This window comes from Hydrogenophaga palleronii, from assembly GCF_031457455.1.
Taxonomy (GTDB): Bacteria; Pseudomonadota; Gammaproteobacteria; order Burkholderiales; family Burkholderiaceae_C; genus Hydrogenophaga; species Hydrogenophaga palleronii_A.
Window position 1 is genome coordinate 110127 of record NZ_JAVDWU010000001.1, and the last position, 230117, is coordinate 340243.

At 62.4% G+C, this 230117-nt stretch carries 205 protein-coding genes and 4 tRNA genes (2 of these 209 cut by a window edge); 88 read left to right on the plus strand and 121 right to left on the minus strand.

The window, feature by feature from the left end; translation table 11 throughout:
* The 4 genes from J2W49_RS00580 to J2W49_RS00595 form a co-directional block, all read right to left on the minus strand.
* On the minus strand, nt 1-879 hold the beginning of the coding sequence (locus tag J2W49_RS00580) for a RelA/SpoT family protein (protein ID WP_310310457.1). It extends 1380 nt beyond the left edge of the window; only the first 879 of its 2259 coding nucleotides appear in the window; its start codon is at nt 877-879; its stop codon lies beyond the left edge, outside the window.
* Between the two features lie 134 nt (nt 880-1013).
* Nucleotides 1014-1217, minus strand: coding sequence for a DNA-directed RNA polymerase subunit omega (gene rpoZ / locus J2W49_RS00585; protein WP_069047262.1), 204 nt, complete (start codon nt 1215-1217; stop codon nt 1014-1016).
* Between the two features lie 26 nt (nt 1218-1243).
* Complete coding sequence (gmk, locus tag J2W49_RS00590) at nt 1244-1864, minus strand: guanylate kinase (protein ID WP_310310458.1); 621 nt, start codon at nt 1862-1864, stop codon at nt 1244-1246.
* 10 nt (nt 1865-1874) lie between these two features.
* The gene (locus tag J2W49_RS00595; protein WP_310312075.1) at nt 1875-2807 is read right to left on the minus strand and encodes a YicC/YloC family endoribonuclease; all 933 of its coding nucleotides are present in this window, start codon (nt 2805-2807) and stop codon (nt 1875-1877) included.
* Between the two features lie 61 nt (nt 2808-2868).
* Here J2W49_RS00595 and J2W49_RS00600 point away from each other — a divergent pair, with 61 nt between their 5' ends.
* From J2W49_RS00600 to hemW, 5 genes are all read left to right on the plus strand, one after another.
* On the plus strand, nt 2869-3876 hold the full coding sequence (locus J2W49_RS00600; protein ID WP_310310459.1) for a serine/threonine protein kinase: 1008 nt from the start codon (nt 2869-2871) through the stop codon (nt 3874-3876).
* The gene (locus J2W49_RS00605; protein ID WP_310310460.1) at nt 3873-4772 is read left to right on the plus strand and encodes a PP2C family protein-serine/threonine phosphatase; all 900 of its coding nucleotides are present in this window, start codon (nt 3873-3875) and stop codon (nt 4770-4772) included. The genes J2W49_RS00600 and J2W49_RS00605 overlap by 4 nt, the downstream gene beginning before the upstream one ends.
* A 19-nt stretch (nt 4773-4791) precedes the next feature.
* Nucleotides 4792-5523, plus strand: coding sequence for a ribonuclease PH (rph, locus tag J2W49_RS00610; protein ID WP_310310461.1), 732 nt, complete (start codon nt 4792-4794; stop codon nt 5521-5523).
* Nucleotides 5524-5552: 29 nt separating this feature from the next.
* On the plus strand, nt 5553-6176 hold the full coding sequence (gene rdgB / locus J2W49_RS00615) for an RdgB/HAM1 family non-canonical purine NTP pyrophosphatase (RefSeq protein ID WP_310310462.1): 624 nt from the start codon (nt 5553-5555) through the stop codon (nt 6174-6176).
* Nucleotides 6177-6277: 101 nt separating this feature from the next.
* Nucleotides 6278-7459 (plus strand): radical SAM family heme chaperone HemW, encoded by a 1182-nt coding sequence (gene hemW / locus J2W49_RS00620; protein ID WP_310312079.1) that lies wholly within the window; start codon nt 6278-6280, stop codon nt 7457-7459.
* 30 nt (nt 7460-7489) lie between these two features.
* On the opposite strand, the gene J2W49_RS00625 is transcribed toward hemW, so the two are convergent.
* A complete protein-coding gene (locus tag J2W49_RS00625; protein ID WP_310310463.1) occupies nt 7490-8896 on the minus strand; it encodes a heavy metal sensor histidine kinase in 1407 nt (468 codons plus the stop codon).
* A 130-nt stretch (nt 8897-9026) separates the two neighbouring features.
* Nucleotides 9027-9707, minus strand: a complete 681-nt coding sequence (locus J2W49_RS00630; RefSeq protein WP_310310464.1) for a heavy metal response regulator transcription factor — start codon at nt 9705-9707, stop codon at nt 9027-9029.
* 197 nt (nt 9708-9904) lie between these two features.
* On the opposite strand from J2W49_RS00630, the gene J2W49_RS00635 reads away from it, so the two are divergent.
* The 3 genes from J2W49_RS00635 to J2W49_RS00645 all read left to right on the plus strand — a co-directional run bounded on the left by J2W49_RS00635 (nt 9905) and on the right by J2W49_RS00645 (nt 12440).
* A complete protein-coding gene (locus tag J2W49_RS00635) occupies nt 9905-10273 on the plus strand; it encodes a DUF4148 domain-containing protein (RefSeq protein ID WP_310310465.1) in 369 nt (122 codons plus the stop codon).
* Nucleotides 10274-10541: 268 nt separating this feature from the next.
* Nucleotides 10542-11906, plus strand: a complete 1365-nt coding sequence (locus J2W49_RS00640; RefSeq protein ID WP_310310466.1) for a phospholipase A — start codon at nt 10542-10544, stop codon at nt 11904-11906.
* Between the two features lie 117 nt (nt 11907-12023).
* Complete coding sequence (locus tag J2W49_RS00645; RefSeq protein WP_310310468.1) at nt 12024-12440, plus strand: hypothetical protein; 417 nt, start codon at nt 12024-12026, stop codon at nt 12438-12440.
* A 16-nt stretch (nt 12441-12456) separates the two neighbouring features.
* Here J2W49_RS00645 and J2W49_RS00650 read toward each other — a convergent pair whose 3' ends face one another.
* Nucleotides 12457-13959, minus strand: a complete 1503-nt coding sequence (locus J2W49_RS00650; RefSeq protein ID WP_310310470.1) for an SLC13 family permease — start codon at nt 13957-13959, stop codon at nt 12457-12459.
* A 199-nt stretch (nt 13960-14158) separates the two neighbouring features.
* Here J2W49_RS00650 and J2W49_RS00655 point away from each other — a divergent pair, with 199 nt between their 5' ends.
* Together J2W49_RS00655 and J2W49_RS00660 are read left to right on the plus strand one after the other, a co-directional pair.
* Nucleotides 14159-14746, plus strand: coding sequence for a YitT family protein (locus J2W49_RS00655; protein ID WP_310310473.1), 588 nt, complete (start codon nt 14159-14161; stop codon nt 14744-14746).
* A 115-nt stretch (nt 14747-14861) separates the two neighbouring features.
* Entirely contained in the window at nt 14862-15434 is a 573-nt protein-coding gene (locus J2W49_RS00660) for a thermonuclease family protein (RefSeq protein WP_310310476.1), read from the plus strand.
* Between the two features lie 18 nt (nt 15435-15452).
* Here J2W49_RS00660 and J2W49_RS00665 read toward each other — a convergent pair whose 3' ends face one another.
* The 3 genes from J2W49_RS00665 to gpmA all read right to left on the minus strand — a co-directional run bounded on the left by J2W49_RS00665 (nt 15453) and on the right by gpmA (nt 18656).
* A complete protein-coding gene (locus tag J2W49_RS00665) occupies nt 15453-16211 on the minus strand; it encodes a HesA/MoeB/ThiF family protein (protein ID WP_310310478.1) in 759 nt (252 codons plus the stop codon).
* A gap of 31 nt (nt 16212-16242) precedes the next feature.
* The gene (locus J2W49_RS00670; RefSeq protein WP_310312082.1) at nt 16243-17715 is read right to left on the minus strand and encodes a S41 family peptidase; all 1473 of its coding nucleotides are present in this window, start codon (nt 17713-17715) and stop codon (nt 16243-16245) included.
* Nucleotides 17716-17912: 197 nt separating this feature from the next.
* Nucleotides 17913-18656: a 2,3-diphosphoglycerate-dependent phosphoglycerate mutase gene (gpmA, locus tag J2W49_RS00675; protein ID WP_310310480.1), complete on the minus strand. Its 744-nt coding sequence runs from the start codon at nt 18654-18656 to the stop codon at nt 17913-17915.
* A 139-nt stretch (nt 18657-18795) separates the two neighbouring features.
* Between gpmA and J2W49_RS00680 the strand changes: the two genes are divergently transcribed.
* The 4 genes from J2W49_RS00680 to J2W49_RS00695 all read left to right on the plus strand — a co-directional run bounded on the left by J2W49_RS00680 (nt 18796) and on the right by J2W49_RS00695 (nt 21126).
* Nucleotides 18796-19206, plus strand: a complete 411-nt coding sequence (locus J2W49_RS00680) for a rhodanese-like domain-containing protein (RefSeq protein ID WP_310310482.1) — start codon at nt 18796-18798, stop codon at nt 19204-19206.
* 43 nt (nt 19207-19249) lie between these two features.
* On the plus strand, nt 19250-19510 hold the full coding sequence (gene grxC, locus J2W49_RS00685; RefSeq protein ID WP_310310484.1) for a glutaredoxin 3: 261 nt from the start codon (nt 19250-19252) through the stop codon (nt 19508-19510).
* A 98-nt stretch (nt 19511-19608) separates the two neighbouring features.
* Nucleotides 19609-20067, plus strand: coding sequence for a protein-export chaperone SecB (gene secB, locus J2W49_RS00690; RefSeq protein WP_310310486.1), 459 nt, complete (start codon nt 19609-19611; stop codon nt 20065-20067).
* A 24-nt stretch (nt 20068-20091) separates the two neighbouring features.
* Nucleotides 20092-21126, plus strand: a complete 1035-nt coding sequence (locus tag J2W49_RS00695) for an NAD(P)H-dependent glycerol-3-phosphate dehydrogenase (RefSeq protein WP_310310488.1) — start codon at nt 20092-20094, stop codon at nt 21124-21126.
* A 44-nt stretch (nt 21127-21170) separates the two neighbouring features.
* Here J2W49_RS00695 and panC read toward each other — a convergent pair whose 3' ends face one another.
* The gene (panC, locus tag J2W49_RS00700; protein WP_310310490.1) at nt 21171-22037 is read right to left on the minus strand and encodes a pantoate--beta-alanine ligase; all 867 of its coding nucleotides are present in this window, start codon (nt 22035-22037) and stop codon (nt 21171-21173) included.
* A gap of 84 nt (nt 22038-22121) precedes the next feature.
* Entirely contained in the window at nt 22122-23012 is an 891-nt protein-coding gene (gene panB, locus J2W49_RS00705) for a 3-methyl-2-oxobutanoate hydroxymethyltransferase (protein WP_310310492.1), read from the minus strand.
* A 69-nt stretch (nt 23013-23081) separates the two neighbouring features.
* On the opposite strand from panB, the gene nadC reads away from it, so the two are divergent.
* From nadC to J2W49_RS00725, 4 genes are read left to right on the plus strand one after another with little or no spacing between them, the layout of a single operon-like run.
* Nucleotides 23082-23945, plus strand: coding sequence for a carboxylating nicotinate-nucleotide diphosphorylase (gene nadC / locus J2W49_RS00710; RefSeq protein WP_310310495.1), 864 nt, complete (start codon nt 23082-23084; stop codon nt 23943-23945).
* A gap of 39 nt (nt 23946-23984) precedes the next feature.
* Complete coding sequence (gene nadA / locus J2W49_RS00715) at nt 23985-25097, plus strand: quinolinate synthase NadA (protein ID WP_310310497.1); 1113 nt, start codon at nt 23985-23987, stop codon at nt 25095-25097.
* 13 nt (nt 25098-25110) lie between these two features.
* Entirely contained in the window at nt 25111-26922 is a 1812-nt protein-coding gene (pabB, locus tag J2W49_RS00720) for an aminodeoxychorismate synthase component I (RefSeq protein ID WP_310310499.1), read from the plus strand.
* Nucleotides 26913-27971 carry a serine hydrolase domain-containing protein gene (locus J2W49_RS00725; protein WP_310310502.1) on the plus strand — a complete coding sequence of 353 codons (1059 nt, stop codon included), beginning with the start codon at nt 26913-26915 and terminating at the stop codon, nt 27969-27971. The genes pabB and J2W49_RS00725 overlap by 10 nt, the downstream gene beginning before the upstream one ends.
* Nucleotides 27972-27976: 5 nt before the next feature.
* Here the strand turns inward: J2W49_RS00725 and nadB are convergent, their stop codons facing one another.
* From nadB to J2W49_RS00750, 5 genes are all read right to left on the minus strand, one after another.
* Nucleotides 27977-29575, minus strand: coding sequence for an L-aspartate oxidase (nadB, locus tag J2W49_RS00730; protein WP_310310504.1), 1599 nt, complete (start codon nt 29573-29575; stop codon nt 27977-27979).
* 213 nt (nt 29576-29788) lie between these two features.
* Entirely contained in the window at nt 29789-30640 is an 852-nt protein-coding gene (locus tag J2W49_RS00735; RefSeq protein WP_310310506.1) for a segregation and condensation protein A, read from the minus strand.
* Between the two features lie 31 nt (nt 30641-30671).
* On the minus strand, nt 30672-30884 hold the full coding sequence (locus J2W49_RS00740) for a DUF3460 family protein (protein ID WP_310310508.1): 213 nt from the start codon (nt 30882-30884) through the stop codon (nt 30672-30674).
* Between the two features lie 96 nt (nt 30885-30980).
* Nucleotides 30981-32063, minus strand: coding sequence for a hypothetical protein (locus J2W49_RS00745; protein WP_310310510.1), 1083 nt, complete (start codon nt 32061-32063; stop codon nt 30981-30983).
* A complete protein-coding gene (locus J2W49_RS00750) occupies nt 32060-33703 on the minus strand; it encodes a SulP family inorganic anion transporter (RefSeq protein WP_310310511.1) in 1644 nt (547 codons plus the stop codon). Before J2W49_RS00750 ends, J2W49_RS00745 begins: the two co-directional genes overlap by 4 nt.
* A gap of 81 nt (nt 33704-33784) precedes the next feature.
* Here J2W49_RS00750 and bamE point away from each other — a divergent pair, with 81 nt between their 5' ends.
* Nucleotides 33785-34327 carry an outer membrane protein assembly factor BamE domain-containing protein gene (gene bamE, locus J2W49_RS00755; RefSeq protein WP_310310513.1) on the plus strand — a complete coding sequence of 181 codons (543 nt, stop codon included), beginning with the start codon at nt 33785-33787 and terminating at the stop codon, nt 34325-34327.
* A gap of 60 nt (nt 34328-34387) precedes the next feature.
* Here the strand turns inward: bamE and J2W49_RS00760 are convergent, their stop codons facing one another.
* The 7 genes from J2W49_RS00760 to metG form a co-directional block, all read right to left on the minus strand.
* On the minus strand, nt 34388-35995 hold the full coding sequence (locus tag J2W49_RS00760) for a type I restriction-modification system subunit M (RefSeq protein WP_310310515.1): 1608 nt from the start codon (nt 35993-35995) through the stop codon (nt 34388-34390).
* The gene (locus J2W49_RS00765) at nt 35992-37029 is read right to left on the minus strand and encodes a PDDEXK nuclease domain-containing protein (protein WP_310310517.1); all 1038 of its coding nucleotides are present in this window, start codon (nt 37027-37029) and stop codon (nt 35992-35994) included. Before J2W49_RS00765 ends, J2W49_RS00760 begins: the two co-directional genes overlap by 4 nt.
* Nucleotides 37026-38240: an AAA family ATPase gene (locus J2W49_RS00770; RefSeq protein ID WP_310310519.1), complete on the minus strand. Its 1215-nt coding sequence runs from the start codon at nt 38238-38240 to the stop codon at nt 37026-37028. The genes J2W49_RS00765 and J2W49_RS00770 overlap by 4 nt, the downstream gene beginning before the upstream one ends.
* A 32-nt stretch (nt 38241-38272) precedes the next feature.
* Complete coding sequence (locus J2W49_RS00775; protein WP_310310521.1) at nt 38273-39574, minus strand: restriction endonuclease subunit S; 1302 nt, start codon at nt 39572-39574, stop codon at nt 38273-38275.
* A complete protein-coding gene (locus J2W49_RS00780; RefSeq protein ID WP_310310523.1) occupies nt 39564-42647 on the minus strand; it encodes a type I restriction endonuclease subunit R in 3084 nt (1027 codons plus the stop codon). Before J2W49_RS00780 ends, J2W49_RS00775 begins: the two co-directional genes overlap by 11 nt.
* Nucleotides 42648-42767: 120 nt before the next feature.
* Complete coding sequence (locus J2W49_RS00785) at nt 42768-43508, minus strand: YoaK family protein (protein ID WP_310310525.1); 741 nt, start codon at nt 43506-43508, stop codon at nt 42768-42770.
* Nucleotides 43509-43533: 25 nt separating this feature from the next.
* The gene (metG, locus tag J2W49_RS00790; protein ID WP_310310526.1) at nt 43534-45588 is read right to left on the minus strand and encodes a methionine--tRNA ligase; all 2055 of its coding nucleotides are present in this window, start codon (nt 45586-45588) and stop codon (nt 43534-43536) included.
* A gap of 205 nt (nt 45589-45793) precedes the next feature.
* Between metG and apbC the strand changes: the two genes are divergently transcribed.
* Nucleotides 45794-46885 carry an iron-sulfur cluster carrier protein ApbC gene (gene apbC / locus J2W49_RS00795; protein WP_310310528.1) on the plus strand — a complete coding sequence of 364 codons (1092 nt, stop codon included), beginning with the start codon at nt 45794-45796 and terminating at the stop codon, nt 46883-46885.
* Nucleotides 46886-46924: 39 nt separating this feature from the next.
* Here apbC and J2W49_RS00800 read toward each other — a convergent pair whose 3' ends face one another.
* Entirely contained in the window at nt 46925-47146 is a 222-nt protein-coding gene (locus tag J2W49_RS00800) for a SlyX family protein (protein WP_310310530.1), read from the minus strand.
* Nucleotides 47147-47197: 51 nt separating this feature from the next.
* Complete coding sequence (locus J2W49_RS00805; protein WP_310310532.1) at nt 47198-48139, minus strand: LysR family transcriptional regulator; 942 nt, start codon at nt 48137-48139, stop codon at nt 47198-47200.
* A 112-nt stretch (nt 48140-48251) separates the two neighbouring features.
* Here J2W49_RS00805 and J2W49_RS00810 point away from each other — a divergent pair, with 112 nt between their 5' ends.
* The 6 genes from J2W49_RS00810 to fba all read left to right on the plus strand — a co-directional run bounded on the left by J2W49_RS00810 (nt 48252) and on the right by fba (nt 55097).
* Nucleotides 48252-48983, plus strand: coding sequence for an HAD-IA family hydrolase (locus J2W49_RS00810; RefSeq protein ID WP_310310534.1), 732 nt, complete (start codon nt 48252-48254; stop codon nt 48981-48983).
* Between the two features lie 44 nt (nt 48984-49027).
* Nucleotides 49028-50200, plus strand: a complete 1173-nt coding sequence (locus tag J2W49_RS00815) for a class 1 fructose-bisphosphatase (protein ID WP_310310536.1) — start codon at nt 49028-49030, stop codon at nt 50198-50200.
* A gap of 132 nt (nt 50201-50332) precedes the next feature.
* Nucleotides 50333-51220, plus strand: a complete 888-nt coding sequence (locus J2W49_RS00820) for a phosphoribulokinase (RefSeq protein ID WP_310310537.1) — start codon at nt 50333-50335, stop codon at nt 51218-51220.
* Between the two features lie 98 nt (nt 51221-51318).
* A complete protein-coding gene (gene tkt / locus J2W49_RS00825; protein WP_310310538.1) occupies nt 51319-53343 on the plus strand; it encodes a transketolase in 2025 nt (674 codons plus the stop codon).
* Nucleotides 53344-53369: 26 nt separating this feature from the next.
* On the plus strand, nt 53370-54041 hold the full coding sequence (locus tag J2W49_RS00830; protein ID WP_310310539.1) for an HAD family hydrolase: 672 nt from the start codon (nt 53370-53372) through the stop codon (nt 54039-54041).
* Nucleotides 54042-54059: 18 nt separating this feature from the next.
* The gene (gene fba, locus J2W49_RS00835; protein ID WP_310310542.1) at nt 54060-55097 is read left to right on the plus strand and encodes a class II fructose-bisphosphate aldolase; all 1038 of its coding nucleotides are present in this window, start codon (nt 54060-54062) and stop codon (nt 55095-55097) included.
* A gap of 47 nt (nt 55098-55144) precedes the next feature.
* Here the strand turns inward: fba and J2W49_RS00840 are convergent, their stop codons facing one another.
* Nucleotides 55145-56233 (minus strand): alpha/beta fold hydrolase, encoded by a 1089-nt coding sequence (locus tag J2W49_RS00840; RefSeq protein WP_310310544.1) that lies wholly within the window; start codon nt 56231-56233, stop codon nt 55145-55147.
* 158 nt (nt 56234-56391) lie between these two features.
* On the opposite strand from J2W49_RS00840, the gene J2W49_RS00845 reads away from it, so the two are divergent.
* Complete coding sequence (locus J2W49_RS00845) at nt 56392-57381, plus strand: hypothetical protein (protein ID WP_310310546.1); 990 nt, start codon at nt 56392-56394, stop codon at nt 57379-57381.
* A 12-nt stretch (nt 57382-57393) separates the two neighbouring features.
* Here J2W49_RS00845 and J2W49_RS00850 read toward each other — a convergent pair whose 3' ends face one another.
* The 3 genes from J2W49_RS00850 to J2W49_RS00860 all read right to left on the minus strand — a co-directional run bounded on the left by J2W49_RS00850 (nt 57394) and on the right by J2W49_RS00860 (nt 59672).
* Entirely contained in the window at nt 57394-58011 is a 618-nt protein-coding gene (locus J2W49_RS00850; protein ID WP_310310548.1) for a c-type cytochrome, read from the minus strand.
* A 68-nt stretch (nt 58012-58079) separates the two neighbouring features.
* A complete protein-coding gene (locus J2W49_RS00855) occupies nt 58080-59357 on the minus strand; it encodes an FCSD flavin-binding domain-containing protein (RefSeq protein WP_310310550.1) in 1278 nt (425 codons plus the stop codon).
* A gap of 12 nt (nt 59358-59369) precedes the next feature.
* Entirely contained in the window at nt 59370-59672 is a 303-nt protein-coding gene (locus tag J2W49_RS00860) for a c-type cytochrome (protein ID WP_310310552.1), read from the minus strand.
* Between the two features lie 392 nt (nt 59673-60064).
* On the opposite strand from J2W49_RS00860, the gene soxC reads away from it, so the two are divergent.
* The 10 genes from soxC (at nt 60065) to J2W49_RS00910 (ending at nt 69934) form a co-directional block, all read left to right on the plus strand.
* Complete coding sequence (gene soxC / locus J2W49_RS00865; protein WP_405000961.1) at nt 60065-61408, plus strand: sulfite dehydrogenase; 1344 nt, start codon at nt 60065-60067, stop codon at nt 61406-61408.
* Nucleotides 61409-61419: 11 nt separating this feature from the next.
* Nucleotides 61420-62478, plus strand: a complete 1059-nt coding sequence (locus tag J2W49_RS00870) for a c-type cytochrome (protein WP_310310554.1) — start codon at nt 61420-61422, stop codon at nt 62476-62478.
* Nucleotides 62479-62589: 111 nt separating this feature from the next.
* Complete coding sequence (locus tag J2W49_RS00875) at nt 62590-62925, plus strand: c-type cytochrome (RefSeq protein ID WP_310310556.1); 336 nt, start codon at nt 62590-62592, stop codon at nt 62923-62925.
* 46 nt (nt 62926-62971) lie between these two features.
* Entirely contained in the window at nt 62972-63427 is a 456-nt protein-coding gene (gene soxY / locus J2W49_RS00880; protein ID WP_310310558.1) for a thiosulfate oxidation carrier protein SoxY, read from the plus strand.
* 54 nt (nt 63428-63481) lie between these two features.
* Nucleotides 63482-63793, plus strand: a complete 312-nt coding sequence (gene soxZ, locus J2W49_RS00885; RefSeq protein WP_310310560.1) for a thiosulfate oxidation carrier complex protein SoxZ — start codon at nt 63482-63484, stop codon at nt 63791-63793.
* Between the two features lie 128 nt (nt 63794-63921).
* The gene (gene soxA / locus J2W49_RS00890; protein WP_310310562.1) at nt 63922-64728 is read left to right on the plus strand and encodes a sulfur oxidation c-type cytochrome SoxA; all 807 of its coding nucleotides are present in this window, start codon (nt 63922-63924) and stop codon (nt 64726-64728) included.
* Nucleotides 64729-64743: 15 nt separating this feature from the next.
* Nucleotides 64744-65394 (plus strand): sulfur oxidation c-type cytochrome SoxX, encoded by a 651-nt coding sequence (soxX, locus tag J2W49_RS00895; RefSeq protein WP_310310564.1) that lies wholly within the window; start codon nt 64744-64746, stop codon nt 65392-65394.
* A gap of 140 nt (nt 65395-65534) precedes the next feature.
* Entirely contained in the window at nt 65535-67259 is a 1725-nt protein-coding gene (soxB, locus tag J2W49_RS00900) for a thiosulfohydrolase SoxB (protein WP_310310566.1), read from the plus strand.
* Nucleotides 67260-67342: 83 nt separating this feature from the next.
* Nucleotides 67343-67573 carry a hypothetical protein gene (locus tag J2W49_RS00905; RefSeq protein ID WP_310310568.1) on the plus strand — a complete coding sequence of 77 codons (231 nt, stop codon included), beginning with the start codon at nt 67343-67345 and terminating at the stop codon, nt 67571-67573.
* A 231-nt stretch (nt 67574-67804) separates the two neighbouring features.
* Nucleotides 67805-69934 carry an ATP-binding protein gene (locus tag J2W49_RS00910; RefSeq protein WP_310310570.1) on the plus strand — a complete coding sequence of 710 codons (2130 nt, stop codon included), beginning with the start codon at nt 67805-67807 and terminating at the stop codon, nt 69932-69934.
* A 2-nt stretch (nt 69935-69936) separates the two neighbouring features.
* Here J2W49_RS00910 and J2W49_RS00915 read toward each other — a convergent pair whose 3' ends face one another.
* Both J2W49_RS00915 and J2W49_RS00920 read right to left on the minus strand, forming a co-directional pair.
* A complete protein-coding gene (locus J2W49_RS00915) occupies nt 69937-70662 on the minus strand; it encodes a response regulator (RefSeq protein WP_310310572.1) in 726 nt (241 codons plus the stop codon).
* 13 nt (nt 70663-70675) lie between these two features.
* Nucleotides 70676-71866: a response regulator gene (locus J2W49_RS00920; RefSeq protein ID WP_310310573.1), complete on the minus strand. Its 1191-nt coding sequence runs from the start codon at nt 71864-71866 to the stop codon at nt 70676-70678.
* A gap of 346 nt (nt 71867-72212) precedes the next feature.
* On the opposite strand from J2W49_RS00920, the gene J2W49_RS00925 reads away from it, so the two are divergent.
* On the plus strand, nt 72213-72836 hold the full coding sequence (locus J2W49_RS00925) for a CAP domain-containing protein (protein ID WP_310310575.1): 624 nt from the start codon (nt 72213-72215) through the stop codon (nt 72834-72836).
* Between the two features lie 42 nt (nt 72837-72878).
* Here J2W49_RS00925 and J2W49_RS00930 read toward each other — a convergent pair whose 3' ends face one another.
* Nucleotides 72879-73562 (minus strand): hypothetical protein, encoded by a 684-nt coding sequence (locus J2W49_RS00930; RefSeq protein WP_310310577.1) that lies wholly within the window; start codon nt 73560-73562, stop codon nt 72879-72881.
* A 138-nt stretch (nt 73563-73700) separates the two neighbouring features.
* Between J2W49_RS00930 and J2W49_RS00935 the strand changes: the two genes are divergently transcribed.
* A complete protein-coding gene (locus J2W49_RS00935) occupies nt 73701-74399 on the plus strand; it encodes a hypothetical protein (protein WP_310310579.1) in 699 nt (232 codons plus the stop codon).
* Between the two features lie 141 nt (nt 74400-74540).
* On the opposite strand, the gene J2W49_RS00940 is transcribed toward J2W49_RS00935, so the two are convergent.
* From J2W49_RS00940 to J2W49_RS00960, 5 genes are all read right to left on the minus strand, one after another.
* Nucleotides 74541-74616 (minus strand) — tRNA-Thr (locus tag J2W49_RS00940).
* Between the two features lie 12 nt (nt 74617-74628).
* Nucleotides 74629-75636, minus strand: coding sequence for a class 1 fructose-bisphosphatase (locus J2W49_RS00945; protein WP_310310580.1), 1008 nt, complete (start codon nt 75634-75636; stop codon nt 74629-74631).
* A gap of 37 nt (nt 75637-75673) precedes the next feature.
* Nucleotides 75674-78370, minus strand: coding sequence for an aminopeptidase N (gene pepN, locus J2W49_RS00950; protein WP_310310582.1), 2697 nt, complete (start codon nt 78368-78370; stop codon nt 75674-75676).
* A 70-nt stretch (nt 78371-78440) separates the two neighbouring features.
* Nucleotides 78441-79545 (minus strand): peptide chain release factor 2 gene (gene prfB / locus J2W49_RS00955; protein ID WP_310310584.1). Its coding sequence is split into 2 segments (ribosomal slippage): nt 78441-79463 and nt 79465-79545, totalling 1104 coding nucleotides; the frame shifts between segments, so codons are not numbered across the junction.
* A 243-nt stretch (nt 79546-79788) separates the two neighbouring features.
* Complete coding sequence (locus J2W49_RS00960) at nt 79789-80697, minus strand: alpha/beta fold hydrolase (protein ID WP_310310586.1); 909 nt, start codon at nt 80695-80697, stop codon at nt 79789-79791.
* Nucleotides 80698-80732: 35 nt separating this feature from the next.
* Between J2W49_RS00960 and J2W49_RS00965 the strand changes: the two genes are divergently transcribed.
* Nucleotides 80733-82607: an acetate--CoA ligase gene (locus J2W49_RS00965; RefSeq protein WP_405000962.1), complete on the plus strand. Its 1875-nt coding sequence runs from the start codon at nt 80733-80735 to the stop codon at nt 82605-82607.
* Between the two features lie 22 nt (nt 82608-82629).
* Here the strand turns inward: J2W49_RS00965 and J2W49_RS00970 are convergent, their stop codons facing one another.
* Nucleotides 82630-83316, minus strand: coding sequence for an OmpA family protein (locus J2W49_RS00970; RefSeq protein ID WP_310310588.1), 687 nt, complete (start codon nt 83314-83316; stop codon nt 82630-82632).
* A 148-nt stretch (nt 83317-83464) separates the two neighbouring features.
* Between J2W49_RS00970 and J2W49_RS00975 the strand changes: the two genes are divergently transcribed.
* The 4 genes from J2W49_RS00975 to J2W49_RS00990 are packed head-to-tail and all read left to right on the plus strand — an operon-like array spanning nt 83465 to nt 86087.
* Nucleotides 83465-84508, plus strand: coding sequence for an aldo/keto reductase (locus J2W49_RS00975; RefSeq protein ID WP_310310589.1), 1044 nt, complete (start codon nt 83465-83467; stop codon nt 84506-84508).
* A 29-nt stretch (nt 84509-84537) separates the two neighbouring features.
* Nucleotides 84538-85029 carry an aminoacyl-tRNA deacylase gene (locus J2W49_RS00980; protein WP_310310591.1) on the plus strand — a complete coding sequence of 164 codons (492 nt, stop codon included), beginning with the start codon at nt 84538-84540 and terminating at the stop codon, nt 85027-85029.
* Between the two features lie 57 nt (nt 85030-85086).
* A complete protein-coding gene (gene plsY / locus J2W49_RS00985) occupies nt 85087-85716 on the plus strand; it encodes a glycerol-3-phosphate 1-O-acyltransferase PlsY (protein WP_310310592.1) in 630 nt (209 codons plus the stop codon).
* Complete coding sequence (locus J2W49_RS00990; RefSeq protein ID WP_310310594.1) at nt 85713-86087, plus strand: RidA family protein; 375 nt, start codon at nt 85713-85715, stop codon at nt 86085-86087. The genes plsY and J2W49_RS00990 overlap by 4 nt, the downstream gene beginning before the upstream one ends.
* Here J2W49_RS00990 and J2W49_RS00995 read toward each other — a convergent pair.
* Together J2W49_RS00995 and J2W49_RS01000 are read right to left on the minus strand one after the other, a co-directional pair.
* Nucleotides 86084-86755 (minus strand): retropepsin-like aspartic protease family protein, encoded by a 672-nt coding sequence (locus J2W49_RS00995; protein WP_310310596.1) that lies wholly within the window; start codon nt 86753-86755, stop codon nt 86084-86086. The two genes, J2W49_RS00990 and J2W49_RS00995, sit on opposite strands and share 4 nt — an antisense overlap.
* Nucleotides 86756-86761: 6 nt before the next feature.
* A complete protein-coding gene (locus J2W49_RS01000; RefSeq protein ID WP_310310598.1) occupies nt 86762-87247 on the minus strand; it encodes a YajQ family cyclic di-GMP-binding protein in 486 nt (161 codons plus the stop codon).
* A 39-nt stretch (nt 87248-87286) separates the two neighbouring features.
* On the opposite strand from J2W49_RS01000, the gene murB reads away from it, so the two are divergent.
* Nucleotides 87287-88336, plus strand: coding sequence for a UDP-N-acetylmuramate dehydrogenase (gene murB / locus J2W49_RS01005; protein WP_310310600.1), 1050 nt, complete (start codon nt 87287-87289; stop codon nt 88334-88336).
* Nucleotides 88337-88655: 319 nt separating this feature from the next.
* On the opposite strand, the gene argG is transcribed toward murB, so the two are convergent.
* The 3 genes from argG to J2W49_RS01020 form a co-directional block, all read right to left on the minus strand.
* Nucleotides 88656-89987 (minus strand): argininosuccinate synthase, encoded by a 1332-nt coding sequence (gene argG / locus J2W49_RS01010; RefSeq protein ID WP_310310601.1) that lies wholly within the window; start codon nt 89985-89987, stop codon nt 88656-88658.
* Nucleotides 89988-90012: 25 nt separating this feature from the next.
* Entirely contained in the window at nt 90013-90330 is a 318-nt protein-coding gene (gene ppnP, locus J2W49_RS01015; protein ID WP_310310603.1) for a pyrimidine/purine nucleoside phosphorylase, read from the minus strand.
* Between the two features lie 90 nt (nt 90331-90420).
* Nucleotides 90421-90777: an ArsC family reductase gene (locus tag J2W49_RS01020; RefSeq protein ID WP_310310604.1), complete on the minus strand. Its 357-nt coding sequence runs from the start codon at nt 90775-90777 to the stop codon at nt 90421-90423.
* 64 nt (nt 90778-90841) lie between these two features.
* Here J2W49_RS01020 and folC point away from each other — a divergent pair, with 64 nt between their 5' ends.
* From folC to J2W49_RS01065, 9 genes are all read left to right on the plus strand, one after another.
* Entirely contained in the window at nt 90842-92200 is a 1359-nt protein-coding gene (folC, locus tag J2W49_RS01025; RefSeq protein WP_310310605.1) for a bifunctional tetrahydrofolate synthase/dihydrofolate synthase, read from the plus strand.
* Between the two features lie 43 nt (nt 92201-92243).
* Nucleotides 92244-92978: an SPOR domain-containing protein gene (locus tag J2W49_RS01030; protein ID WP_310310607.1), complete on the plus strand. Its 735-nt coding sequence runs from the start codon at nt 92244-92246 to the stop codon at nt 92976-92978.
* A gap of 22 nt (nt 92979-93000) precedes the next feature.
* Nucleotides 93001-93486 carry a CvpA family protein gene (locus J2W49_RS01035; protein ID WP_310310609.1) on the plus strand — a complete coding sequence of 162 codons (486 nt, stop codon included), beginning with the start codon at nt 93001-93003 and terminating at the stop codon, nt 93484-93486.
* Nucleotides 93487-93521: 35 nt separating this feature from the next.
* Complete coding sequence (gene purF, locus J2W49_RS01040) at nt 93522-95024, plus strand: amidophosphoribosyltransferase (protein WP_310310611.1); 1503 nt, start codon at nt 93522-93524, stop codon at nt 95022-95024.
* Nucleotides 95025-95036: 12 nt separating this feature from the next.
* Nucleotides 95037-96242, plus strand: a complete 1206-nt coding sequence (locus J2W49_RS01045; RefSeq protein ID WP_310310613.1) for an O-succinylhomoserine sulfhydrylase — start codon at nt 95037-95039, stop codon at nt 96240-96242.
* A 1-nt stretch (nt 96243) separates the two neighbouring features.
* The gene (gltX, locus tag J2W49_RS01050; protein ID WP_310310615.1) at nt 96244-97626 is read left to right on the plus strand and encodes a glutamate--tRNA ligase; all 1383 of its coding nucleotides are present in this window, start codon (nt 96244-96246) and stop codon (nt 97624-97626) included.
* A 75-nt stretch (nt 97627-97701) separates the two neighbouring features.
* Nucleotides 97702-97777: transfer RNA gene (locus tag J2W49_RS01055), tRNA-Ala, on the plus strand.
* A gap of 115 nt (nt 97778-97892) precedes the next feature.
* A tRNA-Glu gene (locus tag J2W49_RS01060) sits at nt 97893-97968 on the plus strand.
* 70 nt (nt 97969-98038) lie between these two features.
* Nucleotides 98039-98115, plus strand: a tRNA-Asp gene (locus J2W49_RS01065).
* Nucleotides 98116-98243: 128 nt separating this feature from the next.
* Here J2W49_RS01065 and J2W49_RS01070 read toward each other — a convergent pair.
* Genes J2W49_RS01070 through J2W49_RS01080 form a run of 3 tightly spaced genes read right to left on the minus strand, consistent with a single transcriptional unit; the run spans nt 98244 to nt 101250 of the window.
* Nucleotides 98244-99176, minus strand: coding sequence for a DMT family transporter (locus tag J2W49_RS01070; RefSeq protein WP_310310616.1), 933 nt, complete (start codon nt 99174-99176; stop codon nt 98244-98246).
* A 32-nt stretch (nt 99177-99208) separates the two neighbouring features.
* Entirely contained in the window at nt 99209-99712 is a 504-nt protein-coding gene (locus J2W49_RS01075; RefSeq protein WP_310310617.1) for a methylated-DNA--[protein]-cysteine S-methyltransferase, read from the minus strand.
* A gap of 11 nt (nt 99713-99723) precedes the next feature.
* On the minus strand, nt 99724-101250 hold the full coding sequence (locus J2W49_RS01080) for a DNA-3-methyladenine glycosylase 2 family protein (protein ID WP_310310619.1): 1527 nt from the start codon (nt 101248-101250) through the stop codon (nt 99724-99726).
* A 132-nt stretch (nt 101251-101382) separates the two neighbouring features.
* Between J2W49_RS01080 and J2W49_RS01085 the strand changes: the two genes are divergently transcribed.
* From J2W49_RS01085 to J2W49_RS01100, 4 genes are all read left to right on the plus strand, one after another.
* Nucleotides 101383-102765 carry a phosphomannomutase/phosphoglucomutase gene (locus tag J2W49_RS01085; protein ID WP_310310621.1) on the plus strand — a complete coding sequence of 461 codons (1383 nt, stop codon included), beginning with the start codon at nt 101383-101385 and terminating at the stop codon, nt 102763-102765.
* A 12-nt stretch (nt 102766-102777) separates the two neighbouring features.
* On the plus strand, nt 102778-103674 hold the full coding sequence (locus tag J2W49_RS01090; RefSeq protein ID WP_310310624.1) for a glycosyltransferase family 2 protein: 897 nt from the start codon (nt 102778-102780) through the stop codon (nt 103672-103674).
* Nucleotides 103667-104461 carry a glycosyltransferase family 2 protein gene (locus J2W49_RS01095; RefSeq protein WP_310310627.1) on the plus strand — a complete coding sequence of 265 codons (795 nt, stop codon included), beginning with the start codon at nt 103667-103669 and terminating at the stop codon, nt 104459-104461. Before J2W49_RS01090 ends, J2W49_RS01095 begins: the two co-directional genes overlap by 8 nt.
* Nucleotides 104462-104576: 115 nt before the next feature.
* A complete protein-coding gene (locus J2W49_RS01100) occupies nt 104577-105836 on the plus strand; it encodes an O-antigen ligase family protein (protein WP_310310629.1) in 1260 nt (419 codons plus the stop codon).
* Nucleotides 105837-105923: 87 nt separating this feature from the next.
* Here the strand turns inward: J2W49_RS01100 and J2W49_RS01105 are convergent, their stop codons facing one another.
* The 10 genes from J2W49_RS01105 to J2W49_RS01150 all read right to left on the minus strand — a co-directional run bounded on the left by J2W49_RS01105 (nt 105924) and on the right by J2W49_RS01150 (nt 116861).
* A complete protein-coding gene (locus J2W49_RS01105) occupies nt 105924-107840 on the minus strand; it encodes a polysaccharide biosynthesis protein (RefSeq protein WP_310310632.1) in 1917 nt (638 codons plus the stop codon).
* 128 nt (nt 107841-107968) lie between these two features.
* Nucleotides 107969-109525: a hypothetical protein gene (locus tag J2W49_RS01110; protein WP_310310634.1), complete on the minus strand. Its 1557-nt coding sequence runs from the start codon at nt 109523-109525 to the stop codon at nt 107969-107971.
* A gap of 36 nt (nt 109526-109561) precedes the next feature.
* Complete coding sequence (locus J2W49_RS01115) at nt 109562-110251, minus strand: class I SAM-dependent methyltransferase (protein ID WP_310310637.1); 690 nt, start codon at nt 110249-110251, stop codon at nt 109562-109564.
* Entirely contained in the window at nt 110248-110649 is a 402-nt protein-coding gene (locus J2W49_RS01120; RefSeq protein WP_310310639.1) for a GtrA family protein, read from the minus strand. Before J2W49_RS01120 ends, J2W49_RS01115 begins: the two co-directional genes overlap by 4 nt.
* Nucleotides 110650-110719: 70 nt before the next feature.
* Nucleotides 110720-111715 (minus strand): glycosyltransferase family 2 protein, encoded by a 996-nt coding sequence (locus J2W49_RS01125; RefSeq protein ID WP_310310642.1) that lies wholly within the window; start codon nt 111713-111715, stop codon nt 110720-110722.
* Between the two features lie 42 nt (nt 111716-111757).
* The gene (locus J2W49_RS01130; protein WP_310310646.1) at nt 111758-112318 is read right to left on the minus strand and encodes a sugar transferase; all 561 of its coding nucleotides are present in this window, start codon (nt 112316-112318) and stop codon (nt 111758-111760) included.
* A complete protein-coding gene (locus J2W49_RS01135; RefSeq protein WP_310310649.1) occupies nt 112315-113250 on the minus strand; it encodes a UDP-glucose 4-epimerase family protein in 936 nt (311 codons plus the stop codon). Before J2W49_RS01135 ends, J2W49_RS01130 begins: the two co-directional genes overlap by 4 nt.
* Complete coding sequence (locus tag J2W49_RS01140; protein WP_310310651.1) at nt 113247-114326, minus strand: acyltransferase family protein; 1080 nt, start codon at nt 114324-114326, stop codon at nt 113247-113249. The genes J2W49_RS01135 and J2W49_RS01140 overlap by 4 nt, the downstream gene beginning before the upstream one ends.
* Nucleotides 114327-114333: 7 nt before the next feature.
* Nucleotides 114334-115320 (minus strand): glycosyltransferase family 2 protein, encoded by a 987-nt coding sequence (locus J2W49_RS01145; protein WP_310310654.1) that lies wholly within the window; start codon nt 115318-115320, stop codon nt 114334-114336.
* A 302-nt stretch (nt 115321-115622) separates the two neighbouring features.
* The gene (locus J2W49_RS01150; RefSeq protein WP_310310657.1) at nt 115623-116861 is read right to left on the minus strand and encodes an SAF domain-containing protein; all 1239 of its coding nucleotides are present in this window, start codon (nt 116859-116861) and stop codon (nt 115623-115625) included.
* A gap of 355 nt (nt 116862-117216) precedes the next feature.
* Between J2W49_RS01150 and J2W49_RS01155 the strand changes: the two genes are divergently transcribed.
* The 4 genes from J2W49_RS01155 to J2W49_RS01170 all read left to right on the plus strand — a co-directional run bounded on the left by J2W49_RS01155 (nt 117217) and on the right by J2W49_RS01170 (nt 122307).
* Nucleotides 117217-117879 (plus strand): response regulator transcription factor, encoded by a 663-nt coding sequence (locus J2W49_RS01155; RefSeq protein WP_310310660.1) that lies wholly within the window; start codon nt 117217-117219, stop codon nt 117877-117879.
* Nucleotides 117876-119234, plus strand: coding sequence for a sensor histidine kinase (locus J2W49_RS01160; protein WP_310310663.1), 1359 nt, complete (start codon nt 117876-117878; stop codon nt 119232-119234). Before J2W49_RS01155 ends, J2W49_RS01160 begins: the two co-directional genes overlap by 4 nt.
* A gap of 83 nt (nt 119235-119317) precedes the next feature.
* Nucleotides 119318-120991 (plus strand): glycoside hydrolase family 140 protein, encoded by a 1674-nt coding sequence (locus tag J2W49_RS01165; protein ID WP_310310665.1) that lies wholly within the window; start codon nt 119318-119320, stop codon nt 120989-120991.
* Between the two features lie 467 nt (nt 120992-121458).
* Entirely contained in the window at nt 121459-122307 is an 849-nt protein-coding gene (locus J2W49_RS01170; protein ID WP_310310668.1) for a 2OG-Fe(II) oxygenase, read from the plus strand.
* 103 nt (nt 122308-122410) lie between these two features.
* On the opposite strand, the gene J2W49_RS01175 is transcribed toward J2W49_RS01170, so the two are convergent.
* The 29 genes from J2W49_RS01175 to J2W49_RS01315 all read right to left on the minus strand — a co-directional run bounded on the left by J2W49_RS01175 (nt 122411) and on the right by J2W49_RS01315 (nt 161122).
* On the minus strand, nt 122411-124594 hold the full coding sequence (locus J2W49_RS01175) for a glycosyltransferase family 2 protein (protein ID WP_310310671.1): 2184 nt from the start codon (nt 124592-124594) through the stop codon (nt 122411-122413).
* 101 nt (nt 124595-124695) lie between these two features.
* A complete protein-coding gene (locus J2W49_RS01180) occupies nt 124696-127467 on the minus strand; it encodes a rhamnan synthesis F family protein (protein WP_310310674.1) in 2772 nt (923 codons plus the stop codon).
* Nucleotides 127464-128801 (minus strand): ABC transporter ATP-binding protein, encoded by a 1338-nt coding sequence (locus J2W49_RS01185; RefSeq protein ID WP_310310678.1) that lies wholly within the window; start codon nt 128799-128801, stop codon nt 127464-127466. The genes J2W49_RS01180 and J2W49_RS01185 overlap by 4 nt, the downstream gene beginning before the upstream one ends.
* Nucleotides 128791-129621 (minus strand): ABC transporter permease, encoded by an 831-nt coding sequence (locus tag J2W49_RS01190; protein WP_310310681.1) that lies wholly within the window; start codon nt 129619-129621, stop codon nt 128791-128793. Before J2W49_RS01190 ends, J2W49_RS01185 begins: the two co-directional genes overlap by 11 nt.
* Nucleotides 129618-130163, minus strand: a complete 546-nt coding sequence (gene rfbC / locus J2W49_RS01195; RefSeq protein WP_310310683.1) for a dTDP-4-dehydrorhamnose 3,5-epimerase — start codon at nt 130161-130163, stop codon at nt 129618-129620. Before rfbC ends, J2W49_RS01190 begins: the two co-directional genes overlap by 4 nt.
* A gap of 5 nt (nt 130164-130168) precedes the next feature.
* Nucleotides 130169-131050 (minus strand): glucose-1-phosphate thymidylyltransferase RfbA, encoded by an 882-nt coding sequence (gene rfbA / locus J2W49_RS01200; protein ID WP_310310686.1) that lies wholly within the window; start codon nt 131048-131050, stop codon nt 130169-130171.
* Between the two features lie 8 nt (nt 131051-131058).
* Nucleotides 131059-131946 carry a dTDP-4-dehydrorhamnose reductase gene (gene rfbD / locus J2W49_RS01205; RefSeq protein ID WP_310310688.1) on the minus strand — a complete coding sequence of 296 codons (888 nt, stop codon included), beginning with the start codon at nt 131944-131946 and terminating at the stop codon, nt 131059-131061.
* On the minus strand, nt 131943-133007 hold the full coding sequence (gene rfbB, locus J2W49_RS01210) for a dTDP-glucose 4,6-dehydratase (RefSeq protein WP_310310691.1): 1065 nt from the start codon (nt 133005-133007) through the stop codon (nt 131943-131945). Before rfbB ends, rfbD begins: the two co-directional genes overlap by 4 nt.
* Before the next feature lie 106 nt (nt 133008-133113).
* A complete protein-coding gene (locus J2W49_RS01215; RefSeq protein ID WP_310310693.1) occupies nt 133114-133869 on the minus strand; it encodes a glycosyltransferase family 2 protein in 756 nt (251 codons plus the stop codon).
* Nucleotides 133866-134831 carry a glycosyltransferase family 2 protein gene (locus J2W49_RS01220; RefSeq protein WP_310310696.1) on the minus strand — a complete coding sequence of 322 codons (966 nt, stop codon included), beginning with the start codon at nt 134829-134831 and terminating at the stop codon, nt 133866-133868. The genes J2W49_RS01215 and J2W49_RS01220 overlap by 4 nt, the downstream gene beginning before the upstream one ends.
* Nucleotides 134828-135745 carry a glycosyltransferase gene (locus J2W49_RS01225; RefSeq protein ID WP_310310699.1) on the minus strand — a complete coding sequence of 306 codons (918 nt, stop codon included), beginning with the start codon at nt 135743-135745 and terminating at the stop codon, nt 134828-134830. The genes J2W49_RS01220 and J2W49_RS01225 overlap by 4 nt, the downstream gene beginning before the upstream one ends.
* 16 nt (nt 135746-135761) lie before the next feature.
* Complete coding sequence (locus tag J2W49_RS01230) at nt 135762-137855, minus strand: glycosyltransferase family 2 protein (protein ID WP_310310702.1); 2094 nt, start codon at nt 137853-137855, stop codon at nt 135762-135764.
* A gap of 261 nt (nt 137856-138116) precedes the next feature.
* Nucleotides 138117-138677 (minus strand): hypothetical protein, encoded by a 561-nt coding sequence (locus tag J2W49_RS01235; protein ID WP_310310704.1) that lies wholly within the window; start codon nt 138675-138677, stop codon nt 138117-138119.
* 101 nt (nt 138678-138778) lie between these two features.
* Nucleotides 138779-140398, minus strand: a complete 1620-nt coding sequence (locus J2W49_RS01240; RefSeq protein WP_310310707.1) for a glycosyltransferase family 39 protein — start codon at nt 140396-140398, stop codon at nt 138779-138781.
* Between the two features lie 147 nt (nt 140399-140545).
* Nucleotides 140546-141481, minus strand: a complete 936-nt coding sequence (locus J2W49_RS01245) for a lysylphosphatidylglycerol synthase domain-containing protein (RefSeq protein ID WP_310310709.1) — start codon at nt 141479-141481, stop codon at nt 140546-140548.
* Between the two features lie 138 nt (nt 141482-141619).
* Nucleotides 141620-142948, minus strand: coding sequence for a protoporphyrinogen/coproporphyrinogen oxidase (locus J2W49_RS01250; protein WP_310310711.1), 1329 nt, complete (start codon nt 142946-142948; stop codon nt 141620-141622).
* 74 nt (nt 142949-143022) lie between these two features.
* A complete protein-coding gene (locus J2W49_RS01255; RefSeq protein WP_310310714.1) occupies nt 143023-144084 on the minus strand; it encodes a glycosyltransferase in 1062 nt (353 codons plus the stop codon).
* Between the two features lie 76 nt (nt 144085-144160).
* Complete coding sequence (locus J2W49_RS01260; protein ID WP_310310716.1) at nt 144161-146026, minus strand: GDSL-type esterase/lipase family protein; 1866 nt, start codon at nt 146024-146026, stop codon at nt 144161-144163.
* A 58-nt stretch (nt 146027-146084) separates the two neighbouring features.
* The gene (locus J2W49_RS01265; RefSeq protein ID WP_310310719.1) at nt 146085-147251 is read right to left on the minus strand and encodes a nucleotide sugar dehydrogenase; all 1167 of its coding nucleotides are present in this window, start codon (nt 147249-147251) and stop codon (nt 146085-146087) included.
* Nucleotides 147252-147790: 539 nt separating this feature from the next.
* Nucleotides 147791-149764: a 3-deoxy-D-manno-octulosonic acid kinase gene (locus tag J2W49_RS01270; RefSeq protein ID WP_310310722.1), complete on the minus strand. Its 1974-nt coding sequence runs from the start codon at nt 149762-149764 to the stop codon at nt 147791-147793.
* A gap of 14 nt (nt 149765-149778) precedes the next feature.
* Nucleotides 149779-150519, minus strand: a complete 741-nt coding sequence (locus J2W49_RS01275) for a glycosyltransferase (protein ID WP_310310724.1) — start codon at nt 150517-150519, stop codon at nt 149779-149781.
* Nucleotides 150520-150580: 61 nt separating this feature from the next.
* Entirely contained in the window at nt 150581-151939 is a 1359-nt protein-coding gene (locus J2W49_RS01280) for a TolC family outer membrane protein (protein ID WP_310310726.1), read from the minus strand.
* 85 nt (nt 151940-152024) lie between these two features.
* Complete coding sequence (locus J2W49_RS01285; protein WP_310310729.1) at nt 152025-152375, minus strand: rhodanese-like domain-containing protein; 351 nt, start codon at nt 152373-152375, stop codon at nt 152025-152027.
* Nucleotides 152376-152393: 18 nt separating this feature from the next.
* On the minus strand, nt 152394-153098 hold the full coding sequence (locus tag J2W49_RS01290) for a protein-L-isoaspartate O-methyltransferase family protein (protein WP_310310732.1): 705 nt from the start codon (nt 153096-153098) through the stop codon (nt 152394-152396).
* Nucleotides 153099-153140: 42 nt separating this feature from the next.
* Complete coding sequence (locus tag J2W49_RS01295) at nt 153141-156347, minus strand: efflux RND transporter permease subunit (protein ID WP_310310736.1); 3207 nt, start codon at nt 156345-156347, stop codon at nt 153141-153143.
* A gap of 9 nt (nt 156348-156356) precedes the next feature.
* Nucleotides 156357-157553, minus strand: coding sequence for an efflux RND transporter periplasmic adaptor subunit (locus J2W49_RS01300; protein ID WP_310310739.1), 1197 nt, complete (start codon nt 157551-157553; stop codon nt 156357-156359).
* Between the two features lie 25 nt (nt 157554-157578).
* Complete coding sequence (locus J2W49_RS01305; RefSeq protein WP_310310742.1) at nt 157579-158265, minus strand: TetR/AcrR family transcriptional regulator; 687 nt, start codon at nt 158263-158265, stop codon at nt 157579-157581.
* Nucleotides 158266-158386: 121 nt separating this feature from the next.
* On the minus strand, nt 158387-159865 hold the full coding sequence (locus tag J2W49_RS01310) for a potassium/proton antiporter (RefSeq protein WP_310310745.1): 1479 nt from the start codon (nt 159863-159865) through the stop codon (nt 158387-158389).
* Nucleotides 159866-159937: 72 nt separating this feature from the next.
* Nucleotides 159938-161122 carry an acyl-CoA dehydrogenase gene (locus J2W49_RS01315; RefSeq protein WP_310310746.1) on the minus strand — a complete coding sequence of 395 codons (1185 nt, stop codon included), beginning with the start codon at nt 161120-161122 and terminating at the stop codon, nt 159938-159940.
* A gap of 100 nt (nt 161123-161222) precedes the next feature.
* Between J2W49_RS01315 and J2W49_RS01320 the strand changes: the two genes are divergently transcribed.
* Together J2W49_RS01320 and msrA are read left to right on the plus strand one after the other, a co-directional pair.
* Nucleotides 161223-162113, plus strand: coding sequence for a LysR family transcriptional regulator (locus tag J2W49_RS01320; protein ID WP_310310748.1), 891 nt, complete (start codon nt 161223-161225; stop codon nt 162111-162113).
* A gap of 84 nt (nt 162114-162197) precedes the next feature.
* Nucleotides 162198-162740, plus strand: a complete 543-nt coding sequence (gene msrA / locus J2W49_RS01325; protein WP_310310751.1) for a peptide-methionine (S)-S-oxide reductase MsrA — start codon at nt 162198-162200, stop codon at nt 162738-162740.
* 31 nt (nt 162741-162771) lie between these two features.
* Here the strand turns inward: msrA and J2W49_RS01330 are convergent, their stop codons facing one another.
* The 8 genes from J2W49_RS01330 to aztA all read right to left on the minus strand — a co-directional run bounded on the left by J2W49_RS01330 (nt 162772) and on the right by aztA (nt 171314).
* Nucleotides 162772-163656, minus strand: coding sequence for an EamA family transporter (locus tag J2W49_RS01330; protein ID WP_310310753.1), 885 nt, complete (start codon nt 163654-163656; stop codon nt 162772-162774).
* Between the two features lie 29 nt (nt 163657-163685).
* Complete coding sequence (locus J2W49_RS01335; RefSeq protein ID WP_310310756.1) at nt 163686-165143, minus strand: ABC transporter ATP-binding protein; 1458 nt, start codon at nt 165141-165143, stop codon at nt 163686-163688.
* Between the two features lie 62 nt (nt 165144-165205).
* Nucleotides 165206-166024 (minus strand): ABC transporter permease, encoded by an 819-nt coding sequence (locus J2W49_RS01340; RefSeq protein WP_310310758.1) that lies wholly within the window; start codon nt 166022-166024, stop codon nt 165206-165208.
* The gene (locus tag J2W49_RS01345) at nt 166021-166986 is read right to left on the minus strand and encodes an ABC transporter permease (RefSeq protein ID WP_310310761.1); all 966 of its coding nucleotides are present in this window, start codon (nt 166984-166986) and stop codon (nt 166021-166023) included. Before J2W49_RS01345 ends, J2W49_RS01340 begins: the two co-directional genes overlap by 4 nt.
* On the minus strand, nt 166983-168578 hold the full coding sequence (locus tag J2W49_RS01350; protein ID WP_310310764.1) for an ABC transporter substrate-binding protein: 1596 nt from the start codon (nt 168576-168578) through the stop codon (nt 166983-166985). Before J2W49_RS01350 ends, J2W49_RS01345 begins: the two co-directional genes overlap by 4 nt.
* An 81-nt stretch (nt 168579-168659) precedes the next feature.
* Nucleotides 168660-169628: a metal ABC transporter substrate-binding protein gene (locus J2W49_RS01355; RefSeq protein ID WP_310310767.1), complete on the minus strand. Its 969-nt coding sequence runs from the start codon at nt 169626-169628 to the stop codon at nt 168660-168662.
* 13 nt (nt 169629-169641) lie between these two features.
* Nucleotides 169642-170550 (minus strand): metal ABC transporter permease, encoded by a 909-nt coding sequence (locus J2W49_RS01360; protein WP_310310770.1) that lies wholly within the window; start codon nt 170548-170550, stop codon nt 169642-169644.
* Nucleotides 170547-171314 carry a zinc ABC transporter ATP-binding protein AztA gene (gene aztA / locus J2W49_RS01365; protein ID WP_310310772.1) on the minus strand — a complete coding sequence of 256 codons (768 nt, stop codon included), beginning with the start codon at nt 171312-171314 and terminating at the stop codon, nt 170547-170549. The genes J2W49_RS01360 and aztA overlap by 4 nt, the downstream gene beginning before the upstream one ends.
* A gap of 111 nt (nt 171315-171425) precedes the next feature.
* Between aztA and J2W49_RS01370 the strand changes: the two genes are divergently transcribed.
* From J2W49_RS01370 to J2W49_RS01395, 6 genes are all read left to right on the plus strand, one after another.
* A complete protein-coding gene (locus tag J2W49_RS01370) occupies nt 171426-171938 on the plus strand; it encodes a Fur family transcriptional regulator (protein ID WP_310310775.1) in 513 nt (170 codons plus the stop codon).
* On the plus strand, nt 171935-172594 hold the full coding sequence (locus J2W49_RS01375; protein WP_310310778.1) for an ABC transporter ATP-binding protein: 660 nt from the start codon (nt 171935-171937) through the stop codon (nt 172592-172594). Before J2W49_RS01370 ends, J2W49_RS01375 begins: the two co-directional genes overlap by 4 nt.
* A complete protein-coding gene (locus J2W49_RS01380) occupies nt 172591-173823 on the plus strand; it encodes an FtsX-like permease family protein (RefSeq protein WP_310310780.1) in 1233 nt (410 codons plus the stop codon). Before J2W49_RS01375 ends, J2W49_RS01380 begins: the two co-directional genes overlap by 4 nt.
* Nucleotides 173820-174059 (plus strand): hypothetical protein, encoded by a 240-nt coding sequence (locus J2W49_RS01385; protein WP_310310783.1) that lies wholly within the window; start codon nt 173820-173822, stop codon nt 174057-174059. Before J2W49_RS01380 ends, J2W49_RS01385 begins: the two co-directional genes overlap by 4 nt.
* Before the next feature lie 274 nt (nt 174060-174333).
* Nucleotides 174334-174702 (plus strand): DUF3299 domain-containing protein, encoded by a 369-nt coding sequence (locus tag J2W49_RS01390; protein WP_310310786.1) that lies wholly within the window; start codon nt 174334-174336, stop codon nt 174700-174702.
* A 98-nt stretch (nt 174703-174800) separates the two neighbouring features.
* Nucleotides 174801-175754, plus strand: coding sequence for an AEC family transporter (locus J2W49_RS01395; protein ID WP_310310788.1), 954 nt, complete (start codon nt 174801-174803; stop codon nt 175752-175754).
* Nucleotides 175755-175918: 164 nt separating this feature from the next.
* Here J2W49_RS01395 and J2W49_RS01400 read toward each other — a convergent pair whose 3' ends face one another.
* The 4 genes from J2W49_RS01400 to J2W49_RS01415 all read right to left on the minus strand — a co-directional run bounded on the left by J2W49_RS01400 (nt 175919) and on the right by J2W49_RS01415 (nt 181272).
* Nucleotides 175919-177262, minus strand: coding sequence for a DUF3999 domain-containing protein (locus J2W49_RS01400; RefSeq protein WP_310310791.1), 1344 nt, complete (start codon nt 177260-177262; stop codon nt 175919-175921).
* Entirely contained in the window at nt 177259-180183 is a 2925-nt protein-coding gene (locus J2W49_RS01405) for a DUF2339 domain-containing protein (RefSeq protein ID WP_310310794.1), read from the minus strand. Before J2W49_RS01405 ends, J2W49_RS01400 begins: the two co-directional genes overlap by 4 nt.
* Nucleotides 180184-180265: 82 nt before the next feature.
* Complete coding sequence (locus J2W49_RS01410) at nt 180266-180736, minus strand: NINE protein (protein ID WP_310310798.1); 471 nt, start codon at nt 180734-180736, stop codon at nt 180266-180268.
* A complete protein-coding gene (locus J2W49_RS01415; protein WP_310310801.1) occupies nt 180733-181272 on the minus strand; it encodes a GNAT family N-acetyltransferase in 540 nt (179 codons plus the stop codon). Before J2W49_RS01415 ends, J2W49_RS01410 begins: the two co-directional genes overlap by 4 nt.
* A 210-nt stretch (nt 181273-181482) precedes the next feature.
* Between J2W49_RS01415 and rpsP the strand changes: the two genes are divergently transcribed.
* The 6 genes from rpsP to J2W49_RS01445 all read left to right on the plus strand — a co-directional run bounded on the left by rpsP (nt 181483) and on the right by J2W49_RS01445 (nt 185491).
* A complete protein-coding gene (gene rpsP, locus J2W49_RS01420; protein ID WP_310310803.1) occupies nt 181483-181737 on the plus strand; it encodes a 30S ribosomal protein S16 in 255 nt (84 codons plus the stop codon).
* 31 nt (nt 181738-181768) lie between these two features.
* Nucleotides 181769-182368 carry a ribosome maturation factor RimM gene (gene rimM / locus J2W49_RS01425; protein WP_405000963.1) on the plus strand — a complete coding sequence of 200 codons (600 nt, stop codon included), beginning with the start codon at nt 181769-181771 and terminating at the stop codon, nt 182366-182368.
* A gap of 22 nt (nt 182369-182390) precedes the next feature.
* Nucleotides 182391-183161 carry a tRNA (guanosine(37)-N1)-methyltransferase TrmD gene (trmD, locus tag J2W49_RS01430; RefSeq protein WP_310310805.1) on the plus strand — a complete coding sequence of 257 codons (771 nt, stop codon included), beginning with the start codon at nt 182391-182393 and terminating at the stop codon, nt 183159-183161.
* A gap of 150 nt (nt 183162-183311) precedes the next feature.
* Nucleotides 183312-183668 carry a 50S ribosomal protein L19 gene (rplS, locus tag J2W49_RS01435; RefSeq protein WP_310312092.1) on the plus strand — a complete coding sequence of 119 codons (357 nt, stop codon included), beginning with the start codon at nt 183312-183314 and terminating at the stop codon, nt 183666-183668.
* Nucleotides 183669-183840: 172 nt separating this feature from the next.
* A complete protein-coding gene (locus J2W49_RS01440) occupies nt 183841-184524 on the plus strand; it encodes a CoA pyrophosphatase (RefSeq protein ID WP_310310808.1) in 684 nt (227 codons plus the stop codon).
* Nucleotides 184525-184555: 31 nt separating this feature from the next.
* Nucleotides 184556-185491 carry a CobD/CbiB family protein gene (locus J2W49_RS01445; protein ID WP_310310811.1) on the plus strand — a complete coding sequence of 312 codons (936 nt, stop codon included), beginning with the start codon at nt 184556-184558 and terminating at the stop codon, nt 185489-185491.
* Nucleotides 185492-185626: 135 nt separating this feature from the next.
* On the opposite strand, the gene rsgA is transcribed toward J2W49_RS01445, so the two are convergent.
* The 3 genes from rsgA to J2W49_RS01460 all read right to left on the minus strand — a co-directional run bounded on the left by rsgA (nt 185627) and on the right by J2W49_RS01460 (nt 188379).
* Nucleotides 185627-186565, minus strand: a complete 939-nt coding sequence (gene rsgA / locus J2W49_RS01450; protein WP_310312096.1) for a ribosome small subunit-dependent GTPase A — start codon at nt 186563-186565, stop codon at nt 185627-185629.
* 74 nt (nt 186566-186639) lie between these two features.
* The gene (locus J2W49_RS01455) at nt 186640-186960 is read right to left on the minus strand and encodes a 4a-hydroxytetrahydrobiopterin dehydratase (protein ID WP_310310814.1); all 321 of its coding nucleotides are present in this window, start codon (nt 186958-186960) and stop codon (nt 186640-186642) included.
* A gap of 156 nt (nt 186961-187116) precedes the next feature.
* Nucleotides 187117-188379 carry a M48 family metallopeptidase gene (locus J2W49_RS01460; RefSeq protein WP_310310816.1) on the minus strand — a complete coding sequence of 421 codons (1263 nt, stop codon included), beginning with the start codon at nt 188377-188379 and terminating at the stop codon, nt 187117-187119.
* A gap of 94 nt (nt 188380-188473) precedes the next feature.
* On the opposite strand from J2W49_RS01460, the gene orn reads away from it, so the two are divergent.
* The 3 genes from orn to J2W49_RS01475 all read left to right on the plus strand — a co-directional run bounded on the left by orn (nt 188474) and on the right by J2W49_RS01475 (nt 193018).
* Nucleotides 188474-189073 carry an oligoribonuclease gene (gene orn, locus J2W49_RS01465; RefSeq protein WP_310310818.1) on the plus strand — a complete coding sequence of 200 codons (600 nt, stop codon included), beginning with the start codon at nt 188474-188476 and terminating at the stop codon, nt 189071-189073.
* A 97-nt stretch (nt 189074-189170) separates the two neighbouring features.
* Nucleotides 189171-190757: an inorganic phosphate transporter gene (locus tag J2W49_RS01470; protein WP_310310820.1), complete on the plus strand. Its 1587-nt coding sequence runs from the start codon at nt 189171-189173 to the stop codon at nt 190755-190757.
* Between the two features lie 350 nt (nt 190758-191107).
* Nucleotides 191108-193018 (plus strand): DEAD/DEAH box helicase, encoded by a 1911-nt coding sequence (locus tag J2W49_RS01475; RefSeq protein WP_310310822.1) that lies wholly within the window; start codon nt 191108-191110, stop codon nt 193016-193018.
* A gap of 76 nt (nt 193019-193094) precedes the next feature.
* Here the strand turns inward: J2W49_RS01475 and J2W49_RS01480 are convergent, their stop codons facing one another.
* From J2W49_RS01480 to J2W49_RS01495, 4 genes are all read right to left on the minus strand, one after another.
* Entirely contained in the window at nt 193095-195065 is a 1971-nt protein-coding gene (locus J2W49_RS01480) for an acyltransferase family protein (RefSeq protein ID WP_310310823.1), read from the minus strand.
* Between the two features lie 178 nt (nt 195066-195243).
* On the minus strand, nt 195244-197145 hold the full coding sequence (locus tag J2W49_RS01485) for an acyltransferase family protein (protein WP_405000979.1): 1902 nt from the start codon (nt 197143-197145) through the stop codon (nt 195244-195246).
* A 164-nt stretch (nt 197146-197309) separates the two neighbouring features.
* Nucleotides 197310-198173: an NAD(P)-dependent oxidoreductase gene (locus J2W49_RS01490; RefSeq protein WP_310312099.1), complete on the minus strand. Its 864-nt coding sequence runs from the start codon at nt 198171-198173 to the stop codon at nt 197310-197312.
* A gap of 183 nt (nt 198174-198356) precedes the next feature.
* Nucleotides 198357-199100, minus strand: coding sequence for a GntR family transcriptional regulator (locus J2W49_RS01495; RefSeq protein ID WP_310310826.1), 744 nt, complete (start codon nt 199098-199100; stop codon nt 198357-198359).
* Between the two features lie 104 nt (nt 199101-199204).
* Between J2W49_RS01495 and J2W49_RS01500 the strand changes: the two genes are divergently transcribed.
* A complete protein-coding gene (locus tag J2W49_RS01500; protein ID WP_310310829.1) occupies nt 199205-200089 on the plus strand; it encodes an alpha/beta hydrolase in 885 nt (294 codons plus the stop codon).
* A 206-nt stretch (nt 200090-200295) separates the two neighbouring features.
* On the opposite strand, the gene J2W49_RS01505 is transcribed toward J2W49_RS01500, so the two are convergent.
* Nucleotides 200296-201273 carry a GMP reductase gene (locus tag J2W49_RS01505; RefSeq protein ID WP_310310832.1) on the minus strand — a complete coding sequence of 326 codons (978 nt, stop codon included), beginning with the start codon at nt 201271-201273 and terminating at the stop codon, nt 200296-200298.
* A 223-nt stretch (nt 201274-201496) separates the two neighbouring features.
* On the opposite strand from J2W49_RS01505, the gene J2W49_RS01510 reads away from it, so the two are divergent.
* On the plus strand, nt 201497-203917 hold the full coding sequence (locus tag J2W49_RS01510) for a UvrD-helicase domain-containing protein (protein WP_310310835.1): 2421 nt from the start codon (nt 201497-201499) through the stop codon (nt 203915-203917).
* A gap of 25 nt (nt 203918-203942) precedes the next feature.
* On the opposite strand, the gene J2W49_RS01515 is transcribed toward J2W49_RS01510, so the two are convergent.
* Both J2W49_RS01515 and asd read right to left on the minus strand, forming a co-directional pair.
* Nucleotides 203943-204227 (minus strand): hypothetical protein, encoded by a 285-nt coding sequence (locus tag J2W49_RS01515; RefSeq protein WP_310310838.1) that lies wholly within the window; start codon nt 204225-204227, stop codon nt 203943-203945.
* A gap of 147 nt (nt 204228-204374) precedes the next feature.
* The gene (gene asd / locus J2W49_RS01520) at nt 204375-205310 is read right to left on the minus strand and encodes an archaetidylserine decarboxylase (protein ID WP_310310841.1); all 936 of its coding nucleotides are present in this window, start codon (nt 205308-205310) and stop codon (nt 204375-204377) included.
* A gap of 60 nt (nt 205311-205370) precedes the next feature.
* Here asd and J2W49_RS01525 point away from each other — a divergent pair, with 60 nt between their 5' ends.
* Nucleotides 205371-207032 carry an aminotransferase class III-fold pyridoxal phosphate-dependent enzyme gene (locus J2W49_RS01525; protein WP_310310844.1) on the plus strand — a complete coding sequence of 554 codons (1662 nt, stop codon included), beginning with the start codon at nt 205371-205373 and terminating at the stop codon, nt 207030-207032.
* A 49-nt stretch (nt 207033-207081) separates the two neighbouring features.
* Here the strand turns inward: J2W49_RS01525 and J2W49_RS01530 are convergent, their stop codons facing one another.
* Nucleotides 207082-207687: a hypothetical protein gene (locus J2W49_RS01530; RefSeq protein WP_310310847.1), complete on the minus strand. Its 606-nt coding sequence runs from the start codon at nt 207685-207687 to the stop codon at nt 207082-207084.
* A 173-nt stretch (nt 207688-207860) separates the two neighbouring features.
* Here J2W49_RS01530 and J2W49_RS01535 point away from each other — a divergent pair, with 173 nt between their 5' ends.
* From J2W49_RS01535 to J2W49_RS01545, 3 genes are all read left to right on the plus strand, one after another.
* A complete protein-coding gene (locus tag J2W49_RS01535; protein WP_310310850.1) occupies nt 207861-209099 on the plus strand; it encodes a glycosyltransferase family 4 protein in 1239 nt (412 codons plus the stop codon).
* A 197-nt stretch (nt 209100-209296) separates the two neighbouring features.
* Nucleotides 209297-211525: a PhoX family protein gene (locus J2W49_RS01540; protein WP_310310852.1), complete on the plus strand. Its 2229-nt coding sequence runs from the start codon at nt 209297-209299 to the stop codon at nt 211523-211525.
* Between the two features lie 77 nt (nt 211526-211602).
* Nucleotides 211603-211740 carry a hypothetical protein gene (locus J2W49_RS01545; RefSeq protein WP_310310854.1) on the plus strand — a complete coding sequence of 46 codons (138 nt, stop codon included), beginning with the start codon at nt 211603-211605 and terminating at the stop codon, nt 211738-211740.
* A gap of 51 nt (nt 211741-211791) precedes the next feature.
* Here the strand turns inward: J2W49_RS01545 and J2W49_RS01550 are convergent, their stop codons facing one another.
* The 5 genes from J2W49_RS01550 to J2W49_RS01570 form a co-directional block, all read right to left on the minus strand.
* Nucleotides 211792-213978 carry a PhoX family protein gene (locus J2W49_RS01550; RefSeq protein WP_310310856.1) on the minus strand — a complete coding sequence of 729 codons (2187 nt, stop codon included), beginning with the start codon at nt 213976-213978 and terminating at the stop codon, nt 211792-211794.
* Nucleotides 213979-214116: 138 nt separating this feature from the next.
* Nucleotides 214117-214869: a FecR family protein gene (locus J2W49_RS01555; protein WP_310310859.1), complete on the minus strand. Its 753-nt coding sequence runs from the start codon at nt 214867-214869 to the stop codon at nt 214117-214119.
* A complete protein-coding gene (locus tag J2W49_RS01560) occupies nt 214866-215675 on the minus strand; it encodes a BPSS1780 family membrane protein (RefSeq protein WP_310310861.1) in 810 nt (269 codons plus the stop codon). The genes J2W49_RS01555 and J2W49_RS01560 overlap by 4 nt, the downstream gene beginning before the upstream one ends.
* Nucleotides 215676-215762: 87 nt before the next feature.
* Entirely contained in the window at nt 215763-216776 is a 1014-nt protein-coding gene (locus tag J2W49_RS01565; protein ID WP_310310864.1) for a homoserine kinase, read from the minus strand.
* 14 nt (nt 216777-216790) lie between these two features.
* Nucleotides 216791-217129, minus strand: coding sequence for a hypothetical protein (locus tag J2W49_RS01570; RefSeq protein ID WP_310310867.1), 339 nt, complete (start codon nt 217127-217129; stop codon nt 216791-216793).
* Between the two features lie 90 nt (nt 217130-217219).
* Here J2W49_RS01570 and polA point away from each other — a divergent pair, with 90 nt between their 5' ends.
* Nucleotides 217220-220042, plus strand: a complete 2823-nt coding sequence (gene polA, locus J2W49_RS01575) for a DNA polymerase I (RefSeq protein WP_310310869.1) — start codon at nt 217220-217222, stop codon at nt 220040-220042.
* A 90-nt stretch (nt 220043-220132) separates the two neighbouring features.
* Here polA and mltB read toward each other — a convergent pair whose 3' ends face one another.
* The 4 genes from mltB to J2W49_RS01595 all read right to left on the minus strand — a co-directional run bounded on the left by mltB (nt 220133) and on the right by J2W49_RS01595 (nt 225344).
* Nucleotides 220133-221227 (minus strand): lytic murein transglycosylase B, encoded by a 1095-nt coding sequence (gene mltB / locus J2W49_RS01580; RefSeq protein WP_405000964.1) that lies wholly within the window; start codon nt 221225-221227, stop codon nt 220133-220135.
* Nucleotides 221227-223239, minus strand: coding sequence for a transglutaminase TgpA family protein (locus tag J2W49_RS01585; protein ID WP_310310871.1), 2013 nt, complete (start codon nt 223237-223239; stop codon nt 221227-221229). The genes mltB and J2W49_RS01585 overlap by 1 nt, the downstream gene beginning before the upstream one ends.
* Before the next feature lie 126 nt (nt 223240-223365).
* A complete protein-coding gene (locus J2W49_RS01590) occupies nt 223366-224427 on the minus strand; it encodes a DUF58 domain-containing protein (protein ID WP_310310874.1) in 1062 nt (353 codons plus the stop codon).
* Nucleotides 224424-225344 (minus strand): AAA family ATPase, encoded by a 921-nt coding sequence (locus J2W49_RS01595; RefSeq protein ID WP_310310877.1) that lies wholly within the window; start codon nt 225342-225344, stop codon nt 224424-224426. Before J2W49_RS01595 ends, J2W49_RS01590 begins: the two co-directional genes overlap by 4 nt.
* Nucleotides 225345-225370: 26 nt before the next feature.
* Between J2W49_RS01595 and J2W49_RS01600 the strand changes: the two genes are divergently transcribed.
* The gene (locus tag J2W49_RS01600) at nt 225371-226324 is read left to right on the plus strand and encodes a histone deacetylase family protein (RefSeq protein ID WP_310310880.1); all 954 of its coding nucleotides are present in this window, start codon (nt 225371-225373) and stop codon (nt 226322-226324) included.
* Nucleotides 226325-226652: 328 nt separating this feature from the next.
* Here J2W49_RS01600 and J2W49_RS01605 read toward each other — a convergent pair whose 3' ends face one another.
* Genes J2W49_RS01605 through J2W49_RS01615 form a run of 3 tightly spaced genes read right to left on the minus strand, consistent with a single transcriptional unit; the run spans nt 226653 to nt 229494 of the window.
* The gene (locus J2W49_RS01605) at nt 226653-227579 is read right to left on the minus strand and encodes a transglycosylase SLT domain-containing protein (protein WP_310310883.1); all 927 of its coding nucleotides are present in this window, start codon (nt 227577-227579) and stop codon (nt 226653-226655) included.
* Nucleotides 227576-229000, minus strand: a complete 1425-nt coding sequence (locus J2W49_RS01610; protein ID WP_310310885.1) for an FAD-binding oxidoreductase — start codon at nt 228998-229000, stop codon at nt 227576-227578. The genes J2W49_RS01605 and J2W49_RS01610 overlap by 4 nt, the downstream gene beginning before the upstream one ends.
* Nucleotides 228997-229494, minus strand: a complete 498-nt coding sequence (locus tag J2W49_RS01615) for a DUF2069 domain-containing protein (protein ID WP_310310888.1) — start codon at nt 229492-229494, stop codon at nt 228997-228999. The genes J2W49_RS01610 and J2W49_RS01615 overlap by 4 nt, the downstream gene beginning before the upstream one ends.
* Nucleotides 229495-229532: 38 nt before the next feature.
* On the opposite strand from J2W49_RS01615, the gene J2W49_RS01620 reads away from it, so the two are divergent.
* A protein-coding gene (locus J2W49_RS01620; RefSeq protein WP_310310891.1) for a YihY family inner membrane protein crosses the window boundary here: on the plus strand, nt 229533-230117 show its beginning. 720 nt of this gene lie beyond the right edge of the window; 585 of the gene's 1305 nt are visible here — the first part of the coding sequence; the start codon lies at nt 229533-229535; its stop codon lies beyond the right edge, outside the window.

Below are 230117 nucleotides of genomic sequence, written 5' to 3' on the forward strand. Positions count from 1 at the left end.
CAGCTCGGGCACCACGATGCGAAAGCCATAGATGTCGGTCACCTGCGAAAACGACAGGTGCTTGCTGTCCATTTTTCGGTACACCGAATACAGCGTTTTCTCTCGACCGAGGATTCGCACCGGCATGCCGTGCTGGGCAAAAAGGGCCTCGACCTCCTGCTCCACCCGGCCGATCAGATCCCGGCGGCGGGTGCGGGATTTGTTCAATGCCTTGCGAAGCACCTCATAGCGCCAAGGGTGCAGATGGCGGAACGCGAGGTCCTGCAGTTCGCGGTAGGTGAAGTTCAAGCCCAGGCGGTGAGCGATGGGCGCGTAGATTTCCAGCGTTTCACTGCTGATGCGCTCCCACTTGCTGCGCGGCATGTCGCCCATGGTGCGCATGTTGTGGGTGCGATCGGCAAGCTTGATCAAGATGACACGTACGTCTTTTGCCATCGCCAGCAGCATCTTGCGAAACGACTCCGCCTGATTCTGTTCGCGCGTATCGAACTCAAGCTTCTCCAGCTTGGTCAGCCCATCCACGAGTTCGGCCACCGGGGACCCGAACCGTTCCACCAATTCCGGTTTGGTGATGCCACAGTCCTCGATCACGTCGTGCATGAGCGCCGCCATCAGTGCCTGCGCATCAAGCTTCCACTCTGCGCACTGGGCAGCCACCGCAATGGGGTGGGTGATGTACGGGTCACCGTTCTTGCGCAGCTGTCCCAGGTGGGCCTCATCGGCGAGTCGATAAGCCTGGCGGACGCTTTCGACTTCGACCGGCGTCATGTAGTCGAGTTTGCCGACCAGCGCGGCAAAGCTGGCCGCAGCGGCGCTCACCGCAGGGTGCGAAGGCACTTCTGCTGGCGCGAAAACACCGGATGGGGCCACTGAACTCATGTCACTACTTTAGCGCGAGATGGATAACTTGGCCGCAGGCCCGACTGAAGCCCGTCTATGGGCGTCATTGATCAGGTCGCAGAAACAAAAAAGCACCGCATTGCGGTGCTTTTCAGCGTGAGGGCACTGCTGGATCAGAGCGGAACCTTCTTGAGCATTTCAAGCCCGACCTTGCCTTCGGCAATTTCACGCAGGGCGGTGACACCAGGCTTGTTCTTGCTCTCGATCTTGGGGGCGTGACCCTGGCTGAGCATTCTGGCGCGGTAAGTGGCTGCCAGCACGAGCTGGAAACGGTTCGGGATTTTTTCCAGGCAGTCTTCGACGGTGATGCGTGCCATGTGTGGGCTCCGGGTATTGCGGTGAATCAGGAGATGTTGAGTGCGCTGAACGTGTCGCTCCTGGCGATACGTTGGGCGGCGAACTTGAGCCGCTGAGCATGGACGATGGCCTTGAGGTCGAACAAGGCCCGTTCAAACAACTCGTTGATTATAACGAAATCGAATTCTCGGGCGTGGCTCATTTCAGTGGCGGCGTTCTGCAAGCGCAGCTCGATCACCTCTGGCGTGTCCTCGGCGCGGCGTTCCAGACGAGAGCGCAGTTCGTCCCAGCTGGGCGGAAGAATGAAGACCAGCACGGCATTCGGAAAAATCCGCTTGACCTGGATAGCTCCCTGGAAGTCGATCTCCAGTACCACATCGGCCCCTTGTGCCATGCGCTGCTCGATGGCCATTTTGGACGTGCCATAGCGGTTGCCATGCACCATGGCCCATTCCAGAAATGCGCCTTGGATGACCATCTGGTCAAAGGTCTCTTTGGAGACGAAGTAGTACTCCCGGCCGTGCAGCTCCTGTCCCCGTGGGGGGCGCGTGGTGTGCGAGATGGAGGGAACCACGCGTGCGTCGAGCTCCATCAGTGCTTTGACCAGGCTGGATTTGCCCGCACCACTGGGTGCGGCCACAACGAACAGGTTTCCAGGGTATTGCATGAAATTAAGGCTATTCAATGTTCTGGACTTGTTCGCGCATCTGTTCAATCAGCACTTTCATGTCCACAGAAATTCGGGTCAGCTCGAGATTGGACGATTTGGAGCCCAGCGTATTGGCTTCGCGATGCAGTTCCTGGATCAGGAAGTCGAGCCGTTTGCCCACTTCGGCGCCCTTGTTCAGCAGCCGCTCAATTTCGATCAAGTGCGAGTCCAACCGCGTTAGTTCTTCGGCCACATCGATTCGAATGGCGAACGCAGTGGCTTCCGTCAAGGCGCGATCATGGGCCATCTCGGGCGCCACCGAATGGCCTGTCGCTGCACCCGCCGAAGCCGAAAGTGCGTCATTCCATCGGTCGAGGAAACGCTGGCGTTGCTGAGCCACCAGTTGTGGAATCAGCGGCTGTGCGTCATGCGCGAGTTGCCGCAGTTGTCCCAACCGATCCAGGAGCATCTCGGTCAGCCGCTGGCCTTCGCGCGCGCGGGCCGAGAGCAGGTTGTCCAGCGCCTTGGTGGCCAGCTTCATCAAGGGCTTGTGCAGATCGCCCACATCGATATGGTTGCGCGAGGACAGTTGCAGCACCTCTGCAACGGACAGCGGTGCGGCGGTGGGCAGCCATGCTCGAACATTGTCCTGCAGGCCCACCAGCTTCTGGAGTTCCAGCGCACTGGGCGCGCGAGGGCCGGCATCGGTCCGACCTTCGATCCATGCACGGACTTCGACTTTTCCCCGCTTGAGCTTGGCCGTCAGGATTTCCCTGAGCGCCGGCTCGGCGCCGCGCAGGTCGTCCGGCAATTTGAAAGACAGGTCCAGAAAACGGCTATTGACCGAGCGGATTTCCACGCCCACAGAGGGTTGAGCCTCGCGGATTTGGTCTGGCGTTCCGGCTTCTGCAGAGCCTCCGGATTGGCCCGTCGCGTAGCCGGTCATGCTGTAAACTGCCATCGAACTGTGCCCCATCAGGTTGTCTGGTCCAAAACGAGGCGTTCCGGAATCCATCCGAATTATGTCAAAGGTCAAACCCGCCCCCTTGCCGCCCGACACCGTCATTGGCGGTTATCGCATCGTCCGCAAGGTTGCTGCGGGCGGTTTTGGCGTTGTGTATCTGGCCGTGGACACCGAAGGCCAGCAAGTGGCTGTCAAGGAATACCTGCCATCTTCGCTTGCTTCGCGGGCGCCAGGTGAGCTGCTTCCCCAGGTTCAGCCTGAAAAACTTTCGCTTTACCGGCTTGGCCTCAAGAGCTTTTTTGAAGAAGGCCGGGCGCTGGCGCAGATTTCGCATGCATCGGTGGTGAGCGTGCTGAATTTCTTTCGTGAAAACGAAACGGTCTACATGGTGATGAACTACCTTGAGGGTGCGTCCCTCCAGGAATTCATCATCACGGCGCGGGAACAAAAGAAGCAGAAGGTGTTTCGCGAGTCGACGATTCGCTCGTTGTACGACGAGGTGCTTCGGGGCTTGCGCATCGTGCATCAGCACAAGATGCTTCACCTCGACATCAAGCCGGCCAACATCTTTGTGACCGACGACAACCGGGCTGTGCTGATCGATTTCGGCGCTGCCCGCGAGGTGTTGAGCAAAGAAGGCAATTTCATTCGACCCATGTACACGCCGGGGTTTGCTGCGCCCGAAATGTACCGTCGCGACTCCTCCATGGGTCCGTGGACCGATATCTACGCCATTGGCGCCTGCATTTACGCCAGCATGCAGGGCTACCCACCCAATGATGCACCGCAGCGACTGGAAAAGGACCGTCTGTCGCTCGCTTTGTCCCGTCTGCGCGGTGTGTATTCGGACAACCTCATCGAGGTGGTGGAATGGTGCATGTCGCTTGATCCATTGTCTCGTCCGCAATCGGTGTTCGCCTTGCAAAAGGAGCTCAGCCGGGAGACCGAACGCAGCTACACCAAGCTCACGGTGGCTGAAAAGATGCGGTTGCAGTTTGACAGCATCGTGTCGGACAACAAGAAATCGATGCGCAAGTCCACGAACGCTGGCACCAAGTTTCGATGAAGTTTTCGGTCTACCAGATCAGTCGTCAAGGCGGTCGCGAGCGAAACGAAGATCGCATGGGCTATGCCTACACCCGTGAGGCAGGCCTGTTTGTGCTGGCTGATGGCATGGGTGGGCACCCTGAAGGCGCCATGGCTGCGCAGCTCGCGCTGCAGACCTTTTCTGCCTATTTCCAGAAGGCGGCGAATCCGACGGTGCGCGAGGTGGCCGAATTCCTCTCCAGCGCCCTGATGGCCGCGCATCACCAGATCATTCGCTATGCGTCTGAAAAAGGCATGCTGGACACACCGCGCACCACCTTGGTGGCGGCGGTGATGGAGCGCAATCACATGCACTGGGTGCATTGTGGTGACTCCCGCCTCTACATCGTGCGAGATGGCAAGTTGCTCACCCGCACACGCGACCATTCCTACATGGAGCAGCAGGCCCACCTCGGCAAGGCCACCGACCACATCAACCGCAACATCCTGTTCACCTGTCTGGGCTCGCCGGCGAAGCCGGTCTATGACCTGTCCGGGCCGCTGCAGTTGCAACAGGGCGACCGCGTGCTATTGTGTTCTGACGGTCTCTGGGGCACGGTGAAGGATCAGGAGATCGCTTCAGAACTCTCCAAGCGTCCTCTGGAGCAGGCCGTGCCCGAATTGGTGGAGATGGCACTCAAGCGCGGAGGGGCCCGGTGCGACAACGTGACCGTGTTGGCCATGGAGTGGGAAACGCCTGAAGAATTCCAGTCGACCAGCGTGTCCACCGAGGACATTGAAGATGGCGTGTTCGCCTCCACCATCCAGTCCGGCGTGCCCGATCCCACCATCGAAGACATGGACGACGAAGCTATTGAACGATCAATAGCCGAGATCAATGAAGCGATCCGCCGCACGGCCGAGCGCAAACTCTGACCCCCTCTTTCTTTCTCCAATGACAGCATTGTTTCGACCGGGCCAAAGGGCCCCAGATGCCCTGCGTGACGTTCGCATCACCCGTGGCTACACCCTTTACGCCGAAGGTTCGGTACTGATCGAATTTGGCCAGACCAAGGTGTTGTGCAACGCCTCGGTGGAAGAGAAGGTGCCGCCGCACAAACGTGGCAGCGGAGAAGGCTGGGTGACGGCCGAGTACGGCATGCTGCCGCGCGCCACCCACACCCGCAGTGACCGTGAAGCCGCCCGCGGCAAACAAAGCGGACGCACCCAGGAAATCCAGCGGCTGATTGGACGTTCCCTGCGCGCTGTGTTCGACCTCAAGGCCCTGGGTGAGCGCACCATTTCACTGGATTGCGACGTGATCCAGGCGGATGGTGGCACCCGCACCGCCAGCATCACCGGCGCGTTCGTGGCGGCACACGATGCGGTGAGCAAACTGCTCAAGGAAGGCAAGATTGCGGCATCACCGATCAAGGACCACGTGGCGGCCATTTCCGTGGGCCTTCTGCAAGGCGAGAGCCTGCTCGACCTCGAATATGTGGAAGATTCGGCCTGCGACACCGACATGAACGTGGTGATGACGGGCGCCGGTCATTTCGTGGAAGTGCAGGGCACGGCAGAAGGCGCCGCCTTCACCCGGCGCGAAATGGACACATTGCTGGTGCTGGCAGAAAAGGGCATCGGTGAACTCGTGTCCCTGCAGCGCCGTGCGCTGGGTCTGTCCTGACTTGTCGTCGTACCGGGCGTGAAGCTGGCATGAAGCTGGTACTGGCATCCAACAACGCGGGCAAGCTGGCCGAGCTGCAGGCACTGTTTGCGCCGCTGGGCGTGGAACTGGTGCGACAGGGCGAACTGGGCATTCCCGAGGCACCCGAACCCCATCGCACCTTTGTCGAGAACGCCCTGGTCAAGGCCCGCCATGCGGCGCGCGTGAGCGGGCTGCCCGCCGTTGCAGACGACGCGGGGCTGTGCGTGGAGGCCTTCGGCGGACTGCCCGGCGTGGACACCGCCTTCTATGCCACCCGGTTTGGATATGAGAAGGGCGATGACAACAATGTGCGCGCCCTGCTCGAACAATTGACCGACGTAAGTGACCGGCGGGCTGCGCTGGTCAGCACGCTGGTGGCACTGCGCAATGCAGATGATCCCGAGCCTTTGGTGGCAACAGGTCGCGCACCTGGGCTGATCACCCGCGAGCCCTTGGGAAAAAATGGTTTCGGCTTCGACCCTGTGATGTTTCTGCCCGAATTTGGAAAAACATTTGCCGAACTGCCTACCGAAGTCAAGAACGCCCACAGCCACCGGGGCCGGGCGGCCCGACAGATGCTGGCGCTCATGCGCGAGCGCTGGTTCGCACTGCCTGCCGAAGCGCGCCCATGACAGCGGGCAAGCCGGTGCCCATGTCCTGGCCCCGAGAGATCGCAGAAGGCCGGGATGCGTCCCCCCAGTCACAGGCCGCATGGAACGACGTGAATCGCTGGATGCGGCCAGGCACCCTGCAGTTGCAAAGCCTGCCGCCGCTGTCGCTTTACGTGCACCTGCCCTGGTGCCTGAAGAAGTGCCCCTACTGCGACTTCAATTCCCACGAATGGACCGCCACCGCAGGCGCAAATGAAGCCCTGCCGGAGGCGCGCTACCTGGACGCCTTGCGAGCCGATCTCACGGCCTCGCTTCCATTGATCTGGGGCCGGCCCGTTCACAGTGTGTTCATCGGTGGTGGCACCCCCAGCCTGTTTTCCCCTGCTGCCATCGACCGGTTGCTGGGCGATATCCGCTCTTTGGTGCGGCTTGATGCCGACGCGGAGATCACGCTGGAGGCCAATCCCGGTACTTTCGAGAAGGACCGCTTCCGTGCTTTTCGCGAAGCCGGTGTGACGCGGCTTTCGATCGGGGTGCAGAGCTTCAATGACCAGCACCTGAAGGCGCTGGGCCGGGTTCATGACGCGAACCAGGCCAAAGCGGCCGTCGAAGAAGCCGCCCGTTCATTCGACACCTTCAACCTGGACATCATGTACGCGCTGCCCGGTCAGTCGCTGGCCGATTGCGAGAAAGACATTCGCACGGCGCTGTCGTTCGCTCCACCACACATCTCCATCTACCACCTCACGCTGGAGCCCAACACTTATTTCGCGAAGTACCCTCCGGCGCTGCCGCAGGAAGACGATGCCTGGGACATGCTGGATCTGATCACCGACACCACCGCTCGGGCAGGTCTGGGCCGTTATGAAGTCTCGGCCTATGCCCGCGAAGGACATCGCTGCTGGCACAACCTGAACTACTGGCAGTTTGGTGACTACTTGGGCATTGGCGCGGGCGCGCACAGCAAGCTCAGTTTTGCACATCGCATTGGCCGACCGGTGCGGGTGCGCGACCCCAGGCTGTACATGGAACGAGCCTTGGCTGGTGACGCGGTGGTCAGCGCCGACGAAGTGTCGAGGAAGCAACTGCCGTTTGAGTTCATGCTCAACGCCCTGAGACTCAGGGACGGGTTCACGCTTCAACAATTCACCGAGCGCACTGGGTTGCCGCTCTCCAGCATTGATCAGGCGCTGCAGCAGGCGCAGGACCAAGGCTGGGTCACGCTCGACGCTTCATGGGTAAGGCCGACTGCCCGAGGCTTTGATTTCCTGAGCGATCTTCAAAGCTTGTTCCTCGCCGACTGATGGATCGCCCCTTGGCGTTGGGGCAGCGAATCAAGAACTCAGGCCGGCTTCAACGGCGCGCAGACTGAAGCCCACCCGGGTGGTGCCATTGGTCGACTCCGCCGTCGGAAAACCATCGTGCATGCGTGCAATGGCGGCCACGATCGACAGTCCCAGGCCATGATGAAGCCGGTCCGGCTCGCTCCTGGCGGAGTCTGCGCGAAAAAACCTGTCAAAGAGTCGTGGGAGATGGGCTTCGTCGATGCTGGGGCCAACGTTTTCCACCCAGAGCCGCACGGAACGGTCGTGGTCCTGGGCGATGTGCACCGAAAGTCGGGACCCTTTGTCTGCATAGCGGATGGCGTTGCCCAGCAGGTTGGAGAGTGCCCGTTTGACCAGGGGTTCATCCAGCGGCAGGCTGGCGTCACCCTCAATGGCCACGCCCAGACCTGACTCCTCGATGGCGGCCTCGTGGAATTCCACCACTTGCTGCACCAGTTGCGCCAGGCCGACGGGTGCACCACGCCTGGCCTTCACGCCCCGGTCAGCCTGGGCGAGGAAGAGCATGTCGTTGACAATGGCGGCCATGCGCTGGAGCTCTTCCAGGTTGGACACCAGCGTTTCGCTCAGCTCATCTGCGCTTCTTTCCCGGCTCAGGGCCAGTTCGGTGTGACCGATCAGCGTGGCCAGCGGGGTTCTGAGCTCGTGGGCCACGTCGGCGTTGAAGCCCTCGAGCTGCGTGTAGGTTCGCTCAACCCGGTGCATCAGCCCATTGAACTGATCGATCAGCGGTTGAAGCTCTTCTACCGGCTCCTCCAGCGTGAGGCGCTGGCCCAGCCGCCTGGCATCGATTGCCTTGGTCTGCGCCGCCAGATCGATCAGGGGCCGCAGACTGCATCGGACCCGCCAGAACGTGCCCCAGCCCACCAGGGCGGCACCGGTGATGACCGAAACAATCAAGAGCAATGCCACCCGGCGGCCTGTCTTGGCGTCCTGGGTGCAGTCGAGAACGAGTTGGCCCCGGTAAAGCAGTTCACCATTCGCTGCAGGCACAGTGAACGCCATGGCATTGGTGACGCTTTGAGCGAGGTCGAATGAGGGGGCAGCATCGTGGTAGAGCGCGCTGCCGTCCGCTCTTTCCACTTCCAGATAAAACCCGGAGCTTCGCTCGGCCAGCCAGCTCAGTTTGGACACGACCTCAGCTTCCCCGCCCTGGATGTTGGACTCCTTGATCACATCGACCAGCACGTTGCTGTAGGTGCGTAATTGCTCTTCGTGCTTCATGCTGAAGAGCATGGTGGTGGCGCCATAGATGGTCGCCAGCAACACACCAAGGCCTATCACCGTCTGTATGGCCAGCAGCAGCGAAAGGCGCCGGCCGATCGAATATGCGCAGGGTGTGGTGCCTGCCTTGGCTGCGGTCGCGCTGGCCGGCATGGCCGCGGTGTTGGTGTTCACTGGACGACCCTCCGTGCTGCGCACTGCGGGACTGAGCTAGCTTGGGAACGGCCCGGCGCGGCGCTCACTGGAGTGCCTTCGCCCTTCGGGCTGCGGTGCGAGCTTGCTTGGGAACGGCCCGGCGCGGCGCTCATGCTCTTTCCTCCAGTACGTAACCCATGCCCCGCACGTTGTGCAGCAGCTTGGGCTTGAATGGGTCGTCCATCTTGGAACGCAAGCGGCGCACCGCAACCTCGACCACGTTGGTGTCGGAGTCGAAGTTCATGTCCCACACCTGTTCTGCAATCGTGGTGCGCGAGAGGATCTGACCCTTGCGCCGGGCCAGCAACGCCAGCAATGAGAATTCCTTGGCGGTCAGATCGAGCCGCTGGCCCGCCCGCCATGCCTTGCGGCTGAGCAGGTCCATCTCCAGGTCGCTCACGGTCATGCGGGCCGTTGCGGCTTCGCTGGCCGCCGGGCCCCGGCGCAAAAGCGCCCCCACCCTTGCGAGCAGTTCGGAAAAGGCAAATGGCTTGACAAGGTAGTCGTCCGCGCCGGCCTCCAGACCTTGTACTCGGTCCTCCACCCGGTCGCGGGCAGTGAGCATCAACACGGGTGTGCCGTGACGCTGGCGCAAGGCGGAGAGAACACCAAACCCATCAATGCCAGGCAGCATGATGTCGAGCACCACCAGCTGGTAGTCGCCTTCGAGGGCCAGGTAGCGGCCCTCGATGCCGTCGCGCGCCACGTCCACCGTGTGTCCGGCTTCGGTCAGACCGCGCTTGACGTAGTCCGCCAGTTTGGCTTCGTCTTCAATGACCAGGATGCGCATGGTGTGAGGGCGTGGTGGTGCCGGTAGGAATGCGATGGGGAGGTGCAAATTGTCGGGGAATCAGGGTGTGGCTGCATTACGAATTGGTAATTCTCGTGTTCATGAAACGCAACCTGCGGTTTTTAAAGTTCATTCCGTGCCGCAAATCAGTCAAAGCAGCACGCCCTAGCAAACCTTTCAACCACTCAGGAATCATCATGAAACTCTCTACCCGAATTCTCGTTCCACTCGCATTCACGCTGGCCGCCGGGGCCTCGTTCGCAGAAGGCCCGCTGGAAGGCAACGAAGTCTTCTCTTCGTCCACGCAGTCGTCGCTGAGCCGCGCTGAAGTGCGTGGTCAGGCTGTGGCCGCCCGTGCCAGCGGCTTGATTGCAAATGGTGAAATCCAGCCCGTGCAAGCCGAGCAGGGCATCGGCAAGACCCGCGCCCAGGTGCGTGCTGAGTACGCAGAAGCACGTCGTCTGGGCTTGGTGGCCGCTGGTGAGATCCATCCGGTCGCCACGCCTGCACAAGCCGAGCAGATCCGCTTGGCGGGTGTGCGTGCAACGCAGGTCGTTCAGCGGTGATGGGTGCCGGCAAGGCCGTGTGGTGCGGTCTGCACTGAGGTGCGCGCACCACGCCACGCGGCCATTGCCAACTTGCTTCCCGCGCAAGCGAGGGCATGGGTGTGTTTCTCAGGATTGGGTGCTCGCCTGAAGTTCCGCTGTCAGCGCCAAAGCAAATTGTTTTCTCTTTGAAGGCCGTGCCGGTTTTCCGGATGTGAAGTGACGTGGGCCCTCATCTCCATAATGCGCAGGATCATTCACAGATCCTTCAGCATGGAGCCACGCACAAATGCGCACCCCCCGAATTCTTGAACGATTGATTGTGATCGGCGCCCTTGTGGCGGCGTGTCCACTGGCGGTGCAGGCAGCAGATGAGGCTTCCGCTGCTGGCGAGCTGAAGTACAGCTGCGGCGTGGATCAGCCGCTGGTGGTTCGCCTTGCCGCGGATCGGGCACAGCTCATCGTGGCCTTGCCGACCGGGCAGGTGCTGGAATTGCCGGCACAGACGACTGGGTCCGGCTTTGCCTATGGCGATGGCAAGCACTCGTTCAGTGGACAGAAGGACAGCATACTTTTGCAGCTGCAGGGTCAGGTGCCATTGGCTTGTGTCGCAGTCAAGCCCGTTGTCCTGGCTTCCGCCACACCCAGGGCGGATGTTGACGCGACCGAAATCTGCCTACTGGAGCGCTTGCGCAGCATGCCGCCGACCGCCACGTTGGCTGAGGTCCGCCGGTCATGTCAGCAGGCTGAAATGGTGCCGACTGAATCAGCGCCCGCCATTGCGACTGCGACTGAGGCTGTGGCTGTGGCTGTGCCGGAAGAAGCCACTGGGCCTGTGGCAGATGCGGAGCCTGTGGTAGCCAACACCAGCAGTCGGCTCGCCGGTGAATGGGCTGCCTATGACAATCCGTATGCGCTCACGCTGAACCGTCCTTCCTACCTTGTGCTCGCACGTCAATTTTCGGTGCCAAACTCGGCGCCGTTCCAGGCCGCCTTTCCGGAGGTGGCGCCAGCGCTGGACCGCAACGAGGCGAAGTTCCAGATCAGTCTGAAGGTGCCGCTGGCGCTCAACCTGTTTGACGGTCGGGCGGACCTGATTGCGGGCTACACGAACCGTTCGTTCTGGCAGGTCTTCAACAAGGAAATCTCTTCTCCGTTTCGCGAGACCAACCATGAACCTGAGGTGTGGATGCGTTGGCGCAGCGATCTTTCCCTTCTCGGCGGTCGCTTCAGGGTGATCAGCCTGGGCTTCAACCACCAGTCCAATGGCCAGGCGGGTCCTTTGTCGCGCAGCTGGAACCGGGTGTTTCTTGAATCCTTGTATGAAAGAGGGCCGTTCGCGCTCAATGCGCGTGTGTGGCAGCGCCTGAGCGAAGACGCCGCCAAGGACGACAACCCGGACATGGTGGACTACATGGGTCGTTTCGAACTCACCGGCATCTACCGCCTCGGCGAGAGCGAGTTCAGCGCCATGTTTCGTCGCAACCTGAGCACGCGCAAAGGCGCGTATCAGCTCGACTGGAGCTACCCGCTGTTCAAGAACCTGCGTGGCTATCTGCAGTGGTTTGATGGCTATGGCGAGAGCCTCATCGATTACAACCATCGCACGCGATCGCTCGGCATCGGCGTGCAGCTGGGCGGATGGTTGCTTTGATGGCAGCGTGCGACTGGCGCACTTCGGGTGTTGCGCCATCCGTCTTTTCCCGCCGGTTTGGGGATGTGGTTTCGGTGTGGTTGCGCTTAAATGGGCATCTCTTTCAGGGAGGTGTCCATGTTTCCATGGTTTTTGATTTTTGCGCCTCAGTGGCAGTTGCCGTTCAGCGGCAGCGTGGCACAGCGGATCGACCCGCACACCGATTGGTTTTTTGAGGGTATCGACGCGACTTCAGGCGACGGCAGGATCGAGCGGCAGGCCTTTGAGGTTGCCTCTTACGGTCGACAGCTTGGGCTGCTGACGGAGGTGCTGGTCGACTTGGCCGAGCAGGTCACGCCCCAGTCGGAGGCGGCCGTCAGGTCTTTGAAAAGACTCAGGGTCATTCAGGCCGAGATCGAAAAAATCAAGACCCAGGACGCCGTCTCCCTGATTCGCGATGTGGAGCAGGCGCTGGATCGCCTGCAGACGCAGCACCCAGCCGAGTACGAGCGATTGCGTGGAAGCATGCAGCTGCGCTTGGGTCGCCCTGACTGAATCCCGCTGCGGCAGGTCAGCTGGAATGAAGCGCACCCAGCCAGTGAACCAGGGCCGCGATCACCAGCAACGACAGCAGGTTCAAAGCGAATCCCGCTTTCATCATGTCTGACATCGCCACCTGACCGGATCCATAGATGATGGCATTGGGAGGCGTGGCCACCGGCAGCATGAACGCGCAGCTCGCGGCCAGGGCCACCGCCATGAGCAGGGGCAGCGGCTCGACACCCATTCCCACTGCGGCCGCCGCCATCACGGGCATGAGTGTGTTGGCCACCGCTGTGTTGCTGGTCAGTTCAGTCAGGAAAATGACCAGTGTCGTCACAGCCAGCAGTACCCAGAACATGGGCATGCCGGCCAGTGCTGAAAAACCGGACGCCAGCCAGGCGTCCACGCCGTGGGTGCTGATGGCGCTGGCCAGGCTGAGGCCGCCGCCGAACAGCAAGAGAATGCCCCAGGGCAGTTTGACCGCTGTTTCCCAGTTCATGGCGAAGGTGCGCCGCCGGATGTCGACGGGCAGGACGAACAGAAGCAGGGCCCCCGTCATGGCGATGGCCGCATCGGTCAACTGCGGGAGGTCGAGCCACTGGGACAACGGCAGGCGCAGCATCCAGCCCATGGCCGTGAGGCCGAAGACGCCAAGCACGATGGCTTCGCCCCGGCTCATGGGCGCGCGGCTACTCAGATCGTTCAAAAGGGATTCGCGCGTACTGGCGTCGACCTTGAGGCGGATGGGGAAGGCCACCTTGATCAGCCAGAGCCAGGTCAGCGGCAGCAACACCGCGACCAGCGGAAGACCCAGGGCCATCCATCCCAGCATGGTGATTTCCAGGCCGAGCCGCTCGCGTGCAAAGCTCGCCAGGATGAGGTTTGGAGGCGATCCGATGAGGGTGCCCAGGCCCCCGATCGAGGAACCGTAGGCGATACCCAGCAGCAGGCAGGTACCGAAATGGCGCAAACCGGGTTGCGCTGTGCCGTCGCTGAGGGCCGTGCGGTCCTGCAGCAACTGGATCACGCTCAGACCCACCGGCAGCATCATCATGGCCGCCGCGGTGTTGGAAATCCACATGCTCATGAAGGCGGTGGCTGCCATGAAACCCGCCACCAAGCGCGCCGGTGAGGTGCCCACCATTCGCACGATGGAGAGACCGAGCCGCGTGTGCAGGCCCCAGCGCTGCAGGCCCAGACCGATGATGAAGCCGCCCATGAACAGGAAGATGATGTCGGATGCGTAGGGTTGCAGCGTCTGTGCCGTGCTTTGTACCCCCGTGAGCGGAAAGGCCACCACCGGGAGCAGGGCGGTCGCAGGCAAGGGAATCGCCTCGGTCATCCACCAGACCGCCATCCAGACCCCCAATGCTGTCGTGAGGCGGCCCGCCGGACTGAGCGCGTCGCCATGCGGCAGCACCCACAGGCAGAGCAGGAACAGCGCCGGGCCGGCCATGAGACCCGCCCATCTCAAGCGAACTTGCCACCGTTCTTCGGCGGGGCCAGGGGCGCACGATCCGGATTCAGACATCGGAACAGGATAAACGGTGCTCACTTGTCGCCGTTCTGACCTGCGTCAAGGGTTCAGGCACGCTGCGAGCGGACACTGTGATCCTTCGCCCCTCAGGCGCCCAGTCTGCCCCCATCGTCCTGCCCTCACCGTGTCGTCCTACCTGTTGCATCGCCCCGCACCGTCTTCCATGTCGTCTGCCACCACGCATCCCCCGGCGATGCACCGCCTTCACGAGGACGTGCAGGCGTTGCTCACCGGGACCTTGTTCGTCGCGTTGGGCGTCGTCATGTTCCAACAAACCGGTCTGCTCACCGGTGGTACGGCAGGCCTGGCGTTCTTGCTGCACTACGCCACAGGCTGGAGCTTCAGCGCCGTGTTTTTTGCCATCAACCTGCCTTTCTACGCCTTGGCGGTGCGTCGCATGGGGTGGGCGTTCACGCTCAAGACCTTTGCTGCCGTGGCCCTGCTGGCTGCGTTCGTGCATTGGCTGCCAGGCTGGATCGCTTTTGACAAGCTGAGCACCGGCTTTGTGTCGGTACTGGGAGGGCTGCTGATGGGGGCGGGCATGTTGATGCTGTTCCGACACCGCGCGAGCCTGGGCGGCTTCAACGTGCTGGTGCTCTTTGCGCAGGAACGCTTCGGATGGCGGGCAGGGCACCTGCAGATGGCGATGGATTGTGCGATCGTGTTGGCCGCCTTTCTGGTGGTGGACTGGCAGCAGGTCGCCTGGTCCGTGCTGGGAGCGGTGGTGCTGAATCTGGCGTTGGCCATCAACCACCGACCCGGGCGCTACATGGCGATGTAAGTTGCCTGCGATCCTCGCTTGGCCGATGCCGTTGGAGGCATTGAAAGCGCATTCAAGGAAACGGACTCGCAGCGGTTCACGGGAAAGCCGTCTTCAGAGATGGCAGACTCGCTGCATGAGCCATTTTCGATTCGCGTCCACGGAGCTTCTTTCGCGACCGTGGTCCGCTCGCTTGCTCCTGTTCTTTGGCCTCTCTCTGGCTGTGGCGCTTGCGAGTGCCTCAGACAACCACCGCGAGCGGCAAATCAGCACCGAAGGGAAGGTGTATCTGGCCAAGGTGACCCGGGTTTTTGATGGAGACACTCTTTGGGTACGGCCCCTTGCGGGTGGGCGCTACCGCAAGCTGCGGCTGGATGGCATTGATGCGCCCGAGATTTGTCAGGCTGGCGGTGTGGCGTCACGTGACGCGCTGGCGACCATGGTGACGGCGCAGGAGGTGCGCGTGGAGGTACGCCGCTATGACGATTACGGGCGGGCGCTGGTGCGTTTGAGCGTGGATGGTGTGGATGTTTCGGCCCGACTCGTCGGTGCCGGCCATGCCTGGTCCTACCGCTGGCGGCGCAGTCTGGGTCCTTACGCCAAGGAAGAGGAGGTGGCTCGCAAACATCGCAGAGGAATATTTTCCGGTCCCACACCGGAACTGCCACGCGACTTCCGTCGCCGCCATGGGCCTTGTCCCCTGCCTTGATTGACTCTTTCCCCTGGTTCAGTGTTCTTGAGGCGGGCCGCACACCCCGCAATGGGGGTTTTGCGGTAGGGCAATCTCGTTGAACGCCATGTCCCGGCCGTCGATCATCATCAGCCGCCCCACCAGGCGCGAACCGATGCCCGTGAGCAACTTGAGCGCTTCGGCCGCCTGCAGCGTGCCCACGATGCCCACCAACGGCGCAAACACGCCCATGGTGGCGCAACGCGTTTCCTCCACGCCGCTGGTTTCAGGAAACACGCAGGCATAGCAGGGGTTGCCCGGCTGCCGGGGATCAAATACGCTGAGCTGACCATCCATGCGAATGGCCGCGCCAGAAACCAGCGGTTTTCCGTGCACCACACACGCACGGTTGATGGCATGGCGGGTCTCGAAGTTGTCCGTGCAGTCGAGCACCACGTCGGCCTGCGCCACCAGTTGGTTCAACATCCCAGGGTCTGCCCGCTGGTTGACCACGTGCACCACCACATCGGGGTTGATGGCCGTGATCGCGTCGCGGGCAGATTCAGCCTTGGGATGTCCGACGCGTGCCAGGTTGTGCGCGATCTGGCGCTGGAGATTGGTGGCGTCGACCGTGTCGTGGTCAACGATGGTGATGCGACCGACGCCCGCACTGCCCAGGTAAAGCACCACCGGTGACCCCAGACCACCGGCACCCACCACCAGCGCGTGAGAGGCAAGCAGCTTTTCCTGCCCTTCGACGCCCAGTTCGTTGAGCAGGATGTGCCGCGAATAGCGAAGAAGCTGCTCGTCGTTCAAGGGTGGAGTCTGCCAGCTTCGGCCAAGACAGTCAGTTCGCGGTTTTCTCTTCGGGTCGAACAGTTTGTGTCTTGCTCACGAGCACCGCCTGCCCTTTGAGCTGGTTCAGGGCTTGCTGCAATTGGAAGTCCTGCTCGCTGCCGAATTCGGGCACGAGGCGCTGCCCCGGGTTCTTGCGCGCTTCTTCCTCAAGTCGCAGACGCGCTTCTTCCCGGTCCTGGTCCCGGCGCTGTTCGGCTGCCCGTTGGGCGTCCGTCATCGGTGGAGCTGCTCCATTGCCGTTGCCCAGGTGCTTCTGCAGATCCGCTTCGCGGGTCCGCAGGGCAGCAAACACATTGCCTTCAGCCGTTTCGTCCACCAGCACGTCGGGCACGATGCCTTTGGCCTGGATGGATGTTCCCAACGGGGTGTAGTAGCGGGCCGTGGTGAGCTTCAGGCCGGTGTCCGGTCCCAGGGGCCGCACCGTCTGGACCGAGCCCTTGCCGAAGGTCTGGCTACCCATGATCGTGGCGCGTTTGTAGTCCTGGAGTGCACCAGCAACGATTTCACTGGCGGATGCCGAACCCTCGTTCACCAGCACCACCAAAGGCACGGTACGCAAGGCGCCCTTGGTGGCTTCGGTGAGGCGGCGAATGGGGTCGGCGCCGCCCCTGCGCAGGTAGTGCTGGGGCACCGCCTTGTAGATGAACTTGCTGTCTTCCAGTTGCCCGTTGGTGGACACCACCGTCACGTTTTCTGGCAGGAAGGCGGCCGACAGTGCCACCGCCGCGTCAAGCAGACCGCCCGGGTCGTTGCGCAGGTCAAGCACCATGCCCTTGATGTTGGGGTCGGCCTTGTAGATGTCCTCGACGCGGCGCGCAAAGTCCTCAATGGTGCGTTCCTGGAATTGCGAGACGCGAACCCAGGCATATCCGGGCTCAACCACCTTGGTCTTCACGCTCTGGGTCTTGATCTCTTCGCGCGTGATGGTGACCGAGAAAGTGCGGTTCTCATCCTTGCGGAAGATGGTGAGCAGCACCTTGGTGCGAGGTTCCCCGCGCATCAGCTTCACTGCGTCGTTGATTGCCAGGCCCTTGACCATGGTGTCGTCGATCTTGGTGATCAGGTCGCCGGGTTTCAGGCCTGCACGGAAGGCGGGCGAGTCTTCAATGGGCGAGACCACCTTGACCAGGCCGTCTTCCATGGAGATTTCGATGCCCACACCCACGAAGCGCCCGCTGGTGCCCTCGCGGAATTCCTTGAAGGACTTCTTGTCGAAGTACTGGGAATGGGGGTCCAGGCTGGCGACCATACCCGTAATTGCGTCCGAAATGAGCTTCTTCTCATCCACGGGTTCGACATAGTCGCTCTTGACCATGCCAAACACGGCAGCGAGCTGTTGCAGCTCTTCCAGTGGCAACGGCGCCATGGTGCCCCTGGCCACGGCCTGGAACTGCACCGTGGTGAGCGCCCCTGCCACCGCACCAATGGCCACCCAGCCTGCGATTCTCAGCTTGTGACTCACTTGTTTGCCCATCGAAATATCCTGAAATTAACACCAGCGCCAAGCACGGTTGGCCCACTGGCGAGCCAATATACACCTTCGAGCGGTGTCCAGGCCTTCAGTTCCGCAAAGCCCGTCACACACGTGCGATGTGCCTGCCCAACGGTGGCATTTCGGCGATATACGCTCTCCTGCGCGCCACCTCGTTGCCAGAGTTCTCAGGCCTTGCCCTGCGCCGCCACGGCCGCAGCGGCCTTTGCAATGGCTTCCGGATCGCCCAGGTAGTGGCTCCTGATCGGCTGCAGGGCGGCGTCGAGCTCATAGACCAGCGGAATCCCGTTCGGGATGTTCAGGTTGACGATGTCGGTGTCCGACACGCCGTCCAGGTACTTGACCAACGCCCGGATGCTGTTGCCATGGGCAGCCACCACCACGCGCTTGCCGGCGCGGATGGCCGGGGCCATGGATTCGTTCCAGAACGGCAGCACGCGTGCCACGGTGTCCTTGAGGCATTCGGTCAGCGGAACCTCGTTCGGGCCCAGCTTTTCGTAGCGGCGGTCGTGGCGTTCGCAGCGCAGGTCGTTCGGCTCCAGTGCCGGCGGGGGGGTGTCGTAGCTGCGCCGCCAGATCAGCACCTGCTCATCGCCATACTGTTTGGCGACTTCTGCCTTGTTCAGACCCTGCAGGGCGCCATAGTGCCGCTCATTGAGGCGCCAGCTGTGCACCACGGGCAGCCAGGTGCGGTCCATTTCGTCGAGTGTGTGCCACAGGGTGCGGGTCGCCCGCTTGAGCACGCTGGTGTAGGCCAGATCGAAGTCATAGCCCTCGGCCTTGAGCAGCCGGCCCGCGTTCTTGGCTTGTTCCAGACCCGTGGCGGTCAGGTCCACGTCGGTCCAGCCGGTGAATCGGTTTTCGAGGTTCCAGGTGGATTCGCCATGGCGAATCAGGACAAGTTTGTACATGGGCAGTGAGTCGGATTGAACTGAAAAAGCGATCGGGCAAAGCCCGGCACACAGGGGCGTCGGCTGACTGTTGGCGGCGGTCGCCACGCAGGACAGCCAGACATTCTAAAATCCCAGGTTGTCTAGAAAGGGTACCCCTGTGAGTTTCTTCATCGAAAACTGGATTTTGATTGCTGTGGCCTTTGCCGCTGGCGCCATGCTGGTGTGGCCGGCGGTCTCAGCGGGTGGTCGCGCTGGATCGCTCAAACCCACCGAGGCCGTGATGCTGATGAACCGGGACAAGGCGGTGGTGGTGGATGTGTGCGAAGCCGCTGAATTCGCCGCCGGACACGTCATTGGTGCCAAGCACGTTCCCCTGGCCGACCTGGAGACGAAGCTGCCCGGTACCGTGAAGAACAAGGCCACGCCGGTGATTCTGGTGTGCGCCACCGGGGCGCGTTCCAACCGGGCCTTGGCCATCGCCAAGAAGCTGGGTTATGAGAATGCCCATTCCCTCTCGGGTGGCATGGGGGCGTGGCGAGCGGCCAGCCTGCCGGTGGAAAAGGCCTGATCATTTGTTTCTTTTTTATTTTTAGTCTGATCCAGGAGAATCCATGGCCACCGTCACGATGTACACCAGCGCTTATTGCCCCTTCTGCAGCCGGGCCAAGGCCTTGCTCCAGCGGCACGGTGTGGTCGATCTGAAGGAGGTGTATGTGGACGGCCAGCAGGCGCTGCGCGCCCAGATGACAGAGCGCACCGGACGCACCAGCGTGCCGCAAATCTTCATTGGCGAAACCCATGTGGGTGGCTGCGATGACCTGCACGCGCTCGACGCCCGGGGTGGCTTGGTGCCCATGCTCCAGGCGGATTGAGCAGCCCTTGCCGTTGGGGCTGACATAATCCCCCATCAGTGCCCGCTGCGGACGAATACCACCGCTGCGGGCTTCGTTTTACTTATCGAGACACCACCATGGCCGACAACCAAGAACCCACTTTCCAGATCCAGCGTGTCTACCTGAAGGAAGCTTCGTTGGAACAGCCGAACTCTCCCGCCATCCTGCTGGAGCAGGAACAGCCTTCCGTGGACATCCAGCTTGGCGTTGAGGCCAGCCCCGCTGCAGACGGTGTCTATGAAATTTGCGTCACCGCCACCGTGACCACCAAGATCAAGGACAAGACGGTCTTTCTGGTGGAAGCCAAGCAGGCCGGCATCTTCGAGATCCGCAACCTGCCCGAAGAGCAGATGGGCCCCATCATGGGCATCGCTTGCCCGCAGATCGTTTATCCCTACCTGCGCTCCAACGTGGCCGACCTGATCCAGCGCGGCGGCTTTCCGCCCGTGCACCTGGCCGAGATCAATTTCCAGGCCATGTACGAGCAGCAACAGGCGCAGGCCGCCGAAGACGCGCCGCGCATCGTCACGCAGTAACGCCCGTTCGCTGGATCCAGCGCAATGAAGATTGTTGTGCTCGGTGCGGGGGCTTGGGGCACCGCGCTGGCGGTGAGTGCCGCCCGTCTGGCAGGTGCTGATCGTGAAGTGAGCCTCTGGGCGCGCGACGCTGCCCAGGCCCAGGACATGCAGGCGGTGCGCGAAAACCGCCGCTACTTGCCGGGGGTGGCTTTTCCACATGGGCTGATCGTAGATGCCGTGCCCCTGAAAGCCGTGTCCGACGCGGTCATGCAAAGGCTCGGGCAAGACGATCTGGTGATCATTGGGACGCCCATGGCCGGGCTGCGCGCTGTGTTGACCGGGCTGCGCGAACACACCGGACCCGTCGCCTGGCTCTGCAAAGGGTTCGAGTCGCCTCAGGGGCCGGATCAGCCCGTGGGTCTGCTGGGCCATGAGATCCAGGCCCGCGTGGCGCCGTTGCTCAAGGCGGGTGTGCTCAGTGGGCCCAGTTTTGCGCAGGAGGTGGCGCTGGGCCAGCCGACCGCGCTGGTGGCGGCCAGCGAGCATGCCGGTGTGCGTGAGGCACTGGTGACGGCGTTCCATGGTCCAGCCTTGCGGGTGTACGGCAACGAAGACCTGGTGGGCGTGGAAGTGGGCGGTGCCGTCAAGAACGTGCTGGCCATTGCCACCGGCCTGTGCGATGGCTTGAAACTGGGACTGAATGCCCGAGCGGCTTTGGTCACCCGCGGGCTGGCAGAGATGACCCGGCTGGGGCTGGCGCTGGGTGCGCGTGCCGACACCTTCATGGGGTTGTCCGGCCTCGGTGATCTGGTGCTGACCGCCACAGGCGACCTCTCACGCAACCGGCGCGTGGGTCAGCTGTTGGCGCAAGGGCTCAGCTTGAGGCAGGCCGTGGATTCACTGGGCCATGTGGCCGAAGGTGTATACAGTGCGCAAACCGTGGTGCAGCGCGCGCGCCTGCTGGGTGTGGACATGCCGATCAGCGAAGCCGTGGTCGATTTGCTGGATGCGCGGCTGCAGCCAGCGCAGGCCCTGGCCGTGCTGATGGGGCGCGACCCGAAGCAGGAAGCGCTGTAAGCTCCCCGCATCTCCACATTGCGAGGTCTTCCCAGTCGCCACGACTACACCTCGAAATTGTCGATCAGGCGCGTGCTGCCCAGCCGGGCGGCACCCAACACAACCAGCCGCTGGGCGGAGGTGGCGTCCAGCGCTTGCGGCACCTGGAGATCGCAGCGGCGTCGGACCGTCAGGTAGTCGGGTTGCCACCCGCGCTGCGACAGGGCGTGCATGGCGCGCTCTTCCAGCGCCTCTCTCTGGGCGGGCAGGCCGTCGGCAGCCGCCAGGGCATCACGAGCCAGTGAACGCAAGGCCAGCGACAGATGCACCGCTTCGGTCCTTTCGGTATCGCTCAAATACCCATTGCGCGAACTCAGGGCCAGGCCGTCTTCCGCGCGCTGCGTCTCGGCACCCACGATGTTCACGGGCAGGGCAAGCTGCTGCACCATGTTCCGGATGACCATCTGCTGCTGGTAGTCCTTCTTGCCGAACACAGCGTGGCGCGGACCTTTGGCTTCAGAGAACACGCACTGGAACAACTTCATCACCACGGTGCACACGCCCACAAAAAAACCGGGCCGGAAATGACCTTCCAGGATGTCGGCCAGTTCGGGCGGCGGGTGCACCTTGAAGCCCTGCGGTTCCGGATAGAGGTCTTTTTCCGACGGCGCAAACACCACATCGCAACCGGTAGATGCCAATTGATCGCAGTCGGCCTCGAGCGTGCGGGGGTAGGTGTCAAAGTCTTCGTGCGGCGCAAACTGCAGGCGGTTCACAAAGATGCTGGCCACGGTCACGTCACCGAGCGGTTTGGCTGTGCGGACCAGCGCCATATGGCCCTGGTGCAAATTGCCCATGGTGGCCACAAAGGCCGGTGAGTCGTAGGGCCGCAGGGCTGCGCGCAGGTCTTCGATGGTGTGGACGATTTGCATGAGAAGAAAGCCGTTCGTTCAAGGGCTGCCGCGGAACCGCCCTTCGACTGGCTCGGTGCGGGTAACTGGTGCAGCGAAGAGGTGCTACCAAGCATGTAGCGAGTTGTCCGGGAAGCTGCCGTTTTTCACGGCCGCCACGTAGGCGGCCATGGCATCGCGCACGCTGGCCTGTCCCTCCATGAAGTTGCGAACAAACTTTGGATTTTTGCCCAGATTGATGCCCAGCATGTCGTGCATGACCAGCACCTGACCGGCGGTGTCCTTGCCAGCACCGATGCCGATGGTGTGGCAGGTCTGGAGCTGTTCGGTGATTTCTTTGGAAAGCACGGCCGGCACCATTTCCAGCACCAGCATCGCTGCCCCGGCGTCCTGAAGCTCCAGCGCCTGGCGCTTGAGTTGCAAGGCGGACGCGTCGCCCCGACCCTGCACCCGGTAACCGCCCAGGGCGTGCACGGTCTGGGGGGTCAGGCCCAGATGGGCACACACCGGGATGCCGCGTTCCACCAGGAAACGCACGGTCTCGGCGGTCCATCCGCCGCCTTCGAGCTTGACCATGTGAGCGCCGGCGCGCATCAACTCCGCGGCGCTGCGCAGGGCCTGCTCCTTTGACTCATGGTAGCTGCCGAAGGGCAGGTCACCGATCACCCAGGCGGTGGCTTGCACGCGTTGCAGACCGCGCACCACGCTTTCGGTGTGGTAGCGCATGGTTTCAAGCGTGACACCGACGGTGCTGGACAAGCCCTGGCACACCATGCCCAGCGAATCGCCAACCAGAATGCACTCCACGCCGGCCGCATCGGCGACCGCCGCAAACGTCGCGTCGTAGGCCGTCAGCATGGTGATTTTTTCACCTCGCTCACGCATTTCATGCAGGCGCGGCAGGCTCACCGGCTTGCGCTGCGGCAGTGGCGAGGCCGACGGCAGCGTGCCATAGGGCGTGCCGGTGGGAGGGGAGGCGGAGGCGCTTGGGTTCATGTTCGGTTCCCTGTCGGCATAGACCACAGATGGGGGGCACTATATTCGATCCCGTTATGCTTGGCCCCTATGAAACACCTCTCTGAATTCAGCGCAAGCGATTTGGCAGAACTGGCGCTTTCCGATGTCAGCCGTGCCTTGGCCGAGGATGTCGGTGGCGGTGACCTCACCGCTGCGCTCGTCGATGGTTCCCGCCGGGCCTGCGCCCGCATTGTGGCCCGTGAAGACGCCGTGATTTGTGGCGCCGCGTGGGTGGAGGCGGCGGTGCTGGCCTGTGACCCAGAGGCCCGCCTGAACTGGCAGGTGAAAGAGGGCGAGCGGTGTTCGGCGGATCAGACCGTTCTTGAAATTGATGGATTTGCCCGGCCGCTGCTCACGGCCGAACGAACCGCGCTCAATTTCCTGCAGCTGCTGTCGGCAGTGGCCACCCAGACGGCTGCCTACAAGGCAGCGGTCGCTGGCACACGCGCCCAGATCGTGGACACCCGAAAAACCTTGCCTGGCCTGCGTCTGGCACAGAAATACGCCGTGACCACAGGGGGCGGCGTCAACCATCGCGTGGGTTTGTACGATGCGGTGCTGATCAAGGAAAACCACATCGCTGCAGCCGGCGGCATTGCCAACGTGCTGCAGCGGGTCCGCGACACCGTGCCGGAGGCCCGCTTTGTCGAAATCGAGGTGGAGACCCTGGAGCAACTGGATGAGGCGCTGTCGTGCGGCGCCACCATGGTGCTGCTCGACAACATGGACCTGGCCACATTGAATGAGGCGGTTCGTCGCAATGCCGGGCGCGCCATTCTGGAGATTTCCGGAGGCGTGAACCTGCAGACCGTGCACGCACTTGCAGAAACCGGTGTTGACCGCATCTCCATCGGAGCCCTCACCAAGGACATCAAGGCGATCGATTTTTCAATGCGCTTCGAGGCCATTTGAGCCCTTTCTACTCCTCGCACGAACGCAAGGCAGACCACCATGACACCCAGCGACTCCAGCGATGTGATCGACGTTGAATACGAACAACCCGCCTGCCCCACGCAGCACGCCTGGGCGCGCGTGCCGGTGGAGCCGGGGCCGAAGCAGCGTGCGGCGCTCAAGGAGCGCATTCGCCAGTTGCTCAAGGAGCGCAATGCGGTGATGGTGTCGCACTACTACGTGCACCCCGATCTGCAGGACCTGGCGGTGGAAACCGGTGGCATCGTCAGCGATTCGCTGGAAATGGCGCGTTTTGGTCGCGATCATGCGGCGCAGACGCTGGTGGTTTCCGGTGTGCGTTTCATGGGCGAGACGGCCAAGATTCTCTCGCCCGAGAAGACGGTGCTGATGCCCGATCTGGACGCCAACTGCTCGCTCGACCTTGGCTGCCCCATCGATGAATTCAGCGCGTTCTGCGACGCCCACCCTGACCGCACGGTGGTGGTGTACGCCAACACCAGCGCGGCGGTGAAGGCGCGCTCGGACTGGCTGGTCACGTCGAGCTGCGCGCTGGACATCGTGCGTGCGCTCAAGGACAAAGGCCACAAGATCTTGTGGGCGCCCGACAAGCACCTGGGTGCCTACATCCAGCGAGAAACCGGGGCCGACATGGTCATGTGGAGCGGCTCATGCATCGTGCACGACGAGTTCAAGGCCTTCGAACTGGAGGCCTTGAAGAAGGAACATCCCCAGGCCAAGGTGCTGGTGCACCCGGAGAGCCCGGCCGATGTGATCGCACTGGCCGATGCCGTGGGTTCCACATCGGCCATCCTGAAAGCCGCACGGGAAATGGATGCGCCAGCCTTCATCGTGGCCACCGACAACGGCATGATGCACATGCTGCGCCAGCAGAACCCGGGCAAGCAATTCATCGAAGCGCCCACGGCCGGTAACAGCGCCACCTGCAAGAGTTGCGCACATTGCCCCTGGATGGCCATGAACGGCCTGGCGGGCGTGGCGCAGGTGCTTGAAAAAGGCCTGAACCGCATCGAAGTGGATGCCGCGCTGATCGAACGCGCCCGCCTGCCGATCGACCGCATGCTGGCCTTCACGGCTGCGCAGCGCGGGGGGCAGAACCCGGGGGCGCTGGTGCCGAACATTGGCGCGGCCTGAGAGGTTTGTGCAGGTGAGCCAGGCGCCCACGGGCCGGATCAGCGCCTGGATCGATTTTGTTTCACCCTTGCAAACGGAAGGCAGCGAGCCTCTTCGACTGGCATTTGGTGAGCCTTCCCGTTGCCTGGTGGCGCACGCCCTCGAAGAGGTGGTGACTGTTCTGCAACGGGTCCACGAAGCATCTTTGCGGGGTAGCTGGTGTGTGGGGTACGTGCGCTATGAAGCGGCGCCTGCTTTTGATCCCGCCATGGTGGTGCATCCTGCGGACGGACCACTGGCCTGGTTTGCGGTGCACGAGGCGCCCTTGGCGACTGAAGCCTGGTCTCAGTGTGATCTTTCCGGGGGTGTGACGCTCGCGCCCTGCACGACCGAACCGGACCGAACGGCGTTCGACACCTGCCTTGAACGCATCCAATCGGCCATCAGCGCGGGTGAGCTGTACCAGGTCAATCACACAGCCGCCCTTCACGGCACCTTGCAGGGCGATGCGTTTCAATGGTTCCAGCGGCTGCGTCGTGCCCAGCCTGGCGGTTATGCGGCTTATCTTGACGATGGTCAGGAGCAGGTCCTGAGCGTCTCGCCTGAATTGTTTTTCCATTGGAACGGAAAGAGCCTGCTGGCACGCCCCATGAAAGGCACGGCGGCGCGGGGATCACATCCCGCCGACGACCTGGCTCTCAAAGAGGCTTTGCAAAGCTCGGAAAAGGACCGTGCCGAGAACGTGATGATCGTCGACCTGCTGCGCAACGACCTCTCGCGCGTGGCGCTGCCCCACACGGTGAAGGTGCCGGCGCTGTTCGATGTGAAAGGCTGGCCCACGGTGTGGCAGATGACGTCGGATGTCACCGCCCGAACCCGGCCCGGCGTGCAGCTGGATGACATTTTTGCCGCGCTGTTTCCTTGCGGTTCTGTGACGGGTGCCCCCAAACTGCAGGCGATGCGCCAGATCCGCGCGCTGGAGCCTGAGCCGCGTGGTGTGTATTGCGGCGCAGTCGGTGTGGTTCAGCCCGGTGGTGTGGCCACGTTCAATGTGGCCATCCGGACCGCCACCGTTCGCGGCACCAGTTGGCGATGCGGCATTGGCAGCGGCATCACGGCAGGATCCACCACCGAAGGCGAATGGGTCGAATGGCGCCAGAAGCGCGGGTTTCTGGAGCGGGCCCGCGAGCCGATCGAGATATTGGAAACCCTCTTGCTGCAGAGCGGGCAGGCGCGGCATGCCGAGCTGCACATGGCTCGCATGGCACAGGCTGCCAAGCATTTCGGCCATGCTTGGCAGCCGCAGGCCTGGCACGACGCCTTGAACGATCTTGCCCAAAGGCACCCTGCAGGCAACTGGCGCGTGCGCCTGCTGCTGCACGCCAGCGGCCAGCTCCAAGCCGAAGCCTTTGTGTTTCAGTCCACTTCAGGCGAGGTGCGCTTGCAAGTGGCGACGAGGGCCTTCGAGGAAGCGGGCAGCGAGTTCACACGTTTCAAGACCACGCGGCGCGCCCACTATGAAGCCCATGCACCTCAACACCCCGAGGTGTTCGACACCTTGTTGTGGAACACGGCGGGTGAGCTCACCGAATGTACGCGTGGCAACATCGCGGTGCAGATCGATGGCCAATGGTGCACGCCTTCGCTTCATGGCGGGCTGCTCAACGGCGTGCAGCGTCAGATCGGGCTCTCCAGCGGCCGTCTGGTAGAGCGTGTCATCGGTTTGGAGGCGCTGGCACAGGCGCAAGGCCTGGTTTTTTTCAACAGCTTGCGAGGCTGGTTGCCCGCGCGCCTAGGGTCGGTCGATGACACAGCGGCCATTGCCAAGGCCATCGCATGGACCTGAGTGACCGTTTGCAGCGGTTGGTGGTGGCCCAACTGGGCCGTGGGCAAGTGCAGGAGACCGTGCTGTGCCTGGCGCGGGACGGCGAGTTGTTGTGTGCATCTGCCGGTTTTTGGGCAGGCGTGCCAGTCACTGTGGATACCCCGTACTTCGTGGCGTCTACTTCCAAGCTGCTGGCCACCGCGATGATCTTGCGGTTGCGGGCCGAAGGGCAGTTGTCGCTGGATGACCCGGTTGTGGGCTTTTTCCCGGAGGGGTTTCTGGCCGGCCTGCACCGCTGGCGCGGACAAGACCTGACCAGCCGGATCACCCTGCGGCACCTGCTGTCGCACCGTTCGGGTTTGCCAGATTATTTTGAGGGTCGGCGGCGCGATGGCAGCCGCTTTGCCGACGGGCTGCTGGCCGGGCGCGATGTGAGCTATGGCTTGCCCGACGTGTTGAGCTGGGCGAGGGACGAGATGAAGCCCCACTTTCCGCCCGGAGAGGGGCGGCGCGCCCTGTATGCCGACACCAACTTCTACCTGCTGGGTGAAGTGATAGCACGCGTGAGCGGGACTTCCTTGAACGACGCCCTGCAGCGCTTGGTCACTGGACCGCTGGGGTTGCACGCCACGCAGTTCTATGAACCCGGCTTGCCGGTCTTGCCGCTGCGCCATGGCGCAGCCGTGCTGGAGGTGCCACAGGCCATGGCCTGCATGCCGGTGGACGGCGGCGCAGTTTCCACCGCGCGGGACATGCAGGCGTTCGCACAAGCATTTTTTGGTGGGGGCTTGTTCCCGCCTGGTGACGTGGTTGAACTGCAGGACTGGTGCAGGATCTTCTTTCCGCTGCAGTCGGGGGTGGGCTTGTTGCGCTTTCGCTTGCCGCGCCTCTTCTCGCCTTGGCGGGCGCCACCTGAGTTGCTGGGGCATTCGGGCATCTCAGGTGCTTTTGCGTTCCGCTGCCCGGAAATGAACGTCACTCTCACCGGCACCGTGAATCAGATCGCGGGGCGAGGGCGGCCGTACCGGTTGATGCTGCAGGCGCTGGAGCTGGTGCGCCGGTACGGGTGAACGTATCAGCGCGCCGGCGGCACCAGCACGGTGGGGCGGGCTTCAGGCAACAGGTCGGGGTGGTCGCGGCTGAAGTGCAGGCCGCGGCTCTCGCGGCGCATCATGGCCGACATCACGATCAGGTCGGCCACCTGCACCAGGTTGCGCAGCTCCAGCAGGTCGCGGGTGACGTGGAACTGTGAATAGAACTCGTGAATTTCGCTCTGTAGCAGGGTGATGCGGTGCGCCGCGCGCTCCAGCCGCTTGTCGGTGCGCACGATGCCCACGTAGTCCCACATGAAGCGGCGCAGCTCGTCCCAGTTGTGGGAGATCACCACCTGTTCGTCGGCGTCGGTGACGCGGCTCACGTCCCATTGGGGCAGGGCGGGGCTCCGGGAGGCATCACTCTGGCGGATCGATTTCACGGCCGCCTGGGCGAACACCATGCACTCCACCAGGGAATTGCTGGCGAGCCGGTTGGCCCCGTGCAGGCCGGTGCAGGTGGTTTCGCCCACCGCATACAGCCCTTCGACGTCGGTCTGGCCCTTCAGGTCGGTGACCACGCCGCCGCAGGTGTAGTGCGCCGCCGGCACCACGGGAATGGGTTCCCGCGTGATGTCGATGCCCAATTCGGCGCAGCGGGCCAGGATGTTGGGGAAGTGTTCCTGCAGGAACTCGGGGCTTTCGTGAGAGATGTCCAGGTGCACGCAGTCCAGGCCGTGCTTCTTCATTTCGAAGTCGATGGCACGGGCCACCACGTCGCGCGGTGCCAGTTCGGCGCGTGGGTCGTGGTCGGGCATGAAGCGGTGGCTGCCCAGTCGCGGTGGCAGCTTGAGTTGACCGCCCTCACCGCGCACGGCTTCGGTGATCAGGAAGCTTTTGGCGTGCGGGTGGTACAGGCAGGTGGGGTGGAACTGGATGAATTCCATGTTGCCCACCCGGCAGCCTGCGCGCCAGGCGGCGGCGATGCCGTCGCCAGTGGCGGTGTCCGGGTTGGTGGTGTAGAGGTAGACCTTGCCGGCGCCGCCGGTGGCCAAAATGGTGTGTGACGCGCTGAAGGTGATGACTTCGTCGCGCTCTTCGTCCAGCACGTAGGCGCCCAGGCAGCGAGGAGTGCTGTCGGGCGCGTGCGGCAGCTTGCGGTCGGTGATGAGGTCGACCAGCATGTGGTGTTCGAACAGGGTGATGCCGGGCGTGGCGCGCACGCGCTCGATCAGCGTGGCCTGCACGGCCGCGCCGGTGGCATCGGTGGCGTGCACGATGCGGCGGTGGCTGTGACCGCCTTCGCGGGTCAGATGCAGTTCGCCTTTTTCCGTGGAAAAGGGCACGCCCAGCTCGCGCAGCCAGGCAATGGCACCGGGTGCATTCTCCACGGTGAAGCGGGTGGCCTCGAGGTCGCACAGGCCGGCGCCTGCGATCAGCGTGTCTTCGATGTGCGATGCCACGGTGTCGCCTTCGCCGAGTACAGCAGCGATTCCGCCCTGGGCCCAGTTGCTGGAACCGTCCTCGACCTGACGCTTGGTGACCACCGCCACCCGGTGCGTGCTGGCCAAGTGCAGGGCGGCGGTCAGACCGGCCAGGCCGCTGCCGATGATGAGGACGTCGAAGCGGTGCAGGTCGGTCATGTCGGGTGAAATCGGATCAGGAGAAGACTTTCGTGGGGGCAACAGACAGACCGCAGCGCAGGGCCGCCCCAAGCAAGGTCAGCCCCTCTGGGGGGCAGCGACCCGCGCAAGCGGCGGAGCGTGGGGGCATACGGGCTTTGCGCAGGGCCGCCCCAAGCAAGGTCAGCCCCCTCGGGGGGCAGTGACCCGCGCAGCGGTGGAGCGTGGGGGCAATCATGCGGGTGTATAGGCCAGGCGCACGTAGATGGGCGCGAAGGCTTCGGCCTGGGTGAGCTCGATCAGGGTTTCCTTGGCCAGTTCCAGCATGGCTATGAAGGTCACCACCAGCACCGGAGAGCCCTTTTCGGGGTCGAACAGTTCGCCGAATTCAACGAACTTGCGACCCTGCAGGCGGCGCAGCACGATGCTCATGTGTTCACGCACCGACAGCTCCTCGCGGCTGATGCGGTGGTGCTGGACCAGCTTGGCGCGCTTGAGGATGTCGCGCCAGGCGCTTTGCAGGTCGAGCACGTGCACGTCCGGGAAGCGGGGCGCCAGCGATTGTTCGATGTGCACCTGGGCGCGCAGGAAATCACGGCCATATTGCGGCGCGTCGGCCAGGCGCTGTGCGGCCAGCTTCATCTGTTCGTATTCGAGCAGACGGCGCACCAGCTCGGCGCGCGGGTCTTCGGGCTCTTCGCCTTCGGCCGTCTTCTTGGGCGGCAGCAGCATGCGCGACTTGATCTCGATCAGCATGGCCGCCATCAGCAAATACTCGGCCGCCAGCTCCAGGTTGCCGGCGCGGATCTCGTCCACGTAGCTGAGGTACTGGCGGGTGACCGCCGCCATCGGGATGTCGAGGATGTTGAAGTTCTGCTTGCGGATCAGGTAGAGCAGCAGGTCCAGCGGGCCTTCAAAGGCTTCAAGAAAGATCTGCAGCGCGTCCGGCGGGATGTACAGATCCCGCGGCATGGTGAACAGCGGCTCGCCATACAGCCGGGCCAGGGCAACGTGATCGACGACGCTGGGCAACAAGGCCTCCAGGCCTTCAGGCGCGTCGTCGAGCGTTTGGGGCTCCTGGCTCATGGTGGGCGCGGGGCCGAGCGGAGGGTGTTTTTCAGACGTGGTCAGAGCGGGTCTGGTACACGTAGGGCTGCTGGGGCACCTCGGCAGCATCGGCCCGCGCCTGGAATTCGCGGTCGATCTGCTTGTCCCACAAAAGCGAGCGGCCCTCACGCTGTTCTTTTTCCAGGCTGGGCTTGTCGGCTTTCAGCTTCTGGATGAACTGGGTCACGTCAGAGGTGTAGTGCGGGCGGGCAAAGATGGACATGTTGAGGCGAACCAGACAAAGACCGCCATTTTAGCGAGCCGACGCAACCCGCCCCTGGAAAGGCCTTCCGAACCGACCCAGGCCGCTTTCTGGTGTTCAGCCGACTGGCGCCAGCGGCTCCACAGCACGGCTGTTCCAGTTGAGCACGGTCTTCCGCACGGTCATGAGCGGCGCGAGGTCCTCGAATTCCTTGCGCACCACGTCGGCAGCAAAGTCGGCCATGAAGTTGGACTTGAGCACGGCACGTGCCCTGTCAACACCAATGTCTTCATAGGGCACGGACGACAGGACCAAAAAGCCGTCATCGGGAATGCGGCCGGCGCGCATGTTGGCCTGGATGATGCCGGCCGCCTTGCGGATCGGATCGGCCAGATCGGGGCTGTAGGGCCCGATGATGAGCGCCAGGTTGGGCAGGTGCAGCCAGTCGAAACCGCGCCCGACGCAGATCATCCACTCGCGATGTTCGATGTCGAGCGTTCGCACGGTCTGGCGAATCTGCGCAATGTGGCGCAGGTTGCCCAGCAGCAGGGGCAGCAGGTCGTGCCGGATCTGGGTCGGCATGTCGGGCAGCAGATGCATCAGGCGCTGGGGCAGACCGGGCACGTCGGCTTCGCTCAGGTCGGCCATGTTCAGGGTTTCGCCGTTGGCTCCGTGCACCACCAGAGCGTCTTCATCGGTTTCAAATCCGCAGACCAGCGGGTACACCGTGCCATGCGCCGCGCCAAACACGGCAGACACCTCGCGCTGGATCTCGAAGGTGTGGGCGCGGGCGTCGGCGGTGCGGAAATTGAAGCCGGCGCAGCCACGCCGCTCATCGCCCTTGCTGTGGTGGTAGGTGATGACCACCAGCGCCTGGCGGCCGCTGCGCACCACTTTCTCCAGCGCGGCGGTGAGTGTCTCGCCCAGGTGCGGCCAGCCCAGGTTGAAGATGCCCCCCAGGTTGCGAAACGGCTGGATGATGCCCTTGGGCGTCTGGGTGGCAATGGGAATGTTGATGCGCCCGTCCATGCACTTCATCACCAGGATGGCGGTGGGGTGGTTGGCCAGGTGGCGCTGGCGGGCCAGCCAGGCTTCGGGGCTGGCGTATTCCTGTGCGTGTCGCTGCGCCAGACCAAACAGCCAGTCGATGCGTTCGGTGATGGGGCTGCTTTGAGGAACCATGGCGTGTGGGGTGCTCACTGGAAGGTGTGCAGCTTGGCCGCAAAGCCCGAGCGTTCCATCAGCGATTTGGGCTGTGGGTTCAGGCCCACCAATCCCAGGTGACCACCGCGCTTTTCCACCGCCTTGTGCAACTGCTCCAGCGCGTCCAGCCCGGTGGTGTCGAGTGAAATCAGGTGCGTGGCATCCAGCATCACGTTCACGGCAGCCGACGAGCGCTCCACCTCTGCCACGATCGGGTCGATCTTGGCCACCGCGCCAAAGAACAGCGAGCCAAAGAGCCGGAAGGTGATCTGCTGTTCGTTGCGGGAAATGGCCTCGGCACGGAAGATGTCGCTCTGGCGGCGCACGAAAAGCACCACCGCCAGAACCAGACCCAGTTCCACCGCCACCGTGAGGTCGAAGACGATGGTGACCAGGAAGGTGGACACCATCATCAGCCGATAGTGGTTGCTGAACTGTTTGAGCCGGCCGAATTCGCGCCATTCGCCCATGTTCCAGGCCACGAACAGCAACACCCCGGCCAGCACGGCCAGCGGAATGTGTGCCGCCAGCGGCGCGGCCAGCAGCACCACCGCCGCCAGCGTGCCGGCGTGCACCATGCCGGCCACGGGCGATGCGGCACCGGAGCGGATGTTGGTGACCGTGCGGGCGATGGTGCCCGTGGCCGGCATGCCGCCGAAGAAGGGCACCACTGTATTGGCAATGCCTTGCGCCATCAGCTCCTGGTTGGGGTCGTGTTTGGGAGCATCGCCGAGTTGGTCGGCCACCCGTGCACAAAGAAGGGATTCGATGGCCCCCAGCAGCGCAATGGTGAGCGTGGGCGTCACCAGCAGGCGCACGGTGTCCCAGGAGAAGGCGGGCAGCTCGAAGGCGGGTGCGCCTTGAGGAATGCCACCGAAGCGCGTGCCAATGGTCTCCACCGGCAAACTGAGCGCCCAGGCCAGCAGCGACAGTGAAACCAGCGCCACCACTGGCGCGGGCACTCGGGAGGTGGCCCGCAGGGCGCTCACCGTTTCGATCTTGTCGAGCTGCCGGCGGAACTGCGAATCGACCGCCCACAGGCGGGGCCAGATGAAAAGGCCGATCACACAGATGACGCCAAGCCCCAGGGCATAAAGATTGAGGCCGCCCATGTGACCGGCAATGGCGTCGATCTGGCTGAAGAAATCGGCCGGCATCTTGGTGATCTGCAGACCGAACAGGTCGCGCACCTGCGAGAGCGCGATCAACACCGCGATGCCGTTGGTGAACCCGATCACCACGCTCACCGGCACATAGCGCACCAGCGTGCCCAGCCGAAAAAGCCCCAGCAGGAACAGCAGCACGCCCGCACTCGCGGTGGCGATCAGCAGATTGGCCACGCCGTAGCGCTCGACGATGCCATAGACGATTACGATGAACGCACCCGCCGGTCCTCCAATCTGCATCGAGGTGCCACCCAGCGCCGAGATGATGAAGCCGGCGATGATGGCGGTCCACAAACCCGCCTCGGGCTTGAGCCCGCTGGCGATGGCAAAGGCCATGGCCAGGGGCAGCGCCACGATGCCCACTGTGATGCCAGCGCCCACATCGCGCATCAACTTGTCTCGGGTATAGCCCTTGAGATCCTGAATCAGGCGCGGGCGGAACGGGGCAAGCGGCGGCAGTCCTTTGAGCATCGGCAAATGTTACCTTTCACCACAGTTCGCGAAGCTGACAGGTGGGCAGCGCAGAACTGAGGGTTTACACTGATTTTTCTCATGATCTTCCGTCAACTCCACCAAACACGGCGCATTTCCGCCCTGTGCCGCTTGCGGACGGGGCTCCTGGCTGCGGGTGTGGCCCTCGCGCTGCTGGCCTGCGACGTGCAGAACATCAGCGAACTCGAAGAAGGCATCTCGACCGAGGAAGACGTGCGCGAGAAGATGGGCGAACCCGAAGCGGTGTGGGACGGGCCCGACGGCGCCCAGATCTACGAATACAACCGCCAGCCCGCCGGCCACCGCAACTACATGATCACCATCGGACCCGACGGCCGCATGGCCTCCTTGCGCCAGGTGCTCACGCCCGAAAACTTTGCACGGGTGCAGCCCGGCATGGACATGACCGATGTGCGCAAGATGCTCGGCAAGCCAATGAAGATCACACCTTACGAGGCCAGGCGCGAAACGCATTACGACTGGCGCTATCTGGACGGCCCGAACACCGGTGATTCGAAAATTTTCACCGTGGTGTTCGATGCCGATCTCAAGGTGGTGTCCACCATGTCGGTGAGCGATCCCGATCTGGAGCGCGGGCGCTGAGCAGAGGGACGGCACATCTGGGCAAGGTGAGTGCCCGTTCATGGCCTCGAAATGATCGACCTAGGGCAGGGGGCTCAAACCCAGCTCCTTCAAAAAGGCGTTGTGCTTTTCTTTGGCCGCTGCGATGTCTTTTTCAATCTCGACCAGCTTTGCATGCGTCGCCTCCAGATCAATCTCCGCCTCTCCCACCGCCGTGCTGATGTATCGCGAGATGTTCAGGTTGAAATCGTTCTTCTCGATTTCGGCCATCTCCACCCGGCGTGAGTAGCGCGCCTTTTCCTTGCGGAATTGGTAGGTCTCGATGATCTGGGCAATGTGCTCGTCGGTCAGCTGGTTCTGGCGTTTGCCTTTGACGAACTGCTCCGCTGCGTTGATGAACAGCACGTCGTCTGGCTTCTTGCACTTCTTCAGCACCAGAATGCAAACCGGAATGCCGGTGGAATAGAACAGGTTCGACGGCAGGCCTATCACGGTATCGATGTGGCCGTCCTTCAGCAGCTTGGTGCGGATGCGCTCCTCCGCACCGCCGCGGAACAGCACTCCATGCGGCAGGATGATGGCCATCACCCCCTCGTCTTTCAGAAAGTGGAAGCCATGCAGCAAAAAAGCAAAGTCCGCTGCCGACTTGGGCGCCAGGCCATGGTTCTTGAAGCGCACGTCGTCTGCCAGCGCATCGCTGTTCTCCCACCGGTAGCTGAAGGGCGGGTTGGCCACAACGGCGTCGAACTTTGGCTGCTTGGCCGGGTTCAGCTCGCGCAGCATCTCCCAGTCGTTGGTCAGCGTGTCGCCATGGAAGATTTCAAACTCCGTGTCCTTCACCCCATGCAGCAGCATGTTCATGCGCGCCAGGTTGTAGGTGGTGATGTTTTTCTCTTGCCCGTAAATCTTGCCAATGCCGTGCGGCCCCATGCGCTTGCGCACGTTCAGCAGCAGCGACCCCGAACCGCAGGCAAAGTCCATCACGCTTTCCAACCGCTCCTTCTTCCCCGTGGCGGGTTCCTGACTGTCGAGCGTGACGATGGTGGAGAGGATGTCGGAAATCGGCTGCGGCGTGTAGAACTCGCCAGCCTTCTTGCCGGAACCGGCCGCGAACTGACCGATCAGGTATTCGTAGGCATCGCCCAGCGCGTCGATGTCGGTGGAAAAGTCGGCAAGTCCCTCGGCGATCTTTTTGATGATGGCGCAGAGCTTGGCGTTGCGCTCCGGGTAGCCCTTGCCCAGCTTGGACGAAGCGAGGTCAATTTCCGAGAACAGCCCCTGGAAGGTGCTCTGGAAGGATTCGTTTTCGATGTATCTGAAGCCTGATTGCAGCACGTTCAGCAGCTCACCGTTCTGGGTGCGTGCCATGTGGGCGATGCTGCTCCACAGGTGCATGGGCAAGATCACGTAGTGCACCTTGCGGCGCATCTGCTTCTCGAACGTCGGCACGTCGGCTGCGTTGTTGGCGTACCAGATCGTGAGTGGCACGCTGCGGTCGTCGGCTTCCACCTGCGGGTAGTCTTTGCCCAGTTCCTTCTTGGCCGCCGCTTCGTAGTTGTCCGACAGGTAGCGCAGGAACAGGAACGACAGCATGTAGTCACGGAAATCGTCTGCGTCCATCGCGCCGCGCAGTTGGTCGGCGATCGCCCACAGGGTCTTGCCCAGTTGTTTCTGTTTTTCTTCGGTCATGGTGTGTTTTCGTCCGGTCCGCCGGATGGGGCGCACTCGTTGTTGCGTCCCCCGATCAAGCGTTTCTCGCGCTCAATCTCGGCAATCAGTTCTTCTTCGGTGGGCAAGATGCGCCGGTACTTGGATGCAAAGAGCTGCTGACTCTCCTGGATCACTGAGTACTTGACAACGGTCTCATCCTTGCTGTCGCAAAGAATGATGCCGATGGTCGGGTTGTCGTCCTCGCCTCGTTTGAGGTCATCGAACATCCGCACATACATGTCCATCTGGCCAATGTCCTGGTGTGTAAGCTTGCCCGTCTTCAGGTCGATGATGACGAAGCACTTGAGCAGGTAGTTGTAGAAGACCAGGTCGATAAAAAAGTGGCTGGTCTCCGTGCTGATGCGCATCTGACGTGCCACGAACGAAAAGCCCTTGCCCAACTCCAGCAGGAACTTCTGCAGCTCGTCGATGATGGCCTGTTCCAGTTCACTTTCTCTGAGCTGGCCCGTTTCAGGCAATTGCAGGAACTCCAGCACGTAGGGGTCCTTGATGAAGTCCAGATGTGCCGCCTTGGCTGTCGTCTTCGACGCCTCCACTTGGTTGGACAGCAGCCGCTGATAGTCCTTGGTGCGGATGTGTCGCTCCAGCTGTCGGACGGTCCAGTTTTGCTCCCTTGCCTCATTGCAGTAGTACTCGATGGCCTGGGGCGAATCGGCCCGAATGATCAGGCGCAGGTGACTCCAGCTCAATTCTCTACACAGCGTGTAGAGAATCTGCTGGTCTGGAAAGACCCGGTAGAACTGGCGGAAGTTGTACAGGTTGGCATAGGAAAACCCCTTGCCAAAGTCGGCCGTCAGGGCAATGGAAAGCTCCTCCATCAGGCGCGTTCCGTACTGGGCCTTGTGTTGTCCCTGTTGTTCTTCCTGCACGATGCGCCGGCCGATCAGCCAATAGGCTTCCACCATGGCCGCATTCACCGCCGACCGCGCTTTGCCGCGGGCCTGCTCAAGGATGGCTTTGATGTCTGCGTGGAAGGTCGTCAGCTCGTTCATGTGGAAGCGGCCTCTCTCGTTCTTGCGGCGGGCTGTTCTAAGATGTCTGGCAACGCGAACTGGTAACGCCCCAGGAACGCATCCAGGATCTGCCGGAACAACCGTTTGTTGTCGTCCACCATTTCAGCTGGTTGGTAAATGTCGTACTTGCCGTGGCTCAGCAGGTTGAGCGCGCGTGAAAACAGTTCCGCATCTTCAATGCCGTGTACGCAGGTGGAGAAGTCGTCATTGCCAAAGAAGGTGGCGGTCTTCTCCAAGATGCTGCGCAGCATGTTGAAGTGGTAGGTGTACAGCTTGCCATCCTCAGTCGCCTTCTTGATCTCGGCCAACATGGCCACGTGGTGGAAGAACGGGGTGTCGTCCGTGGTGCGTAGCGTGTAGGTAATGCCGCGCTCCGGGCGGTGCAAGAAGTAACGCTTGAGGGCATCCTTCTTCAGTTCGTTGCAGACCACGTTGAAAAACAGGGCGTGGTGAGACGAGACCACCGCCTTGATGGGGGCGGGCACCATGCGAGATACGTTGTCGGCCTCGCCCGGCGTGTCAGCAGCCACCAATTCCGTCCGGGTTCTGCTCTTGGCCTTGCGCAGCAGCTTGGCCAGATCACTGGCCACGGCAATCGCATTGTTGTCGTCGAGCGAGGTGATGGGGTCGTCGATGTAGAGGTACTTCACCCACTGGTACGACTCCGCCCCGTCGATCACGCGCTCACAGATGGCCATGAACACACACCAGATGAAGATGTTCTCTTCCCCGCGCGATATCTTGATGTGCCGCGCCTCACCCTTGCGAAAGCTCACTGTCCACTGGTCGTAGTCGATATCGAACAGAAAGTCCGCGTAGCGCGCCAGGTAGTGGCCAATGCGCTCGTCCAGGGCCAGTTCCTTCAGACTTTTGAGGAATTTCGAATCGGTGTTGATGTGCAACCGCCGCTCGCTGTCTTTCTCAAAATCGTTGTGCCAAGTGAAAAGATCTTCGGTATAGGCGTTGAAATAGAGAGTGTCGCTTTCAACTTTCTCAAAGGAAAGCTCATCGCCGTCTATAAGCAAGGCTTCCCCGTCTATGAGGAGTGGATGGGACACCCTCCTTTTCCCTCGATCTTTGAATGCCATCGAAAGGCGTGTTTTCCCTGTGCTGTTGTAGGCATAGAGCACTACGAAATCCTGACCGCCACCGTTCAGGTCGTCACGCAGCCGATCGACCAGCCTGCGCATGTCGGTGAAGCTGTGAATTTTCGGCTTCCCGCTCATGCTTCAAGCGCCTCGGCGGAGGGGAACAGTTGCTGCATCAGACCCTTCTTGTGGATCTTGAGCGATTCAAGCGCCTGCGATTGGGTGGCGATGCAGTCGTCAAGAGAACGCAGAAAGTCCGCGATGCGTTGTTGTTCCTTTGCGGTCGGGCATCGAAACGTCATGCGGGCGAAGTCATCGAAGTACAGCCGCAAACGGTCTTTGGTCAGGCCTCTTGAATGCGCGGTCAGCAGGAGCAGCATCTCCGGCCGTTTGAACATGTACTGGAAAAACTGCGGAACCGCGTCTTTCTTGGGTGCAAGTACGACATACGCGGGACTCACCAAGCAATCCTCCGGCGCTACGCCCATCGCGCCCTGCCACATCCGCATCATGTTGTAGGCAATGTCGTTCTTGAGGACCTTCTTGTTCCCTGATGCATCCACGATGTCGTCGACCTTGCGGTCCAGCGAGTTGCGTTTGACCATTCCGTCGTTCATCGTGACGGAGTAGATCGGGAGGCCATCTTCGCCTTTCGTCGTACGATTGACGAATAAAGATCCTGCGTTGCGCTCTTCCCATTCTCCGGCGCTCCGAAACCCAGGAAACCGCAAGCGCGGTTGGGTTTCGCCTTCGAGTGGAAAAAGCTGCTGCAGCAGACCTTTTTTATGGTTCTTGAGCGCATTCACTTTGCAGGCTTGCGCGGCGATCAGTTCGTCCAGCGAACTCAGGCACTCGACGACTTTCTTTTGCTCTTCTGCTGAGCAGGGAAAAATCAGTTTGATCTTTGCGAGGCGACTTGATGCGAGTCCAAGCACCTTGGCTCCCTGCGATTCCCTTTTTATCTGTGAACGAACCCGCTCGGATTTGAAGAGGTACCCTCCGAATCCAGCAACGAGCTTAGACTTGGTTTGGCGGGCTAGGATGGTGTGCAAGCCTGAGACGACTTGTTCGCCGTTGAGTTGGATGATCTCGATAGCCTTTCCAATGTCCTCCAAGTCCTCGGAGGCATCGGCGAAGATCAAATCACCTTCAATGCAAAAGTTGCCCGCCTTAGGAGACTCTGGCGAGTCGGATTCATTAATGTAGGGAGCTTCCTCTCGTGTGATGTCAAAGTGCGTCGAGAACTTCGTATGGATATCACCGTAGTGGATGTTCTTGATCGTGCCGCCCACGTAGTTCAACCTGTCACGGGAGAGCGAGTTATTGCCTTTGAAGCAATAGACCTCATTCATCAGCTCCTCAGTCCAGGGGTTGCCATTCCGAAACTCTCGAAACCGCAGCTTGGGCACCAGCGGTGTCTTTCCCTTATTGCTCATACGCACTCAACCCTGAAATCTCGCGCCCCTGCGCTCGTTTGGTCAGAAGAGGGTGCAGGTCATCCATCAGCGCCGTCTCAGCCTGCGCCCGAGCCTTCCAGCCCAGGTCCAGTGGTGCCATCAGGTCACTCAGCGCGTCGCCGTCCAGGATCAAGCGTTGCAGGACGCCGTCCACAAAGGTCTGCAGGGAGAGGGCGGCCAGGCCGTGCTTTGCGGCAATGGCGGCCAGCTCCGCGCAGTCCTTCTCCTTCTTGAAGCGGGTGTAGCCCTCGCGGATGGCGGTCTCGCTCAGGCCCTCGCCGGCCTTCAGCGTGTTGATGTAGGCGGCGATGTCATCGCGTTCGTTCATGAACTTGGCGTCGGCCTGGATGAGCCCGATGAGTTCTTCGCGGCTCATCTTCTGCTTGGTGCCCGCGCCCTGCTGGGAGTAGCGCGCCATCAGGCCCATGATGTAGTCGTAGTCGATGACGGCGGATGCGAACAGCACGAACTCGAAGTCGAGCTGGTCGACTTCTTCGCTTCCCGGATTGTCATCACCGGCTTGCGTGTTTTTGCCTTGTTGTGCCTTGAGGCGCTGGGCGGTGTCCAGGTACACGCCGCGGAAGGCTTGCAGGTCTTCGCGGGGGAGGATCGCTTCGATGGCTGCGGCGTTGTCGTCGGTCAGGTCGGTGTACTGATCGAGCTGGGTCTTCAGGCGCTGCACTTCTTTGAAAGCCTTGATGAAGGCGGCGCGGGCGTCGTCGCCCTTGAGTTGGGGCACGGCTTCGGGCGCGCAGGCCAGGCCTTGGGACTGCATGAAATCGGCCAGCTCCTGCACGGCGGCGTCCAGTTTTTCAATGACCACGGGCGCCTGGTCCACCAACCAGATCTTGCGCGCCTGCTCGCCGCTCTTTTCCCCCGAGAACAGGGCGATGGCGGCGTCCACGTTGTCTTGCTGTTGGCGAAAGTCGAGGATGTTGCCGTAGGGCTTGCTGCCGTTGAGCACGCGGTTGGTGCGCGAGAAGGCCTGAATGAGACCGTGGTACCTGAGGTTCTTGTCCACGTACAGCGTGTTCAGGTACTTGCTGTCAAAGCCGGTCAGCAGCATGTCCACCACGATGGTGATGTCGATCTTCTTGGCGGCGGGGTAGTCGGCGTTGGGCCACTGCTGGTCTTTGATGCGCTTTTGCACGTCCTGGTAATACAGGTCGAATTCGCCGATGCTGTGGTTGGTGCCGTAGCGGGCGTTGTAGTCGACCAGGATGGCTTTCAGGGCCTCCTTTTTCTTGTCGGGCTCAACCTCGTTGTCGGCCTTCTCCTGCGGCAGGTCTTGCTGCAACTGGTTCACGTCGGCGTTGCCTTCGGCCGGAGGCGAGAACACGCAGGCGATGTTGAGCGGTTGGAAGTCGGGATCGGTCAGCCTCTTAGCCATTTGCAGTTCGTCGAACAGGCGGTGGTACTCGATGGCGTCGTTGATGCTGGCGGTGGCCAGCACGGCATTGAAGCGGCGCCCGGCAGTGGCGGTGTCATGCTTGGCCAGAATGGCTTCGACCACGGCTTTCTTGGCCAAGGGTTCACCAGGTTTGGGCGGGAGTGCCTTGGTTCTGGGCCCCTCTGGCTTGTAGTAGTCCACATGGAAGCGCAACACGTTGGCGTCTTCAATGGCGTGGGTGATGGTGTAGGCGTGCAGTTGCTTCTGGAACAGGTCTTCGGTGGTTTTGAACTGCCCCTCTTCGCCTTCGAACTGTTTGGCGGTGGCGTTCTTCTCGAAGATGGGCGTACCGGTGAAGCCAAAGAGCTGCGCCTTGGGGAAGAAGGTCTTGATGGCCTCGTGGTTGTCGCCAAACTGCGAGCGGTGGCATTCGTCGAAGATGAAAACGATGCGCTTGTCGCTCAGCGGCTCCAACTGTTCCTTGTAGGTCTTCAGGTCGTTCCGCTTGCGCTGTTTGTTGCGCTTGCTGTTTTCGTCTAGTGCCAGGCCCAGCTTCTGGATGGTGGTGACGATGACCTTGTCGGCGTAGTCGTCTGACAGCAGGCGGCGTACCAGCGCGCCCGTGTTGGTGTTCTCTTCAACACAGCCTTCCTGGAAGCGGTTGAATTCCTCGCGGGTTTGGCGGTCCAGGTCTTTGCGGTCCACCACAAACAGGCATTTTTCAATATCGGGATTGTCCTTGAGCAGGGTGGAGGCTTTGAAGGACGTGAGCGTCTTGCCGCTGCCGGTCGTGTGCCAGATGTAGCCGTTGCCGCAGTTCTGGTGGATGCAGTCCACGATGGCCTTGACGGCATACACCTGATACGGCCGCATCATCAGCAGCTTCTGCTCGCTGGCCACCAACACCATGTAGCGGCTGATGGCTTCGCCCAGCGTGCACTTGGCGAGGAAAGTCTCGGCAAAGCTGTCGAGCTGGGTGATTTTCTTGTTTTCGTCGTCAGCAAACTGGTAGATGGGCAGGAAACGCTCGTCCTGATTAAACGAGAAGTGCCGTGCGTTGTTGTTGGCGAAATACCAGGTGTCGGTTCGGTTGCTGACGATGAAGAGCTGCAGGAAGCACAACAGGGTTTTGGCGTATCCGTTGCCGGGATCGTTCTTGTATTCAACGATCTGTTCCATGGCCCGGCGCGGGCTGAGCTGCAAGGTCTTCAACTCAATCTGGACGCACGGAACACCGTTGATGAGGATGAGAACGTCGTAGCGATGGTGGCTGTAGTCGGTGTTGATGCGCAGCTGGTTGACGACCTCGAACGTGTTTTTGCACCAGTCCTTGATATTGACCAGGGTGTAGTTCAGCGGTGTGCCGTCGTCGCGGGTGAAGGCGTTGCGCTCACGCAGGGTGCGGGCGGCGGCGTAGACGTCGGGGGTGACGATTTCGTCCAGCAAGCGGGCGAACTCGCCGTCGGAAAGGTGAACGCGGTTGAGGGCCTCGAATTTCTCGCGGAAGTTGTGCTCCAGTGAAGCTCGGTCGCGAATGTCAGCCCGGTATTCGTACTTGAGGTTCTGGAGTTTTCCAATGAAGCCGTATTCGATCTGTTCCTCTCTGACGACAGGACTCGGGGCGCCGGGCGGCAGTTCGTAGCGGATTCTTGATGGAGGCATGGGGGTCGGTGCAGCGAACAGGCTTTGAGTAGAGCCGCAAAGTATGTGGCCTGGGCTCCGTTAAATCATTCTAGGGCTGGCCCTCGGGCTGATCATCGCTCAATTACGTGCAACGCCACCCTATGTCAAACGCTGCTGCCGCAAATCGTCCAGCGCCGGTCGCATCACCAGCAGCAGCAACAAGCCCGCCAGTGGCACCGTGCTGATGTAGCCCGCATATTTGAAGCCCAGCGCCCCGGCCAGGCCACCCACGAAGAAGCTGGCAATGAGCTGGCCATGCACGCGCAGCCGGTCGCGGTTGGCCCTTACCGGTTGTTGATCAGGGTGGCGGTTGACGTACAGCAGCTTGCCCAGTTCGATGCCCAGATCGGTGAGCAGGCCGGTGATGTGGGTGGTGCGGATCACGGCGCGCGAGATCTTGGTGATCACGGCGTTCTGCAGCCCCATGATGAAGCACAGCAGCACCACGGTCAGGGGCAGGAACACGGCGGTCATCAGGCCGATGGCGGCGCCGAACAGGCCGAACACCAGCAGCAAGGCGGCCTCCAGCAGCAGGGGCAGGCCATAGGCGCTGCGCAACTGGCGGCGCAGGCCCCAATTCACCATCCACGCGGTGGTCATGGCGCCGAGCAGAAAGGCCAGCAACGCGCCCAGGCCACCGAGCGCCAGCGCGAACTGGCCGAGCACCGCGTTGTCGGCAACCGATGAGAGGATGCCCGTCATGTGAGAGGTGTACTGCCCCACGGCCAGGAAGCCGCCTGCATTGGTTGCGCCGGCCACGAAGGCCAGTACGGTACCGAGCTTCAGGTCGGCCTGCGGTGATCGCTGAAGGCTGGTGAAGCCCCGGATGCTGGCGAACATAGCCTCTAGTGCCTGTTAACAGGCACTAGCGCACCCGCATGCCGGGCGTGGCGCCCGGCCAGGGGTTGAGGATATGGATGCCCGGTTCGGCGTTTTCGTCGGCGTGGCTGGCCGCCAGCACCATGCCTTCGCTCACGCCGAACTTCATCTTGCGTGGTGCCAGGTTGGCCACCGTCACGGTGAGTTTGCCCACCAGGTCGGCGGGTGCGTAGGCGCTGGCGATGCCGCTGAACACGTTGCGGGTTCTGCCTTCACCCACGTCCAGCGTCAGGCGCAGCAGCTTGGTCGAACCTTCCACGGCTTCGCAGTTGACGATCTGTGCGATGCGCAGGTCGATCTTGCTGAAGTCGTCGATGGTGATAGTGTCGGCAATGGGCTCGCCGCCGGGCACGGTGGCGGGGGCCACCGGTTCTGGCGGGGGCTCGAACAAGGCATCGAGTTGTTTGACGTCCACACGCTGCATCAGGTGCTGGTAGGCACCAATGCTGTGGCCGGCGCCCAGCAGACGGGCGGCGTCGGCAAAGGTCAGTGGCGCCACCTTCAGGAACGCTTCCACCTGGGCCGCCAGCGCAGGCAGCACCGGCTTGAGGTAGATCGAGATCAGGCGGAAGGCCTCAATGCAGGTGGTGCAGACGTCCTGCAACCGCCCGTCCATGCCTGCCTGCTTGGCCAGTTCCCAGGGCTTGTTCTGGTCCACGTAGGCGTTCACTCGGTCGGCCAGCTGCATGATTTCGCGCAGCGCCTTGCCGTATTCGCGCTCGGCGTAAAGCTCGGCCACTTTGGGGGCGACGCTCTGCAGGTGGTCGAGCAAGGCATCACCGTCGGCCGAGACCGTGCCTAGCTTGCCTTCGAAGCGCTTGGCAATGAAGCCGGCGGCCCGGCTCGCGATGTTGATGTACTTGCCCACCAGGTCGCTGTTGACCCGCAGCATGAAGTCTTCGGGGTTGAAGTCGATGTCTTCGTTCCTGCCGCTGAGCTTGGCGGCCAGGTAGTAGCGCAGCCATTCGGGGTTCATGCCCAGGCTCAGGTACTTGAGGGGATCCAGGCCGGTACCCCGGCTTTTGCTCATCTTCTCGCCGTTGTTGATGGTGAGAAAGCCGTGCACGAACACCGCATTGGGTGTCTTGCGGCCGCTGAAGTGCAGCATCGCCGGCCAGAACAAGGTGTGGAAGGTGATGATGTCCTTGCCGATGAAGTGGTACTGCTCGGTGCTCGGGTCGGCCATGAAGGCGTCGAAGTCGATGCCCTGCTTGCCGAACCAGTTCTTCAGTGACGCCAGGTAGCCGATGGGGGCGTCCAGCCACACGTAGAAATACTTGCCTGGCGCGTCGGGAATCTCGATGCCGAAGTAGGGCGCGTCGCGGCTGATGTCCCAGTCGCCCATTTTGGGCTTGCCGTCTTCCCCGGGTTCGATCCATTCGGCGATCTTGTTGAGCACCTCGGGCTGGACCGCGCCGCTCTGGGTCCATTGGTCCAGGAAGGCCAGGCAGCGTGGGTCGGAGAGCTTGAAGAAAAAGTGGTCGGACTGCTTGAGCACCGGCTTGGCGCCAGAGAGGGCCGAGTACGGATTCTTGAGTTCGGTGGGGGCGTACACCGCGCCGCACACCTCGCAGTTGTCGCCGTACTGGTCCTTGGCACCGCACTTGGGGCATTCGCCCTTGATGAAGCGGTCGGGCAGGAACATGTTCTTTTCGGGGTCGAAGAACTGTTCGATGGTGCGGGTTTCGATCAGGCCGTTGGCTTTCAGGGCGCGGTACACGTCCTGCGCCAGTTCGTGGTTTTCGGGGGCGTCGGTGCTGTGCCAGTTGTCGAACCCGATGTGGAAGCCGTCCAGGTAGGGCTTGCGGCCGGCGGCGATGTCGGCCACGAACTGCTGGGGCGTCTTGCCGGCCTTGTCGGCTGCGATCATGATCGGCGCGCCGTGTGCGTCGTCTGCGCACACGAAGTGCACCTCGTGGCCCTGCATGCGCTGGAACCGCACCCAGATGTCGGCCTGGATGTATTCCATGATGTGGCCGATGTGGAAATGGCCGTTGGCGTAGGGCAGGGCGGTGGTGACGAACAGGCGTCGCTGGCTCATGAGAGGCTTTCCGGTAGAGGCTGTCTTGGGAGAACCGGTGATTTTAGGCCGCCGGCACGCTGGGCCTGGCGGTGGCGATGCCCTCATGCCGATTGTGTGAATGGAGGGGGCCAAGGCGCGCAGGTAGACTTCTGGTCACGCCGCTGGCGACCTCACCGCAACCGATTCCCACGATTCCACCGATTCCCACAGGAGATTGCCCCTCATGGCCGTAGAAACACAAGCGCTGCTGAACGCCCTCCAGGCCGTGACCGACCCGAACACCGGCAAGGACTTCGTGTCCACCAAGGCGCTGAAGAACCTGCAAGTGCAGGACGGCGACGTGTCGTTCGACGTGGAGCTGGGCTACCCGGCCAAGAGCCAGATGCCCGCCCTGCGCCGTGCGCTGATTGGTGCGGCCAAGGGCGTGGCCGGCGTGGACAATGTGTCGGTCAACCTGAGCATGAAGATCACGGCGCACGCAGTGCAGCGCGGCGTGCAGCTCATGCCGAACGTGAAGAACATCATCGCCGTGGCCTCAGGCAAGGGTGGCGTGGGCAAGAGCACCACGGCCGTGAACCTGGCCCTGGCGCTGGCCGCCGAAGGCGCGAAGGTCGGCATTCTGGACGCCGACATCTACGGCCCCAGCCAGCCCATGATGATGGGCGTCGAAGGTCGGCCTGAAAGCGCCGACGGCCAGACCATGGAGCCACTGGAAAACTACGGCGTGCAGGTGATCTCCATCGGCTTTCTGGTGGACCGCGACGAAGCCATGATCTGGCGCGGCCCCATGGCCACCCAGGCGCTGGAGCAACTGCTGCGCCAGACCAACTGGAAAGACCTGGACTATCTGATCGTCGACATGCCTCCCGGCACCGGCGACATCCAGCTCACCCTGAGCCAGCGCGTGCCCATGACCGGCGCCGTGATCGTTACCACGCCGCAGGACATTGCCCTGCTGGATGCACGCAAGGGCATCAAGATGTTCGAGAAGGTGGGCGTGCCCATCCTGGGCATCGTGGAGAACATGGCCGTGTACTGCTGCCCGAACTGCGGCCATATCGAACACATCTTTGGTGCCGACGGTGGCAAGAACATGGCGACCGAATACGGCATGGACTACCTGGGGGCGTTGCCGCTGAACATGAGCATCCGGGTGCAGGCCGACAGCGGCATGCCCACCGTGGTGGCCGACCCTGAGGGTGAAATCGCCGGCATCTACAAGACCGTGGCACGCCAGGTGGCGATCAAGATCGCGGCCAAGGCGAAGGATTTTTCCAGCAAGTTTCCGAGCATCAAGGTGTCGAAGGACACCTGAGAGGCTGAGTCCGCGCAAATACTGGCGGTTGGCGCGCCTTCAGTAGTGCGGGGGCAATTCGTCGCCAGGCACGTGCTGTCCACCGGCGCCCAGGCCCGTGTCCTGCTGCCGCAGGCGGGCCACTTCGCGCAGCAGCAGGTCGATCTGATCCTGCTGCTGAGCCACCAGTGCATTGAGGGTGTCGAGCAGGTCTTCGGTGTAGCTGATCTTGATCTCCAGCTGGGTCAGGCGTTCGTCGGTGGGCGCGTTCAATGAGGTCATGGGTGCTGTGTGAAAGTGGGGGCGTGGCGCTCTCGCGCCTCGCCACAAAGGTCAGGGGGCCGTGTGCAAGAGAAGCAGGTGCCCGTACTTGTTGGCCAGTGCGCCTTCGGCGCGTTCCAGCATGAAATAGCGAAAAGCCTCTGCGGCTGGTGACAGCAGCTTGGACAGCGTGTGCACCACGTTCCAACCGCGCACGATGGGTGTGCCCTCGACGTCGAGCGTGGCAATCAGCTGGTGCTCCAGCTCCAGGCCGATGGTGTGCAGCGACAGGAAGCTGATGCCCAGGCCCGCCATCACCGCCTGCTTGATGGTCTCATTGCTGGTCATTTCCATCACCACGCGGGGCTCCATGCGCGATGACGCCAGGAAAGCCTCCATGGCCGCCCTGGTGCCCGAACCGCGCTCGCGCAGGATGAATCCATAGGGACGCAAGTGGTTCACCGTGAGGTGATCCACCTTGAGCAGCGGGTGGTCGGTGGGCGCCACAAACACATGGGGGTGGGCCGCAAAAGGCTCGGCGCGGGTGGCCAGTTCGGTGGGCGGGCGGCCCATGATGGCGATGTCCACTTCGTTGCCGTGCAGCATCTTCACCAGTTGTTCGCGGTTGCCCACGGCCAGCCGGATCTCGATGCCTTCATGCTCGCGCCGGAACTCGGCCAGCAGGCCGGGCAGGAAGTACTTGGCGGTGCTCACCATGCCGATGGTGAGCGTGCCCACCTCCAGCCGCTGCAGGCGCGCGGCGGCATCTTCGGCGTCTTTCAGCGTGGCCAGCACCCTGCGCGCGTAGACCAGCATGTATTCGCCTGCCGTGGTCAGCGTCACCTGACGCCCCTGGCGCTCAAAAAGCGGCAGACCGATATGGCCCTCCAGCTCCTTGACCTGCATGGTCACCGCCGGTGGCGTGAGGTGCAGCACTTCTGCCGCGCGAGCAAAGCTGAGGTGCCGTGCGACCTCGGCGAACACCCGGAGCTGCCGAATGGTGGCGTTCTTCATTAAGGTTTTTCTGAATCGAAATTGAATAAATCGTGAATTTACCTTACTTCATCGGCTACTTATAGTCCGTCCATCCCCCGGCGAGACAGGGGTTCTGGAAGCGGGAGGCCCCATGTTGAAAGCGCTGATTTTTGATGTTGACGGCAGCCTGGCCGACACCGAGGCCCTGCACCTGGACGCTTTCAACCACGCGTTTGCCGAAGAGGGGCTGGACTGGAACTGGACCCCCGAGCAGTACACCCAACTGCTCGACATCTCTGGTGGCAAGGAGCGCATGCTTCACCACTGGCGCAGCATTCAACCCGACCTCAAGGAACTGCAGGGCGGCGCGGTGCGGGCCACCATCGACCGCTTGCACGAAATCAAGACGGCGTTCTATGAAAACGCGGTGAATGGCGGTGCCGTGTCATTGCGTCCCGGGGTGCTGGCCCTGATGAACGAGGCACTCGAGCAGGGTCTGGCGCTGTCGATTGCCACCACTACTTCGCCGGTCAATGTGGCGGCGCTGCTGCGCCACGCCATCGGGGCCGACTGGCGCATGAACTTCGTGGCCATGGCAGACGCTTCCTCCGCCCCCATCAAGAAACCCCATCCACAGGTGTACCTGCGGGTGCTGGGCGACATGGGCCTGCCCGCCGACGCGTGCATCGCGTTTGAGGACTCTGCCAATGGCTTGCGCTCCGCCATGGGCGCGGGTCTGTCCACCGTGATCACGCCGACCAGTTTCACCCGTCACCACCGCTTTCAGGGCGCGCTGCGTGTGGTGCCCGATCTGGCTGTGGTCAGCGTGTCGCGCCTGCGCGAATGGCTGGCGGCCGAGCCCGCACAGCGCGCTCGGGCCTGAAGGGCGTTCTCTTTTTTTTTCACCTTTGGCAGTGCCCATCCACCATGACCACACGACGCCGTTTCACCCTCACTCAGTACCTGATCGAGCAGCGCCGCCGCTTTCCGTCGGCCAGCGGGGACTTCAACGCCCTGGTGCTCGACGTGGCGCTGGCCTGCAAGGCCATAGCGCGCTCGGTGGCCTTTGGTGAACTCACCGGCGTGCTGGGCAACCCGGTCGTGGATGTGGCCACCAGCCTGAACGTGCAGGGCGAAGAGCAGAAGCGCCTGGACGTCATCAGCAACGAGTACTTCACCCAGATGACCGAATGGGGTGGTCATCTGGCGGGCATGGCATCTGAAGAGATGGACGAGCCCTACCAGATCCCCGACACCTTGCAGCGTGGCAAGTACATGCTGGTGTTCGACCCGCTGGACGGCTCCAGCAACATCGATGTCAATGTCACGGTGGGCAGCATCTTCAGCATCTTGCGTGCGCCACAGGAGGTCATTGACAGCGGTCGCGACGTGGTCGAAGCCGACTTCCTGCAACCTGGCGCGCAGCAACTGGCTGCTGGTTACGCGCTCTATGGCCCCACCACCATGCTGGTGCTCACGGTGGGCAACGGCGTGGCGGGTTTCACGCTCGATCCCAACCTGGGCCAGTTCATGCTCACCCACCCGAACATGACCGTGCCCGAAGACACGCAGGAGTTCGCCATCAACGCCTCCAACAGCCGCTTCTGGGAGGCGCCTGTGAAGCGCTACGTGGACGAATGCCTGGCCGGCAAGACCGGCCCGCGTGGCAAGGACTTCAACATGCGCTGGATCGCCAGCATGGTGGCCGAAGCCCACCGCATCCTCATGCGCGGCGGCGTGTTCATGTATCCGCGCGACAACAGGCCCCCCCCGAACGATGCTGCGCATCGACTCCCCCCAGGGGGCGACCTGCTTGGGAGCGGCCCGGCGCAGGTCAGGACGCCGGGCAATCCTGGCCGGCTGCGCCTGCTCTATGAGGCCAACCCGGTAGGCATGCTCATCGAACAGGCGGGCGGGCGCGCGAGTACCGGTCGCGAGCCCATGCTGAAAGTCAGGCCCTCCGGCTTGCACCAACGCATCGGCCTGGTGTTCGGGTCAAAGAACGAGGTGGAGCGCATCGAGCGCTACCACGCCGAGCCACAAGCCTTCAAAGACGAACGCAATCCACTGTTTGCGGAGCGCTCGCTTTTCAGGGATTGACCGAACACCCCCGCGCCGCCTTCGGCGTCACCCCCTCGAGGGGGCGGCACTGGCGGCCAGGCAAAGCCGGTTCCGCGGTGCCCTTGGCTGGACTTCCCGCCTCTCGAACGGTTTCATTTTTTGGAGAAATGCATGTCTGAGCGCCACCCCATCATCGCCATCACGGGTTCCAGTGGAGCGGGAACGTCCACCGTCACCCGCACGTTCGAGAACATCTTCCGGCGCGAAGGCGTCACGGCTGCCGTCATTGAGGGCGACAGCTTCCACCGCTACGACCGCAAGCAGATGAAGGTCAAGGCCGCCGAGGCCGAGGCGAACGGCAATCAGAACTTCAGCCACTTTGGCGCTGAAGCCAACCTGTTCGAAGAAATCGAGACCCTGTTTCGCACCTACAGCGAAACCGGCCAGGGCCGCAGTCGCAAATACCTGCACAACGCAGAGGAAGCCGCGCCCTACAAGCAGGACCCGGGCACCTTCACTGCCTGGGAAGATCTGCCTGCGGGCACCGACATGCTGTTTTACGAAGGCCTGCACGGCGCGGTGGTCACGCCCGAGGTCAATGTGGCGCAGTACCCGGACCTGCTGGTGGGCGTGGTGCCCGTGATCAACCTGGAGTGGATTCAGAAGCTCTGGCGCGACAAGAACATGCGTGGCTACAGCGCCGATGCGGTGACCGACACCATCCTGCGTCGCATGCCGGACTACGTGCACTACATCACCCCGCAGTTCCAGCACACGCACGTGAACTTCCAGCGCGTACCCATCGTGGACACCAGCAACCCCTTCGTGGCCCGCGACGTGCCCACCGCCGACGAGAGCATGGTGGTGATCCGCTTCGCCAAACCCAAGGGCATCGATTTCCAGTACCTGCTCAGCATGGTGCACGGTTCCATGATGAGTCGCGCCAACACCATCGTGGTGCCGGGCGGAAAGATGGAACTGGCCATGCAGCTCATCTTTACGCCGTTTATCTGGCGCATGGTGGAACGCAAGAAGCAGTACGCCCCCCGCGTCGGCTGACGCCGCCACCCCCCACTGGGGGGCAACGCGAGTGGCCCGGCGAAGCCGGTTCCACCGCGTTCTGGATGGACTTCCCTTCTCTCTTCCGAGGACGCTGTATGCAGAACCCTTCCCCCGAACTCGCCCGCCAGATGGCCAATGCCATCCGCATGCTTGCCGTCGATGCCGTTGAAAAAGCCAAGTCCGGCCACCCCGGCGCGCCCATGGGCATGGCCGACATCGCCGAGGTGCTGTGGAACCGCCACCTCAAACATAATCCGGCCAACCCGCGCTGGCCCGACCGCGACCGTTTCGTGCTGTCCAACGGCCACGGCTCGATGCTGATCTACGCGCTGCTGCACCTGACGGGCTACGACCTGCCGATGAGCGAGCTGAAGAACTTCCGCCAGCTGCACAGCAAGACGGCGGGCCACCCCGAGGTGGGCATCACCCCCGGTGTGGAAACCACCACCGGACCGCTGGGCCAGGGCATCAGCAACGCGGTGGGCATGGCGCTGGCCGAGAAGCTGCTGGCGCAGGAATTCAACCGCGAAGACGAAGGCGTCAGCCACCGCATCGTTGACCACCACACTTACGCTTTCCTGGGCGACGGTTGCATGATGGAAGGCATCAGCCACGAGGCCTGCGCGCTGGCAGGCACGCTGCGCCTCTCGAAGCTGGTGGCCTTCTACGATGACAACGGCATCTCCATCGACGGTCACGTCGAAGGCTGGTTCACCGACGACACCCCCAAGCGCTTCGAGGCCTACGGCTGGCATGTGATCCCCGACGTGGACGGGCACAATCCCGCCGCCATCGAAGCCGCGCTGGTGGAGGCGAAGAAGCAGGGCGCGCTGCCCCACGGCAAGCCCACGCTGATCTGCTGCAAGACCGTGATCGGCATGGGCTCACCCAACAAAGCCGGCACGCACGACGTGCACGGTGCCGCGCTCGGTGCCGCCGAGGTGGCAGCCACCCGTGAGCAACTGGGCTGGACGGCGTCACCGTTCGACATCCCGGACGAGATCGCCACCGCCTGGAACGCCGTGGAGCGTGGCGCCGCAGCCGAACGCGCCTGGCGCCATCGCTTCGAGGCCTACCGCACACAGTACCCGCTGGAAGCGGCCGAGTTCGAACGCCGCATGGCCGGTGATCTGCTCCCCGCATTTGCCGACAAACTGCCCGAAGTGCTGGAAGCCATCGCTGCCAAAGCCGACGCCTTCGCCACCCGCAAGGCCAGCCAGAATGCGCTCGATGTACTGGCCCCGCTGGTGCCTGAGTTCTTCGGTGGCAGCGCCGACCTGACCGGATCCAATCTCACCAACTTCAAGGGTTGTGTGAAGGCCGGCCGCGACGCCTGGGGCAACCACATGAGCTACGGTGTGCGCGAATTCGGCATGGCGGCCATCATGAACGGCATGGCGCTGCATGGCGGCTTCATCCCGTATGGCGGCACCTTCCTCACCTTCAGCGACTATTCGCGCAACGCCATCCGTATGGCGGCCTTGATGAAGCTGCGGGTGATCCATGTGTTCACGCATGACAGTATCGGTCTGGGCGAAGACGGTCCCACTCACCAGAGCGTGGAGCACATCCCCAGCCTGCGCATCGTGCCCGGGATGGACGTGTGGCGCCCGGCCGATGGCCTGGAAACGGCGGTGGCCTGGGCATGTGCCATCGAGCGCCGCGACGGACCCAGCGCGTTGTGCCTGTCGCGCCAGAACCTGCCCCGCCTGACCGATGCGGCCATGGCGAACCGGGTGCGCCAGGGTGGCTATGTGCTGGCTGAAGAGGCGAACCCCGTGGCAGTGATTGTGGCCACAGGGTCCGAGACCTCGCTCGCCATGGAGGCCCACCGGGTGCTGGCAGCCGAAGGCATTGCCACCCGCGTGGTCTCCATGCCCTGCACCAATGTGTTCGATCGCCAGCCGCTGGCCTACCAGCATGGCGTGCTTCCGCTCAACCTGCCGGCGGTGGCGGTGGAAGCCGCCCACCCGGATTTCTGGCGCAAGTATGTGGGTTGCACGGGCGCGGTGGTCGGCATATCGAGCTTTGGTGAATCCGCTCCGGCCAAGGATCTGTACGAACACTTCGGCATCACTGTGCGCAAAGTGGTCGAGGCGGTGAAAGGTCTGCTCGCATGACATTCCCCCTAAAACGGTGAGCTGCCGTGAACAACCGATTCGACCTCATCCTCTTCGACCTCGACGGCACGCTGATCGAGACCGCGCCCGAGATTGCCGATGCGGTCAACGACACGCTGGAGGCTTTTGACCGCCCGTCCATCAGCCAGCAGCAGGTCAATCACTGGATCGGCCACGGCACACGGGCGCTGCTGATCTCGGCACTGGCCTTCACCGACAAGAGCACAACCGAAGCGGTGCGAAAGAGTGCGAGCTTTTCACGCATTGAAGCCGCCTTTGGCGTGCACTACCAGAAGCGCTGCGGCACGCGCAGCCATCTCTACCCCCATGTGAGGGAAGCCTTGCAGACCTTGCACGATCGCGGTGTGAAGCTGGCGGTGGTCACCAACAAGGAGCAGCGCTACACCCAGGCTGTGCTCGATGCGCACCAACTCACGCCGCTGTTTGCTCGCGTCATCAGCGGTGACACCTTTCCGCTGAAGAAGCCTGACCCCATGGGCGTTCACGACTGCCTGCATCACTTCCTCATCCGTGGCGAACGTGCGCTGTTCGTGGGCGACTCATCCATCGACGTCGCCACGGCGCGCAATGCGGGTGTGGCCGTGTGGGCACTGCCCTATGGCTACAACATGGGCCAACCCATCGAAAGGGCCCATCCCGACCGCGTGATCACCGATTTCTCCGCCCTCATTGCTTGAACCCACCGAAGGAACCCCATGGCCCTCATCGCCCTGCGTCAACTGCTCGACCACGCCGCCGAAAACCACTACGGCGTGCCTGCTTTCAACGTCAACAACCTGGAGCAGATCCAGGCCATCATGCAGGCCGCCGATGCCAGCAACGCGCCGGTGATCCTGCAGGCCAGTGCGGGTGCGCGCAAGTACGCCGGTGAACCCTTTCTGCGCAAGATGGTGGAAGCGGCGATCGAGATGTACCCGCACATTCCCATCGTCATGCACCAGGACCACGGCGCCACACCTGCGGTGTGCCAGCAGTCCATCCGCAGCGGGTTCAGCAGCGTGATGATGGACGGCTCCCTGATGGAAGACGCCAAGACACCTGCGAGCTACGAGTACAACGTGGCCGTGACGCGCGAGGTGGTGAAGTTCTCGCATGCCGTGGGCGTGTCGGTGGAAGGCGAGCTCGGTTGCCTGGGCTCGCTGGAAACCGGTGAGGCCGGCGAGGAAGACGGCGTCGGCGCGGAAGGGCAACTCACGCACGACCAGATGCTGACCGATCCCCGGCAAGCGAAAGACTTTGTGGCACAAACCGGCGTGGACGCGCTGGCCATTGCCATCGGTACCAGCCACGGTGCCTACAAATTCACCCGGCCGCCCACCGGCGACATCCTGGCCATGGACCGCATCGTCGCCATTCACCGTGCCATCCCCAACACCCACCTGGTCATGCACGGATCGAGCAGCGTGCCACAGGAATGGCTGGCCATCATTCGTGAACATGGCGGTGAGATCAAGGAAACCTACGGCGTGCCGGTGGAAGAGATCGTGCGCGGTATCCAAAGCGGTGTGCGCAAGGTCAACATCGACACCGACATTCGTCTGGCCATGACCGGCGCCATGCGACGCACCATGGCGAAGAACCCGGGCGAGTTCGATCCGCGCAAGTTCTTCAAGGATGCGACCCTGGCCGCCAAGGACATCTGCCAAGCCCGTTTCCAGGCCTTCGGCTGCGCCGGCATGGCCGGCAAGATCGTGCCCTTGCCGCTGGAGAAGATGATTCCGCGCTACGCCTGAGTCGCCGCCGTGGCGACCCTCGCCACTGCTTGGGGGCAAGCGGGCAATCAGTGCTTTCGGTCGAGCACGCGCACGATCACCTCAGCCCGCGAGTGCACGCCCAGCTTGTCGAAGATGCTTGACACCTGGTTGCGCACCGTCTTGTCGCTCTTGTTCAACTGCCGCGCAATGGCCGCGTTGTCCAAGCCGAGGGCCACGAGATGCAACACCTCGCGTTCGGCCGGTGTCAGTGCGGCATCACCGTTGTCGTGCGTGGACTCGGCCGCAGCGGTGCCCAGAAATGTGCGGAGCTCATCCAGGAAGGCGGGCCACGCTGGTTCGGTGTCGAGCAGCACGTGGTTGTCGCTCTTCAGTGCAACGAAGCGTGCCCCTGGTATCAGCGCTGCCAGCCGCAGCCCTTCGTCGAAAGGCACGCGCGCATCACCCCGCGCATGCAGCACCAGTGTGGGTACGCGCAACTGGCGCGCAAGCTCGGTCACGTCGACGCGGTGGAACGCTTCCAGCGTGCGCGCGGCGTTCTCGGGACTGGCGGTCAGGCGCTCGAGTTCGTTCCACCACTGGTGCTGCGCCGGCGTGCCGCCAGGAATGAACTGGTTGGTGAACACCTGCCGGAAGGCATGGTTGTCCCGTCCCCAGCCCAGGCGAATCAGGTTGACCAGGGTCTCGGCCTCCAGCCGCTCGGCGTCGCTGGTGGCACGCTCCAGCGCACCTCGCGCATAGGCACCCGGCAGCACCAGATGCGATACCTTGTCCGGGTGGCGCACCGCATAGGCGATGGCCACGGCGCCACCTTGCGACATGCCGATCAGCGGAAAACGGCGCAAGCCCATGCTGTCGACCACGGCTTCGAGGTCGCCCACCCAGGCATCGAGCGAGAAGTCGGCCACCGCACTGTCGGACAGACCACAGCCCCGCTGGTCGTAGCAGATGTAGTGGTGGTCGCGCGAGAGTTCGGTCAGCCAGGGTCGCCAGACAGGGCTGTGCAGATCGTGTTCAACGTGGCTGAGCCAATGCGCTGCACGCAGCAGCGGTGGGCCTGAACCGATGGACGAGATGGCGATGCGGGTGCCGTCCGGCGCGTTGCAGAAACGCAGGCGCTGTCGCGGGATCGAGGGCGGACTCGGAACGGCGGGCATGCGCCATTGTCGCGCGCCTGGGTCTCAGGTCCCATGCCCTTGCCAGCGCGCTGTCGCCTTGCTGGGGGATATGGGACATCCGCCTCATGCGGGAATGCCTGCAGAGGTGAATGCTTGATGCACGTCGATTTGACGGATGCAACTTGAGAGGAACCACCATGCAGACCCAAGCCACTCCACTGGATATCCCGCGCTATGCCAAGACCATCGAGGTCTCCAAACGCGTTCGCTGGGACATTGATCGCGACGTCATCCGCGGTCGCGGTTTTGACCTGAACCACACCTTTTTGCCCGACGGGCTGTCGCTGGCCGACGAACTGACGTTTCTGAACCCGGCCGAGCGCCGCTTCCTGAGTCAGGTGCAGGGCCGCACCTATGCGAACATGTTCGGCTTGGTCGAGCGCTTCATCAGCGCGAAGATGCTGGACGTGAGCCGCGACCACTGGCTGGGCGATCAGACCGCGCTGGAAGCCATCGTGCGTCTCACCGACGAGGAGCTCAAGCACCAGGAACTGTTCCGTCGCATCGAGCTGCTGGTTGCCGCCGACATGCCAGCGGGCTACCGCTTTGATGTGTCGCCCAACGACGTGGCCACCTTTGTGCTGGGCAAGAGCACCTGGGCCGTGCTGGCACTCACCTGCCATATCGAGCTGTTCTCGCAGGCGCACTACCGCGCCAGTATCGCTGCGGCCGAGGACCTGTCACCGCTGTTCAAGGACGTGTTCCTGTTCCACTGGCGCGAGGAGTCGCAGCACGCGATCATCGACGAACTGGAATGGGAACGCGAAGACGCCAGGCTGGCTTCTGATGCGCAGCGCGACCAGGCGGTGGACGACCTGATTGCACTGGTCGGCGGCGTTGACGGCATCCTTCAGTCGCAGGCCAAGGCGGATACCGGCTACTTCCTGCACGTGACCGGCATGGGGCAGGTGGGCGAACGCGCCGATCAGGTCAAAGCCACCATGCTGAGGGCCTACCGCTGGCAATACATCGTCTCCGGCACGCTGGAGCCGCGCTTCCAGGCGATGCTGGGCAAGTTGGTCAGTGCGGCGCAGCTGGCGCGCATCCAGTCAGCGCTGGCACCGCTGAGTGGCGCCGTTCCGGCGCGTGCAGAGGCCTTGAGTGCTATGAGTGCGACCGTGCACTGATCCTGGTCGCGGTCATTTGCTGCTGAGGTATTCGGCCACGGCGGCCATCTCGAGTTCGGTCATCTTGTCCACCACCGCGTGCATCACCGCGTTGTCGGTGGTGCGCTCGCGCTTGCCGAACGACTTGAGCTGGTTGTGCAAGTAGCCCGAGAATTGCGTGGCCAGGCGGGGCAGGGTGGGCGTGCCTTCGCCAGCAGTGCCATGGCACGAGGCGCAGGCGGGCACGCCGCTGAATTTGTTGCCGTTGTGATAGATGTACCGGCCCATGGCCGCGAGCTGCGGGTCCTTCGCTTCTTCGCGCGGCAGACTCATTTGTTCGTAGTACTTGCCCAGTGCGAGCATCTCGTCGGGCGTGAGCCGCGCCACCATGTCGGCCATGGCGGTGCTCTTGCGTTGGCCTGATTTGAAGGCTTCAAGCTGGCGCGCGATGTAGCCCGCATGCTGACCCGCCAGACGCGGAAACGCCTCGCTGGTGGATTCGCCATTGGCACCATGGCACAGGAAGCAGGACCCGCCTGCGATCTTTTTGGCGCGTGCTTCATCGGCCTGCGCCCACGCACCACCGGTGCCCAGCAGGGCGCCGCTCGCCACGATAGCCAGGAGGAGGCGGGCAGGTGTCGGAAGCTTCATTGCATAACCCCAAACGGATATTCAAGCGCAAAGAAAAGCCCTGGCCGAAGCCAGGGCGTGGCGGTGGATCAGGCCAGGGTATCGGCCCAGATGTTGCGGGCCCAGGCCAGGGCGTAGCGTCCCTCCAGCTCGTTGGCGGCGGGCGAGAGACCGCCCGCGCCAGTGACGGGCAGCATGGTCTTCTTCTCGGCGTCGTACCTGTGCACGCTGGCCACGTGCACCACGTCTTCGGCAGTGACGAAGCTGTAGCAGGTGTTGGCATAGATCGGCAGCGACGGCGCTTCCTTGCCCTGCAGCAGTGAAACCACGGCTGCAGCGCAGGTTTTGCCATGCTGGTTGGCCATGTGGCCGGACTTGGGCATGGCCGGGGCGATCTGGATCGAATCGCCCAGGACGTGGATGTTCTTGTGCGCCTTCGATTCGAAGGTGAGGAAATCCACCTCGCACCAGCGTGCATTGGCGGTAGCCAGGCCGGTCTTCACCGCGATGTCACCGGCGCGCATGTTGGGAATGACGTTGGCGACACCGGCCTTGAAGTCGTCGTTGAACTCGAACTTCAGCGTGTTGGTGGCCGCGTCCACGTCCACCACCTTGTGCTTGGGCCGGTAGTCGATCATGCCTTTGTAGTGCTCGTCCCAGGCCTTCATGAACAGGCCCTTTTTGGAGGTGATGTCGTCGTTGGCGTCGAAGATCACGACCTTGCTTTTCGGCTTGGCCTTCTTGAAGTAACTGGCCACCATGCAGGCGCGCTCGTAGGGGCCGGGTGGGCAGCGGTACGGTGCCAGTGGAATCGAAAGGGCGTACACGCCGCCATCGGGCATGGCCTCCAGCTGCTGGCGCAGCGCGAGCGTCTGCGGGCCGGCCTTCCAGGCGTGCAGCACCTTGTCGGCCGCGCCCGGCTTGGCCATGCCTGGCAGGGTGTCCATCATGAAATCAATGCCGGGTGAGACGATCAGTCGGTCATAGGGCAGTTCGCCACCACTGGCCAGCTTCACCGTGCGTTTGCCCGGGTCGATGCTGGCCACCATGTCGCGCACCACCTTCACGCCGTGGCGCTTGCTCAGGTTGTCGTAGGGCGTGGTGATGTCGGCCATGGTCTTGTGGCCGCCGATCACCAGGTTGGAAATGGGGCAGGAGACAAACGCGGCATTGGGCTCGATCAGGGTCACGTCGATACCGTGATCGGAGAACAGGCGCACGTATTTGGCAGCGGTGGCGCCACCATAGCCGCCACCCACCACGACCACCTTGGCACCGCTGCCAGTGGTGGCGCAACCGGCCATGAGACCCAGACCGGCAATGGCAGAGCCGGCACCCAGAGACTGTACGAATTGACGACGTTTCATGGTGTGGGCTCCTTATTTCTTCTGCGCAGCGAAATAGCCGACGATCTGTGCCAGCTGCTCATCGGTGTAGCCCTTGGAGAGCTGATGCATGATGGTTGCAGGCTTGCGGCCGGACTTGAAGTCCATCAGCTTCTGCAGCATTTCGTCCTTGTCCTTGCCCGCCAGGGATTCCATGCCCGATTCGGCCCTCCCGTCGGTGCCGTGACAGTTGGCGCAAGCAGCGGCCCAGACACGTACCTGGTTCACCTGCGCCTGAGCGCCCACCGCACTGGCGCACAGCACGCCCGCCGCCAGCCATTTCATCGTTTTCACCATTGTTGTCTCCAGAAGAGGGGGTTGAACGGACACCATCGAAAACTGTAGCAGAGCCCTCAGCGCCGCTAAATATTAGTGATTACGCATATGTAGATGTTTCATCCTAGCATTGCGTCCCCGATGCATCTCACGGTGAAAACCCTAGCGTTCTCTTCATAGGATTCCACGTGTTTTACGGGGCATCCCGCCGCTGGAACGCGGTCTGGAAATGGCCACGTGCACGCGACGCCTCGGGGATTTCCGCGCCCGTTTTTCTGCCGATTCGACGTGCATTCGGGTTAACTCTAATCCGAATATCAGCAATAACGAATATAGTTGCTCTCCAAGCTGTCTGGTCACGGTGCTGCGGTGACCAGAATCCTGCCGCTGGCGACTTCAAAAGGAAATCACAAGTGTCCAAAGAGTTGAGCGATGTCATCGGGCGTGTTTTGCCGGCGCCCGAACATCATCTGAACGCAGAGAAGCTGGAGCAGGCCCGCAAGGCGCGGCGCAGCTTCATGGGCAAGGCCTTGGCCATGGGCGCGGGTGCAGCGGCCAGCGCAGCGGCGGCTACCCGTGCCGTCGCTGCTGAAGGTGAAGACGCCATTCTCAAACTCCCGGCCCACACCACCGGTCTGGGTCAGGGGGTGACCACCGACGGCTACGGCAAACCCAGCAAGTGGGAAGCCAACCTGCAGCGCCGCGAAAGCCCGGGACTGACCCGTGTTCAGCAGGCCTCGGTGAGCTTCACGCCGTTGCAAGGCCTGTTCGGCATCATCACGCCCAATGGCCTTCACTTTGAGCGCCATCACCAGGGCTGGTGGGACATCGACCCGAGCAAACACCGCCTCATGATCAACGGACTGGTGAAACGCGAGCGCGTGTTCACCATGGACGACCTCATGCGGCTGCCCAGCGTCTCGCGCATCCATTTCATTGAATGCGGCGCCAACTCTGCGCCCGAATGGGGCAATGTGGCCCTGCCTGCGGTGCAATACACCCACGGCATGCTGAGCTGCTGCGAATACACCGGCGTGTTGCTTTCCACGCTGTTGGAGATGTGCGGCTACGACAAGAAGAAGGGCAAGCACGTGCTGGCAGAAGGGGCCGACGGTTCGTCGATGACACGCACGATCGATATCGAGCGCGCCATGGACGACTGCATCGTGGCCTGGGCAATGAACGGCGAGATGCTGCGCCCGGAAAATGGCTACCCATTGCGTCTGGTGGTGCCCGGCATCCAGGGCGTGAGCTGGGTGAAGTACCTGCGCCGGCTGGAGGTGGGCGACATGAAGTGGGCCGCCAAGGACGAGGCCATCCACTACATCGACCACATGCCCGATGGCACGCACCGGCAGTACACCGGCATCCAGGAATGCAAGAGCGTGATCACCACGCCTTCGGGCAGCCAGACGCTGCTCGACAAGGGCTTCTACAACGTGACCGGCCTGGCCTGGTCGGGCAGGGGAAGCATCAAACGTGTGGATGTGAGCACCGACGGTGGGCGCAACTGGCGCACGGCGCGGCTTGAAGGCCCGGTGCTGCCCAAGGCGCTCACCCGGTTCAACATCGACTGGGTATGGGACGGCAAACCCGCCATTCTGCAAAGCCGGGCGATCGACAGCACCGGCTATGTGCAACCCAAGATCAACCAGTTGCGCGCTGTTCGTGGCACCCGGTCGATCTACCACCAGAACGCCATCCAGTCTTGGAAAGTCGCCGAAAACGGCGAAGTGTCCAACGTACAAGTCTATTGACAAGGCCCGCCATGCGAACCCTGACCCTTCTCGCGGCAGTCCTGATCAGCAGCGCTGCATGGGCTCAGCCCACCCCCTGGCACGACATTGGTCGCGACGCGACGCCGGCCGAAGTGAAAGCCTGGGACATCGACGTGCGACCCGACTTCAAAGGCCTGCCCAAAGGCGCTGGCACGGTGGAGCAGGGCGAGCGGCTGTGGGAGGCGCAGTGCGCGTCGTGCCACGGCAGCTTTGGCGAATCGAACGAGGTGTTCACGCCCATCGTGGGTGGCACCACCAAGGCCGACATCGAACGCGGCCGGGTGAAGAACCTGGAAGCCGGTAGCACTTTTCCGCAGAAGACCACCATGATGAAGGTGGCCACTGTTTCCACCCTGTGGGACTACATCAACCGCGCCATGCCGTGGAATGCGCCCAAGTCGCTCAAGCCCGACGAGGTCTACAGCCTCACCGCCTACATCTTGAGCCTGGCCGACGTGGTGCCCCCGGACTTCACGCTCAGCAACGAAAACATCGCAGAAGTGCAGAAGCGCATGCCCAACCGAAACGGCATGGTCTTCCATGAGCCGCTGTGGAAGGTGGGCGGCAAAGGCGATGTGAAGAACGTGGCCTGCATGAAGGATTGCCCGGTGGAGGTCACGATCCGCTCTTCGTTGCCCGACTTTGCGCGTGACGCCCATGGCAACATCGCCGAGCAGAACCGGATCATCGGGCCGGTGCGTGGCGCCGACACCACCAAGCCGCCGCCAGCCGGGCCGGTGGGCACGCTGCCGCGCCCGGTGGTGGCCGTCGTCGGCGCCGCCAATACGGGTGCAGGCAACGTCAAGACGCTGCTTGACACCAATGGCTGCACGGCCTGTCACGGCCTGAAGCAGAAGATCGTGGGGCCTGGCTTCAGCGAGATCGGTGCCAAGCACAACGGGCGGGAAAAGCTGGAGACCTACCTGAGCGGAAAGATCCGGGAAGGTGGCGTGGGCGTGTTCGGCGATGTGCCCATGCCGGCACAACCCCAGCTCAGTGAAACCGACGCTGATGTGCTTGCGCGGTGGATCGCAGCAGGCGCCCAGTGACCGAGAAGGTGAGCCCGTCGCACTCTCGGTCAGTTGATCTTCTTAGTTAAATATTTGCATGTACTCGTATTCCCTATTCAACCCGCGAGAAGGATTCCCTACCCTATGAAGATGCTCTCCACCCTCCCGCTGTTCGCTGCCAGCCTGTTCGCACTGGCAAGCTCCCCTGCATCGGCTCTGGATGCGGCTGCCGCCAAGGCGCTGGCGGCCAAGAGCGCCTGCCTGGCGTGCCATGCGGTCGACAAGAAGCTGGTTGGCCCATCCTACAAGGACGTGGCGGCCAAGCACAGAGGGCAAGCCGACGCGCTTGAAAAAGTGTCTGCTCGCATCAAGTCCGGTGGATCGGGCATGTACGGTCCCGTGCCCATGCCGGCGCAGGCCCAGCTCAAAGACGATGAACTCAAGTTGCTGGCAGGGTGGATCCTGGCCGGCGCACCCGACCAATGAACCCCCCATACACTCTTTCCCTTTCCTCATTTCACAGGAGCCCCCAATGAACCCCTCACGCCGAGTCGCCCTCAAGACCACTGGGGCTTTTGCCACGCTGGTGTCGCTGGGCATCATCACCCAGAGCCAGGCCCAGGCAGCCGTCGATCACGCGAGCTTCCAGGTCAAGACACTCGAAGACGCCCTCAAAGCGGTGGGTGGCACACCCGCCACCAGCGACCAGGTCACGCTGAACTCGCCCGACATTGCTGAGAACGGCGCCGTGGTGCCCGTGGGTGCCAGCAGCAAGCTGCCCAACACCACCGAGATCTATTTCATCGTCGAGAAAAACCCCATGCCACTTTGCGCTGCCTTCATGATCCCGGCAGGCACCGCGCCGGACGTGCAGACCCGCCTGAAGATGGGGCAGAGCTCCAACATCCTGGCCGTGGTCAAGGCCGACGGCAAACTCTATTCCGCCGTCAAGGAAACCAAAGTCACGCTGGGCGGCTGCGGCGGTTGATCGCCCACCACCTTCAGACACGATAGCCCACACAACCGATTTCAGGAGTCCATCATGGCCGATCCGATGCGCATCCGCGCCGCCCTTGCAGGCAACGAGACCACCGTTCGCGTGCTCATGTCCCACGTCATGGAGACGGGGACACGCAAGAACGCCTCTGGCGAGACCATCCCCGCCCACTTCATCCGCGACGTGGAAGCCACCCACAACGGCAAGACCGTGTTGAAAGCCATGTTCAGTGGCGCGGTGTCGCAGAACCCCTTCCTGTCCTTCAAGTTCACCGGCGCTGCCAAGGGTGACAAAGTGGTGGTGAAATGGGTCGACAACAAGAACGACACCCGGACCGACGAAGCCGTCATAGCTTGACCCACCCCCGCCGCGCTGCGCGCGACCCCCTCAAGGGGGCGTCGCCAGCAGCCCGGCAGAGCCGGTTCTGCGGCGACACTGGACTGAGGCACGTCGTTCCACGATTCGATAACGAGAGGAGACACCCGATGAAATTCACCGCTTCCCACTCCGCGCTGGCGATTGCCGGGCTGCTGGCCGCTGCATCCGTGCAGGCCCAGTCGTCCACCGCCGACGGCATCGCCAAATACCGCGAGATGCTGCAGGACGGCAACCCCGCCGAGCTGTTTGAAATGAAGGGCGAGGAGCTCTGGAAACAGAAGCGCGGCCCAAAGAACGCCTCACTGGAACAGTGTGATCTGGGCAAGGGGCCGGGGGTCATCAAGGGCGTGTTCGTCGAGTTGCCGCGCTACTTCAAGGACACCGGAAGGGTGCAGGACCTGGAGACTCGGCTCATCACCTGCATGGAAACGCTGCAGGGCTTCAAAGGTGAAGAGATCGCCAAGACGCCGTTCGGTCGTGGCGAAATGGCCAACGTCACCGCGCTGGCCACCTATGTGGCCACGGCGTCCAAGGGCATGAAGTTCAACCTGCCGCAAGCGCATCCGCAGGAAAAGCTGATGTACGAAGCCGGCAAGCGCATCTTCTTCACCCGCGGCGGCACACACGATTTCTCCTGCGCCTCCTGCCATGGCGAGGACGACAAACGCATCCGCCTGCAAGACCTGCCCAACCTGACCAAGAACCCGGGCGACGGCATCGGCTTCGCGGCCTGGCCCGCTTACCGCGTGTCCAACTCGCAGATGTGGGGCATGCAACTGCGCCTCAACGATTGTTTCCGTCAGCAGCGTTTCCCCGAACCCAAGTTCGGCAGTGACGCCACCATCGCCCTGGGGGTCTACATGGGCGTGAACGCCAAGACGGCCGAGTCCATCGTGCCGTCCATCAAGCGCTGAATGGAGAACACCCACATGAAACTGACACTCAATTTCGCTCTGCTGCCTGTGGCTGCACTCGTTCTGGCAGGCTGTACCGCCTCGCCCTCGGCCACTGACCTTGACAAGGCGACCGCAGACATTCTGAAAAACTCCTTCCAGGACCGCGGCATCGCCAAGGTGGACCGTCTGGCGCAAGACGAAGCCAACCGCGAATGCGTGGCCGCCGATGTGGCCGGCAAGCCCATCGATGAAAAAGTGGCCAAGTCCATTGAGGCGGCCAACATGAAGACCGTGAAGTGGCCCAGCGACGGCAAGTTCCTGGGCGACTGGAAAGAGGGCGAAAAGATCGCGCAGAGTGGGCGCGGGCTCACCTGGAGCGACCAGGCCGATGCCGCCAACGGCGGCAACTGCTACAACTGCCACCAGATCAGCAAGGAAGAGATCTCCTTCGGCACCTTGGGCCCAAGCCTCTACAACTACGGCAAGCTGCGTGGCGTGAGCGACCCGAACGCGGCCGCCAGCAAGGCCATCGTGGAATACACCTGGGGCAAGCTGTACAACGCGCGGGCCTACAACGCCTGCTCGCAAATGCCGCGGGCCGGGCACAAGGGCATCCTGACTGAAAAGCAGATGCAGCACGTGATGGCACTGCTGCTTGATCCGGCGTCTCCCGTCAACAAGTGACGCCCAGCGTTCCCCTGGGGTTGTGCCCCTGGGGGATTACTGTTGCCAGAGTGGCCTTGAACCGGCCCCGTCTCACGGATTCCATTGGATTCCGATGAAATTTGACTTAAATATCAGTAAACAATTGACAAGGAATATTTATGGGCTTCAGTCGCCGTGAATTCATGCAGGTGCTGGCGGTGGCCAGTGCCACAGGCATGGCCCTGGACCATCGTGATGTGCTGGCGGCTGCGCCTGGCGCGGGTGAGCGCCTGTACGACGTGCCGAAGTTCGGCAACGTGAGCTTCCTGCACTTCACCGATTGCCATGCACAACTGACCCCGATCCATTTCCGCGAACCCAACGTGAACCTGGGCGTGGCCGATGCCGTGGGCCGCCCGCCGCACCTTGTGGGCGAAAAGCTGCTCCAGCACTTCAAGCTCAAACCCGGCAGCGCACAGGCACACGCCTTCTCCTACCTGGACTTCAGCCAGGCCGCCAGGACCTATGGCAGGGTGGGCGGCTTCGCCCACATGGCCACGCTGATCAAACAGCTCAAATCCAGCCGGCCCAACGCGCTGTTGCTCGATGGTGGCGACACCTGGCAGGGCTCGGCCACCTCGCTGTGGACCAATGGCCAGGACATGGTCGACGCCTGCAAGCTGCTGGGCGTGAACATGATGACCTCGCACTGGGAGCACACCTTCGGTGCCCAACGGGTGCAGGAGATCGTGGAGAAGGATCTGAAGGGGAACATGGAATTCCTCGCCCAGAACATCAAGACCACCGACTTCGAAGACATCGTTTTCAAGCCCTACGCCATGCGTGAGATGAATGGCGTGCAGGTGGCGGTGATCGGCCAGGCCTTTCCCTACACCCCCATTGCCAACCCGCGCCACATGGTGCCAGACTGGACCTTCGGCATCCAGGACGAGCACATGCAGAAGATGGTGGACGAAGCACGGAGCAAGGGTGCTCAGGTGGTGGTGGTGCTCTCGCACAACGGCATGGACGTGGACATCAAGATGGTCTCACGGGTGCGCGGCATCGACGCCATCCTGGGTGGCCACACGCACGACGGCATGCCAGCGCCCACCATCGTGAAAAACGGCGGCGGCGAGACCCTTGTCACCAATGCGGGTTCCAACAGCAAGTTTCTCGGTGTGCTGGACTTTGACGTGCGCGGGGGCAAAGTGCAGGGCTTCCAGTACAAGCTGCTGCCCGTGTTTTCCAACCTGCTGCCGGCCGATGCCACCATGCAGGCGCACATCGACAAGGTGCGCGCGCCTTACAAGGACAAGCTGGAAGAAAAGCTCGCCATCACAGAAGACCTGTTGTACCGCCGTGGCAACTTCAACGGCTCGTGGGACCAGGTCATCTGCGACGCGCTCATGCAGAACAAGGGCGCCGACATCGCGTTTTCGCCAGGCGTGCGCTGGGGCACCTCGCTGTTGCCAGGTGACACCATCACCTACGAGCGCATGATGGATCAGATGGCCCTGACCTACCCGGCCACCACCCTCAACACCTTCACGGGCTCGCAGATCAAGGAGATCCTGGAAGACGTGGCCGACAACATCTTCAACCCCGACCCCTACTACCAGCAGGGTGGCGACATGGTGCGCGTGGGCGGTCTGCAGTACACGGTGTCACCCAAGGCGGAGATGGGACAACGCATCAACAACATGGTGCTCAAGGACAAGCTCATCGAGGCCGACAAGACCTACAAGGTGGCGGGGTGGGCGTCGGTGCAGGAAGGTGTGCAGGGCGAACCGATCTGGGACGTGGTCTCTGGCTACCTGCGCGACAGGAGGGTCATCAAGGGCGTGAAGATCAACACCCCCCGCATCACGGGCATGGAGGGCAATCCGGGTATTGCGTTCTGAGACACTTTTCACCCCTGTGAACAGGTGTCGCGGAATCCTGCTTTGTTATCCTCAAGCCTTGTTGAATCTTCAAGGACAAATCCATGACCAAGTTCGCAGGGATGCTGATCGCCGTGGCTGTGCTCGCAGGTTGCGCCTCGACCTCCAAACCCTATTGGCACAAGCCCAACGCCACTGCGGATGACGCCTACACCGAGTTGTCTGCCTGCCGTTTCCAGATCGGTCTGAACAAGATCCCTGAAAAGGAGCAGGAACTCATGGTTGCGCATTGCATGCGGGGCAAGGGTTTCCGCCTGCTGGCCAACGAAAGCTGATTTCCCTGCGCCCACCCACACAAGCCCCTTCATGGCATCGCCATGAAGGGGCTTTTTACTGGGCCGGTGGCTGCACAAGGCGTTTGGTATTCTCGATCCCGATCACCGCCCGACCGCAGGTGCACCACCTCTTGCGCGGCGGCGTCGCCCACCCCGTGTCCCGCCAGGGACCTGCCAACCGCGGATGCGCGTGCATCGGGTTGACAGGCCCCTGGCCAACCAGAGCGACCCATGGCTCATGAGACGGATTTCGCTGGTCTGAACCCGCAAAAGAGTGCGCGGCGCATGGTGTTCGCGGCACTGATCTTGGCCCTGGCAGGTTCCGTACTGGGGCTGACGCTGGGTCGATCCACCGGCGCGGTCGTGGGCGCAGAGATCTGGCTGGTGGGCGCCTCTGCCGTGTTCTGTGTGGTCATGATGGGGGTGCTGCTGGCCAGACCATTCGACCGGGCCGCCTGGATCGCGCCGGTGTCGAGCCTTTTCTTCCTGGTCTATTTGGTGCTGGGCGCGCTGTCGTCGATCACGCGCGAATCGATCTTGCAGAGCTTCCTGGTCTATCTGATGTGGTTCTTTCCCCTGCTCGCGTTCAACCGTTTCGTGAACGTGTCCTGGTACCAGCAGCGCCTTTCGTTCGCCATCTATTTCTGCGCAGTGTCACTGGCCGTGGGCAGGATTGCGACCACGCCCGCTGCAGAGACCGAACCGCCCATGCTGCTGGTGTATTGCCTGTGCGTGACCAGCTTTGCGCTGATTCTGGAGCTGTTCGCCAAGTACCGCGAAGCCTACATTTCAGAGCGGGAGCGGGCCGATGCGCTTGAAACCACCCGGCGAGCTGTGCAGGCCAGCGAGGCGGCGTTCCGTCGCACCTTGTCGAATGCCGCCAGCGGCATTGGCTGGATCACGGTGGATGGAAGGTGCCAGCACGTCAACACCACCTTCGGCAGCATGCTGGGTCATTCGGCGGAGGAACTCGATGGCTGCCGTTTTGAAACCCTGATCGCACCGGCATCGCAGCCCAGCTGGCAACGTCTGAAGGCCGACATGCAGCGCGGCAGCAGCACCGACTTCCAGGCCGAGCTGCAGTTGCAGACCGCCAGCGGGAAGACGCTGTGGACCAAGCTGAGTTTTGCCGTTGCCGCAGTGTCGCCGGGCGAACCGCCCGGCATGGTCTTTGTTTGTCTGGACAACAGCGCCGCCCATGAAATGGAGGAGCGCCTGCGGCAGTCGCAGCGCCTCGAATCGGTGGGCCAGCTCACCGGCGGTGTGGCACACGACTTCAACAACCTTTTGACGGTGATTCTTGGCAATGCCGAGCTGCTGCATGAACAGCTGCTCGACAACCCGAAACTCGCGCCCCTGGCCGGCATGGTGGTCAGCGCGGGCGAGCGTGGCGCTCAGCTCACACAGCGCCTGCTGGCGTTTGCCCGTCGCCAGACACTGGATCCCAAGCCGGTCGACATCAACCAACTGGTCGCTGAAATGGATCCTTTGCTGAGGCGCTCGCTGGGTGGACACATCGAAATCGAATTCGTCCGGGGTGCGGGGCTCTGGCCGGCGTTGGTCGACCCGGCCCAACTCGATAATGCCTTGCTGAACCTGTGCCTCAACGCGCGTGACGCCATGCCCGACGGGGGTCGTCTGACCATTGAAACCGGTGATGCGCGTTTGAGTGAAGACTATGCCGCGCACAACGCCGATGTGCGCCCTGGCCAGTACGTGATGCTGGCGGTTTCCGACACCGGTACGGGCATCGATCCAGCGCATCTGCGGCGGGTGTTCGAACCATTCTTCACAACCAAGGCCGCAGGCAAAGGCACCGGGCTCGGACTGGCCATGATCTATGGCTTCGTGAAGCAGAGCGGTGGCCATGTGAGCGTCTATTCAGAGCCCGGTGCCGGCACCACCTTCAGGCTTTACCTGCCGCGCGCAGTCGAGTCCGCAACAGCCCCCCGACGCGCTTTGGAGACGTTGCCTGTGGCAAGAGGGCATGAAACCGTGCTGCTGGCCGAAGACGACCCGATGGTGCGCCGCTACGCGTGCGATCAACTGGTGGCATTGGGCTACCAGGTGATCGAGGCCCACAGCGGGGCACAGGCGCTGGCCATCTTGCGCGAAGGCCAGGCCGTCGATCTGTTGTTCACCGATGTGGTGATGCCGGGCATGAGCGGCAGGCAATTGGCCGACCAGGCCATGGCCTTGCGCCCGGGCCTCAAGGTGCTGTTCACCTCGGGCTACACCGAAAACGCCATCGTGCATCACGGCCGGCTCGACCCAGGCGTGCATCTGCTGAGCAAGCCCTATCGACGCGAGGATCTCGCCAGAAGACTGCGAGATGTGATCGGGTCACCCGCAGAGCGCTGAAACTAGCGCCCCACGGCGATACCGGCCAGCGCCGAACGCAGCGCAGACAGGCGGGGCGGTTTCGTCATCACCTGATCGATGTGTTCGGGCAGTTGACCTTCGGCCAGCGGATCGCTGCCCCAGCCGGTGAGCAGGATCACATGGCGTGTGAGACCCCGCGTTTTCAGTTGCTCAGCCAGCGCCAACCCATCCATGCCCTGCATCGTCAGGTCTGTGATCACCAGATCGAACGGCTGACCCGCCGCTTTGGCGCGTTCGGCCTGGGTCAGAGCTTCTCCAGCGTCCGGCGCGCACACCACCGCATGACCATCAAAATTCACTGTGTAGGTCAGTGCTTCCAGCAACAGGGGGTCGTCGTCCACCAGCAGCACGCGCAGGCCAACGGCGGCAGGTGCTTGCCTGGGTGCTGAGACCACGGTTGACGCCTGAGGCGTGGAGGTGCCTGCCTGATCATCGAGCTGGGTGGTACCGGCATTGACCGGTCGGTCAAGTTGCCGGAACGACTCCAGCGATTGACTCACTTCTTCGATGGCCGCCTGCACACTGCGCAGCTGTTCCTGGCTGCGCGCGCTGAGCTGGTGTTCACGTGCGAGCACCGAATCCACATACAACGCCGCAGGAGAGAGCAGGTTGTTGATCTTGTGGGCAAGCTGGCTGGACGAGCGCTTGAGCGCCTGCAACTGTTCGCTGAGTGGCGCTTGGGCGTCGGCGGGTTTATCAGCGTTCATGTGTCGCCGCCTTTCATGTTCCGGTTCTGTCCGGGTTCGCTCGGGAGATCACCGGCTCGGCTCCCAACGGGTGCCGTGGAAAGACCATGGTGAACATCGCGCCTTCACCCAGCCGCCCCCGGGCTTCGACCGCACCGCCGTGCCGCTCAACGATCCGGCGCACATTGGCCAGGCCCATGCCTTCACCCACAAAGTCCTGCGCGGAGTGCAGACGGCGAAAAGGCTTGAAGAGCTGGTCGGCATGCGCTGGGTCAAAGCCAGCACCATTGTCGATTACCGAAATTTCATGGCTGCCACTGGGCCGCAACATGGCCCGCACTTCGATGCGGGCCTGTGCTTGCGCTGCCGTGTATTTGATGGCATTGCCCAGCAGGTTCACGAAGGCCTGGTGCAGCAAGCCCGCATGGCCGTGAATCGGTGGCAGTGGACCGATCTGCCACTGGATGTTGCGCCCCTTGCACAGCGGCTCCAGGGCGGTCATGGCGGTGTTCAATACATCGTCAAGCGCCACGGGTGCCAGCGTCAGGGGCTCGTCGCCCAGTCGAGCGAAATCCAGCAGATCCTTGACCATCCGCAGGGCCAGGTCGCCTGAAGCCACACCCCTGCGCAGCATGTCGGCAAGCGGCGCGTCTTCGGTGGCGTCCAGCTCCTGCTCCACCATCTGCAGAATGCTTCGCATGTTCACCAGAGGACCCCGCAGGTCGTGTGCGAGTCGGGCGGCAAACGCATCCAGTTCCTGGTTCACCGCGCGAAGCTGCCTCAGCTGCTGGGTCACTGCGGCTTGCAGACTTCGGTTGTTCACGCGCAGCCGCTGCACTTCCAGCGCACGTTCCACCACCGGAACGATGGTGCCCATGCGGAAGGGCTTTTGCACGTAGTCCAACGCCCCGTTCCTCATGGCATCCACCACGCTGTCGACGCTGCCATGCGCCGTCATCAGGACCACCACCGTGTCTGGCGACAGAACCTGTGCATGCCGGATCAGATCGATGCCATTGATGTCCGGCATCTGCAGGTCCGTCAGCAGCAGCTCGAAGCGTTGATTCTCAAGCGCCTGCAGTGCCGCTTGGGGCTCAGAAAAGCCGGTGGTGTCGTAGCCCTGCTCGGTCAGGATCTCGCACACGGCCTGCTGCTGCTTCGGCTCGTCATCGACCACAAGCAGCCTCGGCTTGTGGTTCTGCAGTGGCGCGGTGGCGTTGGGCATTGCGCAGGCGGGGTGTGGATCCCTGAAGTGGACGGCGTTCACGTCGGTCAGATGCCAACTTAACACCAATCCCGAATCTGTAAAAGTATGTGAGTGAAATCGCCACAGGTATGGGGGGATTGACCGTCTGCGGTATCAGGCGCACAGCTCAAGCCTGGCCCTGTTTCGCCGATAGATCACCTATGTAAAGTGAATCGGCGACGGGCACTTCCATGCTCTGTAAAACGAAAGTTGAGAGCAGTAAGAAGGAGGTAAACGCCAGCAGGTCCAGATGTGCAATTTCGGTTGAACTGGGATGTGACTTTCGGCGGCGAGCCCCGAACCTCAGGACTCCGAATCACTTTGCATGCATCGACAACTTTTCATGCATGGGGGTTTCATGACACACAAGACGGCGTTCTTCAGCCTGCTCAGCGCAGTTCTTCTCAGTGCCTGCGGCGGTGGCGGCGGTGGAGACACCAGCGCAACATCGGCTTCGCCCGCATTGGGCAGAAACGGAGCGGTGGATGTGAACACCGTCAGCCAGCCCGGCGGTCAGACCTGCGACATCGGCCAGTACGCCCAAAAGATACTGGCTGCCATCAACGCAGCGCGCGCGGCAGGCCAGGACTGTGGCGGAACCGCCATGCCGCCGGCCAATGCCTTGTCCTGGAACATGCTGCTGACCCAGGCGGCGGCCGGCCATTCGGCCGACATGGCCACACACAATTTCTTTTCCCATACCGGTTTCAACGGCAGCCACTCGTCTGACCGCATCGCCGCTGCAGGCTATGTGTCCAATGGCAGTGGCGAAATTCTGGCCAAGGTGGTGGGCGCCAATGCAGGCAACATGATTCCCTTGATCCTGGACGGATGGCTCAAGAGCCCGGGGCATTGCCGCGTGCTGATGAGCGGGGACATGAAGGAAATGGGTGCGGCGTGCACCAAAGGCGGCAAGAGTGCTTACACCACGGTCAACTTTGGTGGTTGATCAAAACCGCTAACTGCGTTCAATTCCATTAGAGGCAGTCTTTCATGTGAGACTGCGCGCGAGTCGGTACAGCAATACAAGTAGTGCCGAGTAGGCAAGTGCCAATGGTATGAAATACTCTACTGCTGTCCGGGAATAGAAGACTTGATGGATCGCGGCGGTAGCTTTGATACGCGTTCTGATTCTGGGGGGAAAGTTGAAATCCAGGCTGTTTCCGCCTGAGGACGTGCCAGTTTTTCCGGCCACTGCGAAATGGCGCGTAGTTGAAATGCTACCTTCCCAAAAATCGTTTGGCGAGATATGTACTGTGAGGAACTGCAGTTCACCATCTGATGTGTTTTCACCGTTCCATGTTGACCACGCGCCACGGCAGTAGTTTTCAAGATTCGTTTCGATGAACGCGGGTTGCTTTTTCAATCGATGGTAGTTTTTTAGTGTTTTCTCAATCAACGTATCGCGGACACGCGACATATTCCTTGACCAGTCCACGGACATAGCGCTCCGTGCAGCTGTATGTGCCTGAGAAAACCAATATCTCGCTACTAGATAGATCAGGACGCTGAGGGCCAGAGTTGTGACCCTCCAGGCCAGAGGGGGCGCATCCACATTGATCAGCGTGGACAGCAACCACATTTCTGGACGACCAAGCCAGGCACTGGCCAAGATCAGTGCGCTGAAAACTACCAAATTTCGTCTGACCTTGTCGTCGCCGTCGTCAATTGTCATATGGATGGGCTAGTTGTCGGGTATGGGGCAGGGGCGATTTACTCGTAGAGTATTATGACGCGCTTATGCACAGAGTGGACTCGAATTAGCAGCGAGTCGGCTAGACTTGATACGTGGTCAACTTGGCTGGGAGTAACGATGGTTTTCGATGACGAGTTTCTTGGGTCGTTCAAGCATGATCCACTTGATGCCTTGAACGTTTCTATTCAGAGAGTGAAAGCTGAAATCAGTGGGGGGCAGGGATGGGTTGAGTCAGACTATGAAGTTCTCGTCGAATGGCTTGCGCTGATTTCTGAGGCCATCGAGGCTGAATTGGTGAATGTTCCGTCGCCTACGCTCGACCTTAGTGGGACGGCCGAAGACACATGCAAAAGAATATTTCACTACCTCAAGGTTGTTGAAGCTCACTGTGAGGCCGAGTTGTCAAAGTCGAGGTTTGCAACACTGCGCTCTCGCTTCAAGACGGCATTGGGCAACGGATTTGCCTATGAGTTTACGCAGGGTGACCTGGAAAAAGTTCAAGCTCTAATTAATCAGCTACGCGATCTAATCGCTGAGGCCCAAGGTTTGAAGGAAAGTCACAAACAACGCCTTCTGAGTCGCTTAGAGAGGCTGCAGTCTGAGATTCATAAGAAGGTCTCAGACCTTGATAGATTTTGGGGTTTAATTGGTGACGCTGGCGTGGTGCTAGGAAAACTCGGCACGGATGCCAAGCCGATCGTTGATCGGATACGAGAGGTCGCAGATATTGTTTGGCAAACGCAGTCAAGAGCAGAGGAGTTGCCGAGCGGTGTCGAGCGCCCTCAGCTGCCTAATCCGCATCATTCCGAAAGCTAGTCGGAAATACACACGCACAGGCACTCATCTCAGCCGCTGGGATTGCTCGGATGCTTTTCCAGTTGCATACTCCGGGACGGTTGCGTGCAAAACTATATAGAAAAAGGCCCTGATCCTTGCGAATCAGGGCCTTTTATATAGTGGTGCCGGAGAGATGAATCGAACACCCGACCTTCTCATTACGAATGAGCTGCTCTACCGACTGAGCTACACCGGCAACAGCCTGCGATTATAGCTCGGAGTGGTAACGGGTGACGCGGTCCACTTCGTTCTTCGAGCCAAGCATCACGCTCACGCGCTGATGCAGCTTGGTGGGCTGGATGTCGAGGATGCGCTGGCGCCCGTCGGTGGCCGCGCCGCCGGCCTGTTCCACCAGCCAGGCCATGGGGTTGGCTTCGTACATCAGGCGCAGCTTGCCGGGCTTTTCGGGTTCGCGCTTGTCCCAGGGGTACATGAAGACGCCCCCTCGGCTCAGGATGCGGTGCACGTCGGCCACCATGCTGGCAATCCAACGCATGTTGAAGTCCTTGCCGCGCGGGCCTTCCTTGCCTTGCAGGCATTCGTCGATGTAGCGCTTCACCGGCGCGTCCCAGTGCCGCATGTTGCTCATGTTGATCGCGAATTCCTTGGTGTCTTCGGGAATGCGGATCTGGTCTTGTGTGAGCACCCACGAGCCCTGTTCGCGGTCCAGCGTGAACATGGCCACGCCGTCGCCCACGGTCAGAACCAATGTGGTCTGTGGGCCATAGACACAGTAGCCTGCAGCGGCCTGCTGGTGGCCCGGTTGCATGAAGTCTTGTTCAGACACGCCGGCCTCGGTGCTGGACTTTTTGAGCACGCTGAAGATGGTCCCGATCGAAACGTTCACATCAATGTTGCTGGAGCCGTCGAGCGGGTCGAACATCAGCAGGTATTCGCCCTGCGGGAAGCGGTTGGGCACCACGTAGATGCCTTCCATTTCTTCCGATGCCATGGCCGCGAGGTGGCCGCCCCACTCGTTGGCCTCGATGAGCACTTCGTTGGCGATCACGTCGAGCTTCTTCTGGACTTCGCCCTGCACGTTTTCGGTGTCGGCGGTGCCCAGCACTTCGCCTAGTGCTCCCTTGTTGACGTTGATGGCGATGCGTTTGCAGGCGCGGGCCACCACCTCGATCAGCAGGCGCAGCTCAGGGGGAATGCGCCCATGCACGCGCTGTTGTTCGACCAGGTAGCGGGTGAGTGAAATCTTGTTGCTCATGAAAGGATCAGGATGAAGAGGGGAAAGGGCGGCCTGCTCACTCGGCGAGCGAACGCGTGACCACTTCGCGCACGTCGTTGCTCAACTGCGTTCTGGCGGCCACGCGCGCGATCGCTTCGCGGGCCGTCGCGCGATAGGGCTCGGCCAGCTTTTTCCAGCGGTCGAGCGCACGCGCCAGGCGCGCAGCCACTTGCGGGTTGAAGGCGTCGAGCTCGATGACGCAGTCGCTCCAGAACTGGTAGCCCGCTGCGTCGGCCCGGTGGAAGGCGCCCGGGTTGGCGCTGCAATAACTGAAGATCACGCTGCGGGCGCGGTTCGGATTCTTCAGATTGAAGTCGGCATGTGACATGAGGCGGCGAACGGCCGGCAGCACGTCGCCGCCGCGGTCTGGCGCACCGGCCTGCAAGGCAAACCATTTGTCCAGCACCAGCGCCTCATTGCGGAACAGCTGGTGGAAGCGGGCCAGCGCGTCGCTCGCCAGCGGATGGCCGCTGACCACCAGGGCCGAGAGCGCGTTGAAGCGGTCGGTCATGTTGCCGGCGTCCTTGAAGCGCTGCAGGGTCTTGCCGGGCCACACCGGGCTGCCGCTGGCACGGGCGGCCAGGCAGAGCATGGTCAAGGCCATGCCGGTGAGGGCACGGCGTCCGGTGCTCAGCGGGTCGGGGCGGTAGGCGCCGTTGTCGCGATGGGCTTCAAACGCCCAGACCCAGTCGTCGTGCAGCGCCTGGGCCAGTTGTTCGCGCATGGCTTCGCGCACCGCGTGCACCCGCTGCGGGTCCACCACATCAAGCTGCTCGGAGATGTAGGTTTCCGATGGCAGGGTGAGCACCAGCTCCTTGAAGGCCGCGTCCAGCGCGGGGTGGCGCAACACGGCGCGCATGGCTTCAATGAATGCCATGTCGAGCGGTTCGGCTGGCAGGGCGCCTTCACTCTGTATGGCTTTCAGCGCCAGCCGCAGTGCCAGGCGCTGGCCGGCCTCCCAGCGGTTGAAAGGGTCCACATCGTGGGCCAGCAGCGTGAGCAGATGCGCGTCGCTGTAGTCAAAATCCAGCACCACCGGTGCCGAGAAGCCGCGCAGGATCGAAGGCACGGGTTCGGCGTCGAGGTTGACGAAGGTGAGGGTTTCGCTTTCCTGGGTCAGCACGAAGCTGCGGGTGCCGGCCTCAGGCTGGTTCCAGTGCGCGAGTTGCAGGGGCAGTTCGCCGCCCTGTGCATCCAGCAGACCGATGGCCACGGGGATCACGAAGGGTTCCTTCACGGACTGGCCGGGTGTGGGCGCGCAGCTCTGTGTGAGCGTGAGCGCGTAACTGCGGGTGCTGCTGTCGTAGACGCCCTGCGCTTTCAGGCGAGGCGTGCCGGCCTGACTGTACCAGCGCTTGAATTGGGGCAGCAGTCGCGCGAGGTCAGACGCCGGGTTGGCGTCGGCCATGGATTGGGCGAAATCGTCGCAGGTCACGGCCTGGCCGTCGTGGCGCGCAAAGTACTGCTTCATGCCAGCGGCAAAGCCTTCGCGTCCTACGAGGGTCTGCATCATGCGTACCACCTCGGCGCCTTTTTCGTAGACCGTGACGGTGTAGAAATTGTTGATCTCCACATAGCTGTCGGGTCGCACCGGGTGCGCCATGGGGCCGGCGTCTTCGGGGAACTGCGCGGTGCGCAGCACGCGCACGTCTTCAATGCGCTTGACCGCACGGGCCGAGGGTTCGGCGCAGAGGTCCATGCTGAATTCCTGGTCCCGGAAGACGGTCAGGCCTTCCTTCAGGCTCAGCTGGAACCAGTCGCGGCAGGTCACACGGTTGCCGGTCCAGTTGTGGAAGTACTCGTGGCCCACCACCGACTCGATGTTGGCGAAGTCGGTGTCGGTGGCGGTGGCGCTGTTGGCCAGCACGTACTTGGTGTTGAAGATGTTGAGGCCCTTGTTTTCCATGGCCCCCATGTTGAAGTCGGACGTCGCCACGATCATGAAGCGTTCCAGATCCAACGGCAGGCCAAAGCGGGCTTCATCCCAGGCCACGCTGGCGATCAGGGAGTTCATGGCGTGTTCGGTCTTGTCCATGTCGCCCGGCCGCACGAACACCTGCAGCAGGTGTTCGGTGCCGCTGCGCGAAACAATGCGCTGCTCACGCGCCACCAACTCGCCCGCGACAAGCGCGAACAAATAACACGGCTTCTTGTGCGGATCGACCCATTTGGCAAAGTGGCGCCCATCGGCCAGCTCGCCTTCTTCCACCAGATTGCCGTTGGACAGCAGCACCGGGTACTTTTTCTTGTCTGCGCGCAAGGTGACCGTGTAGCTGGCCATCACGTCCGGGCGGTCCAGGAAGTAGGTGATGCGCCGGAAGCCTTCGGCTTCACACTGCGTGAAAAAGGTGCCCTGGCTCACGTACAGGCCCATCAGCTGGGTGTTCTTCTCAGGCGCGCAGGTGGTGAAGATCTCCAGTTCAAACGGCTCAGAGCCTTCAGGCAGGCTCTCCAGCACCAACTGGTTGCCGTCCATCCTGAACGAGCAGCCCGCGCCATTGACCAGCACCCTTGCCAGGTTGAGGTCTTCGCCGTCGAGCCTCAGGGCTTGCGCAGGCACGTCGGCGTTGCGACGCAGGCGCATCTTGTTCAGCACCCTGGTCTTGGCCGGGTCGAGGTCGAAACTCAGCTCGACCGTGTCGATCCAGTAGGCGGGTGCGGTGTAGTCTTCCCGGCGCACCACGGTGGTGGGGCCTTCACGCAATGAGCTCATTCGGATTCCTTGTTGTATGAAGACGCTCCGCTACCGGGCCGCCCCAAGGCGGAGCGTGGGGGCCGCATCTCTAGACGCCTTGCTTCAAAGAAGCTTCAATGAACGGATCGAGATCGCCGTCCAGGACCTTCTGGGTAGCTGATATTTCGACGTTGGTGCGCAGATCCTTGATTCGGCTGTTGTCCAGCACATAGCTGCGGATCTGGTGGCCCCAGCCCACGTCGGTCTTGGTGTCTTCGAGCTTCTGCTGCTCTTCCTGCTGCTTGCGCAGTTCGAAGTCGTACAGGCGTGAGCGCAGGCGTTGCCAGGCCACATCGCGGTTGCTGTGCTGGCTGCGGCCGTCCTGGCACTGCACCACGATGCCGGTGGGGATGTGCGTCAGGCGCACGGCCGAATCGGTCTTGTTGATGTGCTGACCGCCGGCGCCGCTGGCGCGGAAGGTGTCCACCCGCACGTCGGCCGGATTGATGTTGATTTCGATGGAGTCGTCAATCTCTGGGTAGACGAACACCGACGCAAACGAGGTGTGGCGCCCGCCGGAAGAGTCGAACGGGCTCTTGCGCACCAGGCGGTGCACGCCGGTTTCTGTGCGAAGCAGGCCGAAAGCGTATTCGCCTTCGATCTTGATGGTGGCGCTCTTGATGCCGGCCGTATCACCAGCGGTTTCGTCTTCCACCGTGGTGCTGAAGCCCTTGCGTTCGGCGTAGCGCAGGTACTGGCGCAGCAGCATGCTGGCCCAGTCGCAGGCTTCGGTGCCCCCTGCGCCGGCCTGGATGTCCAGGAAGCAGTTCAGCGGATCGGCCGGGTTGTTGAACATGCGCCGGAATTCCAGCTTTTCCACCTCGGCGGCGATCTTGGCGGCCTCGCCTTCAATGGTGATCAGGCCCGCTTCATCGTCGTCGTCCAACGACATGTCGAACAGCTCGGTGTTGTCCGACAGTTCACCGTTGAGGCGGTCCAGCACCACCACAACGTCTTCCAGCGACTTCTTTTCCTTGCCCAGATCTTGGGCGCGCTTGGGGTTGTTCCAGACGGTGGGATCCTCCAGCGCGGATTCGACTTCCTTCAGCTTCGATGCCTTGGCATCGTAGTCAAAGATACCTCCGGAGCTCGACCACACGGGTGGTCAGGTCTTCAAGCTGGCTGCGGATGGTGTTGCTGCGTTCTGCGTCCATGGGGAGTACCTTCGTCAAAATTCTGCGGAAATGGGTCGGAGGCATTGCCAGGAGCGCGCCAGCCGAAACCGCGATTTTCTCACGTCACTCACCCATCGCGCCGGAGGGTGGCCCGCAGCGAGTGAAATGCCCTGGTCCAAGGGGCGACAAGGGTCCGGCTCCGCCGGCCCAAGGCGCCGTCCCCCTCCAAGCCGAAGGCGCAAGAGAGGGGGAAGACGCGTCAGCGGCGCAGGGGGTGCCTTTCTATCCCAAGAAGGATTCGATGAGGCGAGCCAAAGCATGGGGCTGATCGTGGTGCAGCATGTGGCCAGCGTCTGCAATCACCTCGCTTTGCAACTGAGGCACCGCCTGCAGGCGTTCCTGGTATTGCGCCAGGGTGAAAGTGCCTTTCCACCACTGACTCAGGCTGTCGTCGCTGGCCGTCACGCTGAGCACGGGCGCGCTGATGCGGCGGTAGATTTCCAGTGCCTCTTCGACTTGGTAGAGGTGGGCATTGATCACCTTGTGGGCGGGGTCGCCCAGAATTTCCCATTGCCCTTGTGCGTTCGGCGCTGCCCAGTGGCGGGCCAGCCAGGCGGCCTTGTCTGCACCCAGTCTGGGGTTGGTTTTCATCAGGCGGCGCGCCACGCCTTCGGGTGAATCGTAGGCCTTGAGCGCCATGTCGCCGGCGTGCAGCGACTTGATTTCATCGATCCACTTGGCGTAGCGCCCGGGTGCCTGGGACGGCTTGGTCGCAGGCAGGCCAAAACCTTCCAGGTTGACCAGGCGGCGAATCCGCTCGGGGCGCACACCGCCATACATCATGGCCACGTTGCCGCCCATGCTGTGGCCAACAAGATCGATTTGCCGCTCTTGTGCGAAGTGGTCGAGCAGCAGGTCGAGGTCGGCCAGGTAGTCGGCAAACCAATAGCTGTCGGGTGCCGGGCCGGGTCCGCGGGTCAGACCGAAACCGCGCCAGTCCGGCGCAATGATCCAGCGGTCCGCCTGCAGGGCGTCCACCATGAACTGCCAGGAGGCGGCCACGTCCATCCACCCGTGTACAAGCACCAGTGGCGCCTGATCCGTTGAAGGGGAGCTCCATTGCCGAACGTGGTACTGCAGGTGGCGAATGGGGACAAATGTGGACTGTGAGGGCTTCTGGGCTTGGTACATTCACCAGATCATAGAGAACACCACGGAGACAGACGATGCCATCGAGTCAACGCAGCGACAAGGGCCGCCCCGGAAAAGTGGCTGACGAGCAGCATCGCACTTCGCTTGCAAACCACTCGATCACGGACAGCTACGAGGCCTTGCACAGCGCGTTTCGCTGGCATGTGCCGCAGCGTTTCAACATGGCCGAGGTCTGCATGCGGCGCTGGGCCGAGAACCCCGCCACCGCAGCGCAGACCGCGGTGATCGCCTGCGCGCCGGGCGAACCCGACCGGCGTCACAGTTACGCGGAGCTGCTGAACCAGGCCAACCGCATGTCCAACGCGCTGACGGCCCTGGGTGTGCAGCGCGGTGACCGGGTCGCCATCGTGCTGCCCCAACGCTTTGAGACCGCCGTGGCCTACATGGCCGTGCTGCAGATGGGTGCGGTGGGCATGCCGCTTTCCCAGCTGTTCGGCCCCGAGGCACTGGCCTACCGCCTTCACGACAGCGAAGCGGTGGTGGCCATTTGCGATGCCAGCACCCTGGAAGCGCTGCAGTCCGTCAGCGACGATTGCCCGCTGCTGCATTCGGTGATTTCGCTCGGCGCGGCCGCACAGGGCGCGCCGGCGCTGGACTGGGCGGCCGTGCTTGCGCAGGAGCCCGAACAATTTACGCCCGTGCAGACCCATTGCGATGAGGCCGCGGTGTTGATCTACACCAGCGGCACCACGGGCAATCCCAAGGGTGCACTCATTCCGCACCGTGCGCTCATCGGCAACCTCACCGGCTTTGTGTGCAGCCAGAACTGGTTCGGCTTCGACCCGTTCGATGCCAGTGCGCCTTCGAACGCCGTGTTCTGGTCACCCGCCGACTGGGCCTGGACAGGCGGCCTCATGGATGCGCTGCTGCCGACGCTGTACTTCGGTCGTCCCATCGTCGGATACAACGGCCGCTTTTCGCCGCAGATCGCGTTCGAACTGCTGCACCGCCACGGCGTGACACACAGCTTTCTGTTTCCGACCGCGCTCAAGGCGATGATGAAAGCCTTTCCCGAGCCGAAGAAGCAATACCAGTTTCACTTGCAGGCACTGATGAGCGCGGGGGAGGCCGTGGGTGATGCGGTTTTCGACTATTGCCTTCACCAGCTGGGTGTCACCGTCAACGAGATGTTCGGCCAGACGGAGATCAACTACATCGTGGGCAACTGCGCGATGGCCGCAGCGCCGGGCCGCCCCAAGCAAGGCAGTGCCCCCTTGGGGGGCAGCGACCCGCGCAGCGGCGGAGCGTGGGGGCGAACAGGTTGGTTGGCGAAGCCAGGCAGCATGGGAAAAGGCTACCCGGGTCACCGCGTGGCCGTGATCGATGAAAACGGCAATGAGTGCCCCGTGGGTGTGCCTGGCGATGTGGCGGTGCACCGCCTGGACCGGCACGGGCATCCCGATCCCATTTTTTTCCTCGGCTACTGGAAGAACGAAGCCGCCACGCAGGCCAAATTCACAGGCGACGCCACCAACAGCTGGTGCCGCACCGGTGATATGGCGGTTCGTGACGCCGATGGCTACCTCTGGTACCAGGGGCGTGCAGACGACGTGTTCAAGGCGGCAGGCTACCGCATCGGCCCTGGCGAAATCGAAAACTGCCTGGTCAAGCACCCCGCCGTGGCCAACGCGGCCGTGGTGCCCAAGCCCGACGCCGAGCGTGGCGCGGTGGTCAAGGCCTATGTGGTGTTGTCGGCCGAGCACGCCGGCGTGGGCAATGAGGCGCTGGTGAAAGCGTTGCAGGCGCACGTGAAGGGCAAGCTTGCACCCTACGAGTACCCCAAGGAAATCGAATTCGTGGACGCACTGCCGATGACAACCACGGGCAAAGTGCAACGGCGCGTGCTGCGCCTGCAGGAGGAAGCCCGGTTCAAGGCCTCAACGAAGTGAAACAGGGACCTGGGCGGGCGCCTCAAGATCCGGCAGTGCGCGATGCGGGCGACGCGACATAGATGGTCACGCGGCGGTTTTTCGCACGGCCTTCGGGCGTGCCGTTGTCGGCAATGGGCTCTGAGGATCCACGCCCTTCCGTCTGAAGGCGGGTGATGGCCACACCCCGTGCGATGAGGTAGTCGCGGGTGCTCTGAGCACGCTCCCTGGAAAGCGCGTTGTTGGCCGCTGCACTGCCTGAACTGTCGGTGTGACCGACGATGGTGATCAAGGTGTCCGGGTGGGCCTTGGCGATGGCTGCGTACCGCGTGAGCAAGCCGGCAAGCGCCGGCTTCACCGCCGACCGGTTGACGTCGAAGGAAATGTCGTTCGGAATCTCGAGCCGGATCTGCTGATCGTCCGTCCGACTCACGACCGTGTCTGTACCCTCGCTGGCACGCTCGTAGGCGGCCAGCTGGGTGCGCATGTCGGCCGACCATGCCTGTTGACCGGCTGCTCGCCCGCTGGCGGCAGGCGCGGATGCGGACGGGCCACCCAGCCCGGCAATGCCTGCACAACCTGCCAAGCCTGCGACCATGAAGGCCGTAGCTGCCCATGTCGTGAGACGCGGGATGGTGATGGAGCCGACGAGGCTGGGGGTAGGCAGTGTCTTCATGCTGTTGTTCGCTTGGTCGCTGGCGTGCTGCCATGTCCAGGGTGATGGAGGCATGGCAAAGGAGGGGAAGGGTGCTCTCTGCATTCGCAGCAGGTGGCACACATGGTGCATGGCTTGCCCAGCAAGGAATGTTGCAGGCCTCTAAACTTATCACCGCTGCGCAGGGGTCTCCCGGCTTTTCAACTTTTTTTACATCAATTGCATGAACACAGTTTCACTGGGCGCCAGTCCACTCCACGTCACCCCCATCTGTCTGGGCACCATGACCTTTGGTGAGCAGGTGAACGAAGCAGAATCGCACCGCATCCTGGATCGGTCGCTGGAGAGAGGCGTGAATTTTCTCGACGCCGCCGAAATGTATTCGGTGCCTGCCCGGGCAGAAACCTGCGGCGCCACCGAGACCATTCTGGGCAACTGGTTCGCCAGCCGCCCCGGCGCGCGCCAGAAGGTGGTGCTGGCGACCAAGGTCGCCGGCCCCGCACGGGGCATGCCATGGCTGCGCCCGGACGTGAACAAGGCCGGCATCATCGAAGCCTGCGAAGCCAGCCTCAAGCGCCTGCAGACCGACGTGATCGACCTCTACCAGATCCACTGGCCGGCTCGCAACGTGCCGGCGTTTGGCGCCTTGTACTTTGACCCGGCCAAGGACAAGGCTGCCGCATCGGTGCTGGAGCAACTCGAGGCCATGGCGGAACTGGTCAAGGCCGGCAAGGTGCGGGCGATTGGCCTGTCCAACGAGTCGCCTTACGGCGTGCACGAGTTCGTGCGCATGGCCGAACAACATGGCCTGCCCCGTGTGGCCACGGTGCAGAACCCCTATTGCCTGATCAACCGCAGCTACGAGAACGGCCTGGATGAAACCTGCCACCGGCTGGGTGTGTCGCTGCTGGCCTATTCGCCGCTGGGGTTTGGTTTGCTCACCGGCAAGTACGACGCCGCCGGCCTGGTGGGCGATGCCGGCCGCATGGCCTTGTTTGAGTCCATGCGCAAGCAGCGCTGGGGCCGCCCCGAATCCCTCGCCACTGCCATCCGCTACAACAAGCTGGCCCGTGAAAACGGGCTCACACCGGCGCAACTGGCACTTGCCTTCTGCTACACCAACTGGCGCGTGGCGAGCACGATCATCGGAGTGACTTCGGTGGCCCAACTGGATGAATGCCTGGACGCCTGGGGCACCACCTTGTCGCCTGAACTGCTGGCAGAGATCGACAAGATTCGATGGGAGAGCAGGGATCCTGCTCAGTGAAGGCAACATCCCCGCCGCACGCTTGAAGCATGGCCAAAAAACAGCACATCAGTGAAACCCCTGCCACCGCCTGGCTGAAGTCCCATGGCGTGTCGTTCACAGAGCATCCCTACGAATATCTGGAACGGGGAGGCGCCCAGCACAGCGCGGAGGTGCTGGGATTGGACCCATTTGCGGTGGTGAAGACGCTGGTCATGCAGGACGATGCGGGCAAGCCGCTGGCGGTGTTGATGCATGGCAACCGCACGGTGTCCACCAAGAACCTGGCGCGGCAGATCGGGGTGAAATCGGTGGAGCCGTGCAAGCCCGAAGTGGCCAATCGGTACAGCGGCTACCTGGTGGGGGGCACCTCGCCGTTCGGGTTGAAGCGCGACATGCCGCTTTGGGTGGAGACCACGGTGCTGGCATTGCCGCGCATCTGGATCAATGGTGGGCGGCGGGGTTTTCTGGTTGGGCTGGATCCTGCTGTGTTGAGCCACCCGCTGGGGGCAGTGCCCGTGCAGTGCGCACTGGCAGAATAGCCGTGGTGCGCGCTGTTCGCCCGGCATGCACACACAACAACAACCGAGGAGCCCCACGTGGAGTTTGTCTACCCCTTTCTGGCCACCGTGGCCGCTTACCTGATCGGTTCGCTTTCCTTTGCCGTGTTGGTGAGCCGTCTGATGGGGTTGAACGACCCGCGTACCTATGGCAGCAAGAACCCGGGCGCCACCAACGTGCTGCGATCGGGCAACAAGGCGGCAGCCATCATTACCTTGTTGCTCGATGCGCTCAAGGGCTGGCTGCCCGTGGTGGTCGTGAAGGTGTGGGGCGAGGCCTGGGGGCTGGGCGATGGCACCGTCGCCCTTGTCGGTTTTGCGGCCTTCCTGGGGCACCTGTTCCCGGTGTTCTTCCGATTCCAGGGGGGCAAGGGCGTGGCCACGGCGGCGGGCGTGATCATTGCATTCGAGCCCTGGCTGGGGCTGGCTTCGCTGGCCACCTGGCTCATCGTGGCCTTCTTCTTCCGTTACTCGTCGCTGGCCTCCATCATCACCGCCGTGTTCGCACCATTCTTTTACCTGTTTGGTGACCGCGTGGTGTGGAATGCCCCCGGCGTGATCGCGCTGAGTCTGGCGGTCATGGGTCTCATGCTGGTCTGGCGCCACGCCGAAAACATCAACCGCCTGATTGCAGGCAAAGAAAGCAAACTGGGAGCCAAAAAGAAATGAACGCTCATATTCAACGCCATGGCGTGGCCGCACGCTACAGCGAAGCCGCCGTGTTCAACGGGGTGGTCTACCTCGCCGGCATGGTGCCCGAACGCGGTGCCACCGATATCAGGGGCCAGACGCAGGACGTGCTCGATCAGGTACAGCAGCGCCTGAAAGAGGCGGGCAGCGACAAATCGTTCATTCTGCGCACGCAGATCTTCCTGGCCGACATTCAGGACATCGGTGCCATGAACGAGGTGTGGGACGCCTGGGTGGTGCCGGGTACCGCACCACCACGCGCCACAGTGCAGGCCGCGTTGGCCAACCCGGACTGGAAAATCGAAATTATCGTGACCGCTGCGCAGGGAACGGCTCAAAACCCGGACTAACGCTTCTCAAGCGTCATCTGATCATTCTGGCGCTGCATCTGGAAGCGCGTGAGAAAGCTGTTGCCCAGCAGCACAAAAGGCATGGGTTGTGGCGCCACCACGGCTGCCACGTCGTACACCTGCACATCGCCCACCCGCACCGAGCTGAGCTGGATCTGGTAGGCATTGACCGTGCCGTTGGCGGTGCTGATGCGGACCGGGCGACCTGTCTCGAAGTTCAGGTTGAGGCGGCGCGCCTCGGATTCACTGATCGCGATCAGGGTGGCACCGGTGTCGACCATGAACTGCACCGAGCGACCGTTGATCTGGCCCTGGGGCAGGAAGTGGCCCGAGGCATCTGCCGTGAGCACGATGCGCTGGCCGCCAACGACGGCTCTTCCGCCCACGTGCACCGGCGCATCTCCCACTCTCAAGATTTGCCGTCGCCCCTCTACTTCGATCACCGCAACGTCTCCCTGAGCGCTGACCAGCTTCACCCCTTGCGATGTCTGGCCAGGACTCATGAAGCGTGGTGACGCGCCCTCGATCACGAGCAGCGCCCGGTTGGCGGACAGCCCAGCCAACGCCACCTGCTGGGCCAGAGCAGGACCGGCCAGCATCAGCAGCAGGCTCCCGCCAAGTAACCATTGCCCTGCTTTGTGCCTGCGCTCACGGGAAGCAGGGCGCATAGAGGCTCAATCCCGGAAGTTGTTGAACGACAGGGGCAGGTCTTTCATTTCGCTGCGGATCAGCGCCATGGCAGCCTGCAGATCGTCGCGTTTGGCGCCTGTGACGCGCACCGCGTCGCCCTGGATCGCCCCCTGCACCTTGAGCTTGCTGCCCTTGATGGCCTGCTGGATTTTTTTGCCGTCTTCGGTGCTGATGCCGTTCTTCACCTTGACGACCTGCTTGACCTTGTCACCGCCGATTTTTTCAACCTTGCCCATGTCGAGGAAGCGCACGTCCACGCCGCGTTTGGCGAGCTTGCTGCGCAGCACGTCTTCGACCTGCGTGAGCTGAAAATCGGCATCGCCGTAAAGGGTGATGTCCTTGTCTTTGAGTTCGATGGCGGCGCTGGTGCCCTTGAAGTCGAAGCGCGTGCCGACTTCTCTGGCCACTTGATCGACGGCATTTTTGACTTCGACCAGGTCGGCCTCGAGGACGGTATCAAATGAAGGCATGGTGATGGATCCGCTGAATGTGGGTGAGACAATCCGGTCATGTTAGTCGAGAAAAACGTGGCGCTCCAGTCCTACAACAGCTTCGGCATCCAGGCGCGTGCCTTGAAGCTGGCTCGCGTGCGCTCACAGGAGGCTGTGGAACAGCTGGTGTCGGGTCTTGGGCTGAATGGGGGTGACGCTGTGCCGCCGTTGGTGCTGGGTGGTGGCAGCAACCTGGTGATCACGGGCGACATCAAGACGCTGGTGATCAAGGTCGAGATCACCGGGCGGCGCGTGCTGGAAGAGCAAGAGAAGGGCTTTGTGGTCGAAGCGGGTGCCGGTGAAAGCTGGCATGACTTCGTCGCCTGGACGCTGGAGCAGGGCTGCCCTGGGCTGGAGAATCTGGCGCTGATCCCCGGCTCGGTGGGCGCGTCTCCGGTGCAGAACATTGGTGCGTATGGGGTGGAGCTGCAGGACCGCTTCCACTCGCTCGATGCGGTGGATCTGCGCACGGGTCGGACCTTCACCCTGAATGCCGCGCAGTGTGGATTTGGTTACCGAGACTCGGTGTTCAAGCACGCGCCATCGGGTGAAAAGGGGCTGGGGCTGGCGGGGCGCGCAGTCATCATCCGGGTGCGGTTCTGGCTGCCCAAGCCCTGGAAGCCGGTGCTGGGGTATGCGGACCTGGAACGCAAAATCGCGGAGACCGGCATTGAGCAACCCGATGCCCGCCAGATCTTCGACTGGGTCTGCGCGATCCGCCGAGCCAAGCTGCCCGACCCGGCAGTGATCGGAAACGCGGGCAGCTTTTTCAAGAATCCCACGGTGAGTGTGGAGCAATGCGCCGACATCATCGCGCGTGATCCCAAGGTGGTGCACTACCCCATGGCCGACGGCAGCATCAAGCTGGCCGCAGGCTGGTTGATTGACGCTTGCGGCTGGAAGGGCAGGGGTGTGGGCAACGCGGGCGTGTATGAAAAACAGGCCTTGGTTCTGGTGAACCGGGGTGGGGCCACCGGCGGTGAAGTGATGACGCTGGCGAAGGCGATTCAGACCAGTGTGTATGAGCGGTTCGGGATCTTGCTGGAGCCTGAGCCTGTGGTGGTCTGACCGCGCTCTCTATCGTTTCGGTTTCACGCTGGCATTGTTGCCAGGCCCGACGATGTCGGGTGGCCGGCTCCGCGAATGTCCCCCGAGTCGGCTGCGCCGCCTCTCCTCCTTTATTTCGCTGCGCCAGCCACCCGGCATCGTCGGGCCGCCAGCATGCAGGCGTGCGAAGGTTGAATACTGGCGCGCTTCTGGATCGGGGCGCCCTGGCGCTCTGCGCAGCGAAATAAAGGGGGAGGGCCGACAAAGCCGGCCCGGAGGACATTCGCGGAGCAGAGCGCCAGAGCGCCCCGATCCCGCGAGGCATCAGCAATTAAGGCTGTTACTCGCCTTCCAGCTTCAACATCTGCGACCCTTCACCCAGCGACAGCAAGCCGGTCTTGGCATAGATGCCCAGCTTGGCGCGCGTATCCACGATGTCCAGGTTGCGCATGGTCAGCTGGCCAATGCGGTCCAGCGGGCTGAACGGCGCGTCTTCCACCTTTTCCATGCTCAGACGCTCGGGCGCGTAGGTCAGGTTGGGGCTTTCGGTGTTGACGATCGAATAGTCGTTGCCGCGGCGCAGCTCCACGGTCACCTCGCCGGTGATGGCGCGTGCCACCCAGCGCTGCGCGGTTTCGCGCAGCATGATGGCCTGCGGATCGAACCAGCGGCCCTGGTACAACAGACGGCCCAGGCGCAGGCCGTTGATGCGGTACTGCTCGATGGTGTCTTCGTTGTGAATACCGGTGACCAGGCGTTCGTAGGCGATGTGCAGCAGCGCGAGCCCGGGCGCTTCGTAGATGCCGCGGCTCTTGGCTTCGATGATGCGGTTCTCGATCTGGTCGCTCATGCCCAGGCCATGGCGCCCGCCGATTTCATTGGCCTTGAGGATCAGCGCCACCGGGTCTGCGAACGTCTCGCCGTTGAGGGCCACGGGCTGGCCTTCTTCAAAACGCACGGTCACGGGTTCGCGCTTCACTTGCACTTCGTCTTTCCAGAACGCGACACCCATGATGGGGTTGACGATGTGCATGCCGCTGGAGAGTTCTTCCAAGTCCTTGGCTTCGTGGGTGGCGCCGAGCATGTTGCTGTCGGTGCTGTAGGCCTTTTCTGCGCTCATCTTGTAGCCAAAACCGTTGGCGGTCATGAATGCGCTCATCTCGGCGCGACCGCCGAGTTCGTCAATGAACAGCTGGTCCAGCCAGGGCTTGTAGATCTTCAAGCTGGGGTTGGTGAGCAGCCCGTAGCGGTAGAAGCGCTCGATGTCGTTGCCCTTGAAGGTGGAGCCATCGCCCCAGATGTGCACATCGTCTTCCTTCATGGCCGCCACCAGCATGGTGCCGGTCACGGCGCGGCCCAGCGGTGTGGTGTTGAAGTAGGTCACACCAGCGGTGCTGATGTGGAAAGCGCCGCACTGCAAAGCGGCAATGCCTTCATGCGCCAACTGGGTGCGGCAGTCGATCAGCCGCGCCTTTTCAGCGCCGTACTGCATCGCCTTGCGGGGGATCTCGTCGTAGTCCGGCTCGTCGGGTTGGCCGAGGTTGGCGGTGTAGGCGTAGGGGATGGCGCCTTTCTGCTTCATCCAGAGCAGGGCGGCGCTGGTGTCGAGCCCGCCGGAGAACGCGATGCCGACTTTTTGCTGGAGGGGGAGATTCTGAAGAATGGTGGCCATGTTGGTGTGGTGTGCGTCTGCGGGTTTAGCCGAAGTGGCAGATGTAGTGGTAGGCCTCTGTGACCCGGATCTCGAAACTGCTGTTGGCGGGAATACTGAAGCGATCGCCTGGGCCGGAGCTCAGCCAGGTGTCCGAGCCGGCCAGCTTGTACTCGCAAGCGCCAGCCACGCATTCCATGATTTCTGCAGCACCGGTGTTGAAGGTGAGGGTGGCGGGAAGCACCACGCCCACAGACTTCTTGGTGCCGTCCGGAAAGGTGACGCCGTGGCTGACGCATTTGCCGTCGAAGTAGACGCTGGCCTGGGTGTTGACGGTGACGCCGTCGATGTGGGTGGTGGTCATGGGCGATTCGGTGAATGAAGGCGAATCTGCGATTTTAGGTCGGCGAAGGGGTGGGCCCGCATGGGAGGCCCGTCCGATGAGGAACTGGTATCAAGCGCGGCGCTGCCATTCTGCCGGATCAAACCCCACGGTCAGACTGGCTGGGCCAGCCCCATCCCACTGCACCACCGGCCGTTTGATCACGCTGGGCTGATCCAGCATGAGCGCGCGTGCACTGACGCCATCGGCCACCTGATCGCGCGTGGCGTCGTCCAGTTTGCGCCAGGTCGTGCCTTTGCGGTTGACCAGCCGCTCCCAGCCCAGGACGACAAGCCATCGATCAAGCGCTTCTTCAGGGACGCCTTGTTTCTTGAAGTCGTGAAACTGATGTTCGATACCGTGCTCGGTCAGCCAGGCGCGGGCCTTTTTGACGGTGTCGCAGTTGGGAATGCCAAAGACAGTGATCATGGTCAGGGATTGTGCGGCAAACCCCTGCCGGCACGCCATGGGGGGCGCAGTGGGAAAATGCGGAATGCTTGAAATCCCCCTGCCCGAACATCCCACGACCCTGGCCGAGTGGCTCGCCCACTGCGAGCGCCTGCACCCCAAGGCCATCGACATGGGTCTTGAGCGCGTTCAACGCGTGGCAGAACGCATGGGTCTGGCGATGAATTGCCCGGTGATCACGGTCGCGGGCACCAATGGCAAGGGCTCCACCTGCGCCATGCTGGAGGCCATCTACGGCGAGTCGGGTTATCGCACCGGGGTGTACACCTCGCCGCACCTGGTCCGCTTTGAAGAGCGTTGCCGCATTGCGGGCACGCCGGTGGAGGCCAGCGCCTTGCTGCCTGCCTTTGCGGAAGTGGAACAGGCCCGCGCAGGGCAGGGGCAGGACGAAGCCATCAGCCTGACCTATTTCGAGTTCACCACCCTTGCCATCCTGCAGACGCTGGCGCGCAGCGGGCTGGACGTGGTGATTCTGGAAGTGGGCCTGGGTGGCCGACTGGACGCGGTCAACGTCGTGGACACCGATTGCGCTATTGTCACGTGCATCGCCCTGGACCACATGGCGCTGCTGGGCAACGACCGGGAAGCCATCGGCTATGAAAAAGCCGGGATCATGCGAACCGGCCGTCCAGTGGTGGTGAGCGATCCGGTGCCTCCGCAGAGCGTGATCGACCGGGCGACCGAGGTGGGGGCCAACCTGTGGCGCGTCGGCAAGGATTTTCATTTTGCAGGCGACCAGCAGCAATGGGGCTGGGCCATGCACCCGTCGCATGGTGGGCGGCGGTACAGCGGACTGGCCTACCCGGCGCTGCGTGGCGCCAACCAACTGGTGAACGCGGCCGGCGTGCTGGCTGCCATTGAGGCCCTGCGCCCGCGCCTGCCGGTCACGGCCCAGGCCGTGCGCAACGGACTGGCCATGGTGGAGTTGTCCGGGCGTTTCCAGATCGTTCCCGGCACGCCCACGCTGGTCCTGGACGTGGCCCACAACCCGCATTCGGTGGCAGCGTTGACCGAAAACCTCGATGCCATGGGTTATTACCCGACCACCCACGCCGTGTTCGGAGCCATGGCCGACAAGGATCTGCCCGCCATGCTGGAGCGCATTGCCCCGCTGATCGACCATTGGCACCTCACCGATCTGCCTCTGGACCGCGCCATCACTGCTGAAGGGCTGCGACAGGTGCTGGACGCCCATCCAGCGACCACCCCAGGCGGAAAAAGCCGCGTGGCCGGTTGCCATGCCGACCCGATGAGCGCCCTTCGCGCGGCCGTGTCCCTGGCAGACCCCGCTGATAGAATCGTGGTCTTCGGGTCCTTCTTCACCGTGGGTGGTGTGCTGCAGCAGGGCGTGCCTCGCCTCTCGGCCCGACACCTGACCGCCTGAGACCGGGCGCTGGTCAAGGTGGCCCTGCAATCCTTCATTCCGAATGATCAAATCCCGCGCAGCCTCTCAGGGCACTCCCCCGACGCCCCCACCGCAAAGCATTGAAGCAGTGCGCCAGCGTGCAAGGCACCGGTTGATCGGCGCCAGCATTCTGGTGCTGGTGGGGGTGGTGGGCTTCTCGCTCCTGTTTGACACGCAGCCTCGCCCCATTGCGGTCGACATCCCGATCGAAATTCCCTCCAAGGCGGCCCCAGCGGCGCCCGCTACAGGTTCTCCAGCCGCTTCTTCAGAAAACGCGAGCACGAGTGCCAAGAAAGAAGAGCCGGCGGCCGAGCCCGCACCGAGCGAGCCCGTTGCGGCCGCGCCTGCGCCGGTACAGGAGGCAACAGCCGTCAAGCCGGCACCTGCACCAGCCCCGGCGCAAGCAGATCCGCCGCCTGTCCTGGCGCCGGCGCCCGCCCCCACTGCCGAGGCTTCATCCAATGCCAAGACCGCGCCGTCTGCGCCCGCTGCGCCAGCGGAATCGGTCAGCTCCAGCGACAGTGAATCCCTGCGTCTGGTGGTGCAGGTCGGCGCCTTCGCTGAGGCCGCTCGCGCCCGTGAAGTTCGACTGAAAATTGAAGCCGCCGGCATGAAGACCTACACCCATGTGGCCGAGACCAGTGAGGGTCGTCGTACCAGGGTGCGTGTGGGGCCTTTCTCAAGCCAGACGGAGGCCGAAAAAGCCGCGGCCCGGGTCAAGGCGCTGGGCTACCCCGCGCGCATTCTCACGCTCTGATGTTTCGCCGGACTGCGCCTTCATGGGATTGATGGACTGGGTGCTGCTTGCGGTGCTCGTGTTTTCGGCATTGCTCGGACTGTGGCGCGGGTTGGTGTACGAAGTGCTGTCGGTGGCGGGGTGGGTTGCCGCCTTTGTGCTGGCACAGGCCTTTGCGGTGGACATGGCTCAAATGCTCCCCATGGAGGGAGCTTCACCTGCGCTGCAGGTTGCTGCTGGGTTTGCGCTGGTCTTCATTGCGGTCGCATTTGCGGGTGGTTTGGTGGCCTGGCTCGTACGCAAGTTGGTGACATCGGTGGGGCTCAGGCCGGTGGACAGGATATTGGGTGGTGCGTTTGGTGTGTTGCGAGGAGTGGTGATGCTGCTGGGTTTTGCTGTGGTGGTGAACATGACGCAGTTGCAGCACAGCGAGTGGTGGCGCACATCGGCCACAGGGGCAGTGCTGACGGTGACGCTGCACGAGCTCAAACCCCTGTTGCCCGAGGCAGTGGCGCGCTACCTGCCCTGAAGCGGTTTCGGTTTTTTCTCTTCTAGGAAGCTTATATGTGTGGAATCGTGGGCGTGGTCAGCCAGACACCCGTCAATCAGCTGATCTACGACGCGCTGCTGCTGCTGCAGCATCGCGGGCAGGACGCGGCGGGCATCGTGACGCAACAGGGCCGGAAGTTTTTCATGCACAAGGCCAAGGGCATGGTGCGCGACGTCTTTCGCACCCGCAACATGCGCGCCTTGCCCGGCAACTGTGGGCTGGGCCAGGTGCGTTACCCGACCGCCGGCAATGCCTACAGCGAAGAAGAGGCGCAGCCTTTCTACGTGAACGCCCCGTTTGGTCTGGTGCTGGTGCACAACGGCAACCTCACCAACGCCCACGCGCTTAAACAGGAGCTGTTCCAGACCGACCACCGCCACATCAACACCGAGAGCGACTCGGAAGTGTTGCTCAATGTGCTTGCTCACGAGCTGGAAAAGGTCACCCGCGGTATCACCTTGAAGCCGGCCGATGTGTTCGCCGCCGTGCGCGGGGTTCACCAGCGCATCAAGGGTTCTTATGCGGTGGTGGCGCTGATCGCCGGCCATGGCCTGGTTGCATTCCGCGATCCCCATGGCATTCGCCCGCTGTGTGTGGGCAGAAACGAACAGGGTGTGATGGTCGCGAGCGAGTCGGTCACGTTGGAAGGCAATGGCTTTGAACTGGATCGCGATGTGCTGCCAGGCGAGGCTCTGTTCGTCGATCTGGAAGGCAACATGCAATTCCAGCAATGCGCCGACAAGGTCAGTCACCACCCTTGCATCTTTGAGTTTGTGTACCTCGCGCGGCCTGATTCCGTGCTGGATGGCATTTCGGTCTACCAGGCCCGCCTGAACCTGGGCATCACGCTGGCCAAACGGGTGGTGTCCACCGTGCCACCGAACGAGATCGATGTGGTGATCCCGATCCCTGAATCGTCGCGTCCCAGTGCCATGGAACTGGCCCAGTTGCTGGGGCTGCCCTACCGTGAAGGTTTTGTGAAGAACCGCTATGTGGGGCGCACCTTCATCATGCCGGGGCAGGGCGTTCGCAAAAAATCTGTGCGCCAGAAGCTCAACGTGATCGGCAGCGAATTCAAGGGGCGCAACGTGCTGCTCGTGGACGACTCCATCGTGCGTGGCACCACCAGCCGCGAGATCGTGCAGATGGCGCGCGACGCGGGCGCCCGCAAGGTGTACCTCGCCAGCGCTGCGCCACCTGTGCGCTACCCCAACGTGTATGGTATCGACATGCCCACGCCTGATGAGCTCGTGGCCCACAACCGCAGCGTCGACGAGGTGCGCGAGAGCATCGGCTGCGATGCGCTGATCTACCAGGATGTGGACGCCATGAAACAGACGATCGGCTCCCTCAATCCGAAGCTCGCCGGTTTTGACGCATCCTGCTTTGACGGCGTGTACGTCACAGGCGACATCACGCTCGAAGACATCGCCCGCCTGAACGCCGGTCGCGACATGAGCGAAGAGGGCGAAGAAGACACATCGCGCCTGGCCTTGCCCAACGCGCAGACCGCCTGAAGGCTGCCGTCGATGAAACCAAAAAAACCCGACCTGCATCGCGATACCCTGGCCGTGCGCGAGGCTGTGGCGCGCAGCCACTTCGGTGAAAACTCCGAAGCGCTCTACCTCACCAGTGGGTATGTGCAGCCCAGCGCAGAAGCCGCCGCCCGACGCTTTGCCGGCGATGAAGAAGGTTTCACCTACGGCCGCTATGGCAACCCCACGGTGGCCAGCTTCGAGCAGCGCCTGGCGGCACTCGAAGGTGCAGAGGCCTGCATCTCCACCGCGTCGGGCATGTCGGCCATCCTGATGATGTGCATGGGTCTGCTCAAGTCGGGCGACCATGTGATCTGCTCGCACTCGATGTTCGGCTCCACGATCAAGCTGATCGGCTCTGACCTGGCCAAGTTCGGTGTGGAATCCACCTTTGTTTCACAGACCGACGCCAATGCATGGAAGGCCGCTGTGCGGCCCAACACCCGTTTGCTCTTTGCCGAGACGCCCACCAACCCGCTCACCGATGTGTGCGACATCCGGGCCCTGGCCGATATTGCCCACAACGCGGGTGCCTTGCTGTGCGTGGACAACTGCTTTGCCACGCCTGCGCTGCAGCGCCCGATGGCCCTGGGTGCCGACATCGTCATGCACTCAGGCACCAAGTACCTGGACGGGCAGGGCCGTGTCATGGCCGGGGCCCTCTGCGCCAGCGAGTCGCTCGTCACAAAAACCTTCTTGCCCGTGCTCAAGAGCGCAGGCATGACCCTGGCGCCATTCAACGCGTGGGTTGTGCTCAAGGGGCTGGAAACGCTGGACATCCGCATGCAGGCGCAGTCCGATCGGGCACTCAAACTCGCGCAGTGGCTGCAGGCGCATCCGGCTGTGGCAAAGGTGCATTACCCGGGTCTTAGCAGCCACCCGCAGCATGAACTGGCCATGGCCCAGCAATCGAACTGCGGCGGGGCAGTGCTGTCTTTTGAGGTGAAAGCCTCCGACGCCGATCAGGCGCGGGCCCGCGCGTTCCATGTGCTTGACTCGCTCCAGGTGCTGTCGCTCTCGACCAACCTGGGCGACACCAAGACGCTGGTGGCCCACCCCGCCAGCACCTCGCACGGCCGTCTGACCGAAGACCAGCGCCAAGCCGCCGGTGTGGTTCAAGGCCTCATCCGCGTGGCCGTGGGTCTTGAACACCCTTCCGACATTCAGGCCGATCTCGACATCGGCCTCTCCTCACTTTGACATGACCGTCCGCACCCGCTTCGCACCATCTCCCACGGGGTTCATTCACCTCGGCAACATCCGCTCAGCCCTGTATCCATGGGCGTTCGCGCGCTCCACCGGCGGCGCCTTCATTCTGCGCATTGAAGACACCGACCTCGAGCGGTCGTCTCAGGCTGCCGTTGACGTGATCATCGAAGGCATGAAGTGGCTCGGTCTCGATCACGACGAAGGGCCGTTCTACCAAATGCAGCGCATGGACCGGTACAAGACCGTGCTGGCCGACATGGTGACCGCCGGCCTGGTGTATCCCTGCTACATGAGCGTGGCCGAACTCGATGCGTTGCGCGAACGCCAGATGGCGGCCAAGGAAAAACCACGCTACGACGGCACCTGGCGGCCGGAGCCCGGCAAGGCATTGCCCCCAGTGCCCGAGGGCGTGAAACCCGTGCTGCGCTTCAAGAACCCGCAGGGCGGCGTGGTGGCCTGGGACGACAAGGTCAAGGGCCGTATCGAGATCAGCAATGACGAACTCGACGACTTGGTGATCGCCCGACCCGACGGCACGCCTACCTACAACTTCTGCGTGGTCGTCGATGACATCGACATGGCCATCACGCACGTGATCCGTGGCGACGACCACGTGAACAACACGCCGCGCCAGATCAACATCTTCCACGCGCTCGGCAAAGAGCCACCCGTCTACGCTCACCTGCCTACCGTGCTTAACGAGCAGGGCGAGAAGATGAGCAAGCGCAACGGCGCCAAGCCGGTCACGCAGTACCGCGACGAAGGCTACCTGCCCGACGCCATGGTGAACTACCTGGCACGCCTGGGCTGGAGCCATGGCGACGACGAAATCTTCAACCGTGCCCAGTTTCTGGCGTGGTTCGACCTCGATCATCTGGGTCGCAGCGCCGCACAGTTCGATGAAGCCAAGCTGCGCTGGGTCAATGCCCAGCACCTCAAGGCGATGGACGACGCAGCGCTGGCGCCCATCGTGGCGGATCAGTTGATGAAGCGGGGTGTGCGTGCGGATGAACGCCTTGCCCGTATCTGTGGCCTCTTCAAGGATCGCTGTGACACCACGGTGGCGTTGGCCATATGGGCCAGCGCGTTCTACGACAAGGTCATGCCATCAGACGAGGAGCGCGCGCAGCACATCACCGAGGCGATCAAGCCCGCGCTGGCTACTTTGGCTGCCAAGCTGGCCGAATGCGAGTGGACCAAGGCAGGTATCTCGGTGGCGATCAAGGAGACCACTGCGGCCCATGGCATCAAGATGCCGCAGCTGGCCATGCCGGTGCGGGTGCTGGTCATGGGAACGGCGCAGACCCCGTCCCTGGATGCGGTGCTTGAACTGTATCAGCGGCAAACTGTTTTGGAACGTCTGCAAAACAGCTGAAAAATGTCCTATAATTTGAGGCTTGCTGATTTGCACCGGGCAGTGAGATGCCGGGGGTGAATTGACAAACCCTGTGGGGGTATAGCTCAGCTGGGAGAGCGCTTGCATGGCATGCAAGAGGTCAGCGGTTCGATCCCGCTTACCTCCACCAAAAGTTCAGGGTTCTGCGGTGTTTCAAAAGAAGAACACAGTTCTTCAGATGCTACAATGCAGGGCTCGCAAAAACGCGGTTGAGAATGTCGCGTTTCGGTTAGTCCCAAGGTTTTGACCCTATCGTCTAGAGGCCTAGGACATCACCCTTTCACGGTGAGTACCGGGGTTCGAATCCCCGTAGGGTCGCCAGAATTTGCCGCAAGGCAACTCAGGCACAAGTGGTTGGCGCTTGGTTCGAAAGAACGAATGTCATCTACCAGGAGTGGTAGTTCAGTTGGTTAGAATACCGGCCTGTCACGCCGGGGGTCGCGGGTTCGAGCCCCGTCCACTCCGCCATCAAAGCAATGAGCCGTTGAAAATCCACGATTTTCAACGGCTTTTTTGTTTTGGATGCTCTGACGGCAGACCGTGGTGGCTGCCACAGCAACCCCCCTGCGTGAGCGCTCTAGATGCATCGCCCGGATCTAACGATCCTTCAGTGGCGCGGCCAGTGTGCCCTCCAGCCAGCGCAACCGGAGCAGACCGGTGGCCAGCAGCGTGCCGCACAAGATCACTGCGCCACAGATCACCATCCAGAGCGTGACAGTCTCAGCGAGAAAGATCGCCCCGTACAGCAAGGCAAACACGGGGACCAGGAAAGTCACGGTCAAGGCTTTGCTGGGGCCTGCCTGGGCAATGATCCGGAAGAACAGCACATAGGCCAGTGCGGTGCACAGCAGCGCCACGGCCAGAATGGCTGTCCATGCACTGCTGCTGACGGATTGTGTGGGCCAGAACAGGACGGTGGGCAGCGCCAGCCCCAGCGAGGCGCCAATCTGGCTGCCGGTGGCAGTGGCCAGCGGGTGCGCGCCGTTCAGGTGGCGTTTGGTGAAGCTGGCCGCCATGCCATAGCACAGGGTGGCGAGCAGCGCGGCGCCCATGGCGAGCAGGGTGACGGTTGTGTTGTCCGCCGCCGGCCGACCGGACGCATCAAAGCCGGACTTGCCGAGCACCAGCAAGCAGACGCCGGCAAAGCCAAGCATCAGCCCCAGCAACCGGGAACCGCTTGGTCGCTCACGCAGCCAGATCCAGGCGACCAGGGCACCGGAGAGCGGCACGGTGGCGTTCAGGATGGAAGTCAGGCCGGTGGTGATGTGCAGCACCGCGAACGAAAAAAGTGCAAACGGAAGCGCCGAGTTCAGCAAGCCGACAAACAGGATCAGCCCGGCCCTTTGGCGGAAGTCTGCCCACACACCTTTGACGAGGAATGCAGGCAACAGAAACAGGGACGCTAGACCCACGCGCAATCCAGCCGTCGGCAAAGGGCCGAATTCTGCGGCGCCCATGCGCATGAACAGAAACGAGGCGCCCCACAAGGCAGCAAGCAGGAAGAACTCGGCAATGAGAAGGGGGGGCATGGTTCAAGTGTCCGGTGTGGAATCAAGCCAGATCAAGGCAGGGCGTCGCGCTGCTCCAACCGCAGCAACGCCTGTTTGCGATGCAGTCCGCCAGCATAGCCCGTGAGAGACCCATTGGTGCCGATCACGCGGTGACAAGGCACGAAGATGCTCAGTGGATTGCGACCGATCGCTGTGCCGGCGGCCCTCACCGCAGCAGGTTTGCCCATCCGCTGGGCGAGCTCACTGTAGCTGATGGTGTTTCCCCATGCGATTTGCAGCAGGGTTGTCCACGCAGCAATCTGAAAAGGCGTCCCGGCGGTCAAGTCCAGTGGCAGGTCGAACGACTGACGCTCTCCCAGAAAGTAGTCGTTCAGCTGATTGGCCGCAGCCAGCAGCGCGGGGTGCTCGGGCTGTGACTGCCATTGGGCCACCAGCGAGGCCGCTGGCCCGTGGGCTTGTTCGTTGAACCAGGCGCCGCGCAGGCCTCCGGGGCTGGCCGCGAGCAGAATCGGTCCCAAGGGTGATGGAACGGTGTGTTTCGCCAGAATTGTCATGACATCAGACCTTAGGTTGTGGGCTGGGCGGCTCGGTAGGTGCCGGCCCAGGCGCGGATCACCGCATAGCTGCGCCAGGGGCGCCAGCGTTCAGCCATTTGCCCGGCGGCGCGGCGTGCCGCCTGGGATCGGGGGTTTTCCAGTTCAAGGGCCTTCACCAGTGCCACATCGCCTTCCGGCCATGCGTCTGGCCATCTCAGCGCCCTCATGGCGATGTACTGTGCGGTCCATGGCCCGATACCTGGCAAGCCTTGCAGCGTTTGCAGGGTGTCCGGCGCGACGCGGGACGGGTTCAAGTCGATGTGGCCTGCGAGCACGGCATGGGCGAGCGCTTTCAGTGCGACCTGCCTCTGGCGCACGATGCCCATTCTGCCCAGCAGGTCCTCGTCCGCTTGGGCCAGCGTCTGGGGCAAAGGGAATAGCCGATCAATGGCAGGGTCGGGTGTGACGATGGGGTCGCCCCATTGCTGGATCAGCCGGGCCGTCAATGTGCGGGCAGCCGCTACCGTGACCTGCTGACCCATCACGGCTCGCACGGCCAGTTCAAATCCGTCAAAACAACCCGGCACGCGCAAACCGTTCCCGGCAGGAAAGTCGTTTTGCAGGGCGGCGTTGATGGGGGTCGGGTCTGCATCGAGATCGAACAGGGTGCGCACACGCCGGATGACGCTGGGCAGCACCTTGAGCAAGCCGTCGCTCACTTGAAGCAGCAGCAGATTTTTTTCGGGTGCCCATACCCCTGAAATCCAGCCGGTGTGCGTGTGTCCTGCCACTGACAGGCGAACGGTTCGCTTGAAGCTCGGCTTGGGCGCTGAACAGAAGCGTTCGACGCCGCCCAACTGGCGCTCCTCAAAGAACTTCATCATGCTGCCCACGTCCAGCGGGGGGCGCCACGAAAGGCGAATGCTTTCACCACTTCCCACCGAGGCTGTGGACGTTACGGGATCTCGGCGCATTTGGGTCGGGTTGATGCGGTAGTGGTCGGCAAACGCCGCGTTGAACCGGCGCAAACTGGAGAAGCCGCTGGCCAGCGCCACATCGCTGACCGGCAGTCGCGTGTCGGTCAGCAACTGCTTGGCCGCCAGTAGGCGGCAGGTTTGCAGGTATTGCAGGGGAGAGACGCCCAGGTGCATGTCAAAAATGCGGCGCAGGTGGCGATCGCTCACGCCCAGGCGTGCGGCCACGGCAGCGATCCGTGTGCGTTCCGCCGCCGGTTCCAGCCAGGTCCCCGGGTCATCGAGCAACAGTGTGGCCTGATGTGCAAGTATTTGTGTAGCGTCCGTTGTGGTCCAGTGCCTGTGTCGCGGCGCGAGCTCCGGGCGGCATCGCAGGCAAGGGCGAAAGCCCGCCTTTTCTGCCTGTGCAGCGAGATCAAAGAAGCGACAGTTTTCCTGCCTGGGGGTGCGCACCCGGCAAACCGGCCGGCAGTAGATGCCGGTGGATGTCACGCCCACAAAGAAGCCACCGTCGAACCGTGCATCTTTCGAGCAAAGCGCTCTGTAGCGGGCTTCGTGTTGGGTGGGGGAAGGGGTTTGCATGTGGCCATGGTACGGTCTTTGCCGCCCACCGGCTGGCCGTTTCCGGACGCATGAACAGGCTTGCTGCAAGGGCGGTCCTGTAAGGCGACCCACCTACAATGGCGGGTTACCACAGCATCGGGAGTTCAGCACATGCAAGTTGCACCGTCCATCTTCAAAGCCTACGACATTCGCGGCATCGTGCCTTCCACCGTGGACGAGTCGGTGGCGGAGGCCCTGGGACTGGCATTTGGCACCGAGGCCCGTCGCCTGGGCGAGCACACGGTGGCCGTGGGGCGGGACGGGCGCATCAGCGGACCCGCCTTGTCCGCCGCCCTGATCCGGGGTCTGGTCGCTGCCGGTATCGACGTGATCGACATCGGCCTGGCCACCACCCCCATGTTGTACTTTGCTGCCAGCACTTTGTGCAGCAGCGGTATCCAGGTGACAGGCAGTCATAACCCGAAGGACTACAACGGCTTCAAGATGGTACTGGCAGGCAGGGCCATTTACGGTGAAGCCATTCAGGCACTTCGCCGATGCATGGAGACCGATGCGGGCCAGCTCGCTGAGGGCGGGAAGGTGCGGTTGATCAATGTGGGGGCGGCTTATCGCGACCGCATTGTGGGCGACATCAAGCTTGCGCGGCCGATGAAAGTCGTGGTGGATTGTGGCAACGGCGTGGCCGGGGCGTCGGCGCCCGCGCTGTTCCGTGCGCTGGGCTGCGAGGTGATCGAGCTGTTCAGCGAAGTGGATGGCAATTTCCCGAACCACCACCCCGATCCCAGCAAGCCTGAGAACCTGCAGGACGTGATGCGTGTTCTGCGTGAGACCGATGCGGAGCTGGGGCTGGCTTTCGACGGCGACGGCGACCGGCTCGGCATCGTCACCAAGGAAGGCAACAACATCTACCCCGACCGTCAGATGATCCTGTTTGCCCAGGATGTGCTGTCCCGCGTGCCGGGCGGCGACATCGTCTTTGACGTGAAGTGTTCGCAGCGCTTGGCCCCGGCCATTGAGGCGGCCGGCGGCGTGGCGCATATCTACAAGACCGGGCATTCCCTGATCAAGGCTCGCATGAAGGAGCTTGACAGCCCCCTGGGTGGCGAGATGAGTGGTCATATCTTTTTCAAGGAACGCTGGTTCGGGTTCGATGACGGCACCTATGCTGGCGCCCGCTTGCTGGAAATTCTGAGCCGGAGCCCAGACGCGAATGCGGTGCTCAACGCGCTGCCCACCAGCCACAGCACACCTGAGCTCAACGTGGCTTGTGCCGAGGGTGAACCCCATGCGGTCGTGGAGAAACTGGTGGCAATGGCCCGCTTTGATGCACCCGCCAAGGTGTCCACCATCGACGGCGTTCGCGTGGACTGGCCGGATGGCTTTGGCTTGATACGTGCTTCCAACACCACGCCGGTCCTGGTGTTGCGTTTCGAGGGTCATACCCCTGAGGCCCTGCACCGTATTGAATCGGCCATGCTGAGCCTGCTGAAGGCGGCCAAGCCAGACGCGGTCGTGGGCGCCAACGCACACTGAGGCACCGGCAAGGTGGTCCTTGAACCGTTGCCGGCGGCTCCTGAAGGGGCGCTCAGCACCCTGGCGGATGTCACGGTGGTGGTGGTCACCCATGAAAGTGCGCACTGCATCCCGCTGCTCGACGGCCTGCTGGGATCATGCCCTCACGTGATCGTGTCCGACAACGCCAGCACCGATGGAACGCCGGCCCTCGCGAACCGGCAATGGCCCAGCGCCCGCGTGCTTGAGCATGAGCGCAACCTGGGCTTTGGCGCGGCCAACAATCGCGCGCTGGCGTTGGTGCAGACACCCTTTGCCCTGCTGCTGAATCCGGACTGCGAGCTCTCAGTCGAAGGCCTTCGCACGTTGCTGACGACGGCGCACGACATGGTCGATGCCGCGGTGTTGGCTCCGCAACTCGCCAGTCCGACGGGCAAGCAGGAGGTCAACTACCGGTGGCCCAAGACGGTGTGGCACTCCCAAGGACCCGCCGCCACCGGTTTGGCCTGTGTGGGCTTTGTGTGTGGCGCTGCCATGCTTCTGCGAATGGCGCGTTTTCAGCAGATCGGGTTCTTTGACGAGCGCTTTTTTCTCTACTACGAGGACGATGACCTTTGCCTTCGCCTGTTCCGGGCGGGCTTGCCCATGGTGCTGGTGCCGGAGGTCAAAGCCATCCACCGCTCCCGCAGTTCCACCCGAGGAAGCCGGCCATTGCGAAGCGAGTTCGGTCGCGGCTTCCATCACGCTCAGTCGAAGCTGATCTTCACGGCCAAACACAGGTCGGTGGAGGAAGCCTTGCGGCTGAGGCGCATCTTATTGTTCACCACCAGCGTTGCGCTGCCGATTCGCACACTGGCGTTTGTTCCCCGTCTGGTGGCCAGAATGCTGGGCCGCTGGATGGGCTTGAGGAGTTGGAAATTCGATGATTGAGTCCCCTGCAAACCGGCTGTGTGTGGGCATTTTGACGCTCAATGAGGAGCGCCGCATTGCCCGATGTATCGAGAGCGCCAGCTTCGCAGATCAGATCATCGTGATCGACAGCGGCAGCACGGACGCGACGCGCGACATTGCTGCTCGCATGGGTGCGGACGTGCATCTGTTCCCGGATTGGCAAGGCTTTGCGGTTCAGCGCAACCGCATGTTGCCACTCGTCAAATGCGAGTATTTCTTTTTTCTTGATGCCGACGAGGTAATCACCGACGAGCTGAAGCGTGAGATTCAGCGGGCAGTGGCTTCGGGCGACAACGCGGCGTGGAAGGTGTACTGGGACCAGGTGGCGTTCGGCAAGGCGCTCAGCCGCATGGCGAAAACCGCAGGGGGTGTCAAACGTTTGTTCCGCACCGACAACATTCTGGAATTCAAGGGCGTGGTCCATGAGTACGCGCAATTGAAAGACGAGACCGTTCCCGCACGGGTGTTCAAGGGGCGTCTGCTGCATTTTTCGCGAGACACGGTCTACGAGAGCCTGCTCAAGCTCGCCCAGTACTCCCAGCTGGGCGCCCGGCGCAGGGAGCAGGCGGGGAAGAAGGGGGGCGTCTTGAGGGGATTGGGTTCTGCGATCTCCAATTTCGTGCGCTTTTATGTGTTCAGACGCGGCTTCATGTGTGGCCCCCAGGGGTTCCTCTTTTGCCTTTTGGTGGCGCTGGAGTGCTTCTTTCGATACGCCATCCTGGAATACGACCCACCTCAAGGGGCCAACGCAGTGGTCAAACGGTAATGAGGTATGGGCTTGCCGGGTAGACGCTGAGTGATCGAGAGGCATCCCGAACGGATCCCATGCAGGCACGGCGCCGGGCGCCCGGCCGAATTAGACATTGAACGGATTTTGAGCAATGAATTCAGGTTCCCCAGACACGCGCCCGCGTGCCTTGTTGACGATCGCCTCCGCCTATTGCCTGGTTCTTGTGTACTTTGCATTCCCGATGTCGGTGGCATTGGCCAACACGACGCTGGCGTTGGCCGTGCTTCTGGCTGGCGTGCGCCTGAGCGATGCACAAGCCAGAGCGGATCTGGTGCGGACGCTGCGCAATCCGGTGGTGTGGCCAGCGATGGGTCTGGTGCTGGTCATGGTCGTGGCGACTCTGTGGTCTCCGGCCGACTGGAGCGAGTACCAAGACTACCTTCGAAAGTATTTCAAACTCGTTTTGCTGCCCATTTTCCTGATGCTTCTTGCAGACGCTGAAGTGCGCAAACGCTGCTGGCAGGCATTTGCCGTTGCAATGCTTTTTACGCTCGTATCGACCTGGCTGAATGTGTGGTTCGACTTGCCCTGGTCGAGCACCCAGAATCAAGGATTCGGCGTCGATCACACAGTGTTCAAGGACCACATCTCGCAAGGGATCATGATGGCCTTCTTCACGTGTGCCACCTTGTTTTGGGCCACCAAATCGGCCTCCGCGGTGGGCCGAGTGCTTTGGACCAGTGTGGCGGTTCTGGCCGCAGCCAGTGTGCTCTTTCTGTCCGTGGGGCGAACCGGCTACCTGAGTCTGGTGCTGTCGGTGCTTGTGTTTTTTGTGGTGGCACTGGCGTGCCGACCGCGTCTGCTGGGCGCTGTGCTGGGCGCTGGCTTGCTTGGGCTGGTCCTTGCATTGGCGTTGTCCAGTCAGTTCCAGCAGCGCACCCTGCAGGCCTGGGAAGAGGCCAAGAGCAGCAGCCCCTCCAATGTCACGTCCGTGGGAGCCCGTGTGCAAGTGTGGTACTTCGCGGTTCAGCAGATTCGCGAGCGCCCCTTGCTGGGTGCAGGAACCGGTTCGTATCCCGTGCTGGCCACCGCCCATTTCGAGAACCCGGCCATGTGCGCCACCATATGCCCTCACCCGCACAACCAGTTCCTGTTTTTCCTGTTTGAACTGGGCTTGCTGGGCTTGCTGGTTTTTGCCTGGTTCCTGTGGGCGATCGTGCGACAGGCATTTCGACATCCGCCAGCGCACCGGGCACTGATGCTGGCTTTCGTGGCCGTGATGCTGGTATCCAACATGACGCACAGCTCGTTCTGGCTGTCCACAGAAAGTCACTTCTTCATCCTGTTTACCGCGCTCCTGATGGCGTCGGCCTTGCGGTCGGTTGAACAGGAAAAGGCAACCTCAGACTGAGGGCACCGCCTCTCATATCCTGAACCTCTGAGTTGAGCACCTGCCACCGCGAATGGCGGGGAGGAAGACGTCCTCCTTGTGCTGGGTTCAGACGGCTTGCTTCAATGGCGTGGCGTCAGCTTCCTGTTCCAGGAAAACCCAGTCGACGATGTCGCTGTTGGAGGCATAGCCTGCCACCAGTTGTGCCAGCATGGCCTTCATGCGCCCCACATCGTTGTCATCGAGCGCCGCCTTGAACGTCTTGAGCTGCAATTGCAGGGCATCCCACGGAATGAATTCTTCGTGGGCTTTCATGATCAGGGGGTGCGACGTGGGCTTGGGGTTGTCGCCGATGAGCAGTTCTTCGAACAGCTTTTCGCCAGGACGCAGACCGGTGATCTGGATCGCGATGTCGCCTTCCGGGTGTTCGTCGTCCTTGAGCGTTAGACCAGAGAGTTCGATCATGCGCGTGGCAAGGTCCATGATCTTCACAGGCTCCCCCATGTCCAGCACGAACACGTCCCCCCCTTTGGCCATGGCGCCAGCCTGGATCACCAGCTGGGCGGCTTCGGGGATGGTCATGAAGTAGCGGGTGATGTCCGGGTGGGTCAGTGTGATGGGGCCACCGTCGCGCACCTGCTGGCGGAACTTCGGCACCACCGAACCGGACGATCCCAGCACATTGCCGAAACGGACCATGGAGAAGCGGGTCCGGGCGCCTTTGTCGGCCAGGGCCTGCAGGGCCATTTCTGCCAGCCGTTTGCTGGCGCCCATGATGTTGGTGGGGCGCACGGCCTTGTCGGTGCTGATCAGCACGAAATCGGCCACACCCATTTCGGCTGCCACCTGTGCCACGGTGATGGTCCCGATGGCGTTGTTCCTGATGCCTTCCAGCGGGTTGTGTTCCACCAGCGGTACATGCTTGTAGGCCGCGGCGTGGTACACCGTGTCCGGCTTCCAGGCCGACATGATCTCGCGCATGCGCTCTTCGTCCCGCACCGAAGCGAGCAACGGAACCAGACGGGCTTCCGACTCGGGTAACCGCGCGCTGAGCTCTTGATGCACCTCGTAGAGTGCGAATTCGCTCTGGTCGATCAGCAGGAGCGACGCGGGTTCCACCTTGAGGATCTGGCGGCACAGTTCGCTGCCGATGGAGCCGCCTGCGCCGGTGACCAGCACCACCTTGCCGGTGATGTTCTTGCCCAGCAGAATGTGGTTGGGGCTGACCGGTTCTCGACCCAGCAGGTCGTCAATGTCCAGTTCGCGCAGGTCAGAGATGTTTACCTTGCCCTGTGCCAGTTCGCTCACGCTGGGCAGGGTGCGCACCATCACATGGACCGGACGCATCTCTTCAATGATTTCATTGCGGCGATGGCGGCTGGCAGAAGGCATGGCCAGCAGCACCGTGCTCACCTGCAAGGTGTTGACCAGACTGGGGAGATCCGTCGGACTGTAGATGGACAGACCATTGAGCACATGGCCATGCAAGCGGTCGTCGTCGTCCATGAAGCCGACCACGCGCATTTCATGGCTGTTGCTCATGGCAGCCGCCAACTGGCGCCCGGCGTTGCCCGCGCCGTAGATCAACACACGCGGCAGTGCGGCCATCTTGAGCTGGTTCTTGTAAAGACCACCAAGCCAGAAGCCGGCGAGCGCGCGTGATGTGCCAACCCCAAGCAGCAGGAGCATGGGTTGGATCAAACCGATCGTGCGAGGCACGCCGGGAATGCCTATTGCAGTGATGAGTGCTGCATAGATCAAGGCATAGATGCTGATGGCCTTGATCACCGTGACCATGGCAGAGAGGCCAGAGTAGCGGAATATGGCTCGATAAAACCCGTTCACCACGAACAGCGGTAATGCGATGGCAAGCGCCGCCGCGACCGCCCAGACGGGTTGCCAGTAGGGGTCGCCAGACATTTTGACCCACTCGCCCAGACGAAGGTAGTAGGCCAACCAGACAGTGAGAACGCATAGCGTGGCATCGACCGCCAAAACCACCATGCGCTTTGCCAAGCGAGGCATGCCCAGTATGGGCAAGGCAAAACGGCTTAAGAACATTTGAATAAAACCACGTGGGCCTCAATGATAACGCGAACAAGTGACTTCTGGTCACATATATTGTTTCTGGAGAAAAGATGCAGCCAGAATATTCAGCCTGAATCTGCGTCCTTAAACATTCGCATCTTGGCTTTCAGCTTCAATAAAATGCATTGCGTAATCATCAAGGTCGAAACGATCATGATGGGAATCGTGGGTGCAAAAAATCTGGGTAGATTTTGAGACACAGACGTGTAGAAAACCATCATTAGGATTGGAGCGATTGTCAGTGATAGCCCAGCAGCATTTCTTTTCAGAAAATTGGATAAAAATATGACAATTAACGAAACCCCCAAGGCGGCATTAATCACATTTATTGCATAGGTCTTGTATTTCACGCTGTTAAGTAGCGGTATGTCAATATTGCTGGAGAGGTTCCAGAATCCACGCCAGAACATAAGGCTGCCCATCACCAAGTGGCGCATCGGGTCACTCAGGATCATGTCCTTCGCTTCAGCCTGCATCATCTTGTCCGCCAACAATTCCGGGTGTGGCAGACCTTGTTTTTTCATCTTATTGGAAAGCTTGATAAATGTTGCCGAGGTCTTTCTATAGAAGCTGATGGCATTTTCGGGTTCGCCGAAGGTCTGGGCACGTAAGTCCTCTTGAGAGAATTCTGATGGGCCGGCATACAACCTCCTGAAACGTCCATGCTTGGAAGTCATGTCTTCGGGTTCTACAGATAAGAAAGTGTCTTTCACCAGATGCCGATAGAGGTCAGGTCCAAAAACGGCAAATCCCCCGCGAAACTCTTCTTCTGTCATTTGGTTGAGTAAGGCGCGCTTGTAAAGTACCCAGCCACTCCGTCCGGATGTGATCTGGGCCGTGTCAAATAACATGTGATTTCGGACCACCCATGGTGCGACAATGATCAACGTGCCGCAAGTCATGAATAGCGCCCGAACTGCTCTTTCATAAAAGCGCTTTTTTTGATCTCCATTGATCATGGCTTTGGGCCAGAATACGATGGTAAGGATGATCATTGGCGCCACGTAGAGGAAGGCGCTCTTGGTCAGGCACAACAAACCCATAACAATGCCTGAGATCAGAAAGTAGCTCAATCGAAGTGTTTGAGTGGCTCTTACCATTAGCCAGGAAACCCACAGCAGCAAAACACCCGTAGCCAACTCGGTGTACAGGGAGTTGACGATGTAGATATTGTTGAAAAACAGCAGATAGCAGGCTGCAGCCGCAAATCCTCCGCCTAATCGGGTTTTGGTGACTTCATTCAATAATAACCAGGAGGCAATCAGTCCCAGGAATACCCAGCCCAGATTATGAAGTTTTACAAATTTTGCGGGATCGCCAGTGCGTAGATTTGAAATGGTGAGATAGCTTGAGTCTTTCCCGGATAGTGCGAAGTAGGTTGAAGTTACCAGGGTAGGGAACGGTTCGCGAAAATTGGTGAGATGAATTTTCTTTCCATTGGATCTGGCAAAACTTTTGTGATGATAGAGGTTTAGGGAGATGTCCAGGTTTTGTAGCGCATCGCCTTTGATGTTGTTGGTGGATATCTGCCGTGCAGACAGGGCTGTCAGCGCCAGGCAGACAATCAGCATGATTGCCCACCAGAATCTATTCGCAACAAAAAAAAATGCTGATGCGTTCATAGGTTGCTTTTCCTGGGGGCAAATGTTTTGAGTCAATTAGGTCTTTGATGCAAACGCATAGACATTTTTTCCGAGAAAGAAATGCAGCACCTTGTCAAGTCGAAGGCTTAGTGGAAAAATCCATTTGTCGTACAATTGCAGGCTGCGGGGATTGATGTTGCCCTCACCATTGTTGTGTAGCCGGTAAACAATGGTTGCGAAGAAGCCGAGGCTGTCCGCATACTTGATATTGTCAACTGTGAAACCTGCATTCAACAGTTGGGCGCGGAGTCCGGACTTTCGATAGCGACGATGATGCCCGACCTTTCGATCCATGCTGCTGTAGAGCGAGGGAAACGCTGGCACATATATCAGCAGCTTGCCTCCCGGTGTCAATTTTCGATGCCAAAGGCTCAATACGGCATCGTCGTCTTCAATATGTTCAAGCACATTGAAAGAGTAGATTCCGGTCAGACTGTTGTCTGCCACTGACTCCAGATCCCGCTGCACCTTGAGCTGCTTGTCTTCAAGGATCTTGCCAAGCACCGGGTCTGTTTCAATACAGAGCACATCGTATCCCGCTGCGACAGCGGGGGCGGCAAAGGTGCCATTGCCTGCGCCAAAATCCACGAGTGCGCCATGCTTGCTGAAACGCTGAAAGACAAGGCTCATGAGGTAGCCGTTGTAGTTGTGTGCGCATGCCATGATGTCGAGATTGTCCCGACCTGAATATTCAATCTCGCTCATGATTCAGTGTTCTTGAAAATGAGGCGGTGTGTGGCCACATAGTTGAACGCGAGTGCGAAAAATGCGGCCGCTCCAAGCGGTATCCATGGCCAATCGCGAAACGGCACGTAAAGGGTGATCAGCAAAGTGAAGATGCTCAGGTTGATCAACGCACCCAGGACCTGTATGGCCGTGTAGAGCGCGTACTGTCGCCCGACAACAACCACGCTCGAGTCTTGGAAAGTCCAGCTTCGATTCAGCAGCCAGGTGGCTGTCACGGCCATGGAAAAGGACACGAGCCTGGCCAACAAAATGCTCCATCCTGCACCCATGAGCCAGGTGAGAATGCCTGCATCCACGAAAAAGCCTGCTGCGCCAACAAGTGCAAAGCGCTGGAGCCTGCGGAAGCTTTGGGTCATCGGAAGGGCACCATCTGGTTTCCGGCGCAGTCGTTAGGGCTTTGCGATCAAGGAGGAACGGATACCACGGTTATTGATTCAGCAGATCAAGTTCGAACTGCAGCTTGTTCTGATGAACCATGGAATCCAGAATGAGGCCTATGCCCAGCAGCAGCACCGCCACAATCTCAAGTCCTGTCGCCAGTATGGCCAGTGGTACACGGTCAATGTTGTGCGTGGCAATCCATTCCGAAAGCACGGGCCAACCGGCCAGGAGTCCGAGCAGGCCGAACAGAAAGGCCGCAGTGCCGAAAAATGCCAGTGGCCGATAGTGCCGCATGATGTTGCCGATCGTTTTCAGGACACGCATGCCATCTTTGACGGTGCTGAGCTTGGAGACACTTCCTGCTGGTCGATCGTGGTAGTTGACCGGGATTTCGACAATGCGAAACCGCTTGTCGAGCGCGTGCAAAGTCATGTCGGTTTCGATTTCGAAGCCTTCGACGAGAATGGGATAGCTTTTGACGAACCGTCGATTGAGCACTCGGTAGCCACTCATCACGTCCGAGAGTCTGGTGCGGAACAAGCCATTCACCAGATCCCTTACCAGCCGGTTTCCAAAGCCATGCAGTGGGCGCTTGTTCTCTGCCGCGTAATGGCCTGCACTGTGGCGATCGCCGACGACCATATCTGCGGAGCCAGCCAGAACCGGTGCAATAAGCTCCTTTGCCGCTTCAGGTGGGTAGGTGCAGTCTGCATCACTGACCAGGTAAATGTCGGCTTCGAGGTCCATAAAGGCGCGGCGCAATGCATTGCCTTTACCCGGGCGTCTCTCACTCAGTACACCTCCTTGGCAATTCAGGTTGCTCAAGGTCTGGAGTGCGATTGACTTCGTGTTGTCGCTGCAGCGATTGTCGATAACCCAGATGGCTGCATCGGGGAGTGCCCGATGAAAGCCTTCAATGCTTTCTGCAATGGTCGAGGCCTCGTTGTACGCCGGCAGCACCACAACCAACCTGGGTGCCATGAAGGTAAAAGGCGGCTCCTTTGTGAGTTGGCTTTGTTCTTCTTGATGTGCGATTGACATGTTGAAGTACCTTGGTTTGATCGCCTGGCGTGCATTCGAGAATCAATGCGTAACGCCCTTGCTCCGCAGCACGCGTGCGAAAGTAAGCAGCAGAATTTTCAAGTCGAAGGACAATGAATGATTCCTGAGATACTCTTCATCCAGTTTGACCTTTTCTGGAATCGGTAACTCGTCGCGCCCGTTTACTTGGGCCCAACCAGTCAACCCCGGTACCAGTTGGTGCACGCCGCATTCGGTTCGCAATGCAATGAGGTCATCCTGATTGAACAGCGCCGGGCGCGGCCCGACAAAACTCATGTCGCCTTTGATGATGCTCCAGAGTTGCGGCAATTCATCCAAACTGCTCTTGCGTAGAAAGGAACCTATTGGCGTCAGGTGGTTTTTAGGATCCTTGAGGAGATGGGTGGCCACGGCTGGTGTATCGACTCGCATGCTGCGAAATTTGGGCATGCTGAAGATCTGGTTGTGCCTACCCACCCGGTTGCTCCAGTACAGCGCTGGTCCAGGCGAGGTAACACGTACCAGTATTGCCAGCACGGCGATCGGCAGGGCAAGCAGGCAAGCGGCAATGCTTGCGAGGACGAGGTCGAAGAGTCGCTTCACGGACGGGGCTCCCCGAGCCATCGGTTCAAACCCTGCGTGACCGTGACAGGCGGTTGCCAACCCAGCGTGGTGTGGGTTGGGCCTGGGTCCACGACGAGGGAGCCCACGAGACGCTCCACCTCTGCTGATCGGGCTGTCAACCACCCTGCCAGTCGCAGGCATGCTGGCGGGACCGGCAGCAGGCGTGCGGGACGCCCCATGGCGCTGGCCATGGCACATACAAGTTCAGGGGTTGAGAGGTCTTGGCCATCGGACACCAGAAAGCTATGCCCAGGCGCATCGGCGTGTTCAATGCAGCGGGCGAGCAGGTCCACCAGATTGTCCAGGGCCACGAGTGAGCGACGGTTGTCCACGCTGCCCAGGGGAATGGGCAAGCCTTGCGCCACCCACCGCCGCAGCCGTTCCATGTTTGCACGCACGCCCGGGCCATACACCAATGGCGGACGTACCACCACCACCTCCAGGCCTGAACCGGCAGCTTCATTCCACAGCGATTGTTCTGCTTCCCATTTAGAGCGGCTGTAGGCATCTTGTGGCCTGGCCTCGTCATTGGCGTTCCATGGACGCCCTGGTGAGGTTGATTCGCCATGGACTTTGACGGTGCTGAGAAACACCAATCGCCGCACGCCGGACTGGGCAGCCTGTCGTGCCAGTCTGCGCGTTCCCTCGACATTCACTTGACGGAACGCATCCAAGGGGTTGGAGGTCGACTCTCGCATCACATGAACGCGGGCCGCACAATGCACAATGCAGTCGACGTTCTCCAGGGCTTGAGTCCAATCTGTCTCTGCGCCGATGTCTCCGACGGACATCTGGTCGCGGTTGGCGCTATCCGCCTTCCTGACCAATTCCCTGACTTGGTGCCCGTGGCTCCTCAGGTGAGCGACGAGGGCGTGCCCCACAAAGCCATTGGCACCTGTGACCCCGATCATGATCGGGCCAGCTGTGAGCGTGGCAGCGCTGAGGACTTGCCCAGCGTGAACGGCAGATAGCGTTCCATCACATGCACGGCGGGGATCAGCATGACGACCGTCAGGCCCAGTACGACCAGCCCCAGTCCGATATCGTTGTCAATTGCATCCATGCTGGTTTGCAGCACCATGGCCAGCACAACCTTCACCGCCTTGATCAGCAGCATGTGGATCAGCATGATGGACAAGCTGTAGCGGCCAATGGCAGCGAGCCAGCCAGTATGGCCATCGAACCGTCGCAGGATCACCATCACCGACAACAGGCCGCTGAATGCAAACAGCATGAACCACCACGGATTGCCAACCAGTCCTTCACCAAACTGGATGAAGCCATTGACTGGGCTGAAGGCGCTGATCAAGAGCAAGACGCTCAGCAGCAACCAGTGTCCACGGCTGCCCAAGGATCGAGACCAATCGTCAAAACGGATGCTGTAGCCAGCCTGAAAGAAAACCAGCGCACTCAGGGCGGGGATCCCGCTGAAAGGGAGAGCAACTCGTCCTGCCAACCAAAGCCCGATGCCCGAGAACACGGCAACAGCTACCCACTGCCAAATTTTCTGGCGGATGTAAGTGTTGATGCTGTAGCCAAGCAGGAAGGTCCAGAACAGCGCCATCACAAACCAGAGTGGTCCGTTGATCAATCGCCCGTCGCCGATGGTCCCGTAGAAGATGCCGGCAAGAGGCGGCCACAGCCCGTAGTCGAACTGCTGGATGTGAATGCCACGATGTTGGGCCAGGAAGTAGCCAGCCGCGTAGAACATGTATCCCAGCATGGAATACCAGAGGTAAGGCACGATCAGCGTACGCACCTTTTTTGCCACCACGGAGGCAAACGGACCTGCCCCTGGCCGGAGCGTGACTCCCGAAATGAAGAAGAACAGCGGGACGTGGAAAGCGTAGATGTAGACGTACAGGATCGAAGGCGTGATGGTCGAATACACATGCCCGATCACGATCAGAAGAATGCCCAGTCCCTTGGCTGAATCAATCCACTGGGCACGGCCGCTGCCGAGAGGTAGCTGGGTGGATTTGTCCATGGACAAGTCAGGTTCGCTCCGAAGCACGTTCTTTCATTTGCTGGGGGTGGTCCTTGTCACGGTTCTCAAGACTCAGCGCACGGATCTCTTCGAGCAACTTGCGGTTCGCGGACAGAAGGTCGGCCACGAACGCGACCAGTATCGTGTGAAAACCGATGATCATCAACGAACTGGACAGGATCAGCGATTGGATGTGGCCCGCGTAACCGTATTCACTGGTCAGCCATTTGTAGAGAAACCGGAGCCCAATCAGGAAGCCTGCCCCAAAAAGGGCAAGGCCGATCGTGCCGAAGAAGCGGAAGGGCCTGTAGATGACGAAAACGCGGATGATGGTGACGATGCTGCGCCGGATGTACGACGACATGCTCTTGACCAGGCGCGACGGCCGCAGATCGCCGTTGACTCGGATCGCTACCGAGGTGATGGCCATGTTCTTTTGACCGGCCTGAATGATGGTTTCCAGCGTGTATGTGTAGTCGCTGAATACCACCAGCCGTCTGGCGGCGGATCTGCTGATCGAGCGGAACCCGCTGGGCGCATCGGGGATGTTGGTTTTGCTCGCGACCCGCACCACCCAACTGCCCAGTTTTTGCAGCAACTTCTTGACCGGGCTGAAATGCTCAATGGCCTGAATCGGGCGTGCGCCCACGACGATGTCTGCTTTGCCATCCAGAATCGGTTGGGTGAGAAGAGGAATGTCGTCGGCGTTGTATTGGTTATCCGCATCGGTGTTGACAATCACGTCTGCACCTTGCTCCAGGCAGGCCTGCAAACCATTCATGAAACCCCGGGCCAGACCCTGGTTGCGTGTATGCCGAACCACGTGATCCACGCCGTTTTCCAACGCGACCTTGACGGTGTCGTCCGTGCTTCCGTCGTCAATGACGAGCCATTCGACTTTGTCGAAGCCTTGCACACGCCGTGGAAGGGCGGAGAGCGCGATGGCCAAGGTCCCAGCTTCGTTGAAGCATGGAATCTGAATAATCAATTTCAAGAAAAACTCCTGTCTTCCGCCACAGTCTGGGCAGCCCGCGCGATTGTAGGTGACGCCTGCATGGCATCCACGGGTGGGATGCTGAGGCATCAACGGGGCGGTGTCTTGCTAGAGAACGCAGGTGTGCGTCGCTGCAGTGTGCCCCCCAAGCATCCACATACTAGGGCACTTGCACTGCTGTCCGGCACTTCCTGATTGTTTATCGATCAGGCTAGGGCCGATGGGACGGGGGGCCGTGCATGGAGCACCGCGCAGCCACTCTTGCCGAGCACCTCATGAAAGTGCGGCTTTGATATGAGATGTCATGAGTAGAGAGCACGAGCGATGTCCAAGGCCATGGTTTCAGGCAGATCAAGGTCATCGAACTCGATAATCTGGCCCGCATGAATGGGGCGGGTCACAACTGCATTTTGAATCAATCCAATCGGGACATGTCGCGGGACATCCTGTATGCGCGCTGCTTCTCCGCGTACCTGGAACCCACCAATGGCGCGCGTGATTTTGGTGCCGACAGGCAGGTCCGCTTTTGCGATGCCAACCACCGAAATCGTCGGGCTTTCAGAGTTGTTCAATAGTACGCCTCCGCCGTTGATGACGCGCCTGACTGTTTTCAGTATTTCGTATTGGCAGAGGTGGTAGTTCTTCATCAATACGTAATACGGCCCGCCACCCAGCTTCAGATAATTGAGTGCAGGTGCTTCCTCCTCCACATGGGTACACACCACAAAGACACCAGGCGCCTTGCCGGGTGCCAGAATGTAATCGGATATTGCTGATCCAGCTGCTGCTGCCTTCTGTGCCAATTCAATCGCGGTTTTGTCAACGTCCGTTGCCGGCAGACCTTCGAGTCCTTGTTTGGTGATGGTGGCGCCGAAAGCATTGGCAACGAATGCCTGTTCAATCTGGATCTTCGTGCCGTCGGTAAAGGATGTGGTCTGTTCGATGCTGATGCCTTGCTTGGAGGACCAATAGCTCATTTCTTCCGGCAAGGGGGTATGGTTGAGAAATCCCTTCATATTGCCATAGACGACTGGCTTGAAGCCCATCATTTCCGCTTCTTCACGGAGGGCGGCCAAGCAACCCGGCTGATCACCTTCAGCCTCTGTGACCATGCCCATCCGTGCGAAATATGAACCAGTGGTCACATGAAATTCTGAATTCATTGTGATCACCGGCTTGCCAGCAAGCATGGCCTGATGAATGACATCGGTGGCGTGCAGCACATCGCCGCTGCATTCAATAATGATGTCGGAGTTGTCAATGATTTCGGCAATCGAATGTGTTAATTGCTCCGGAAACGGGAAATTATTCTTTTCGTCCCGTGCGCGGCGGGTGAGAACCGATGTGAGTTTCAGGTCGCGACCGTGCCTTTGCAGCATTCGAGAGAATCCACTGGCAATGAATCCAGTACCGATCAAGCCGATTCGGTATTGCTTTTGATGGGCTCCGGTTTTCTCGAAATAAGGAGGAAATGGTCTTGACAGCGACCTCATCAGATCCTGTTTCGCTGAAGCTGATGTTTCGGGAATGGGGGAGTGCATGTCACGTCTCATTTCACGGGATTTGTCGGAAGATCGGCAGTCGTGAATTGGACTGCAGGCAGCAGGCGCTGTTGATTTCATCAACTTGCACAGCGCAATATTTCCTGGTCGAGGGGGAAGCTTTGCAATGTGGTCCGTTCAGGGCGAGAATATTCTCTTAACCTAGAAATTTTCAACGCGGAATCCTTAAGGGATCCTTAAGATTTGCTGGCCTTGTGTCGACTGTCTCCGTCCGACTACAGCGGAGGGCTTGCGGCATGTGCGGCGGGTGGCCAGACGTTGGTTCCTGCGCCGATGCGTTAGATTCATCGGCTCCTCAACAAATGACCCCGCTCCGGTCAATATCATCCAGGCCATGAAACTGCTACTTGTCGAAGACGATGCCATGCTGGGAGCCAGCATGGCAAAGGGTCTTCACCTCGCCGGCTTTACTGTGGACAGTGTGTCCAAGGGCGAGCACGCGCTGAACGCACTCGCCGAGCAGACATATGACGTGATCCTGCTTGACATCGGGCTGCCAGATATCAACGGGCTTGAAGTGTTGCATCGAATCCGGAACCAGAACGTAAAAGCACCCGTGATGCTCGTGACCGCCCGAGGGGCTGTGCGGGATCGGGTGGAGGGCCTCAATCTGGGCGCCGATGACTACCTCGCTAAGCCGTTTGATCTGGATGAACTCACCGCTCGCATTCATGCCCTGGCCCGGCGCGGGAGCGGCCGCGTACAGCCTCAACTTGAGCTTGGGCGGTTGTATGTTCACCCTATTGAGCGAGTGGCTCGGCTGGGCGACGTCGAGTTGAAGCTGTCTCCTCGCGAGTTTGACTTGCTTGAAATTCTGCTTCGGCAAGCTGGTTCGGTGGTTTCGACCAAGCAACTTGGACAGCAGCTCTACGCTTGGGGGGAGGAGGCTTCCAGCAACGCTGTGGAAGTGCATTTGCACCATCTGCGCAAGAAGCTGGGCGAGCCATGGATCGTCAACGTTCGAGGCGTTGGCTACAAACTGGTGCAGGTCGCTTGAGCTCGATTCGCTCCAATTTGCTGGCCTGGCAGATGCTGGCGCTGATCCTCACCGCGGTGGTGGTCAGCCTTCTCACGTCAAAGCTCGTTTGGGAAGGGTTCAACAATGTTCGCGACCTTGGCCTCGAGCAGATCGCAGAGACCGTCTTGCGACACGACGAGACACTAGGACCTACGCCACCTGGTGCAGATCATCGTGTAGACCCAGACAGCTCCATGCTGGAGAAGCGCTGGTTTGCCGATGAGGACTACCTTTCCCAGTTCGTCAGCCAGGTTTGGGGACCAAACGGCACATTGGTGTATTCGTCGTTGCCCGAGGTGGGACCTCCCCAGCAAAGCACTGGGCACAGCATCGTGTCGTGGGGGGGGCAGAGCTGGCGAGTGTTTACGACGCCTAAAGACGGACAGACGGTTCAGGTGGCAGTGACAACGCACATTCGTCGACAGCACTTTTACGAGTTGACCCTGTGGCTGGCGGTACCGATGCTCATGCTGGTGCTTGCATTGGGTGGTCTCAACTATCTCGTGGTCAATCGATCGCTGCGTCCAATTGAGAAAATGAGCGACCAGATCAATCATCGCGATGTCACATCCCTTGAACTGATTCCGACTGAAGCGATGCCGCGTGAAATTGCTCCGCTTGGGTTGGCATTGAATCAGCTGCTGGAGAGGCTCGATGCTCTTTTGGCCAATCAAAGACAATTGCTGGCGGATGCTGCTCACCAGCTCAACACGCCATTGGCAGCGATAAGGCTACAGGGCCAAATTGCGCGCCGAGCGTCGGGCTCGGAACAGCATGCGGCGCTCGATGAACTGGACAAAGGTATTGCACGGGTGGGGCATGTGGTTTCTCAATTGCTGCAACTGGCCCGCCTTGAACCCGAGGCCATGCGACCGGAATTCGCCGTTGTGGTGATTGACGAATTGATCACGCAAGCAATTGTCGAATTTTCTGATCGTGCGGTTTTGAAAGGTATTGATCTCGGGTTGACGCATTGTGTAAAGGCTGCGGTGTGGGGGGATCATAATTCATTGCGTGGATTGATGGACAACCTGGTCGACAATTCTCTGCGCTACTGCCCTTCAGGTTCGCGAGTGGATGTGGAGCTCAGCACCGTCGGTGATTCGGTCATCATCGATGTGATGGACAATGGACCGGGCATTGAACCTGCAGATCGCAAACGGGCTTTGGAGCGATTCGTTCGTCTTGATCATTCGCGCACGCACGGAAGCGGTCTGGGCCTTTCAATCGTTGATCGCATCGCAAAACTTCATGACGGTACCCTGGAGCTGAGGACAGCGCCTTCCGGGGGGCTTTGGGTGCGAATCGAATTACCGGCATTTCATCAAACCTGAAATGGTCTCGTTAATGTTAAAGGTGATTGGGTTCGGCCGCTGCTTTGAAGCGGGTTGATATGCTCCCTGCCGTTGACCACCCTATGAAATTGCTTGCCGCACGCCCCTGTGTCCATCAGCATGGGGTGGTTGAGATCTGCTTTCAGTCAGACGCCGTATATCCGGAACCCTTCAAAGTGATCGCTTTGGATGTGGTTTTTACTTCCCCCGGCAATAGGCACGTTGAGATTCCTGCCTTCTGGTCTGGGGGGCAAACCTGGCGTGTACGGTTCTCCTCTTCCGAAATTGGCATCCACGCATACAAAACCAGGTGCAGCGACGCAGGCAATCTTGGGCTGCATGCTCAGGTCGGCGAAGTTGAAGTCCAACCATATGACGGCGAAAACCCGCTCTACAGCCACGGCGGAATAAAGGTTTCTGAAGACAAGCGTCACTTTTGCCACGCGGATGGCACACCATTTTTTTGGTTGGGTGACACATGGTGGATGGGTTTGTGCAAGCGTCTCTCGTGGCCGACCGATTTTCAAACGCTTGCGGAGAACAGGAAAAAATTAGGATTCAATGTCGTTCAGCTTGTGGCTGGACTCTATCCCGACATGCCGCTTTTTGATGAACGAGGAGCGAGTCAAAGCGGGTTCTGCTGGGAAAAAAAACTGGACCAGATCAACCCCTCCTTTTTTGATGAAGCCGATCAGAAGATTTTTTACTTGGTAGAACTGGGCTTGATACCCTGCATTGTAGGTGCATGGGGCTATTATTTACCCATGATCGGATTGGAAAACATGCAGCGCCACTGGCGCTATTTGATTGCGCGCTGGGGTGCCCTGCCAGTGGTATGGGTGGCGGCCGGCGAGCAAACCATGCCTTGGTATCTTGAGAGCTCGGTGCAAAAAATAGCTTCCCAAGAGAGGCAAAAAAAGGATTGGAGCCAGGTTCTTGCATACATGCGAGCCATCAATGGGTTTGATCGCCTGATAACAACGCATCCGGTGTCAAGCGCCCGAGAGTCGGTCACTGATGTCCGTTTGCTTGATTTCGAGATGCAGCAAACCAACCATGCGTTGCCTACCTCGCATCATGCTGCGCGCGCGTGGACTGGTTGGCAAGTACAGCCACCGACACCTGTGATCAGCGCTGAAGCGCGCTATGAGGCCCTGGAGATCAGCCCCGCGGTAACGACCCAAAACACGCGCGAGGCGTTTTGGGCGCATGCACTAAATAGTGGCCTCGCTGGGCATACCTATGGCGCCAACGGAATTTGGCAGGTCAACACCACTCTTCAAGGTTTTGGACAATCGCCCACAGGACTTTGCTGGGGGAATTTGCCCTGGAACCAGGCGATGAGACTCCCTGGTGCCCAGCAGATAGCTCGCGCGAAGCGGTTTCTGGAGTCTGTTCCATGGAACAGGTTTGTGCCTCAGCCAATTCGAGCAAGTCGTTTGGAGAAGTTTTTTCAGGCTAATCCTCGTCTTCAAAGAGTTGCTCAAAAACTCGGGTGGCGCTGGAGTCCGTCAAATCCCATTGCGTTTGCAGTTTGTAAAGAACAGTCCGTCGCAATCATCTACACAATTACGAGACGACCCTTTAATATCGATCTGCATTTGTTCGATGTGCCCGTGAAGCTTCGCTGGATAGATCCGACGAATTTTGATACTCACCCTGTCGATTCTGTTTTGCGCGGTGATCATCTGCATGTGAAGTCGCATTGCAAAAATGCGGCCGGCGATAACGATTGGATATTGCTATTGCAGACTTGATGTCAATAGGTAATGCATGACTCAGCAGGGTTTTGCAAGCTCACCAGGTCAGAGCGCTGCTACCGGAATGTTTGCAGAGACTCGAGGTTGTGCCCACTGCTCCTGACCAGCGTGGCTACGAGCTCGCGAGCAAGTGGCCTTCGGCACACAGCCAGATCTGCCTTCCACATCGAGGTATCCCCAGCGCCGCCAGGGCTGCTACGCTCGCCCAGCGCTTCTTAGCCACGAGGCTTTGTCTGGACATGACATTGCTCGCCTGCTCATGAACTCATGCGACTCCGTTGTCCCCCCAAACCTCTTTCAGAGGCGGGGCGCTTGATCTTAATCGAATGTTAACGATCGGCTCGCTATATTCCCCCGGATGCGGCTGTCCTGAGCCTGCACTCAGTGTTGAGAGTGACTTTGCACTTGGACCATGAACATTCATGGCACTGATAGAGAGTTGAAGAGTTCCTGAGGAATGAGCAATGGATATGAATGTTTTGAGCAATCGCTTTGTTTTTGATGATCCAAAATACACCGAACTGGCGGAGCAAAATTCCGCCAACTATTCAAAGGGGTCGCCGTTTCCTCATATTGTGTTAGATAACTTCCTGCCAGTCGATGTGGTCGAGGCGGTGCTGAATGAGTTTCCTCAGCCTGGGGGTATCGATTGGCACAACTATAAGCGCCAGACCGAAATCAAGCTGGTGTGTGCCGACGAAGCCAAATTTGGGCCGGTCACCCGCCAATTGTTCTACCAGTTTCACTCGCTACCGTTTTTGCGTTTTCTTGAAAAGGTGACAGGCATTGAAAACCTCATCCCTGATCCGGCATTGCGCGGCGGCGGATTGCACCAGATTCGCCGCGGCGGGCTCCTCAAGCTCCATGCCGATTTCAATCAGCACGACGCTACTTTTTTGGATCGCCGGGTGAATATTCTTCTTTATTTGAATAAAGACTGGAAAGAAGACTATGGCGGACATCTGGAGCTATGGGATCGCGACGCCAAGCATTGTGGAAAAAAAATACTGCCAATTTTCAATCGGTTGGCGATTTTTTCCACGACAAGTGACTCTTTTCACGGGCATCCAGATCCACTCAATTGCCCTGAAGATGTCACTCGCAAGTCGCTGGCACTGTATTACTACACCAATGGCCGGCCCAAGAGGGAAGCTGAAGGAAGTCACACGACGATCTTCAAGGCGCGCCCCGATGAGCGATTCAGCGGGGTCGTATGGCGCATTGGTCAGGACTTCGCGCCACCCATCTTGTGGCGAGGCGCACGCAAGATGCGGGAGCGGTATTTTGGTGGATTGATCCAGAAGCGAGATTAGCCTGATTGCGGCTTCAATCCCAAGCGCAGCACTGCGTCTGTCTGCAAGTCCAATTTTTGAGAGACGCAGTTCGCTGCCGCGTCGCACACCGCGTGTATCTGGCTCAAAAGGTCGGGACCCTTGGTGGCCATGACAACCCGAAGTCTTCGTGCTCCAGCGTCAGATTGGGGTTGTAAGCAGGGTCGTTGGCTAGCCATGCTCCCCAGCGTTCACGCATCAATGCGGCTTCTCGTTGAAATCTGGCCTGCTTTTCAGGAGAGTCCTCGAAACCGCGCGAGATGGATTCATGGTGGATCATTTCGGCATGAGGGGTCCAGATGTTGCGGTAGCCGGCCTTGCGTGCGCGCAGGCAAAAATCGACATCGTTGTAGGCCACACCCAGTGCTTCGTCAAAACCGCCCAGCTGGTCAAACACCGTGCGCCGAACCACCATGCAGGCCCCTGTCACAGCGCTCATGGTCTGGTGGAGCAAGGCACGGTTCAGGTAGCCTGGGGCACCTTTGGGGAGGTATTTGTGCGCATGTCCAGCCACACCTTGAATGCCCAGCACAATGCCGCCGTGCTGCAAGGTGCCCTCTCCGTACCAAAGTCGTGCGCCCACTGCGGCCACGCCATTTTGTAAGGCCCAGCCCACCATTTCTTCCAGCCAGTCTGGTTGGGTAATCTGCATATCGTTGTTCAACAAACACAGAACCTCACCCTCGACTGTCGCTGCACCACGGTTGATCAATCGAGAGAAGTTGAACGGGGCATCGTCCTTCAAAACCTGTACCCGCGGATCGTCGATGCCATGCAGGTATGCCAAGGTCTCGGGCTTGACGCTGCCGTTGTCCACCACCACCACGCGAATGTCCGGGTAGCTGCTTTGCTGCAGCAGCGACTCCAGACAGACCGACAGCACTCCCACGTTGTCGCGTGTGGGGATGACAATGCCCACCCGGGGTGGGGCTTCTGGCAGCGTGAAACGGACCCGGCACGCACCGGGCAGGGTGGGGTGGGGTAGGGCGACGCCGTTCAATCCTTGACGTGCCAAATGGGCCTGCACCACCGCAGGCACTGCGTCGCGAACCCTTGATGCCGGATCACCGACTTCCGGACAACAGGGGAGGAAATCGTCTGCTCGTTCTTCTGCGCCTTCAGGACATTCCCGTCGATGACTCAGGACGCAGGGCAGGTGAAGGATGGCCTGCGCGGGTTCCTTCCATCGCTCTGTCAACCGAAGCCACAGGTCATGTCGGTGTGCCGCCCGCAGGGAGTTGTCCCAGCCCCCCACCTCAATGAGGTCTTCCCGCTTGCAGAGCACGAACTGTCCCAGGTAGTCGGATGCATTCAGCAGATCCAGATTGGCCGCACAGCGAAAGGCGGGAGCGTTGCGGGTACCTTCGGCATCCATGTGGTCGTCGTCTGCATAAAGCAGCCGGGCCGAGGGATGCGCGCGCAGGTGTTCCAGCGCTGCCAGCAAGGCATGCTCTCTCAGCAGAACCCGGTCATCGATCCACGCCAGCCACTCGCCCTTGGCTTGCTGGAGGCCGGTGTTCAAGGCCTCCCAGGGAGAGGCCTCATCCGCCCCGGCTTCGATTAGCCGGATACGGGGATCTGTCGCAGCCCAGTCTTTCAGACGCTCCAGGGGCTCGACCCCGCACACGATGAGCCACTCCCAGTTCGCATGGTGTTGAGCAGTCAGTGTTTCCCGCACCGCCAGCATGCTGGCCAGGGCACTCTCGGAAAAGCGTGGTACAGAAAACACCGATACCAGCGAGATCAGGGTGGGGTCAGCAACAAACTGAGCAGCCGCCTCTTGCAATGCCGCCCGCCGCTCTGTGGAGAGGGTGTCAAACCGGCGGACCCATTCGACGTAGTCGTGACGATCGGCCACGGCAAGTGATGCAGTCTCCTCCGTATCCCGGACGAGCACAGAACTTGATGGGGCGGCCGAAACAGGCAGGACGTCGCCAACTTCTTCAAGAGGACTCACCTCGGCCACCATATTGCCCCTGAGCCGCTGGCTCAGCCACCTCAGGGGGCGGGTCACGCGCCAGCTTGTGGAGCCTTCATAGCCGCGGCGCATTTCGCGCAGGCGCTGCCCGCGTCGATCGACTTCATGGAGTGCCGCCAAGTTCTGGTCGCGCAGGATCTCGATCTCGTTGCGCAGCGTATTGATGAGCGTTGCACGATTTTGAAGCAGCTTCTCCTGCTCAAAAGTCAGCTGTTCCAGTTTGGCTAACTTGATTTCGAGCAGTGACAAGGCCTGCATGAGGGCTCGGGACGCGTCGTCGTGGTGGCTCATGGCTTCAAGGTCATTCGGTATGGCCAGTCAACGCGGTCTGATTTTGAGCCTCGGGCACCATCCGCTCCACAGGTGATTCGGTATCTCAAATCCCGAACCTTTCAAAGAGGATGAAAGCCACAAGTGCTTTCTTTCGCCGCTGTGGATGGATCAGTTGTGGTGGCCAGGTAGAACCCGGCTGCGGTCACGGATGCGCCCATGAGTCGCTCCACCGCATGTGCCATGGTTCCGTCCACTTGTTGCCCTTCGGACTCAAAGTCACTCTGATTCAAGCCCAGCGCCATCAATGGCTCCATGGCACTCGGGCGAACGTAAAACATGGTGCCGCCGGAAAACAGGCTTGCCTCCCGGGCTATCAAGGTAGTTGGCATCCTGTTCAGCAGCGATTGAAAGCGTTCCCGATTTTGGCCCATGTATTTGTCAATCGAAAGTACATGGCCTTCAGGCGCCACCATGCCCAAGTTCGCGTTTTGGCCAAAGGCCCTGAATACGCGTTCCACCATCGAGGGTGACAAGAGCTTGTCAAGCATGTCGTTGCGCCAGGACTCGCCGTCTGACCGGTGCGGTGATTTTTTGGTGTGGATTTTCAACACCAGATCCCGTGGCTGCGCCTGACTCATGGCTATCAGGAAAGGCAGAATGTCCCGTCCTTTGTTCTCCACAGGGAGGACCTCCACTTCCAGATCCAACGCTTTTGCACATGACTTGACAATGTTCTGGTGTTCTTCCGAGGTCGTCACGAGAATCTTGGCCGGCAATGGCAGCGATTTGACTCGCTCCAACATGCCGGGCAACATTTCTGGATAGTAGGCATGAATGCAAACAAACAATCTGTTGGGCTTTGTCGTGGCATGTTTGAAGTGATGCTTCATTTTCGCCAGATGTGCCAGCGATGCTTTTGCTGCCTCGGCGAGTTGCAGGCGCGCCAATGATCTGGTGAGAAATCTGAATGGCTTTGTGAGTGTCCATGACCTGCTGCGCAAGATCATTTGCAGCAGATCATCTCGATCGGTGACCTGCCTGCGCAATTCGTTCACAAGTGCGTGAGCATGGCCAACAATCTCGGCGGCTTTTCTGGGGGCATCTGAAGAAATATCTGGAACTTGTTCCAGAGGCACAGAAAAATTCCGCAGATTTTCGAACTCATGGACCAGTTCGCTGTTCTGACGACGTTCCGATGCTATCGTTTCCCATACGTTGGCATGGCCGATTCCTGATTCAGTCAGTGCCCTGAATATATAGTCTGGACGCTGGTTCAGAATATTCACACGATGCTGAAGTTCGGACTCCAGCAAACAGAAGTCAGCCAGCCGGTCGGAATCAAGCGGGCAGTTGATGCTGGCAAAGCAGGCGTGGAGAAAATCAGCGTGCGTCGAAATGCTTCGCTTGGCGTGACTACCGATGCGAGTGAGCGAAAGGCTGAACGTGTGCAGTCCGCGGAACAGCAGGTAGCCTGATGAAATGTTCTTGTCCCATGCCCACTCCGTATCGATCAACTGAAATTGACCATCCTCTCGACACATGATGTTCTGGGGAAGGGCATCGATGAATCGGCCGGAAATGGTCTCATCAAACAGATTCTCTGCCTGGATGGGTGTGCCGATGGCTTCAGACACGGCGTGGAAGTACCGGTGGATAAAGCCGGCAATGGCTTCATCTGTCCAGCCCTCGCGTGTGACGATGTCCAGCAGCTCTGTCGAAAGGGTTTTTCCCCTGACGTATTCGGTGGAAGCTTCCAGCCTGTTGGTGAGCCCGTCGATTGATACCTGAGGATTGGCATCCTTGCGGGGACGGAAAGCGCTGACCAGAACCTGCTTCGTGTCGGTTTCCAGGAATTGGGTCACCTTGCAAAGATCCGCGCGTCGCTCTGTGCTGAAATGCCACGCCAACGTCGGTTCAGCATCGTTGGTCGGTTCGGTGTGAGCCGATATCAGAAACGAGTTGCTCAGATCGAGCGCAATCCGGTTTTCAAATAGCGATTGCCAGGTGCGCTCTGGTTGAAAGGCCAGCGTAGCGGGCAGCTGTGGGTCGCGGCGCACGGACTGGATGGCCAGGGCGCTGGCGTCAAACTCGCTGGACTCAAAGCCTTTCTCGCTGACGATCGAGACGGGAAACTTGTAGTCTGGAAATGGTGCAAAAAACCGGTTGCTGCTGAATCCGGTGCTTTTCAAAAGGGCGTCTATGGCGTGCCGTCCATAGGTTCTCACCCCATTGGGCAGATAGCGGTCTTCCAGACCAAACGACGGAATGCCGACATGGTCTTCGGGTGCGCCAGCAAAATACTTCAGTCCGAGCTGATTTTCGATCGCGATGATGAGCCTGCCCGTTGGCTTGAGCAGTTGCCTGGCCCGGGTCAACATGGCCACGTCGGGCCTTTCGGCCTGCACAAACATGCTGGCGTACTCCAACACGCCAATCAGCGTGACAACGTCGAATTTTTCGTCGGTTTCGAACGCGGAAAAACTCTCTGCAAGCACGGTGACGTTCTCGAGATCGTTGGTGCGGGCCCTGGCGATGGTGGCCCGTCGCAGTGTGCCTTCGAGTGCGAGCACATCGGCACCGCATTCACCCATGTAGCGGGTGATGGCGCCGCAACCTGCGCCAATTTCAAGCACCTTGCCTTTCAGATGGGGCTCGAACGGGCGCAGGATGTTCGCTCTGGAACCGCTCAGGTGGTAGGTGGATGCCCAGTCCGTGCAATGTGACTTGAGCTCAGGCGACAAAACCGAACGGTCCTGCGCTGCGCTGATGATGGACAACAGGCGTTGCTCAATTTCGTCGCCATCGTTGTAGGTGATGCCGCCATAGCCTGGGCGGGACCAGATCCTGGTGTCTTCATTGAACTGATAGGGGGCCATTGACTCGGGGTTCATGTTCTTGTTTCCAGCACATTCAGGCCCAGATTCAGATTGCTCAGACCGTAAAACGAGGCGTCCGGGCTGACCTGGAAGTGAATGGAGTCGTAGCGCCGATCATGAGGAACCACCTCATCCTTTTGCACACTGGCGACGCCGACGGAGATGAAATAGTTGCCCGGCGCGAGATGGCAGGTAAAACGAGACTCCACGACGATCACCTGGCCCGCTTTCCCTGACGCCGTGAACTCACCCACATGCTGCTTGTCGGTGTTGGTTCCGTAGACGGCCACACCTTCGTGTGTCTTGATGGTGACGCCGAGAATGGGGTTGAGCACCTCTTCCTCAAAGCGAATTGCCAGCCTGAGGGTGACCGCGCTGCCGGTTTCAATGATTTCGGGGTAGACCTTCGCGCCAACCGACAAGGTGTAGTCGAGGATTTTTGCCCGCCCATCTCCCCAACGGAATTCATGCGGATTGAACCCGGGGTGTGAGGAGAAGATGTCATCAATCAGGTTGGGCTGGCTATTGTCTTCTTCGGACAGGGCGTTTTCGGCACCTGACTCGACCGACATTTTGGCGCTGGCCTTTTTGCCGAATACCACATCGTGATAAACATTCACGACATGCTTGGGCACACCGGTCTCATGGATGCGACCCTGTTCGATGAGAATCGCCTGGGAGCAATGAGTAACGATTTGCTCGCTCGAATGGGTGACCAGCAGGATGCTGGTGCCGCGATTCTTGAGCTGCTTCAGTCTCTCAAAGCATTTGGCCTGGAACTTGATGTCGCCCACGGCCAGTGCTTCATCTACCACCAGAATGTCCGGATCTGACAAGGCCTGAACGGCAAAGGCCAGGCGCACGGCCATGCCGCTGGAGTAGGTTTTGGTGGGCTGAGAGAGGTGATCGCCAATGTCGGCAAAGGCGACGATTTCGTCGAGTTTGGCGGTGGTCTCTTCCTCGCTCATGCCCAGCACGGCGGCGTTCATGTAGATGTTTTCAAGGCCGCTGAACTCTGGATTGAAACCGGATCCGAGTTCCAGCAATGCCGCCACACGACCCTGGGTCTGAACTTCTCCACTCGTGGGGCTGAGTGTTCCGCAGATCATCTGCAGCAAGGTGGATTTGCCGCTGCCGTTGCGCCCGATGATGCCGACAGTCTCGCCCTTCGGCACCTCAAAGGAAACGCCGCTCAAGGCCCAGAATTCCCGGTAGTATTTTTTGGGTTCAAGACCGGCGAGTTTGCGCAGTCGCGGAAAGGCGTATTGCTTCAGGCGGTCTTTGGGGTGGTCATAGATCAGGTAGCACTTGCTGAGATTCTCGACCTTGATGGCGACATCAGAGGACATCAGCGAACCCTTTGCGCGTCTTCTGGAAGAACACGTAGCCCAGCCAGGCCGACGCAACCCCGATGCAGGTGTAGATCAGAAGCCCCGAGACGTCTGGCGTCTGGTGGAGCAGCATCACGGCACGCACCTGCTCAATGATGAAAGTGACCGGGTTGATCAGAAAAAGCCATGCCATTTTGGGCGGAACAGAAGACAGTGGGTAGAACACCGGGCTCAGGAACAGCATCGCGGTCAGGGCTGGTGCGATGATTTGCGCCACATCGCGCAGGAAGACGCCCAATGCGGCGATGAACCAGGTCACACCCAGCACAAACAGCACGAAGGGCAGCAGGATCAGCGGCACATACAGCACGTCGATACCCAGCGTCCAGCCAGAGAAGAACACCAGCACAGCCAGCACCACACAGGCAACCAGCAGGTGAAAAAGAGCGGCGTTGACCGCAATGATCGAAAGTATCTCCAGGGGGAAGATGACCTTCTTGACGTAGTTGGGGTTGCTCAGAATGATCTGCGGCGCTCTGCCCAGGCACTCGGAGAAGAAGTTGTAGATGAGCAGTCCGGCAAACAGTGCGGCGGCAAAATCGAGTCGACCCGTGGCCTCGCCGCCTCCCCATCGGGCCTGAAATATTTCACCAAATACAAAGGTGAAGACGGTCAGCATCAGGAGCGGGCTCAGAAGAGACCAGAACACACCGAAGAAGGAGCCTTTGTAGCGGCCCGCGACTTCCCGCCTGGTGAGCGAAACGATCAGGGCCCGATGCGACCAGAGACTTCTTGCCAGCCCTAGCGGTGATACGCTGGGTTGGACGTGAGGGTTCAAGCAAACACCTCGGCGGCAGCCAGGGTGGCGCCCGCTTCGTCCTTGGTGGAGAGCCTCGGTGCGCTGACGCCCATCCAGTCGATGGCCAGATCAGGGTCGTTCCACTTGATACTGCGCTCAAATGCCGGGGCGTAGTAGTTGGTGGTCTTGTAGAGAAACTCGGCGGTCTCGCTCAACACCACGAAGCCATGGGCAAAACCTTCGGGCACCCACAACTGGTGCTTGTTCTCGGCGCTCAACAAGGCACCCACCCATTTCCCAAAGGTGGGCGATGAGCGCCGGATGTCCACGGCCACGTCGAACACTTCGCCTTGCGCCACCCGCACCAGCTTGCCTTGCGGCTGCTGGATCTGGTAGTGCAGGCCACGCAGCACGCCCCGGCTGGACTTGGAGTGGTTGTCTTGAACGAAGCTGACCGCGTGGCCCACGGCCTCTTCGAAGCGGGCCTGGTTGAAGCTCTCAAAGAAGAAGCCCCGGTCGTCGCCGAAAACCTTGGGTTCGAACAGGATGACGTCTGGAATGGCAAGCGGTGTGGCGTTCATGGTGATCAGGGGTGGATTTCTTTGAGGATCTGCTGCAGGTACTGACCGTAGCCATTCTTGGCCAGCGGTTGGGCCAGAGCGGCCAGTTGTTCAGCGTTGATCCACTTGTTGCGGTAGGCGATCTCTTCAGGGCAGGCGACCTTTAGGCCCTGGCGCTTTTCCAGGGTGGCAATGAACTGGCCGGCTTCCAGCAGGCTGTCGTGCGTGCCGGTGTCCAGCCACGCGTAGCCGCGGCCCATGAGTTCCACATGCAGCGCGTTCTTGTCCAGGTAGAGGCGGTTGAGGTCGGTGATTTCCAGTTCGCCGCGTGGTGATGGCTTCAGGTGCTTGGCCATCTCGACGACCTGGTTGTCGTAGAAGTACAGGCCGGTGACCGCGAAGTTGCTCTTGGGTTGTGCAGGCTTTTCTTCCAGGCTGAGCACCTTGCCGCTGGGGTCGAACTCGGCCACGCCGTAGCGCTCCGGGTCGTGCACGTGGTAGGCAAAAACGGTGGCGCCGTCAGGGCGTTCGCTGGCATTGCGCAGCAGTTCGGCGAAGTCGTGGCCGTAGAAGATGTTGTCGCCCAGCACCAGCGACGAGGGGTTGTTGCCGATGAACGACTCGCCGATGATGAAGGCCTGGGCCAGGCCGTCCGGGCTGGGCTGAACCGCATACTCAATGTTCAGGCCCCACTGGCTGCCATCGCCCAGCAGGTCGCTGAAGCGCGGGGTGTCCTGGGGGGTGGAAATGATGAGGATGTCGCGGATACCGGCCAGCATCAGGGTGCTGAGCGGGTAGTACACCATGGGCTTGTCGTACACCGGCATCAGCTGCTTGCTGACCGCCTGTGTGACAGGGTACAGACGGGTGCCGGAACCGCCCGCGAGGATGATGCCTTTTCTTTGCATGGTGGTCTTCACAGGATTTGTTGAAGGATATGGCCGACGCCTTGCTGCCAATGGGGCAGATGAAGATCGAAGGTGCTCTGAATGAGCGTGGTGTCCAGGCGTGAGCTTTGAGGGCGCCTGGCCGGTTTGGGGTAGGCCGTTGTCGGGATCGGCAATACCCGGTCAGGCGTGGCCTTGATCGCCTTGCCTGCCTTGACCGCTTCGCCAATCACGAATTGTGCGTATTCGTGCCACGACGTTTCTCCAGCGGCCGCCAGGTGGTAAGTTCCAAACGGGAATTCAGTAGCGCCCTCGCGCTGGATCTGGCGCACCAGGTGCGCGGTCACATCGGCCAGCAGGGCGGCAGAAGTGGGTGCACCGAATTGGTCGGCCACCACCTTGAGCTCGTCTCGATCGGCTGCCAGTCTGAGCATCGTCTTGGCAAAATTACCACCGTGCGCGCCCACTACCCAACTGGTGCGCAAGATGATGTGGTGTGGCGTGGCCTGTGCCAGCGCGCGTTCGCCATCGAATTTGGTTTGTCCGTATACAGACTGCGGTCCCACCGAGTCGGATTCCTTGTACGGTGTGGTCTGGTTGCCGTCAAACACGTAGTCGGTGGAAAAATGGATCACGGCCGCGCCCAGCCGCTGTGCCTCTTCGCCCATGACGCCAGGCGCCACCGTGTTCACCGCCCGGGCCTTCTCTGCATCCGCCTCGGCACGGTCGACTGCGGTGTAGGCCGCCGGGTTGATGATCAATTGCGGTTTGACAGACTGGATCAGGGCGCGCAAGGCGTTGGCGTCAGACAGATCGCAGTCTGCCGAGCCGACGGCATGCACCGTGCCCAGCGGCGCCAGTGCGCGCTGCAGCTCGAAGCCCACCTGACCGTTCTTGCCTGTCAGCAGAATGTTCATGCGGTGGCCCCATATTGCTTGCCGATCCAGTTGCGGTAGTCGCCGCTTTGCACCGCTGCGACCCAGGCCGCATTGTCGAGGTACCACTGCACGGTCTTGCGGATACCGGTCTCGAACGTCTCGGCGGGCTTCCAGCCCAGCTCCTGGTGGATCTTGTTGGCGTCGATCGCATAACGGCGGTCGTGCCCGGGGCGGTCCTTGACGTAGGTGATCTGGCCGGCGTAGGGCTTGCCGTCGGCGCGCGGGCTCAGTTCGTCGAGCAGCGCACACACGGTGTTCACGATCTCGATGTTGGGCTTTTCGTTCCAGCCACCCACGTTGTAGGTCTCACCGGGGCGACCCGCTTCGAGCACGCGGCGGATGGCGCTGCAGTGGTCTTTCACGTACAGCCAGTCCCGGATCTGCATGCCGTCTCCGTACACCGGCAGAGGCTTGCCAGCCAGGGCGTTGACGATCATCAACGGGATGAGTTTTTCGGGGAAGTGGTAGGGGCCGTAGTTGTTGGAGCAGTTGGTGGTCAGCACCGGCAGGCCGTAGGTGTGGTGGTAGGCCCGCACCAGGTGGTCGCTGGCGGCCTTGCTGGCCGAGTACGGGCTGTTGGGTTCGTAGGCCGTGGTCTCGGTGAAGGGCGCATCGCCTGCGCCCAGCGTGCCGTAGACCTCGTCGGTGGACACATGCAGGAAGCGGAAATCGGCTTTGGCCGCGCCCTCCAGGCCGCCCCAGTAGGCCCGCACCGCTTCCAGCAGGTGAAAGGTGCCGACCACATTGGTCTGGATGAAGTCTTCGGGCCCATGGATGGACCGGTCCACATGGCTCTCTGCCGCAAAGTTGACGATGGCACGGGGGCGGTGCTCGGCCAGCAGCGCATCAACCAGCGAACGGTCGCCGATGTCGCCATGCACGAACGCATGCCGGGCATCGCCTTGCAGGCTTTCCAGGCTTTGCAGATTGCCTGCGTAGGTGAGTTTGTCGAGGTTGACGACGGGCTCGTCAAGCTGGGCGAGCCAGTCGAGCACGAAGTTGGCACCAATAAAGCCCGCTGCACCGGTTACAAGAATCATCCAGGTCTCCTACAAGTGGTATGGGGTGGCACTGACTGCGTCGAGCGAATGTCGGTCTCGGTGTCTGCGTCAGCGCGCTCGAACAGCCGCGGCCTCGTCGGTCAGGTCAGGGCCCTGAGTCAACGAAGGTGTGGGGCAGGCGTCCGAGGTGTTTGATGAAGTAGCGCGCCATGCTGGTCGCATGCCATGCCATGTACCGTGGGTGATGCCGGCTGGCGCGCTGTGCGGCATGAATGACTTGAACATCGGGGCTCAGCACGACTTTCCAGCCCGCTTTCCAGAGGCGAGCGCAAATATCGACATCTTCGTAGTACAGGTGGAATTTATCATCAAAGCCTCCCACATCCCGAAATGCATCGGCCCTGAACAGCAGGAACATGCCCGCCACCCACTCCACCGGCCGCGCGGCTTCGCCCTCGCCGGGCGACAGCTGGTACCGACCGTCGTCGCCGCCCATGGCCTTGCGAAAAAGATTGCCGGGCGTCGGAAAACGGCGGGCGCTGTCCTCGATCTGTCCGGCCGGACTGAGCACCAGCGGCGCAACCAGTCCGACCTTCGGGTCCTGCATCCGGGCCAGCAGGCCGGGAAACGGATCGGTGGGCAGGCGAATGTCGGGGTTGGCCACGCAGTAGAAGGGCTGGTCGCAGTGTGCGAAGGCCTGATTGTGATTGGCCGCGAAGCCCAGCGGTTGCCGGTTGTCCAGCTGTGTGGCCGGCCGGGGCATGGCCGCCCATGGCGACTCTTCGGGCAAGTTGCTGGTGACGATCAGCTGTTTAACCGCCTGCGTCTTTGCCAAATCGCCCAGAAACTGGTTTCCCAATGCCGCCTGGCCGTGGCTGACCAATGAAAGACAGATGTTCATAACCAGCGCAATACCCGGAACAGCACCCGCTGGAAGGGGGCGTAGTGCACCGCCAGGCCGCGAGCCATGGCCAGCACCATGCGCTGGTGCAGACCGAGTTGTCCGGCGAAGTGCATTGAGAACGCAGTGGCCTGCCTGGCGTTGGCCACGAACTGCTCGTGGTGGCGGTCGTCCAGGATGCGGGAAATGAAGTACCTGCGGGCCACGGGTTTGACCCATTCCTTGGCGCCAATGGTGTTGTTCGCGTGCTGGCGGTAGTCCAGCATGGCCTGCGGGAGGTAGGTGCGTTTGCCAAAGGCGCTGGCCACCAGTGAGATCCACCAGTCGTGCATGATGCATTCCGGTGGCACGGGCGTGCTGCGCTCCATCAAGGCCCGGTTCATCATCGCGGTGCAGCCAGTGACCGTGTTGCTGATGAGCTGGGCGGCAAAGCTGTCCCGGTCCGGTCTAAGGCCTTGGTAAGCCGCCATGGAGGGGGCGATGACCTGGCCCTGATCGTTCACGACGCGCAGGTCGCTGTGGACCAGTGCAGGAACCTGGGTGTTGCCTTGTTCAAGATGGCGAATGGCGGTCACGAGTTGCGCCAGCTTGTCGGCGTGCCAGACATCGTCCTGGTCCGACAGGGCGTAGTAGGTGGCTGCCGCAGTGCCGGGCGGTGACGCGTCCAGCGCCAGTGCGGCCTGCATCAGTTTCGAAAAATTGGCCCGTGCGCCCAGGTTGCCCAGCTCGTCGTCCAGCACCTGCATGCGCTGGGGGTGCTGGCTGGCATAACGATGCAGCACTGCGACCGAGTCGTCACTGGAGCCGTCGTCCCGGCACAGGATCATCAGATGGGGCATCGACTGCGCCAGGATGGAGTCCAGCTGTTCGGCCAGGTAACGGGCGCCGTTGTACACGGGAAGCAGCACCACGACCTGGCAGTCGCTGCTGGAATGCGGTTGATCTGGGCGCATCTCGGTCATGGCAGCGTGGCTGCGTCTTTCATGGCTTGGCGAAGGCTCGCCCAGTAGGCATGGCGCTCGGGCGAGGTCAGCAGCAGGTAGCTGGTTTTCAGGACAAAGCGCACGCTGTCCTTGAGCTTCCAGTTGCGCGGTGCGTGGGGCTGGCGATGCAGATGGATGCGGTTGCGGCTGGAGTAATAAAAGCGAAGCGCACTGTGCTGAACCACAATGCCTTTTCGCACGAGGTAGCTGGAACCGGCTTCGCCAATGCGGTGGTACAGGCGGGCATGATCGGTGCCCAGAATCTGGAAGCCGCTGGACTTTGCCCGGAAGCACCACTCCAGATCGACGTTGTCGATGAAATAGTCGGCTCTCATGGGGCCAGTGATTTTCAGTGCTGCCATTGATATGAGGCAACCGGACGTGATGAGGAATCCCGCGTGCACCAGCAGGCCACTGGGAACCGCAGGAGATTCATGCCGGCTGAAGAGGTGCTCGAAAGACCGGAAGGGAATGCGCCGGTGGGAGACAGGGTCTTCCGGCCGTGGGCCAATCGCCGCCACGGGGCCAGTCGCATGGGCATGGGCTTCATCCCAGGCCAGCAGCATCTGGCTGCAGAAGTCGGTGTCGATGGCGCTGTCCTGGTCGAACAGCAGGGCCAGTTCGTATTGCCAGTCAGACAGCTGTTGCAGCCCCAGGTTCAGCGCGGCCGCCTGACCGATGTTCGCGGTCTGGCGCAGCAGCGCACGGCAGTGCGTCAACGACGACACGATGGACTGCAGCGCGTCTGCGTTGGTCGACTGGTTATCGACCACCACAAAGTCGCAGCCGTTGGCTTGCAGCTGGCGCAGCAGTTGCCCGACCACGGCGATGTCGGGGTTGTAGGTGACCACGACGGCGCAGACGGCGCTGACAGCGGTTTGGCGGGTGGACATGCGCTGTACCGGCCCTTCAGACTTGCCAGTTCAGTGAAAAATCACCTTGCCGAGAGAGATTCGGGTTGTAGAAGCGGTCGTTGTGTATGTCGCCCCACTTTGTCGACCAGCGCTTGCGCTCCGGACTGAACAAACCCAGCTCGGTCAGGATGTTGGTGCGGCCAGAGTAGGCCGGATCGGTGAACATCAGGTCGGCGTAGGGAAACCATACATTCGCCAGACCTTGCCGCTGCAGCTCCAGGCATTTGTCGATCAGCGCCAGCTTGCCGCTGAAATCGCGCCCGAATCCGCCGGTCTCTGCGAGCAATGCGCGGCGAACCACCAGCAGGGCAGGGGAGAGCGCTGAAAATGCCTGCTGCAACGCCGCGCGGCCGGAATAGCCGTGGGCGGTTTTGGGCAAGCCCTTGTGCGCGTAGACGGCGCGCATGGGCGCGGTGAACAGCACGCCGCCATGGTCCAGCAGACCCGGCTTGTTGTGGATGCGCGGCGCCACAAAGGCCGTCCGTGCCTGCCCCGCGACGCGCGCCAGTTCCTCCAGCCAGCCTTCAGTCATGGTGCTGAACAAGGCAGACACCAGGCAGCAGAAATGCCCGCGCGACTGCTCGACCGCCGCGTTGTGGCGTTCGGGCAAAGGTGTCTGGGCGTCGGTCTTGATGACACTCACCGCAGGCAACTGATCAGCGGCAAAGCCCGAGAGCAACTCTTCGGTAGAAAGATGCCCGGCGGTGCATACGATGAACTCGCAGTCGATGGCGCCTCGGGTTCGCCACATCTCAGTCAGCATCGCCCGCAGCTTGTCAACGGATTCGTCCAGGGCAACGATCACGCTGACCAGGGCGTTGGGTTCCGGCAGTTCGTAGCGCACACGGTTGAAAAAAGGCAGTCCGGGCGCAGGCAGCACTTCGCCCGTCTGTCCGGTTCGCTGCAGGTGGTCGTGAAGCGCCACGCGGCTCGCGGTGCTGGCGTAGGACTTTTCGGAGTGGTCCAGGGCCGTGCTGCCCTTGATGGCGCGCCAATGGTAGAGAACTTGCGGAATGTGGCGAATCTGGTGGGGTTGCACCCGCTCCATGGCGCGCAGGGCGAGGTCGTAGTCCTGCGAACCTTCCAGACCCTCCCGGAAACCGCCGATGTCCATGATCAGCTGTCGGTGAAACACGCCCAGGTGGCTCACCATGTTCTGCCCGAGGAACAGGTCGTAGTTGAAGTCGGGTTTGAAGTAGGCGTTGCTGTGCTGCGAGCCGTCTTCGTTGATGCGGTCTTCGTCGGAATAGATGATGGCCGCATCGGGGTGCTGGGCAATGCATTGCGCCACTTGTTCGAGCGCGTCGGTGCTCAGCAGGTCGTCCTGGTCGAGAAGCAGGACGTAGTCGCCCGTGGCCAGCGTCAGGGCCGAATTGGTGCAAGCCGAGATGTGGCCATTGGTTTCGCGAAACACGACGCGAACCTTGGGATCGGACTTTGACAGCGCCTGCAGGTATTCCGTGAGGCTGGGGTCGTTGGAAGCGTCGTCGGCAATGCAGAGCTCCCAATGCACATACGACTGCCGGCTCACCGAGTCGATAGCCTCTTTCAGGAGTTCCAGGGGCGGCTTGTAGGTGGGCATCACCACCGAAATGAGCGGCCCATCTCTCACGGCACCGATGGGTCGGTTTTCGCGGGGCCCACGGGTGGCGAACCAGGCTGCATAGTCGTGGCGATCATGGTCGCCAGAACCCGGGGCCGGGTCTTTTTCTCCGTTGCTGTTGAGGTACTGCGCCAGGCGCCTGAAGTACTGCAGACGGTAGGCGCGTATGTCGGAGACGACCTCGGCCGCGCTGTCGTACCAGCCACCCCGGCTCGCCACTTCGTAGGCCATCACGCCCCAGGTGCGCTTCAGGTTGATGAGGCGCATGATCGGGCCACGGAACACCGCCGTCATGCGCCAGCTTGTCGAACTGTGGAGTTCTTCGAGTTTGCGTTGTGCCGATTTGAGGTCTTCCCTGGCCTTGAGCAGCGCATCGTTCAGGCTTTGCAACTCCTTGTCCCGAAGGCTCAGGAGCGATTTCAGCGCGTCGATGTCTTCTTCCTGAGAAGGCTGCGCGGTGTTCGGCGAATCGTGGTGTTCGAGCATGTTGGGTATCAATGCCGTGAGCTGCATTCCTGACAACCGGGTGGCGGCCCGACTGGCCGGTTCATGGCGACCATTGGAAAAGGCCTTCGCACCGGTGGGATCTCGCTGCACGCGCAGAGCGGTGTTTTGCGCCCATGAAAGACAGGCAAAACCCGTATTGTCGCTCGACCCGTGCGGTGCACCCCAAAGAGGTGCGTCATCCGGCGTTTTGCGCCCGCACCTCCAGAGAGGGCTGCCCGGGTCTTGTCTGGCGTCCTGGGATCAGATGGCCTCCCGGTTGCGGACCGCCGTCAGTATCAGACCCACAAGAAGCGACGCGAACAGCATGAGCAGGTAGGCGTTGTACTGGTATTTTTCCGTGTCCTTGAGCAGGACGATGCTGTGTACGAGGGTCAGGTCGGTGGGGGCGCCATTGATCTGAACGCGCTCGCCGATGGGGGAGCTGCTGAGCCAGGCGGTGACCGATCGCCCGGGTACGCCATCAACGCCGGCGATTTCCAAGGTGGCCGGCTTGCGATAAATCTGATGGAAGCGCAGATCTTCAAAGCAGACCTTTTCATATTGATTGTCCAGAACCTCGGCCGCCTGCACGGTCTTCACCTGCCTTACATCGACCGTGCTCACGCTGACAGCGAAAGTGCCCCTGTTGCGCCGGTTGGCGTAGTTGGCCATCAACAGATTCACGCAGAAGGGCTCACTCAGATCGCGCTCCAGGATGTCCGCGTCCTGGATGTTCAGGGGCTGGATCAGCCGGAAGTCCTGCACGATCTCACCAGCGGGCCGGCCGCCGACCCAGTCGATTTGGGTCAGCTCGAGTGGCATGAAGCGATATTCGTAGATTTCTTTCTGGTACTGCAGAAAAAAGGCGAGCCCGGCCAGCGCAGAGGCTACGAGCCACTGAACCGCCTTCCTATGTGCATGCTTCATATCTTCACGTACTCAAAGAAGGGAATCACCTGGGTCACATAGGCATGCAGTTCGCCCCAGGCCAGTGCGATCACGACCCACAGGTACATCACGGTGGGTACCTTGAAGCGCTGGAGGAGCAGCGCCAGAGCCACCAGCATGAAAGGCAGGAATGGATAGAAGTACCGGCCCTGTACACCCCGCATTTCAGCGAGAAGCGCGTATGCCTTGTGGCCTTGGACCAGGATCATGAGACCGAAACCGAGGAACAGCACCATGGCGTAGTACAGAAGGCGCTCATCAGTGTCGGTGTCAAGCAGAACGATGCCGAGACCCAATATGCCCACCAGACCCACAGCGACCATCATCGTGCGCGCCAACTCGGCTACCCAGCCCGGCTCGTGGTGAATGTTGATTTCGGCAACCGTGAAGACACTGACACCAACGATCAGCAAAGCACCGAGCAGAGCGGTGCGCGCCCCACCATGTCGCACGCTGTTCGCAACCCACTGCTGCAATGAGGCGGCAGGCTGCGCCGATGCGACCGGTTTGGCCAGTCGGCGGTAGCGCAAAAAAGTGTGGGCCAGAAGAAGCACGGTGATCGTCAGCAACACCAGAACCATGAAGTCGTAGGGCTGGCTGGAAATCCGGGTGGAGCGCACACTGGTGCACAGATGTCTGAGTTCCGGGGTCTGGCAATAGCCGGAGAATCCGATCAGCCCGTAGAAGTGCACCAGCATCCAGTCGAAGAATGGCTGGTTTTGCAAGTATTCGAGCAGTGTGTAGTCAGGCAGCCTTGGCGGTACGTTGACGACATTGATCTTGAGCGGATTACCGAAGTGCACATAGTTGCGTGCCATCCACCAGGCGGGCAATATCAGGGCGATGCCCGTGATGCCTGCCGCATGCAGGAGCCATGCTTTGAGTGGGCGCCTGAGTTCGTAAATCATGATGCCCACGAAGCCAGCAATGAGTATCCAGGCGGTCATTTTGGTAGCACCTGCCAGGGCCAGCCAGACGGCACAAAGGTACGCATCACGGATGGTCTGCGTTTTCACGAACCGCACCAAATGACGCGTGGCCAGCGCGCACAGCATGAACAGAAAGATGTCGTTGGTGATACCGGAAGCCAAGTGGCTCACCATGGGAATGAAGCCCAGGGTGGAAGCCAGCAGGAGCGCATGCGAACGGGAGATGCCAGCGTCCACGAGCGTCCAGAACAAGGCAAGGAAGAGCAGCCCCAGCGACAAGGCAGAAACCGTACGGGCGGCACGGATCTGGTACCACCGTTCAGCGGTGAAAAGCTGCGTGGCCTTCAGTGGAATCGCCGCCACTGCGTAGTACAGCGGCGGGTGCTGGGCGATGTAGTTGTCCCTTACGTAGGCCTGGGGTTCACCGGTATCCATCCAGAGGTTGTTGGGAATCATCGCCTTGTGCATCAAGGGGAAAATCTCACCGGCCGCGATGTCTCTGACGTAGGCGTAGTGCCCTGACTCATCCGGAATGTCACCTGGGGGTGTGACGTAGAAGGCCATATAGAGGGCCTTGAGCGAGAGCAGCACCGCGAATATCCACGACCATCGGAAAGTGACCGATTTCTTTTTGCGCTTGGTATCTGGATCGGTCAAATGGGACATCGGGGAGGCTGGCGCTGGTTTGTAAGCGATGAGTATTATGAAACAGCCTTTCAAGTGGCTTGGAGCGTTGGGACGGGTGATATGACCCGTTGTGTGCATGCGACGACGGCGCTTGAACCCACCTCGGTTATGAAGGGTGGCTGTGCCTCAGCCATGGCGTTGGCTCCACACACCCAGCAGGAAGGCCAGTCCGTCGCCTGCCAGCGTGGCCAGGCGCACGGTCACTCCCAGCCCGATGGCAGGTCCCGCGCCCACGACGGGCGTGAGCACCAACACCATCATGGCCTCACGCACCCCTATACCGCCAGGTGCACCGGGTACCACGTAGCCGACCAGCCAGGCTGACGTGAATAAAACCGTGATCGTCACCCAAGGGGCACTGGCCACTCCAAAGAGTCCCCTGGCATGCAAGGCCACCACGCCACCCAACACAAAGAAACACACGACCATCAGACCCGCCACCAGCACGGCGGTGCGCAGCCGGGGAGCCGTGACGAGCTTGCCACCTCCGACCCGTCGGCTCAATCCGGGAGCGAAGCGGTTGACTGTTTTGATACCCAGCCAGGGCAGCACCAGCAAACCGGCGGTGAGCAGACCCAGCTCGGCCCAACCCACCGATGGCAATGAGCGGGCGGTGGCTGCGTCGACGAAGAGCGCCAGTGCCGCCACCGCAAAGCCAGCGCCGATGGCCAGCGTCCAGGCGGTTTCGATCAAGAGGGTGCTTGCGGTCACGCCCAGCGGAATGCCGGCCTGCCTGGCCAAAACCGCGCGGCCGGCAAAATGGCCCACATTGCCTGGCAGGTACTTGCCAATTTGCGAGATGGCCACGATCTGAAGAGCCTTGAACAAGGGCATTTGAACGCCCTGGTCACGCAGCAGGAGGGTCCACATCAAGCCAATGAGCAGCACGATCAGCACCCCTGCGAGGCAGGACACCGCAGCAATGGCGGCGGTATCCAGGTTCCACGGAATGGGGGGGATTTCGCCAAACCGGCGCACCAGTTCCAGCACAAAGTAGCCGGTGGCCAGCGCCACGACCACATAGGCCAGTGTCTTGAGGAGCCGTTGCGCGGAGGGGTTCATGTCTGTCGCAGACGCGGGTTCAAAAGGGCCAGGGCAGCCCGAATGTGTTGCCACCCGCCCCGCCCGTCTCAGGCTCGGGCGCGGTACAGGCAGCGAGGTGGCCAGACCGCGCCTGTTCAGCGATGGTCTGCCCGAGACTCAGGCGGCCACGGCGTCCCGGTCGTTGATCAGGTCGGCGATGCGCTTGCCACTCAGGATGCTGTGGTCCATGTTGTAGTACTGCCAGTCGCCAAACCGCCCGCAGGGGTGGATGTCGAGGCTCACCAGGTAGTCGTGAATGATCTTCACGTTTTTCTCGTAGTCGAGGTCGTAGATGACATAGGCCGGGTCGACAGTCAGCACGTCGGCCGCCAGCACCTCGTCGTCCGGACGCATGATCTTGGCCTTGACCAGGCCGTCTATGGTGGCCTGGATGAGCGCCTCGCGGCCCTGCACGCGCAGGGGGCGGTGCTTGGAGTAAGAGATCTCGCAGCACACCGAACTGGTGCCGGGCGGGCAGGTTTTTTCTGAGGCGTTGCGTGGGAAGCTGATGCGGTGGAAGATGAAATCTTCCGCCTCATGGAAGTACAGCCAGTGGTAGGGGCTGATGTCGGGCCGGTTGATGCCGATGTTCACGCACTCGATCTGGTTGAACTGCAGGCCGTTGATGGCGTCGAGCACGTGCTGGGGAATGTCGTCGATGAAATGCGGCAGGTGGGTCAGCGAGAGCGAGTAGACCAGGTTCTGGTAGCTCACCACCTTGCCGGTGTCAAAGGTGACTTGCTTGGCTTTCGGGTCGATCTTCGTGACCGTGTGGTTCAGGTGGATGTTCTTCACCCCTTTTGCCAGGGCCACTGGCAGTGATTCGATCGCGCCTTCAATGGGGTACCAGAACTCCTGGTTGAAGCCGGTGCGGTCGTCTTCGTCCTGCAGCGCGCCGCGCAAGACGGCCTCGAAGTCGGGCTCAGGCACGCGGCGGTCGATCCAGCTGAAGTTCATATGCTTGGGGTCGATGGTCCAGATGCGCTCGGCGTACGGGATCATCAGTTGCTCGGCAATGCCTTTGCCAAAGCGCCAGTACATCCACTCGCGGTAGTTCTGGGGCTTTGGGCGATCGGGGTCGCGCAGCACTTCCACCAGGCCGCTGAGGCATTCGATGATGTCCTTGGCCGGCAGGCCGTGCAGGTGGGCCTGGTACGGGAACTGCGTGTAAAGGTCGTACTTGCCGTGGTAGATGAAAGCCTTGCGTTTCTTGATCTCGATATTGCCCTTAAGCAGGGTGTGGATCAGCTCATGCGCATAGGGATTGACCGTGTACAGGATATGGGGTGCGTAGTCGAACAGGAAGCCGTTGACCTCCTCTGAGCGGCACAGACCACCCACTTCGTGCAGCTTTTCGTAAATCTGGTAGTCGCCGTTCTTGAGGTGGTAGCCGGTGCTCAGGCCGGTGAGGCCGGCGCCCAGGATGAGGTTTTGGGTGTATTCCATTCGATTCCTTGTGATAAGTTGATGGTCGGCACTTGGTGTGGGTTACGGAGCCAAGATGCCGATGCCTGTGTTCGTCAGGCGTTGCGCTTCACAACACTTCGGACAATTCGGTCCAGCTGTGCGCCAAGTTGAGAAATTGTGCAGTTCGCAAGGAAGATCTCATGGGCCTTGCGACTGATGGACTCACGCAGTGTGGGGTTGGCCTGCAGTTCCAGAATCGCGTCTGCCAAAGCCTGTGGGTTGCCTGGTTCGATCAGCAGCGCGCTCTCTCGATGGGTAAACAGCTCTTGAACGGGCTGATTGAGGCGGGTGATCAATGGCTTGGCCATGCCGATGGTTTCAATGGCCTTGTTTGTCAGCACCAATTGGGCTCGGGAGTTGTCTCCAAATATGCCCAGGCACACGTCAGCTCTGGACATATAGATCGCGAGATCGCTGTAGGGCACGGTGTTCACGAAGGTGACATTCTTCAGGCCAAGATCGCGTGCCAGTTGCGTGTCCTCTTCGTAGGTGATGCCCCTCCCAATGATCTGGAATTGCACGTTCTGGTCTTCCAGGAGCTTGGCCGCCTGCAAGATGATGCGCACGCCATGGAACGGTGAAAACTCGCCATGAAAGTGCACCAGAAAGCCGTCGTGGCGCCGGTCGGCTTCGCGGGGGTAGATGGCCGAATCGTCCACCGCGAGAAACACGCGATGGAATTTCCTGGTGTCACTGTTGATGACCTTCCCGACACAGGCGATCACATGATCTGTGTCGAGAATGGTCGCGTTGGACATCTTGTACGCCAACCAGTCTGCAAGGGCGTAGATCCGGGCCATCAGGGTACCGGGGCGGGTCTTCTGCCGGTCAAACACCATGGTTTCGTAGGTGCCGATGTACATGTCAAAGACGATGGGCTTCCAGGTCAGCAAGCGCACGAAGGGCACCAGCAATTGTCCGTAGAACCCCACCAGCACCACATCACATTGCGGTGCTTTCAGCAGCGTGTTCCATAGGAGGCGTGGATAGTTCTTGAATGAACGATCTGGTGGAAGGCAGGTGATGACTTCATGACCTTTTTCGCGCAACGCACGCAACACGATTCGGGTTCGCGAGTAGGTCTCTTCCCGGCCCGCTACGTAAAGAATTTTCATGTTCAGGAGATATCGCCGTTCGATGTGGTGCTGAGACCGGATGGACTGGTGTTGGCGCAGACGGACCGGGCCTTTCTCAATACCTCAGATTGGCCTGCAGACTGACACGCTGACCTTGCTTCAGATCGCCTGCGTCGGTGGCATAGAAAGCCTGCACGTTGAAGTTGGGCGCGAGGGACACTGCGGCATTGAGTCCAATCTGGGTGCGATTGATCTTTGGACGGGCGAACACCTCACGCTGCACTGCGCCGTGGGAACCGAATCCCCCGGTTTCCTGCATGGCAATGCTCATGGTTTCGCGCTTGAGGCTCGTTAGGTGGTTGATGCCCGCACCCAAAGTGATGCTGCGGCGCTTTCCAAGGTCAATGGGGTCTGATCGCAGGTCCAGACCAAAGCCGGAGAGCCACTCGCTGGACTTGTTTGCCGAGTACCTGACATCGCTGGTGTAGAGCGACTGCGCGGTTTGCGCGTCCAGCTTGTGGGTCAGGTGGGTGAGCGACATCCATGGCGAAAGCGTCATGGAGCCAATACGGGTTGAATGCCGCAAGCGCTGTTCGAAGGACAAGGTGGAACCTGCACCGGCGTTTGCTACGCGAAGGTCCAGCAGATCGTCGTACTTGTAGCTGTCGAATTTCGTGCGCAGGAATGAGGCCTGGGTGGTGAAGTCAAAGCCCTGCAACTTCTTGTGCCAGAACATGGTGGTGGCGCTGAAGTCCGACTTCTGCGAAAGCGGTGTGTTGCGCTCGTTGAAGTAACGTGGCGTATGGCTGGTGTTGATGGCCAGGCCAATCCGGTTTGCACCGTTGCCCGCATACTGCTCGGGCTGGAAACTCAGCGCCACGCCACGGGTATCGCTGCCCGTGAGGTTGAGTTTGCCGACCATGTCAACGCGGGCGGGATTGGTGGAGCCCGGGAACATTTCATAGCGTGCCGAGCGGTAGGATTCCTCGCCCAAACTACCCAGTGCCTGCACAGCAAAACCCGACCGTGGCTGATTCCGGCTGTTGTGGTTGAACAGCAATACCTGATTGTCGATGTCCTGGTTCAGCCGAAGTGCCGCTTCGGCACCCGCATTGACTGTGCTGGCCCATTCCCAGCCGCGCGTGATGTAGTGCTCGAAAGTGCGCGAGATGACATCCTGGCCGCGGTCACCAAAATGTTGGGAGTCAAAATACAGCGCGTCTATGGAGGAGCGAGCGTAGTCGACCTTGTCGACGTTGACAAAACCGAATCGGCCGGGATTCGCGTAGATGCGTTCGAAAACGGTGAAGAGGTCGACGGCCACGATGTTCGGATTGGCATTGGCCTGAGAGACCACGAAGTCGTTCCACATAAACACCTGGCTTTGTATGCCGGGATCGTTGCGCGGGTTGCGGCTCCAATCATGGATCTGGGTGAGAAAGATGCGGTTGTTGCCGTTGGTGGCGCCTGCCTGAATCAAGGTGTTGATGCCATCAAAGTAACCCGCCCTTGCGGACCGAAGCCCATCAGAACTTCCGTGCCGGCCAATGTCGTTGTAGCCAAGGTAGACGACCGAGAGATTGGCGTCCAGTGGGTCGCCCGAACCAATGGGATTGTTGCCCTTCAATGCGGAGTTGATTTGCCGGTCGAAGGAGTTGTAGCGACCGGTAGCTGCACGCGCGCCGCCGATGGCGTAGTTGTCCACACGCTCCGCGCGGCCTCGTTTTCCGAGCTCGGTCGCCCAGTTGATGGTTCCACGGGTGTCTGTGTAGTCAAGCGCCGAGTAGCTGTCACCAAACACGCGCAGGGTTTTGACTTTGACTTGATCGAATGACGTGGCTCCAGGTGCTGCAAACGGGTTGTTCGCCAGCGCTTCTGGGGAAGCGTCATTCGATTGACCCCCGGAGCTGGCGCAGCCCGTGAGGACGATGCACAGCATCACGGCAGAGTACACGGCGGTTTGGCGAAGGGTCGTTTTCATGGAGATGGCTTCAACAGAAAAAAGAGGTTCTCGGAGATGCTGAGCGAACCAGACGGGATCAGTCGCTCTCAAAGAGGTCGCGGGTGAAGACCTTGTCTTTGACGTCCTGAAGGGCCGGTGTCATGCGGTTCGCGATGATCAGGTCGGACATGCGCTTGAATTCTTCCAGATCATCGACGACGTGCGAGTTGAAAAACTCCGGTTCGCCCAGGGCAGGCTCGTACACGATCACTTCAATGCCTTTGGCCTTGATGCGCTTCATGATCCCCTGGATGCTGGAGGATCTGAAATTGTCGGAACCCGACTTCATGATCAAACGATGCACGCCCACGGTTTTGGGTTTTTTTCGGATGATGCATTCGGCAATGAAGTCCTTGCGGGTGGTGTTCGACTGAACGATGGCCTGAATGAGATTTTGCGGAACGTCCTGGTAGTTGGCCAGCAACTGCTTGGTGTCCTTGGGCAGGCAGTAACCGCCGTAGCCGAAGGACGGGTTGTTGTAGTGGTTGCCGATGCGGGGGTCGAGGCCGACACCTTCGATGATCTGCCGCGTATCCAGGCCATGGACAACGGCATAGCTGTCGAGCTCGTTGAAGAAGGCCACGCGCATGGCGAGGTAGGTGTTCGAGAACAGCTTGATGGCTTCTGCTTCGGTCGAGTCGGTGAACAGCACCGGCGCGTCGGCCGTGATGGCGGCCTGCTGCAGCAACCGAGCAAACTGCTGTGCGGGCTCGTTGCTGTCGCCCACGATGATGCGCGAGGGGTGCAGGTTGTCGTGCAGGGCCTTGCCTTCACGGAGGAACTCGGGCACGAAGACGATGTTCTGGGTGCCCAGCGTATGCCTGAGGCCTGCGGTGTAGCCCACCGGAACCGTGGACCGGATGATCATTGTGGCGTCGGGATTGATCGCCATCACGTCGCGCGCCACGTTCTCGACCGACTCGGTGTTGAAATAGTTGGTCTGGGCGTCGTAGTTGGTGGGCGTGGCGATCACCACGTAGCTGGCGCCGGCATAGGCTTCGGTCTTGTCCAGCGTTGCCTTGAGGCGAAGGGGCCTGTTCTTGAGGTAATGCGCAATGTCGTCGTCGACGATGGGGCTGCGACCCGCATTGATGGCCTCCACCCGGGAGGGAACGATGTCCAGGGCCACGACATCGTTGTGCTGGGAAAGCAGAACGGCATTGGACAGGCCCACGTAACCGGTGCCGACAACTGCAATTTTCATGGCAAGGGCCTTGTTTTTTTGGCCGGGAAAGCGGGCTGATGGCAAGCAGGGACGCCCGCACCTGCGGGCACTGAAACCTTGCCCGCAGCCTCACGCTGTGTGGCCCGCAGCATCTCGACCGGCGCTGGGTCGGTGAGCAATGGCAATGAGGCGTTGAGAGCGTGCAAAGGTGAACTTTCTGGATCGAACGGACGCGTGGTCAATGCGGCACCTGGCCCGCGGCCCAGGTGAACAGGCACCGGGCTGGTCGGGCGGCTTCGCCGAGAATCTGCGGTCGTTCCACAAAAAACACGGCTCCTTGCGGGAGCCGGGCGTTCTGAAGTGAGCGTGTGTGAGGCAGTGGCGACCGGCACTTGCCGGACTGGTTTGGCTTCTGCCCCGAATTAGTGCACAGAACCGGCTTTTTGCCGAGCCCGTGCCGTCAGACAACCCGGGATTTTGCCACACCGATTGGAGTTATTTTGTTGTATTGATGCCGATGAAGGTGAGCGGCCGACCGGTTGTCGGGGTCGGCGCAGGGGCGGGGACGGCTCCGATCCTCAGATTGAGTGATAGCCGTGGATCAGGTGCGCCCATTCGTCGTCACCCCAGTGAAAGACCGGGCGCTTGCCCTTTTCCTTGCGCAGCGAACGCTGCAGGCGCGCCAGGTTGGCTTCCTTCCATGGGGTGCCGGGTCGGATCTCGCACCGGTCGAAGTCCACCACCCAGGCCATACCCCTGGCGTCGAGCAGCAGGTTGTGGCAGTTGAGATCGGCATGAAAGATCTGGCGGTCGTGCAGCTGCCGGATGGCCCGCCCCAGCGCATGCCATTCACCCGGTTCGAGGGGGCGTTGCGACAGACACTGTGCGACGTTCTGGCTGTCGGGGATCAGTTCGACCAGGATGTCGGCCCGGTAAAACCAGTCGCCGGGCTGGTGGCGCGCGGCCAAGGGTGCCGGGACGGGCAGGCCCCAGGAGCGCATGAATCGCAGCAGGGCGAATTCGCGCATGGCCCTGCTGTGCCCGACGGGTTTGCGCCAGTACTGGTCTTTGCTGAGCCGTGCCATGAGGCCGCCTCGGCGGTAGTGTCTGAGCACGGCTGGGTGGCCGGCGATGTTCACCAGGTGCGCCTGGCCTCGGCCGCTCCCGGTGGCCAGCACGCCTTGTGCGCTGGAGATGGGTGGCGGGGTAAACTGAGCCGGCTGAATGTCAGGCAGCCGGGAATCGTCGAACCAGAACGTCTCATTCTGCACCTCCACACATTGCAGGGGAGCGGGTGGATCCCCCAGCAGCGGTTTCAGGGACTGCATGCATCTCTGGGTGGCGCCCTGGTGCAACCGCATGAATTCGGTGGCTCGCCGTGCTTTCTGGTTCAGGCCTTCGGGGTGTGCGATCCAGGCTTCTGCCGTTGCAAGGAGTTCATCAGCGTCGACCACGCGCTGCCCTGCGCCAGCGGCTTCAATGGCTTCAAACAAGGTCTGTGCGTTGCGGATGTGGGGGCCGAAGAGCACGGGTTTACTCAAGGCCAGGGCTTCGAGCGGGTTGTGCCCGCCCACGGGTGCCAGGGTGCCGCCGATGAAGCACACGGTGGACAACCGGTACCAGTGGGACAGCTCGCCCATGGTGTCGCCCAACAGCACCTGGGTCTGGGGCGTGGGGGTTTCGCCCAGGCTGTGCCGCACATGAATCAGGCCGAGCTTTGCCAGCCTGTCTGCCACGGCTTCAAAGCGCTGGGGGTGGCGAGGCACCAGGATCAGCAGGGCGCCCGGGTGGCGGACCTGCCAGGCCGGCCATGCCGAGAGCAGGGCCGTTTCTTCCGCCTCGTGCGTGCTGCCAGCCACGATCACGGTGCGACCGATCAGCCACGGTGGCACGGGCCGCGCATCGGCGGCCGGTGGTGGCGTATCGAACTTCAGGTTGCCGGTGTTGACCAGCCGCTCGGGCGGTATGCCGAGCGCCTGCAGGCGATCCATGCTGGCGCCGTCTGCGGCCGCCACGAGCGCAAGCTGCGACCAGATGGGCGCCATCAGACCTGGCCAGCGCTGGTAGAGGCGCAGGGAGTGGTCGGAAAGCCGGGCATTGACCAGAACGACCGGGATGGCGCGCTGGCGGCATTGCAGCAGCATTTCAGGCCAGAGTTCGCGCTCCAGCAGCACCAGCATCCGGGGCTGCAGGCGGTCCAGAAAGCGCCCGCAGGCACCCGGAGTGTCCAGCGGCGAAAAGACATGCGCAATGTCGTCACCCCAGTGGTTGTGCAGGGTGGCTGCACCTGTGGGTGTGTGGGTGCTGACCAGGAGGGCGTGGTCGGGCCAGCGGCCGCGCAGGGCCTGAATCAGTGGGCGGGCGGCCTGCACTTCGCCCACGGACGCGGCCTGGATGAGGATGCAGCCCGAAGAAGCCGGACGGGGGCGCAGAAAGCCCAGCCGTTCGCCCATGCGGCTGCGGTAGCCTGGCTCCTTGCGGCCTCGCCACCACAGCCATGCCAGCATGGGCAGCATCAGCAGCCGGCTGAGCACGCGGTACCCCCGGTGCAAGGGGGTCGGGTCCCTCACCGCCAATGGTCGGCGACCCACTGGGTGGGCATGACGCGCCGGTACCACTTGCCGCTCACACCCGCTATGGCGTCAGGGGGGTTGGGCTTGCCATGAAAGGCAATGATGCGTGCGCCCGGCGGAATCACTGGCGGTGCAATCCAGCCCATCAGACCGCGCCGCAGGCAATGCCGTTTGAAACTGCGGCACCATGCCTCGGGCCAGTAACTGAGCTTGCCCTGGCGCGACAGGTAGCCGGTGATGAATTCCTGCTCATTGCGCACGTCGGCAATGGAGTCCGGGAAGTTGTTCTTCAGATGATCGAGGGCGTCGGTGTGGGCACCGATGGTGTAGATGTAGGCCGACGTGTTGCCCGTGCCGTCCGATTTGTCCCACTCCCGGATCACGATGAACTCGCCCTCTTGTTCGAAGAAGGGATCGAGACTGTCCAGGATGACGATGTCGAGATCGAGAAAAAGTGTTCGGCCTTGCAGGTCGTACAGGGGGCTGGCAAAGCTGGTGAGCTTGAGCCAGCCGTGGGCGAAGGTCCAGGGCTTGCGTTGATCAAATTCGTCAAAACCGATGGCCGGGATCGGTTTGACCTCGATTTGGGGATCGATCCCCGCTGCATCGTCGGTCAGGCACACAAAGCGGAACGGGCGCTTGAGATTGCGCCCGACCATGTTGTGCAGCTTGTTGACGTACTCGGGGCCGTATTTCTTGCCCCATTTGATGCACAGCACATTCACTGCTTGCATGAAAACCCTTCACTGATCGCGGCCGAGCTTGGCGCCTGCGTGGCGGGCAGTGTAGCGCGGTTCATTGAGCGAGCAGGGCGTTGATGGCTTGCAGATCCTGGGGTGTGAGCTGACCGCTGGCCTGCTTGAGGCGCAGTTGGCCCAGCAGCACGTTGTAGCGCGCTTGCGCCAGGTCGCGTTTGGTCTGGAACAACTGGCTCTGTGCGTTGAGCACATCGATGTTGATGCGCACACCCACCTGATAGCCCAGCTGGTTGGCTTCGAGGGCGCTCTGGCTGGAGGCTTCGGCGGCTTCCAGCGCCTTGACCTGACCCTGGCCAGAGAGCACACCAAAGTAGGCGCTGCGGGTGGCCTGGGTGACACCGCGCCTGGCGGCTTCGAGGTCGGTGCGCGCCTTTTCTTCAAGCGCCAGTGTTTCCTTGACCCGGTTCTGGATCGCGTAGCCAGCGAACAGCGGCATGTTGAACTGCACGCCCACGCTGGCGGTGTTGGTGCGCACATTGCCAGCTGTGGGAAATGCCGTGGAAGGGCCGCGGGCGACCTGGTACTGACCCACCAGATCGAGTGTGGGCTTGTGCCCGGCTTCGGCCTTGCGGGTTTCCAGCTTGGCAATCTCCAGACCCCGCGTGGCCTGCAGAATGGTGGGGTGTGCCGTTTCAGCCTGAGCGACCCAGGCCTCCGGGTCGGCCGGACTGATGGCCGGCAGTGCGACCGGAACAGCCAGTGGCCGGGGCGTCACGCCATTTTTCCCGACGAGCTGGTCCAGGGCCAGCCGCTTGACCCGCAGGTCATTCTCGGCCGCAATCTCCTGGGCCAGCACCAGATCGAACCGGGCTTGCGCTTCGCGTGAATCGGTGATGGTGGTGGTGCCCACCTCGAAGTTGCGCTTGGCCGATGCCAGTTGCTCCGACACCGCCGACTTCTGTGCCTGCACAAAAGCCAGCGTGTCAATGGCGGCCAGTACGTCGAAATAGGCGGCCGTGGTGCGCAAGACAAGGTCTTGCTCTGCCGCTTCCAGCTGTGCCCTGGCCACATCCACCGACAACTGCCCCTGTTCATAAGCCAAGGTGTTGGCGGGGCGGTAGAGCGGCTGGCTGGCAGAGAGCGTCACGTTCTGGTTGTTGACGCTGCGGCTGGAGCCCATGCCAGCGGTGTCGACATTGCCCCAGTTGGCACCGGCCGACAGCCCCGCTTGCGGCAGGATGCCTGCTCTCGCCTGTTCGGCGCGTGCGATGTTGGCGTCAAACTGCGAGCGTGCCGAGAGGTAACTGGCATCAAAGCTGCGCGCGGACTCGTACAGTTCCACCAAGTTCTGCGCCTGCGCGCCCGCAGCAGCGAACGAAAACAGGGCGGCCAAGGCCGCACGACCCAGGACAGACCGGGTGCGAATGGGCGTTGGGCTGGCTGAAAAGGGCGTCATGACAAGAACCTTTGTGAAAGATGGACAGAATGTCGGCGGGTGCTTGGAAGCATGATCCGGAAGGCTCGGGCAGTGCCGCAGGGACTCAGTAGGTGGGCACCGAAGGATCTTTTTCGTGTGACCAGGCGTGGATGCCGCCGTGCACGTTGACCACCTCGGTAAAGCCCTGTTCCATCAGGAATCGCACCACCTGCCCACTGCGCGCGCCGTGGTGGCAGAGGCAGGCAATCGGCCGCGTCCGGTCCAGCTCCATGTAGCGGGCCGGCACGGAGCGCATGGGCATCTGAATCAGCTCGAAGCCATCGGGCGTCACAGAGGCGGTCTGGAATTCCCAGGGTTCGCGCACATCCAGCACAACCGGCAGGGGGCCTTGCGGATCGTGTGCCTTGGCATGTTCAAGCCACTGTGCGAGTTGGGCCGGTTGAATGGCGTTCATGGCGGGGTCTGCCTTGGCTTAGAAGTGGAAGCGGGACGGTTCAGGAAAATTCAGCAGGCGAGGCGCCACGGTGTCCCAGGGTTGGGTCGTCTGAAACGCGGCTTCGGCCGTGCGGGTGACCACGGTGGCTCGCATCATGGGCTCGTCGCCCACGATGGCCACCAGGCGGCCACCTGGCGCGAGCAGGTTGAGCAAGGCCGGCGGCACTTCGGTCACCGAGCCGCTGAGCACGATGGCGTTGTAGGGCGCTTCTGTGGCGCAGGCAGCGAATTGCTGGGCGGTGGCGTCGGCCACACGCACGTCCACGTTGCCGATACCGGCCTTCTGGAGGTTGTCGCGCGCGATGCGGGCCAGTGCGTCGTCGATCTCGATGGTGATCACCCGCTGGGACAGGCTCGCCATGAGTGCCGCCATGTGTCCGCTGCCGGTGCCAATTTCCAGCACCTTGTCGGTGGGCTGAAGCCGCAGGTCCTGCAACATCCGCGCCTCGACGCGAGGAGGCAGCATGACCTTGCCTTCGACGGCAGGGTGTGTGAGGGGCAGTTCCATGTCGGCGAAAGCCAGCGCACGGTGCGAGGCCGGCGCGAAGTCTTCGCGGTGCACGCGGGTCAACAGGTCCAGCACTTGGGCATCCAGAACCTCCCAGGGGCGGATCTGTTGCTCGATCATGTTGAAGCGGGCCTGATCGATGCCGAGCGGGTTGGAGGTGGCTGAAGCGGTCATTTTCTATACTCCTTGGGGTATATTGTACGTCGATGCGACATTTTACTGAGCGCCTGTCTGCGCTGGCGTGACAAGCGGTGGGGACGTGGAAGGCGTAGTGCGAGGCGCCAGGCCCAGCCGCCGCCGGAACCATTGGGCCAGATCGTCCATGTAGCAGTAGACCACCGGTACGACCACCAGGGTCAGCAGAGACGAGGTGATCACGCCGCCGATGACCGCCTGGCCCATGGGCGCGCGCTGTTCTGAGCCTTCAGTGAGCGCAAACGCCAGGGGCACCATGCCGAACACCATGGCCAGTGTGGTCATCAGGATGGGGCGCAGGCGCACCCGGGCGGCCATCAAAAGGGCCGGCTCCCGTTCCAGGGCTTCCGTGCCCGCCCGCCCTTCGCGGGCGCGAATGGCAAAGTCGACCAGCAGAATGGCGTTCTTGGTCACCAGACCCATCAGCAGGATGATGCCGATGACAGAGAACATGCTCATGGTGGAGCCGAACATCATGAGCGTGAGCACCACACCGATCAAGGTCAGCGGCAGGGCGGTCATCAGGGCCAGCGGCTGCAGGAAACTCTGGAACTGGCTGGCCAGAATCATGTAGATGAAGATGACGGCCAGCGCCAGCGCCGACAGGGCGTAGCCGAACGACTCTTCCATGTTCTTGGTGGAACCACCAAACTCGTAGCGGTAACCGGGCGGAAAGGGGATGGTGTCGAGCGCTTGCCGGATCTCGGTCGAGACCTCACCGGCCGAGCGGCCATACACGTTGGCGTTGATGGCCACTTCGCGGTTCAGGTTGCGGCGGTTGATCTGGTTCGGTCCGGTGGATGCGAACACCTCGGCAATCTGTCCGAGCCGAACCACAGCCGATCCATCACCACCGGCGCTCCCCACCATGAAGGGAAGCTGTTCCAGTTGGCTGGCCTGGGCCCGTTGCTCTGGCGCCAGCCGCACGTTGACGTCGTAGCTCTGACCATCCTGCGCGCGCCAGTTGCCCACGGTTTGCCCAGCCACCAGCGTGCGCAGGCTGTTGGCCACCATGGCGGCACTCAGTCCCGCGTCGGAGGCGATGTCGCGGCGCACGCGCACGTCGACCGTGGGCTTGTTGGGCTTCACGCTCGCGTCCAGATCCACCAGGCCGACGATGGGGCGGATGCGCGCCATGATCTGCGTGGTCAGTCGTTCGAGTTCGACCAGGTCGTCGCCCTGCAGCGAAAACTCCACCTGCTTGTTGCCACCCACCGCGTCGAGCAGGCCCACGTGCGTGACGGTGATACCGGGCACGCTGCGCAGGCGTTCACGCAGTTGGGCCGACATGGCGTCGGCGCTCAATGAGCGGTCCTTGCGGTCCACCAGGCGCACATAGACGCTGGCGTACATGGCACCCTGCGCGTTGCCGGTGTTGATGGTGGACAGCGTGTACTGCACCTCGGGGAACTCGCGCAAGATCGCTTCGACCTGCTTCGTCTTGGCTTCGGTGGTCTGCAGGGAGGAGCCCACGGGCGTATGGAAGCTGAGCGAGGTTTCAGAAAAGTCTGCCTTGGGCACAAATTCGCTGCCCAGCACGGGCACGATGAACAGGCTGCCCACAAAGGTGGCCAGCGCCAGGCCCAGTGTGAGCAGCTTGTGCCTGAGAGACCATTTCAGGGCGCTCTGGTAGGCCTCGGTCAGGTCGTCCTGCACGCCGTCGAACCAGTGCGTGACGCGACCGATGGTGCGGTCGTACCAGGACTTCGGCTTGAAGGGCTGGCCGTGTTGTTCGATCGCCGGGTCGTGCCAGATGGACGACAGCATGGGGTCGAGCGTGAAGCTCACGAACATGGAGATCAGCACGGCAGCCACCATGGTGATGCCGAACTCGTGGAAGAACTTGCCGATGATGCCGCCCATGAAGCCGATGGGCAGGAACACCGCCACGATGGACAGTGTGGTGGCCAGCACCGCCAGGCCAATTTCCTGCGTGCCATCCATGGCCGCGTTGAACGGCGTCTTGCCCATCTGCACATGGCGCACGATGTTTTCGCGCACCACGATGGCGTCGTCGATCAGCAGCCCGACCGACAGTGTGAGCGCCATCAGCGTGATCATGTTGATGGTGAACCCGAACAGGTTCATGAAGAAGAACGTGCCAATGAGCGCGATTGGCAAAGTGAGGCCGGTGATGACGGTTGAACGCCAGGAATTGAGGAACAGGAAAACGATCAGCACCGTCAGCAAGGCGCCTTCGATCAGAGTGCGTCGCACGTTGTCCACGGAGACGCGAATGGGCCGCGAACCGTCGGCGATCTGCTCCAGCCGCATGCCGGGGGGGAGTTCGGTTGCCAGGGACTCCACTGCTGCCTTGAGCCCGTCGGTCACGGCGATGGTGTTTTCGTCCTGAGCTTTCTGGACCTGCAGCAGCAGCGTGCGCTGGCCGTTGTAGAGCGCCAGGCTCTCCACTTCTTCGGTGCCGTCGGTGATGCGTGCGAGTTCCCCCAGCCTGATGGCCTGCCCACCGCGGCGCGCGACGATGATGCCGCTGAAGTCGTCCGGGTTTTGCAGGCGCGAGAGCACCTGCACGACGCGCTCACGCTCCGCAGTTTTGAGCGTGCCCACGGGCAAGTCCTGGTTTTCGTTGCGCACCGCCGTCGCGATCTGGTCGGCGGTGACGCCGAGCGCTTCCATCGCCACCGGGTTGAGGTCGATGTTGATGGCGCGCCGCGTGCCACCCACCAAGTTGACCGAGCCCACGCCGCGCACGTTCTCCAGGCGCTTCTTCAACGTCTGTTCCGCCCAGGTAGTGAGTTCGACCCCGCTGGGGCTCTGGCCGTTGACCGCTTCGGGTATGACGGCCACCGACCAGATGGAGCGGCTGGCGGGATCGAAGCGCAGCACGCGCGGCTCTTCCACCTCGTCGCGGAACACGGGCCGCAGAATGGCGATCTTCTCGCGCACGTCTTCGGCGGCCTTGCGACCGTCCACCGTGAGCTGGAATTCAACGATGACGACCGAAGACCCTTCGTAGCTGCGCGAGGTGATGGCGTTCACACCTGCGATCGCGTTGACGGCTTCTTCCACCTTCTTGGTGACTTCCGACTCCACGATTTCAGGCGAGGCGCCCGGGTAACCCGTGGTGACGACCACCACCGGAAAGTCGATGCTGGGGAACTGGTCGACCTGCAGGCGTTGGAATGAGAAGATTCCCAGCACCACGAAGGCGACCATCACCATGGTGGCGAACACCGGGTTGAGCAGGGAAATGCGGGTGAACCACATGGTGCGGGCTCAGTGTGTATAGGTTGCAGTGCCGGGGGTGCTGGACGTGCCGTGCGGGACCGAAGTGGTGCCCACCCGTACCGATGTGCCTTCGCGAATCAGTCCGGCCTGCGCGCGCAGCACCACCGTGCCGGCGGGTAGCCCCTCGACCACACGCATGGGCTCACCGTTCAGCACGGCCTGTGCGCCCGGTTGCAGCGGCACATGCCTGACCTGACCCTCGTGCAGCACCTGCACGTAGGGCTGTGGCTTGTCGTTGCGCACGGCCGACAGGGGCAGGGCTAGAGCGCTGAGTTGTCCGGTATGGATGCTGCCCTGTGCGAACAGGCCCTGGCGCATGCCCGGCTGGGCCGGTACGCGCAGGTACACCAGCACGCTGCGGCTGCCAGCCTGCACGCTGGGGTTGATGCGCAACACCGCGGCCTGCAGTGGCTCGCTCAGACCCTCTACCTTCACGGTCGCTGGCTGGCCCACACGTACCTCGACAGCATCGGCTGGGGCAATGGCCGCCGCGAGTTCAAACGAAGAGAGGTCCACCACGTCCAGGATGCGCACGTCGACACCGACACGCTCGCCGTTCTGTGCCATGCGGGCAGAAACCTGACCCGTGAGTGGTGAGCGCAAGGTGGTGTCGGCGAGCGCCTTGCGAGCGATGTCCAGCGCAGCCATGGCCGCCTGGTGGTTGGCTTCGGCGCTTCTCAGGTTGGCGGTGGACGTTTCCAGTGCCGTGGCCGATATGAAGCCCTGGCGCACCAGCGCCTGATTGTTGTCCAGCGCACGGCGCGCAATGTCCACCTGCGCCTGCGCTGCGTCCGCCTGGCGAGCCGCCTGACGCACGCGCGACTCCGAGTCCGTGCTGTCCACCCGGGCCAGCACTTCACCTGCGACCACGGTGTCGCCTTCGCGCTTTGTCAGATCGCGCAACTCGCCCGCCACGCGGGCTTTCACGGTGGCGGTCTGGATGGCCTGCAGTGAACCGGACACTGCGACCGTCTGGGTCAGCGCGAGGGAAGCAACCTGTGTGACGTCGTCGTCGGAAAGCTCGTAGACCGGCGTGACCTGCAGCGCCTGCGCTGCCGCAATGGCGGTTTCCTGCTTGGATTGCTTCTTCTGAATGGCCCGGTAGAGCCCGCCCGCAAGGGCCAGCACCAGTGCAGCCAGAAGCAGCCATTTGAACCAGGAAGCGCGATCGCGTGGAGTGGACATGCTGGCAACCTGGAGGGGGAGGGATTCAGCGCGTGGGGGTGGGCGCCAGCATGCCGCCGAGCAGCAGACTGACCTGGGTGTCGATGAAGCTCACGGGATCGAGCTGCTGCGACGGGGGGCAACAGGGCGCCATGGAGTGTTTCCACATCAACAGGAAAATCATGGGTGCAATCAGGCTGTACACGGCGTACTCGATGGGCATCGGCCGGAACTCGCCGCTGGCAATGCCGCGCTGGAGCACCTTGCCAAGCAGATCATGCCCAGGTCCGATCACCTCCTGCTGGTAGAAGGCAGCGATTTCGGGGAACATGCCGGCTTCGCTCATCACCAGCTTGGTGATGCCCGAAGCAGCCGACATGCCGATCTCCCGCCACCACTCGTGCATGCAGTAGCGCACGAGTTCTGCGCTGGTGCCGGTATAGGTTTCCAGCTCCTGGCCAAACTCGGTGTATTTGCCGGAAATGCTCTCACGCACCACCGCCTTGAACAACTCTTCCTTGCTGGGGAAGTAGATGAAAAGCGTGCCCTTGGAAACGCCTGCGCGTGCCGCGACCTCTTCTACCCGGGTGGCAGCAAAGCCTTTTTCGACGAACAGCGCCAGTGCCGCATCCAGCAACTCACCGGGACGCGCTTCCTTGCGGCGGCTGCGGCGCTGACGCGGCTCTGCGTCGTCAGAGGCGTCGTGAGGTCTTTGTGGGGGTAGGGTTGCCATGGCTCAATTAATGACCGAACGGTTATTAATATACCCCATGCCTTGTCCGGCGATCGCCGCGAGCCATGAAAACCCGGTGTGAAGCCTGGGCGCAGTGTCGGGTGGATCTGTGCCGTGGCCTTCAGCCCAGCTTGATACCGACCTGCTGGATGCGCTCACCGTCCATGCTGCGCACGCTGATCTCGGCGTGACCAAGCTGTGCGCTGTCGCCCTCGACGGGAGGGCGGTTGAGTTCCTGGTGAAGCCAGCGACCCACGGACTGTTGTGATTCGGCGGGCACCGGCAGGCCATAGAACGCGCAGAGGGTTTCCAGGGGCGTGCTGGCGTCGAGCACGAAGTCGCCAAACACCAGGCGGGCGTGTTCGGTGTCGTCGGGGTCGGGCAGGTCCACACCTGTCTTTCGCGCCGCCATGGCAATGGTGGAGCCCTGAAGCAACAACGAGGTGAGCACCACCACAAAGGCCACGTTGAAGAAGGTCTGCGCGCCCTGTACGCCGGCCATCACCGGGAACACCGCCAGCACAATCGGTACCGCACCGCGCAGGCCCACCCAGGAAATGAAAGTGATTTCATTGGGCTTGAAGTGCAGTGGCGCCAGACAAAGCCAGACCGACACCGGCCGTGCAATGAACATCAACACCAATGAGACGCCGAGGGCGGGCCAGATGGTGCGCAGCAGATCGGTGGGCGTGACTAGCAAGCCGAGCAAAAGGAACATGCCCGCCTGAGCCAGCCAGGCGTAGCCGTCCATGGCAGAAAGTGAAGGGCGCACCTGGCGCCGCGCCCGGTTGCCGGTGATCACGCCCATCATGTAGACCGCCAGAAACCCGGAGCCGCCCAGCCAGGTGGTGAGGGCAAACACCGCCAGCCCGCCGGACACCACCAGCAGCGCTCGCACGCCGCCGCCGCCATCGGCGCCGCGCCCCATGCGTTTGAGCAGGCCAGCCAGACCGAAGCCGCTGGCAGCGCCCATCAGAGCGCCCCACCCGAACTGCTGCAGCAGTGATTTGAAGATCCCCTCAACATCCAGGCCAGCCATGCCCTGGCTGGCGGTGGCCAGCGCTATGCCAATGAAGGTCAGCGTCAGATACACCGCCATCGGGTCGTTCATGCCGGACTCGATTTCCAACGTGGCCGCCACCCTTTCGTTCAGCTTCACGCCAGAAGACTTGAGCAGCGAGAAAACCGCAGCGGCGTCGGTGGAGCCAACGATGGCACCCAGCAGCAGCGCGAGTGGCCAGGAGAGATCCAGCAGCCAGTAGGCCGCTGCACCAGTGATGCCCGTGCACACAATCACGCCCACGGTGGCCAACAGCAGCGACGGGCGAAGCCCCGTGCGAAAGGTGGTGATGTCAGTACGCAGCCCGCCGTCCAACAGGATCACGGCGAGTGAGACGTTGCCGACCCAGAAGGCGAGGCGAAAGTCGTCGAACACCAGGCCGCCTGGCCCGTCGGTGCCCGCCAGTGTGCCCACAACCAGAAAAATCAGCAGGAACGAAAACCCCACCCGGGCGGAAAACACGCCCGCCAGCACGCTGATGAACACCAGCGAAGCAGCCGCCAGCAGGGGCAAGGCAAGGAAATCCAGAGAAATCGACATCCCGAGAAGCTAACAGAAATCGTGCCAGCTTCCGGGGGCATCGCGCAACTGGCGCCGTGCCCGGCGCATGTTTCAGGAGAAGGCCGCAATCCCCGTAATCGCCCGCCCCAGAATCAACGCATGCACATCGTGCGTGCCCTCATAGGTGTTCACCACCTCCAGGTTCACCAGATGGCGAGCCACGCCGAATTCGTCGCTGATGCCGTTGCCGCCCATCATGTCGCGGGCCAGGCGGGCGATGTCCAGTGCCTTGCCGCAGCTGTTGCGCTTGAGGATGCTGGTGATCTCCACGGCGGCGGTGCCCTCGTCCTTCATGCGGCCCAGGCGCAGGCAGCCCTGCAGGCCCAGGCTGATTTCGGTGAGCATGTCGGCGAGCTTCTTCTGGATCAACTGGTTGGCGGCCAGGGGGCGGCCGAATTGCTGGCGGTCCAGTACGTACTGGCGGGCGCGAAAGTAGCAGTCTTCGGCGGCACCCAAGGCACCCCAGGCGATGCCGTAGCGCGCGCTGTTCAGGCAGGTGAACGGACCCTTGAGGCCGCGCACCTCGGGAAAGACGTTTTCTTCTGGGCAGAACACTTCGTCCATCACGATCTCGCCGGTGATGCTGGCTCGCAGGCCCACCTTGCTGTGGATGGCCGGGGCGCTCAGGCCTTTCCAGCCTTTTTCCAGGATGAAGCCGCGGATCTGGCCGCCGTCATCTTTGGCCCAGACCACGAACACGTCGGCAATGGGGCTGTTGGTGATCCACATCTTGGTGCCGGAGAGGCTGTAGCCGCCGTCAACCTTCTTGGCTCGGGTGACCATGCTGCCGGGGTCGGAGCCGTGGTTGGGTTCGGTGAGGCCGAAGCAGCCGATCCATTCGCCGGTGGCGAGCTTGGGCAGGTATTTCTGCTTCTGCGCTTCAGTGCCGAACTCGTTGATGGGCACCATCACCAGCGAGCTTTGCACGCTCATCATGCTGCGGTAGCCCGAATCCACCCGCTCCACCTCGCGCGCCACCAGCCCGTAGCAGACGTAGTTCAGGCCAGCGCCGCCGTACTGTTCGGGAATGGTGGGGCCGAGCAGGCCGAGCTCGCCCATCTCGCGAAAGATCGCCACGTCGGTCTTCTCGTGGCGGAAGGCTTCGGTCACTCGCGGTAGCAGCTTTTCCTGGCAGTAGGCGCGGGCGGCGTCCTGCACCTGGCGCTCGTCGTCGGTGAGCTGGGCGGACAGGTGGAACGGGTCCTCCCAGTTGAAGGTGTTTTTGGGGTTGGCCATGGGGGTGTCTCCGGATGGGGGTGGCAATGGCGCATTGTCGTGTGGTGATGAATACCTGTCTAATATCGAAAAGGTATTCATCGATACAGAAAGCATATTCATGGAATTCCGACACCTGCGCTACTTTCTGGTGCTGGCCGAAGAACTGCACTTTGGCCGCGCCGCGCAGCGCCTGGCCATCACCCAGCCGCCGCTGTCGCTCAATATCCAGCAATTGGAGGCGTCGGTGGGCGCGCAGCTGTTCACCCGCAACAGCCGCGGGGTGCAACTGACGGCTGCGGGGCAGGCGTTTGTGCCAGCGGCCCGGCAACTGCTGGAAAGGGCTGGGGCGGCCGCGCGCGAGGCACGCGACGTGGCGCAGGGTGTGGTGGGCAGCCTGCAGGTGGGGTTTGCGGGCACCGTGCTGTACCGCGGCCTGCCGCAGATCCTCAAGCGCTTCCATGCCGAACACCCCCAGCTGCGTCTGGTGTTGCACGAGATGAGTTCCAGTGACCAACTGGTGGACCTCATGCATGACCGGCTGGATGTGGGTTTCGTGCACACGCCGCGGGTGGCCAGCGGGTTTTCGCAGGTGCTGGTCTCGCGGCAGTCCTTTGTCGCTTGTCTGCCGGGTTCACACCGCTTGGCGAAGCAGCGCAGCATCGACCTGGGCGCCTTTGCGGGCGAACCTTTTGTGGCCATCTCAAGATCGGTGTCGCCCGACTACCACGACCGCATCCTGGGTTTGTGCGCCGACCACGGGTTTTTGCCGGAGGTGCGGTTTGAATTGCGGCACTGGTTGAGCGTGGTGTCGGTGGTGGCCCAGGGCCTGGGGGTGTCGCTGGTGCCAGAAGCGCTGGCCATGGCAGGCATGCCGGACGCGCGTTTCATCAAGCTCAAGGGCGAGACGCCGCCGTACGACACGCGCTGCCTCTGGAAGACCGAGCGTGAGCAGGCGGCGCTGGGGGCATTCCTCGCGGCAGTGCGGGGCTTTGCCCAGCCGATAGAGTAGGGGTCGCGCCCGGCGCTGTTTGCTGGGTGTGCCCATTCACAAGTTGCGTTCAGATTGCAACGCGATACCTTCAGGAGTCAGGCCATGGCCGAAAACAATCAAGAAGTGCTGGTGCTGGGAGGCGGGTGCTTCTGGTGCACCGAGTCGGTGTACAAGGAAGTGCGGGGCGTGACCGACGTCGAGTCCGGCTACAGCAACGGCCATGTCAAGCAGCCCAGCTACGAGCAGGTGTGCACGGGCGACACGGGCCACAACGAAGTGGTGCGGCTGGAATACGACCCCACCGTGATCAGCACGCGCGAGATCCTGGAAATTTTCTTCGTGATCCACGATCCCACCACGCTCAACCGCCAGGCCAACGACGTGGGCACGCAGTACCGCAGCGGGATCTACTTCACCACACCGGAGCAGCAAGCCGAGGCGCAGGCCATCATCGACGAGCTGACAAAGGACGATGCTTTCGGACGCCCCATCGTGACCGAGGTGCTGGCCCTGAACAACTACTGGCCGGCCGAGCCCTACCACCAGGACTTCTTCGAGCGCAACCCGCACCAGGGCTATTGCATGGCAGTGGCAGCCCCCAAGGTCGCCAAATTCCGCAAGACCTTTGCGAGACTGGCGAAGTAAACCAGTCCTGCAATCACACCTGTTTCAGCCTTTATGCGGGTTGCTGGCGAAACACCGCGCGCAGCTTCGGCCACAGCACGATCACAGCCAGCCCACTCAGCACCAGGGCCGCTGCACCCAGCTTCCATCCCGGCAGTGATTCGCCCAGCGACAGCGCCGATGCGCCCATGCCGAACACCGGCACCAGCAGGGCCAGAGGCGCGACGGTGGCGGCCGGGTGGCGGGTGAGCAGCCAATTCCACACACCGTAGCCAAACAAGGTGTTGCCCAGCGCCTGCCAGAACACGCTGAGCCAGACGCCCGCGCTTGCATGGCGCATGGCGTCAGCCATCGCGGCTGGTCCTTCCAGCCACAAGGACAAAGCCAGCAGTGGAGGGATGGCGAACACGCTGCTCCAGACCATGAAGTGCAGCATGTTCACAGCCCCGAGCGACTTCACCACCAGGTTGGCGCTGGCCCAGAAGAAGGCGGCGGCCAGCACCAGTGCCAGACCGATCAGCGTGATGCTGGCATCCAGGTTCATGCCGATCACGGCAAGACCTGCCAGCGCCAGGGTCAGGCCCACGCCCTGAAACCAGCGCAGGCGCTCGCGCAGCAGGAACAAAGACAGGCCAATTGTGAAGAAAACCTGGGATTGCACCACCAGCGAAGCCATACCGGGCGAGATGTCGTTGCGCATGGCCAGGAAAAGCAGGCCAAACTGACCCACGCCCAGCAGAACGCCAAACGCGGCCATGCGTGACCAGGGCACCGTGGGGCGGGGCACAAAAAGCAACCACGGCAGAGCAGAAAAAACGAAGCGCAGCGTGGCGTAGAGAAACGGCGGCATGCCATCGAGCCCCCAGCGGATGACCACGAAATTGGTGCCCCAGACGAAGACCACCGCGAGAGCTAGAAGGGTATGAGAGAGGGGCAAGATGGGATGCGCTGAAGTGCAAAGGGTGTTCAGGTTATCGCATCGGGGTGCAGCCTGCCTTCTTCGATGTGCCATTGTTGGTGCGTGCTGTGCTGCGCCAAATGCACATCGTGGCTGACCAGCAGCATCGCGCAGCCGGTGTCTGCCATGGCACCGCACAGCGCCTCCATGGTGTCTCGCTGTGTCAATGCATCGAGTCGGGAGGTCGGTTCGTCGGCGAACACAAACACCGGCTTGAGCAGCATGGCGCGAAGAATGGCCAGGCGTTGCAGCTCGCCACCAGACACTTCGCTGGGCAGTCGGTCCAGCAGCTCGTCGTTCAGGCGAAGCTTCTGCTGCCAATGTGCAATGGGCGCGGGATCCAGCCGGTGCAGCCGCAGCAGGTGAGCCAGGGCTTGCCGGATGGTCTGGTGCATCGAGAACGATGCCACGGGGTCCTGGTAGAGCTTCTGAAAACGCCAGGGCGCCAGGCCAGGCCTTCGGTTCACCTGTCCGCTCGATGGTTTCAACAAACCCACCAAGGCGTTGCCCAGCGTGGTTTTGCCACAGCCGCTGGAACCCACCACCGCCATGAAATCACCGGGGTGGATGCGCAGCGAAGCATGTCGCAACACAGCGCGCCCACCCAGGTTCACGCTGAGGTCTTGCGCGCCGACCAGCGGATCGGCTTGCGCGGGTGTGCGGTTTTCGGCTGGCACGAGGGAGGTCCAACGCCGGGGTTGCGCCGCGAGCAAGGCCTGTGTATACGGGTGCTGCGGTGCCGAGAGCACGGTCTGCACATCGCCTTGTTCGACGATCTGGCCGTGACGCATCACGGCCACGCGCCCGCCCAGTCTCAGTGCAAGATCCAGGTCATGGGTGATGGTGAGCAGGGCCTGACCTTGCAGCTGCGCTGCGCCCAACAGTGACGCGACCTGCTCGCAGGCGCCTGCGTCCAAGCCCTTGGTCGGCTCGTCTGCGATCAGCAAGGGAGCGTTGCCCTGGCTGGCGCAGGCCACGCCCACCCGCTGGGCCATGCCACCTGAGACCTGATGCAGCCACTGGTGGCCGGCGTGGGCCAAACCCAGCGCGGCCAGATGTTGGTCGGCGTGCTTGTGCGCCGTTTGCCATCGCTGGCCGGTGGCGTAGTGACCGGCCTCTGCCACCTGTGTGCGCAGGCGCATGATGGGGTTGAGTGCCGTCCAGGGCTCCTGCGGCAGCATCACCACCTGGTGGCCCCATAGGGGCTGGGTGAGTTGGCGTTGTCCGTTGGTGGCCCGCCCGGCCATCGTCACCTCGCCCTGCACACGCATGACCGGCGGCAGCGTGCCCATGATGGCCTGGGCCAGCAAGGACTTGCCGGCACCGGATTCACCGATCAGTGTCAGGCGTTCGCCCGCTCGCACCTCGAAGCTGCAGGCTTGCAGCAATGAGCGTTCGGTGGGCGCGAGTGTGATGCCGAGATCGCTGATGCGAAGCACCACGTCGTTGGAAGGGATGGTTTTCACTGGAGTACCTTCGCCCTGTGGGCTTCGGTGCGAGCTTGCTTGGGAACGGCCCGGCGCGGCGCTCATGCAACCGCCTCCAGTGCGGGTTGGTCGAGGTGGCGGGTGACCAGTGCCTGCAGCGCGCCGATGACCAACACCAGTGAGACCACCGGTGCGGCCAGCAGCCAGGGCGCGTCGTAGAAGTAGGGCAAGGCCTCGGTCATCATGAGACCCAGCTCGGCCTGCGGTGGCCGCAGACCCACGCCCACGAAGCCCAGGGCGGCAATCGCCAGCACCGCGCTGGCCACCGCGTAGGCCCACAGGCGGGCCAGCATGCCGATCACCGGGCGCAGCACATGCCACCGCAGCACATACCAGGGGCCAAAGCCCAGCAGGCGCGCGGCCTGCACCGGTTGCCCCAGCAGGGCCGATCGCGTGTGGGCGCGGACCGGGCGGAAGAACTCCACCCAGGCGGTGATCACGAGGCCGCTGTACAGCGCCCACTTCTGGCCCGGCGCCATGGCGGCGATCAGCAGCACCCAGAGCAGGCCTGGGATGGACGAGATGGCATCTGCCGCCATGGCCAGCAGGCGGTCCGCCCAGCCGCCGCGCGCGCCAGCCAGCAGGCCGGTCGCGGTGCCCAGCACGATGGCCAGCGTGGCGGAAGCGAATGCCAGCCCGAGTGAGGTGCGAAGGCCTTCGCCCAGGCGGGCCAACTGGTCGCGGCCCAGGTGATCGGTGCCCAGCCAATGAGCTGCCCCAGGCGGCAACAAGGGCTTCATGAGGTTTTGCTGGTGGGGGTCGGCCGCCAGCCAGGGTGTCAGGGTGGCGATGGCCAGCACGAACAGCAGTGTCAGTGTGGCCACGGGCGCAAGCTGGAGACCCATTTTCCATGCCTTCATCGCTGCACCTCCGTGGCCATTTGAGCGTCGGCCATTCGGGGGTCGAGCCGGCGCAGCAGGGCGTCGATCAGGCCATTCAACAGCACGAACATCAAAGCCATGGTGAGCGCTGTGCCCTGGATCATGGGCACGTCGCGTGCAATCACGGCGTGCACCAGGGCGTGGCCGATGCCTGGCCAGGCGAACAGACTTTCCACCACCACCATGCCTTCGATCAGGATCACCAGCTGGATGCCCGCGTAGGCCAGGGTGGCTAGCAGGGTCTGGGGCAGCGCGTGGCGCCGCAGCGCGGCGCTCAGCGGCAGGCCCTTGATCTGTGCGAATTCAAAAGCATCGGAACCCAGTACCTTCAGGGCGGCGTCTCGCACCACTTGCGTGAAGCCGGGGGACAGCGCCAAGGCCAGTGTGAGGGCGGGCAGGAACACGTGTTCGGCCTCTCCGTGGCCAGCCACCGGCAGCCAGTCCAGGTGCACGGCGAGCACGGTGGAGAGCATCACCCCCAGCAGAAAGGCCGGGCTGGCGCGCAGCACCGTGTTGAGGGCATCGACGCCGCGGCGCAGCCAGCCGGCGGGGTGCAACGCGGTCCACAGCCCCATGGCCAGACCCAGCACCACGGCCATAAGCCAGGCCACCAGGGACAGGTAAAGGGTGTGCCCGAGTTGGGAGGCCACCTCGTGCTCTACGGGTTCGCCTGAAACCATGGCGGTGCCCAGCTTGCCTTTGGCCATCTCCCCGAGCCAGCCGGCCCAGCGCACCACGGCAGGGCGGTCCAGGCCCAGCTCGGCCCGCACCGCCTCGGCTGATGCGGTGTCCATCAGGTCGTAGCCGTAGCGGCTGGCAGCGATGCGGTAGGCGGCATCGCCAGGCAGGGTCTCCGCCATCATGAAACTCAGTGTGCCGACAGCGAACAGCACAAAAAACACCTGTGCCAGCAGGCGACTCCACCAGGGCCAGCGCATCATGCTGCCCAGGCCATGCGGCTGATGCGGTAGCTGCGCTCCAGCGGGTCCACGCTCACGTTGCGCAAGCGCGTGCTGGCCGTCATGGAGTGCTGGTACCAAGCCACCGGAATCACGGGCAGTTCGGCCTGCAGCACGGTGGCAACGGATCCGCGCAACGCCGAGCGCCGGCGCGGATCGACCATGGCGCTCATTTGTGCGAGCGTCTGGCTCACCTGTGTGCTTTGCCATGCCATGGCGCCCCAGTCGCCACCGCGTGGATCGAAGTCCTGCAGCAGGCTACCGATGGGGTCGGGCACCAGGCCATAGTTGCGCGCCAGCAGCGCGAGTTCCAGCGAGCCGTCCTGATGCCCAGAGGGAATCTCGCTGGCATTGCCCACCGCCACAGCCATGTCGATGCCCACTGCCTTGAGCTGCGCCTGGATGGCGGTGGCGATGGGGGGAAGCTCCGGCCGGTCAGAGAACGTGCGCAAGGTGACTTTGAACACGTCATCGCCTTTGCGCAGCAAGCCGTCGGCGCCCGGTTGCCAACTGGCTTCGCGAAGCAGCTGCCTGGCTTGTTCCACGTTGTGTGCCAGGGCTTTCAAGCCGGCCACGTGCCATTCCGCCATGACGGGTGGAAACAGCTGCGTGGCAGCGGCTTCGGGTGCGCGCAGGATGGCGCCGGCAATGCCCGGGCGGTCGATCGCCAGGCTCATGGCCTGACGCACGCGCACGTCGGACAGGAAGCGGTGCCCGGCGTTGACCTTGATGTAGATGGTTCGCGGCAGGGGTCGGGTTTCGAACCGGAGCTTGCGGTTCTGGCGCAGGCGCGCGTAGCTCACCGGGTCGTGGGTGAACACCAGGTCGGCCTGACCACTGCTGGCCAGCATGCCCCGGGTTTCTCCGCGCCCGGCGGCCAGGTACTCAATGGCTTCAATGGTGGGCTTCTTGCCCTCGTAGCCATCGAAGCGGCGCACGCGCATCGATTGCGGGACATTGACCTGTACCACCTGGTACGGGCCGCTGCCGATCAGGGCTTTCACAGAGCCATCCTTGGCGAAAGAAGCGGGTGCCAACACCAGGGCGGTGCTGTGGGCAAGGAAAGCGGGCAAGGCGGCAAAGGGGCGGGCCAGTGTGAACACCACCTCGTTGGCTTGTGCCTGAATCTTTTCAATGCCGGCGTTGCGCAACACCCCTGGCTGCTCCAGTGCGCGTTGCAGGCAGTCGGTCACTGCCTGCGCCGTGACAGCGCTGCCGTCATGGAAACGCGGGCTGGGCCGCAGGGCAAAGCGCCACTGCAGGCCGTTTTCGGAAGGCTGCCAGCTTTGAGCCAGCCCAGGTGCGAGCAGGCCTTGTTCATTGACGTCAACGAGCGTTTCGGCCACTTCCAGGCGCTGAAACACATGGCCCGTCTTCGACGGGTCAAGGTTCATCACCTCCCAGGGTGCCACCACTTTGAGGATGCGCGCATTCCCTGACTGCGCCAGGATGGGGAGACTGACGGGCAGCAGCGCTGTGCTTGCTGCCAGGCCGAGGAAACGGCGGCGGTCAGAGCCGGTGAGCAGGGCGGGAGCCCAGGCGAAAGGCTTCAGTGGGGCTTTGTCTGTTGGCATGCAATCAGTTCAGAAGAAACAAGAAGAAATCTGGTTGGCCGGATGAGACCCAGGTTGCAGGACATTGGTGTGTGTCGCCGATCACTGCCCCTGCACGGCTTGCGTGAGAGCGGAGGTGTTGAGCTTCATCATGGCCAGGTAGGTGGGCGCAGGACCGTTGGCGTCGGAGAGCGAGTCGGAATACAACTCGCCAGCAGGCTTTACACCCGTTTCACGACCGATCTGCTCGATCAGGCGCGGGTCTGAAATGTTTTCAACAAACAGGGCCTTGATCTGCTCCTGCTTGATCTGGCGCACCAGTTGCGCCACGCCCTTGGCGGAGGCTTCGCTTTCGGTGCTCACGCCCTGGGGCGCGAGGAATTTCACGCCGTAGGCGTGGGCGTAGTAGCCGAAGGCGTCGTGGCTGGTGATGACCTTGCGCTGCGCCAGCGGAATCGTCGCCCAGGCGGCGCGGATTTCGGCATCCAGCGCCTCAAGCTGTGCCGTGTAGGCGCTTGCGTTGCCGCGGTAGTGATCGCAACCGGTTGCGTCGGCCTTGCACAGACCGTCGGCGATGTTCTTCACGAACACCTTGGCGTTGTGCACGTTCTGCCAGGCGTGCGGGTCGGTTTCACCATGATCGTGACCGTGTTGGTGGCCCGTTTTGCGGTTCTCGTGCGCGCCTTCCTTGAGGGGCTTGATGCCTTTGCTCACGACCACTTGCTGGCCTTTGTAGCCTGCGGTCTTGAGCAGGCGGTTCATCCAGCCCTCAAACCCCAGGCCCACAGAGAACACCACCTGGGCCTGGCCGACCAGACGCGCCTGTGCAGGCGTTGGCTGGAACACATGGGCGTCGCTGCCGGGACCTACCAGCACATCCAGCGCCACACGATCGCCGCCCACCTGGCGCACCAGGTCGCCCAGGATGCTGAAGCTGGCCACGGCCTTGATGCTTGGCTGGGTGGCCGCCTGTGCCAGCGCGCCTTGGGTCCAGGTGACCATGCCCAGGAGGGCCAGGGCGCCCAGAAAACGGCGGCGAGGGGTGACGGGGATTGGTGTCGTGTGAAACATGGCGGTCTGTCGTTCAGGCTTTGAGGTGGAGGGAAGCGGGACGCTGGTGGCGCAGCAGCCCGTGCGGTGCGAACACCATGGAAAACAGGTAGGCCGCGCCCAGGCTGAGCACGATCACCGGCCCGGTGGGCCAGTCGGCGTGGTAGGAGATGAGCAGGCCCGCGACGCAAGCCAGCAGCGCGAGCATCACGGCGGTCAGCAGCAGCGGGCCGATGCAGCGCACCCAGAAGCGCGCCGTGGCTGACGGCAAAACCATCATGCCCACCGACATCAAGGTGCCCAGCGCGTGAAAGCCCGCCACCAGGTTGATAACCAGCAAGGCCAGAAAGCCGTAATGCGCCACTGGGCTCCAGCGGCTGGTGCCGCGCAGAAACCCCGGGTCCAGGCACTCGAGCACCAGTGGCCGATACAGCACCCGCAGGGTGACCAGCGTGACCAGCGATATGCCGCCCAGCAGGCCCAGCGCTGCGTTGTCCAGCGCCAGCACCGAGCCGAACAGCACGTGCAGCAGATCCACGCTGTTGCCGCGGGTGGACACAATCAACACCCCGAGGGCCAGCGAAAGCAGATAAAGAGCGGCCAGGCTGCTGTCTTCGCGCAGCACCGTGTTGCGGGCCACCAGGCCTGAGCCCACGGCCACCACCAGCCCGGCCACGACGCCGCCCACGGTCATCGCACCCAGCGACAGGCCCGCGATCAGGTAGCCGATGGCCGCGCCCGGCAGGATGGCGTGCGCCATGGCGTCGCCGGTGAGGCTCATGCGGCGCAGCATGAGAAACACACCCACCGGCGCCGCGCTCACCGCCAGCATCGCACAGCCCAGCAAGGCATGGCGCATGAAGCCGAATTCGACGAACGGACCCAGCCACGCCTGGGACCCCAGCGCCGTGTGCATCAGCACCGAACTCTCTGCCCCGGTCATGCCGACACCGCCTGCGCGAACGGGCGCTGGTGTGTGCCTTCACAAACCGGCGCGTGCTCATCGAACGGTTCCTGCATGCAAAGGGCGCGTTGCCCGTTGGCTTCGGTGAGCACGTCGGCGGTAGCACCCCAGGCCACGGGCTCGCGTGCCAGCAGCAGGGTGAGGGGGAAGTGCGCGCGCACCTGAGCAAGGTCGTGCAGCACGGCCACCACGGTCCTGCCCTGTTCGTGCCACCGATGCAGCAGGGCCAGCAAGTCATCGGTGGTGCGTTGGTCCACCGCGGCAAAGGGCTCGTCCAGCAGCACCACAGGCGCGTCCTGCAACATCAGCCGGGCGAACAGCGCGCGCTGCATCTGCCCACCCGAAAGCGTGTCGATGCTGCGGCGCTCAAAGCCATGCAGCCCGACGGCACCCAGGGCTTCATGACACGCTTGCCGGTGCGCCGCCGTGAACTGGCCGAGCGCACCCACCGCGTGCCACAGGCCCAGCAGCACCATGTCCTGCACGGTGATCGGAAAGCTGCGGTCCACGCTGGTCTGCTGCGGCAGCCACGCCACGCGCTGATGGACCAGGCCATGCACTTCGCCCTCGATCGGACGAAGCTGGCCGGCCAAGGCCTTGATCAGCGTGGATTTGCCCGCGCCGTTGGGGCCGACCACGGCGACCAGCGAACCGCTGGGGAGCGCCATCGAAAGGTGATGCACGGCGGGGTGGTGCTCGTAGCCCAGGGTCAGGTTCTGCAGCGTGATGGCGGTCGAATTCATGAGCGATTCAGGAGCAGGGCGGACACGGTGGCTTTGGCGCTAAGATATTGCAACTCAATTGCGATAGCGGAATCATAACGCAACAGAGTTGCATTAATACGAGGAACGCCTGTGTCTCAGCGAACCGTGAAAGAACCTGTGTCCGTGCCGGCGGAGATCCAGTCGCGTCTGGAGGGTGCTGGCCTGCGCCGCACGCTGGCCACGCGTGCCGTGTTGGGTCTGTTCCTGGCGCGCCCGGCCGGTGGACTCACGCATGCGCAATCGCTCGCCGCACTGAACGCGCGCGGCCTCGACATCAACCGCGTCACGCTCTACCGGCTGCTGGACCGGCTGGCCAGTTGTGGTGTGTTGCAACGCCAGAGTGACGACCAACGCACCTGGCGCTTCAGCCTGGCGCCGTTGTCAACCGACGCCGCGCCCGAGGTGGCCCCGCGATTTGAATGTGACGCCTGCCACCGGCAGTTCCCCCTGCTCGAAGCCAGCGAGCCCACCCGCACCGCCACCCACCACCTCTTCCAGGCACTCGCCCAGATGGGGCATGCGGGAGCCCGTGTGGATCTGGCGGTTCATGGCACCTGTGCTTCTTGCGTGGCGCCCGGGGCGGCACAGGAACCTGTGGCGTGATTCAGACCCGCGATCTGCGGTTCGCTTACGCGGGCCATGCGCCGCTGTGCTTTCGTGACGTGACGGTGCCACAAGGCGGCAACCTGCTGCTGCGCGGCGCCTCAGGCAGCGGCAAGTCCACCTGGCTGGCGCTGGTGGCCGGGTTGCTCACGCCGGCAGCGGGCGAGGTGGTGGTGGCCGGCCAGTCCGTTGGCACCTTGCCGTCAGGCCAGCGCGACCGCTGGCGTGCAAACCATGTGGGCTTTCTGCCTCAGAAGCTGCACCTGAGCGGCGCCCTCACGGTGCAGGACAACCTCGCGCTGGCCTACTTTGCGGCCGGCGCGCCGGTGGACCGGGAGGCCATTCGACATGCGCTGGCCTCGCTCGACATCACCGCACTGGCCGGGCGGCGCCCTCACCAGCTTTCTGGCGGTCAGGCACAGCGTGTGGCGCTGGCGCGTGCCGTGCTGATGCAGCCCCAGGTCATCCTGGCCGACGAACCCACCGCAAGCCTGGACGACCTTGCGGGTCAGTCAGCGCTGGCGTTGCTGGCGCAGACCGCCCATGATGCCGGCGCCACGTTGGTCATTGCCACGCACGACGCGAGGGTGCGGCAGGCGTTGCCACAGGCACAGGAACTGCCCTTTGATCCGCTTCGGCAGGGGGTGGACCCGTGAACGTGTTCAGCCTTTCCTGGCGCTACCTCTGGGCACGCCCGTTGTCCACTGCGCTGAACCTGGTTCTGCTGTCCCTGGCTCTGGCGTCCATGGCTTTTGTGATCATCGTGCAAGACCAGGCCGAGCGGGCCTTCGAGCGCGACCTGGCCGGGATCGACGTGGTGGTGGGTGCCAAGGGCAGTCCCATGCAGCTCATCCTGTCGGGGGTGTTCCACATTGACGTGCCGCCCGGCAACATTTCCCTGACCGAGGCCAACCGGCTGGCGCAGCACCCGCAGGTGGCGCAGCTGATTCCCCTGAGCCTGGGCGACAACCTGCAGGGCTACCGCATCGTCGGCACCACCCACGCCTATGTCGAGCACTACGGTGCGGAATTGGCGCAGGGTGCGCTGTGGACTGCCCCCATGCAGGCGGTGCTGGGCGCGCAGGTGGCACGCCACACCGGCCTGAAGCTGGGCCAGGCGTTTGAAGGTGCGCACGGCCTGGGCAGCGGCGGTGCGGTGCATGAGGCCACACCTTACCTCGTGAACGGCGTGTTGGCACCCTGTGGCTGTGTGCTGGACAGGTTGATCCTCACCGCCACCGAGTCGGTCTGGCACGTGCACGACGACATGCACGCAGGTGACGGCATGGACGAGGTCGAAAAGGCCGAACTGGCCGAAGCCCTGGCGGCCGACCGCGAAATCACGCTGGCCCTGCTGCGCTACAAGACGCCGCTGGCGGCGGCGAGCTTCCCGCGGTTTGTGAACCAGTCCACCTCGATGCAGGCGGCCGCGCCCGCGATCGAGATCACCCGCTTGCTGCACATGGTGAGTGTGGGCACCCAGGCGCTGCGTGCGATGGCGGTGGTGCTGCTCGTGGTGGCGGGCTTGTCGGTGTTCATTGCGCTGTGGAACGCGGTGCGCGAGCGCCGCGACGATCTGGCCATGTTGCGCATGCTGGGTGCGGCGCCTCAGCGGGTGGCACTGCTGCTTTTATTGGAAGCACTGTGGCTGGCGGTGCTGGCCTGTGCAGGGGGTCTGTTGGCAGCTCATGGCCTGGTGGCCCTGATCGGCCAATGGTTGATGGACAGCCAGTCGCTGTCCATTTCGGGTTGGCAATGGATTCCTGCCGAAGGGTGGGTGCCGTTGCTGGCCCTGGGGGTGGCGGTGGTGGCGGCGAGTCTGCCGGTCGCCAGCGTCTACCGCATCGATGTCACTCAACTCTTGAATTCAAGGTCCATTTCATGAAAAAAGCACTCCTGATCCTTTCCACCGCCTTGCTCGCCTCCGTGGCCATGGCCCAACACTCCGATAAAGAGGTGCAGGAGGACATCCAGCGCCACCGCGCCATGGCCGCGGCGCACGAAGGTGCCGCCAAATGCCTGGAAGCGGGCAAGGGTGAGAAGGTCTGTACGGCGGAACTTCAGGCCGCTTGCAAGGGTCTGGCTTTGGGCAAATACTGTGGCATGCGCCACGCCCACTGAGAGCACCCTTGCACCGGCGGTGCCGGTGCCGCAAACGTGCCTTCTTGACAGCTCAATCGCGATGCCCCGTTCTTTTTTCTCTTTTCATCGGTCATGCCGCCGCCACCTGTGGGTGCTCTGCCTGGGTGCCGCCCTGGCGGGGGGTGCGCATGCACAGACCCTTGGCTCGCCCCTGCCACCCGGCAACGGGGGACCGGTGTCACCCGAGCATGGTGTCGCTTTGCCCAGCGGGGAAGGGGCGGGGGTTCACAGCCCACTCAGCCCTTTCGCACCATTGCCCAAACGCGACGACGTGCTGGCCTGGTCGGTGCTGACCGATGTGACCACCCGCATCGAGAAGAAACGCATCGTGCCGGTGTACTCGGCAGAGGTGAAGGCGCTTCACCAGAAGAAACAGCGCCTTCAGGGATTCATGATGCCGCTGGACCCGGGTGAAACACAGCGCCACTTCCTGCTGTCTTCCGTGCCGCTCACCTGTGCTTTCTGCACGCCAGGCGGGCCTGAGAGCATGGTGGAGGTGCGCACCAAGGTGCCGGTGAAATACAGCCTGGGGGCCGTGGTGGTCGAAGGCACGTTCCACGTCCTGCCAAGCGATCCTTTTGGCTTCTACTACCGTTTCACCGATGCGGTCGGCGTGAAGTAGCGCGCAGTGCGTCGCCGCCAGCGTGCCAGATGCTCGCTGCAAGCCCTGGATCAACCCTCTCGAAGGCCCGTCCAGGTGGACAGGCTTAACATCGCCGGGTGAATCTTTCTGCCCACCCCGTCGTTGCATCCCTCACCCCCGTCTTTCTGCTTGTTGCGCTGGGCTTCATGGCGGGGCGCCTGCAATGGATCCGCGATGCCGCCATCAAGGACCTGTCCAATCTGGTCTTTCTGCTGCTGATTCCCGCATTGCTGTTTCGCACCATGAGTGCGGTGCGGTTCGAAGAGCTGGACCTCAGGCCGCTGCTGGCCTACTTTCTGGCGGCCGGTGTGCTGCTGGCCGTGCTGATCGGTTGGCGTGGTTTCAACCGCCGCAGTGTGGTGCTGGCGCTCACCGGCGTGTTTTCCAACATGGTGATGATCGGCATCACGCTGGTGGAGCTGGCTTACGGCAAGGCCGGTCTGGTGACGCTGCTCACCCTGGTGTCGGTGCATGCACTGTTGCTGCTGACCACCGCCACCGTGGTGCTGGAACTGGCGGTGGCGCGTGAGAACCGCCAGGCCGGCGCCGAGCAGCCGCACCTGCTGGCCACCACCTGGTCCGCCTTCAAGAGCGCGCTGATCCATCCAGTGCCTTTGCCCATCATTTGCGGCCTGCTGTTTGCGCAGACCGGGTGGAGCTTGCCCACGGTGATCGACCGCCCGCTGCAGTTGCTGGGCAATGCCTTTGGTCCACTGGCGCTGGTGCTGGTGGGTATCACGCTGGCGCGAACGCCGCTTACCGGCCACTGGCAGTCGGCGTTGTGGGCCACGCTGTCCAAAAACCTGGTGTTGCCCGTGATGGTCGGCGTCAGCGCCTGGGCGTTTGGTATCACCGGCCTGCCGTTGACGGTGATGGTGGTGGCCGCCGCACTGCCGACCGGCGCCAACGTGTTTCTGTTCGCACAGCGCTACGAAGTGGCACAGGAAACCACCACCGCCAGCATGGGTGTGTCCACCGTTGCTGCGCTGCTCACCTTGAGCCTGGTGATGCTGGTGATGTCGTGGTGGTGAGAACTACCCCTTTTGGGAGAGGCAACCAAGGCAACACCGGAATAGCGAGAATGTCGAGCAACGACGTGCCTCATCCAGGGACACCGAAGATCCGGCTCCGCCGGTCCAAGGTGTCGCCCCCCTCCCAGGGGGGTGGCACCGAAGGCGACGCGGGGGGTAGTGCTTTACTTCTTGCGCAGCAGTACCCACACCATGCCGGCCAATGCGGCCACGGCGCTCAGCAACACGGCCCACAGCCACAGGGCTTGCCTGGACGGTGCCGTGGCTGTGCCGGATGGCACGACCGGCGTGCTCGCTTCCGCCTCACTCAATGCCACCGTAGCCATGGGCAGCTTCTGCTCGTCCAGCGGCTTGTGGTTGGGGATGAGCGTGTTCAACGGCAGGTAGGCCGCCTTGTCGTTGACTTTGCCTGCGGCGAGGATGTATGGGGGCCCGCCACTGGCGAGAAAAACCACCTGCACAGGCGCAAAATGCGCCAGCACGACCGGATCGTCGCCGAGGCCTGCGCCCCTGGCGTCGGCTGCAATGCGGATCTCCCGGTACTGCGCGGCGGGCAAGCCAATCACCGTGTTCTTTTCCGCTCGCCCCTGGTCTTCGATCTGGTACACCACGCCGCTGCTCAGGTGTGACCACGGTTCAGCTCCAGACATCCGCCCCGACACCGTGATCGGCAGCAAGCTGTTCTGTCTTTCGGGCTCGATCTCCAGGGCGCTCAAGCGGCTTGCAAAGGGCAGGGTGAAGCGCCGTTCGTGAGCGTCTATTTTTTCGGTCTGCAGTCGCGCGCGAACGGGCGCTGCGGGTGCCGGACCCGGTTGTTCGGTCTCGATCACCACCTGGGTCAGGCGTGGGGGTGGGCTCTGGGGTGGCCAGGTGATGCGCAGGTACTTGTCGCGCAACGCGGTGGGCGAGGTGCTCAGGGCGCTGCCGGTGCCCATGGTGCCGGTTTCGCTGCGGTAGAGCACGCCGCTGCCCACGGGCGTCCAGGTTCGAAGGTCTTTGCTGGTGCTGATCTCCAGAGAGAGCATCTGGTGGGCGGGCCATTCGCCTTCCAGGTTCAGTGCAACCGCAGAGTGCTCGATGTTTCGCGTATCGACCAGATACCCTTCCACCCGGTTTTCCACCGGCACTACCTGCCCGCTGGCGTCCACTTGCACCGCCCGCTGGTTTTGCTCTTCAATGCGCAGTGTCCAGCCTGATGTGCTGGGTGCCTGGGCGCTGGCCATGAGCGGGTAGACGGGGCGTTGGTGGCGCTGTCGTTCCCGCGCCTGAAAATCCGGCGCGCGGGACAGGGCCATGCTGAGCATCTGACCCTCTGCGTTGAAGATGCGCAGGTCGGCCAGGTCTGCCTGGCGCAAAGTGGCCAACACAGGGGCGGGCAGGGCCAGCCTTTGCAGACCGGCACCACTTTGCACCGTCACTGGCCACTGGCGCTCATAGTCGGAGGGCTTGTCGGCATGAGCGTGGCTCCAGTAGCCGGCCAGCACCATCAGGCACACCGCCGCCTTCATGGCTGAACCTCAGTCGTGGGGTCGCTCGCCACCGGGGGGCTGTCTGCCTTGGGCGGCAAGGGGGCGAAGTAGCCCACCAGCAGCATCAACACACCCACCGCGATGAAGGCCACGGTGCGCTCCATGCCACCGGCATTGGACAGGTCGATCAGCATCAGCTTCACCACCACCACGGCCTGCAGTGCCGCACCCGCCATCCACCACGGGCGAAGCGCGCGCCGGTGGGCCATCAGCATCAGAGCCATGGCCAGCAGCGACCACAGAATGGCGTAGCCGGTCTGCACCACGAAACTCTCAAACAGGGCGTCGGCGCGCCAGGGCACACCAAAGAAGTGGTGGGCCACACGCAGCCAGACGGTGTTGAGCGCCACAAAGCCCAGCGCGGCCAGCGCCAACGGGGCTTGCGGCGTTGCCAGCCAGTGCGCCAGTGGTGGTCGGGGCTCTGCGGCAACCATGGTTCTGCGCCACAACAGCAAGACCACCATCGACAGAGCGAGCGCGATTTCCACCGGGTTGATCAGGGGCACATAGGGCAGGGGACGGGTGTCGCCCGGCGAGGTCCAGGCCAGCCACAGTGCGCCGATGAAAACCAGCAGCGCCAGTGGCGCAGCAGCCCATGCGTAGTACGCTGGCGCGTAGGGATTCAGCGGCCAGCCGCGCAACGCCCGATGCTCCGGCCTGTGGGCGCGGCCGGCCCACAGGCACAGCCCGGCCAGCACGGTCACGGCACTGAGCAGCCAGACCACACTGGCCCACGAACTGCGCCACAGGTTCGCTGCGTCGATGGCCATCCACAAGGCATCGGCCAGCTGCAGGCAGACCAGCCATGCACTGCCGGCGTGCAGTGCATGCAGCCAGCGAGGCGCGTCCGTCGCAGGCTCAACGGTTTCACTGTGCAGCGCATGGAGCCGCCGAAGTGCCCACACATGCAGCGTCAGCGCGATGCCCCACATGAGCCACAGCGGCCACTGCAAGACGTGCGCACCCTGACCGCCTTGCCAGAGACAGGCCACCAGCAGCGCGGGCAGCATGGCGCGCGCGGGCCAGGTGGCCACCTGCCACTGTTTCTTCTGCCCGAGCCAGAGGGCCACAGCTGCAGCAACCACCCAGCCGAGCATGGTGCTCACTGGCTGCACCGCCTCGGCGTACACCGGCATCGACAGCCCGTTGGCCGTTCCCAGTCGCGTGGTCTCGGTCAGCCAGGCCAGACAGGCGTAGCCGAAGCCCACCAGGAACATCGGTACCGACAGGCCACTTTCCAGCCTGGCGAACACCTCCGCCCAGCGCGATCCGCTGTGCGGCAGGGGCGCAGCGCGCAGCCACCAGGCCATCAGCAGCATCGCCAGTGCCAGCACCAGACCGTGCCACAACGCGGGGTTCAGCAGGGCGTGCGCAGACCCGCGTGCGGCCAGCCCATTCAGGTGCAGCAGGGCGGCCACCGCCACCAGCAACAGCCCGGCGGCCCTGGGCATCCAGCGGGCTTGTCGCATGCCCACCCAGAAGGCGCCCAGGCCTTCAAGCGCCCACACCACGCTGACCCAGCGCGCGTCCAGCGCCAAGGGCACGGCCAAGGTGGCGAAGCCCGCGCCCAGTGCGAGAAAGCACTCCATCAACATCTGTGACGAAACCCCGCCCCGGCGCTTGAGCGCCCAGGCCAGCGTCAGGTAAACAAAGCCGAACCCCACCGCGGAAAACGCCTGCCCGAACGGGATCGACGCCACCAGCCCGGCCTGCAAGCCGAAGCCGATCAGTGGTGTGCCGAACACCAGCGTGCTGTCCACCGCATTGCCCAGCCGGGTGGGCGTGTTGCGCGCGTACAGCACCGAGGCCGCGATGAAGATCAGCACAAACGCGATCAGGAAGGGCTGCGCGCTGGCGTAATGTTCAGGGCGGTAACTCAGCACCCCCCACAGCCCGGCGACCACAAAGGTTGAGAAAAAACCCACCAGGTTCAGCAGGCGCCATGAGCGCTTGTAGGCAATGAAAAGAATCGCCAGGTTCAGCAGCAGGTAGTAGGCAAACAGCGCCACATGGCTGCCGCCGCCGGTTGATAGCAACACGGGGGTGGCAAAGCCACCCAGGAAGGCAGCCACCGCCAGACTGTGCGCGTTTTGCAGCAAGGCGAGCGCACAGCTCAACGCGCAAATGATCACCATCAGGCCAAACGCCGGCAGGGGATCGATCAGCCCATAGAGCTTGAACGCGGCAAACACGGTGAGGTACAGCACCGCCACCCCGCCACCCTGCAGTGTGAGCGACAACCCCGGTTTGGCCAGGCGCTGGCGGAAGCCGAACACCAGCAACGCCGCACCCACCAGACCAATGGCAACCAGGCGCAATTCCACCGGCAGCAAACCCATGTGAGCGGCCTGCCGCGCCAGGAATGCCAGTCCGATGAACAGGATCAGCAGCCCGACCCGAAGCATGGTGTTGCCGCCCAGCAACCAGGCCTTGGCCGCTGTGAACGCGCCGTCCAGAGGCGATGGGTAGGTTGGGTTTGCTGGCGCCGAGACTTCGGTAGCGGGCTTGCGCGAAGCCGGGATTTGCCAGGCGGGATCTGTCAGCTCGGCTGTGGCCAAGGTGGGTGCAACCGCTGCCTCGGGCGGCGCCATCGCGGGGAGCGGTGCCAGATCCGGTTGAGCAGGTGGCTCGGCTTCCAGTGGCGGCGACCGTCGTTCGTTGTCCTGGGCGCTGGCAGCTCTTGGCGCCTGCGCCGGGGCCGCAGGGGGCGTGGCGTCACGGGCGGTGCCGGCTTCGGTTTCCCATAGCTTGCGCTGGGCTTGAAGCCACTTGTTGAGTGCTCGCCGCAGAGTGAGCCCCGCAGCCAGCCCCAGCATGGCGCCGTACACCAGGCCTTGGAAAAAGTCGTAGCTGGTCAACGCGCCGACGACCGCACCCCAGAAAATGCCCCATAGGATCATTCTTATCCCCCTCCAGTGGTTCGTGCATGCGCCTCTTCAGGGGCGCCAGAAAACTGCTGCTGTGGCGGGACGGATCAGGCGTTCAATCGGCGTCCGGCTGGCTGATCTTGCGTGCTTCTTCTACCTGGTATTCAAAGTAACGCTGGAATCCGAAGGCCAGGCTGCCCATGAGGGCGATCGTACCCAGCAACAAGGAAAACACCAATGCGGCGATCGTCAGCCAGTTCGTACCGCCTGCGGGGGCATCAGGCGCACTGGCGGGATTGAACTGCTGGTTCCATTTTTCGCGTTCGGTCAATGCGTACACGATGGCCATCAGGCAACTCGCCGCCACTGTAGCGCCCAGCAGCGGAATCAGCACCCAGGAGAGTTTGTCGTCCTGCCCGTAGCTGAGCACCCGGTCTACGCCCCACCATCCCAGCGCGGCAGGCACCGGGTGCAGCCAGCCCACCCAGTCGCCCAGGCCACGCAGATAGAAGCGGTGCAGGCCGAGCGTGCCACCCAGCAACGCGAGCCAGACGGCCAGCGTCTTGTTCTTGCGACCGGCGCTCACTGCCGGCTTTCGGTGTCGGTCGGTGGGGTGGTGTCGCCTGGCCCCAGGCTCTTTTGCATCAGCACGATGTCAAGCCAGCGGTCGAACTTCCAGCCGCACGACTGCACGATGCCCACGCGCTCAAAGCCCAGCGCTTTGTGGACGCCAATCGAGCCCGCATTGCCCGAATCGCCGATCACGGCCATCACCTTGCGGGCGCCGGCGCGTTCGAAAGCCGCCATCAGCTCGGCCAGCAGGGCGCGCCCCCAGCCCTTGCCAGCCGATTGGGGCGCCATGTAGATCGAGTCTTCGACCGAGAAACGGTAGGCGGGGCGTGGCTTGAACCAGTTGCCGTAGGCGAACCCCAGCACCTGACCGTTTTCTTCAATCACCAGCCAGGGCAGGCCTTTGGACAGCACGTCGGCCCGGCGGGAGGCCATGTCTTGGGCGGTTGGCGGGGTGGTTTCGAAGGTGCCTGTGCCGTGCAGGACGTGGTGACCATAAATGCGGGTGATGGCGTCAAGATCGGCGTCGACGCTGGGACGAATGAGCGGCATGGGTGTGGTTCAGGTGAAGTTCGGTCGGACGGCGTTTGGTTTTCAGCCGCACGGGCTATAATCGCAGGCTTTGTGGCGTTTCGCTGGCCGGGTGGTCAGTCGTGTGTCTCAAGCGCTGCAATCAAGCGGGTTGTTGTGTCGGATGTGTTGCATCCCGCAAGAACCCGGTGAAGTACCGATTTTGGTACCTCTCCACCCGAAGGATAAATCATGGTCGTCATCCGACTTTCCCGCGGCGGTGCAAAAGCCCGTCCGTTCTACAACATCGTCGTTGCCGACAAGCGCAACCGCCGTGATGGCCGCTTCATCGAGCGCATCGGTTTCTACAACCCGCTGGCCCGCGGTGGTGAAGAGCCGCTGCGTATCGCCATGGACCGCCTGACCTACTGGACCGGCGTGGGTGCCACCCCGTCCGACACCGTGGCTCGTCTGGTCAAGCAGAACGCCGAGAAGGCCGCAGCCTGATCCTCGGGCTGCTCCGTCCGGTGAAATTCTGGTGAGCAGCCCTTTGCCCGCGCCCTTCACCGCATCGGTCCTTCCGGACGATGCTGTCGAACTGGGGCGCATCCAGGAGGCCTGGGGCATCAAAGGATGGATGCGCATCCATCCCCACAGCACCGACACACAGGCGCTGTTTGCCTCCCCCCAATGGTTTCTTCAGCCACCCGAAGCCCGCTTCGCGCGTGGCTTTTCGGCGTTTTCCTGCAGCGTTTCGGTCACCGTGGCCGACATCAAAATGCATGCGGACGGCGTGGTTGCCCGATTTGAAGGCATGGACGACCGCAGCGCTGCCGAAGCGCTCAAGGGCGTCCGCATCTTTGTGCCCCGCAGCGTGTTCCCGCCCACACCCGAAGGCGAGTACTACTGGGTCGACCTGATCGGCCTCGACGTGGTCAATCGCGAAGGCGAGCACATGGGCGTGGTGCGCGATCTCATGTCGACCGGCCCCAACGCCGTGCTGGTGCTCGAATACACCGACACCATCGATGGTGTTGAGCAAACGGCAGAACGCATGATCCCTTTCGTTGCGGCCTACGTGGACGATGTGGATCGGGCTGCTCGTCGCATCACCGTCGACTGGCAAAAAGACTATTGAATCCCCGGGGGACAATACCCTCATGCGATTCGACGTCATCACCCTGTTTCCCGAGCTGTTTGAACCCTTCTTCAAGAGCGGTATCAACCGGCGGGCATTCGAGGGCGGCTTGGTGGACGTGCGGCTCTGGAACCTCAGGGACCATGCCGAGGGTCAGTACCGGCGGGTGGACGACCGACCTTTTGGAGGTGGGCCTGGCATGGTCATGATGGCCGAGCCTCTCTGGAGGTGCCTGCAGGCGGTTCGTTCAGACCGGGACGACCCGCCAGACCACCTGGCCCCGGTGGTGATGTTCACCCCCACAGGCGAACGCCTTTCACACTCGGGCGTCGAATCCTGGGCGAAGGGCGAGGGTGCCGTGCTGGTGTGCGGCCGGTACGAGGGCGTGGACCAGCGCTTCGTCGAGGCCTGTGTCGACATCCAGATCAGCCTTGGCGACTTCGTGCTTTCAGGTGGCGAGATTCCTGCCATGGCATTGCTCGATGCCGTGGCCCGACTGCAGCCAGGTGTGCTCAGCGACGAAGGCAGTCATCAGCAGGACAGTTTCAATCCCGCTCTCGATGGCTTGCTGGACAGCCCGCATCACACCCGTCCGGAGGTCTGGCACGGACCCAACGGCCCGATGCAGGCGCCCGAGGTGTTGCTGGGCGGCCACCATGAGCGCATCGCGCGGTACCGCCGCGAACAGAGTCTGGCCCTCACCGCGAGCCTGCGACCGGACCTTCTGGACCAGGCACGCGCCCGGGGTGCACTGAGCAAGCAGGACGAGGCTTTTCTGCGTTCCCGCAAATAGTTATAATCAAAGGCTTTTCGATCCTCTGACCGGCCGCCGTGACCGGGCCAGCCCGCAATGGAATCCATGTTTCATGGACCCACTGGACAGGGCCCCTGCCGGATTCGTGGCCTTTAGTGCAGCGCGGGCATGATCGTGAATCAGGAAACCATGAACCTCATCCAGACCCTTGAGCAAGAAGAAATTGCTCGTTTGAACAAAGACATTCCCCCGTTTGCCCCTGGTGACACCGTCATCGTGAGCGTGAACGTGGTCGAAGGCACCCGCAAGCGCGTGCAGGCCTACGAAGGCGTGGTGATTGCCCGTCGCAACCGTGGCTTGAACTCCAGCTTCATCGTTCGCAAGATCTCCAACGGCGAAGGCGTCGAGCGCACCTTCCCGCTGTACAGCCCCCGTATTGCCAAGATCGAAGTCAAGCGCCGTGGCGACGTGCGTCGCGCCAAGCTGTACTACCTGCGCGATCGCAGCGGCAAGTCGGCACGCATCAAGGAAAAGCTGGGCGCGTGATGCGCGGGCCATTGGCCCCGTGTCCTCGCTGAAAGGCCGCTCTTCGGAGCGGCCTTTTTTCTAGGTACATCCCTTTCCGCCGCCAGTGGGTAGGGCTGCTCCCCGTTGCCAAGACGCAGTTGGGCGATGTTGGGCCAGAATCAGTGCGTCGCTTGGTGATCTCACACTTTCCATGACCCGTTTTCTGCCTCAGTTTGATCCCCGTGCCGTGCCCGTGTTGGTCCGGGACGATGACCATGGTCTGCGCCCCGCCCATGCCGACCGGATGACACCTGAAGGTTTGCGCAAGCTGTTCGCCAGCCCGCCGGTGTGGACGCCGGAGGTGCATCGCGAGCAGAAATTCATGAATCGCGAAACGGCGCATGCGGCCGTATTGCTGCCCTTGGTCATGAGGGACCGGCTCACTTTGATCCTGACGCAGCGCACCACGCACTTGTCCACCCATTCGGGCCAGATCGCCTTGCCAGGCGGCAAGGTGGATGCGGAGGACGCCGATGCCACGGCCACCGCGTTGCGAGAGGCGCATGAAGAGATAGGTTTGTCGGCAGACGCCATTGAAGTGCTGGGCACCTTGCCGGTCTACACCACGGGTAGCGCGTTTGTCATCACGCCGGTCGTCGGGCTGGTGCAGCCTGATTTCTTGCCGCAGCCGAACCCCTTTGAAGTGGCCGACGTGTTTGAAGTGCCGTTGGCCTACCTGATGGACCCGGCCCATCACCGCAGGCACGTGTTCGAGTTTGAGGGTGTGGTGCGCGAGTGGTATTCGATGCCTTATCAGGACGGCCCCAGCGAGCGTTTCATCTGGGGTGCCACGGCGGGCATGCTGCGCAACTTCTATCGTCTGCTCTCCACCTGAGTCTTCGGGTGCCGCCGCTATGATGGCACCCATGAGTTTCTTTGCCATCCTCATTGCCTTGCTGCTGGAGCAGGCGCGGCCGTTGGCGTACGACAACCCGGTGCATGGCGCCATGCGCTGGTGGGTGAGGCTGGTGCGGCGCAACCTCGATGCGGGAGAGTCGGCCCACGGCTGGCTGGCATGGTTGTTGGCGGTGGGCGTGCCTGCTGCGGTGGCCGGTCTGGCCCATTGGGGGCTTTATGCCCTCAACCCGCTGCTGGGCTTTGTGTGGCTGGTGGGTGTGTTGTATGTCACCTTGGGTTTCCGCCAGTTCAGCCACCATTTCAGTGACATTCGCCAGGCACTGGAAAGTGGCGATGATCTGACGGCCCGAGAGAAATTTGCCCACTGGTTGCGCGTGGACGCACACAGCCTGCCGCGCACCGAATTGTTGCGACAGGTGATCGAGCACTCCGTGGTGTCAGCGCATCGCCATGTGTTCGGGGTATTGATTACGTTTGTCTTCTTCTGGATGCTGGGCCTGGGGCCGGTGGGCGCGGTGCTGTACCGTCTGGCAGAGTATGTGTCGCGAAATTGGCGCGCGAGAGTCGATGGCACCCCGAGCGTGGCGCTTCAGGTGGCAGCGGCGCGTGCCTGGCAATGGGTTGACTATGTGCCTGCCCGCTCCACCGCGCTGGGGTTTGCGGTGGTGGGCAATTTTGAGGAGGCGGTGGCGAACTGGCGAAGCGAGGCTGCCCGCCACGCACCGGGCAGCGATGGTGTGGTGCTGGCGGCCACCGCGGGAGCGCTGAATGTGCGCTTGGCTGCTCAGGCACCGCAGGAGGTGCTGGCTTCACAGGTGGATGGCAGCTTCCGACCCGATCCACAGCTGGCTCATCTGGGCGGCGTGGTCGGCCTGGTCTGGCGTACCGTGGTCTTGTGGATGCTGCTGCTGGCCTTGCTCACGCTCGCGCGCTTGATAGGCTAGCTACCCCCCGCGGCGCCTTCGGCGCCACCCCCCTGGAAGGGGGGCGATACCAGCCGTCTGGCAAAGCCAGCCCGGCGGTATCCCTGGAAGGGTCCCTTCACAAGATGCGAATCACGCTCCGACCAACAATGTGCGTCAGTACGTGCGCCTGTTTGAAAGCTCGTCAAACAGGTCGCGGTAGATGCGGTAGCGGTTTTCGCTGATGGCCAGGGTGTCTGGGGTGGTCAGCTCAGAGCCGGAATGCCCGCCTTGCACATGGGTGATCACCGAGCAGCCTGGTTCGTGCAGATGGGTGCAGTTGTAGAACTTGCAGTGGCCGAGTGTGGCGCGCAGGTCGGGCATGTATTGCGCAAGCTGCATGGGTTCAATGTGGTTGAGGCCGAACTCCTGAAACCCGGGGGAGTCGATCAGCGCGGTTTTGCGTTCCGCGTCGGTCCAGTACCAAGTGGTGCTGGTGGTCGTGTGTTTGCCTGAATTCAGGGCTTTTGAGATTTCACCGGTGAGGGCTTGGGCGTGCGGCACCAGCCGGTTCACCAGGGTGCTTTTTCCAGCGCCTGATGGCCCCAGCACCAGGGTTCGTTTGCCAGCCAGCTTTGCCAGAAGTGCATCGATGCCGGCCTCCGAACCTGCGGCCGTGTCGCCCTTGAGTCGCAGCGGCAGTACCGTGCAGCCCATGCGGCAGTAAGGAGCCAGTCGATCCCAGGCACGGTCAAACGCTGGCTGCAGGTCGCTCTTGTTGAGCACGATCAGCACGTCGATGCGCTCGGCTTCTGCCGCGATCAGGGCGCGGGCCAGCTGCGTTTCAGAAAACTCGGGGTCGGCCGCGACCAGCACCAGCACCTGGTCCAGGTTGGCAGCGAAGGACTTGGTGCGCAATTCGTCCTGCCGGTAGAAAAGGTTGCGGCGCTCTTCGACGCGCTCGATGCTGCCTTCGTCCCCGGTGTGTTGCCACCGCACCTGATCGCCCACGACCACCTGGCTTTTTTTCCCACGCGGGTGGCAGATGCGTCGCGTGCCGTCGGGACTCTCGACCAGGCAGTGCCGCCCAAATGCCGCCACCACCAGACCTTCCATGCTTTCCGCGGAATCGGCCGTCGACTGCGCGTGGCGAGGCTTCAAAGTGGCCCCCTGAAGATGGGTGTGTTCATTCAGGTCTTGATGAGTTGGTCCACCGCGGCGGCGCAGTGGAAATCGCTGCGCGAAATGCCATACACATCGTGGGTGTTGAAGCGCACCGTGCAGCGCCCGTAGCTCAGCGCGAGGTCGGGGTGATGGTCTTCGCGGTGAGCGACCCAGGCCACGGCGTTGACGAAGGCCATGGTTTCATGGAAGTTGGCGAATTCGAACGCCTTCTCCAGCGCGCCGTCCATCAGCTTCCAGCCCTGGGCACTGTCGCCATTGAGCTGGGTCAGGTGGGTGACGAGCTCGGTCGCGCTGAGCGCGCGGCGGTTCTGATGAACTTGATGCATTGTGATGATGAGATCGGATTTCAGTAGCCCAGGTGCCGGAGTGCGACCCCAATGCATGAAACAGTGCGGTCCGGGGCGCCGCCGGGCCGGCTTTGCCGGACGGCCAGTGCCGCCCCCTGGAGGGGGTAGCGCGAAGCGCTGCGGGGGTGTTTCATTTCAGGCGGCGCGCAGTCTGGCCAGGCGCTCGCTGGCCGGCGGATGCGAGTAGTAGAACTTCGCGTACACAGGATCGGGTGTGAGGGTGCTGGCGTTGTCCGTGTAGAGCTTGAGCAGGGCGGAGGCCAGGTCGGTGCCGCTGGTCTGGGCCACGGCGTAGGCATCGGCCTCGAACTCGTGCCGGCGAGAGAGCTGCGCGGTCAGGGGAGACAAAAAGAAGGTGAAAAGCGGGATCACCAGCATGAACAGCAGAAGCGCCAACGCGTCGTTGGGTGCATCCAGCGAAGGCGTGACACCCAGGCCGGTATAGAACCAGGCCTGCTGCGAGGCCCAGCCCAGCAGAGCGAAACCGAGAAGACTGATCGCGAACATCATGGCAATGCGCTTGACGATGTGACGGCGTTTGTAGTGGCCGAGTTCGTGTGCCAGCACCGCGTCGATCTCCGGTGGGCTGAGTTGCTTCAGCAAGGTGTCGAAGAAAACCACCCGCTTGGCCGCACCGAAGCCGGTGAAATAGGCGTTGGCGTGCGCGCTGCGCTTGCTGCCATCCATCACGAAAAGCCCGCTGGCCGCGAAGCCGCATCGCTGCATGAGTGCGTTCACCCGCGCTTTCAGTTCTTCGTCCTTCAAAGGCTCGAACTTGTTGAACAGCGGTGCGATCACGGTGGGGTAGAGCACCAGCAGCAGCAAGTTGAACACCATCCACGCGCCCCAGGCCCAGAGCCACCAGAGGGGGCCGGCAGCGCCCATGAGCCAGAGCATCAGGGCGGCGATCGGCAGGCCGATGAGGGCGGCCACCAATGTGCCCTTCACCAGATCGCCTAGCCACAGCGCGAGCGTCATCTTGTTGAAGCCGAAGCGTTCCTCAATGCGGAAGGTCGACCACCAGCCCATGGGCATTGACACCAGACCCCCGATCAGCCCAAACGCGGCCAGCAGCGCCAGTTGCTGCACCATGCCGCCACCCAGCGCCGCCAGCAAGGTCGCATTCAGCCAGTCAAGCCCGCCCAGCAGGGTCCAGGCAAGCAGCACTGCTGTCTCCAGCGCCAGTTCCAGCATGCCGAACCGGGTCTTGGTGATGGTGTAGTCGGCGGCCTTGCGGTGGGCTTCTGGCGTGATGGTTTGTGCGAATGCGGCAGGGACCGCACCGCGGTGACGCGCCACGTGCCGGATCTGCCGGCTCGCCAGCACCAGGCGCGTGACAAGACCCAGCATCAGAAGGACGCAGAAAACGGCGGTGAATGTGAAGGAAGCAGAATCCATGGAGGGTGAGTCTATCGAAGACGGGCGGTGGCGGTGGTCGAAGCGGGCATGCCGGTCGAAAGGGCCTGTTCGGCAGATCGGTGAGAATCAGAGTATGACCAGCGTCCACATACCCGAAAGCCCTCCGGCCGAAGCCGGTACCTCCCCACTCCTGACAAAAAGCGACCAGAACCTGGTCTGGCTCGACTGCGAAATGAGCGGTCTGGACCCCGAAAAAGAGCGCCTGCTGGAAATTGCGGTGGTGATCACGGGGCCGCAACTCACACCCCGGGTGGAAGGGCCAGTGCTCGTGATCCATCAGAGCGATGCGCTGCTGGCGGCCATGGACAACTGGAACAAGGGCACCCATGGCAGGAGTGGTCTGATCGACAAGGTCAAGGCCAGCACGGTGGATGAAGAGGCTGCGCAGGCCGAACTGCTGGCGTTCATTGGCAAGTACGTGCCCAAAAATGGCTCGCCCATGTGTGGCAACACCATCAGCCAGGACCGGCGATTTCTGGTGAAGTACATGCCCAAGCTGGAGGCTTACTTCCACTACCGTTGCCTCGACGTGAGCACCCTGAAGGAGCTGGCCAAACGCTGGCGCCCCGAGGTGTACGACGCGTTTAAGAAGCAGCAGAAGCACACGGCGCTGGCCGATGTGCACGAGTCCATTGACGAACTCGAGCACTACCGCACGCATTTTCTGCGTTGAGTTGCGCTGCACGACTCAGACGTTCAGGCACCTGTGTTCTGGCTCAAAGGTCGCCAGCACCCGCATGTCAAAATCATGAACTTTTCGTGAATTTCCCATGACAAAAAAATCCCGTTCGCGTTTTGTGACCCGGCACCAGGAAGCTTTGCAGCTGGGTGCAGCGGTACTCTTCCTCGTCATGGTCGGCGTGTATGCGTCGCTCACGGGCGCATCGACCGTCGGCCTGACCTCGTCAGCGGTGTGGCTCCTGATCGTCGCAGCCGGCGTGGGTGCCTACATGGCCATGAACATCGGTGCCAACGATGTGGCCAACAACATGGGGCCGTCGGTGGGCTCTGGCGCCATGACCATGGGCTGGGCGATTGTGGTCGCGGCGGTGTTTGAGGCGCTGGGGGCCATTGTGGCTGGCGGCGAGGTGGTGGGCACCATCAAGGGCGGCATCATCGACCCGGCACAGATCCGCGACGCCACCACGTTCGCCTGGGTCATGTTTGCCGCGTTGCTGGCGGGCGCGCTCTGGCTCAACCTGGCCACTGCAGTGGGGGCGCCGGTGTCCACCACGCATTCGATCATTGGGGCTGTCATGGGCGCTGGCATTGCCGCCGGTGGCTGGGGGCTGGTGAACTGGGACACCATTGGGGCCATCGTGATGAGCTGGGTGATTTCCCCCCTCATGGGCGGTGCTTTGGCGGCGGGGTTTCTCTACCTTATCAAGCGCAGCGTGACGTACCGAAGCGAAAAGACCGATGCCGCCGGTCGCGTGGTGCCGGTGCTGATTGGCCTCATGGTGTGGGCCTACACCACCTACATGTTGCTCAAGGGGCTGGGGCAGATCGTCAAGGTGGCGTTTCCGGTGGCCTTGCTCGCTGGCGCAGGGGTGGCCGTTGTGGTGTGGTGGTTCATTCACAAACCCCTGGGGCGTCTGGCCCTTCGGCAGGACAACAGCAAGCAGGGTGTCAACCGTCTGTTCACCTGGCCTTTGATCTGTTCCGCCGCCTTGCTGAGCTTTGCGCACGGTGCCAATGACGTGGCCAATGCCATTGGGCCGCTGGCCGCCATCTATGAGGCTGTGAAGAGCGGGGCCATTGCCTCGAAGGCAGCCACACCACTGTGGATCATGGTGCTCGGGGCGCTGGGTCTGGCGGTGGGCCTGGCGCTGTACGGGGCCAAGCTCATCCGCACCGTGGGCAAGGAGATCACCGAGTTGGACAACATGCGCGCGTATTCCATCGCCATGGCCGCTACGCTGACGGTGATCGTGGCCTCCCAGCTTGGGATGCCGGTGTCCACCACCCACGTGACCATCGGCGCCGTGTTTGGTGTGGGCTTTCTGCGGGAACTGCTGAAGGTGAATTACGCCAAGATGGAAGCGGTGGTGTTTGCCGGCCATCAGGGCGCCGACCGCGCTGAAGTCGAGGCTTATCTACACCGCTTCGAGGCGGCCGAGGTGCAAGAGAAGAAGCAGATGCTGGCCGACATGAAGCGGCGCGCCAAGCTGCGCGAAAGTGCGGAAGGTGCGGTGTTTGCGAAGAAGGAGCAAAAAGCGCTGAAGAAGGCGATCAAGAAGGAAATCGTCAAACGTTCGGTGGTGATGCGCATCGTGGCCGCTTGGATCATCACGGTGCCTGCCACCGCAGTGCTGGCTGCCATCCTGTTCCAGATCGTTTCAGCGATTCTGAGCTGAAGGCAGAAATAATCCAGGGTTTTCCCTGAATGTGTGTGATAATCATGGGCTTCGCAGGCAACTGCGATGATTTGTGCATCTGCCTCACACACCAGGCCCCCCGAACATGGGGTTGTCGCGCAGCCGGAAACGGTTCGCAGCAGCCCGCTAGGCTTTTTTTGCCCGGCACAGCGGATGGGGCCTTCGCTCCCGGCGTTATCCTTTGTGACCCACGGCGCGTTGATCGTTTGATGGTTGATGTTTTGTAACCACGAACGGATCAAGCGCCCCGGAGCTGCCACCCACTGAGGTCGGCATTCCATTCAGCGTCTGCATTCGATCAATTGCGCGTATTTTGCGCATGGACGAACATGAGCGACTCTTTTGAAGCCCGCGGCGATTTCACGCCCGAAATGAACTCTGCCGACACCGAAGCAGAGATTTCCTCCTCCCAGATGGCCCAGCCGGAAGTGCCCACCGGCCCGAACGGCTTCGAGCTGATTGGCCTGGCGCCCGAGCTGGTGCAAGCCTGTGCCGACCTGGGCTACCTGCAGCCCACAGCCGTGCAGAACAACGTGATTCCCAAGGCCATGCTGGCCGAAGGCGAACAGCGTTTTGCCGATCTGATGGTTTCCAGCCAGACCGGTAGCGGCAAGACCGCCGCCTTCCTGCTGCCCGTGCTGCACACCCTGCTGCAGCAGCGTGCCGATGCCGAGGCCCATGAGCGCGCCGAGCGCGAGCGCTTGGCCGCCGAAGCGATTGCCCGCGGCGAAGCACCTCCCAAGGCGCCCAAGCGCAAGGACCCCACCAGTTCGCGCAACTTCAAGGCCGCCACCCCCGGCGCCCTGATTCTGTGCCCCACCCGCGAACTGGCCCAACAGGTCGCCAACGACGCCATTGACCTGGTTCGCCACTGCCGTGGCCTGCGCATCGCCAACGTGGTGGGCGGCATGCCTTACCAGTTGCAGATCGCTCGCCTACAAAACGCTGATCTGGTGGTGGCCACGCCTGGCCGCCTGCTGGACCTGCAGCGCTCGCAGCAGCTCAAGCTCGACAAGGTGCAGTTCCTGGTGGTGGACGAAGCCGACCGCATGCTGGACCTCGGATTTGCCGACGACCTGGCCGAAGTCAACGAGCTCACCAGCCAGCGCCGCCAGACCATGATGTTCAGCGCCACGTTCGCGCCGCGCATCCAGCAGCTCGCCATGCGCGTGATGCACGACGGTGGCAAGCACGTGCAAAAGGTGCAGATCGATTCGCCGCAGGAGCAACACGCCAACATCAAGCAGGTGCTGTTCTGGGCCGACAACGCCGACCACAAGCGCAAGCTGCTCGATCACTGGCTGCGCGACACCAGCATCAACCAGGCCATTGTTTTCTGCAGCACGCAGATTGAATGCGACGGCCTGGCCACCGACCTGCAACAGTCCAACTTTGCGGCCGTGGCCCTGCATGGCGCTCTGAGCCAGGGCATCCGCAATCGCCGTCTGATGGCTCTGCGTGCCGGCCAGGTGCAGATTCTGGTGGCCACCGATGTGGCGGCCCGTGGCATTGACGTGCCCACCATCACCCACGTGTTCAACTTCGGCCTGCCGATGAAGGCCGAGGACTACACCCACCGCATCGGCCGCACCGGCCGTGCCGGCCGCGATGGCCTGGCAGTGACCTTCGCAGAGCTGCGCGATCGCCGCAAGATCGCCGACATCGAAGGCTATACCCGCCAACGCATCAACGTGGAAACCGTGCCCGGCCTGGAGCCGCGCCAGCGCGCGCCGCAGGCCGACACCTTCGGCCGTGGCCGCCCGCCAGCGCGTGGTGGTGACCGCTTTGGTGGCTCCAACGACCGCTTCGCCGACCGCCGTGGCCCCGCCCGTGGCCCGCGTTTTGAAGGTCGTCCGGAAGGCCGCGCTGAAGCACCGCGCACCGAGTTCCGCCGCCCTGACGCGCGCTTTGATCCGCGCTTCGAAGGACGTGCCGAGCCACAGCGCCCGGAGGGCCGCTTCGACAACCGGGGTGACAACCGCGGCGAACAAGGCGGCTACCGCCCTGACACGCGTCCGTCCGCTGGTCGTGGTTTCGGTGACCGTGCCCCGGCCCGCGCCGGTGGCAAGCCAGGTGGCTTCTCCAGCTTCGGCCGCAGCGACAGGCCCGCAGGTGCAGGCGATCGCGGTGGGTTCAGCGACCGTGGCAACGCCGAGCGCGGTGCCATGCGAGGTGATTTCCAGCCGCGTCGCAGCGAAGGTGGCCCGGCTCGCCCGGTTGCCCGCCGCAACCCGCGCTGATCCGGCTTCAATCGCTAAAAGCCAGGCCTTCGGGTCTGGTTTTTTTTCGTCTGGATCAGGCACTGACGCAGGTGAGTCAGCGAGCAGGCAAGATCTTGAGCGCCAGTTGTTCGGCGAAATAGCGCACTGCAGCCGGCGCCAGGTGACCGTAGTCGTAGGACAAGGGTTCGGTGGCGCCGGCATGCAAGCGCGTCAGACAACCCCCTTTGTTGCAGAAGTAGTCCATGCCGGAGATGAATTCGATGCCCATGGCCTCTGCGCGTGCCCGCAGCTGCTGGGCCATCTCGTCGACCCTTGGGTCCAGGCGCCTGTTGAGGCGCAGGGGAGGAGGCCGGGTGACGGGGCCTTTCTCCCATTCGCTGATCAGGACACGGGGCAGGCTCGTGTCCCAGTAGGGCACGGCACCGAGCAGGACGACGCGCGGCACGCCGGCGCGCTTGATCTCGTCCACCGTGGCTTCGAGTGTGCTGATGTCGTAGCGCGGATGGTGCCAGATGGCGTAGAGCAGGACCACATCGGGTTTTGACTGGCGAATGGCTTCGATGGCGTTGTCGTTTAGGCTCCCGCACAGCGGGCGTGCCTCTGGCCCGAGCACAGGAGGGCAGCCGGCGCTGCTTCGCTCGCCAATACCGAAGTCGTATTGGCCGCCGTCCTGCAACGCCTTGAAGCCCGGGTACAACGAGCCCGCGTGCGAATCGCCCCAGAGGAAGACCAAGGGTCGCTTCTCTTCGATACAGAAATCCTTGTAGTCGGAGGCCGGGTGCTCAAATTCAAGCATGCAGTCCTTGAGGCGCCAGCCCTGCGTCACGGCTTTCAGGCCGCTGCGTGTCAACAGCTCCCGCACCGTCTGGGGGTAACGTTCCTCGAAGCCTTCACGTTGTTGAATGGTGGTGCCCGCAACGGCCACGCCCACCATGGCGGTGCACAGGGCAGCGCTGATGGCGCGGGGGTTGAACGGGCCGAAGCGCACCGGCTTCTCGATCAGCCGGTAGGTCAGCCAGGCCAGCAGCACACTCAGGGCTACCCAGGCCAGTTGGGTGGTCCAGACCGGTGTTTCCCCTGCGCGCAGGTGCGCGAAGGTGAGCAAGGGCCAGTGCCAGAGGTAGAGCGGGTAGCTGATGAGCCCGACCCAGACCATGGGCCTGTTGGCCAGCAGGGTGCGGTTCAGGCGGGTGTGCGGCCCCGTCGCAATCAGCAGCACGGTACCCAGCGTGGGCAGCAGCGCCCAGGCGCCGGGGAAGGCACGCTCCGGGTTGACCAGGGCGAAGCCCAGCACCAGCAGCAGCGCACCGGACCATGCCATCACGGGCGCGGTCAATGAGGGTGTTGGGTTTTCAACCGACGCGATGCGCCCCAGCAAGCCCCGCCAGCCGGCAGGATGCAGGTGCACCGCAGCGAGCAAAGCCCCCAGCATCAGCTCCCAGACACGAGCGGCCGGGTTGAAGAAGGCGGCCGTGGGGTGCTCCCATACCAAAGCCAGGTTCACCGCGAACGACAGCACCAGGATCACGGCGATGCTGCGCATGGCCGACAGGCGCCAGCGGTGCAGCAGGTACAGGGCCAGCGGCCACAGCAGGTAGAACTGCTCCTCGATGGCGAGCGACCACAGGTGCAGCAGCGGCTTGCTGTGGGACTCTGTGTCGAAGTAGCCGGCCTCTTGCCAGAGCAGGAAGTTGGAGACAAAGGTGGCGCCACCGAGCAAGTGTTTGCCCAGTTCGGCGTAGTCGGTGGGAATGAGCTGGAACCAGTCCATGACCATGGTGGTGGCCAGCACCAGTAGCAAGGCGGGGAAGATGCGTTTGACGCGGCGCACATAAAACCCGGCGAAGCTGAAGCGCCCGCGCTGCAGACCCTGCAGGATGATGGTGCTGATGAGGTAGCCGGAGATGACGAAGAAGACGTCCACGCCCACGAAGCCACCGGGCAGCAGCTCGGGAAACGCATGGTGGATCACCACCGCCACCACCGCAATCGCCCTCAGGCCGTCAATGTCGGCCCGGTAGTTGGCGTGCAAGCTTGGTGGCGTGGAAGCCGGTGCGGAATTCAAGGTAGGGAAAGCAGGTGGCCCCGCTGCTGTGGTGTAAGAGGTGCGAGTCATTTGCACACCGCGTGTTCCCACGAGCTCGCCGCATCCCAAGTGCCACGTTTTGAAGCAAGGCCGGCCTGGACCGTGGTCGCTTCCGATGGGCAACCCGGCAAGGGCGGTCGGACGAGGGGGCGCGCGTTCAGCGCGTCCTGAAGATCAATGGAGCCAGTTGCTCGATGTAGTAGCGAACAGCATCGGGCGCCAAGTGTCCGTAGTCGTAACTCAAGGGTTCGACCGCATCCTGATTCAGGCGTGTCAGACAGCCATTGCGGTTACAGAAATAGTCCAGACCTGAGACGAATTCGATGCCCATGGCCTCAGCGCGTGCCCGCATCTGCTGGGTGATGCTTTCCAGCTTGGGGTCCAGTTGGGCTTTGAGTCGCAGGGGCGGGGGCTGGGTCACCGGGCCTTTTTTCCAGGCATCCAGCAGGATGCGGGGCAAAGGTCCTTGCCAATATGGCACCGCGCCCAGCATGATGATGCGGGGCACGCCCGCGGCTTTGATCGCGGCAACGGTGGCTTCGAGATTCTTCAGGTCGTAACGCGGGTGGTGCCACCAGGCATAGAGCACCACGACGTCGGGCTTGGCTTGGCGTATGGCTTCGATGGCGTTGTCGTTCAGGCTCTTGCACAAGGGGCGGGGCTCGATGCCCAGCACAGGGGGGCAGATGGCGCCAGTGCGTTCGCCGATACCGAAGTCGTAGCGGCCACTCTCTTGCAGCGCCTTGAAGCCGGGGTAGAGGGATCCAGCGTGAGAGTCACCCCAGAGGAAGATCAGGGGCCTCTTCTGCTCGATGCAGAAGTCTTTGTAGTTCGATGCGGGCACCCGGAAATCGAGCATGCAGTCGCCGTCTCGCCATCCCTGAATGACCGCCTTTTTGCCACCACGGGTCATCAATTCCCTGACCGAAGGGGGGAAGCGCTCGTCAAATCCCTTCTTTTGGTGGATGGTGGTGCCGGCTGCCGCAGCACCCAGCATGGCTGTGCACAGCGCTGCGATCAAGGCACGACGGTTGAACCGGCCAAAGCGCACCGGTTTCTCCACCAACTGGTAGGTCAGCCAGGCCAGCAGTATCGCCACCGCCACCCAGGTCAGCTGGGTGGTCCAGGCTGGGGTGTCTCCCGCGCGCAGGTGCGCGAAGGTGAGCAGTGGCCAGTGCCAGAGATAGAGCGGGTAGCTGATGAGTCCGACCCAGACCATGGGACGACTGGCCAGCAGTGTACGGTTGATCAGGCTGTTTGGCCCCGCCGCTATCAGCAACACGGTGCCCAGCGTGGGCAGCAGCGCCCAGGCGCCAGGGAAAGCGCGCTGCGGGTGCAGCAGCGCCAGTCCAAGGCCGAGCAATAGCGCGCCCGCCCAGGCCATCCAGGCCGCAGCCTGCTCGGGGGCCTGTTTTTGCGTTGCAGGGAGGCCGAGCAGTCCGCGCCATCCAGCAGGATGAAGCTGGATGGCAGCCAGGAGAGCACCCAACATCAACTCCCAGACCCGCGCTGCCGGGTTGTAGAACGCAGCGACGGGATGGTCCGACACGAGAGCGAGATTGACAAAAAACGAGACCAGCAGAATCAGGGCGATGCTGCGGATCGCCGAGAGCCGCCAGCGGTGCAGCAGATACAGACACAATGGCCAGAGCAGGTAAAACTGTTCCTCAATGGCCAAGGACCACAGGTGCAGCAAGGGTTTGCTCAGCGACTCTGAATCGAAGTATCCAGCCTCCTGCCACAGCAGGAAATTGGAGATGAAGGCGGCACCACCCAGAAGGTGCTTGCCCAGCTCGGCGTAGTCCGATGGAATCAGGCGTTGCCAACCCATCGCTGCCGTGAAAATCAATACCAGCAACAGCGCAGGAAAGATCCGCTTGACCCGGCGAATGTAGAAGTCAGAAAAGGTGAAATGCCCATCGACCAGGCTGCGCAGGATGATCGTGCTGATCAGGTAGCCAGAGAGCACAAAGAAAATGTCTACGCCCACGAAGCCACCTGGCAAGAGGTGGGGAAACGCGTGGTGAATGACTACGGCTGTGACTGCAATTGCCCGCATCCCGTCGATGTCGGGGCGGTATTCGGCGTGATGCGCCGGTGATGGGGAAGTCGTCAAGATAACGTTCTATGGGTCGGATCGAGCAAACCTGCCAATGATATATGCCCGGTGAATGAGGGCTGAGAGTCGAAGCGTTGTCTACCTTTGCCGGTGAGAGCCTATCCTCAGGTCATGCCGTTGCGGCTGGCCAGTTCGACAAACAGGGCCGAATGGTCGAGTTCGGCCAGTCCGTGGTCGGCGGTCTGGGCAAAGAGCTGTTCAAGCAGTTGGGTGATGGGAGCTTCGAACCCGATTTCCCGGCTGGTGGACAAGGCATTGCGCAAGTCGTTGAGCTGGAGCGCGACCGCACCGTGTCTGGTGAAGTCGCGGTCGATCATGCGTTGCCCGTGCACCTGGAGGATGCGGCTGTCGGCGAAACCCCCGGTGATCGCCTCCTTGACCCTGGACATGTCGGCCCCGCCGCGCTGGCACAGCAGCAGGGCTTCAGCCACAGCACCGATGGTGATGCCGACGATCATCTGGTTCGCCAGTTTGGCCAGTTGGCCGGCACCATGGTTGCCCACATGGGTGGCTCGGCCCAGCAGGTCAAACAGCGGGCGCGCCCGTGCAAAGTCGGCAGGCTTGCCTCCCACCATGATGGCCAGTGTGCCCTGTTCGGCGCCTGCGGCCCCCCCGGACAGCGGGGCGTCGAGGTGGTGCACACCCAGAGCGTTCAACCGGGCGGCGTGGTCCTTCGCCTGCCGGGGCGAAATGGACGACATGTCGACGACGAGACTGCCCGGTCGCAAGCCGTTGATGGCGCCTTGATGGAAAAGCACCTCCTCGACCGCTGCGCCGTCGGTCAGCAGCAGGAAGATGATGTCGGCCCGGGCCACCGCTTCGGCTGGTTGACTGACCACGTGCACATCCAGCGAGGTCAATGGGGCGGCTTTTAAGCGCGTGCGGTTCCAGGCGGTGATGCTCACACCCGCCGCTCGCAGGCGGCGGGCAACCGTCATGCCCATGGTGCCGATGCCCAGCACGGCCATACTTGGCAATGGATCGGGCGTCGGGGTTGACTCGGGTAGAAGCGAAACGGAGGGGACGGCGATGTTCACTTTGAGTTGTGCAATGGCGGGTCTGGAGACCAGGGCATTGTGGTGCTCCGGACCGAACACGGGAAAAAAATGCGGTTCCCGGGTCAGCCCGGAAACCGCATGGAAGTGGCTCAACTACCGAGGCAGCTGAGAACCACGGAGTGGTAAGGTGACGGCCATGCCTTCGCCGATCGATTTGGCGTTGGAGTCCATTTGTGCGCCCAGGTTGGTGCTGGCGCGGCTGCAGTGGTGCTGCATCAGTTGTTCTGCCCGTTCAGCGTCGCCCCCGTTCACGGCGTTGGCAATGGCCTCGTGTTCGTCCCAGACAGGCTCGCGCAGCAAGTCGGACTGCAGCGCCTCACCCATTGCCCGGCGGATGTGGTGCCAATGCAGGAGCGCACTCTGTTCGATGAGCGGATTGCCGGCGGCGCGGTAGAGCGCGGTGTGAAAGGCGAGGTCAGCGTCGATCATGGCCTTGATGTCGTCGCGCTTCACGGCCGCTCGCCCGTTGGCGATCAGCGCCGGATCCATGACGGTGCCTCGCGATGCGGCCAGCCGGGTCGCCAGCGCGTCGAGTGCGCTTCGCACTTCGTAGACCTGTGCGATCCAGTGCGCATCCAGAGGCGCGACCTGCAGTCCACGGCTGCGGCCGGCTTGGCCACCGGTGATGGGCGCGTCATGCACAAAGCCGTCTTTTTTGAGCAACTTCAGAGCCTGGGTGATGGGCTGACGCGACACAGCCAGTTGATCGGCCAGTTCTTCCTGTGTGATGCGCTGGCCGGGCTTGAGCGAACCCGCGCTGATGGCATCGAGCAGCACGCGATAGACCTGATCGGCCAGATCTGGCGAGGTTTCAAGTTTGAGCAATTGGGCGACCATAAAGGTTTGTATTGAATACTGTATGCAGAATACCGCATCCTGAATGGTCTGTCACGCGAGCGTTTGGCACCTTGTACATGCCGCCTGCGTGCACAATGCCGTCGATGACTTCGCCGCAACTGAAAAATCCGACCTGGCTGGACGGCCAATACAACAACCGGGCCTTGGTGCCCGAGCACGGGCGGCACTTTGCCGAGTGGGCTGCCGCATCCGAGCAGGCGCGTCGCAGCACCACGGCCATACTCGATGTGCAGTACGGCCACGGCACGGGTGAGATGCTGGACATCTTTCCCGCCGCGCGCGTTCCTGGGCGTGCGCCCGCGCCGGTGGTGGTTTTCATCCATGGGGGCTACTGGCGCAGCCTGGACAAATCGGATCATTCGTTTCTGGCGCCGGCGTTCGTGAAGCAGGGCGTCTGTGTGGTGATGCCCAACTACGCCTTGTGCCCGGCGGTCACCATTCCAGACATCACGCTGCAGATGGTTCGTGCCCTGGCCTGGGTTTACCGCCACATCGGGGTGCATGGAGGTGATCCGGAGCGCATCACGGTGATCGGCCATTCGGCCGGCGGGCATCTTGCCGCCATGCTGCTGGCCTGCCAGTGGCCTGCGGTGGGTGCTGATCTGCCGGATGCGCTGGTCAGAAACGCGCTGTCGATCTCCGGCCTGTACGACCTCGAACCCCTTCGGCACACCCCCTTCCTGCGCGATTCACTGCGTCTGACCCCGGCGCAAGTCAGGAAGGCCAGTCCGGCCCTGCTGCCGGCGCCCACTCTAAAGGAAGGACGCGGCGCGCTGTTCAGCGTCGCCGGGGGGAACGAGAGCAGCGAGTTTCTTCGCCAGAACCAGCTCATCCAGCAGGTCTGGGGGCCGCATGTGGTGCCCGTGGCCGAAGCTCTGCCGGGCCTGAACCACTTCAGCGTGCTCGAAGCGCTGGTTCAGCCGCAACACAGGCTGAACCAACTTGCCAAACAGTTGTTGAGCGCGTAGGCCCATTTCCGGAGCGAAGTGCCTTCATCCAGGGATACCGAGGATCCGGCTTCGCCGGTCCAAGGTATCGCCTCCCGGAAGTGATTCAAAGCCTTTCCGGCGCGAAATGCCTTCGTCCATGGATACCGAAGATCCGGCTTTGCCGGTCCAAGGTATCGCCCCCTTGAAGGGGTCGCGCGAAGCGCGGCGGGGGTGGGCCAGTCTCTCTACATGAACAGGTGTTCCCCTGCGTTGTCGCCGCCCAGGATCACGTAGTTCACCTTGCGCACGTCCATGAGTTTGGTGCCGCCAGCGTAGCTGATGGAGCTTTGCACGTCCTGCTCCATCTCCACCAGCGTCTCTGCCAGCTTGCCCTTGATGGGTTCCAGAATGCGCTTGCCTTCCACGTGCTTGTACTCGCCCTTGTTGAAGTCGCTGGCCGAGCCGTAGTACTCCTTGTAAAGCACACCGTCGACCTCGACCGTCTTGCCCGGCGACTCTTCGTGGCCGGCGAACAGCGAGCCGATCATGACCATGCTGGCGCCAAAGCGCACGCTCTTGGCGATGTCGCCATGGCTGCGGATGCCGCCGTCGGCAATGATGGGTTTGGTGGCCACGCGGGCACACCACTTGAGCGCGCTGAGCTGCCAGCCGCCCGTGCCAAAGCCGGTCTTGAGCTTGGTGATGCAGACCTTGCCCGGCCCCACGCCCACCTTGGTGGCGTCAGCGCCCCAGTTCTCCAGGTCGATCACGGCCTCAGGCGTGGCCACGTTGCCGGCGATCACGAAGCTGGCGGGCAGCTTCGATTTGATGTAACCGATCATGTCGCGCACGCTGTCGGCATGGCCGTGTGCGATGTCGATGGTGATGTACTCGGGCAGCAGTCCCTCGGCGGCCAGGGTGTCCACGGTGGCACGGTCGGCGGCCTTGACACCCAGCGAAATCGAAGCAAAGACCCCTTTTTCATGCATATCACGCACGAACTGCACGTTGTCCAGATCGAAGCGGTGCATCACGTAGAAATAGCCGTTCTGCGCGAGCCACAGACTGATGGATTCGTCCACCACCGTCTTCATGTTGGCCGGCACCACGGGAAGGCGGAATGTGCGCCCACCCAGCTCCACGCTGGCGTCGCATTCCGAACGGCTCTGCACGCGGCATTTGCGTGGCAGCAGCAGGATGTTGTCGTAGTCAAAAATTTCCATAGCAAGAGCTCCAGAAAACTGTTGTTGAACAGGGAGAGCGCTTGGCTTGGCCGGTTCTGTGCGCAGGGCACAAAAAAACCGGGCGCAAGAATCTTGGGCCCGGTGACTGATTCTAGGCGCCCCGAGCGGTTTTGGGGCGACTTTGCAGGCTGTCGCCTCTTATGGTCGCCATATGGCTGACCATATAGCCTGCTGCTGCACCGAGGCTTCCTACAATCGCCGGATGCTGTTTGAAGATCACGTTGCCCCATCCCCGCTGCTCGCGGGCCTGAACACCGAACAGGGGGCTGCCGTCACCTTGCCGCCTGAGCACGCCTTGATTCTGGCCGGTGCCGGTTCAGGCAAAACCCGAGTGCTCACCACCCGCATTGCCTGGCTGCTGCAGACCGGGCAGGTCACGCCGGGTGGCATTCTGGCGGTGACCTTCACCAACAAGGCCGCCAAAGAGATGATGACCCGGCTCTCCAGCATGCTGCCCATCAATGTGCGTGGCATGTGGATCGGCACCTTCCATGGTCTGTGCAACCGCTTTCTGCGTGCGCACCACAAACTGGCCAACCTGCCGCAGACCTTTCAGATCCTGGACACCCAGGACCAGCTGTCGGCCATTAAGCGCCTGTGCAAGCAGTTCAATGTGGACGACGAGCGCTATCCGCCCAAGCAGATCCAGTACTTCATCAGCGGCTGCAAGGAAGACGGCCAGCGCCCCGGCGACGTGGTGGCGCGCGATGAAGAAGCGCGCAAGAAGGTGGAACTCTACGCACTGTACGAAGAGCAGTGCCAGCGCGAAGGCGTGGTGGACTTTGGTGAGCTGATGCTACGCAGCTTTGAGGTGCTGCGCGACAACGACCCGGTGCGCGAGCACTACCAGCGGCGCTTCCGCCACATCCTGATCGACGAGTTCCAGGACACCAACCGGCTTCAATACGCCTGGATCAAGATGTTCAGCACGCCACCACTCGAAGGGCTCACGCCAGCCGGCAACGCGGTGTTTGCGGTGGGCGACGACGACCAAAGCATCTACGCGTTTCGCGGCGCGCGCGTGGGCAACATGGCCGACTTCGTGCGCGAGTTCAATGTGCGCCACCAGATCAAGCTGGAGCAGAACTACCGCAGCTGCAGCAACATCCTGGATTCGGCCAACGAACTGATCAGCCACAACAGCCACCGGCTGGGCAAGAACCTGCGCACCGACGCGGGTGCCGGTGAGCCGGTGCGCGTGTTTGAAGCCACCAGCGACTTCGCGGAAGCGCAGTGGATGGTGGATGAGATGAAGCAGCTCGCCCGCAAAGACGTGCCAAAGGCCGAAATGGCCGTGCTCTACCGCAGCAACGCCCAAAGCCGCGTGGTGGAAACCGCGCTCTTCAATGCCGGCTTGCCGTACCGCGTGTATGGCGGCCTGCGCTTCTTTGAGCGGGCCGAAATCAAGCACGCGCTGGCCTACCTGCGCCTGCTGGAGAACCCGAACGACGACACCAGTTTTTTGCGGGTGGTGAATTTTCCGCCACGCGGCATCGGCGCGCGCAGCATCGAACAGCTGCAGGACGTGGCGCGCAGCGCGGGCTGTTCGCTGCACGACGCCGTGAGTGCGGTCACGGGCCGTGCCGGCGTGGCCATCGGGGCTTTCGTGGCCAAGCTGGATGTGCTGCGCGAGCGCTCAGAAGGCATGACACTCTCCGAGATCATCGAACTGGTGATCGACCACAGTGGCCTGGTGGATCACTACCGGGCCGAGCGGGAAGGGCAGGATCGGGTCGAGAACCTGGAAGAACTGGTGAGTGCCGCCAAGAGCTTTGTCGGCATCGAAGGCTTTGGCCGGGACGCCGTGGCACGCACGGTGGACGCCTCAGGGCAGCCGCTCACGCAGAGCCCGGCCAGCCAGGGGTTTGACGCTTCGCTCCCGGTGCTGGACGAACCCCTGGCGCCCGATGCCGACACAGGCGAAACCATGAGCCCGCTGGCAGCCTTTCTGACCCACGCTGCATTGGAGTCTGGCGACAACCAGGCGCAGGCCGGGCAGGATGCCGTGCAGCTGATGACGGTGCACGCCGCCAAGGGCCTGGAGTTCGACTGCGTGTTCATCACCGGCATGGAAGAGGGCCTGTTCCCGCACGAGAATTCCATGAGCGACCGCGACGGCCTGGAAGAAGAGCGGCGCCTGATGTACGTGGCCATCACACGTGCCCGCAAGCGGCTGTACCTGAGCCACTCGCAGACCCGCATGCTGCATGGTCAGACGCGCTACAACATGAAGAGCCGCTTCTTTGATGAACTGCCTGAGGCTTGCCTGAAATGGCTCACGCCGCAGCAACCCGCCTGGGGAGTACCTAGCGGTGCCGGTGGTGGTGGCGGGCAGTGGCAGAACGGCCGCCGCAGCTTCGGCGCACCTCCTGTGTTGCAACCAGCCTGGTCGCCCGGCTTCAATGAAAAGGGCGATCCCAAAGGCCTGGGCCAGACCGCGCCCGAACCCGACCGGGGCACCGACATCCGCGCGGGCCAGGCGGTGTTCCACAACAAGTTCGGCGAGGGCAAGGTGCTGGCCATTGAGGGTGCGGGTGCCGATGCGCGCGCCCAGGTCAGTTTCACCCGGCATGGCGTGAAGTGGCTCGCACTCAGCGTGGCCAAGCTGACCCCCATCCCCTGAGCGTGAGAGAGCAGGTCAGCTCGGCTCAGGCGGCCTGGCGCAACGGTATGTCGCCGGTATCGGCGCGGAGTTGCTCTGCGTGGACCGACACGTCCAACAGGCGCACCTTGCTGCTGTAGTAGCGGTCCAGCCGCCATTCGGCAAGCACATCCAGCGCCAAGCGGAAGCTCTCGTAGTCCAGCTGGTACAGCGTCGCCAGTTGAAACGGCTGGTTCGACTCCAGCGACACCACCAGCGATGACAGGATCTGTGCGGATGGTAGGTCGGGATCGGATTCGATGAGCTTTCGGGTCTTCTTCAGTGCGAGCATGGGTTCTCCTGTGCAGTAGACAAAAAAGGGGACAGACTTGCCCTTGGCCGGGCCAAGCCAAGCCAACCGCGCAAGCATAGGCAACGAGACGCCGTATTTCGTGACAGTTCTGTGACGAAAGACCCCTTCGCCCGCGTCTGCGCCCCTTCAGCCGCCAGACGGTGCCGGTGGTGTGTCCCTGGAGGATGGCCGATCGGGTAGCAGCAAGGGTTGCCCCATGCGCAGGACGGTGCCGATGTCTGTGCCAGGGGCGATGGCGTAGCCCGGCGGCGCGAGCACGATGATGGTGGAGCCGTGTTCAAACCATCCCATTTCCTCACCTTTGGCGTAGGCAGCGTCACAAGGCAACTCATTGGGTCCCCGATAACGCAGGTTCAGCGGCACGTCGAGCGCGCGCAGGCGCATGCTGGCCACCAGAATGGCCGCCACCGGTACGAGTACCAGGCGTTCGCGGGTGGGCATGCGCAGGTGCAGCACCGCGCGTTCGTTCTTGCAGAACAGGCGCTCCACCCGTTTCAGCGCAATCGGGTTGACGTTCCACGTGTCGCCGCTGATGTAGGTCACATGTTCAAGCCGCGCGTCACACGGCGCGTGAAAGCGGTGGTACATGCTTGACGTGAGGCGAAGGGTGACATAGCTGCCACCCACCAGCGACTGGGCCAGGGCCTTGGCCCGGTCGTCATCGCCCAGCAGGTCGCTCAGGTGGTACGGAAAGCCCTTGGCCTGTAACACCTGCGGGCCCTTGCCGGCGCCGCCGTCTTCAATGAGGCCGTGCGCACCCACGATGCCGTCGCTGGGACTGGTCAGCACATCAGGTCGTGCATCGACGGTTCGGGCGCCCGGCTTGAGCTCGCGGGTGAAGCAGTCGTGCAGGCTGTCGAAGCGGGTCTTTTTGGCGTCGCTCAGGTCCAGATCGGTGAAGGTGGTCCAGGCCACCATGGACAGCTTGCGCACCCAGGGGTGGCGGATGCGGCTCCACCAGCCCATGAAGTGCGTGAGACCGATGCGCGGTACCCGGTTGGTCAGCAGGAAATTGAGGTCTTCGTTCAGGACGATGCGTTGCAGCGAGTGGCGCAGATTCATGGTGATGACATGTGGCTGAAATAGAAATGAGGACTTGTTGAAATAGCGGAGTCATCGACCATGCCTGTTTTCTCCTACGTATTGCCTGCGGGGGCGCTGGCGCTGGCCTTGCCCCGCATCAAACGACGCATTGAGCTTTCGCGCGCCAAGCACCGTTCGCTGGCCGGGCATTCGCTCATGGCCAAACGGCTGGCGCGCTGGATGCCCGGCTACGCCTTTGATGAGGCCCGCTTCTTCAACTGCGACAGCGCCCCCAATGCCGTGGTACAGCGGCGCCGCGTGGGGTTTGAAATGCTGGAGGCTGGCTTTGCCCAGCGATACGCCAGCAGCCTGGCGCTGACCGCCCAGGCCCGCGAAGGTCTGGCCGATCTGCAGTTCACCAGCGCCTACCGCGTGCCGTTCCAGTTCAGTCCCATCGCCAGCCAGCGGCTGCGGGTCGGCGCCTTCGTGCAATCGGCCGAAGGGAAGACGGTGACGGACCTCGATGGCAACCAGCTGATCGACCTCACTGGCTCGTACGGTGTGAATGTGTTTGGCGTGGATTTCTACAAGGCCTGCATGGCCGAAGGCGCGGCAATGGCCGAGCCTCTGGGACCTGTGCTGGGTGCCTACCACCCGTGTGTGGCCGAGGTGGTGACGCGCCTGAAGACGATTTCGGGGCACGACCAGGTGTCGTTCCACATGTCGGGCACCGAAGCGGTGATGCAGGCGGTGCGTCTGGCTCGCTACCACACGCGACGCAAACATCTGGTGCGCTTCTGCGGTGCGTATCACGGCTGGTGGGAAGACGTGCAGCCCGGCCCCGGCAACCCGATGCCGCCACGCGAAACCTACACCCTCAAGGACATGGACGAGAAAAGCCTGCAGGTGCTGCGCACCCGGCGCGACATCGCCTGCGTGCTGGTCAACCCGCTGCAGGCCCTGCACCCCAACCGCAATGCGCCTGGGGACTCGACACTGGTCGATGGCAGCCGCACGGCGGCCTACGACCGCACGGCGTACACAGCCTGGTTGAAGCAACTGCGCGAGGTGTGCACCGAACGCGGCATCGTGCTGATCTTTGACGAGGTGTTCCTGGGCTTCCGGCTGGCACCGGGCGGCGCGCAAGAATACTTCGGTGTGCGCGCCGACATGGTCACCTACGGCAAGACGCTGGCCGGAGGCTACCCGGCGGGCGTGGTCTGCGGCAAGCGCGAACTGATGCAGCGCTACCGGCCTGAGCGCCCAGCCGATGTGTGTTTCGCTCGCGGCACCTTCAATGCGCACCCCTATGTGATGGGCGGCATGCTGGCGTTTCTGAAACGCCTGGAGTCGTCTGCCATTCTCGCGCTGTATGAAGACCAGGATGCGAAATGGGCAGCGCGTGCACAGCGTTTCAACGACACCATGCAAGCGCAAGGCCTGCCGGTGCGCGCCGCGAACCTGCAAAGCATCTGGACACTGATGTACACCACGCCAGGCCGCTACCACTGGATGTACCAGTACTACCTGCGCTGGCATGGCATCGCATTGAGCTGGGTGGGCACCGGGCGCCTGATTTTCGGCCTGCATTTCACCGACGCCGACTTTGACGAGGTACTGCGGCGCTTTGTGGCAGCTGGAAAAGACATGCATGCCCATGGCTGGTGGTGGCAGGGTGCTCAGACCCACCAGTCGATCCGCAAGAGCGTGTTCCGGGAGATGCTGGCGGTGCGTTTCGGGCGTCAGCAAAAGAAGGCTTGAGCAATGAGGGGCGATGCCCCTGCCGCCGCGGGGCAGGGGTGAACATGACTCAGTGGCGATGACCGATGCCGGGGTCGATCAACTGACCACGCAGCAGGTGCAGCGGGGCCTTGTGATACAGCTTGATGTCATGGAACGGGTCGGTCAGGATCTTGGTCATCCACACCAAACCGGTCTGCACGTCCTGAAGGAAAAACAGGTGCACGGTGCGAAACAGCAGGCCGCCCACGCCCAGGGCCAGCCACAGCGTGCCTACCTGGCGGATGAAGGCCTCAGCGTCTGCCGGTGGCGGGAACAGGCCGAACACGCCAGGCGCCAACCATACCAGCAGCGGCGTGCCGGCCCACAGCGCCATCAGTACCACTTTGCGCCGCAGGTTGTAACCCACCTTGATTTCTTCCTTGTGTTCGTGGGTGGCCTGGTTCACCACGTCGTAGCCCTTGGGTTCAAAGAAGAAGTGGCCTGCCTGGCGGCTGGTCATGGACACCAGCCAGGCAATCAGCGCCGCCAGCACCGGGTCGGTCCACAGCAGCGCATAGGCCACCACGAAGCTGATTGCGCTGATGAGATGCAACGTCTGGTTGATGCGGCTGTGGTGGTAGTAACGGTGATCGTCCCAGCGCTGGACTTCGAGGGTGCGCAAAAAGTCTTTCACTTCATCTCCTGATAGGAATGGAACCAGAGAAAGCGGTCAATGACCACGCGCCATCGTCTTCGTCTTGCGTGAAATCGCCGTGACAAAACCCCCTTGTCACGCAACTGGCACAACATGGCCACAAAACAGGCGTCTGTCATCAGTTTGTTGCGCAGCCCAGGGAAGATCGCTGCATGCAAGAAGTGGCTTCACAGCACATCGTGGTGCAGGACTTTCCCGCCGGGCGCCCTTCGCTGCGGCTTTCAGTTGTCACCGAAACCTGGCCACCCGAGGTCAATGGCGTGGCCTTGACACTGGCGCGCCTTGTGAATGGCCTGTGTGCACGCAACCACCAGGTGCAGCTGGTGCGGCCCCGCCAGACCGGTGTGGATCTGGCCCAGAGCGACATCGGATTTGAAGAGGTGCTGATGCGGGGCATGCCTATTCCCAGCTACCCGCAGCTCAAGATGGGCTTGCCCGCGAAGAAAGCGCTGTTGTCGGCCTGGGCCGTGCACAGGCCCGATCTGGTGCACATTGCCACCGAAGGCCCGTTGGGCTGGTCGGCACTGCAAGCGGCCCTGCGCCTGCGGCTGCCGGTATCCACCGACTTTCGCACCAACTTCCATGCCTACAGCCAGCACTATGGCGTGGGCTGGCTGCGCAAGCCCATCGTGGCCTACCTGCGCAAGTTCCACAACCTCAGCCACTGCACCATGGTGCCCACTCGTGCGCTGTGCGCCGAGTTGCTGAGCAACGGCTTCCAGAATCTGCGGGTGGTGGCGCGCGGCGTGGATACCGCGCTGTTCCGGCCCGACCAGCGCAGCGACGCCTTGCGCAGCCAGTGGGGCGCCAACGAGCGCAGCGTGGTGCTGCTGGTGGTGGGGCGGCTGGCGGCTGAGAAGAACCTGGATGCCGCGATGGCCGCCTTTGATGCCATGCGAGCGAACCATGCGGATGTCAAGCTTGTGTTCGTCGGCAGCGGGCCCCAGCAAGCCGCCTTGCAGCAACGCTGCCCGGAAGCCATTTTTGCGGGTTCCCGCGGGCACGATGAGCTGGCCGGCTACTACGCCTCGGCTGATCTGCTGCTGTTTCCCAGTCTGACCGAGACCTTTGGCAACGTGACGCTGGAAGCGCTGGCCAGCGGCCTGCCGGTGCTGGCCTTCAACACCGCCGCCGCTTGCGACTGGGTGCTGCATGATCGCAGCGGCTGGCTGGTGGATGGCACCGGGACCGACACCTTCGCCGCGCAGGCGCGGGAGCTGGCGCAGCAACCGCACCGGCTGACCGACGCCAGGCTGCACGCACGAACCCATGTGGCGCAGCTCGACTGGGCACAGATTGCGGCTCAGGTGGAGGGCGTGTTTCTGGAGACCATGTCGCGCCAGCGTGGGCAGATCGGGCTTGGCGACGCAGCGTTGATCCACGAAAGATAGCGAGCCGCACGGCAAACAAGGCCTGGACAGGGCGTTGCGTGGGTCTCGGCGAATGACCCCTTTGTGCCCGGTTTCATGTCATTGAAGTGAGGTCGAATTCATGCGCCTGTCATGTGCAAACGTGACGATTTGCACACCAGCCGGCGAATCTGGCTGGTCACTCGAACACTTTCTACCGACACTCCCAGGAGCCCCACATGTCACACCCCGATGACGACGTCGTCTGCAACACCTCAAACAATCCGCACTTCCAGGACATCATCGAAAGCACGCTGCAAAACCCGGCGCGCCGCAACCTGATCCGTGGCGGTATTGGCCTGGCCGCCTTGTCCACCGTGCCCTTTCTGGCGGCCTGCGGCGGTGGCGACGATGACGGCCCACCCGACGGCAAAGCGCTGGGTTTCGACTCGGTGGGCAAGAGCCTGCTGGACAACGTGGTGCTGCCCGCCGGCTACACCTACCAGGTGCTGCACGCCACCGGCGACCGCCTGGACAAGAACCTCACGCCCTACAGCAACGCCGGCGCAGAGGCTGACGACTGGTCGCGTCGCGTGGGTGATCACCACGACGGCATGGACATCTTCTACATCGACCGCAAAGGCCGTTTCACCACCAAAGAAACCGACCGTGCGGTGCTGTGCGTCAACCACGAAAGCTCGGCCGACGCGCACTTTTTCCACCCCCGGGGTCAGACTTCGGGTGGCCAGGACGGCAAGAAGTTCAGCCAGTTTGGTGGCTGGGACCTGGGTGAGCGCCCCGAGTTGGAAGTGCTCAAGGAAATCAACCACCACGGCGTCTCGGTGGTGGAACTCACCAAGAAGGGCTCGACCTGGAGCTACAAGCTCGACTCCACTTACAACCGCCGCGTGACCGCGCAATCGCCCATGAAGATCGCCGGCCCGGCCGCGCATCTGAAAGACATCCAGGCCCTGCTGGTCACTCAATTCGACCCCACCGGTGCCACCAGCCGCGGCACGCTGAACAACTGCGGTCATGGCAAGACGCCCTGGGGCACCTACCTGACTTGTGAGGAAAACTGGGCCGCCTATTTCCAGATGCCCAAAGGCTCCAACCCCATCGATACCAAGCTCAGCGCCTCGCGCGCCCGCTATGGCGTGGCCCGCACGCCGATCGCCGAAGCCGCCACCTCCGCCTCCACGCAAGGCTGGTACACGCCGTCGGACAGCGACGACCGGTTCACACGCTGGAACGTGGCTGCCTGGGGCGCCAACGCGGCGGAAGACTTCCGCAACGAACCCAACACCTTCGGCTATATCGTGGAAATGGATCCGCTTGACCCGAAATCGACACCCGTCAAGCGCGTTGCCATGGGCCGTTTTGCGCATGAGGGTGCAGTGTGCAGCATCCCCCAGCCAGGCAAACCGCTCGCCTTCTACATGGGCTGCGATTCGCGCAACGAGTACATCTACAAGTTTGTGAGCGCGGCCAAGTGGACGCCTGCCGACGAAGGCCGTGGTCTTGCGGCCGGCGACAAGTACCTCAACGAGGGCCAGCTCTTTGCGGCCAAGTTCCATGCCGATGGCACCGGCGAGTGGCTGGAACTCAGCATCAAGGATCCCCGCATCAGCGGCTATGCCGCTTACCCGTTTGCCAACCAGGCCGACGTGCTGGTCAACGCCCGGCATGCGGCCGACGCGGTGGGTGCCACCAAGATGGACCGCCCGGAATGGGGCGCTGTCAACCCGAAGAATGGCGAGGTCTACATCACCCTCACCAACAACGCGGCCTCGCTTCGTTCGCCCACGACGGTGGATGCGGCCAATCCGCGCGCTTACGAGGACATCGACGGACGCAGGGGAACAGGCAATCCCAACGGCCACATCATCCGCTTCAAGGAGGACCGATCGCTGGCTTCTGCCACGAAATTCACCTGGGACATCTTCCTGTTCGGTGCGGAGGAAGATGCTGGCGACGCCAACCTCTCCAAGCTGACCGACAAGAACGCGTTTTCTTCACCGGATGGCCTGTGGTTCAGTCCGGCCAGTGGCATCTGCTGGATCCAGACCGACGACGGTGCCATGACCGACGAATCCCACTGCATGATGCTGGCCGCCATCCCCGGCGAGGTGGGTGACGGTGGACCGGTTACGGCTCAGAACCGTATTGGCTCGGTGACCGGTACGCAGAAAACCTTCATGGGTGCGTTACTGGGTGAAGCGCGGCTGCGCCGTTTCCTGGTGGGGCCTGCTGGCTGTGAAATCACCGGTGTGACCGAATCCCCAGACGGCAAAGCCATGTTTGTGAACATCCAGCATCCCGGCGAAGGCACTCCCGCGCTGGGTGCGGCCAGTGCCTTTGACCTGGAAAGCGAATGGCCAGCCAACCAGGGCTATGGCACGGCGGGTCGCCCGCGCTCAGCCACCATCGTGATCACCCGCAAAGACGGGCGCGTGATCGGCCTTTGATCCGCTTTCGCTGACAGTTGCCATAGAAATTGGGCCCGGCAGACCATCTGCCGGGCTTTTTTTTTGAGGCATTAAAGATGCTCGCCAAAGCACCAAAGCACCAAAGCAAAAAAGCAAAAAAGCAAAAAAGCAAAAAAGCAAAAAAGCAAAAAAGCAAAAAAGCAAAAAAGCAAAAAAGCAAAAAAGCAAAAAAGCAAAAAAGCCAGTCAGCGTGAACTGACTGGCATCGCGCCCGAAACCGGGCGTTTGATGGCGGGCAGGGCCGATCAGGTGCCCAGAACGCCGCCGTCGTTTTTGGTGATCACGATGGTGGCCGAGCGTGGACGCTTGCCGGCGCCGTAGCCGGCGTTGGTAGGCCACTGGCTCTGGTACTTGGCTGGGTCGTTCACATCGGCCATGGCCGTGCCTTCACCCGGGTGCTGGATGTTCACGAACATCGCTCGGCCGTCGGGCGTCTCGCACCAGCCGGTGATCTCGCAGCCCCTGGGGCCGACCAGAAAGCGCGCCAGCGTGGTGGGCGTCGGGGTCTTGCCTGCGTAGGTAGTGACTGTCTTGTCGCCGTGTTTGACCGTGCGTGCGCCACCGTCGCCGAGCTTGCCCGGGATGGCGGCCAGCATCATGCAGTTGGTCTTGTCGGTGTAGGCGCCGTCGTCGGTCTGGATCCAGCAGATGCCGGTGGCCGGGCTGAAGACCAGGCCGTCCGGTGCCGACATGTCGTTCTCGTCGGTCAGGTTCGACAGGTTCACGGTGGACTTGTCGGCGTCGGCCTCTGCGCCGAAGACGTAGATGTCCCACTTGAACGCCGCGCCGGCGGGCGAGGCGTCGGCCATGCGAACGATGTGGCCATGCACGTTGCCTTTCTGTTCCGTGCTGCCCTTCATGTCGGTGTAGACGCGGGGGTTCACAGCGTCGGTGGTGGCAGCGGTGCGGCTGCTGTTGTTGGTCAGGGTGATGTAGACCTCGCCCGTGATGGGGTGCACACCTCCCCACTCGGGGCGGTCCATCTTGGTGGCGCTCACGGCGTCGGCCGCCAGGCGGGTGAAGATGGCAACGTCGGCATCGCTCTTGAACTCGAAGTAGGAGCTGTTGGCGATCACCGGGTTCTTCATCGACAGTTCGACCCACTCACCGCTGCCATCACCCTTGAAGCGCGCAACGAACAGCGTGCCCTTGTCGAGGTATTTGTCTCCTGCGGCAAGGCGGTTGGCCGGGCTGGCGTCTTTCGGGTCCCACTTGGCATCAGACACGAACTTGTAGATGTACTCGCCGCGCGCGTCGTCACCCATGTAGCAGACGATGGGCTGGCCGGCCTGCGGCTTTGCGAAGGCCACGCTCTCGTGGGCGAAGCGGCCCAGCCCGGTGCGCTTGCGCATGGGGGCCTGGGTGTCGTAGGCATCCATCTCGACCACATAGCCGAAGGTGTTCATCTCGTTGCGGTAGTCGGCCTTGGCGCTGGCGGCGTGGGCACTGTTGTTCCAGCGCACGTACTGGTCCTGCGGGCCGGCGCTTTCCCAGCCGTGGCGGCTGGCCGCGCCGGCTTTGCGGCCATAGCGGTTGAGCGCCTGGACCTGCTTGTCTTTCTTGCGCGCGTCGTCGTCCTTTGCGTCACGGAAGAAGTAGCCGTACCAGTTTTCTTCGCCCGAGACAAAGGTGCCCCAGGGGGTTTTGCCTGTGCCGCAGTTGTTGAGCGTGCCCCGGCATTGGGTGGCGTCGTTGCTGAACTTCGTGACCAGGTGTTCGCTGCCGCGCGCCGGGCCATGAATGGCGGCCGTGGTCATGCTGGTGACGCGACGGTTGAACGGCGAGCTGGCCTTGTAGGCCCATTGCTTGCCGCTGCTCTGGACTTCAACGAAAGACAGGCCGTGAATGGCCAGTTCCTTGTCAACTTCCGACGCCGGGCGGGGCAGGGTGGACGCACCGCCGTTGGCGTGGATGAAGAAAGAGCTGAGCTTTTCGTCGGTGGTGGCTTCGTGGTTCACGGCCAGGATGCCGCGGCTGTTGAAGCTGTTCGAAGGCTTGCCTGAAGCGTCCAGACCGAACCACTCCATGCCGTCGTGGTGGTCGCCCGCCCGCTGGTCGAAAGCGGTGTCGGTGCCATCGTTCTTGAAGGCCGGCACGCCGGCAACCAGTGGGTCACCCAGCGCGTAGATGATCTGGGCGGTGTAGCCCTCGGGCACGATCACCTTGTCGGCCAGGCTCTTGGCCACGGGCTTGAAGCCCAGGCTGGTGAGGGCCGGGCCGGTGGTGCCGGTTGCCCCGCCGGCGGTGGCACAGCCACTCAGGGCCGATGCGCCCAGAACACCCGCACCAGCGGCACCGGCCGCGCCACGCAGCAGGCTGCGGCGGCTCAGGCGGGCATCGAGCACCTGCCTGAAGTGCGGGTTGGTTGAGGTGTTGGAATCTTCTTCGTTGAAGTCCGTGGCTTGGATGTCTTGTGGGGTTTGGTCGCGCATGCTTGCCTTGAGGCGTCGTTGAAAAACGCCATGTTCGAGGTGTTGCATGACACACGCGTTAAGGCCATGTGACAGATTGAAGGCATGGCCCTCAACGGGCGCGCCTTGCCCCGTGCAGGGTGCAAGGCGCGCTTTGTCTTACCTGGGCATGGCGGGATGCGCTTCCGGCGGTTGTTCGTCCATGTAACCCCGGCCGTCCTTCACGCCGGTGCGCCCGGCAATCTGCCACGCGGTGCGTTGCCCGATCAGGCCGGCGAGAAACTCCAGTTCTTCGTCGGTGTGGTTGATGGCATTGGCGGGGGTGAGCAAGCGGCCGTTCTTCGGCTCGACCTCACCCCAGAACGACTGGTGGTAGCTGGCTTCGGAAACCGCCCGGTTTTCGCCAGCGACCAGATTCACCAGCCCATAGCAGTTGCAGAAATAGGTGCGCCCACCTTGGTCGGCCATGACTTCGGTGTACACACCCGTGCCCCGAATACCGGCCGTGAGCGTGGGAGTGACGATGGCACGGCTGCGGCTGCGCCCGAACACGCTCACCAGGGCGCCGTTGAGCAGGCGCAGCAGGCTCACGGTGTTGATGGTGCTGCCGCGCTCCACCGTGAGGCGCGAGTTCTGCCGCACATGAAACGCGGCGTTGCCGATCACGAACACCAGGCGTGACGCCGGGCCCGTGAGAATTTCATCGCCGGTCTGCACCGTTTGCTGCGGCAACATGCGCCGTCCGTTGAGCAGGATGTCGCCCACAAAGTCCACCACGTTGCTGCGCTGCTGTGCCATGGCGGCAGGCATGCCACCCATGGCCACCCAGGCCGCGGCGGCCTTGAGGGTGTCGCGGCGATGGAACCAGAGCACTTCGGCTTCGCTGCGGCCTTGCAGGATGTGCTGGGTCATGTGTCGTCTCCGGTGGTGGGGGAAGGCAGCGCGGGTCCATCATCCGTGACAAAGCTGTCGCGGACAGTGAAGAAGATGGAGGTGTGGAACATGGAGGCAATGAACAAGCCGGCCGGATAGACCACCAGATTGAGCGCCTGTGAACCACCGAGCAGCGTGGCCAGCAGGCCCATGATCAGCACCAGCATGAACATCACGCCCACCCAGCCCATCATGTAAATGAAAAATGCGCCCTTGTTGCCCCAGCAGGCCATGAAGCTGAAGAACAGGCTCTTGACGGGACTCACGCCATGCCAGTGCACCAGTGCGGGCGCGTGCCAGAAGGCCATCACTGTGGGCAGGTAGATCAGCAGCCCGAACCAGAAACCGGGGTTGTTGAAGATGGCCTGGACGGCCATTTCCGGTGTGGCCTGCGAGCCTTCCTGCAGCTCCATGGGGGCTGATGTACTGCCCACCAGGCCCGCAAAGGCCACCACCAGCAACAGGGCCGCAGCGTACATGCCGCCCAGAATGAGCATGGGTTGCGCCTTTTTCGCGCCGGAGCGAAACGCCGTGACGAGCGTGGTCGGCATGGGAAACCGGCCATTCAGCGCCTCCCGGGTGGCGGCCATGAGCCCCAGCGTGGCAGCAGGCACCAGCACCAGCGAAATGGCAGTGCCGAAGAGCGGAATCACCGACAACACCGACACCACGGCCATGAACATGAAGAACAGGCCCGTCATGGCCAGCGGCTGGCGAAAAAAGGTCTGGATGCCGAGCTTGACCCAGACGATGCCGGTACCGGCAGGAACGATGCGAAGTTTCATGGAGTGATGGAGGCGTTCGCTGCGCGTTTATGCGGCCGGGCGAAAGCGATGGGAGGGCAAGCGGGCATGAGCAAAAACCTCAGCCTCTCAGGCCGCCGCACAGGTTTCCTGGCTGGACGTCAGAACGGCTGGGGTGCCTGCTTGTTGGAGGCGGGTGCGCAATACCCGCTCGAAGTGACTTGGGTCGTGGGCCTGCAGCATGGCGGCTTCCCGTGGCAGGTGCAGATCCCACAGGCGCGAAATCCAGAACCGGAACGCACCGGCACGCAGCGTGGCAGGCAGCAGTTGCCGTTCGGTCGCCGTGAGCGGGCGCACCGATTGGTAAGCCGCCAGCAATGCCTGCGCACGCGCGGGGTCGTGTGCCCCGTCGTCGCTGTCGGCGCTGTGCCGCACGCACCAGTCGTTGAGGCACACGGCCAGGTCAAACAGGAAGGTGTCGCAACCGGCGAAATAAAAGTCGAACAGCCCGGTGAGCTCGCCGTCCTCGAACATCACGTTGTCGCGGAAAAGATCGGCGTGGATGGGGCCGCGCGGCAGGGCCACACACGCAGGCGAGGCAGCCACATGGTTCTGGTAGGCCAGCTCGGACCGGATCAGGCTGGCCTGATCAGGGTCGAGAAAGGGCAGCACCACCGGAACCGTCTCGTTCCACCAGGACAGGCCGCGCAGGTTGGGCTGGGTGAGTTCGAAGTCGCGTCCGGCCAGGTGCATGCGCGCCAGCATCTCGCCCACGGCTTCGCAGTGCACCACAGAGGGCTGCAACTCGCTGTGACCACGCAGACGGTCCACGACCGCGGCCGGCTTGCCCTGGATCGTGTGCAGGATGTCGCCGTTGGCGTTGGCGGCCGGATCAGGCACGGGAATGCCCTTGCCCGCCAGGTGTTTCATCAGGTGCAGATAAAACGGCAGTTGCTCGAACCCCAGCCGCTCGAACACGGTGAGCACATGCTGCAGCGTGACCCCATCGCGCTCGCTGGTGACGAAATAGTTGGTGTTCTCGATGCCGCCCTTGATGCCCTGCAGGTCGGTCAGATCGCCCAGATCGAGGGCGTGCAGCAAGGCAGCGGCTTCGGCAAACGCCACTTCGGTGTAAACGGCCATGAAAGCAACCCGCTTCAGAAACTCAGGATGCGCCAGCTGCTGCGTCCGGCGTTACCGGTGCGTTGACCCGCCACATCGCCTTTGGACGATGGCACGCCTGGTTCGGTGGTGATCTGGTAGGCGGGGGCGCCGTTCTTGGGCCGCACCTCGATGCTCTTGGTCTGGCCGCCCACCCGCAGTTCGTCGATGCGCGAGAGTTCGTCTTCGTGGGTGATGCGTTCGATGCGATCGGCTGCCTGCGCGCGCTGCGCCGCGGCGGCCGCAGGCTCGGGGGCGGATGCTTGCTGTGCGGTGGCGGACAGCACGGGCATGAGGGCCAGCGCGAGCATCAGGGGGCGGATTTGGGCGTTCATGCCGCATTGTAGGCAGGCTGAAGCTCCGTGAGCGCACCGGGGCTACTTCCCCTGCCGGGTTGTTGTACCGATTTCCTACACAATCGTGCCATGTCAGACGCCCAATCCCCCGCCCCCACCCTGTTGCTGGTCGACGGTTCCAGCTACCTCTACCGCGCGTTCCACGCCATGCCCGACCTGAGGGCCGTGCCCGGCGACCCGGCGAGCCCGGCCACTGGGGCGATCCGCGGCATGATCAACATGATGCAGAAGCTGCGCAAGGATGTGCGCGCCGACTATGCCGCCTGCGTGTTCGACGCCAAGGGGCCGACTTTCCGGGATGCGTTGTATCCGGCATACAAGGCCAATCGCTCGCCCATGCCCGACGACCTGCGCTCGCAGATCGGCCCCATCCACGAAGTGGTCAAACTGCTGGGCTGGCGTGTGCTGGACGTGCCCGGCGTGGAGGCCGACGACGTGATCGGCACGCTGGCCCACACCGCGGCGCAGCAGGGCATCACCTGCATCATTTCCAGCGGCGACAAGGATCTGAGCCAGTTGGTCAACGAACACATCACGGTGATCGACACCATGAACGACCGCCGGCGTGACGTGGCCGGCGTGACGGCGGAATTCGGTGTGCCGCCCAGCCTGATGCTGGACTACCAGACCCTGGTGGGCGACCAGGTGGACAATGTGCCCGGCGTGCCCAAGGTGGGCCCCAAGACGGCTGTGAAATGGCTGCTGGAATACGGCTCGCTGGAGGCACTGGTTGCTCGCGCAGACGAAATCAAGGGGGTGGCCGGCGAGAACCTGCGCAATGCGCTGGAGTGGCTGCCCAAGGGGCGCGAACTGCTCACCATCAAAACCGACTGCGATCTGGTGGAGCACGTCGTGGGACTGCCTTCGCTGGAAGCCCTCACGATCGGCGGGCAGGACTCCGAAGCGCTCAAGGCATTTGCCGAAACCTATGGCTTCAAGGGCCTGGTCAAGACACTGGTGCAGCACGATGTGCCGCCTGAACTGATCGAGGAACACCAGGCCAAGGCAAAACCCGCAGGCAGGGCGGGCGGCGGCTCGCCGGGGCTCTTCGACGAGCCCGATCTGAGTGGCAGCACCGAGCGCCCCAGCAACCTGAAGTACGACACCATCCTCACCTGGGCGATGTTCGACGACTGGCTGCAGCGCGTGTTGGCGGCCGATCTGGTGGCGGTGGACACCGAAACCACCTCGCTCGACGAGATGCGTGCCGAGATCGTGGGCATCAGTTTCAGCGTGAAGCCGGGCGAAGCCGCCTACATCCCCTTGCGCCACGCGGGGCCGGATGCGCCCGAGCAACTGCCCTTTGACGAGGTGCTGGCGAAGCTCAAACCCTGGCTGGAGAACCCCAAGCACGCGAAACTGGGCCAGCACGTGAAGTACGACCGCCACGTGTTCGCCAACCACGGCATCGAGGTGCAAGGCTATGTGCACGACACCATGCTGCAGAGCTATGTGCTGGAAGTGCACAAGCCGCACGGCCTGGCCAGCCTGGCCGAGCGGCACCTGGGCCGCCAGGGCATCAGTTACGAAGACCTGTGCGGCAAAGGCGCGCACCAGATTCCGTTTTCGCAGGTCGATGTGGCCAAGGCAGCCGAGTATTCGTGTGAAGACAGCGACCAGACGCTGGACGTGCACCTGGCGCTGTGGCCGCAACTGCAGGCCGATGACAAACTGAAGTTTGTGTATGAACTCGAAATCGCCAGCAGCGAAGCGCTCTACCGCATCGAGCGCAACGGCGTGCTGATCGATGCGCCCACGCTGGCAAAACAGAGCCACGAACTGGGTTCGCGTATCCACGCGCTGGAGCAAGAGGCCTACGAGATTGCCGGCCAGCCCTTCAACCTCAGCAGCCCCAAGCAGCTCGGCGAGATCTTCTTCGACAAACTCGGCCTGCCGGTGATCAAAAAAACCGCCACCGGCGCGCGCAGCACCGACGAAGAGGTGTTGGAAAAGCTGGCCGAGGATTACCCCTTACCCGCCAAGATCCTGGAGCACCGAAGCCTCTCCAAGCTCAAGGGCACCTACACCGACAAGCTCACACTGCTCACCCTGCCGCGCACCGGCCGTGTGCATACCCACTATGCGCAAGCGGTGGCCGTGACCGGCCGACTTTCCAGCAACGACCCCAATCTGCAGAACATCCCCATCCGCACACCCGAAGGCCGGCGCGTGCGAGAGGCCTTTGTGGCCCCGCCGGGTCACGTGATTGCCAGTGCCGACTACTCGCAGATCGAATTGCGCATCATGGCCCACATCAGCGGCGACGAAGCCCTGCTGCGCGCCTTTCACGAAGGCATTGACGTGCACCGCGCCACAGCAGCAGAGGTGTTCAGTGTGGACGCTGCGCAGGTGAGCAGCGAGCAGCGCCGCTACGCCAAGGTGATCAACTTCGGGCTGATCTATGGCATGAGTGCCTTCGGGCTGGCCAAGGCGCTGAGCATCGACAACACGGCCGCCAAGAACTACATCGCTCGCTATTTCGAGCGCTTTGCCGGCGTGAAGCAGTACATGGACGACACCAAGGCTCAGGCCAAAGCCCAGGGTTATGTTGAAACCGTGTTCGGCCGACGTCTGTACCTGCCCGAGATCAACAGCCCCAACGGCCCGCGCCGAAGCGGGGCCGAACGCGCTGCCATCAACGCCCCCATGCAGGGCACGGCGGCCGACCTGATCAAGCTCAGCATGGTGGCGGTGCAGAAAGCGCTGGACGCCGACCAGCGCGGCACCAAAATGATCATGCAGGTGCACGACGAACTGGTGTTCGAAGTGCCCGAGGGCGAGGTGGAATGGCTCAAGACCAGCATTCCTCAGCTCATGGCCGGTGTGGCTGAGCTCAAGGTGCCGCTGCTGGCCGAAGTGGGGGTGGGGCCGAACTGGGACAAGGCGCACTGAGGATCCCTGCAGGGACGCGTGTGAGGCGCTGCCTGGTGGGGGTCATGGACAGGCAGGCTGGCCGGGCGCCGGGACGGGCGAGTGTCGGCTTCAACGACCGCTGGTCAGCATTGCTTCGATCGCCTCACCCAGCTCGATCACCGCCATCGCGTAGTAGCTGCTCCAGTTGTAACGGGTCACCGCGTAGAAGTTGTCGGTGCCCAGCACATAGCTGCGCGGCGCATCGCCGTTTTCCAGTTCGACCAGGGCCATTTTCCCGATGTGCTGTTGCGCCTGCTCCTGCAGGATCAGGCCCTTGTTGGTCAGGCTCTCGACATCGAAGCTGGGCAGGATGTCGGGCGCCAGCAGGGTGGGCAGATCGAGCCGGGTGTGGTCGAAGGCGACGGGGTAGTGGGTGGGCATGCCGGGGTGCCAGCCGAAAGCCTTGAAATAGTTCGCTACCGACCCGATCACATCGGCCTGGCTGTTGAACAGGTCGATGCGGCTGTCGCCGTCGAAGTCGATGGCGTACTTGTTCCAGCTGCTGGGCATGAACTGTGGCCAGCCCATGGCCCCCGCATAGCTGCCGCGAAACGTCTGCGGGTCCACGCCGCTGCGGTCTGCGAGGCTGAGGAACTGTTCCAGCTCGTCCCTGAAGAACTCGGTGCGCACGGCTGCCCTGGGGTGGGCGGTCGGGAAGTCGAAGGCCAGCGTGCTCAGCGCGTCGATCACGCGGAAATTGCCGGTGTGGCGGCCATAGAGCGTTTCCACCCCGATGACACCTACGATCAGGCTGGCGGGCACGCCAAATTCACTTTCGGCGCGGGCCAGGGTGTCACGGTTGTCCTGCCAGAAGCGCAAGCCGGCATTGAGCCGCGTGGGTTCGATGAACCGGGCCCGGTAGGCCGCCCAGTTTTTGGGCGTTCCACTGGGTGCGGGGGACATGAGGCGAACCACATTGGGCAGGTGCTGCGCCTGCCCGATCTGCTGGCGCACCCATGTGGGGTCCAGATTGCGCCGCGCGGCCAGGTCGTCGGCAAAGGCCATGGCGCCGCTGTGCTGGTGATAAAAGAAAGCGGGCGCCTGGGCCGCTGGACGCGTCTTGGACGCACCGCTGTTGGCGAAGGCACCCGTGCCAGCCGCCAGACCCACACCCAAAGTCAAGGCCGCCACGGCAACCGGGCGGACACAACCAAACCTGAACATCAACGATTTTTCTCCCTGGGCCACACAAGCTGTCTGAATTCAGAACGAAGTGTACCGAGGGAGTGTGTGCTGGACTTGCTGTAGCGCTGTGCTTCGAGTTTGAGCAACCATTGTTTCAAGGGGGTGGCTTCCTCCGCGGCAAAGCGTTGTTCCACCAGCGTGGCCAAGGCGCGTGGCGGCAGGTGCTCGGTTTGGCTCAGGCCCAGCTTGTCAAGCTGGTGTCGAGCCTGCTGCAGCAGCCGCAGCCAGGGGTCGTGCTGCTGGCGCTCCCACAAGGTCCATGCGGCGCCGGCCAGACTCACCAGCACGATCACGCCGAGCAGCACATAGGCCAGGTCGGTCCAGCGCGGGGAATCGAAGCCCAGGTTCTTGAGCAGTTCCAGCTGGCGCCCCTGGGTGTAGTTCAGGATCCACTGGTTCCACCGGTTGTTGACCGCTTCCCAGAAGTCTCGCAATTGAGTCGCCAGCGAAGGGTTGAGGTTGCGGAAGGCCGATGCCAGGGCGCCTTCTGCCGGGCGCAACCGGTCCAGCGAACCGATGCGCCATTCAGCCACGGCGGCGGTGGGGTCCACCCGTACCCAGCCCTGCCCCGCGAACCAGACCTCGGCCCAGGCGTGGGCATCACGCTGGCGCACGGTCCAGTAGTTGTCGATCGCGTTGAGTTCGCCCCCCTGGTAGCCGGTCACGATGCGTGCGGGGATGTCCATGGCGCGCATCAGGATCACGAAGGCGGAGGCGATGTGTTCGCAGAAACCCTCCTTGCGATCGAACCAGAATTCGTCGGCCGTGTGCTCGCCGTAGAGCCCGGGATCCACCGTGTAGACGTAGCCGCCGGTGCGCAATTGCCCCAGCGCTGCCTGTACCAGGGCCTGGGCGTGCTCGGGACCCGAGCCGTGCTGGCGCCGGAGTTCCTGGGCCATCGCCAGCGTGCGCGGGTTGAAACCGCCGGGCAGCTCCGTGTGGTCTTGCAGGGCCACCTGCTGGCTGCGTGGCCCATGGCGGAAGTCCGGGTAGCTTTCTACCCGGAAGCGCACCAGGTCGTTCATGGGCCGGCGCGTCATCCATTGCAGGTCTGCCGTCATGAGTGGCACGGCGCCGGGCAGCGTGGGCGCGGTGGGCGTGGCCTCCAGGACGAACAGCCAGGGTTGGTTGGTGGGCTCCTGGATCACCTCGTAGCGGACCGGCTCACCGCGCACCGCGAGTTCTGGTTGAAGCTGCATGGACGCGGGGAATCCTGTTCGCAGGCCGCGCCATTCCCGACCATCAAAATCGCTGAACACCGGGCCTCTGAAATACAGCGCGCCCAGCGGTGGTACCTGGTCGTCGAATCGCACTCTCAGCGCGATCTCGTCGACTTCCATCAGGCGGGCCACGTCGCCGATTCGCATGCGCTCAGACAAACCGGTGCGCCCGGTCATGGCATCGCTGGGTACCCCCCAGAGCGGCGCAAATCGCGGGAACAGCATGAACAGCACCAGCATGACCGGTGCCCCCATCAGAGCCATGCCGCCTGCGGTGCGCGCGGCCAGCAGCAGGGGCGGGCGGCCCACCGGCATGTGGGCATTGACCAGCGCGGTCAGCAGTCCCAGCAGCGCGAGCAGGATGCCCGCTGCCGTCAACAGCGACTGGGAATAGAAGAAGTGGGTGAGCAGTGTGAAGAACGCCAGGAAGAACACCACGAAGGCGTCGCGCCGGGCGCGCATTTCCAGCGTCTTCAGCGCCAGAAGCACCACGATCAGCGTGACGCCCGCATCCCGCCCCAGCAGTGAACCGTGTGTGGCCCAGGTGGCTGCCAGGGTAAGGGTCAGCAAGCCTGCGCGCCAGAACCAAGCCGGCAGCGGCAGGCCGCGCAGCGCCAGCGTGGCCCGCCAGATCAACACCCCGGCTGTCAGCCCGGTGCACCACCAAGGGATGTGGCCGATCTGCATGAAGGCCACCCAGCCCACCACGACCACCAAAAAAAGCGTGTCGCGGGTGTCGCGTGGGAGAGAAGACAGTGACAGGACAGCCATGTCAGAGAGCGCAACGGCGCGAGGTGGTACATGCCACGGCAGCCGTGGAACTGGCTTCGCCAGGCCACAGGTTGCGTCTCCCTCCCGCAGGAGAGGGGGAAGACGCGAAGCGGCGCAGGGGGTGATTCATACCAGGGCCAGCGCTTTCAGACAACGTGAGCGGTGGGACGGGCCCTGGTCCGGCGACAGCTCGCGACCGGGCAGCCGCAGGCCGTAGTCCATGCCCAGCTGATCGGCCATGATGACCCAGGCCGTCAGCCGGGACAGGCGGGCTTCGTGGTCTGCGAGCCCGCATTGGGCATGATCCAGCCAGAGCTGATGGCGCTGTGTGGAGAGCGCATCGCGGCTGACCAGATCGGTGCGCCCCGCGGCAAACGCCTGGGCCGCTTTTTTCCAGACCACGGCGCGGATGGGATCGCCGCGCCGGTAGGCCCGCACCCCGTCAAATTCCCCGGTGCTTTCCACGCGGGCAGTCCCCTGGTGCCCGGCTTGCGGCTCCCCTGCGGGCAGGGGCGGTGCGTGGGCTTCCACGGCGGGATAGATCAGCACCTGTGAAGCAGGGCGCCACACCGTCCAGACACGGAAAGTGCCCAGTGGGTACATCGTGGTGGCCATCAGTGGTGGCAGGCGGTGCAGACCCCGCTGCAGGGCCGGCCAGGCCACCCGCACCTGGGCGCTTCCCTGCGCGGGCACATCCGCCCAGCCCAGTGGTGTGGTCCGGGTGTCCTGGTCGACCACGCCCAAGCCGATACCGTAGCGTATGCCCTTGCGTTCGCTGACCAGGCGGATGTCAAGCGATACCGCCTGGCCCACATGAACGGGGGCGGGGGGCGAGAGATGCAGCGTAAGGCCGCGCAGATTGCCGTGGCAGACGTACATGCCGACCAGCGCGCAGCCGGCCAGCAGGAACGTGAGCAGATAGCCCAGATTGAGCTGGTAGTTGATGCTGGCCACCAGCAACAGGGCGAGCGTGAAGGCCAGCATCCAGCCCGGGCGCGACGGGAGGATGTAGACGTTGCGCTGGGTCAGCGTGAGGGTGTCGGTGCGAGGCAGGCGGTCGTGCCACCAGGAGCGCAGACGTGCTTTGCCGGCACGAACCGGGTGGGCCCATCCCGAAACACCGCGGACCCGGCTCTGCGGCGCTGCCCCCTGGGCGGAGGCGCCCAAGGCGCTTCGGCGGAGGGTCATGGCAGCGGGGTGGCCTCGACCATGGCGCGCACCTGTTCTACCGCGCCACGACCTGCATCGCTCACCGGAACGAGACGGTGTGCCACCGTCTGGGGCAGGATGGCGGCAATGTCGTCGGGGGCCACGTAGTCGCGCCCGCTCAGGAAGGCCTGTGCCTTGGCCGAGCGCACCACGGCCAGTGCGGCGCGGGGTGACAGGCCTTGCGCAAACCAGCGGCCCGATCGCGTGGCGGAAACCAGGTCTTGCAGGTAGTCCAGCACCGGCTCTGCGGTGTGCACCGCGCTGACTGCTTGTTGCAGGCGTGCGAGGTCAGCAGGCGTGAGCACTGGCTGCAGCTTCTCCAGCATGTCGCGCCGGTCCTGGCCGCGCAGCAGTTCTCGCTCGGCGGCTCGGTCGGGGTAGCCCAGCGAGAGGCGCATGTGGAAACGGTCCAGCTGGGACTCGGGCAAGGCGTAGGTGCCCAACTGGTCATGCGGGTTCTGTGTGGCGATCACGAAGAACGGCGTCGGCAGCGCGCGTGTGGCACCTTCGACCGTGACCTGCTTCTCTTCCATCGCTTCGAGCAGGGCGCTCTGGGTCTTGGGGCTGGCGCGGTTGATTTCATCGGCCAGCAGCACCTGGGCGAACACCGGGCCGGGATGGAACACGAAGCCTTCGCGACCACGCTCGTAGACGGACACGCCCACCAGGTCGCTGGGCATGAGATCGGCGGTGAACTGGACCCGCGAGAACTGCAGCCCAAAAGAGCGCGAAAGGGCGTGCGCAAGCGTGGTTTTGCCGACGCCCGGCACGTCTTCAATCAGCAGGTGACCGCCCGCCAGCAGACAGGCCACGCAGTCCGCCACTTGCTGGCTCTTGCCCACAATGACCGTGTTAAGCTGATTCAAGAGTTGGTGTAATTTTGTATCGGCGTGCATGCCGCGAACCATACCGCAAAACCCCCATGAGCCAGGCCACCGGATATTTCACCCATCAGGATTGTTGGCGACACGAAATGGGTCGCGGCCACCCGGAGTGTCCCGAGCGGCTGGACGCCATTCAGGACCGCCTGCTCATCTCCGGTCTTGACGTGGCGCTGGAGCGCCGGGAGGCCACGGCGGCCTCGATGGCCGACATGGAACTGGCCCACGGCCGCATGCACCTGGCTGCGCTGCGCGGACTCAGCGACGGGCTGCGCGACGACATCGCAGCCGGGGGCCCCGAACATGCCCAGGTCGACCCCGACACCTCGATCAACGTGCACAGCTGGGATGCCATTCTGATGGCGGCTGGCGCTGCCATCGATGCCACCGATGCGGTGATGGCTGGTGAACTGGCCAACGCCTTCTGTGCCGTGCGCCCGCCCGGCCACCACGCCACGCGCAACCAGGCCATGGGCTTCTGCTTTGTGAACAACGTGGCGGTGGCCGCCAAATACGCGCTGGAGCGCCACGGCCTCAAGCGCGTGGCCATCATCGACTTTGATGTGCACCATGGCAACGGCACCGAAGACATCGTGGCCGGCGATGAGCGCATCCTGATGTGCAGTTTTTATCAGCACCCGTTCTACCCCGCCTGCGAGCACTCGACCGCGGCCAACCTGGTCAACGTGCCGGTGCCGGCCTACACCAAGGGCATGGAGGTGCGCGAGCTGATCGACATGTTGTGGATGCCCCGGCTGGACGCGCACCGACCCGAGATGATCTTCATCAGTGCGGGCTTCGATGCCCACCGGGAAGACGACATGGCCCAGATGGGGCTGGTGGAGAACGACTATGCCTGGATGACGCAGCGCATCATGGAAGTGGCGCAGCGCCACGCGAAAGGCCGGATCGTGAGCTGCCTGGAAGGGGGCTACAGCCTGAGTGCGCTGGGGCGCAGCGTGGAGGCGCATTTGCGGGTGCTTGCTGGGGTGTAGAGGACACCCCCCTGCGCCGCTGACGCGGCTTCCCCCCTCTCTGGCGCGCCTCCGGCGCTGGGAGGGGGGACGCACCCTGTGGCCCGGCGAAGCCGGTTCCACGGGTGCCCTGGTATGAGGCACCTCGCGCCGGAAAGTGGCTCGGCACTCCCCCTGCGCTGCTTCGCAGCTTCCCCCCCCCTCTCTGGCGCGCCTTCGGCGCTTGGAGGGGAGACGGCATCTCGGGCCGGCGGAGCCGGACCCTTGCTGCCCCTGGATCTGGGCACTTCGCTCCGGAAAGGGTTCGGTATTCCCCCCTGCGCTGAGGTGCCTCAGCTCGGGCTGCGTATTACCTGCTCACGACGGCCTGGCTCACGATCAGGGACGGGCTGGTCACTTTGGCGTCGAAGGGGTGTTGCTGGAAATCGAAGATTTCCTGGATGCGGCTGAGGTAGCCGCGTGTTTCAGCGTAGGGCGGTACGCCGCGGTGTTTGTCCACTGCGCCTTCGCCGGCGTTGTAGGCGGCCACTGCCAGCGCCACGTTGCCCTGGAAATAGGCCAGCAGCCAGCGCAGGTAGGCCAGGCCGCCGCGGATGTTCTGCTCGGGATCGAAAGGCTTGTTGACCCGGAAGCGCGCGGCGGTCTCCGGGATCAGCTGCATCAGGCCCTGGGCGTTCTTGTGTGACACGGCCTGAGGATTGAAGTTGGACTCTGCGCGGATCACGGCAAAGGCCAGGCCGGGGTGGATGCCGTATTCAGGTGCGAGGCGGTCAACGATGGCGAGGATCTTGCGGCGCTGGGGCGTGTCGGCCAGATCGCGGTAGCGGGCCTCTTGCCGGGCGCGCTCCTCGGCGGCCAGCCGTTCGGCCTGACGCTGGGCTTCGAGTGCTTCCGCTTGCACCACGCAAGGCGGTTTTTCTGATCGCAGGCCCACGATCTTCAACATGTTCGCGGACTGCGGGTGGCCTTGCTCGGCGGCCTGATGGAAAAAGAACGAAGCGTAGGCGTCGTTGCGTTCGGTGCCGCGCCCGTTGGCGTACATCCACCCCAGGCGATAGCGCGAGTCGGCATCGCCCGCCAGTGCTGCTTTGCAGTACAGGGCCATGGCCTGCACCGGGTCGCGTTTGACGCCATGGCCGTGCTCCAGGGCAACGGCCTGTTCTCGCCATGCGCTTGTCTGAGCGTCTTGCGGTGCCTGGGTGGTCGGCTGTGTTGAAACGGCCCCTGCGCTGGATGCGAAGCACCAGACCATCAGGAACAGTGGGCTCAATTTCATGGCTCTATGACGCGACCGGGGTTGAGAAGATTGAGAGGGTCCAGCGATTGTTTGATCTGCCGCATCAAGGCCAAGGCCACCGGGTCCTTGTAATGGGGCAGTTTGCCCACCTTGAGGCTTCCGATGCCGTGCTCGGCACTGATGGAACCATGGTAGCGCTTTACGGCGTCAAAAACCAGAGAGTTAAGCTTTTCTTCGTAAGAATTGAGGAAGAGCGGGCCGTCTGCGCCTTCGGGAGCTTGAACGTTGTAGTGCAGGTTCCCGTCGCCCAGGTGGCCGAAGTTGACCAGCCGCACACCGGGAATCTCGCGCTGAAGCAGCGCATCGGTTTCCTGACAGAACGCCGGTATGCGCGACACCGGCACACTGATGTCGTGCTTGATGTTGAGCCCCTCTTCGGCCTGAGCCAGTGGGATGCTCTCGCGCATGTGCCAGAGCTGCTTGGCCTGGGCCAGGCTCTCGGCGACCACCGCGTCGCTGAGCACCTCGCGTTCCAGTGCGGTTTCCAGCAGGCGTTCAAACTGTTGCCTGGCGTGCGCATCTGATTCGCTGTCGCTGTTCTCCAGCAACACGCAATAAGGTGCGTCGCGCCACAGGGGTACCCGCAACTGCGAAAAATGTTTGTCCACCAGGCTCAACGCGAACTGACCCATCACCTCGAAGCCGGTGAGGCCCGCGCCCAGTTGCTGGTGAGCCAGTCCAAGCAGTGTCACGGCGGCGTCCAGCGAGGGCACAGCGGTCCAGGCGGTCAACCGCGCGGCGGGCCGGGGGTAGAGCTTGAGCGTGGCGGCGGTGATGATGCCCAGCGTGCCTTCGCTGCCGACAAACAGATTGCGCAGGTCGTAGCCGGTGTTGTCCTTGCGCAGGCCGCCGAGGCCATGCCAGATCTCGCCCTGTGCCGTGACCACCTCAAGCCCCAGGCAGAGATCGCGTGTGTTGCCGTAGCGCACCACCTGCGTGCCTCCGGCATTGGTGGACAGGTTGCCGCCAATGGTGCAGCTGCCTTCGGCGGCCAGGCTCAGTGGGAACAGCAGGTCGGCGCGCTCCGCCACTTCCTGCAGGTCTTGCAGCACGCAGCCCGCCTCCACCGTGAAAGTGAGGTTGGCCGCGTCCAGCTCGCGCACCACGTTCATGCGTCTCAGGCTCAACACCACCTGGGTGCCGGTGTCGTCAGGCACCGAGCCCACCACCAAGCCGGTGTTGCCCCCCTGCGGCACGATGGAGACGCGGGCGGCCACACAGGCTTTCACCACCTCGGCCACTTCAACGGTGCTGCCCGGGCGCACCACCGCCAACGAACGACCGTGGGCGCGCTTGCGCCAGTCCTGCTCCCAGGCCGAGAGGTCGGTGGCGGGGTCTTCGTGCGTGAGCACATGGGCGTCGCCCACCAACGCACGCAACCGGGACAGCAGGTCCTTCATGGCTTGCTCACTGATTGAGGGCCCACGGGATCGGCCGCAGCGCCGGTGGCCAGAGCGTGGCGGGCGACGTCGGCGGCCACCGCTTCCTTGCCGGCTGCCCGCAGGCGGATGCGCACATGCAGGGCGCAGGCCGTGAACAACAGGATGCACAGCAACACCTCGGCACCGGCAAGCCACGCAGAGAGCCCTGTGTCGCTGGTGGCGCGCACCGCGCCTTCGGTGAAATAGATCCACACCAGCAGGCTGAGCCAGCGGTACGTGTACATGCGGTTCTTCAGCAGGCCGGCCAGTGGCAGGGTGAGCGGCAGCACCTTGATCGCCAGCCAGGAACCACCCGGACGCAAGGGCGCCAGCCACAGCTCCCATGCCAGACCCAGGACGATCAGGCCCAGCAGGCTGCCCACGGCGAGCCAGCGGGTGGCCTCGACGGCAAAAGGGTTCGCTGGGGGCGCGCCGGCGGGCAGCGGGGAGGAGGCCGTTGGAGAGGCAGACATGTCAGACGGTAGAGGGCAGCAGATGGCATGATACCGGCATGACCTTCAAGGAGCGCCTGCAGGCGATCGAGACCTTTTTGCGCGACCTGTGGACAGAGTTGCTTGCATTTCCCTGGCCTACGACGGCCCTCACGCTGCGCGAGCGCTTCCGGGAAGACCGGCTGGGGGTGACCGCCAGCAGCCTCACCTTCACCACCACGATTTCGCTGGTGCCCCTGTTCACCGTGGCGCTGGCGGTCTTCAGTGCGTTCCCGATGTTCGGGCGGCTGCAGGCGTCTCTGCAGCGCTGGCTGGTGCAAAGCCTGGTGCCTGAGAACATCGCCAAACAGGTGCTCAGCTATCTCAACGAATTCGCTGGGAAGGCCGGGCAGATGGGCTGGGCCGGCGCACTGGTGTTGTTGGTCACGGCACTGGCGCTGGTCCTCACCATTGATCGAAAGCTCAACGACATCTGGCGCGTGCGCCAGTCCCGCTCGCTGACCCAGCGTGTGCTGGTGTACTGGGCGGTGCTGACGCTGGGGCCGCTGTTGCTCGCCGGCAGTCTGAGCATCACCTCGTACGCCTTGACCGCTTCCAGCGGCGTCGTGTCGGCGCCACCGGGTGGCCTTCGGTTTCTGCTGGAC

Coding starts and splice junctions, on each gene's coding strand:
- rpoZ (WP_069047262.1), bottom strand. CDS start 1,217: ATGGCACGCATCACCGTCGAAGACTGCCTGGAAAAAATCCCGAACCGT.
- gmk (WP_310310458.1), bottom strand. CDS start 1,864: ATGCAATACCCTGGAAACCTGTTCGTTGTGGCCGCACCCAGTGGTGCG.
- J2W49_RS00595 (WP_310312075.1), bottom strand. CDS start 2,807: ATGGCAGTTTACAGCATGACCGGCTACGCGACGGGCCAATCCGGAGGC.
- J2W49_RS00600 (WP_310310459.1), top strand. CDS start 2,869: ATGTCAAAGGTCAAACCCGCCCCCTTGCCGCCCGACACCGTCATTGGC.
- J2W49_RS00605 (WP_310310460.1), top strand. CDS start 3,873: ATGAAGTTTTCGGTCTACCAGATCAGTCGTCAAGGCGGTCGCGAGCGA.
- rph (WP_310310461.1), top strand. CDS start 4,792: ATGACAGCATTGTTTCGACCGGGCCAAAGGGCCCCAGATGCCCTGCGT.
- rdgB (WP_310310462.1), top strand. CDS start 5,553: ATGAAGCTGGTACTGGCATCCAACAACGCGGGCAAGCTGGCCGAGCTG.
- hemW (WP_310312079.1), top strand. CDS start 6,278: ATGCGGCCAGGCACCCTGCAGTTGCAAAGCCTGCCGCCGCTGTCGCTT.
- J2W49_RS00630 (WP_310310464.1), bottom strand. CDS start 9,707: ATGCGCATCCTGGTCATTGAAGACGAAGCCAAACTGGCGGACTACGTC.
- J2W49_RS00635 (WP_310310465.1), top strand. CDS start 9,905: ATGAAACTCTCTACCCGAATTCTCGTTCCACTCGCATTCACGCTGGCC.
- J2W49_RS00640 (WP_310310466.1), top strand. CDS start 10,542: ATGCGCACCCCCCGAATTCTTGAACGATTGATTGTGATCGGCGCCCTT.
- J2W49_RS00645 (WP_310310468.1), top strand. CDS start 12,024: ATGTTTCCATGGTTTTTGATTTTTGCGCCTCAGTGGCAGTTGCCGTTC.
- J2W49_RS00650 (WP_310310470.1), bottom strand. CDS start 13,959: ATGTCTGAATCCGGATCGTGCGCCCCTGGCCCCGCCGAAGAACGGTGG.
- J2W49_RS00655 (WP_310310473.1), top strand. CDS start 14,159: ATGCACCGCCTTCACGAGGACGTGCAGGCGTTGCTCACCGGGACCTTG.
- J2W49_RS00660 (WP_310310476.1), top strand. CDS start 14,862: ATGAGCCATTTTCGATTCGCGTCCACGGAGCTTCTTTCGCGACCGTGG.
- gpmA (WP_310310480.1), bottom strand. CDS start 18,656: ATGTACAAACTTGTCCTGATTCGCCATGGCGAATCCACCTGGAACCTC.
- grxC (WP_310310484.1), top strand. CDS start 19,250: ATGGCCACCGTCACGATGTACACCAGCGCTTATTGCCCCTTCTGCAGC.
- secB (WP_310310486.1), top strand. CDS start 19,609: ATGGCCGACAACCAAGAACCCACTTTCCAGATCCAGCGTGTCTACCTG.
- J2W49_RS00695 (WP_310310488.1), top strand. CDS start 20,092: ATGAAGATTGTTGTGCTCGGTGCGGGGGCTTGGGGCACCGCGCTGGCG.
- panC (WP_310310490.1), bottom strand. CDS start 22,037: ATGCAAATCGTCCACACCATCGAAGACCTGCGCGCAGCCCTGCGGCCC.
- panB (WP_310310492.1), bottom strand. CDS start 23,012: ATGAACCCAAGCGCCTCCGCCTCCCCTCCCACCGGCACGCCCTATGGC.
- nadC (WP_310310495.1), top strand. CDS start 23,082: ATGAAACACCTCTCTGAATTCAGCGCAAGCGATTTGGCAGAACTGGCG.
- nadA (WP_310310497.1), top strand. CDS start 23,985: ATGACACCCAGCGACTCCAGCGATGTGATCGACGTTGAATACGAACAA.
- J2W49_RS00725 (WP_310310502.1), top strand. CDS start 26,913: ATGGACCTGAGTGACCGTTTGCAGCGGTTGGTGGTGGCCCAACTGGGC.
- nadB (WP_310310504.1), bottom strand. CDS start 29,575: ATGACCGACCTGCACCGCTTCGACGTCCTCATCATCGGCAGCGGCCTG.
- J2W49_RS00735 (WP_310310506.1), bottom strand. CDS start 30,640: ATGAGCCAGGAGCCCCAAACGCTCGACGACGCGCCTGAAGGCCTGGAG.
- J2W49_RS00740 (WP_310310508.1), bottom strand. CDS start 30,884: ATGTCCATCTTTGCCCGCCCGCACTACACCTCTGACGTGACCCAGTTC.
- J2W49_RS00750 (WP_310310511.1), bottom strand. CDS start 33,703: ATGCTCAAAGGACTGCCGCCGCTTGCCCCGTTCCGCCCGCGCCTGATT.
- bamE (WP_310310513.1), top strand. CDS start 33,785: ATGATCTTCCGTCAACTCCACCAAACACGGCGCATTTCCGCCCTGTGC.
- J2W49_RS00760 (WP_310310515.1), bottom strand. CDS start 35,995: ATGACCGAAGAAAAACAGAAACAACTGGGCAAGACCCTGTGGGCGATC.
- J2W49_RS00765 (WP_310310517.1), bottom strand. CDS start 37,029: ATGAACGAGCTGACGACCTTCCACGCAGACATCAAAGCCATCCTTGAG.
- J2W49_RS00770 (WP_310310519.1), bottom strand. CDS start 38,240: ATGCGCAGGCTGGTCGATCGGCTGCGTGACGACCTGAACGGTGGCGGT.
- J2W49_RS00775 (WP_310310521.1), bottom strand. CDS start 39,574: ATGAGCAATAAGGGAAAGACACCGCTGGTGCCCAAGCTGCGGTTTCGA.
- J2W49_RS00780 (WP_310310523.1), bottom strand. CDS start 42,647: ATGCCTCCATCAAGAATCCGCTACGAACTGCCGCCCGGCGCCCCGAGT.
- J2W49_RS00785 (WP_310310525.1), bottom strand. CDS start 43,508: ATGTTCGCCAGCATCCGGGGCTTCACCAGCCTTCAGCGATCACCGCAG.
- metG (WP_310310526.1), bottom strand. CDS start 45,588: ATGAGCCAGCGACGCCTGTTCGTCACCACCGCCCTGCCCTACGCCAAC.
- apbC (WP_310310528.1), top strand. CDS start 45,794: ATGGCCGTAGAAACACAAGCGCTGCTGAACGCCCTCCAGGCCGTGACC.
- J2W49_RS00800 (WP_310310530.1), bottom strand. CDS start 47,146: ATGACCTCATTGAACGCGCCCACCGACGAACGCCTGACCCAGCTGGAG.
- J2W49_RS00805 (WP_310310532.1), bottom strand. CDS start 48,139: ATGAAGAACGCCACCATTCGGCAGCTCCGGGTGTTCGCCGAGGTCGCA.
- J2W49_RS00810 (WP_310310534.1), top strand. CDS start 48,252: ATGTTGAAAGCGCTGATTTTTGATGTTGACGGCAGCCTGGCCGACACC.
- J2W49_RS00815 (WP_310310536.1), top strand. CDS start 49,028: ATGACCACACGACGCCGTTTCACCCTCACTCAGTACCTGATCGAGCAG.
- J2W49_RS00820 (WP_310310537.1), top strand. CDS start 50,333: ATGTCTGAGCGCCACCCCATCATCGCCATCACGGGTTCCAGTGGAGCG.
- tkt (WP_310310538.1), top strand. CDS start 51,319: ATGCAGAACCCTTCCCCCGAACTCGCCCGCCAGATGGCCAATGCCATC.
- fba (WP_310310542.1), top strand. CDS start 54,060: ATGGCCCTCATCGCCCTGCGTCAACTGCTCGACCACGCCGCCGAAAAC.
- J2W49_RS00840 (WP_310310544.1), bottom strand. CDS start 56,233: ATGCCCGCCGTTCCGAGTCCGCCCTCGATCCCGCGACAGCGCCTGCGT.
- J2W49_RS00845 (WP_310310546.1), top strand. CDS start 56,392: ATGCAGACCCAAGCCACTCCACTGGATATCCCGCGCTATGCCAAGACC.
- J2W49_RS00850 (WP_310310548.1), bottom strand. CDS start 58,011: ATGAAGCTTCCGACACCTGCCCGCCTCCTCCTGGCTATCGTGGCGAGC.
- J2W49_RS00855 (WP_310310550.1), bottom strand. CDS start 59,357: ATGAAACGTCGTCAATTCGTACAGTCTCTGGGTGCCGGCTCTGCCATT.
- J2W49_RS00860 (WP_310310552.1), bottom strand. CDS start 59,672: ATGGTGAAAACGATGAAATGGCTGGCGGCGGGCGTGCTGTGCGCCAGT.
- J2W49_RS00870 (WP_310310554.1), top strand. CDS start 61,420: ATGCGAACCCTGACCCTTCTCGCGGCAGTCCTGATCAGCAGCGCTGCA.
- J2W49_RS00875 (WP_310310556.1), top strand. CDS start 62,590: ATGCTCTCCACCCTCCCGCTGTTCGCTGCCAGCCTGTTCGCACTGGCA.
- soxY (WP_310310558.1), top strand. CDS start 62,972: ATGAACCCCTCACGCCGAGTCGCCCTCAAGACCACTGGGGCTTTTGCC.
- soxZ (WP_310310560.1), top strand. CDS start 63,482: ATGGCCGATCCGATGCGCATCCGCGCCGCCCTTGCAGGCAACGAGACC.
- soxA (WP_310310562.1), top strand. CDS start 63,922: ATGAAATTCACCGCTTCCCACTCCGCGCTGGCGATTGCCGGGCTGCTG.
- soxX (WP_310310564.1), top strand. CDS start 64,744: ATGAAACTGACACTCAATTTCGCTCTGCTGCCTGTGGCTGCACTCGTT.
- soxB (WP_310310566.1), top strand. CDS start 65,535: ATGGGCTTCAGTCGCCGTGAATTCATGCAGGTGCTGGCGGTGGCCAGT.
- J2W49_RS00905 (WP_310310568.1), top strand. CDS start 67,343: ATGACCAAGTTCGCAGGGATGCTGATCGCCGTGGCTGTGCTCGCAGGT.
- J2W49_RS00910 (WP_310310570.1), top strand. CDS start 67,805: ATGGCTCATGAGACGGATTTCGCTGGTCTGAACCCGCAAAAGAGTGCG.
- J2W49_RS00915 (WP_310310572.1), bottom strand. CDS start 70,662: ATGAACGCTGATAAACCCGCCGACGCCCAAGCGCCACTCAGCGAACAG.
- J2W49_RS00920 (WP_310310573.1), bottom strand. CDS start 71,866: ATGCCCAACGCCACCGCGCCACTGCAGAACCACAAGCCGAGGCTGCTT.
- J2W49_RS00925 (WP_310310575.1), top strand. CDS start 72,213: ATGCATCGACAACTTTTCATGCATGGGGGTTTCATGACACACAAGACG.
- J2W49_RS00930 (WP_310310577.1), bottom strand. CDS start 73,562: ATGACAATTGACGACGGCGACGACAAGGTCAGACGAAATTTGGTAGTT.
- J2W49_RS00935 (WP_310310579.1), top strand. CDS start 73,701: ATGGTTTTCGATGACGAGTTTCTTGGGTCGTTCAAGCATGATCCACTT.
- J2W49_RS00945 (WP_310310580.1), bottom strand. CDS start 75,636: ATGAGCAACAAGATTTCACTCACCCGCTACCTGGTCGAACAACAGCGC.
- pepN (WP_310310582.1), bottom strand. CDS start 78,370: ATGAGCTCATTGCGTGAAGGCCCCACCACCGTGGTGCGCCGGGAAGAC.
- J2W49_RS00960 (WP_310310586.1), bottom strand. CDS start 80,697: ATGTACCAAGCCCAGAAGCCCTCACAGTCCACATTTGTCCCCATTCGC.
- J2W49_RS00965 (WP_405000962.1), top strand. CDS start 80,733: ATGCCATCGAGTCAACGCAGCGACAAGGGCCGCCCCGGAAAAGTGGCT.
- J2W49_RS00970 (WP_310310588.1), bottom strand. CDS start 83,316: ATGCCTCCATCACCCTGGACATGGCAGCACGCCAGCGACCAAGCGAAC.
- J2W49_RS00975 (WP_310310589.1), top strand. CDS start 83,465: ATGAACACAGTTTCACTGGGCGCCAGTCCACTCCACGTCACCCCCATC.
- J2W49_RS00980 (WP_310310591.1), top strand. CDS start 84,538: ATGGCCAAAAAACAGCACATCAGTGAAACCCCTGCCACCGCCTGGCTG.
- J2W49_RS00990 (WP_310310594.1), top strand. CDS start 85,713: ATGAACGCTCATATTCAACGCCATGGCGTGGCCGCACGCTACAGCGAA.
- J2W49_RS00995 (WP_310310596.1), bottom strand. CDS start 86,755: ATGCGCCCTGCTTCCCGTGAGCGCAGGCACAAAGCAGGGCAATGGTTA.
- J2W49_RS01000 (WP_310310598.1), bottom strand. CDS start 87,247: ATGCCTTCATTTGATACCGTCCTCGAGGCCGACCTGGTCGAAGTCAAA.
- murB (WP_310310600.1), top strand. CDS start 87,287: ATGTTAGTCGAGAAAAACGTGGCGCTCCAGTCCTACAACAGCTTCGGC.
- argG (WP_310310601.1), bottom strand. CDS start 89,987: ATGGCCACCATTCTTCAGAATCTCCCCCTCCAGCAAAAAGTCGGCATC.
- ppnP (WP_310310603.1), bottom strand. CDS start 90,330: ATGACCACCACCCACATCGACGGCGTCACCGTCAACACCCAGGCCAGC.
- J2W49_RS01020 (WP_310310604.1), bottom strand. CDS start 90,777: ATGATCACTGTCTTTGGCATTCCCAACTGCGACACCGTCAAAAAGGCC.
- folC (WP_310310605.1), top strand. CDS start 90,842: ATGCTTGAAATCCCCCTGCCCGAACATCCCACGACCCTGGCCGAGTGG.
- J2W49_RS01030 (WP_310310607.1), top strand. CDS start 92,244: ATGATCAAATCCCGCGCAGCCTCTCAGGGCACTCCCCCGACGCCCCCA.
- J2W49_RS01035 (WP_310310609.1), top strand. CDS start 93,001: ATGGGATTGATGGACTGGGTGCTGCTTGCGGTGCTCGTGTTTTCGGCA.
- purF (WP_310310611.1), top strand. CDS start 93,522: ATGTGTGGAATCGTGGGCGTGGTCAGCCAGACACCCGTCAATCAGCTG.
- J2W49_RS01045 (WP_310310613.1), top strand. CDS start 95,037: ATGAAACCAAAAAAACCCGACCTGCATCGCGATACCCTGGCCGTGCGC.
- gltX (WP_310310615.1), top strand. CDS start 96,244: ATGACCGTCCGCACCCGCTTCGCACCATCTCCCACGGGGTTCATTCAC.
- J2W49_RS01070 (WP_310310616.1), bottom strand. CDS start 99,176: ATGCCCCCCCTTCTCATTGCCGAGTTCTTCCTGCTTGCTGCCTTGTGG.
- J2W49_RS01075 (WP_310310617.1), bottom strand. CDS start 99,712: ATGACAATTCTGGCGAAACACACCGTTCCATCACCCTTGGGACCGATT.
- J2W49_RS01080 (WP_310310619.1), bottom strand. CDS start 101,250: ATGCAAACCCCTTCCCCCACCCAACACGAAGCCCGCTACAGAGCGCTT.
- J2W49_RS01085 (WP_310310621.1), top strand. CDS start 101,383: ATGCAAGTTGCACCGTCCATCTTCAAAGCCTACGACATTCGCGGCATC.
- J2W49_RS01095 (WP_310310627.1), top strand. CDS start 103,667: ATGATTGAGTCCCCTGCAAACCGGCTGTGTGTGGGCATTTTGACGCTC.
- J2W49_RS01100 (WP_310310629.1), top strand. CDS start 104,577: ATGAATTCAGGTTCCCCAGACACGCGCCCGCGTGCCTTGTTGACGATC.
- J2W49_RS01105 (WP_310310632.1), bottom strand. CDS start 107,840: ATGCCTCGCTTGGCAAAGCGCATGGTGGTTTTGGCGGTCGATGCCACG.
- J2W49_RS01110 (WP_310310634.1), bottom strand. CDS start 109,525: ATGAACGCATCAGCATTTTTTTTTGTTGCGAATAGATTCTGGTGGGCA.
- J2W49_RS01115 (WP_310310637.1), bottom strand. CDS start 110,251: ATGAGCGAGATTGAATATTCAGGTCGGGACAATCTCGACATCATGGCA.
- J2W49_RS01120 (WP_310310639.1), bottom strand. CDS start 110,649: ATGACCCAAAGCTTCCGCAGGCTCCAGCGCTTTGCACTTGTTGGCGCA.
- J2W49_RS01125 (WP_310310642.1), bottom strand. CDS start 111,715: ATGTCAATCGCACATCAAGAAGAACAAAGCCAACTCACAAAGGAGCCG.
- J2W49_RS01135 (WP_310310649.1), bottom strand. CDS start 113,250: ATGATCGGGGTCACAGGTGCCAATGGCTTTGTGGGGCACGCCCTCGTC.
- J2W49_RS01140 (WP_310310651.1), bottom strand. CDS start 114,326: ATGGACAAATCCACCCAGCTACCTCTCGGCAGCGGCCGTGCCCAGTGG.
- J2W49_RS01150 (WP_310310657.1), bottom strand. CDS start 116,861: ATGCACTCCCCCATTCCCGAAACATCAGCTTCAGCGAAACAGGATCTG.
- J2W49_RS01155 (WP_310310660.1), top strand. CDS start 117,217: ATGAAACTGCTACTTGTCGAAGACGATGCCATGCTGGGAGCCAGCATG.
- J2W49_RS01165 (WP_310310665.1), top strand. CDS start 119,318: ATGAAATTGCTTGCCGCACGCCCCTGTGTCCATCAGCATGGGGTGGTT.
- J2W49_RS01170 (WP_310310668.1), top strand. CDS start 121,459: ATGGATATGAATGTTTTGAGCAATCGCTTTGTTTTTGATGATCCAAAA.
- J2W49_RS01175 (WP_310310671.1), bottom strand. CDS start 124,594: ATGAGCCACCACGACGACGCGTCCCGAGCCCTCATGCAGGCCTTGTCA.
- J2W49_RS01180 (WP_310310674.1), bottom strand. CDS start 127,467: ATGAACCCCGAGTCAATGGCCCCCTATCAGTTCAATGAAGACACCAGG.
- J2W49_RS01185 (WP_310310678.1), bottom strand. CDS start 128,801: ATGTCCTCTGATGTCGCCATCAAGGTCGAGAATCTCAGCAAGTGCTAC.
- rfbC (WP_310310683.1), bottom strand. CDS start 130,163: ATGAACGCCACACCGCTTGCCATTCCAGACGTCATCCTGTTCGAACCC.
- rfbA (WP_310310686.1), bottom strand. CDS start 131,050: ATGCAAAGAAAAGGCATCATCCTCGCGGGCGGTTCCGGCACCCGTCTG.
- rfbD (WP_310310688.1), bottom strand. CDS start 131,946: ATGAACATTCTGCTGACAGGCAAGAACGGTCAGGTGGGCTTCGAGCTG.
- rfbB (WP_310310691.1), bottom strand. CDS start 133,007: ATGATTCTTGTAACCGGTGCAGCGGGCTTTATTGGTGCCAACTTCGTG.
- J2W49_RS01215 (WP_310310693.1), bottom strand. CDS start 133,869: ATGAACATCTGTCTTTCATTGGTCAGCCACGGCCAGGCGGCATTGGGA.
- J2W49_RS01220 (WP_310310696.1), bottom strand. CDS start 134,831: ATGACCGAGATGCGCCCAGATCAACCGCATTCCAGCAGCGACTGCCAG.
- J2W49_RS01225 (WP_310310699.1), bottom strand. CDS start 135,745: ATGTCCACCCGCCAAACCGCTGTCAGCGCCGTCTGCGCCGTCGTGGTC.
- J2W49_RS01230 (WP_310310702.1), bottom strand. CDS start 137,855: ATGCTCGAACACCACGATTCGCCGAACACCGCGCAGCCTTCTCAGGAA.
- J2W49_RS01235 (WP_310310704.1), bottom strand. CDS start 138,677: ATGCCACTCGAGCTGACCCAAATCGACTGGGTCGGCGGCCGGCCCGCT.
- J2W49_RS01240 (WP_310310707.1), bottom strand. CDS start 140,398: ATGTCCCATTTGACCGATCCAGATACCAAGCGCAAAAAGAAATCGGTC.
- J2W49_RS01245 (WP_310310709.1), bottom strand. CDS start 141,481: ATGAACCCCTCCGCGCAACGGCTCCTCAAGACACTGGCCTATGTGGTC.
- J2W49_RS01250 (WP_310310711.1), bottom strand. CDS start 142,948: ATGGAATACACCCAAAACCTCATCCTGGGCGCCGGCCTCACCGGCCTG.
- J2W49_RS01255 (WP_310310714.1), bottom strand. CDS start 144,084: ATGAAAATTCTTTACGTAGCGGGCCGGGAAGAGACCTACTCGCGAACC.
- J2W49_RS01260 (WP_310310716.1), bottom strand. CDS start 146,026: ATGAAAACGACCCTTCGCCAAACCGCCGTGTACTCTGCCGTGATGCTG.
- J2W49_RS01265 (WP_310310719.1), bottom strand. CDS start 147,251: ATGAAAATTGCAGTTGTCGGCACCGGTTACGTGGGCCTGTCCAATGCC.
- J2W49_RS01275 (WP_310310724.1), bottom strand. CDS start 150,519: ATGCAAGCAGTGAATGTGCTGTGCATCAAATGGGGCAAGAAATACGGC.
- J2W49_RS01280 (WP_310310726.1), bottom strand. CDS start 151,939: ATGACGCCCTTTTCAGCCAGCCCAACGCCCATTCGCACCCGGTCTGTC.
- J2W49_RS01285 (WP_310310729.1), bottom strand. CDS start 152,375: ATGAACGCCATTCAACCGGCCCAACTCGCACAGTGGCTTGAACATGCC.
- J2W49_RS01290 (WP_310310732.1), bottom strand. CDS start 153,098: ATGACCGCTTCAGCCACCTCCAACCCGCTCGGCATCGATCAGGCCCGC.
- J2W49_RS01295 (WP_310310736.1), bottom strand. CDS start 156,347: ATGTGGTTCACCCGCATTTCCCTGCTCAACCCGGTGTTCGCCACCATG.
- J2W49_RS01300 (WP_310310739.1), bottom strand. CDS start 157,553: ATGTCCACTCCACGCGATCGCGCTTCCTGGTTCAAATGGCTGCTTCTG.
- J2W49_RS01305 (WP_310310742.1), bottom strand. CDS start 158,265: ATGGCAACCCTACCCCCACAAAGACCTCACGACGCCTCTGACGACGCA.
- J2W49_RS01310 (WP_310310745.1), bottom strand. CDS start 159,865: ATGTCGATTTCTCTGGATTTCCTTGCCTTGCCCCTGCTGGCGGCTGCT.
- J2W49_RS01315 (WP_310310746.1), bottom strand. CDS start 161,122: ATGGCCAACCCCAAAAACACCTTCAACTGGGAGGACCCGTTCCACCTG.
- J2W49_RS01320 (WP_310310748.1), top strand. CDS start 161,223: ATGGAATTCCGACACCTGCGCTACTTTCTGGTGCTGGCCGAAGAACTG.
- msrA (WP_310310751.1), top strand. CDS start 162,198: ATGGCCGAAAACAATCAAGAAGTGCTGGTGCTGGGAGGCGGGTGCTTC.
- J2W49_RS01340 (WP_310310758.1), bottom strand. CDS start 166,024: ATGAAGGCATGGAAAATGGGTCTCCAGCTTGCGCCCGTGGCCACACTG.
- J2W49_RS01345 (WP_310310761.1), bottom strand. CDS start 166,986: ATGATGCGCTGGCCCTGGTGGAGTCGCCTGCTGGCACAGGTGTTTTTT.
- J2W49_RS01350 (WP_310310764.1), bottom strand. CDS start 168,578: ATGCCAACAGACAAAGCCCCACTGAAGCCTTTCGCCTGGGCTCCCGCC.
- J2W49_RS01355 (WP_310310767.1), bottom strand. CDS start 169,628: ATGTTTCACACGACACCAATCCCCGTCACCCCTCGCCGCCGTTTTCTG.
- J2W49_RS01360 (WP_310310770.1), bottom strand. CDS start 170,550: ATGACCGGGGCAGAGAGTTCGGTGCTGATGCACACGGCGCTGGGGTCC.
- aztA (WP_310310772.1), bottom strand. CDS start 171,314: ATGAATTCGACCGCCATCACGCTGCAGAACCTGACCCTGGGCTACGAG.
- J2W49_RS01385 (WP_310310783.1), top strand. CDS start 173,820: ATGAAAAAAGCACTCCTGATCCTTTCCACCGCCTTGCTCGCCTCCGTG.
- J2W49_RS01400 (WP_310310791.1), bottom strand. CDS start 177,262: ATGAAGGCGGCGGTGTGCCTGATGGTGCTGGCCGGCTACTGGAGCCAC.
- J2W49_RS01405 (WP_310310794.1), bottom strand. CDS start 180,183: ATGATCCTATGGGGCATTTTCTGGGGTGCGGTCGTCGGCGCGTTGACC.
- J2W49_RS01415 (WP_310310801.1), bottom strand. CDS start 181,272: ATGCCGCTCATTCGTCCCAGCGTCGACGCCGATCTTGACGCCATCACC.
- rpsP (WP_310310803.1), top strand. CDS start 181,483: ATGGTCGTCATCCGACTTTCCCGCGGCGGTGCAAAAGCCCGTCCGTTC.
- trmD (WP_310310805.1), top strand. CDS start 182,391: ATGCGATTCGACGTCATCACCCTGTTTCCCGAGCTGTTTGAACCCTTC.
- rplS (WP_310312092.1), top strand. CDS start 183,312: ATGAACCTCATCCAGACCCTTGAGCAAGAAGAAATTGCTCGTTTGAAC.
- J2W49_RS01440 (WP_310310808.1), top strand. CDS start 183,841: ATGACCCGTTTTCTGCCTCAGTTTGATCCCCGTGCCGTGCCCGTGTTG.
- J2W49_RS01445 (WP_310310811.1), top strand. CDS start 184,556: ATGAGTTTCTTTGCCATCCTCATTGCCTTGCTGCTGGAGCAGGCGCGG.
- rsgA (WP_310312096.1), bottom strand. CDS start 186,565: ATGGAAGGTCTGGTGGTGGCGGCATTTGGGCGGCACTGCCTGGTCGAG.
- J2W49_RS01455 (WP_310310814.1), bottom strand. CDS start 186,960: ATGCATCAAGTTCATCAGAACCGCCGCGCGCTCAGCGCGACCGAGCTC.
- J2W49_RS01460 (WP_310310816.1), bottom strand. CDS start 188,379: ATGGATTCTGCTTCCTTCACATTCACCGCCGTTTTCTGCGTCCTTCTG.
- orn (WP_310310818.1), top strand. CDS start 188,474: ATGACCAGCGTCCACATACCCGAAAGCCCTCCGGCCGAAGCCGGTACC.
- J2W49_RS01470 (WP_310310820.1), top strand. CDS start 189,171: ATGACAAAAAAATCCCGTTCGCGTTTTGTGACCCGGCACCAGGAAGCT.
- J2W49_RS01475 (WP_310310822.1), top strand. CDS start 191,108: ATGAGCGACTCTTTTGAAGCCCGCGGCGATTTCACGCCCGAAATGAAC.
- J2W49_RS01485 (WP_405000979.1), bottom strand. CDS start 197,145: ATGCGGGCAATTGCAGTCACAGCCGTAGTCATTCACCACGCGTTTCCC.
- J2W49_RS01490 (WP_310312099.1), bottom strand. CDS start 198,173: ATGGCCGTGCTGGGCATCGGCACCATGGGCATGACGGTTGCCCGCCGC.
- J2W49_RS01495 (WP_310310826.1), bottom strand. CDS start 199,100: ATGGTCGCCCAATTGCTCAAACTTGAAACCTCGCCAGATCTGGCCGAT.
- J2W49_RS01500 (WP_310310829.1), top strand. CDS start 199,205: ATGACTTCGCCGCAACTGAAAAATCCGACCTGGCTGGACGGCCAATAC.
- J2W49_RS01505 (WP_310310832.1), bottom strand. CDS start 201,273: ATGGAAATTTTTGACTACGACAACATCCTGCTGCTGCCACGCAAATGC.
- J2W49_RS01510 (WP_310310835.1), top strand. CDS start 201,497: ATGCTGTTTGAAGATCACGTTGCCCCATCCCCGCTGCTCGCGGGCCTG.
- J2W49_RS01515 (WP_310310838.1), bottom strand. CDS start 204,227: ATGCTCGCACTGAAGAAGACCCGAAAGCTCATCGAATCCGATCCCGAC.
- asd (WP_310310841.1), bottom strand. CDS start 205,310: ATGAATCTGCGCCACTCGCTGCAACGCATCGTCCTGAACGAAGACCTC.
- J2W49_RS01525 (WP_310310844.1), top strand. CDS start 205,371: ATGCCTGTTTTCTCCTACGTATTGCCTGCGGGGGCGCTGGCGCTGGCC.
- J2W49_RS01535 (WP_310310850.1), top strand. CDS start 207,861: ATGCAAGAAGTGGCTTCACAGCACATCGTGGTGCAGGACTTTCCCGCC.
- J2W49_RS01540 (WP_310310852.1), top strand. CDS start 209,297: ATGTCACACCCCGATGACGACGTCGTCTGCAACACCTCAAACAATCCG.
- J2W49_RS01545 (WP_310310854.1), top strand. CDS start 211,603: ATGCTCGCCAAAGCACCAAAGCACCAAAGCAAAAAAGCAAAAAAGCAA.
- J2W49_RS01550 (WP_310310856.1), bottom strand. CDS start 213,978: ATGCGCGACCAAACCCCACAAGACATCCAAGCCACGGACTTCAACGAA.
- J2W49_RS01555 (WP_310310859.1), bottom strand. CDS start 214,869: ATGACCCAGCACATCCTGCAAGGCCGCAGCGAAGCCGAAGTGCTCTGG.
- J2W49_RS01560 (WP_310310861.1), bottom strand. CDS start 215,675: ATGAAACTTCGCATCGTTCCTGCCGGTACCGGCATCGTCTGGGTCAAG.
- J2W49_RS01565 (WP_310310864.1), bottom strand. CDS start 216,776: ATGGCCGTTTACACCGAAGTGGCGTTTGCCGAAGCCGCTGCCTTGCTG.
- J2W49_RS01570 (WP_310310867.1), bottom strand. CDS start 217,129: ATGAACGCCCAAATCCGCCCCCTGATGCTCGCGCTGGCCCTCATGCCC.
- polA (WP_310310869.1), top strand. CDS start 217,220: ATGTCAGACGCCCAATCCCCCGCCCCCACCCTGTTGCTGGTCGACGGT.
- mltB (WP_405000964.1), bottom strand. CDS start 221,227: ATGTTCAGGTTTGGTTGTGTCCGCCCGGTTGCCGTGGCGGCCTTGACT.
- J2W49_RS01585 (WP_310310871.1), bottom strand. CDS start 223,239: ATGGCTGTCCTGTCACTGTCTTCTCTCCCACGCGACACCCGCGACACG.
- J2W49_RS01590 (WP_310310874.1), bottom strand. CDS start 224,427: ATGACCCTCCGCCGAAGCGCCTTGGGCGCCTCCGCCCAGGGGGCAGCG.
- J2W49_RS01595 (WP_310310877.1), bottom strand. CDS start 225,344: ATGCACGCCGATACAAAATTACACCAACTCTTGAATCAGCTTAACACG.
- J2W49_RS01600 (WP_310310880.1), top strand. CDS start 225,371: ATGAGCCAGGCCACCGGATATTTCACCCATCAGGATTGTTGGCGACAC.
- J2W49_RS01605 (WP_310310883.1), bottom strand. CDS start 227,579: ATGAAATTGAGCCCACTGTTCCTGATGGTCTGGTGCTTCGCATCCAGC.
- J2W49_RS01610 (WP_310310885.1), bottom strand. CDS start 229,000: ATGAAGGACCTGCTGTCCCGGTTGCGTGCGTTGGTGGGCGACGCCCAT.
- J2W49_RS01615 (WP_310310888.1), bottom strand. CDS start 229,494: ATGTCTGCCTCTCCAACGGCCTCCTCCCCGCTGCCCGCCGGCGCGCCC.